The 230,686-nt window shown below is 61.7% G+C and carries 198 protein-coding genes and 4 pseudogenes (1 of these 202 cut by a window edge); 100 read left to right on the top strand and 102 right to left on the bottom strand.

Going from position 1 to position 230,686, the window contains the following annotated elements:
• A protein-coding gene (locus AC0IYH_RS09770; RefSeq protein WP_122774535.1) for an HAD-IA family hydrolase crosses the window boundary here: on the top strand, positions 1-364 show its 3' portion. 332 nt of this gene lie to the left of the window's left edge; the window shows 364 of its 696 coding nt (coding positions 333-696); its start codon lies off the left edge, out of view; the stop codon is at positions 362-364.
• A gap of 99 nt (positions 365-463) precedes the next feature.
• On the opposite strand, the gene sutA is transcribed toward AC0IYH_RS09770, so the two are convergent.
• From sutA to glnK, 4 genes are all read right to left on the bottom strand, one after another.
• Positions 464-790 (bottom strand): transcriptional regulator SutA, encoded by a 327-nt coding sequence (gene sutA / locus AC0IYH_RS09765; protein ID WP_016975879.1) that lies wholly within the window; start codon positions 788-790, stop codon positions 464-466.
• Positions 791-892: 102 nt separating this feature from the next.
• Positions 893-1,318: a secondary thiamine-phosphate synthase enzyme YjbQ gene (locus tag AC0IYH_RS09760; protein WP_471834055.1), complete on the bottom strand. Its 426-nt coding sequence runs from the start codon at positions 1,316-1,318 to the stop codon at positions 893-895.
• A gap of 211 nt (positions 1,319-1,529) precedes the next feature.
• Positions 1,530-2,867, bottom strand: coding sequence for an ammonium transporter (locus AC0IYH_RS09755; RefSeq protein ID WP_116626970.1), 1,338 nt, complete (start codon positions 2,865-2,867; stop codon positions 1,530-1,532).
• 34 nt (positions 2,868-2,901) lie between these two features.
• The gene (gene glnK, locus AC0IYH_RS09750) at positions 2,902-3,240 is read right to left on the bottom strand and encodes a P-II family nitrogen regulator (RefSeq protein WP_002555808.1); all 339 of its coding nucleotides are present in this window, start codon (positions 3,238-3,240) and stop codon (positions 2,902-2,904) included.
• Positions 3,241-3,662: 422 nt separating this feature from the next.
• Here glnK and AC0IYH_RS09745 point away from each other — a divergent pair, with 422 nt between their 5' ends.
• The gene (locus AC0IYH_RS09745) at positions 3,663-3,923 is read left to right on the top strand and encodes an accessory factor UbiK family protein (protein WP_116626971.1); all 261 of its coding nucleotides are present in this window, start codon (positions 3,663-3,665) and stop codon (positions 3,921-3,923) included.
• 152 nt (positions 3,924-4,075) lie between these two features.
• A complete protein-coding gene (locus AC0IYH_RS09740) occupies positions 4,076-5,572 on the top strand; it encodes a YifB family Mg chelatase-like AAA ATPase (protein WP_471834053.1) in 1,497 nt (498 codons plus the stop codon).
• A 38-nt stretch (positions 5,573-5,610) separates the two neighbouring features.
• Here the strand turns inward: AC0IYH_RS09740 and AC0IYH_RS09735 are convergent, their stop codons facing one another.
• Both AC0IYH_RS09735 and AC0IYH_RS09730 read right to left on the bottom strand, forming a co-directional pair.
• Positions 5,611-7,587, bottom strand: coding sequence for a methyl-accepting chemotaxis protein (locus AC0IYH_RS09735; protein WP_471834051.1), 1,977 nt, complete (start codon positions 7,585-7,587; stop codon positions 5,611-5,613).
• A gap of 177 nt (positions 7,588-7,764) precedes the next feature.
• Entirely contained in the window at positions 7,765-8,685 is a 921-nt protein-coding gene (locus tag AC0IYH_RS09730) for a LysR substrate-binding domain-containing protein (protein ID WP_116626974.1), read from the bottom strand.
• A 151-nt stretch (positions 8,686-8,836) separates the two neighbouring features.
• Between AC0IYH_RS09730 and AC0IYH_RS09725 the strand changes: the two genes are divergently transcribed.
• Positions 8,837-10,240: a NorM family multidrug efflux MATE transporter gene (locus tag AC0IYH_RS09725; protein ID WP_116626975.1), complete on the top strand. Its 1,404-nt coding sequence runs from the start codon at positions 8,837-8,839 to the stop codon at positions 10,238-10,240.
• Between the two features lie 126 nt (positions 10,241-10,366).
• Here AC0IYH_RS09725 and AC0IYH_RS09720 read toward each other — a convergent pair whose 3' ends face one another.
• Positions 10,367-12,031: a bifunctional diguanylate cyclase/phosphodiesterase gene (locus AC0IYH_RS09720; RefSeq protein ID WP_116626976.1), complete on the bottom strand. Its 1,665-nt coding sequence runs from the start codon at positions 12,029-12,031 to the stop codon at positions 10,367-10,369.
• Positions 12,032-12,287: 256 nt separating this feature from the next.
• Between AC0IYH_RS09720 and rep the strand changes: the two genes are divergently transcribed.
• Both rep and AC0IYH_RS09710 read left to right on the top strand, forming a co-directional pair.
• On the top strand, positions 12,288-14,297 hold the full coding sequence (rep, locus tag AC0IYH_RS09715) for a DNA helicase Rep (RefSeq protein WP_116626977.1): 2,010 nt from the start codon (positions 12,288-12,290) through the stop codon (positions 14,295-14,297).
• Positions 14,298-14,355: 58 nt separating this feature from the next.
• Complete coding sequence (locus AC0IYH_RS09710; RefSeq protein ID WP_122759218.1) at positions 14,356-14,925, top strand: xanthine phosphoribosyltransferase; 570 nt, start codon at positions 14,356-14,358, stop codon at positions 14,923-14,925.
• Positions 14,926-14,989: 64 nt separating this feature from the next.
• Here AC0IYH_RS09710 and AC0IYH_RS09705 read toward each other — a convergent pair whose 3' ends face one another.
• From AC0IYH_RS09705 to dadA, 5 genes are all read right to left on the bottom strand, one after another.
• Entirely contained in the window at positions 14,990-16,912 is a 1,923-nt protein-coding gene (locus AC0IYH_RS09705) for an acetyl-CoA hydrolase/transferase C-terminal domain-containing protein (RefSeq protein ID WP_471834048.1), read from the bottom strand.
• A 137-nt stretch (positions 16,913-17,049) separates the two neighbouring features.
• Entirely contained in the window at positions 17,050-17,460 is a 411-nt protein-coding gene (locus tag AC0IYH_RS09700; protein ID WP_043293857.1) for a c-type cytochrome, read from the bottom strand.
• 181 nt (positions 17,461-17,641) lie between these two features.
• Entirely contained in the window at positions 17,642-18,190 is a 549-nt protein-coding gene (locus AC0IYH_RS09695; RefSeq protein WP_003176893.1) for a cupin domain-containing protein, read from the bottom strand.
• 116 nt (positions 18,191-18,306) lie between these two features.
• Positions 18,307-19,380 (bottom strand): alanine racemase, encoded by a 1,074-nt coding sequence (gene alr, locus AC0IYH_RS09690; protein WP_471834046.1) that lies wholly within the window; start codon positions 19,378-19,380, stop codon positions 18,307-18,309.
• Positions 19,381-19,497: 117 nt separating this feature from the next.
• Positions 19,498-20,799, bottom strand: coding sequence for a D-amino acid dehydrogenase (dadA, locus tag AC0IYH_RS09685; protein WP_471834044.1), 1,302 nt, complete (start codon positions 20,797-20,799; stop codon positions 19,498-19,500).
• 156 nt (positions 20,800-20,955) lie between these two features.
• Between dadA and AC0IYH_RS09680 the strand changes: the two genes are divergently transcribed.
• Positions 20,956-21,444 carry an Lrp/AsnC ligand binding domain-containing protein gene (locus AC0IYH_RS09680; protein ID WP_003206849.1) on the top strand — a complete coding sequence of 163 codons (489 nt, stop codon included), beginning with the start codon at positions 20,956-20,958 and terminating at the stop codon, positions 21,442-21,444.
• A 64-nt stretch (positions 21,445-21,508) separates the two neighbouring features.
• On the opposite strand, the gene AC0IYH_RS09675 is transcribed toward AC0IYH_RS09680, so the two are convergent.
• A complete protein-coding gene (locus tag AC0IYH_RS09675; protein WP_122675324.1) occupies positions 21,509-21,862 on the bottom strand; it encodes a YkgJ family cysteine cluster protein in 354 nt (117 codons plus the stop codon).
• A 115-nt stretch (positions 21,863-21,977) separates the two neighbouring features.
• Here AC0IYH_RS09675 and AC0IYH_RS09670 point away from each other — a divergent pair, with 115 nt between their 5' ends.
• The gene (locus tag AC0IYH_RS09670) at positions 21,978-23,270 is read left to right on the top strand and encodes an NAD(P)/FAD-dependent oxidoreductase (protein WP_471834042.1); all 1,293 of its coding nucleotides are present in this window, start codon (positions 21,978-21,980) and stop codon (positions 23,268-23,270) included.
• On the opposite strand, the gene AC0IYH_RS09665 is transcribed toward AC0IYH_RS09670, so the two are convergent.
• On the bottom strand, positions 23,271-23,495 hold the full coding sequence (locus tag AC0IYH_RS09665; RefSeq protein ID WP_116626983.1) for a DUF1127 domain-containing protein: 225 nt from the start codon (positions 23,493-23,495) through the stop codon (positions 23,271-23,273).
• 166 nt (positions 23,496-23,661) lie between these two features.
• Between AC0IYH_RS09665 and AC0IYH_RS09660 the strand changes: the two genes are divergently transcribed.
• Both AC0IYH_RS09660 and AC0IYH_RS09655 read left to right on the top strand, forming a co-directional pair.
• Entirely contained in the window at positions 23,662-25,086 is a 1,425-nt protein-coding gene (locus AC0IYH_RS09660) for an aminotransferase-like domain-containing protein (RefSeq protein WP_122774528.1), read from the top strand.
• Positions 25,087-25,148: 62 nt separating this feature from the next.
• The gene (locus AC0IYH_RS09655; RefSeq protein WP_471834040.1) at positions 25,149-26,717 is read left to right on the top strand and encodes a phospholipase D family protein; all 1,569 of its coding nucleotides are present in this window, start codon (positions 25,149-25,151) and stop codon (positions 26,715-26,717) included.
• A gap of 25 nt (positions 26,718-26,742) precedes the next feature.
• On the opposite strand, the gene AC0IYH_RS09650 is transcribed toward AC0IYH_RS09655, so the two are convergent.
• Positions 26,743-27,885: an MFS transporter gene (locus tag AC0IYH_RS09650; RefSeq protein WP_471834038.1), complete on the bottom strand. Its 1,143-nt coding sequence runs from the start codon at positions 27,883-27,885 to the stop codon at positions 26,743-26,745.
• A gap of 150 nt (positions 27,886-28,035) precedes the next feature.
• Positions 28,036-29,529, bottom strand: a complete 1,494-nt coding sequence (locus tag AC0IYH_RS09645) for an aldehyde dehydrogenase (protein WP_471834036.1) — start codon at positions 29,527-29,529, stop codon at positions 28,036-28,038.
• A gap of 231 nt (positions 29,530-29,760) precedes the next feature.
• Here AC0IYH_RS09645 and AC0IYH_RS09640 point away from each other — a divergent pair, with 231 nt between their 5' ends.
• Positions 29,761-30,123: a cupin domain-containing protein gene (locus AC0IYH_RS09640; RefSeq protein WP_116626988.1), complete on the top strand. Its 363-nt coding sequence runs from the start codon at positions 29,761-29,763 to the stop codon at positions 30,121-30,123.
• Positions 30,124-30,192: 69 nt separating this feature from the next.
• Here AC0IYH_RS09640 and rpmG read toward each other — a convergent pair whose 3' ends face one another.
• Both rpmG and rpmB read right to left on the bottom strand, forming a co-directional pair.
• Positions 30,193-30,348, bottom strand: coding sequence for a 50S ribosomal protein L33 (rpmG, locus tag AC0IYH_RS09635; protein WP_003176906.1), 156 nt, complete (start codon positions 30,346-30,348; stop codon positions 30,193-30,195).
• Between the two features lie 11 nt (positions 30,349-30,359).
• Complete coding sequence (gene rpmB / locus AC0IYH_RS09630) at positions 30,360-30,593, bottom strand: 50S ribosomal protein L28 (protein ID WP_003176907.1); 234 nt, start codon at positions 30,591-30,593, stop codon at positions 30,360-30,362.
• Positions 30,594-31,051: 458 nt separating this feature from the next.
• Here rpmB and AC0IYH_RS09625 point away from each other — a divergent pair, with 458 nt between their 5' ends.
• On the top strand, positions 31,052-32,644 hold the full coding sequence (locus tag AC0IYH_RS09625) for an ABC transporter substrate-binding protein (RefSeq protein ID WP_471834033.1): 1,593 nt from the start codon (positions 31,052-31,054) through the stop codon (positions 32,642-32,644).
• A 28-nt stretch (positions 32,645-32,672) separates the two neighbouring features.
• Here AC0IYH_RS09625 and radC read toward each other — a convergent pair whose 3' ends face one another.
• Entirely contained in the window at positions 32,673-33,347 is a 675-nt protein-coding gene (radC, locus tag AC0IYH_RS09620; protein WP_116626990.1) for a RadC family protein, read from the bottom strand.
• Between the two features lie 143 nt (positions 33,348-33,490).
• Between radC and coaBC the strand changes: the two genes are divergently transcribed.
• The 4 genes and pseudogenes from coaBC (at position 33,491) to argB (ending at position 37,746) form a co-directional block, all read left to right on the top strand.
• Entirely contained in the window at positions 33,491-34,699 is a 1,209-nt protein-coding gene (gene coaBC, locus AC0IYH_RS09615; RefSeq protein ID WP_015886530.1) for a bifunctional phosphopantothenoylcysteine decarboxylase/phosphopantothenate--cysteine ligase CoaBC, read from the top strand.
• Positions 34,700-34,704: 5 nt separating this feature from the next.
• Entirely contained in the window at positions 34,705-35,160 is a 456-nt protein-coding gene (gene dut, locus AC0IYH_RS09610; RefSeq protein ID WP_116626991.1) for a dUTP diphosphatase, read from the top strand.
• A 239-nt stretch (positions 35,161-35,399) separates the two neighbouring features.
• A pseudogene (locus AC0IYH_RS09605) lies at positions 35,400-36,821 on the top strand (phosphomannomutase/phosphoglucomutase); the annotation flags it as partial.
• A gap of 19 nt (positions 36,822-36,840) precedes the next feature.
• The gene (gene argB / locus AC0IYH_RS09600; protein ID WP_471834030.1) at positions 36,841-37,746 is read left to right on the top strand and encodes an acetylglutamate kinase; all 906 of its coding nucleotides are present in this window, start codon (positions 36,841-36,843) and stop codon (positions 37,744-37,746) included.
• 97 nt (positions 37,747-37,843) lie between these two features.
• On the opposite strand, the gene pyrE is transcribed toward argB, so the two are convergent.
• The gene (gene pyrE / locus AC0IYH_RS09595; protein ID WP_003195489.1) at positions 37,844-38,488 is read right to left on the bottom strand and encodes an orotate phosphoribosyltransferase; all 645 of its coding nucleotides are present in this window, start codon (positions 38,486-38,488) and stop codon (positions 37,844-37,846) included.
• Between the two features lie 82 nt (positions 38,489-38,570).
• Here pyrE and AC0IYH_RS09590 point away from each other — a divergent pair, with 82 nt between their 5' ends.
• Complete coding sequence (locus tag AC0IYH_RS09590) at positions 38,571-39,350, top strand: exodeoxyribonuclease III (RefSeq protein WP_003195493.1); 780 nt, start codon at positions 38,571-38,573, stop codon at positions 39,348-39,350.
• Positions 39,351-39,408: 58 nt separating this feature from the next.
• Here AC0IYH_RS09590 and AC0IYH_RS09585 read toward each other — a convergent pair whose 3' ends face one another.
• On the bottom strand, positions 39,409-39,777 hold the full coding sequence (locus tag AC0IYH_RS09585; protein ID WP_116626994.1) for a DUF4870 domain-containing protein: 369 nt from the start codon (positions 39,775-39,777) through the stop codon (positions 39,409-39,411).
• 22 nt (positions 39,778-39,799) lie between these two features.
• Complete coding sequence (gene rph / locus AC0IYH_RS09580) at positions 39,800-40,522, bottom strand: ribonuclease PH (RefSeq protein ID WP_003213280.1); 723 nt, start codon at positions 40,520-40,522, stop codon at positions 39,800-39,802.
• Positions 40,523-40,707: 185 nt separating this feature from the next.
• On the opposite strand from rph, the gene AC0IYH_RS09575 reads away from it, so the two are divergent.
• From AC0IYH_RS09575 to AC0IYH_RS09550, 6 genes are all read left to right on the top strand, one after another.
• Positions 40,708-41,571, top strand: coding sequence for a YicC/YloC family endoribonuclease (locus tag AC0IYH_RS09575; protein ID WP_471834027.1), 864 nt, complete (start codon positions 40,708-40,710; stop codon positions 41,569-41,571).
• Positions 41,572-41,581: 10 nt separating this feature from the next.
• Positions 41,582-42,202: a guanylate kinase gene (gene gmk / locus AC0IYH_RS09570; protein ID WP_032884410.1), complete on the top strand. Its 621-nt coding sequence runs from the start codon at positions 41,582-41,584 to the stop codon at positions 42,200-42,202.
• A gap of 167 nt (positions 42,203-42,369) precedes the next feature.
• The gene (rpoZ, locus tag AC0IYH_RS09565; RefSeq protein ID WP_060753671.1) at positions 42,370-42,633 is read left to right on the top strand and encodes a DNA-directed RNA polymerase subunit omega; all 264 of its coding nucleotides are present in this window, start codon (positions 42,370-42,372) and stop codon (positions 42,631-42,633) included.
• A gap of 60 nt (positions 42,634-42,693) precedes the next feature.
• Positions 42,694-44,799, top strand: coding sequence for a bifunctional GTP diphosphokinase/guanosine-3',5'-bis pyrophosphate 3'-pyrophosphohydrolase (gene spoT, locus AC0IYH_RS09560; RefSeq protein ID WP_078050739.1), 2,106 nt, complete (start codon positions 42,694-42,696; stop codon positions 44,797-44,799).
• Between the two features lie 24 nt (positions 44,800-44,823).
• Positions 44,824-45,204 (top strand): RidA family protein, encoded by a 381-nt coding sequence (locus AC0IYH_RS09555; protein ID WP_003176922.1) that lies wholly within the window; start codon positions 44,824-44,826, stop codon positions 45,202-45,204.
• A gap of 56 nt (positions 45,205-45,260) precedes the next feature.
• Positions 45,261-46,004: a hypothetical protein gene (locus tag AC0IYH_RS09550; protein WP_116626996.1), complete on the top strand. Its 744-nt coding sequence runs from the start codon at positions 45,261-45,263 to the stop codon at positions 46,002-46,004.
• Positions 46,005-46,129: 125 nt separating this feature from the next.
• Here AC0IYH_RS09550 and AC0IYH_RS09545 read toward each other — a convergent pair whose 3' ends face one another.
• Complete coding sequence (locus AC0IYH_RS09545; RefSeq protein WP_116626997.1) at positions 46,130-46,981, bottom strand: SDR family oxidoreductase; 852 nt, start codon at positions 46,979-46,981, stop codon at positions 46,130-46,132.
• Between the two features lie 189 nt (positions 46,982-47,170).
• Here AC0IYH_RS09545 and exbB point away from each other — a divergent pair, with 189 nt between their 5' ends.
• The 6 genes from exbB to AC0IYH_RS09515 all read left to right on the top strand — a co-directional run bounded on the left by exbB (position 47,171) and on the right by AC0IYH_RS09515 (position 53,972).
• The gene (gene exbB / locus AC0IYH_RS09540) at positions 47,171-48,145 is read left to right on the top strand and encodes a tonB-system energizer ExbB (protein WP_116626998.1); all 975 of its coding nucleotides are present in this window, start codon (positions 47,171-47,173) and stop codon (positions 48,143-48,145) included.
• A 6-nt stretch (positions 48,146-48,151) separates the two neighbouring features.
• Positions 48,152-48,577, top strand: coding sequence for a TonB system transport protein ExbD (exbD, locus tag AC0IYH_RS09535; protein WP_003195519.1), 426 nt, complete (start codon positions 48,152-48,154; stop codon positions 48,575-48,577).
• Positions 48,574-49,323 (top strand): energy transducer TonB, encoded by a 750-nt coding sequence (locus AC0IYH_RS09530; RefSeq protein WP_116626999.1) that lies wholly within the window; start codon positions 48,574-48,576, stop codon positions 49,321-49,323. Before exbD ends, AC0IYH_RS09530 begins: the two co-directional genes overlap by 4 nt.
• 166 nt (positions 49,324-49,489) lie before the next feature.
• Positions 49,490-50,410 (top strand): hydrogen peroxide-inducible genes activator, encoded by a 921-nt coding sequence (locus AC0IYH_RS09525; protein WP_116627000.1) that lies wholly within the window; start codon positions 49,490-49,492, stop codon positions 50,408-50,410.
• Between the two features lie 8 nt (positions 50,411-50,418).
• Positions 50,419-52,494 carry an ATP-dependent DNA helicase RecG gene (gene recG / locus AC0IYH_RS09520; RefSeq protein WP_122774521.1) on the top strand — a complete coding sequence of 692 codons (2,076 nt, stop codon included), beginning with the start codon at positions 50,419-50,421 and terminating at the stop codon, positions 52,492-52,494.
• 77 nt (positions 52,495-52,571) lie between these two features.
• Complete coding sequence (locus AC0IYH_RS09515) at positions 52,572-53,972, top strand: aminoacyl-tRNA deacylase and HDOD domain-containing protein (protein ID WP_116627002.1); 1,401 nt, start codon at positions 52,572-52,574, stop codon at positions 53,970-53,972.
• Between the two features lie 56 nt (positions 53,973-54,028).
• On the opposite strand, the gene AC0IYH_RS09510 is transcribed toward AC0IYH_RS09515, so the two are convergent.
• The 13 genes from AC0IYH_RS09510 to tagH form a co-directional block, all read right to left on the bottom strand.
• Positions 54,029-54,403, bottom strand: coding sequence for a helicase (locus AC0IYH_RS09510; protein ID WP_116627199.1), 375 nt, complete (start codon positions 54,401-54,403; stop codon positions 54,029-54,031).
• A gap of 124 nt (positions 54,404-54,527) precedes the next feature.
• Complete coding sequence (gene tagQ / locus AC0IYH_RS09505) at positions 54,528-55,451, bottom strand: type VI secretion system-associated lipoprotein TagQ (RefSeq protein ID WP_116627003.1); 924 nt, start codon at positions 55,449-55,451, stop codon at positions 54,528-54,530.
• Positions 55,452-55,535: 84 nt separating this feature from the next.
• The gene (locus AC0IYH_RS09500) at positions 55,536-57,245 is read right to left on the bottom strand and encodes a formylglycine-generating enzyme family protein (RefSeq protein ID WP_471834021.1); all 1,710 of its coding nucleotides are present in this window, start codon (positions 57,243-57,245) and stop codon (positions 55,536-55,538) included.
• Positions 57,238-58,419 carry an FtsX-like permease family protein gene (locus AC0IYH_RS09495; RefSeq protein ID WP_471834019.1) on the bottom strand — a complete coding sequence of 394 codons (1,182 nt, stop codon included), beginning with the start codon at positions 58,417-58,419 and terminating at the stop codon, positions 57,238-57,240. Before AC0IYH_RS09495 ends, AC0IYH_RS09500 begins: the two co-directional genes overlap by 8 nt.
• Positions 58,419-59,123: an ABC transporter ATP-binding protein gene (locus AC0IYH_RS09490; protein ID WP_471834142.1), complete on the bottom strand. Its 705-nt coding sequence runs from the start codon at positions 59,121-59,123 to the stop codon at positions 58,419-58,421. The genes AC0IYH_RS09495 and AC0IYH_RS09490 overlap by 1 nt, the downstream gene beginning before the upstream one ends.
• Complete coding sequence (locus tag AC0IYH_RS09485) at positions 59,123-62,077, bottom strand: serine/threonine-protein kinase (protein WP_471834017.1); 2,955 nt, start codon at positions 62,075-62,077, stop codon at positions 59,123-59,125. The genes AC0IYH_RS09490 and AC0IYH_RS09485 overlap by 1 nt, the downstream gene beginning before the upstream one ends.
• Entirely contained in the window at positions 62,074-62,793 is a 720-nt protein-coding gene (locus AC0IYH_RS09480; RefSeq protein WP_471834015.1) for a PP2C family protein-serine/threonine phosphatase, read from the bottom strand. Before AC0IYH_RS09480 ends, AC0IYH_RS09485 begins: the two co-directional genes overlap by 4 nt.
• Positions 62,794-63,447, bottom strand: a complete 654-nt coding sequence (tagF, locus tag AC0IYH_RS09475) for a type VI secretion system-associated protein TagF (RefSeq protein ID WP_471834013.1) — start codon at positions 63,445-63,447, stop codon at positions 62,794-62,796.
• Positions 63,444-66,944, bottom strand: a complete 3,501-nt coding sequence (tssM, locus tag AC0IYH_RS09470) for a type VI secretion system membrane subunit TssM (RefSeq protein WP_471834011.1) — start codon at positions 66,942-66,944, stop codon at positions 63,444-63,446. Before tssM ends, tagF begins: the two co-directional genes overlap by 4 nt.
• Positions 66,941-68,230: a DotU family type VI secretion system protein gene (locus tag AC0IYH_RS09465; RefSeq protein ID WP_116627011.1), complete on the bottom strand. Its 1,290-nt coding sequence runs from the start codon at positions 68,228-68,230 to the stop codon at positions 66,941-66,943. The genes tssM and AC0IYH_RS09465 overlap by 4 nt, the downstream gene beginning before the upstream one ends.
• Positions 68,231-68,236: 6 nt before the next feature.
• Positions 68,237-69,571 carry a type VI secretion system baseplate subunit TssK gene (tssK, locus tag AC0IYH_RS09460; RefSeq protein WP_471834008.1) on the bottom strand — a complete coding sequence of 445 codons (1,335 nt, stop codon included), beginning with the start codon at positions 69,569-69,571 and terminating at the stop codon, positions 68,237-68,239.
• A gap of 18 nt (positions 69,572-69,589) precedes the next feature.
• Positions 69,590-70,099, bottom strand: a complete 510-nt coding sequence (tssJ, locus tag AC0IYH_RS09455) for a type VI secretion system lipoprotein TssJ (RefSeq protein WP_116627013.1) — start codon at positions 70,097-70,099, stop codon at positions 69,590-69,592.
• Between the two features lie 52 nt (positions 70,100-70,151).
• A complete protein-coding gene (tagH, locus tag AC0IYH_RS09450; RefSeq protein WP_471834006.1) occupies positions 70,152-71,453 on the bottom strand; it encodes a type VI secretion system-associated FHA domain protein TagH in 1,302 nt (433 codons plus the stop codon).
• Positions 71,454-71,847: 394 nt separating this feature from the next.
• On the opposite strand from tagH, the gene tssA reads away from it, so the two are divergent.
• From tssA to AC0IYH_RS09365, 17 genes and pseudogenes are all read left to right on the top strand, one after another.
• Entirely contained in the window at positions 71,848-72,867 is a 1,020-nt protein-coding gene (gene tssA / locus AC0IYH_RS09445) for a type VI secretion system protein TssA (RefSeq protein WP_122774513.1), read from the top strand.
• 54 nt (positions 72,868-72,921) lie between these two features.
• Positions 72,922-73,428 carry a type VI secretion system contractile sheath small subunit gene (gene tssB / locus AC0IYH_RS09440; protein WP_122774512.1) on the top strand — a complete coding sequence of 169 codons (507 nt, stop codon included), beginning with the start codon at positions 72,922-72,924 and terminating at the stop codon, positions 73,426-73,428.
• A 2-nt stretch (positions 73,429-73,430) separates the two neighbouring features.
• Positions 73,431-74,927 (top strand): type VI secretion system contractile sheath large subunit, encoded by a 1,497-nt coding sequence (gene tssC / locus AC0IYH_RS09435; RefSeq protein ID WP_101273612.1) that lies wholly within the window; start codon positions 73,431-73,433, stop codon positions 74,925-74,927.
• A gap of 163 nt (positions 74,928-75,090) precedes the next feature.
• Positions 75,091-75,579 carry an Hcp family type VI secretion system effector gene (locus AC0IYH_RS09430; RefSeq protein WP_017735732.1) on the top strand — a complete coding sequence of 163 codons (489 nt, stop codon included), beginning with the start codon at positions 75,091-75,093 and terminating at the stop codon, positions 75,577-75,579.
• Between the two features lie 78 nt (positions 75,580-75,657).
• Positions 75,658-76,173, top strand: a complete 516-nt coding sequence (tssE, locus tag AC0IYH_RS09425; protein WP_005792513.1) for a type VI secretion system baseplate subunit TssE — start codon at positions 75,658-75,660, stop codon at positions 76,171-76,173.
• The gene (tssF, locus tag AC0IYH_RS09420; protein WP_122774511.1) at positions 76,170-78,029 is read left to right on the top strand and encodes a type VI secretion system baseplate subunit TssF; all 1,860 of its coding nucleotides are present in this window, start codon (positions 76,170-76,172) and stop codon (positions 78,027-78,029) included. The genes tssE and tssF overlap by 4 nt, the downstream gene beginning before the upstream one ends.
• A complete protein-coding gene (gene tssG / locus AC0IYH_RS09415; RefSeq protein ID WP_471834001.1) occupies positions 77,993-79,036 on the top strand; it encodes a type VI secretion system baseplate subunit TssG in 1,044 nt (347 codons plus the stop codon). The genes tssF and tssG overlap by 37 nt, the downstream gene beginning before the upstream one ends.
• The gene (gene tssH / locus AC0IYH_RS09410) at positions 79,029-81,680 is read left to right on the top strand and encodes a type VI secretion system ATPase TssH (protein ID WP_116627019.1); all 2,652 of its coding nucleotides are present in this window, start codon (positions 79,029-79,031) and stop codon (positions 81,678-81,680) included. Before tssG ends, tssH begins: the two co-directional genes overlap by 8 nt.
• A gap of 82 nt (positions 81,681-81,762) precedes the next feature.
• Complete coding sequence (locus AC0IYH_RS09405) at positions 81,763-83,703, top strand: type VI secretion system Vgr family protein (RefSeq protein WP_471833999.1); 1,941 nt, start codon at positions 81,763-81,765, stop codon at positions 83,701-83,703.
• 15 nt (positions 83,704-83,718) lie between these two features.
• Positions 83,719-84,153, top strand: coding sequence for a DcrB-related protein (locus AC0IYH_RS09400; protein ID WP_116627021.1), 435 nt, complete (start codon positions 83,719-83,721; stop codon positions 84,151-84,153).
• Between the two features lie 12 nt (positions 84,154-84,165).
• Complete coding sequence (locus AC0IYH_RS09395) at positions 84,166-88,548, top strand: RHS repeat-associated core domain-containing protein (RefSeq protein WP_471833998.1); 4,383 nt, start codon at positions 84,166-84,168, stop codon at positions 88,546-88,548.
• Positions 88,549-88,561: 13 nt separating this feature from the next.
• Positions 88,562-89,131: an Imm26 family immunity protein gene (locus AC0IYH_RS09390; protein ID WP_471833997.1), complete on the top strand. Its 570-nt coding sequence runs from the start codon at positions 88,562-88,564 to the stop codon at positions 89,129-89,131.
• Between the two features lie 15 nt (positions 89,132-89,146).
• Positions 89,147-91,181: pseudogene (locus AC0IYH_RS09385) on the top strand (RHS repeat-associated core domain-containing protein); the annotation flags it as partial.
• Between the two features lie 5 nt (positions 91,182-91,186).
• Positions 91,187-91,804 (top strand): hypothetical protein, encoded by a 618-nt coding sequence (locus tag AC0IYH_RS09380; RefSeq protein WP_122774508.1) that lies wholly within the window; start codon positions 91,187-91,189, stop codon positions 91,802-91,804.
• A 47-nt stretch (positions 91,805-91,851) separates the two neighbouring features.
• Positions 91,852-92,493 (top strand): annotated as a pseudogene (locus AC0IYH_RS09375) (RHS repeat-associated core domain-containing protein); the annotation flags it as partial.
• A gap of 8 nt (positions 92,494-92,501) precedes the next feature.
• A complete protein-coding gene (locus AC0IYH_RS09370; protein WP_122774507.1) occupies positions 92,502-93,371 on the top strand; it encodes an SEL1-like repeat protein in 870 nt (289 codons plus the stop codon).
• A gap of 102 nt (positions 93,372-93,473) precedes the next feature.
• Positions 93,474-93,869 (top strand): annotated as a pseudogene (locus tag AC0IYH_RS09365) (hypothetical protein); the annotation flags it as partial.
• A gap of 185 nt (positions 93,870-94,054) precedes the next feature.
• Here AC0IYH_RS09365 and AC0IYH_RS09360 read toward each other — a convergent pair.
• The 3 genes from AC0IYH_RS09360 to AC0IYH_RS09350 form a co-directional block, all read right to left on the bottom strand.
• Positions 94,055-94,330 carry an HU family DNA-binding protein gene (locus AC0IYH_RS09360; RefSeq protein ID WP_003213368.1) on the bottom strand — a complete coding sequence of 92 codons (276 nt, stop codon included), beginning with the start codon at positions 94,328-94,330 and terminating at the stop codon, positions 94,055-94,057.
• Positions 94,331-94,521: 191 nt separating this feature from the next.
• A complete protein-coding gene (locus AC0IYH_RS09355) occupies positions 94,522-95,670 on the bottom strand; it encodes an NAD(P)/FAD-dependent oxidoreductase (RefSeq protein ID WP_471833995.1) in 1,149 nt (382 codons plus the stop codon).
• Between the two features lie 36 nt (positions 95,671-95,706).
• On the bottom strand, positions 95,707-95,874 hold the full coding sequence (locus AC0IYH_RS09350; protein ID WP_105521282.1) for a rubredoxin: 168 nt from the start codon (positions 95,872-95,874) through the stop codon (positions 95,707-95,709).
• Positions 95,875-96,069: 195 nt separating this feature from the next.
• Here AC0IYH_RS09350 and AC0IYH_RS09345 point away from each other — a divergent pair, with 195 nt between their 5' ends.
• Entirely contained in the window at positions 96,070-96,633 is a 564-nt protein-coding gene (locus tag AC0IYH_RS09345; protein ID WP_116627028.1) for a chorismate lyase, read from the top strand.
• A complete protein-coding gene (gene ubiA, locus AC0IYH_RS09340; protein WP_471833993.1) occupies positions 96,633-97,523 on the top strand; it encodes a 4-hydroxybenzoate octaprenyltransferase in 891 nt (296 codons plus the stop codon). Before AC0IYH_RS09345 ends, ubiA begins: the two co-directional genes overlap by 1 nt.
• Before the next feature lie 113 nt (positions 97,524-97,636).
• Here the strand turns inward: ubiA and AC0IYH_RS09335 are convergent, their stop codons facing one another.
• Positions 97,637-98,014 carry a COG4315 family predicted lipoprotein gene (locus AC0IYH_RS09335; protein WP_471833991.1) on the bottom strand — a complete coding sequence of 126 codons (378 nt, stop codon included), beginning with the start codon at positions 98,012-98,014 and terminating at the stop codon, positions 97,637-97,639.
• 155 nt (positions 98,015-98,169) lie between these two features.
• On the opposite strand from AC0IYH_RS09335, the gene phoB reads away from it, so the two are divergent.
• From phoB to AC0IYH_RS09320, 3 genes are all read left to right on the top strand, one after another.
• Positions 98,170-98,859 (top strand): phosphate regulon transcriptional regulator PhoB, encoded by a 690-nt coding sequence (gene phoB, locus AC0IYH_RS09330; RefSeq protein WP_065883780.1) that lies wholly within the window; start codon positions 98,170-98,172, stop codon positions 98,857-98,859.
• A gap of 81 nt (positions 98,860-98,940) precedes the next feature.
• Positions 98,941-100,227 carry a phosphate regulon sensor histidine kinase PhoR gene (gene phoR, locus AC0IYH_RS09325; RefSeq protein WP_471834140.1) on the top strand — a complete coding sequence of 429 codons (1,287 nt, stop codon included), beginning with the start codon at positions 98,941-98,943 and terminating at the stop codon, positions 100,225-100,227.
• 208 nt (positions 100,228-100,435) lie between these two features.
• On the top strand, positions 100,436-101,776 hold the full coding sequence (locus AC0IYH_RS09320; RefSeq protein WP_116627032.1) for a hemolysin family protein: 1,341 nt from the start codon (positions 100,436-100,438) through the stop codon (positions 101,774-101,776).
• Positions 101,777-101,779: 3 nt separating this feature from the next.
• On the opposite strand, the gene AC0IYH_RS09315 is transcribed toward AC0IYH_RS09320, so the two are convergent.
• From AC0IYH_RS09315 to AC0IYH_RS09275, 9 genes are all read right to left on the bottom strand, one after another.
• Complete coding sequence (locus AC0IYH_RS09315; RefSeq protein WP_122774502.1) at positions 101,780-102,451, bottom strand: peptidoglycan DD-metalloendopeptidase family protein; 672 nt, start codon at positions 102,449-102,451, stop codon at positions 101,780-101,782.
• Positions 102,452-102,506: 55 nt separating this feature from the next.
• Complete coding sequence (locus tag AC0IYH_RS09310) at positions 102,507-102,806, bottom strand: XRE family transcriptional regulator (protein WP_116627033.1); 300 nt, start codon at positions 102,804-102,806, stop codon at positions 102,507-102,509.
• A gap of 4 nt (positions 102,807-102,810) precedes the next feature.
• Positions 102,811-103,134 (bottom strand): type II toxin-antitoxin system RelE/ParE family toxin, encoded by a 324-nt coding sequence (locus AC0IYH_RS09305; RefSeq protein ID WP_471833988.1) that lies wholly within the window; start codon positions 103,132-103,134, stop codon positions 102,811-102,813.
• 187 nt (positions 103,135-103,321) lie between these two features.
• Positions 103,322-104,233, bottom strand: a complete 912-nt coding sequence (locus AC0IYH_RS09300) for a response regulator (RefSeq protein WP_471833986.1) — start codon at positions 104,231-104,233, stop codon at positions 103,322-103,324.
• 168 nt (positions 104,234-104,401) lie between these two features.
• Entirely contained in the window at positions 104,402-105,163 is a 762-nt protein-coding gene (gene phoU, locus AC0IYH_RS09295; RefSeq protein WP_116627036.1) for a phosphate signaling complex protein PhoU, read from the bottom strand.
• A 70-nt stretch (positions 105,164-105,233) separates the two neighbouring features.
• Positions 105,234-106,067 carry a phosphate ABC transporter ATP-binding protein PstB gene (gene pstB, locus AC0IYH_RS09290; RefSeq protein ID WP_116627037.1) on the bottom strand — a complete coding sequence of 278 codons (834 nt, stop codon included), beginning with the start codon at positions 106,065-106,067 and terminating at the stop codon, positions 105,234-105,236.
• 133 nt (positions 106,068-106,200) lie between these two features.
• Positions 106,201-107,871 (bottom strand): phosphate ABC transporter permease PstA, encoded by a 1,671-nt coding sequence (gene pstA, locus AC0IYH_RS09285; protein ID WP_471833984.1) that lies wholly within the window; start codon positions 107,869-107,871, stop codon positions 106,201-106,203.
• A gap of 15 nt (positions 107,872-107,886) precedes the next feature.
• A complete protein-coding gene (locus AC0IYH_RS09280) occupies positions 107,887-109,920 on the bottom strand; it encodes an ABC transporter permease subunit (RefSeq protein ID WP_177411953.1) in 2,034 nt (677 codons plus the stop codon).
• Positions 109,921-110,306: 386 nt separating this feature from the next.
• Positions 110,307-111,293 (bottom strand): phosphate ABC transporter substrate-binding protein PstS, encoded by a 987-nt coding sequence (locus AC0IYH_RS09275; RefSeq protein WP_017135798.1) that lies wholly within the window; start codon positions 111,291-111,293, stop codon positions 110,307-110,309.
• A gap of 294 nt (positions 111,294-111,587) precedes the next feature.
• Between AC0IYH_RS09275 and AC0IYH_RS09270 the strand changes: the two genes are divergently transcribed.
• Positions 111,588-114,452, top strand: a complete 2,865-nt coding sequence (locus tag AC0IYH_RS09270; RefSeq protein ID WP_471833982.1) for an EAL domain-containing protein — start codon at positions 111,588-111,590, stop codon at positions 114,450-114,452.
• Here the strand turns inward: AC0IYH_RS09270 and AC0IYH_RS09265 are convergent.
• Positions 114,449-115,738 carry an MFS transporter gene (locus tag AC0IYH_RS09265; protein WP_116627041.1) on the bottom strand — a complete coding sequence of 430 codons (1,290 nt, stop codon included), beginning with the start codon at positions 115,736-115,738 and terminating at the stop codon, positions 114,449-114,451. The two genes, AC0IYH_RS09270 and AC0IYH_RS09265, sit on opposite strands and share 4 nt — an antisense overlap.
• A gap of 240 nt (positions 115,739-115,978) precedes the next feature.
• Between AC0IYH_RS09265 and AC0IYH_RS09260 the strand changes: the two genes are divergently transcribed.
• On the top strand, positions 115,979-116,383 hold the full coding sequence (locus tag AC0IYH_RS09260) for an acyl-CoA thioesterase (protein ID WP_003176975.1): 405 nt from the start codon (positions 115,979-115,981) through the stop codon (positions 116,381-116,383).
• A gap of 57 nt (positions 116,384-116,440) precedes the next feature.
• Positions 116,441-117,340 (top strand): D-hexose-6-phosphate mutarotase, encoded by a 900-nt coding sequence (locus AC0IYH_RS09255; RefSeq protein ID WP_471833980.1) that lies wholly within the window; start codon positions 116,441-116,443, stop codon positions 117,338-117,340.
• Between the two features lie 59 nt (positions 117,341-117,399).
• Here AC0IYH_RS09255 and AC0IYH_RS09250 read toward each other — a convergent pair whose 3' ends face one another.
• From AC0IYH_RS09250 to AC0IYH_RS09230, 5 genes are all read right to left on the bottom strand, one after another.
• A complete protein-coding gene (locus tag AC0IYH_RS09250; protein WP_050784921.1) occupies positions 117,400-117,936 on the bottom strand; it encodes a DUF3299 domain-containing protein in 537 nt (178 codons plus the stop codon).
• 77 nt (positions 117,937-118,013) lie between these two features.
• Complete coding sequence (locus AC0IYH_RS09245; RefSeq protein ID WP_005792540.1) at positions 118,014-118,259, bottom strand: GlsB/YeaQ/YmgE family stress response membrane protein; 246 nt, start codon at positions 118,257-118,259, stop codon at positions 118,014-118,016.
• A gap of 104 nt (positions 118,260-118,363) precedes the next feature.
• Entirely contained in the window at positions 118,364-119,449 is a 1,086-nt protein-coding gene (locus tag AC0IYH_RS09240) for a 5-(carboxyamino)imidazole ribonucleotide synthase (protein WP_101273639.1), read from the bottom strand.
• A gap of 11 nt (positions 119,450-119,460) precedes the next feature.
• A complete protein-coding gene (gene purE / locus AC0IYH_RS09235; protein WP_003176980.1) occupies positions 119,461-119,952 on the bottom strand; it encodes a 5-(carboxyamino)imidazole ribonucleotide mutase in 492 nt (163 codons plus the stop codon).
• 332 nt (positions 119,953-120,284) lie between these two features.
• The gene (locus AC0IYH_RS09230; protein ID WP_115485444.1) at positions 120,285-121,193 is read right to left on the bottom strand and encodes a LysR substrate-binding domain-containing protein; all 909 of its coding nucleotides are present in this window, start codon (positions 121,191-121,193) and stop codon (positions 120,285-120,287) included.
• Between the two features lie 182 nt (positions 121,194-121,375).
• Between AC0IYH_RS09230 and aspA the strand changes: the two genes are divergently transcribed.
• The 7 genes from aspA to AC0IYH_RS09195 all read left to right on the top strand — a co-directional run bounded on the left by aspA (position 121,376) and on the right by AC0IYH_RS09195 (position 133,793).
• Positions 121,376-122,800 carry an aspartate ammonia-lyase gene (gene aspA, locus AC0IYH_RS09225; protein WP_471833977.1) on the top strand — a complete coding sequence of 475 codons (1,425 nt, stop codon included), beginning with the start codon at positions 121,376-121,378 and terminating at the stop codon, positions 122,798-122,800.
• 392 nt (positions 122,801-123,192) lie between these two features.
• On the top strand, positions 123,193-124,644 hold the full coding sequence (locus AC0IYH_RS09220) for an alanine/glycine:cation symporter family protein (protein ID WP_116627044.1): 1,452 nt from the start codon (positions 123,193-123,195) through the stop codon (positions 124,642-124,644).
• Positions 124,645-124,718: 74 nt separating this feature from the next.
• Positions 124,719-125,696 (top strand): asparaginase, encoded by a 978-nt coding sequence (locus AC0IYH_RS09215; RefSeq protein ID WP_471833975.1) that lies wholly within the window; start codon positions 124,719-124,721, stop codon positions 125,694-125,696.
• A 50-nt stretch (positions 125,697-125,746) separates the two neighbouring features.
• Entirely contained in the window at positions 125,747-126,739 is a 993-nt protein-coding gene (locus AC0IYH_RS09210; protein ID WP_471833974.1) for an AraC family transcriptional regulator, read from the top strand.
• A 133-nt stretch (positions 126,740-126,872) separates the two neighbouring features.
• Entirely contained in the window at positions 126,873-127,907 is a 1,035-nt protein-coding gene (locus AC0IYH_RS09205; RefSeq protein WP_471833972.1) for a histone deacetylase family protein, read from the top strand.
• Positions 127,904-128,995, top strand: coding sequence for a polyamine ABC transporter substrate-binding protein (locus AC0IYH_RS09200; RefSeq protein ID WP_471833970.1), 1,092 nt, complete (start codon positions 127,904-127,906; stop codon positions 128,993-128,995). Before AC0IYH_RS09205 ends, AC0IYH_RS09200 begins: the two co-directional genes overlap by 4 nt.
• A 142-nt stretch (positions 128,996-129,137) precedes the next feature.
• On the top strand, positions 129,138-133,793 hold the full coding sequence (locus tag AC0IYH_RS09195; protein ID WP_471833969.1) for a dermonecrotic toxin domain-containing protein: 4,656 nt from the start codon (positions 129,138-129,140) through the stop codon (positions 133,791-133,793).
• Here the strand turns inward: AC0IYH_RS09195 and pdxR are convergent.
• Positions 133,753-135,300 (bottom strand): MocR-like pyridoxine biosynthesis transcription factor PdxR, encoded by a 1,548-nt coding sequence (gene pdxR, locus AC0IYH_RS09190; protein ID WP_471833967.1) that lies wholly within the window; start codon positions 135,298-135,300, stop codon positions 133,753-133,755. The two genes, AC0IYH_RS09195 and pdxR, sit on opposite strands and share 41 nt — an antisense overlap.
• A gap of 90 nt (positions 135,301-135,390) precedes the next feature.
• Between pdxR and AC0IYH_RS09185 the strand changes: the two genes are divergently transcribed.
• Genes AC0IYH_RS09185 through AC0IYH_RS09175 form a run of 3 tightly spaced genes read left to right on the top strand, consistent with a single transcriptional unit; the run spans position 135,391 to position 137,160 of the window.
• Positions 135,391-136,029, top strand: a complete 639-nt coding sequence (locus AC0IYH_RS09185; protein WP_471833965.1) for an FMN-binding negative transcriptional regulator — start codon at positions 135,391-135,393, stop codon at positions 136,027-136,029.
• Positions 136,026-136,472 carry a GNAT family N-acetyltransferase gene (locus tag AC0IYH_RS09180; protein WP_116627051.1) on the top strand — a complete coding sequence of 149 codons (447 nt, stop codon included), beginning with the start codon at positions 136,026-136,028 and terminating at the stop codon, positions 136,470-136,472. The genes AC0IYH_RS09185 and AC0IYH_RS09180 overlap by 4 nt, the downstream gene beginning before the upstream one ends.
• Before the next feature lie 10 nt (positions 136,473-136,482).
• Complete coding sequence (locus tag AC0IYH_RS09175) at positions 136,483-137,160, top strand: GNAT family N-acetyltransferase (RefSeq protein WP_471833963.1); 678 nt, start codon at positions 136,483-136,485, stop codon at positions 137,158-137,160.
• A 3-nt stretch (positions 137,161-137,163) separates the two neighbouring features.
• On the opposite strand, the gene AC0IYH_RS09170 is transcribed toward AC0IYH_RS09175, so the two are convergent.
• A complete protein-coding gene (locus tag AC0IYH_RS09170; protein WP_471833962.1) occupies positions 137,164-138,060 on the bottom strand; it encodes a homocysteine S-methyltransferase family protein in 897 nt (298 codons plus the stop codon).
• 112 nt (positions 138,061-138,172) lie between these two features.
• On the opposite strand from AC0IYH_RS09170, the gene AC0IYH_RS09165 reads away from it, so the two are divergent.
• The gene (locus AC0IYH_RS09165) at positions 138,173-138,994 is read left to right on the top strand and encodes an ABC transporter substrate-binding protein (RefSeq protein ID WP_122774489.1); all 822 of its coding nucleotides are present in this window, start codon (positions 138,173-138,175) and stop codon (positions 138,992-138,994) included.
• On the top strand, positions 138,991-139,794 hold the full coding sequence (locus AC0IYH_RS09160) for an amino acid ABC transporter permease (protein WP_241092342.1): 804 nt from the start codon (positions 138,991-138,993) through the stop codon (positions 139,792-139,794). The genes AC0IYH_RS09165 and AC0IYH_RS09160 overlap by 4 nt, the downstream gene beginning before the upstream one ends.
• 5 nt (positions 139,795-139,799) lie before the next feature.
• On the opposite strand, the gene AC0IYH_RS09155 is transcribed toward AC0IYH_RS09160, so the two are convergent.
• On the bottom strand, positions 139,800-140,075 hold the full coding sequence (locus AC0IYH_RS09155; protein WP_122774488.1) for a helix-turn-helix domain-containing protein: 276 nt from the start codon (positions 140,073-140,075) through the stop codon (positions 139,800-139,802).
• On the bottom strand, positions 140,072-141,406 hold the full coding sequence (locus AC0IYH_RS09150; RefSeq protein WP_471833959.1) for a type II toxin-antitoxin system HipA family toxin: 1,335 nt from the start codon (positions 141,404-141,406) through the stop codon (positions 140,072-140,074). The genes AC0IYH_RS09155 and AC0IYH_RS09150 overlap by 4 nt, the downstream gene beginning before the upstream one ends.
• A gap of 324 nt (positions 141,407-141,730) precedes the next feature.
• Between AC0IYH_RS09150 and AC0IYH_RS09145 the strand changes: the two genes are divergently transcribed.
• Positions 141,731-141,922 (top strand): hypothetical protein, encoded by a 192-nt coding sequence (locus AC0IYH_RS09145; RefSeq protein WP_471833957.1) that lies wholly within the window; start codon positions 141,731-141,733, stop codon positions 141,920-141,922.
• A 108-nt stretch (positions 141,923-142,030) separates the two neighbouring features.
• Here the strand turns inward: AC0IYH_RS09145 and oadA are convergent, their stop codons facing one another.
• Complete coding sequence (oadA, locus tag AC0IYH_RS09140) at positions 142,031-143,839, bottom strand: sodium-extruding oxaloacetate decarboxylase subunit alpha (protein WP_122774486.1); 1,809 nt, start codon at positions 143,837-143,839, stop codon at positions 142,031-142,033.
• Positions 143,840-143,850: 11 nt separating this feature from the next.
• On the bottom strand, positions 143,851-145,266 hold the full coding sequence (locus tag AC0IYH_RS09135; protein WP_003213442.1) for an acetyl-CoA carboxylase biotin carboxylase subunit: 1,416 nt from the start codon (positions 145,264-145,266) through the stop codon (positions 143,851-143,853).
• Positions 145,267-145,461: 195 nt separating this feature from the next.
• On the opposite strand from AC0IYH_RS09135, the gene AC0IYH_RS09130 reads away from it, so the two are divergent.
• Positions 145,462-146,436, top strand: a complete 975-nt coding sequence (locus AC0IYH_RS09130) for a LysR family transcriptional regulator (RefSeq protein WP_116627058.1) — start codon at positions 145,462-145,464, stop codon at positions 146,434-146,436.
• Here the strand turns inward: AC0IYH_RS09130 and AC0IYH_RS09125 are convergent.
• The 3 genes from AC0IYH_RS09125 to AC0IYH_RS09115 form a co-directional block, all read right to left on the bottom strand.
• Positions 146,366-146,563 (bottom strand): PA3496 family putative envelope integrity protein, encoded by a 198-nt coding sequence (locus AC0IYH_RS09125; RefSeq protein WP_101273659.1) that lies wholly within the window; start codon positions 146,561-146,563, stop codon positions 146,366-146,368. The genes AC0IYH_RS09130 and AC0IYH_RS09125 overlap by 71 nt on opposite strands.
• A gap of 125 nt (positions 146,564-146,688) precedes the next feature.
• On the bottom strand, positions 146,689-147,555 hold the full coding sequence (gene hexR / locus AC0IYH_RS09120) for a transcriptional regulator HexR (protein ID WP_003177007.1): 867 nt from the start codon (positions 147,553-147,555) through the stop codon (positions 146,689-146,691).
• Positions 147,556-147,714: 159 nt separating this feature from the next.
• Positions 147,715-150,591 (bottom strand): EAL domain-containing protein, encoded by a 2,877-nt coding sequence (locus AC0IYH_RS09115; RefSeq protein ID WP_471833953.1) that lies wholly within the window; start codon positions 150,589-150,591, stop codon positions 147,715-147,717.
• Between the two features lie 247 nt (positions 150,592-150,838).
• Here AC0IYH_RS09115 and uvrD point away from each other — a divergent pair, with 247 nt between their 5' ends.
• From uvrD to AC0IYH_RS09075, 8 genes are all read left to right on the top strand, one after another.
• On the top strand, positions 150,839-153,022 hold the full coding sequence (gene uvrD, locus AC0IYH_RS09110; protein WP_116627060.1) for a DNA helicase II: 2,184 nt from the start codon (positions 150,839-150,841) through the stop codon (positions 153,020-153,022).
• Positions 153,023-153,265: 243 nt separating this feature from the next.
• Positions 153,266-154,138, top strand: a complete 873-nt coding sequence (locus AC0IYH_RS09105) for a Tim44 domain-containing protein (protein WP_116627061.1) — start codon at positions 153,266-153,268, stop codon at positions 154,136-154,138.
• 185 nt (positions 154,139-154,323) lie between these two features.
• Positions 154,324-154,821, top strand: coding sequence for an RNA polymerase sigma factor (locus tag AC0IYH_RS09100; protein ID WP_116627062.1), 498 nt, complete (start codon positions 154,324-154,326; stop codon positions 154,819-154,821).
• A 43-nt stretch (positions 154,822-154,864) separates the two neighbouring features.
• Positions 154,865-155,845 carry a FecR family protein gene (locus AC0IYH_RS09095; protein ID WP_471833951.1) on the top strand — a complete coding sequence of 327 codons (981 nt, stop codon included), beginning with the start codon at positions 154,865-154,867 and terminating at the stop codon, positions 155,843-155,845.
• Between the two features lie 145 nt (positions 155,846-155,990).
• A complete protein-coding gene (locus AC0IYH_RS09090; RefSeq protein ID WP_471833949.1) occupies positions 155,991-159,104 on the top strand; it encodes a TonB-dependent receptor domain-containing protein in 3,114 nt (1,037 codons plus the stop codon).
• A gap of 86 nt (positions 159,105-159,190) precedes the next feature.
• On the top strand, positions 159,191-159,952 hold the full coding sequence (locus AC0IYH_RS09085; protein WP_116627064.1) for a Slam-dependent surface lipoprotein: 762 nt from the start codon (positions 159,191-159,193) through the stop codon (positions 159,950-159,952).
• Between the two features lie 92 nt (positions 159,953-160,044).
• Positions 160,045-161,544, top strand: a complete 1,500-nt coding sequence (locus tag AC0IYH_RS09080; RefSeq protein WP_116627065.1) for a surface lipoprotein assembly modifier — start codon at positions 160,045-160,047, stop codon at positions 161,542-161,544.
• A gap of 120 nt (positions 161,545-161,664) precedes the next feature.
• On the top strand, positions 161,665-162,072 hold the full coding sequence (locus tag AC0IYH_RS09075) for an SMI1/KNR4 family protein (RefSeq protein ID WP_017739032.1): 408 nt from the start codon (positions 161,665-161,667) through the stop codon (positions 162,070-162,072).
• A gap of 17 nt (positions 162,073-162,089) precedes the next feature.
• Here the strand turns inward: AC0IYH_RS09075 and AC0IYH_RS09070 are convergent, their stop codons facing one another.
• Positions 162,090-163,853 (bottom strand): cation:proton antiporter, encoded by a 1,764-nt coding sequence (locus AC0IYH_RS09070; protein WP_116627066.1) that lies wholly within the window; start codon positions 163,851-163,853, stop codon positions 162,090-162,092.
• A gap of 294 nt (positions 163,854-164,147) precedes the next feature.
• Here AC0IYH_RS09070 and AC0IYH_RS09065 point away from each other — a divergent pair, with 294 nt between their 5' ends.
• Positions 164,148-164,624: an acyl-CoA thioesterase gene (locus AC0IYH_RS09065; protein WP_116627067.1), complete on the top strand. Its 477-nt coding sequence runs from the start codon at positions 164,148-164,150 to the stop codon at positions 164,622-164,624.
• 139 nt (positions 164,625-164,763) lie between these two features.
• Here AC0IYH_RS09065 and pdxY read toward each other — a convergent pair whose 3' ends face one another.
• Entirely contained in the window at positions 164,764-165,636 is an 873-nt protein-coding gene (gene pdxY, locus AC0IYH_RS09060; protein WP_116627068.1) for a pyridoxal kinase PdxY, read from the bottom strand.
• 117 nt (positions 165,637-165,753) lie between these two features.
• On the opposite strand from pdxY, the gene AC0IYH_RS09055 reads away from it, so the two are divergent.
• Positions 165,754-166,149 (top strand): DUF3301 domain-containing protein, encoded by a 396-nt coding sequence (locus AC0IYH_RS09055; RefSeq protein WP_471833944.1) that lies wholly within the window; start codon positions 165,754-165,756, stop codon positions 166,147-166,149.
• Here AC0IYH_RS09055 and AC0IYH_RS09050 read toward each other — a convergent pair.
• From AC0IYH_RS09050 to dksA, 4 genes are read right to left on the bottom strand one after another with little or no spacing between them, the layout of a single operon-like run.
• A complete protein-coding gene (locus tag AC0IYH_RS09050; protein WP_471833943.1) occupies positions 166,143-167,105 on the bottom strand; it encodes a CobW family GTP-binding protein in 963 nt (320 codons plus the stop codon). The genes AC0IYH_RS09055 and AC0IYH_RS09050 overlap by 7 nt on opposite strands.
• A 44-nt stretch (positions 167,106-167,149) precedes the next feature.
• Positions 167,150-167,794 carry a DUF1826 domain-containing protein gene (locus tag AC0IYH_RS09045; RefSeq protein WP_122774481.1) on the bottom strand — a complete coding sequence of 215 codons (645 nt, stop codon included), beginning with the start codon at positions 167,792-167,794 and terminating at the stop codon, positions 167,150-167,152.
• Positions 167,794-169,002, bottom strand: coding sequence for a zinc metallochaperone GTPase ZigA (zigA, locus tag AC0IYH_RS09040; RefSeq protein ID WP_116627072.1), 1,209 nt, complete (start codon positions 169,000-169,002; stop codon positions 167,794-167,796). The genes AC0IYH_RS09045 and zigA overlap by 1 nt, the downstream gene beginning before the upstream one ends.
• A 27-nt stretch (positions 169,003-169,029) precedes the next feature.
• Positions 169,030-169,434 carry an RNA polymerase-binding protein DksA gene (gene dksA, locus AC0IYH_RS09035; RefSeq protein WP_116627073.1) on the bottom strand — a complete coding sequence of 135 codons (405 nt, stop codon included), beginning with the start codon at positions 169,432-169,434 and terminating at the stop codon, positions 169,030-169,032.
• Between the two features lie 125 nt (positions 169,435-169,559).
• Here dksA and AC0IYH_RS09030 point away from each other — a divergent pair, with 125 nt between their 5' ends.
• Positions 169,560-169,928: a glutamine synthetase gene (locus AC0IYH_RS09030; RefSeq protein ID WP_122774479.1), complete on the top strand. Its 369-nt coding sequence runs from the start codon at positions 169,560-169,562 to the stop codon at positions 169,926-169,928.
• Here the strand turns inward: AC0IYH_RS09030 and AC0IYH_RS09025 are convergent.
• Positions 169,925-171,127 carry an N-acetylmuramoyl-L-alanine amidase gene (locus AC0IYH_RS09025; protein WP_471833941.1) on the bottom strand — a complete coding sequence of 401 codons (1,203 nt, stop codon included), beginning with the start codon at positions 171,125-171,127 and terminating at the stop codon, positions 169,925-169,927. The genes AC0IYH_RS09030 and AC0IYH_RS09025 overlap by 4 nt on opposite strands.
• A 128-nt stretch (positions 171,128-171,255) precedes the next feature.
• Here AC0IYH_RS09025 and folE2 point away from each other — a divergent pair, with 128 nt between their 5' ends.
• The 7 genes from folE2 to AC0IYH_RS08990 are packed head-to-tail and all read left to right on the top strand — an operon-like array spanning position 171,256 to position 176,875.
• A complete protein-coding gene (gene folE2 / locus AC0IYH_RS09020; RefSeq protein WP_471833939.1) occupies positions 171,256-172,146 on the top strand; it encodes a GTP cyclohydrolase FolE2 in 891 nt (296 codons plus the stop codon).
• The gene (locus AC0IYH_RS09015) at positions 172,143-172,811 is read left to right on the top strand and encodes an ATP-binding cassette domain-containing protein (RefSeq protein ID WP_122774477.1); all 669 of its coding nucleotides are present in this window, start codon (positions 172,143-172,145) and stop codon (positions 172,809-172,811) included. The genes folE2 and AC0IYH_RS09015 overlap by 4 nt, the downstream gene beginning before the upstream one ends.
• Positions 172,811-173,677 carry a metal ABC transporter permease gene (locus tag AC0IYH_RS09010; RefSeq protein ID WP_116627078.1) on the top strand — a complete coding sequence of 289 codons (867 nt, stop codon included), beginning with the start codon at positions 172,811-172,813 and terminating at the stop codon, positions 173,675-173,677. The genes AC0IYH_RS09015 and AC0IYH_RS09010 overlap by 1 nt, the downstream gene beginning before the upstream one ends.
• Before the next feature lie 11 nt (positions 173,678-173,688).
• The gene (locus AC0IYH_RS09005) at positions 173,689-174,567 is read left to right on the top strand and encodes a metal ABC transporter substrate-binding protein (protein WP_471833937.1); all 879 of its coding nucleotides are present in this window, start codon (positions 173,689-173,691) and stop codon (positions 174,565-174,567) included.
• The gene (gene hisI, locus AC0IYH_RS09000; RefSeq protein WP_471833935.1) at positions 174,564-174,977 is read left to right on the top strand and encodes a phosphoribosyl-AMP cyclohydrolase; all 414 of its coding nucleotides are present in this window, start codon (positions 174,564-174,566) and stop codon (positions 174,975-174,977) included. The genes AC0IYH_RS09005 and hisI overlap by 4 nt, the downstream gene beginning before the upstream one ends.
• A complete protein-coding gene (locus tag AC0IYH_RS08995; RefSeq protein WP_248089238.1) occupies positions 174,974-175,534 on the top strand; it encodes a gamma carbonic anhydrase family protein in 561 nt (186 codons plus the stop codon). Before hisI ends, AC0IYH_RS08995 begins: the two co-directional genes overlap by 4 nt.
• A 3-nt stretch (positions 175,535-175,537) precedes the next feature.
• Positions 175,538-176,875: a dihydroorotase gene (locus tag AC0IYH_RS08990; RefSeq protein WP_471833934.1), complete on the top strand. Its 1,338-nt coding sequence runs from the start codon at positions 175,538-175,540 to the stop codon at positions 176,873-176,875.
• On the opposite strand, the gene AC0IYH_RS08985 is transcribed toward AC0IYH_RS08990, so the two are convergent.
• Entirely contained in the window at positions 176,872-177,393 is a 522-nt protein-coding gene (locus AC0IYH_RS08985; RefSeq protein WP_015886622.1) for a DUF3617 domain-containing protein, read from the bottom strand. The genes AC0IYH_RS08990 and AC0IYH_RS08985 overlap by 4 nt on opposite strands.
• 130 nt (positions 177,394-177,523) lie before the next feature.
• Between AC0IYH_RS08985 and cls the strand changes: the two genes are divergently transcribed.
• Entirely contained in the window at positions 177,524-178,963 is a 1,440-nt protein-coding gene (gene cls / locus AC0IYH_RS08980) for a cardiolipin synthase (protein WP_471833932.1), read from the top strand.
• Between the two features lie 140 nt (positions 178,964-179,103).
• Here cls and cfaB read toward each other — a convergent pair whose 3' ends face one another.
• The 8 genes from cfaB to hflK (AC0IYH_RS08940) form a co-directional block, all read right to left on the bottom strand.
• Positions 179,104-180,288: a C17 cyclopropane fatty acid synthase CfaB gene (cfaB, locus tag AC0IYH_RS08975; RefSeq protein ID WP_116627082.1), complete on the bottom strand. Its 1,185-nt coding sequence runs from the start codon at positions 180,286-180,288 to the stop codon at positions 179,104-179,106.
• Positions 180,289-180,374: 86 nt separating this feature from the next.
• Positions 180,375-181,163 (bottom strand): HvfC/BufC family peptide modification chaperone, encoded by a 789-nt coding sequence (locus AC0IYH_RS08970; RefSeq protein ID WP_471833930.1) that lies wholly within the window; start codon positions 181,161-181,163, stop codon positions 180,375-180,377.
• Entirely contained in the window at positions 181,154-181,999 is an 846-nt protein-coding gene (gene bufB, locus AC0IYH_RS08965) for an MNIO family bufferin maturase (RefSeq protein ID WP_471833928.1), read from the bottom strand. The genes AC0IYH_RS08970 and bufB overlap by 10 nt, the downstream gene beginning before the upstream one ends.
• A gap of 68 nt (positions 182,000-182,067) precedes the next feature.
• A complete protein-coding gene (bufA2, locus tag AC0IYH_RS08960) occupies positions 182,068-182,322 on the bottom strand; it encodes a BufA2 family periplasmic bufferin-type metallophore (protein ID WP_122774472.1) in 255 nt (84 codons plus the stop codon).
• Positions 182,323-182,439: 117 nt separating this feature from the next.
• A complete protein-coding gene (locus tag AC0IYH_RS08955; RefSeq protein WP_471833926.1) occupies positions 182,440-184,320 on the bottom strand; it encodes a cation-translocating P-type ATPase in 1,881 nt (626 codons plus the stop codon).
• Positions 184,317-185,351, bottom strand: a complete 1,035-nt coding sequence (gene hflK, locus AC0IYH_RS08950) for a protease modulator HflK (RefSeq protein WP_471833924.1) — start codon at positions 185,349-185,351, stop codon at positions 184,317-184,319. Before hflK (AC0IYH_RS08950) ends, AC0IYH_RS08955 begins: the two co-directional genes overlap by 4 nt.
• On the bottom strand, positions 185,348-186,337 hold the full coding sequence (gene hflC / locus AC0IYH_RS08945) for a protease modulator HflC (protein WP_122774469.1): 990 nt from the start codon (positions 186,335-186,337) through the stop codon (positions 185,348-185,350). The genes hflK (AC0IYH_RS08950) and hflC overlap by 4 nt, the downstream gene beginning before the upstream one ends.
• Before the next feature lie 12 nt (positions 186,338-186,349).
• A complete protein-coding gene (gene hflK / locus AC0IYH_RS08940; protein ID WP_471833922.1) occupies positions 186,350-188,254 on the bottom strand; it encodes a protease modulator HflK in 1,905 nt (634 codons plus the stop codon).
• Between the two features lie 320 nt (positions 188,255-188,574).
• Here hflK (AC0IYH_RS08940) and AC0IYH_RS08935 point away from each other — a divergent pair, with 320 nt between their 5' ends.
• The 8 genes from AC0IYH_RS08935 to pbpC all read left to right on the top strand — a co-directional run bounded on the left by AC0IYH_RS08935 (position 188,575) and on the right by pbpC (position 202,522).
• On the top strand, positions 188,575-189,192 hold the full coding sequence (locus AC0IYH_RS08935) for a CDP-alcohol phosphatidyltransferase family protein (RefSeq protein ID WP_122774468.1): 618 nt from the start codon (positions 188,575-188,577) through the stop codon (positions 189,190-189,192).
• A 10-nt stretch (positions 189,193-189,202) separates the two neighbouring features.
• Positions 189,203-190,957 (top strand): bifunctional alpha/beta hydrolase/class I SAM-dependent methyltransferase, encoded by a 1,755-nt coding sequence (locus AC0IYH_RS08930; protein ID WP_471833920.1) that lies wholly within the window; start codon positions 189,203-189,205, stop codon positions 190,955-190,957.
• Positions 190,958-190,959: 2 nt separating this feature from the next.
• Entirely contained in the window at positions 190,960-192,258 is a 1,299-nt protein-coding gene (locus AC0IYH_RS08925; RefSeq protein ID WP_471833918.1) for a phosphatase PAP2/dual specificity phosphatase family protein, read from the top strand.
• Positions 192,248-192,691, top strand: coding sequence for a hypothetical protein (locus AC0IYH_RS08920; protein WP_116627093.1), 444 nt, complete (start codon positions 192,248-192,250; stop codon positions 192,689-192,691). The genes AC0IYH_RS08925 and AC0IYH_RS08920 overlap by 11 nt, the downstream gene beginning before the upstream one ends.
• 9 nt (positions 192,692-192,700) lie before the next feature.
• Positions 192,701-193,321, top strand: coding sequence for a lysophospholipid acyltransferase family protein (locus tag AC0IYH_RS08915; protein WP_122774465.1), 621 nt, complete (start codon positions 192,701-192,703; stop codon positions 193,319-193,321).
• 1 nt (position 193,322) lies between these two features.
• Complete coding sequence (locus tag AC0IYH_RS08910) at positions 193,323-194,255, top strand: phosphatidate cytidylyltransferase (protein ID WP_032885177.1); 933 nt, start codon at positions 193,323-193,325, stop codon at positions 194,253-194,255.
• A 181-nt stretch (positions 194,256-194,436) separates the two neighbouring features.
• A complete protein-coding gene (locus AC0IYH_RS08905; protein ID WP_471833916.1) occupies positions 194,437-200,241 on the top strand; it encodes an MG2 domain-containing protein in 5,805 nt (1,934 codons plus the stop codon).
• Complete coding sequence (pbpC, locus tag AC0IYH_RS08900; protein WP_471833914.1) at positions 200,222-202,522, top strand: penicillin-binding protein 1C; 2,301 nt, start codon at positions 200,222-200,224, stop codon at positions 202,520-202,522. The genes AC0IYH_RS08905 and pbpC overlap by 20 nt, the downstream gene beginning before the upstream one ends.
• 49 nt (positions 202,523-202,571) lie before the next feature.
• On the opposite strand, the gene AC0IYH_RS08895 is transcribed toward pbpC, so the two are convergent.
• From AC0IYH_RS08895 to mnmG, 17 genes are all read right to left on the bottom strand, one after another.
• Positions 202,572-202,937, bottom strand: coding sequence for an avidin-fold protein (locus AC0IYH_RS08895; protein ID WP_471833912.1), 366 nt, complete (start codon positions 202,935-202,937; stop codon positions 202,572-202,574).
• A 61-nt stretch (positions 202,938-202,998) separates the two neighbouring features.
• Positions 202,999-204,831 (bottom strand): glutamine--fructose-6-phosphate transaminase (isomerizing), encoded by a 1,833-nt coding sequence (gene glmS, locus AC0IYH_RS08890; RefSeq protein WP_122774451.1) that lies wholly within the window; start codon positions 204,829-204,831, stop codon positions 202,999-203,001.
• 9 nt (positions 204,832-204,840) lie between these two features.
• Positions 204,841-205,608: a DeoR/GlpR family DNA-binding transcription regulator gene (locus AC0IYH_RS08885; protein ID WP_471833910.1), complete on the bottom strand. Its 768-nt coding sequence runs from the start codon at positions 205,606-205,608 to the stop codon at positions 204,841-204,843.
• A gap of 201 nt (positions 205,609-205,809) precedes the next feature.
• The gene (gene glmU, locus AC0IYH_RS08880) at positions 205,810-207,177 is read right to left on the bottom strand and encodes a bifunctional UDP-N-acetylglucosamine diphosphorylase/glucosamine-1-phosphate N-acetyltransferase GlmU (RefSeq protein WP_471833908.1); all 1,368 of its coding nucleotides are present in this window, start codon (positions 207,175-207,177) and stop codon (positions 205,810-205,812) included.
• A 123-nt stretch (positions 207,178-207,300) separates the two neighbouring features.
• Complete coding sequence (locus AC0IYH_RS08875; protein ID WP_032885166.1) at positions 207,301-207,717, bottom strand: F0F1 ATP synthase subunit epsilon; 417 nt, start codon at positions 207,715-207,717, stop codon at positions 207,301-207,303.
• A 44-nt stretch (positions 207,718-207,761) separates the two neighbouring features.
• Positions 207,762-209,138 carry a F0F1 ATP synthase subunit beta gene (atpD, locus tag AC0IYH_RS08870; RefSeq protein WP_057725772.1) on the bottom strand — a complete coding sequence of 459 codons (1,377 nt, stop codon included), beginning with the start codon at positions 209,136-209,138 and terminating at the stop codon, positions 207,762-207,764.
• 27 nt (positions 209,139-209,165) lie between these two features.
• The gene (gene atpG, locus AC0IYH_RS08865; RefSeq protein WP_003195829.1) at positions 209,166-210,026 is read right to left on the bottom strand and encodes a F0F1 ATP synthase subunit gamma; all 861 of its coding nucleotides are present in this window, start codon (positions 210,024-210,026) and stop codon (positions 209,166-209,168) included.
• A gap of 50 nt (positions 210,027-210,076) precedes the next feature.
• A complete protein-coding gene (atpA, locus tag AC0IYH_RS08860; protein WP_101273699.1) occupies positions 210,077-211,621 on the bottom strand; it encodes a F0F1 ATP synthase subunit alpha in 1,545 nt (514 codons plus the stop codon).
• A gap of 21 nt (positions 211,622-211,642) precedes the next feature.
• Entirely contained in the window at positions 211,643-212,179 is a 537-nt protein-coding gene (locus tag AC0IYH_RS08855; protein WP_017135121.1) for a F0F1 ATP synthase subunit delta, read from the bottom strand.
• A 12-nt stretch (positions 212,180-212,191) separates the two neighbouring features.
• Entirely contained in the window at positions 212,192-212,662 is a 471-nt protein-coding gene (locus tag AC0IYH_RS08850) for a F0F1 ATP synthase subunit B (RefSeq protein ID WP_101265018.1), read from the bottom strand.
• A 56-nt stretch (positions 212,663-212,718) separates the two neighbouring features.
• Complete coding sequence (atpE, locus tag AC0IYH_RS08845) at positions 212,719-212,976, bottom strand: F0F1 ATP synthase subunit C (protein ID WP_002555987.1); 258 nt, start codon at positions 212,974-212,976, stop codon at positions 212,719-212,721.
• A gap of 133 nt (positions 212,977-213,109) precedes the next feature.
• On the bottom strand, positions 213,110-213,979 hold the full coding sequence (gene atpB, locus AC0IYH_RS08840; protein WP_471833905.1) for a F0F1 ATP synthase subunit A: 870 nt from the start codon (positions 213,977-213,979) through the stop codon (positions 213,110-213,112).
• A 16-nt stretch (positions 213,980-213,995) separates the two neighbouring features.
• Entirely contained in the window at positions 213,996-214,403 is a 408-nt protein-coding gene (locus AC0IYH_RS08835) for a F0F1 ATP synthase subunit I (protein WP_010565865.1), read from the bottom strand.
• Positions 214,404-214,551: 148 nt separating this feature from the next.
• Entirely contained in the window at positions 214,552-215,424 is an 873-nt protein-coding gene (locus AC0IYH_RS08830; protein ID WP_122774448.1) for a ParB/RepB/Spo0J family partition protein, read from the bottom strand.
• Between the two features lie 9 nt (positions 215,425-215,433).
• Positions 215,434-216,231: a ParA family protein gene (locus tag AC0IYH_RS08825; protein ID WP_003213559.1), complete on the bottom strand. Its 798-nt coding sequence runs from the start codon at positions 216,229-216,231 to the stop codon at positions 215,434-215,436.
• Positions 216,232-216,249: 18 nt separating this feature from the next.
• Entirely contained in the window at positions 216,250-216,894 is a 645-nt protein-coding gene (gene rsmG / locus AC0IYH_RS08820; protein ID WP_116627103.1) for a 16S rRNA (guanine(527)-N(7))-methyltransferase RsmG, read from the bottom strand.
• Complete coding sequence (mnmG, locus tag AC0IYH_RS08815) at positions 216,891-218,783, bottom strand: tRNA uridine-5-carboxymethylaminomethyl(34) synthesis enzyme MnmG (RefSeq protein WP_116627204.1); 1,893 nt, start codon at positions 218,781-218,783, stop codon at positions 216,891-216,893. The genes rsmG and mnmG overlap by 4 nt, the downstream gene beginning before the upstream one ends.
• A gap of 554 nt (positions 218,784-219,337) precedes the next feature.
• Here mnmG and AC0IYH_RS08810 point away from each other — a divergent pair.
• The 3 genes from AC0IYH_RS08810 to AC0IYH_RS08800 all read left to right on the top strand — a co-directional run bounded on the left by AC0IYH_RS08810 (position 219,338) and on the right by AC0IYH_RS08800 (position 223,300).
• Positions 219,338-219,844, top strand: a complete 507-nt coding sequence (locus AC0IYH_RS08810) for a sigma-70 family RNA polymerase sigma factor (RefSeq protein ID WP_122774445.1) — start codon at positions 219,338-219,340, stop codon at positions 219,842-219,844.
• A complete protein-coding gene (locus AC0IYH_RS08805; protein WP_471833901.1) occupies positions 219,844-220,788 on the top strand; it encodes a FecR domain-containing protein in 945 nt (314 codons plus the stop codon). The genes AC0IYH_RS08810 and AC0IYH_RS08805 overlap by 1 nt, the downstream gene beginning before the upstream one ends.
• 91 nt (positions 220,789-220,879) lie before the next feature.
• Positions 220,880-223,300, top strand: a complete 2,421-nt coding sequence (locus AC0IYH_RS08800; protein ID WP_471833899.1) for a TonB-dependent siderophore receptor — start codon at positions 220,880-220,882, stop codon at positions 223,298-223,300.
• 19 nt (positions 223,301-223,319) lie between these two features.
• Here AC0IYH_RS08800 and mnmE read toward each other — a convergent pair whose 3' ends face one another.
• The 5 genes from mnmE to rpmH all read right to left on the bottom strand — a co-directional run bounded on the left by mnmE (position 223,320) and on the right by rpmH (position 227,248).
• Positions 223,320-224,690, bottom strand: a complete 1,371-nt coding sequence (gene mnmE / locus AC0IYH_RS08795; RefSeq protein ID WP_471833897.1) for a tRNA uridine-5-carboxymethylaminomethyl(34) synthesis GTPase MnmE — start codon at positions 224,688-224,690, stop codon at positions 223,320-223,322.
• A 79-nt stretch (positions 224,691-224,769) separates the two neighbouring features.
• Positions 224,770-226,452, bottom strand: a complete 1,683-nt coding sequence (gene yidC, locus AC0IYH_RS08790) for a membrane protein insertase YidC (RefSeq protein WP_116627108.1) — start codon at positions 226,450-226,452, stop codon at positions 224,770-224,772.
• A gap of 2 nt (positions 226,453-226,454) precedes the next feature.
• Entirely contained in the window at positions 226,455-226,700 is a 246-nt protein-coding gene (gene yidD, locus AC0IYH_RS08785) for a membrane protein insertion efficiency factor YidD (RefSeq protein WP_010207715.1), read from the bottom strand.
• A complete protein-coding gene (gene rnpA, locus AC0IYH_RS08780; protein WP_053128141.1) occupies positions 226,693-227,097 on the bottom strand; it encodes a ribonuclease P protein component in 405 nt (134 codons plus the stop codon). Before rnpA ends, yidD begins: the two co-directional genes overlap by 8 nt.
• Before the next feature lie 16 nt (positions 227,098-227,113).
• Positions 227,114-227,248, bottom strand: coding sequence for a 50S ribosomal protein L34 (gene rpmH, locus AC0IYH_RS08775; RefSeq protein ID WP_003213577.1), 135 nt, complete (start codon positions 227,246-227,248; stop codon positions 227,114-227,116).
• Between the two features lie 585 nt (positions 227,249-227,833).
• On the opposite strand from rpmH, the gene dnaA reads away from it, so the two are divergent.
• Both dnaA and dnaN read left to right on the top strand, forming a co-directional pair.
• Positions 227,834-229,354, top strand: a complete 1,521-nt coding sequence (dnaA, locus tag AC0IYH_RS08770) for a chromosomal replication initiator protein DnaA (protein ID WP_116627109.1) — start codon at positions 227,834-227,836, stop codon at positions 229,352-229,354.
• A 38-nt stretch (positions 229,355-229,392) separates the two neighbouring features.
• Positions 229,393-230,496 (top strand): DNA polymerase III subunit beta, encoded by a 1,104-nt coding sequence (gene dnaN / locus AC0IYH_RS08765; RefSeq protein ID WP_003233598.1) that lies wholly within the window; start codon positions 229,393-229,395, stop codon positions 230,494-230,496.
• Positions 230,497-230,686 lie beyond the last annotated feature (190 nt).

Below are 230,686 nucleotides of genomic sequence, written 5' to 3'. Positions count from 1 at the left end.
CGAGCCGATGCTCCAGGCTTTGCGCCAGCACTTTTTGCTGGGGGTCATCACCAATGGCAACGCCGACGTGCAGCGCGTGGGGCTGGCGGATTACTTCCACTTTGCCCTGCGGGCCGAAGACATCGGTATCGCCAAGCCGGATGCACGATTGTTTCAAGAGGCGCTGCAGCGTGGCGGCGTGGACGCCGGTGCGGCGGTGCATGTTGGCGATCACCCGGGCGATGACATTGCCGGCGCACAGCAGGCGGGGCTGCGGGCGGTGTGGTTTAACCCGACGGGCAAGGGTTGGGAGGGGGACAAGCATCCAGATGCGCAGATTCGCAGCCTGACGGAGTTGCCTGAGTTGCTCCGCAGCTGGCAGTAACACTTTAGCCCCCTCCCACATTTGCATCTCCACAAAACTCACAGGCATGAAAAAGCCCGCAGCGACGGCGGGCTTTTTCCTACAAGCAGGTGGCTGACCTCAGATAGGTCGGCTGCCGTACTTGTTATCCGGCTTCTTCGGTGGATCTGCCACCACGTTGGCCTCGACTTCCTGCACTTTGCCGCCTTTAGCGAGGAACTCTTCCATCGCACGGGCCAGCGCATCGCGCTCTTTGTTCTTGGCTTCAACGCTCGGCAGCTCGTCTACCGACACAGCGGCCTTGGCCTTGCCTTTGGCAGCCGGAGCAGGCGCATCATCGCCACCGTCGTCGTCAGCCACGTCTTCCGCCGCCGCTTCGAGGCCTTCTTCGGTGTCGTCTTCGTCACCTACTTCCAGTTCGTCGTTTTCCAGATCATCGTCGCTCATGTTCTACCTCATGACTTGCGAAAAGCAGATTAGTTATAGCCCAGCTTCACCCTCTGTCGAGGTCGCTGGAAAAAAATCAACGTCCACAGGATTTCCCGTGGCTTATGCCCCATCACCGTGCAAGGTGGCGAGGACTTTACGAGCACCGCCATGATCACGGTGCTCGCCCAGATAAACACCTTGCCAGGTCCCTATCGCCAAGCGGCCGGCCTTCACCGGCAAACTCAGCTGGCAGCCCAGGAGACTGGCCTTGAAGTGCGCCGGCAGATCATCCGGATCCTCGTCGTTATGCTCGAATCCGGCGTGGCCTTGCGGCACCAGCGAATTGAAGAAACGCTCGAAGTCACGACGAACCGCCGGGTCGGCATTCTCGTTGACGGTCAACGAGGCCGAGGTGTGCTGCAGCCACAGGTGCAACAGGCCCACGCGACAGGCCTTCAACTCAGGCAAGCCGGCCAGCAACTCGTCGGTCACCAGGTGAAAGCCCCGGGGCTTGGCCCGCAGGGTAATCAGGGTCTGTTGCCACATACAGTTCTCCGCCCATCGGCGCGCATTCTAGCGCGCTTAGGGAAAAAACAAAGTGCCGAATACGCCTACATGCCTGTAAGACATTCGCATGCCTGAAAGTGCCGTGTGCGGCCGAACACAAACTTGCTGCAAAAACCGTTACAGCCTCTTACGACTGACAAACAACAGACAAAAAAATGCCCGGCAAGCCGGGCATCTTTTTTACGCGTACTTACAAGTTGTAGCCGCGTTCGTTGTGTTGCGCCAAGTCGAGGCCAACAGCCTCTTCTTCCTCGGTAACCCGCAGGCCCATGACCATGTCCAGCACCTTGAGGATGATGAAGGTCACGATAGCCGTGTAGATCACGGTGAAGCCAACGCCTTTGCACTGGATCCAGACCTGCGCCGCGATGTCAGTCACAGTGCCAAAGCCGCCCAGTGCCGGGGCTGCAAACACACCGGTGAGGATCGCACCGACGATACCGCCGATACCGTGCACGCCGAATGCGTCCAGGGAGTCGTCATAGCCCAGCTTGCGCTTGAGGCTGGTGGCGCAGAAGAAGCAGACCACACCAGCGACCAGGCCGATCACCAGGGCGCCCATCGGGCCAACAGTGCCGGCAGCCGGGGTAACGGCGACCAGGCCAGCCACCACACCCGAGGCAATGCCCAGCGCGCTTGGCTTACCGTGAGTGATCCACTCGGCGAACATCCAGCCCAGCGCCGCAGCAGCGGTAGCGATCTGGGTAACCAGCATCGCCATACCGGCAGTGCCGTTGGCGGCAGCTGCGGAACCGGCGTTGAAACCAAACCAGCCGATCCACAGCATTGCCGCGCCCACCAGGGTGTAACCCAGGTTGTGCGGTGCCATCGGAGTGGTCGGGAAGCCTTTGCGCTTGCCGAGCACGATGCACGCCACCAGGCCTGCCACACCGGCGTTGATGTGCACCACGGTGCCGCCGGCGAAGTCCAGCACGCCCCAGTCCCACATCAGGCCACCGTTGCCGCTCCAGACCATGTGCGCGATCGGCGCATAGACCAGGGTGAACCAGATGCCCATGAAGATCAGCATCGCGGAGAACTTCATACGCTCAGCGAAGGCACCAACGATCAGCGCCGGGGTGATGATGGCGAAGGTCATCTGGAAGGTGATGAACACCGCTTCCGGGAACAGCGCCGCAGGCCCGGTGATGCTGGCCGGGGTGACACCCGCCAGGAACGCCTTGCCCATGCCGCCGAAGAAGGAGTTGAAGTTGACGACACCCTGTTCCATACCGGTGGTATCGAACGCGATGCTGTAGCCGTAGACGACCCACAGGATGCTGATCAAGCCAGTGATGGCGAAGCACTGCATCATCACCGACAGAATATTTTTGGAGCGGACCATGCCGCCGTAGAACAGCGCCAGGCCGGGGATGGTCATGAACAGCACCAGTGCGGTGGCGGTCAGCATCCAGGCGGTGTCGCCGGAATTGAGGACTGGAGCAGCCACTTCGTCTGCCGCCATGGCCAGGCTTGGCATTACGATGGACAACAGGGCTCCGAGCCCTGCGAATTTACGCAGAGTCATATTGTTTTCTCCTGGGGCGTTGGGGTTTGGCGGCTTAGATTGCGTCGGTATCGGTTTCGCCGGTACGGATGCGAATAGCCTGTTCCAGATTGACCACGAAGATCTTGCCGTCACCGATCTTGCCGGTGTTGGCGGCCTTGGTTATCGCCTCGATAACCCGATCAAGATCCTTGTCGTCAATGGCGACATCAATCTTCACCTTCGGCAGGAAATCGACTACGTATTCCGCGCCGCGATACAGCTCGGTGTGACCCTTCTGCCGACCGAAGCCTTTGACCTCAGTAACGGTAATGCCCTGCACGCCGATTTCGGACAACGACTCGCGTACATCGTCCAACTTGAACGGCTTGATGATGGCAGTGACTAGCTTCATGAAAACTCTCTCCCGAATTGGTGGACTTGCCCCAGGAAAACAAACCCGTCTCAAGTCTAAGCGCAGTGCCTGGCTTTGTAACGCATCGTCGCAGGGCAGTTGCCCTTACGACGCCAGCGAACCACTGGTGACGAAACCTGTACCCCTGATCCGTCGGCGCACTGCATTCGTCACAGCGACTGCATCAGTGCATGGGTCATGATCGTCTAAGCAGAAACCTTGCCAGCTCCGTTAAAATCACTGAAATCAGTCCTTTGCCCACTTATGCCCACCTGCGGGGCGGGTTGGCGGCCGCAATGCGCACAATAACAGTGCGCTGCCGCCCGGCCATATGCGCGAAAAGCGTGCGCACAGGGCCGTGAAAAAGACTATAGACGCTGCGTGATACACTGCCCGCCAACAGTTTTTCCGGAATGTTTCCCATGCTCGCGCCCAAAGACCTCCTCGACGCCCTGAGCGGCCACGCCTCTCGCCTGTTCAGCGGCGACACCCCGCTGCCCCGCAATGAAATCGAAAGCCAGTTCAAGGCGCTGCTGCAAAGTGGCTTCAGCAAACTCGACCTGGTGAGCCGCGAAGAGTTTGATAGCCAGATGGTGGTACTGGCCCGCACGCGTGCGCGGCTGGAGAGCCTGGAGGCCAAAGTCGCAGAGCTGGAAGCGCGGCTGACGCCTGCGGCTGAATAAACTCGGTCAATGTGGGAGGGGCTTGCCCCCTCCCACATTTGTTTTGCATTGCTCCACGGATACGTTCTGTAAAACCTCCCCCGCCTCGCTCCTCCCCACCTCGTCTACCCTTGAAAAACCGCAGGAAGCGGCCCTCCACTCAAGGAACGAGCATGTCCCTCGCCATCGTCCACAGCCGCGCCCAAATCGGCGTCGAAGCGCCTGCCGTAACCGTCGAAGTGCATATGGCCAATGGTCTGCCGTCCCTGACGCTGGTGGGCCTGCCGGAAACCGCCGTCAAGGAAAGCAAGGACCGCGTGCGCAGTGCCATTCTCAACTCCGCGCTGCAATACCCCTCGCGCCGCATCACCCTCAACCTCGCGCCCGCCGACCTGCCCAAGGACGGCGGGCGTTTTGATCTGGCGATTGCCCTGGGGATCCTCGCGGCGAGCGTGCAGGTGCCGGCGTTGATGCTCGACGACGTGGAATGCCTGGGGGAATTGGCCTTGTCCGGCGCAGTGCGCGCAGTCAAAGGCGTGTTGCCGGCGGCGTTGGCGGCACGCAAGGCGGGACGCACCGTGATAGTGCCCAGGGCGAATGCGGAGGAAGCGTGCCTGGCCTCGGGCTTGAAGGTGATTGCGGTGGATCACTTGCTGCAGGTCGTGGCCCACTTGAATGGGCACGTACCGATTGAACCCTACAAGTCCGACGGCTTGCTGTACTTGAACAAACCCTACCCGGACCTGAGTGAAGTGCAGGGCCAGCTCGCCGCCAAGCGCGCCCTGCTGATCGCCGCCGCAGGCGCGCATAACCTGTTGTTCAGCGGCCCACCCGGCACCGGCAAGACCTTGCTCGCCAGCCGCCTGCCTGGGTTACTGCCGCCGTTGAGCGAGCAGGAAGCCCTGGAAGTCGCCGCGATTCAATCGGTAGTCAGCCTGGCGCCGTTGAGCCATTGGCCCCATCGTCCGTTTCGCCAGCCGCACCACTCGGCCTCGGGCCCGGCGCTGGTGGGTGGCGGCTCAAAGCCACAACCGGGGGAAATCACCCTGGCCCACCACGGGGTGCTGTTTCTGGATGAATTGCCGGAGTTTGATCGCAAGGTGCTGGAGGTGCTGCGCGAGCCGCTGGAGTCAGGCCATATCGTGATTTCCCGCGCGCGCGATCGCGTGAGTTTCCCCGCGCGTTTTCAGCTGGTGGCGGCAATGAACCCTTGCCCGTGCGGCTATCTGGGCGAACCCAGCGGGCGTTGTCGCTGCACGCCGGAACAGATCCAGCGCTATCGCAACAAGCTGTCGGGCCCGTTGCTGGATCGGATCGACCTGCACCTTACCGTGGCGCGGGAAACCACTGCGCTGAATCCTGCCCAGGACGCCGGCGATAACACCGCGACGGCCTCGGCGCAGGTTGCCCAAGCCCGTGAGCATCAGCAAAGGCGCCAGGGTTGCGCCAATGCCTTTCTTGACCTGCCGGGGCTGCGCAAGCACTGCAAGCTGGCGAAGGCCGATGAAGGCTGGCTGGAAAGCGCCTGCGAGCGGCTGACATTGTCGCTAAGGGCGGCACATCGGCTGCTCAAAGTGGCGCGTACGTTGGCTGATCTGGATCAGGTGGACAGCATCAGCCGCGACCACCTGAAAGAGGCCCTGCAATACCGGCCAGCCGCAATCACTTAAGCCTGATGCAGAACCAAATGTGCCTAGAAGACCGGGTTTCAGCGAAAGCGATCCACCTCATGGCGCAAGCCCGCCGCCAGCGTCTCCAGCTCCTTGGCAGTGATCGCCAGGTTGGACACCACTTCACGCTGCTCGCTGTTGGCCAGCGCGATACTCTGCAGGTTGCTGCTGAGCAAGGTCGCAGTGCTGCTCTGCTCCTGGGTCGCGGTGGTGATCGCCGCGAACTGCTGACCGGCCGAGCGGCTTTGCTCGTCGATACGCGCCAGGGCCGAGGCCACGTCGGCGTTGCGCGACAGTCCTTCCTGCATCAGCACATTGCCGTGTTCCATGGTGCTGATGGCGTTGCCGGTTTCTTTCTGGATGCTCTGGATCATCCCGGAGATTTCATCCGTGGCCTCACGGGTACGCGACGCCAGGTTACGCACCTCATCCGCAACCACTGCAAAACCACGGCCCTGTTCACCGGCACGGGCGGCTTCGATGGCGGCGTTAAGCGCAAGCAGGTTGGTCTGTTCGGCGATGGAGGTGATCACACCGACGATGCCGCCGATTTCCTGGGAGCGCTGGCCCAGGGTGTTGATCACCGTAGCGGTGCTGTTCAGCGCGGCCGCGATATGTTCCAGCGACGACGACGCCTCTTGCATCGAGGTGCGGCCAATGCGGGTCTGCTGCGCGTTTTCCTGGGCCAGACGCTCGGTGCTGCCCATGTTGTCGGCGATGTTCAGCGAGGTGGCGCTGAACTCCTCCACCGCGCCGGCCATGCTGGTGATCTCGCCGGACTGCTGCTCCATGCCTTCATAGGCACCACCAGACAGCCCGGACAGCGCCTGGGCACGGCTGTTGACCTCTTCGGCCGCCTTGCGGATATGCGACACCATGGTCGACAGCGCTTCGCCCATCTGGTTGAAGCTGCGCGCCAACTGGCCGATTTCGTCATGACTGGACACATTGAGGCGCGCGCTCAAATCACCGGCACCCAAGGCCTCGGCTTGACGCACCAGATCACTCAAAGGCTGCAGTTTGCTGCGCAGCAGCCAGACGGTGGCGCCCACCGCCAGCAGCATGGCCAGCACGCTGCCAATCACCAGGCGAATACCCACCGCCCAGGTAACCGCGCGGATTTCAGCCTTCGGCATGCTCGCGACCACAGCCCAAGGGCCACCGTCGAACGGCACCGAAACGCTGTAGAAGTCTTCGTTTTTGTCGCTCCAGAAGCGACCTTTGCCTGGGTTCTTGGCCAGGTCCAGCATCACGGCAACCGACTGATCCAACGCCTGCACACCGGCCGGCGGCACCAGCCAACGCTTCTGCTCATCCAGCAACGCCAACGAACCGGTCTGGCCGATGCGGAAGCGTTTGAGGTTTTCAAACTGGGCGGCCTGCGCGTCGGTGTAGTCGAAACCGATAAACAGCACGGCGATCACCTTGCCGCTGCTGTCCCGTACGGGGGAGTACTGGGTCATGTAGGAGCGATCGAACAACACCGCGCGGCCGATATACGCCTGGCCGCTGAGCACACGCTGATAAGCCGGGCCCTGGCGATCAAGCACAGTGCCAATGGCGCGGCTGCCGTCCTGTTTGGTCAGGGAGGTGCTGACCCGGATGAAGTCTTCACCGTTGCGCACGAACACCGTGGCTACGCCGCCGGACATCTGCTTGAACTCATCGACTTCGGTGAAGTTATTGTTGAGCACTTCGCTGCCCAGCAGCAGGCTCGGTGTCTGCACCCCGGCCACGGTGACCAGTTGATCAGCCTGCACACTCAAACCGGCGCTGAAGCGCTTTTCAAACAATCCAGTCAGGCGCTGCGTACTCTCGCGCAACGTGCTGTGGAACGTATTGAGTTGGTCGGCGAGCAAACGCGCTTCGCTGGCCAGGTGCTCCTCGCGGGTATCGAGGTTGGCGGAGTCGAGGGAACGCAAGGCGAAAACGGTACTGCCGCTGATGGCGACAGCCAGAATCACAGCTAATGCGAGGCCTAACTGGGAGGCAATCCGGGCGCGAGGTTGAGACATGAGGGCTCCTGGCCGAGGCCAGGATCATCCTGATCTCATAGCGCTGCTCGGCAAATTATCTGGTGGGTAGCGTTGGTGCACGATGGTTCCAACACACCTACTTCGGCGGGCGCGCGCAATACTTGAGCGAAACGTACGGGTATCACGCAAACGATTGCATGAACGGCCTGCAAACACTCAGTCGAGGCGCTCTACCGCCGGTAAAACCATGGCCTGCACTTCGCTCTGGAGAAAATCCGCCAGGCGCCGCAAGCGCTCACCACCGGGACGGGTTTTTGGCCACACCAGGTAATAGTTTTCCCGACTGGCCACCGCCGTCGGCCACGGCAGGCTCAGCCGCCCTTGGGCGACGTCTTCGGCCACCATCAGCAAATCGCCCATGGACACGCCATACCCCCGCGCGGCCGCGATCATGCCCAGTTCGAGGGTATCGAACACCTGCCCGCCCTTGAGCGACACCTGGGATGAGAGCCCCATGCGCTCCAGCCAATTGCGCCAGTCGCGCCGGTCGGGCGTCGGGTGCAGCAACTCGGCGGTGGCCAGGCGCTCGGCGTCCCACGGCCCATCGTCCAGCAGGTTTGGGGCGCCGACCGGGATCAGCAATTCGGGGAACAGATAGCTGGCCTCCCAGTCCGCCGGAAAATGCCCGTAGCTCAGCAGCACGGCGCAGTCGAACGGCTCCTGATTGAAGTCCACTTCATCCACGTTCATCCAGGCGCTGGTCAGTTGCACCTCATTGCCCGGCTGCAATGCGCGGAAACGACTCAGCCGCGCCAACAGCCAGCGCATGGTCAGGGTCGACGGCGCCTTCATGCGCAGGATGTCATCCTCGGCGTTCAGGGTATGGCAGGCCCGCTCCAACGCGGCGAAGCCTTCGCGCACGCCGGGCAACAGCAGGCGCGCAGCCTCGGTGAGTTGCAGGTTACGCCCGCTGCGCTGGAACAGGCGGCAGGCGAAATGCTCTTCGAGGGTGCGGATATGCCGGCTCACCGCACTCTGGGTAATCGACAACTCATCGGCCGCGCGGGTGAACGAGTTATGCCGCGAAGCGGCTTCAAAAGCACGCAGGGCATACAGCGGAGGAAGACGACGGGACATGGGAAAGCTCCGACAGCGCAATTTCGAAACCCTACCAGAATCAACCAGGCATGAGTTTTAATCATGCGAACGATCGCTTTTATCCCTTTGTGCAATGGGCGCAGAGCGCCGAGAATCAACCCTCTTCCAACCCTCTGACTTTTCGAGTGTGATGATCATGCAGCATCCGGCACGTACCGAACTCTGGGCCATTCTGCGGCTGTCGGGGCCGTTGATTGCCTCACAGTTGGCGCACATGCTGATGGTGCTGACCGACACGCTGATGATGGCCCGCCTGAGCCCCGAGGCCCTGGCCGGCGGTGGCCTGGGCGCGGCGAGTTATTCATTTGTGTCGATCTTTTGCATCGGCGTGATTGCCGCCGTGGGCACCTTGGTGGCCATCCGTCACGGCGCCGGCGATATCGAAGGCGCCACCCGCCTGACCCAGGCCGGGCTGTGGCTGGCCTGGTTGATGGCTTTGGCGGCAGCCCTGCTGCTGTGGAACCTCAAGCCGGTGCTGCTGATGTTCGGCCAGACCGAAACCAACGTGCACTCGGCCGGGCAATTCCTGACGATGCTGCCGTTCGCCCTGCCCGGTTACCTGAGTTTCATGGCGCTGCGGGGGTTCACCAGCGCTATCGGCAAAGCCACGCCGGTGATGGTGATCAGCCTCGGCGGCACGGTGTTGAATTACCTGCTCAACCACGCGCTGATCGAAGGCATGTTCGGCCTGCCGAAACTCGGCCTGATGGGCATCGGCCTGGTCACGGCCATCGTCGCCAATGGCATGGCGCTGGCGCTGATGTGGTACATCCGCAGCAACCGTGCCTATGCCGCCTACCCGCTGAGCACCGGCCTGCTGCGCCTCAACACCCAGTACCTGCGCGAGTTGTGGCGCCTGGGCCTGCCGATTGGCGGCACCTATGCGGTGGAGGTCGGGCTGTTTGCCTTCGCGGCGCTGTGCATGGGCACCATGGGCAGTACGCAATTGGCGGCGCATCAGATCGCCCTGCAAATCGTCTCGGTGGCGTTTATGGTGCCGGCGGGGATGTCCTACGCGGTGACCATGCGTATCGGCCAGCACTACGGCGCCGGGCAGCTGTTGCAGGCGCGCATGGCGGGGCGTGTAGGGATTGGATTTGGTGCGTCGGTGATGTTGGGATTTGCCGTGGTGCTGTGGCTGTTTTCCGACCCGCTGATCGGGCTGTTCCTCGACCATGACGACCCGGCATTCCACGACGTGATCGTGCTGGCCGTGAGCCTGCTGGCTGTCGCCGCCTGGTTCGAGCTGTTCGACGGCGTGCAGACCATCGCCATGGGCTGCATCCGCGGGCTCAAGGATGCCAAGACTACCTTTCTGGTCGGGCTTGGTTGCTATTGGTTGATTGGTGCGCCATCGGCCTGGTTGATGGCGTTCACCCTGGGCTGGGGCCCGACCGGCGTTTGGTGGGGGTTGGCGCTGGGCCTGGCCTGTGCGGCGGTGAGCCTGACGTGGGCGTTTGAGGCGAAGATGAAGCGGATGATTCGGCAGGAGCCGGAAGTACACGCGAAATTCCAAGCCATGCAACCTGACTAGAGGATGTAGGTGGGCAATGTGGGAGGGGGCTTGCCCCCGATTGCAGTGGATCAGCCAACACATTAGGTGACTGATACACCGCTATCGGGGGGCAAGCCCCCTCCCACATTTGCTTGAGTTTGCAAGTCAGCCCAACAGCACCTGCTGGCTTTTGCCGAATGTCAGGTATTCCACCAGCTCCGGCAGCGGCAATGGCTTGCTGATCAGATACCCCTGGGCCTGGTCGCAGCCAAACAATCTCAGCAAGGCCAACTGCTCCGGGGTTTCCACGCCTTCAGCCACAACCTCCAAATTGAGGTTGTGAGCCAGGTTGATCATTGCGTGCACCAGCTTGCGGTTCTCCTCACGTTCTTCCATGCCGCCGACAAAGCTCTTGTCGATCTTGAGCAAGGCAATCGGCAGGCTGTTGAGGTGCACGAACGATGAGAAACCGGTGCCGAAATCATCCAGGGAAAACCGCACACCCAGGCGGCCAAGCGCGTCCATGGTCTGCTTGACCAGGTCACTGCGGCGCATCACGGCGGTTTCGGTAAGTTCGAATTCCAGCCACTGCGCTTCCACGCCACGCTCGGTAATCAGCCGACTGAGCGTGGACAGCAACTGACTGTCCTGAAACTGGCGGAACGACAGGTTGACCGCCATGTGCAACGGCGGCAGGCCGCGTTCGCGCAGGTCTTGCATGTCACGCAGGGCCCGGGAAATTACCCAGTAACCCAGCGGCACGATCAAGCCACTCTGCTCGGCCAGGGGCACGAACTCGCTGGGCGGCAACAGGCCACGCTCGCCGTGACGCCAGCGCACCAGGGCTTCGAGGCCGACGATATGCCCGTCATCCAGGTCCAGGCGCGGCTGGTAATGCAGCTCCAGCTCGTCGCGACGCAAGGCACGGCGCAGTTCGGTTTCCAGATCGGCCAGGCTGCGGGCGTTGCGGTTGATGCGCTCGTTGAAGATATGAAAGGTGCAGCCCTGAGTGCTCTTGGCCTGCTGCATGGCGATATGCGCGTGCCACATCAGCGGGTCCGCACCGGCGCGGGCGCGGGCATGTGCCACGCCCAGGCTGCAGCCGATCAGCAGGCTTTCGCCGTCGACCCAGTAGGGTTCGGCCATGACTTCGGTGATGCGCTCGGCCATCCACTCGGCGCGTTGAGGTGCGCGGCGGGTGTCGATCAGCAGGGCGAATTCGTCGCTGCCCAGGCGCGCCAGTTGGTCGCCGGCCTCGAGCTGGCTCTTGAGCCGCGAGACCACTTGCAGGATCAGCCGGTCGCCGGCCTGATGGCCGAGGGCGTCGTTGGCATGGCGAAAGTTGTCGAGGTCCAAGTGGCCGAGGGCCAGGCCGCGGCCCTCATTCTCGGCCAGCCGCGCCGCCAGCAAGGTCTGGAAACCCTGACGGTTGGCGATGCCGGTGAGCGGGTCTTGCTCGGCCAGGCGTTGCAGGGTGTTTTCCAGCAGGCCGCGTTCGCGCACATGGCGCAGGCAACGGCGCAGGGTATCGGCGTCCATTGCATCACGTACCAGCCAATCGCTGACGCCCAGCGGCGCAACCAGCGGCTCCTGTTCCAGCAGCAACACGCACGGCAGGCTGCAGCGGCCAGGGCCGGGTTGCAGGTTGGGCGTGGTCAACAGCACGGCGCTATGGTCGTCATCGAACAGACGACTCACGGAGTCCCAGTTGGGCGCGCTGATCAGCACAGCCCCATCGCCCATCGGCGCCAGGCACTCGCGCAACAACGCTGCCCACTCAGGCATATCGGCCAGTAGCAGCAAACGCAAGGGTTCGACAGGCGTAGACAAGCTAGCTCCCTAGACTCTGCAAGATTTCGTTGGCGGCGGGCATTATGACGTGCGGCCTGATAATCACCAATGATAGGGGTTATCAAATACGCAAAGTGTAAACATTAGTCGCAAATAACCCCGACATCCTGCGGCAAAGTAGCAAAACCGGCAAATTTAGATCGAGTGGTACGTCACACTGTCGTTCTGACAGAGCAGAATCCTGCCAGCCTGTTAAAATGCCCGCCCTTTTGAACAACGACTCCCCGAATTCCGTATGTCCCGACTCAATCCCCGGCAGCAAGAAGCCGTGAACTACGTCGGCGGCCCTCTATTGGTGCTCGCCGGTGCCGGTTCCGGCAAGACCAGCGTGATCACCCGCAAGATCGCGCACCTGATCCAGAGCTGCGGCATCCGTGCCCAGTACATCGTCGCCATGACCTTTACCAACAAGGCCGCGCGCGAGATGAAAGAGCGCGTCGGCACCCTGCTCAAGGGTGGCGAAGGCCGTGGCCTCACGGTGTGCACGTTCCACAACCTGGGGCTCAACATCATCCGCAAGGAGCATGCGCGGCTGGGCTACAAGCCGGGTTTCTCGATCTTCGATGAAACCGACGTCAAGGCCTTGATGACCGACATCATGCAAAAGGAATACGCAGGCGACGACGGCGTGGATGAGATCAAGAACATGATCGGCGCCTGGAAAAACGACCTGATCCTGCCCGCCGAAGCCCTGGAAACCGCGCGCAACCCCAAGGAGCAGACCGCCGCCATCGTCTACACCCACTACCAGCGCACGCTCAAGGCGTTCAACGCGGTGGACTTCGACGACCTGATCCTGCAGCCGGTCAAACTGTTCCAGGAACACGCCGACATCCTCGAAAAGTGGCAGAACAAGGTGCGCTACCTGCTGGTGGACGAATACCAGGACACCAACGCCAGCCAATACCTGCTGGTGAAGTTGCTGATCGGCAAGCGCAACCAGTTCACCGTGGTGGGCGACGATGACCAGTCGATCTACGCCTGGCGCGGCGCCCGCCCGGAAAACCTGATGCTGCTCAAGGTCGACTACCCGTCCTTGAAAGTGGTGATGCTGGAGCAGAACTACCGCTCCACCAGCCGCATCCTGCGCTGCGCCAACGTGCTGATCTCGAACAACCCCCACGAGTTTGAAAAACAGCTCTGGAGCGAGATGGGCCACGGCGACGAGATCCGCGTGATCCGCTGCCGCAACGAAGACGCCGAAGCCGAGCGCGTGGCCGTTGAACTGCTCACCCTGCACCTGCGCACCGACCGGCCCTACAGCGACTTTGCGATCCTGTATCGCGGCAACTACCAGGCCAAGCTGATCGAGCTGAAGTTGCAGCACCACCAGATTCCCTATCGCTTGTCGGGCGGCAACAGCTTTTTCGGACGCCAGGAAGTGAAAGACCTGATGGCTTACTTCCGGCTGATCGTGAACCCGGATGACGACAACGCCTTCCTGCGCGTGATCAACGTGCCACGCCGGGAAATCGGCTCCACGACCCTGGAAAAACTCGGCAACTACGCCACCGAGCGCAAGATCTCGATGTACGCCGCCACCGATGAAATCGGCCTGGGCGAGCACCTCGACACACGCTTCACCGATCGCCTGTCGCGCTTCAAGCGCTTCATGGACAAGGTGCGCGAGCAGTGCGCCGGCGAAGACCCGATCAGCGCCCTGCGCAGCATGGTCATGGACATCGACTACGAAAACTGGCTGCGCACCAACAGCTCCAGCGACAAGGCGGCGGATTACCGCATGAGCAACGTCTGGTTCCTGATCGAAGCGCTGAAGAACACCCTGGAAAAAGACGAAGACGGCGACATGACCGTCGAAGACGCCATCGGCAAGCTGGTGCTGCGCGACATGCTCGAACGCCAGCAGGAAGAGGAAGACGGCGCCGAAGGTGTGCAGATGATGACCTTGCATGCGTCCAAGGGCCTGGAATTTCCCTACGTATTCATCATGGGCATGGAAGAGGAAATCCTCCCGCACCGCTCCAGCATCGAGGCCGACACCATCGAGGAAGAACGCCGCCTGGCCTACGTGGGCATTACCCGCGCGCGTCAGACCCTGGCGTTCACCTTTGCCGCCAAGCGCAAGCAATACGGTGAAATTATCGATTGTGCCCCCAGCCGGTTCCTCGACGAGCTGCCGCCGGATGACCTGGCCTGGGAAGGCAATGACGACACCCCGACCGAGGTGAAGGCCGTTCGCGGCAACACCGCCCTGGCGGATATACGCGCGATGTTAAAGCGCTAGAATCGACTACTTTTTAATCTACTTTCGGCGCCTGTTGCGCCAACAGAGGAAGCTTTCCGTGGAAGCACTGCACAAGAAAATTCGCGAAGAAGGCATCGTGCTTTCCGATCAGGTACTCAAGGTCGACGCCTTTTTGAACCACCAGATCGACCCGGCGCTGATGAAGCTGATCGGCGACGAATTCGCCGCGCTGTTCAAGGACTCGGGCATCACCAAGATCGTCACCATCGAGGCCTCGGGCATCGCGCCGGCAATCATGACCGGCCTGAACCTGGGCGTACCGGTGATTTTTGCGCGCAAGCAGCAGTCCCTGACCCTGACCGAAAACTTGCTGTCGGCGACCGTGTATTCGTTCACCAAGAAAACCGAAAGCACCGTGGCGATCTCCCCACGCCACCTGACCAGCAGCGACCGCGTGCTGGTGATCGATGACTTTTTGGCCAACGGCAAGGCGTCCCAGGCGCTGATCTCGATCATCAAGCAGGCTGGCGCGACCGTTGCCGGTTTGGGGATTGTGATCGAGAAGTCGTTCCAGGGTGGGCGTGCGGAGCTGGATGCGCAGGGTTATCGGGTGGAGTCGCTGGCGCGCGTGAAGTCGCTGGAAGGTGGCGTCGTCACCTTCATCTAAGCCAACACTGTTCAAAAATGTGGGAGGGGGCTTGCCCCCTCCCACATTTGCCCTGTGTTGCTTGTTAGTGTGCGGTGGCCTGGAGGCCGGCGAGCAGCAGACGCTGGTAGAGGTCTTCTTTCAGCCCCTCCGGCTGACCCAACCGCATCCGCTTCAAATGCTCTGGAAACGCCTCCGGTTCCGGTGCATCCAGCGCCGCCTTGCCCAGTTCCAGAATCTCCGTCAGCTTGAATTTGCTCTTGAGCCAGTTCAACGCCCGCAACAAATCCCGCTCCTCATCGGTAAAGTCACTGCCCAACGGATACTCCGGAAACAGCCGACGATGTCGCGCCTGAATACCCTTGAGCCGTTCCGGGGTGTTATCGGCAAAACGCGGATCCAGCACGAAATCCTTGGCCAGCTTGCCGGCCTTTTGCGCCTGTTCGATCAAGTCAGCCTGGAAGCGTGAGTCAGTGATGTTGAGCAATGCCTCGATCACCTTGGCATCCGTCTGACCGCGCAGGTCGGCAATGCCGTACTCGGTAATGACGATATCGCGCAGGTGACGCGGAATGGTGCAGTGGCCATACTCCCAGACGATATTCGAGCTGACCTCCCCCGCCGCCTCGCGCCAGCTGCGCAAAATCAGCACCGAGCGCGCGCCTTCCAGCGCGTGCCCCTGGGCCACGAAGTTGTATTGCCCACCCACGCCGCTGAGCACACCACCGCCTTCCAACTGGTCGGCCACGCCGGCGCCGAGCAGCGTGACCATGATCGCGCTGTTGATAAAGCGCGCATCCAGGCGTTGCAGGCGCTTAAGTTCCTCTTGGCCATACAGCTCGTTGATGTAGCTGATGCGGGTCATGTTGAATTCGAGGCGTTTGGCGTGGGTCATTTCCTGCAGGCGCTGGTAAAAACTGCGCGGCCCAAGGAAGAAACCGCCGTGGATCGAAATGCCATCGGCCTGCGCGGCATCGTCGATCAGACCGGCGTTGGCCTGCTCCTGGGTCGCCACATCCGGGTAGACCTTGCGCCGAATAATGCCGGCGTCCGCCAGCACCAGCAGGCCGTTGACGAACATTTCGCTGCAGCCGTAGAGGCCACGGGCGAAGGGCTCGACCCCGCCTTCACGGCTGATCAACGGCGCCCACTGGTACACATCCAGGTCGGTGAGCAGCAGGCGATAGGCTTCGTTGTCGGCCTGGCGCGCCAGGAGCGCGGCGGTCAGCGCATCGCCCATGGAGCCGATGCCGATCTGCAAGGTGCCGCCATCGCGCACCAGGGTACTGGCATGCAGGCCGATAAAGTGGTCCTGGAAACCCACCGGCATGTTCGGCGTGGAGAACAGCGTGGTGTTGTCCTTTTCATCCAGCAGGTAGTCGAATTCGTCCATGCCCAATTCGGCGTCGCCGGGCATGTAGGGCAAGTCGCTGTGGACCTGGCCGACCACCAGGATGGTCTCGCCGGCGGCGCGGCGCTTGGCGATCATCGGCAGCAGGTCGAGGGTGATGTCGGGGTTGCAGCTCAGGCTCAGGCGATCCGGGTGTTCGGCGCTGCTGGCCACCAGCTGCGCCACCAGGTTGAGGCCGGCAGCGTTGATATCACGGGCGGCATGGCTGTAGTTGCTGCTCACGTAGTCCTGCTGCGCCTGTTCGCTGTGGAGCAGGCTGCCGGGCTGCATGAAGAACTGCCGCACATGGATATTCGCTGGAAGCTTGTCCTTGTGCAGGTCGGCGAGGAAATCCAGTTCGGGATAATCGCCAAACACGCGTTCGATGAAGGGTTCGAGAAAGCGCTTCTGCAAGCCGTCCCCCAAAGTCGGGCGGCCCAGGCTCAGGGCGGTGTAGATCGTCAGCGCGCGTTCCGGCAGCTTGGCGATGCGCCGGTACAGCGCATTGGCGAACAGGTTCGGCTTGCCCAAGCCCAGGGGCATGCCCATGTGGATATGCGCCGGCAACCGCGCCAGTACGTCGTCAACTGCTTGCTCGATTGAACACAACTGCACCATCCGACCCTCCTGAACATTCCATGATTAGGGGTTGGACCGAGCTTGCCGGGTCTTTGCTGCATTGACCAGCCTCGAAAGCCAAATGCCACGCACAAAAAAGCCGCTCACAAGCGGCTTTTTTGACGAAGATCGGCGGGTTACAGGCCAGACATCTTCTTGATCGCGCCTTTGAGGTCATCATCCGAGCAATCGGCGCAGGTGCCTTTTGGCGGCATGGCGTTGATGCCGGTGATCGCCTTGGCCAGGATGCCGTCGAGGCCGCCCTGGTGGTCGGCGCGTTCTTTCCAGGCGGCGGTGTCGCCGATTTTCGGCGCGCCCAACAGGCCGGTACCGTGGCAGGCATTGCAGTGCTTGGCGATGATGTCATCCGGCGTCTTGGCAGCGCCTCCACCGGCGGCGACCGCCACTTCCATGCCCTTGCATTCCTGGCCCTGGACGCAGACCTGGCCGACCGGCTCCAGGCGCTTGGCAATATCGTCATTGGTCGCAGCTTGTGCGCTCACAGCCCATAGGGCCAGTACGGTTGCTGGTGCAGCCAGCATTTTCATAATTAGGTTCACGCGTTCACCCTCAATGGTGGCTATTCACGCCTGCGGCCACGGTTTCGCAGGCGGCGAAAGTATAACGGTTAGCCCGCCGGGCCGAAACAACCCTATTAAATAAAGGGAGATTCAGCCTCACGGATACTGCTGCGGGAGCCTCTGCAACGCTGGCAGGGCGCCTCTTTTCTTAAAAGTTCGCGGGTGTGGCTGCGCTGATTAGTCGCGCCGGCACGTCGAACGGGTTGCGAAAACGATGCGGCTTGGTGCTTTCAAAGTAGTAGCTATCGCCGGCTTCGAGCACAAAAGTTTCAAGACCGACCACCAATTCCAGGCGACCTTCCACCAGAATCCCGGTTTCCTCGCCTTCGTGGGTGAGCATTTCTTCGCCCGTGTCGGCGCCCGGCGGGTAGATCTCGTTGAGAAACGCAATCGCCCGGCTCGGGTGTGCGCGGCCGACCAGTTTCATGGTCACGGCTCCGTCGGAAATGTCGATCAGCTCATTGGCTTTATAGACGATCTGCGTCGGTATTTCCTGGAGGATCTCCTCGGAGAAGAACTCGACCATGGACATGGGGATGCCGCCCAGCACCTTGCGCAAGGAGCTGATCGAGGGGCTGACGCTGTTTTTTTCGATCATCGAAATGGTGCTGTTGGTGACACCCGCGCGCTTGGCGAGCTCGCGCTGGGAAAGACCCTTCAGTTTACGGATGGATTGCAGTCGTTCGCCGACGTCCAATGCAGGAGCCTCCTAGGATTCAGGCTTTGTTGTAATTGAGCGTTATCATGGCGACAGCGTTCAGTATTTACAACACTTGGGCCTAAATCCCGGGCAGCTGCATTCGTACGCGGCGATCAAGCGCCGCAATAGAGCCTTGGCACCCGGCGCAGGTTGCAGAAAATCTGGTAGGGAATGGTTTCGGCGGCGACCGCGATGTCGCTGGCGAGAATGTTTTTGCCCCACAGCTCTACCGTGGAACCCAGCCCGGCCTGCGGCACGTCGGTAAGATCGATGCACAACATGTCCATGGACACACGCCCGAGCAATTGGCTGCGCTGGCCCGCCACCAGCACCGGCGTGCCGGTCGGCGCATGGCGTGGGTAGCCGTCGGCATAGCCCATGGCAACCACGCCGATACGCATCGGTTTTGGCGTGATGAACCTGGCGCCGTAGCCCACCGGCTCGCCGGCCGGAAGTTCGCGCACGCAGATGACTTTGGATTCCAGGGTCATGACCGGCTGCAAGCGCGCGGCGATGGCCTGGTCTTCGCCAAACGGCGTGGCGCCGTAGAGCATGATGCCCGGGCGCACCCAGTCGCTGGAGACGTTCGGCCAGCCCATCACCGACGGCGAATTACGCAGGCTGACTTCAGCCGCCAAGCCCTGTCGCGCCGCTTCAAACACCGCAACCTGCTCATTGCTGCGGACACAGTCGAGTTCATCGGCGCGGGCGAAGTGGCTCATCAACACAATTTTGGCGACTTTGCCGCTGGCCAGCAGGCGCTGGTACGCCTCGTGGTAATCCTTGGGGTGCAGGCCGACGCGGTGCATGCCCGAGTCGAGCTTGAGCCAGAGGGTCAGCGGCTTGCTCAGCGCGGCCTGTTCGATGGCCTCCAACTGCCACAGCGAATGCACCACGCACCACAAATCGTGCTCGATGATCAGTGGCAGCTCGTCGGCTTCGAAAAAACCTTCCAGCAACAGCACCGGCGCGCGGATGCCAGCGGCACGCAACTCCAATGCTTCTTCGATGCAGGCCACCGCAAACCCATCCGCCTCGGCTTCCAGCGCCTGGGCCACGCGCACGGCGCCATGGCCATAGGCGTCGGCCTTGACCACGGCGAGGGCACGGGCACCCGTGACTTCACGGGCCAATTGGTAGTTGTGGCGCAGGGCTTGGAGGTCGATCAGGGCACGGGCAGGACGCATGGCGGCAGGCTTCTAGGCGGCAAGGTGAAGAAAAAACCGGCACCGACCAACAACGTCGGCACCGGGAGAGGGATCTGGGTTTACGACAATCTAGCCACGACGGTCTGGCTCATGCGCTCATTGGTGCGCTGGCGCTGGATTGACATGTCGTGCGGACTCCTGGTGGTTGCCATAACGGGAAATGTCGAGGCCTTCGGCGCTGATCTGCGGCGTTCTCGAAGCCATCAAGTCAGCCAGCAAGCGGCCGGAACCACAGGCCATGGTCCAACCGAGAGTGCCGTGGCCAGTGTTCAGGAACAGGTTCCTGAACGGGGTGGCACCGACAATCGGCGTGCCGTCGGGTGTAGTCGGGCGCAGGCCGGTCCAGAAACTGGCCTCGGCCAAATCGCCGCCCTGAGGATAAAGGTCGTTGACGATCATCTCCAGGGTTTCACGTCGACGCGGGTTCAGCGACAGGTCAAAACCGGCTATTTCAGCCATGCCGCCGACGCGGATGCGGTTGTCGAAACGGGTGATCGCGACCTTGTAGGTTTCATCGAGGATGGTCGAGGTGGGCGCCATCGCCGGGTTGGTGATCGGCACGGTCAGCGAGTAGCCCTTGAGCGGGTACACCGGCGCCTTGATCCCCAGCGGCTTGAGCAGCTTGGGCGAATAGCTGCCGAGCGCCAGCACGTAGCGGTCGGCGGTTTCCAGCTTGCCGTCGACCCATACGCCGTTGACGCGATCGCCAGCGTAGTCGAGGCGCTGGATGTCCTGGTCGAAGCGGAACTCCACGCCCAGCTGCTTGCACATCTCGACCAGGCGCGTGGTGAACATCTGGCAGTCGCCGGTCTGGTCATTCGGCAGGCGCAGGGCACCGGCGAGGATATCGGTGACGCTGGCCAGGGCCGGTTCAACGCGGGCGATGCCGGCGCGGTCGAGCAGTTCGAACGGCACGCCGGACTCTTTCAACACGGCGATGTCTTTGGCAGCACCGTCCAACTGGGCCTGGGTGCGGAACAACTGAGTAGTCCCCAGGCTACGGCCTTCGTAGGCAATGCCGGTTTCAGCGCGCAGTTCGTCGAGGCAGTCGCGGCTGTACTCGGACAGCCGCACCATGCGCTCCTTGTTCACCGCATAGCGGCTGGCGGTGCAGTTGCGCAGCATCTGCGCCATCCACAGGTATTGATCGATATCGGCGGTGGCCTTGATCGCCAGCGGCGCGTGGCGCTGCAGCAGCCACTTGATGGCCTTGAGCGGCACACCCGGCGCGGCCCAGGGCGAGGCATAGCCCGGGGAGACCTGGCCGGCGTTGGCGAAGCTGGTTTCCATGGCAGCGGCAGGTTGACGGTCGACCACGACCACTTCAAAACCGGCCCGAGCCAAATAGTAGGCACTGGTCACACCAATGACGCCGCTACCCAAGACCAGAACGCGCATTTTTATATCCTCATCGCGGGCTTCGCCGCTGACGTGTGTTATTCGAGCAATGATGTGCGCAGTGTAAAAAACAATCACCAGTGCATTTCACTATATAAGCACCTATATTTGGCGACAATTCTCGGCAAAAACCCTTTTCACAGAGGCGTATCCCCTATGCGTACCAACACCCAGACCAAGCGGGAGCTGGACAAGATCGACCGCAATATCCTGCGCATCCTGCAAGCCGACGGGCGAATTTCGTTCACGGAGCTGGGAGAAAAGGTCGGGCTGTCGACCACGCCGTGCACCGAGCGGGTACGCCGCCTGGAGCGCGAAGGGATCATCATGGGTTACAACGCGCGGCTGAACCCGCAGCATTTGAAGGGGAGTTTGCTGGTATTTGTCGAGATCAGCCTGGATTACAAGTCTGGTGACACCTTTGAGGAATTTCGCCGCGCCGTGCTGAAACTGCCCCATGTGCTGGAGTGTCACCTGGTGTCAGGCGACTTCGATTACCTGGTGAAAGCGCGGATTTCCGAGATGGCGTCGTACCGCAAATTGCTTGGCGACATCTTGCTCAAACTGCCGCATGTGCGCGAATCCAAGAGCTATATCGTGATGGAAGAGGTGAAGGAGAGCTTGAACCTGCCGATTCCCGACTGACAGGCAAAATGAGGTCAATGTGGGAGGGGCTTGCCCCCTCCCACATTTTGACTGCATACATCCGTCAGACCAGCACCTGCCGAGTACTGGCCATGTACTCATGAATCTGCTTCTCCACCCGTGGGTGAATCAGTTCCACCGGCCCCCGCCCATTCGGGCATGGCAAGGTCTTGGTAGTGCCAAACAGCCGGCAGATCAGCGGCCGCTCGTCATACACCGTGCAGCCTTGGGGCCCGAGGTGCACACAGTTCAGCTCATCCATGGCCGCATCCTGCTCGGCGGCGGTCTTGCGCGGCAGGCGCGACATTTCCTCGGGCGAGGTGGTTACCGGCCCACAGCAGTCGTGGCAACCGGGAACACACTCGAACGAAGGAATCTGCCTGCGCAGCGCGCTGATTTTCTGACTGTTGCAACTCATCGACACATATACCCAACCGCGAATAGGCGTGGATTCTGACGCAAAACGCCCTGCGCAGACAGCTTCGTCCGACCGCTGTATCCTGCGTCAAATTTTCCAAACAGGGATGCTCCCCATGACCGCCAGCGCCCGGCACACCGCTTCCTACTACGCCGCCAGCAGCGTGCCGCAACCCGAAAACCCGGCGTTGACGGGCGAAGTGGTGGCCGACGTGTGCGTGATCGGCGGTGGGTTTTCGGGCCTAAACACTGCTTTGGAGCTGGCTGAGCGCGGCTTTAGCGTGGTGCTGCTGGAAGCGCGCAAAATCGCCTGGGGCGCCAGTGGACGCAACGGCGGGCAACTGATTCGCGGCGTCGGCCACGGCCTCGACCAGTTCACCAACGTGATCGGCAGCGACGGCGTGCGCCAGCTGAAACTGATGGGCCTGGAAGCCGTGGAAATCGTGCGCGAGCGCGTCGCGCGCTACCAGATTCCCTGCGACCTGACCTGGGGCTATTGCGACCTCGCCAACAAACCCCGCGACCTGCACGGCCTGGCCGAAGACGCGGAAGAACTGCGCAGCCTCGGCTATCGCCATGAAGTGCGGATGCTGCAAGCCGGTGAGATGAGCAGTGTGATCGGCTCCGAACGCTACGTGGGCGGTATGATCGACATGGGCTCGGGCCATTTGCACCCGCTGAACCTGGCGCTGGGCGAAGCCGCCGCCGCGCAGCAGTTGGGTGTGCGGCTGTTCGAACAGTCCGAAGTGACGCGCATCGACTACGGCCCCGAGGTCAAGGTGCACACCGCCCAAGGCAGCGTGCGCGCCGCCACCCTGGTGCTGGCCTGCAACGCCTACTTGAATGGCCTGAACCCGCACCTGAGTGGCAAGGTGCTGCCCGCCGGCAGCTACATCATCGCCACCGAACCCTTGAGCGAAGCGCAAGCCGCCAACCTGTTGCCGCAAAACATGGCGGTGTGCGATCAGCGCGTGACGGTGGACTACTTCCGCCTCTCGGCCGACCGCCGCCTGCTGTTCGGCGGTGCCTGCCACTATTCAGGTCGAGATCCAAAGGACATCGGCGCCTACATGCGGCCGAAGATGCTGCAAGTGTTCCCGCAATTGGCCGACGTGAAAATCGACTACCAATGGGGCGGCATGATCGGCATCGGCGCCAACCGCCTGCCACAGATCGGCCGCCTGGCGGATCACCCCAATGTGTATTACGCCCAGGCCTACGCCGGCCATGGCCTCAACGCCACGCACTTGGCGGGCAAGCTGCTGGCCGAAGCCATCAGCGGCCAGCAACAGGGGCGTTTCGACCTGTTCGCCCAAGTGCCGCACATCACCTTCCCGGGCGGCAAGCATCTGCGCTCGCCGTTGCTGGCGCTGGGAATGCTTTGGCACCGCCTCAAAGAGCTGGTCTGATCAGTCGCGCCAGAACGGTTTCAAACCTTCCTGGCGCGCCTGGTCGGCGGTCAAGCCGACATCAAGCAATTGCTCGCGGGTCAGGTTCAGCAGGGCCTTGCGCGTGTGACGGCGGTGCCAGAACAGGCTCCAGCGGCTGATATCGCGTGGCGCCGTCGCCCGCTCCTGCCCTGCCTGCAATTCCTGACTGTGTAACATCAGCCGCACATCGCTCATGCCGTTCATTTTGCTGCCCCTCATTTGCCTGTTGCCATGAGTGCCTAGAGTGGGCGTGTGGGCAAAACCATTACAGATCCAACCTATCTTTATTAAATCCATACAGACACTGCCTATGTACGGCTGAATCCTGTATTTTCGGCGTATCTGTAATGGTCTCCCGGGAGCCTTCGCCATGACCCTGTACGTCAACCTCGCCGAATTACTGGGCACGCGCATCGAACAGGGCTTCTATCGCCCCGGCGATCGGTTGCCTTCTGTAAGGGCCTTGAGTGTGGAACATGGGGTCAGCCTGAGCACCGTGCAGCAGGCCTATCGGTTGCTGGAGGACAACGGCCTGGCGATGCCCAAGCCCAAGTCCGGTTATTTTGTACCGGTCGGTCGCGAGCTGCCGGCGTTGCCCGAGATCGGTCGCCCGGCCCAGCGCCCGGTGGAAATTTCCCAGTGGGACCAGGTGCTGGAGCTGATCCGCGCAGTGCCGCGCAAAGACGTGATACAGATGGGTCGAGGCATGCCGGATGTATTGTCGCCTACGCTCAAGCCCCTGCTGCGTAGCCTCGCCCGCGTCAGCCGGCGCCAGGACCTGCCGGGGCTGTATTACGACAATATCCTCGGCTGTATGGAACTGCGTGAGCAAATTGCCCGACTGTCACTGGATTCCGGCTGCCAGCTGACCGCCGAAGACATCGTGGTCACCACCGGCTGCCATGAGGCGCTGTCTGCCAGCATTCATGCGATCTGCGAACCGGGGGATATCGTCGCGGTGGACTCACCGAGCTTCCACGGCGCCATGCAGACCCTCAAGGGCCTGGGCATGAAGGCTTTGGAAATCCCCACCGACCCCATCACCGGCATCAGTCTCGAAGCTCTGGAACTGGCGCTGGAACAGTGGCCGATCAAAGTCATCCAGCTGACCCCCAACTGCAACAACCCCTTGGGCTACATTATGCCCGAGGCGCGCAAACGCGCCCTGCTGACCCTGGCCCAGCGCTTTGACGTGGCGATCATCGAAGACGATGTGTATGGCGAATTGGCCTACAGCTACCCGCGCCCGCGCACCATCAAATCCTTCGACGAAGATGGCCGGGTGCTGTTGTGCAGCTCGTTCTCGAAAACCCTGGCGCCGGGCCTGCGCATTGGCTGGGTCGCACCGGGCCGCTACCTGGAACGGGTGCTGCACATGAAATACATCAGCACCGGCTCCACCGCCACGCAGCCACAGATCGCGATTGCCGAATTTCTCAAGGGCGGGCATTTCGAGCCGCATTTACGGCGGATGCGCACCCAATACCAGCGCAATCGCGACTTGATGCTCGATTGGGTCAGCCGTTATTTCCCGGCCGGCACCCGTGCCAGTCGCCCGCAAGGCAGCTTTATGCTGTGGATCGAACTGCCGGAAGGCTTCGATACCCTCAAGCTCAATCGCATCCTGGTGGAGCAAGGCGTACAGGTGGCGGTGGGCAGTATCTTTTCGGCCTCGGGCAAGTACCGCAACTGCTTGCGCATGAACTACGCTGCCAAACCAACCGCGCAGATAGAAGAAGCCGTGCGCAAAGTCGGGGCCGCCGCAAGCAAACTGCTGGCCGAGGCGGCAGACTGACCTTTCGCGGGAAATTGCCGTCATATGCCGACAACCGCCCTGATCTGGAAGCAACTCCCTTGATGATTCGACGGCTTTTACCGTTTTTCCTGTTGGGAGCCCTGACCCTGGGCGGTTGCGCCACGATGAGCACACCGCGCATCCCCAGCGACGCCCTGCCCGCCGCGCAATCGTCGTTCGGCCGCTCGATCCAGGCCCAGGCCGCGCCCTATCAAGGCCGCTCGGGCTTTCGCCTGCTGCCCAACAGCAGCGAAGCCTTCATGGCCCGCGCCGAACTGATCCGCAACGCCCAAAGCAGCCTCGACCTGCAGTACTACATCGTCCACGACGGCATCAGCACGCGCATGCTGGTGGACGAACTGCTCAAGGCCGCCGACCGTGGCGTGCGCGTACGCATCCTGCTGGACGACACCACCAGCGACGGCCTCGACCAGATCATCGCCACCCTCGCCGCCCACCCCAAGATCGAGATTCGCCTGTTCAACCCCCTGCACCTGGGGCGCAGCACCGGCGTGACGCGGGCCATGGGCCGGCTGTTCGACTTGTCGCTGCAACATCGACGCATGCACAACAAGCTGTGGCTGGCGGATAACAGCGTAGCCATCGTCGGCGGGCGTAACCTGGGGGATGAGTATTTCGACGCCGAGCCCAATCTCAATTTCACCGATATCGACATGCTCAGCGTGGGGCCGGTGGCCGAGCAACTCGGGCACAGTTTCGATCAGTACTGGAACAGCGCGCTGAGCAAACCCATCGACGATTTTGTCTCCAACACCCCGTCCAAAGGCGACCTGGCCGCCGCCCGCGTGCGCCTGGAAGCCTCATTGGCCGAGTCGCGCCAGCAGAACCACGCGCTGTACAACCGCTTGCGCACCTACCAGACCCAACCGCGCATGGACACCTGGCGCCGCGAGCTGATCTGGGCCTGGAACCAGGCATTGTGGGACGCGCCGAGTAAGGTGCTGGCCAAGGCCGACCCGGACCCGCACCTGCTGCTGACCACCCAATTGGCGCCGGAGCTTAAGGGCGTGAACCACGAGCTGATGATGATTTCGGCGTACTTTGTACCCGGGCAGCCGGGGCTGGTGTACCTGACCGGGCGCGCCGATGCGGGCGTCTCCGTAAGCCTGCTCACCAACTCCCTGGAAGCCACCGACGTACCGGCCGTGCATGGCGGCTACGCACCGTATCGCAAGGCGCTGCTGGAGCACGGGGTAAAACTCTACGAATTGCGCCGCCAGCCGGGCGACCCCAGCGCGGGCAGCGGTCCGCACCTGTTTCGGCGCGGCACGTTCCGGGGCTCGGACTCCAGCCTGCACAGCAAGGCGATGATCTTTGATCGCACCAAGTCGTTTATCGGCTCCTTCAATTTCGACCCGCGCTCGGTGCTGTGGAACACCGAAGTCGGCGTGCTGGTGGACAGCCCAGAGCTGGCGGAACACGTGCGCAACCTCGCGCTGCAAGGCATGGCGCCAGCGTTGAGCTATGAGGCGAAATTGCAGGATGGCCAGGTGGTGTGGGTGACCGAGGATAACGGCCAGTTGCACACACTGACCCGCGAGCCTGGCAGCTGGTGGCGCCGGTTCAATGCCTGGTTTGCCACCAGCGTTGGCCTGGAACGCATGCTTTAGAAACACATTTGATTGCATTTCAAGGTTAGGCGGGGTGGGCAGCGCCGAATGCTCCTTGGCGCAGCAACAGCACTACCAGGCCCAACGCCCCCGCCGCCATCAGCAACGGCAGCGCATGCCCGCTGATCCACTGGCTGCCCGCACCGGCCACCAGCGGGCCGATCAGACAACCGATACCCCACAGCTGAGCCACGTGGGCATTGGCGCGCACCAGCGCATCGTCGCGGTAGCGCTCGCCGATCAGGATCAGCGACAAGGTAAACAACCCACCGGCACTCGCGCCGAACAGCACCCACACCGGCCAGATCAGCGGCGTATGCATCAGCAAGGGAATTGCCAGGCTCGAAGCCAGCAACAGCACCGCACAGCTCAGGAACAAAGTGCGCCTTGGCAGGTAATCGGCCAGCGCGCCGATGGGCAATTGCAGCAGCGCATCACCGACCACCACCGTACTGACCATCGCCAAGGCAACCTCGGCGGTAAAACCCTGTTGCAGGCAATACACCGGCAGCAGCGTCAGAATCATCGCCTCGAACGCGGCAAACAGCGCCACAGCCCAGGCAATCGCCGGCAGGCTCCGGCAGAAACGCCACAGGTCGCCGAAGGTCACGCTGAAGGAATCGGCAGTGGGTGCACCCGAACGACCCAGCAATGCCAACGGCGCAATCACCAGCAGGCCAACCCCGACCCAGAAACCATAGTCATGGTCGGTGCCGATCAAGCCCAGCAGCAGCGGGCCCGAGAGCTGGCTCAACGCATAACTGCAGCCATACAGCGCCACCAGCCGTCCGCGCCATTGCTCCACCACCAACTGGTTGATCCAGCTTTCGCCGAGGATAAACACGATGGTCAGGATCACCCCGATCATCAGCCGCAGCACCAGCCACACCGGGTAGCTGGGCAAAATCGCCAGTAGGCCGATGGACACCGCTCCAGCCCACAGGCACAGGCGCATCAGGTTGGCGGTGCCCAGCCACGAGGCCAGGCGACTGGAAACCTTGGCACCCAGCAGCACCCCAAAGGCCGGCATCGCCGCCATCACACCGATAGCGAAACTGCCATACCCCCAGCTTTCGAGGCGCAGGGACACCAGCGGCATGCTTACGCCCAGCGCCAGACCGACGCTGAGTACCGAGGCCAACACGGCGAAATAAGTCGCCCAACGCATTGCCACGCTCCTGTGGATAATTCTTGTGTACACACAAAACAGTGTGGGAGGGGGCTTGCCCCCGATAGCCGTGGATCAGCCAGCACTGGTGGTGCCTGATCCACTGCTATCGGGAGCAAGCCCCCTCCCACATTTGTACTGCGGTGTTGCTTACAGCTTGATCCAGGTCGACTTCAGCTCGGTGTACTTGTCGAACGCATGCAGCGACTTGTCGCGGCCATTGCCCGACTGCTTGAAGCCACCAAACGGTGCGGTCATGTCGCCGCCGTCGTACTGGTTGACCCACACACTACCGGCGCGCAGAGCCTTGGCGGTCAGGTGCGCCTTGGAGATATCCGCCGTCCATACCGCTGCGGCCAGACCGTAAACGGTGTCGTTGGCGATCTTGATCGCTTCCTCGGCACTGTCGAAGGTGATCACCGACAGCACTGGGCCGAAGATCTCTTCCTGGGCGATCTTCATCGCGTTGGTCACGCCGTCGAAAATCGTCGGTTCAACGTAGGTGCCACCGGTTTCTTCCAGGGTGCGCTTGCCGCCTGCGACCAGCTTGGCGCCGTCGGCATGCCCGGCTTCGATGTAGGACAGCACAGTGTTCATCTGCTGGGTGTCCACCAGGGCGCCGACGTTGGTCGCCGGGTCCAGCGGGTTGCCTGGCTTCCAGCCTTTGAGGGCCTCGATCACCAGCGGCAGGAATTTATCCTTGATGGAGCGCTCCACCAGCAGGCGCGAACCTGCGGTGCAGACTTCGCCCTGGTTGAAGGCGATGGCGCTGGCGGCGGATTCGGCGGCGGCTTGCAGGTCCGGCGCGTCAGCGAACACGATGTTCGGGCTCTTGCCGCCGGCTTCCAGCCATACACGCTTCATGTTCGACTCGCCGGAGCGGATCAACAGTTGCTTGGCGATCTTGGTAGAACCGGTGAACACCAGGGTGTCGACGTCCATGTGCAGCGCCAGCGCGTTGCCCACGGTGTGGCCGTAGCCCGGCAGCACGTTGAACACGCCTTTTGGGATGCCGGCTTCAACGGCCAGTGCCGCGATGCGGATTGCAGTCAGCGGGGATTTTTCCGAAGGTTTGAGGATCACCGAGTTGCCGGTGGACAGCGCCGGGCCGAGTTTCCAGCAGGCCATCATCAACGGGAAGTTCCACGGCACGATGGCGCCGACCACGCCCACCGGCTCGCGGGTCACCAGACCCAGTTGGTCGTGCGGGGTGGCGGCGACTTCGTCGTAGATCTTGTCGATCGCTTCGCCGCTCCAGCTCAGGGCATTGGCGGCGCCCGGCACGTCGATGCCCAGGGAATCGCTGATCGGCTTGCCCATGTCCAGGGTTTCGAGCAGCGCCAGCTCTTCGGCGTTGGCCTTGAGCAACGCGGCGAAACGGATCATGGCAGCTTTGCGCTTGGCCGGCGCAAGGCGCGACCAGACACCGGAATTGAAGGTAGCGCGGGCATTTTCCACGGCGCGCTGGGCGTCGGCGGCGTCACAACTGGCAATGGTGGCCAGCAGACAGCCATCGACCGGGCTGATGCATTCGAAGGTGTCACCGGAAACAGCGGCGGTGTATTCGCCATTGATATACGCGCGGCCTTCGATCTTCAGATCCTTGGCGCGTTGTTCCCAGTCGGCACGGGTCAGGGTGGTCATGCGAGTGTCCTCCTCTTGTTGAATACAAGGGCCAGGCGATGTCCCCCGGCAGCCTCAAAGAATTCTTTGCCCGGCCAGCCTGCTGTTCGGCTCAAGGCAGCTGCCACCCTAAACCAGCGGCTGGGGGTGTTTCAATATATTTGACATAACGCCGGTAAACGCCCTTGCGATGTTCATTTTAATAAACATAGACTTTGGGCTCTCCAACCGCAGGCCAGACGGGACACGCACATGAGCATCCAGGACATCGTCGACTTCAGCCAAGCCAGCACCGCCCCCGAACGCTACCGCCCTGCCGCGGAAAAAATCCTCAAGGGCGACCCCGAGCAAACCCTCTACAACCACTACAACAGCCCGTGCGGCCAGATGAGCGCCGGGGTCTGGGAAGGTGAAGTCGGGCAGTGGAAGGTCAACTACACCGAGCACGAATATTGCGAGATTGTGCAAGGTGTGTCCGTGCTGCGCGATGCCGAGGGTAACGCCAAGACCTTGCGCGCCGGCGACCGCTTCGTGATTCCCGCCGGGTTCAGCGGCACTTGGGAAGTGCTGGAGCCATGCCGCAAGATCTACGTGGTGTTCGAACAGAAAGCCTGATCAGCAAATCGCAGGCAAAAAAAAGCCCGTCTCGTGAGAGACGGGCTTTTTCATAAGGAGGAAAATCAATTACTTGATTTTGCCTTCTTTGTAGATCACGTGCTTGCGAACGCGCGGGTCGAACATTTTCTTTTCGAGCTTGTCCGGGGTAGTACGCTTGTTCTTGTCGGTAGTGTAGAAGTGACCAGTACCGGCGCTAGAGATCATTCGAATCAATTCACGCATGATAGAGCTCCTTAGATCTTGCCAGCGGCGCGGATTTCGGCCAGCACGACAGTGATGCCACGCTTGTCGATGATACGCATGCCTTTGGCAGATACACGCAGGCGAACAAAACGTTTCTCTTCTTCAACCCAGAAGCGGTGATGCTGCAGGTTCGGCAGGAAACGACGACGGGTTTTGTTATTTGCGTGGGAAATGTTATTCCCAGTCACCGGACCCTTACCGGTAACTTGACAGACTCTCGACATGCCTCAGCCCTCTAAAACCACATGCCCAACCCGGCATGGGTTGGCCGCTTAATCTCTCAGTCATTTGGCGCCAGGCGCCGCGTTTCTTTAAGGGTCTTACCGGCTACACCTACAGTGAAGGAACCGGGCCCCTAGAAAAGAGCGCTGCTTTATACCAGAAAGACCCAGGTGCAACAACAGCCCGTGTGTTTTTACTGGCGTAAATCTCGGCGACAGACGCCCGAACCGTTGCCAGGAGGGGCCGCTGTAACAGCCGACCGCTCGTCGCACAGAATGATTTACAGCGCCCGCCCGCACAGGAATGCGCACGGCGAAACGCGCTGAGGCGCCATCAAAACAGCATTTGACGCAAAAGCACAGGCAAAAATGGGCTAGTCATTTATCAATCAGACCACTACGGTAGGACTTTTCCAGACTGCACTCGCAGATGGGCCTTCGATCTGCAAAGGAACCCGAACATGCGCCTCGCTGCCCTACCGCTATTGCTAGCCCCTCTCTTTATCGCCCCGCTGGCCTCTGCCGCCAGCAACCTGAGCGTCTGCACCGAGGCCAGCCCCGAAGGGTTCGACGTGGTGCAATACAACTCGCTGACCACCACCAATGCCTCGGCCGACGTGCTGATGAACCGCCTGGTGGATTACGACGCCGCCAGCGGCAAGCTGGTGCCTAGCCTGGCAGACAGCTGGGACGTTTCGCCGGATGGCCTGACCTACACCTTCAAACTGCACCCGGACGTGAAATTCCACCGCACCGAGTACTTCACCCCAAGCCGCACCCTGACTGCCGAAGACGTGCGCTTCAGCTTCGAGCGCATGCTCGACCCGGCGCACCCGTGGCACAAGATCGCCCAAAGCGGCTTCCCCCATGCGCAGTCCCTGCAATTGCCCGCGCTGATCAAGAAGATCGACGCCCTCGACCCGCTGACCGTGCGTTTCACCCTGGATCACGCCGACTCCACTTTCCTAGCCGCCCTGAGCATGGGCTTTGCCTCGATCTACCCGGCCGAATACGCCGACAAACTGCTCAAGGCCGGCACCCCGGAAAAGCTCAACAGCCAGCCGATCGGCACCGGGCCGTTCATCTTCAGCCGCTTCCAGAAAGACGCCGTGGTTCGCTACAAGGCCAACCCGGACTACTTCGCCGGCAAACCGGCTGTGGATAACTTGATCTTCGCGATTACCACCGACCCCAACGTACGCTTGCAGAAACTGAAGCGCGATGAGTGCCAGATCGCCCTGTCGCCCAAGCCGCTGGATGTGGGCGAGGCCGAAAAAGACCCGGCGCTCAAGGTGGAAAAAACCGCAGCGTTCATGACCGCTTTTGTGGCCATCAACAGCCAGCACCCGCCGCTGGACAAGCCCGAAGTGCGCCAGGCGATCAACCTGGCTTTCGACAAGGCCAGCTACCTCAAGGCCGTCTTCGAAGGCACCGCCGAAGCAGCCAATGGCCCGTACCCGCCCAACACCTGGAGCTACGCCAAGGACCTGCCGGGTTATCCACAGGACCTCGCCAAGGCCAAGGCCCTGCTGGACCGCGCCGGGCTCAAGGACGGCTTCAAGACCACCATCTGGACCCGCCCTACCGGCAGCCTGCTGAACCCCAACCCGAATCTCGGCGCGCAATTGCTGCAGGCGGACCTGGCCAAGGTCGGCATCCAGGCAGAGATCCGCGTGATCGAATGGGGCGAGCTGATTCGCCGCGCCAAAGCCGGCGAGCACGACCTGCTGTTCATGGGCTGGGCCGGCGACAACGGCGACCCGGATAACTTCCTGACCCCGCAGTTCTCCTGCGCGGCGGTCAAGTCCGGCACCAACTTCGCCCGCTACTGCGACCCGGCGCTGGACAAGCTGATCAGCGCCGGCAAGACCACCAGCGAGCAAGGCGTGCGCAGCAAGCTGTATCAACAGGCCCAGGCGCAGATCCAGCAGCAGGCGCTGTGGCTGCCGCTGGCGCACCCGACCGCGTTTGCCCTGGCGCGCAAGAATGTCGAGGGGTACCAGGTGAGCCCGTTCGGGCGCCAGGATTTCTCCAAGGTCAGCGTCAAACCCTGAGCCCCCGGCTCGCCCCGCTGGGGCGGGCCTAAATCCACCCATATTCCGCCATCGACAGCGGGTCACCATCGCCCACGATGATGTGATCGAGCACCCGCACGTCCACCATTTCCAAGGCCTTCTGCAGGACTTTGGTTAATTTTCGATCAGCCGCGCTCGGCTCCAGGCTGCCCGATGGGTGGTTGTGACACAGGATCAGCGCCGCCGCGTTGTAAGCCAGTGCACGCTTCACCACCTGCCGCGGGTACACCATGGCGGCATCGATCGTACCCTGGGATATGGCCTCGAAGCCCAGCACCCGGTGCCTGGAGTCGAGGAACAAGCAGCCGAAGACCTCGTGGGCCTCATGACGCAACAGCGCCTTGAGGTAATTACGCACAGCCACCGGGCTTTCCAGCACGGAATCACCGCGCAGCCGTTCGGCCATGTGGCGCCTGGACATTTCCAGCACCGCCTGCAACTGCGCAAACTTCGCCGGACCAAGCCCCAGTTGCTGGCTGAACAGGGTCTGGCTGGCGTCCAACAATGGGCGCAGGCCGCCGAACTGCGCCAGCAGGTGCCGTGCCAGGTCGACCGCACTGCGCCCGGAAACCCCGGTCCGCAGGAAAATCGCCAATAGCTCGGCGTCGGAAAGGCTAGCCGCGCCCCACTCCAGAAGCTTCTCCCGTGGACGCTCCGCCACAGGCCAATCGCGAATACTCATCCCACCTCCGTGTGCATGTGCGCCGCTGTTGCCCGGCAGGCGCTGTGTTATCGTAGGCCCTCTTTTTTGCATGCGATTTCACCTGGGGAGGGGGCATCGCACGCGCCATTGAACTGGCATCACTGAACTGGAAAGGCAAACCAATGCAGCGTCTGTATCGGAAACGCATCGTTCTCGGCGTCGGCGGCGGCATTGCCGCCTACAAGAGCGCAGAGCTGGTCCGCAGGCTCCTTGACCAGGGCGCCGAAGTGCGCGTGGTCATGACCCGTGGCGGCAGTGAGTTCATCACCCCGCTGACCATGCAGGCCTTGTCCGGCCACCCGGTTCACCTGGACCTGCTGGACCCGGCCGCCGAAGCCGCCATGGGCCATATCGAACTGGCCAAATGGGCCGACCTGGTGCTGATCGCCCCGGCCACTGCCGACCTGATCGCGCGCCTGGCCCAAGGCATCGCCGATGACCTGCTGACCACCCTGGTACTGGCTACCGACGCCACCGTCGCCATCGCCCCGGCCATGAACCAGGCCATGTGGCGCGATCCGGCCACCCAAGCCAACACGCAACTGCTGCAAAGCCGTGGCCTCAAGGTGTTCGGCCCGGCGTCCGGCAGCCAGGCCTGCGGCGACGTGGGCATGGGCCGCATGCTCGAAGCCACCGACCTGGCGCTGTGCGCCGCCGAGTGCTTCCAGCACCTGGCCCTGACCGGCAAGCACGTACTGATCACCGCCGGCCCGACCCAGGAAAACATCGACCCGGTGCGCTACATCACCAACCATAGCTCAGGAAAAATGGGCTTTGCCCTGGCCGAAGCGGCGGTTGAGGCAGGCGCACGCGTTACATTGATCACCGGCCCGGTGCATTTGCCGACCCCCGATCGCGTCACGCGAATCGACGTAGTCAGCGCCCGAGACATGTTGGCGGCCTGTGAGGCAGCCATTCCTTGCGATCTGTTTATCGCTTCGGCAGCGGTAGCAGACTACCGACCGGAAGTCGTTGCCCCGCAAAAGCTCAAGAAAGATCCTACGAGCGGCGACGGCCTGCTCCTGCAAATGGTGCGCAACCCGGACATCCTGGCCACCATCGCCACGCGTCCGGACCGTCCGTTCAGCGTCGGTTTCGCCGCCGAGACCGAACACCTGCTGGATTACGCCGCACGCAAATTGAAAGACAAAAACCTCGACCTGATCGTTGCCAATGATGTCGCCAACCCGAGCATCGGCTTCAACAGCGAGGAAAACGCCTGCAGCGTGATCGACCGCGAGCTGCACGCCACCCTTTTCGCCCAGACCAGCAAGGGCAAGATTGCCCGCCAGCTGATCTCTTTTATCGCCCAACGGCTGAACCAGGTTTAATTTCCATGCACGCTTTGCAAGCCAAGATCCTCGACCCACGCATCGGCACCGAATTCCCACTGCCGGCCTACGCCACCCCTGGCTCCGCGGGCCTGGACCTGCGCGCCATGCTCAAGCAAGACACCGTGCTTGAGCCGGGCCAGACCCTCCTGATCCCTACCGGCCTGTCGATCTACGTCGGCGACCCGGGCCTGGCCGCGCTGATCCTGCCGCGCTCCGGCCTGGGCCACAAACACGGCATCGTGCTTGGCAACCTGGTGGGCCTGATCGATTCGGACTACCAGGGCGAGCTGATGGTGTCGTGCTGGAACCGTGGCCAGACCGCATTCAACATCGCGGTCGGCGAGCGCATCGCCCAGCTTGTTCTCGTACCGGTGGTGCAGGCGCATTTCGAACTGGTTTCGGAATTTGATGAAACACAACGCGGTGCAGGTGGCTTTGGGCATTCCGGCAGCCACTGACTAAGCTGAATCTGGCCGGGCGCTTTTGCCCGGCTGACGCCCCCGCAGGGCTTTTCAGGATGAAGAATGCGCGGATTTTCCAAGCGAGATTTCCCCAGAGAAATCAATGCATTACGCCAACAAAAAGACGGAGCCCAGGCTCCGATGGCATTTGCGCACCACGAACTCTCTGCCGAAAACGTCGTCATACCCTTCAGTTTGAGCCTGCCGGCCAGCCACTTTAAGGCCCGCCTTGCCCCCTTCAGATGGAGTTTCCCCCCGCGATGAGTACCGCAGCCCGAGTAGCCCCGACATTCCCCGACAGCATCTTTCGCGCCTACGACATCCGTGGCGTAGTGCCAAAGACCCTGACCGCCGAAACCGCCTACTGGATCGGCCGCGCCATCGGCTCACAGAGCCTGGCCCAGGGTGAGCCGAACGTTTCGGTCGGCCGTGACGGTCGCCTATCCGGCCCCGAGCTGGTGGAACAACTGATCCAGGGCCTGGCCGACAGCGGCTGCCATGTCAGCGACGTGGGCCTGGTGCCGACGCCTGCGCTTTACTACGCCGCCAACGTGCTGGCCGGCAAATCCGGGGTGATGCTCACCGGCAGCCACAACCCGTCGGACTACAACGGCTTCAAGATCGTCATCGCTGGCGACACCCTCGCCAACGAACAGATCCAGGCCCTGCACACCCGCCTGAAGACAAACGACCTGACCAGCGGCACCGGCAGCATCACTAAAGTCGACATCCTGCAGCGCTACTCTGACGAAATCACCCGTGACGTGAAGCTCGCACGCCGCCTCAAAGTGGTGGTGGACTGCGGCAACGGCGCGGCCGGCGTGATCGCCCCGCAACTGCTCGAAGCGCTGAACTGCGAAGTCATCCCGCTGTTTTGCGAGGTCGACGGCCACTTCCCCAACCACCACCCGGACCCGGGCAAGCCTGAAAACCTGGTGGACCTGATCGCCAAGGTCAAGGAAACCGGGGCTGACGTGGGCCTGGCCTTCGACGGCGACGGCGACCGTGTGGGCGTGGTGACCGAAACCGGCGAAATCGTGTTCCCGGACCGCCTGCTGATGCTGTTTGCCCGCGACGTGGTGGCACGCAACCCAGGCGCCGAAATCATCTTCGACGTCAAATGCACCCGCCGCCTCACGCCGCTGATCAAGGAATATGGCGGCCGTCCGCTAATGTGGAAGACCGGTCACTCGTTGATCAAAAAGAAAATGAAGGAAACCGGCGCCCTGTTGGCCGGTGAAATGAGCGGTCACGTGTTCTTCAAGGAGCGCTGGTTCGGGTTTGACGACGGCATTTACAGCGCCGCGCGTCTGCTGGAGATCCTCAGCAAGGAAAAATCCACGGCGCAGGAGCTGTTTCAGACCTTCCCGAATGATATTTCTACGCCAGAGATCAATATCCATGTGACCGAGGAGAGCAAATTCAGCATCATTGACGCACTGCACGATGCGCAATGGGGCGAAGGCGCCAACCTGACCACCATTGATGGTGTGCGAGTCGATTACGCCAAAGGCTGGGGCCTGGTTCGCGCGTCCAACACCACACCGGTGCTGGTCCTGCGTTTCGAGGCGGATACCGAGGCTGAGTTGCAGCGCATCAAGGACGTGTTCCACGCCCAGTTGAAACGTGTTGCCCCTGATCTCCAATTACCGTTCTGATTTTTTACCGGAGCCCTGAATGACCCTCGAACGCGAAGCCGCTGCCAACACCGCCAAGGTCCTGTCCGAAGCGTTGCCTTACATTCGACGCTACGTCGGCAAGACGCTGGTGATCAAGTACGGCGGCAATGCCATGGAAAGCGACGAGCTGAAAACCGGCTTTGCCCGCGATATCGTGTTGATGAAAGCCGTGGGGATCAACCCGGTGGTCGTGCACGGTGGCGGCCCGCAGATCGGTGACCTGCTCAAGCGCTTGTCGATCGAGAGTCACTTCATCGATGGCATGCGCGTCACTGACGCGCAGACCATGGACGTGGTGGAGATGGTCCTCGGCGGCCAGGTCAACAAGGACATCGTCAACCTGATCAACCGCCACGGCGGCAGCGCGATCGGCCTGACCGGCAAGGATGCGGAGCTGATCCGCGCGAAAAAACTGACGGTTACCCGCCAGACGCCGGAAATGACCCAGCCGGAGATCATCGACATCGGCCAAGTGGGCGAAGTGATCGGCATCAACACCGACTTGCTGAACCTGCTGGTCAAGGGCGATTTCATCCCGGTGATCGCGCCCATCGGCGTGGGTGCCAACGGCGAGTCCTACAACATCAACGCCGACCTGGTGGCAGGCAAAGTGGCCGAGGCGCTGAAGGCTGAAAAGCTGATGCTGCTGACGAACATCGCCGGCCTGATGGACAAGGAAGGCAAGGTGCTGACCGGCTTGAACACCCAACAGGTGGACGAGCTGATCGCCGACGGCACCATCTACGGCGGCATGCTGCCGAAGATCCGTTGCGCGCTGGAAGCGGTGCAAGGCGGCGTCGGCAGCTCGCTGATCCTGGATGGCCGCGTGCCGAATGCGATCCTGCTGGAAATCTTCACCGATACCGGTGTGGGTACGCTGATCAGCAACCGCAAACGTCCTTAAACGCTGCAAACAAAAAGCCCCCACTCAATTCAATTGAGCGGGGGCTTTTTGTTTGCAGATCTTGAAAACGATGGAGATCAAATGTGGGAGGGCTGTGTTACACGCCAAACTGCTCGCGGTACGCCCGCACCGCCGGCAAATGCTGCTTGAGCTGCGGATCATCTTCCAGGAACTGCAACACCTGGTTCAACGACACAATGCTCACCACCGGAATGCCGAAATCACGCTCGACTTCCTGGATCGCCGATAACTCACCATTGCCGCGCTCTTGGCGGTTCAGCGCGATCAGCACGCCGGCCGCCTTGGCGCCGTCCTGGGAAGCAATGATCTGCATCACCTCACGGATGGCGGTGCCGGCGGTAATCACGTCGTCGATGATCAGCACGTCGCCGGTCAGCGGCGCGCCCACCAGGCTACCGCCTTCGCCATGGGCCTTGGCTTCCTTGCGGTTGAAGCACCACGGCAGGTCCTGCCCATGATGTTCGGCCAGGGCCACGGCGGTAGCGGCCGCCAGAGGGATACCCTTGTACGCCGGGCCAAACAGCACGTCGAAGGAAATACCGCTTTCAACGATGGCTGCCGCGTAGAAACGACCCAGCTGAGCCAGGGCCGAACCCGAGTTGAACAAGCCTGCATTGAAGAAGTACGGGCTGGTGCGCCCGGACTTCAAAGTGAACTCACCGAAGCGCAAAACGCCGCGATCGATGGCAAAACGAATGAAATCGCGTTGATACGCCTGCATGAAAAAAGCCTCAGATACCACGGATTTAGCTAATTAGGTAGACGGCGTGTATCATACACGCACGCGATTTTTGGGGCCATTTATGCGGATCATCAGTGTGAACGTTAATGGTATTCAGGCTGCAGTCGAGCGTGGTTTGCTCAGTTGGCTGCAAGCCCAGAATGCCGACGTCATCTGCCTGCAGGATACCCGCGCCTCCGCCTTTGAACTGGACGACCCAGCCTTCCAACTGGATGGCTACTTCCTTTATGCCTGCGATGCCGAAGTGCCCACCCAAGGTGGCGTGGCTTTGTACTCGCGGTTGCAACCCAAGGCGGTCATCAGCGGCCTCGGCTTCGAGACAGCCGACCGCTACGGGCGCTACCTGCAAGCCGATTTCGATAAGGTCAGCATCGCGACCTTGCTGCTTCCTTCGGGGCAGAACGGCGATGAAGACTTGAACCAAAAGTTCAAGCTAATGGACGACTTCGCCCGTTACCTGGATAAACAGCGGCGCAAACGTCGCGAGTACATTTATTGTGGCTCGCTCTACGTGGCGCAACAGAAGCTGGATATCAAGAACTGGCGCGACAGCCAGCAATCCCCGGGCTTCCTCGCGCCGGAACGGGCCTGGATGGACGAGATTGTCGGCAACATGGGCTATGTGGATGCCCTGCGTGAAGTCAGCCGTGAAGGCGACCAGTACAGCTGGTGGCCGGATAACGAACAGGCCGAGATGCTCAACCTGGGCTGGCGTTTCGACTACCAGTTGCTGACCCCGGGTCTGCGCCGGTTCGTTCGCAGCGCACGCTTGCCGCGTCAGCCGCGCTTCTCGCAGCACGCGCCGCTGATCGTGGACTACGACTGGACACTGACCATCTGAGGTCTTTTCCCAGGCACAAAAAAACCGACATCGCTGTCGGTTTTTTTGTGGGCGCTCATTATTTGATCACACGCCAGGTCAAGGGATAGCGATAGGCAATCCCCTTGTTGGCCTTGATGCTGCCGATGATCGTCAGCACCACAGTGGCGATGGCCAGGGCAAACATCAGGAAAAACCCGATCACTGCGAAGGCCAGCACGATGCAAGTCATCCAGGCGATGGCCACGGTGATCTGGAAATTCAAGGCTTCCTTGCCCTGATCATCAATGAACGGGTCCTTTTCCTTCTTCATCTGCCACAGGATTAGCGGCCCGACGACACTGCCGAAGGGGAACACAAACCCCAGAAACGCCGCGAGATGACACAACATCGCTCCCTGGCGCACTTCGTAGGAAGGCGTAGGCACCGGCATTTGGCTGTCATTCATGGCGCTTCTCCTTGAGGCAGGCTCAGTCGGCCAGGGCGGCGTTCTGCAGTTCGAAGATTTCGGTCATGCCTTTCTGCGCCAGGGCGAGCATGGCGTTCAGGTCGGCCGGCTGGAATGGCGCGCCTTCGGCGGTGCCCTGCACTTCGATGAAACCACCGGTGCTGGTCATCACGACGTTCAGGTCAGTCTCGGCGGCCGAGTCTTCCAGGTAGTCCAGGTCCAGCACTGGCTCGCCCTGGTACATGCCCACCGACACAGCGGCGATCATCTGCTTGAGCGGGTCGCCGCCCTTGAGGCCGCCACGCTTCTTGATCACTTTAAGCGCATCGACCAGGGCCACCATGGCGCCGGTGATGGACGCGGTACGGGTGCCGCCGTCCGCCTGGATCACGTCGCAATCGACGTACAGGGTCACGTCGCCCAGCTTGGACATATCCAGCGCAGCGCGCAAGGAACGGCCGATCAGGCGCTGGATTTCCAGGGTGCGCCCGCCTTGCTTGCCACGGCTGGCTTCACGCTGGTTACGCTCGCCGGTGGCGCGCGGCAGCATGCCGTATTCGGCGGTCAACCAACCCTGGCCCTGGCCTTTAAGGAAACGCGGCACGCCGTTTTCAACGCTGACGGTGCAGATAACCTTGGTATCGCCAAACTCGACCAGTACGGATCCCTCGGCGTGTTTGGTGTAGTTGCGGGTGATGCGGATCGAGCGGAGCTGATCGGCAGCGCGACCACTTGGACGTTTCATAGGGGATACCTGTACGGAGGACGAAAAACTGCCGAGCATTATAGAGCCGCGAGCCGATTCGGGGCACTTCTAAAAAATTCGGTTACGAATGCTCGCGTTTGGGCGCGCTCGTCCCACTGCGCTACAATCCTGCGCCTTCTTAACCATCAGCCCGTTTTTACGGGACTGCAACGCGAGGTACCTCCATGGTGCACAGCATGACCGCCTTCGCCCGCGTCGAAAAAGCCGGCGCACAAGGCACCCTGAGCTGGGAATTGCGCTCGGTCAACAGCCGTTACCTGGAGCCGCACCTGCGCCTGCCGGAATCCTTCCGCGACCTCGAAGGCGCCGTACGTGAAGCGCTGCGCCAGGGCATCTCGCGCGGCAAGCTGGAATGCACCCTGCGCTTTACCGAGGAAACCACCGGCAAGCCGCTGCAGGTCGACCGCGACCGCGCCGCGCAACTGGTCGCTGCCGCCGAAACCATCGCCAGCCTGATCAAGCAGCCCGCAGCCCTGAACCCGCTGGAAGTACTGGCCTGGCCTGGCGTACTGGTGGCCGACGCCACCGACCCGCAAGCCCTCAACGCCGAAGCCCTGGCCCTGTTCAACCAAGGCTTGAAGGAGCTCAAGGCTGGCCGCGAGCGCGAAGGCGCCGAGCTGGCCCGCCTGATCAGCGAGCGCCTGACCTCCATCGAAGAAGACGTGGTGACCCTGCGCGAGCTGGTACCGCAAATGCTCGCGACCCAGCGCCAGAAGGTCCTCGACCGCTTCACCGACATGAAGGCCGACCTCGACCCCGTGCGGCTGGAACAGGAAATGGTGCTGCTGGCCCAAAAGAGCGACGTCGCCGAAGAGCTGGACCGCCTGAGCACCCACATCCTTGAAGTGCGCCGCGTGCTCAAGTCCGGCGGCGCCGCTGGTCGGCGCCTGGACTTCCTGATGCAGGAACTCAACCGTGAAGCCAATACACTTGGCTCCAAGGCTTTTGACCCGCGCAGCACCACGGCTGCGGTCAACCTCAAAGTGTTGATCGAGCAGATGCGCGAACAAGTACAGAATATTGAGTAAGGCAACTTCCATGACCCACAGCACCGGCACCCTTTACATCATTTCCGCGCCTTCGGGCGCGGGCAAGAGCAGCCTGGTCAAGGCCCTGACCGACGCCGACGAGCAGATCCGCATCTCGGTGTCCCACACCACCCGTGCCATGCGCCCGGGTGAGGTGAACGGCGTGCACTATCACTTCGTCGAGCGCACCGAGTTCGTCAAGATGATCGAGCACGGCGACTTCCTCGAGCGCGCCGAAGTCTTCGGCAACCTCTACGGCACCTCGCAAAGCCACTTGCAACAGACCCTGGACGAAGGCCACGACCTGATCCTGGAAATCGACTGGCAGGGCGCCGAGCAAGTACGCCAGCTGATGCCCAAGGCGCGCTCGATCTTCATCCTGCCGCCCTCGCTGGAAGCCTTGCACCAGCGCCTGACCAACCGAGGCCAGGACAGCGACGAGATCATCGAAGGCCGCATGCGTGAAGCTGTCAGCGAAATGAGCCACTATGTCGACTACGACTACCTGATCATCAACGACGATTTTTCCCACGCGCTGGATGACTTGAAGGCGATTTTCCGCACCAATCAGCTCCAGCAAAAGCGCCAACAGCAACGTTTCGGCAAATTACTCGCCGAACTGCTCGGCTGATTGGCTCTTCCCAAAACCGCTGCAAGGGCTTTACATTGGCACTTGTAGCGGTTTTGCGAGAGCGTGGGGAAAATCAGCGCTTCCCTAAACGCTGGTGATTTTTTAAACTGTTTAGTCCGCTCGCCCAACCGGGCAGCGCGCATCTTGCATTCGCTCCGAGGAATACCATGGCCCGCGTAACCGTTGAAGACTGCCTAGAACACGTGGATAACCGCTTTGAGCTGGTCATGCTCTCTACCAAGCGTGCCCGTCAACTGGCCACTGGCGGCAAAGAGCCCCTGGTCCAGTGGGAAAACGACAAGCCTACCGTTGTAGCCCTGCGCGAAATCGCTGAAGGCCTGATGAGCTACGAGTTCATTGCCGAACAGGAAATCGTTCAAGACGAACCGCTGTTTGCAGCGTTCGAGGACGAGTCCAACGAGGCCGTCTAAGCCTATGCCTGGTCGACGTAGCACGGCGCGGGGTCACAGCCTTCGGCAGGAGTTTTTCCTTTGCCGAGCATAGACGCCCTCGCCGATCGCTTATCGACCTACCTCGGCCCAGACCAGGTCAACCTGGTCCGCCGAGCGTATTTCTACGCCGAACAAGCCCACGACGGCCAACGCCGCCGCAGTGGCGAGGCGTATGTCACGCATCCTCTTGCGGTGGCAAATATCCTGGCCGACATGCACATGGACCATCAGAGCCTGATGGCTGCGATGCTGCATGACGTGATCGAAGACACCGGCATTGCCAAGGAAGCGCTCAGTGCGCAATTTGGCGAAACCGTGGCCGAACTGGTCGACGGGGTCAGCAAACTGACCCAGATGAACTTCGAGACCAAGGCCGAAGCCCAGGCGGAAAACTTCCAGAAGATGGCCATGGCCATGGCCCGCGACATTCGGGTGATCCTGGTCAAGCTGGCCGACCGGCTGCACAACATGCGCACGCTGGAAGTGCTCTCCGGCGAAAAACGCCGGCGCATCGCCAAGGAAACCCTGGAAATCTACGCGCCCATCGCCAACCGGCTGGGCATGCACGCCATTCGTATCGAGTTCGAAGACCTCGGTTTCAAGGCCATGCACCCGATGCGTTCGGCGCGTATCTACCAGGCGGTCAAGCGCGCCCGGGGCAACCGCAAGGAAATCGTCAACAAGATCGAAGAGTCGCTGAGCCATTGCCTGGCGATCGACGAAATTGAAGGCGAAGTCAGCGGCCGGCAGAAACACATCTACGGCATCTACAAGAAGATGCGCGGCAAGCGCCGGGCCTTCAACGAGATCATGGACGTGTACGCGTTCCGGATCATCGTCGACAAGGTCGACACCTGCTACCGGGTGCTGGGCGCTGTACATAATTTGTACAAACCCCTGCCGGGGCGCTTCAAGGACTACATCGCGATTCCCAAGGCCAACGGCTATCAGTCGCTGCATACAACGCTGTTCGGTATGCACGGAGTACCGATCGAGATCCAGATCCGCACCCGCGAAATGGAAGAGATGGCCAACAACGGTATCGCCGCCCATTGGCTGTACAAATCCAGCGGCGACGAGCAGCCAAAAGGCACCCACGCCCGCGCCCGCCAGTGGGTCAAGGGCGTGCTGGAAATGCAGCAACGCGCCGGCAACTCCCTGGAATTTATCGAAAGCGTGAAGATCGACCTGTTCCCGGACGAGGTCTACGTGTTCACGCCCAAAGGCCGGATCATGGAGCTGCCCAAAGGCTCCACGGCGGTCGACTTTGCCTACGCGGTGCACACCGACGTCGGCAACAGCTGCATTGCGTGTCGGATCAATCGTCGCCTGGCCCCGCTGTCCGAACCGCTGCAAAGCGGCTCCACAGTGGAAATCGTCAGCGCACCGGGCGCGCGCCCGAACCCGGCGTGGCTCAACTTCGTGGTCACAGGCAAGGCGCGCACCCACATCCGCCATGCCCTGAAACTGCAACGTCGCTCCGAATCCATCAGCCTCGGCGAACGCCTGCTGAACAAAGTGCTTAACGGTTTCGATAGCGCCCTGGACAAGATTCCTACAGAGCGCGTGCAAGCGATGCTCCACGAGTATCGCCAGGAAACCATCGAAGACCTGCTGGAAGATATCGGCCTGGGCAACCGCATGGCCTATGTAGTCGCCCGCCGCCTGCTCGGCGAAGGCGAGCAGTTGCCAAGCCCGGAAGGCCCGCTGGCGATTCGCGGCACCGAAGGCTTGGTACTCAGCTATGCCAAATGCTGTACGCCGATCCCGGGCGACCCGATTGTCGGCCACTTGTCGGCGGGCAAAGGCATGGTGGTGCACCTGGACAACTGCCGCAACATCACCGAAATCCGCCACAACCCGGAGAAATGCATCCAACTCTCCTGGGCCAAGGATGTCACCGGCGAATTCAACGTCGAGCTGCGCGTGGAGCTGGAGCACCAGCGCGGCCTGATCGCGCTGCTGGCCAGCAGCGTCAACGCGGCCGACGGCAATATCGAAAAAATCAGCATGGATGAACGCGATGGCCGCATCAGCGTGGTCCAGCTGGTGGTCAGCGTGCACGACCGTGTGCACCTGGCCCGCGTGATCAAGAAACTGCGCGCCCTGACCGGAGTGATCCGCATCACCCGCATGCGTGCATAGCCGTTCTATTACAAGGAGTCACTCATGACCAAGACTGTTATCACCAGCGACAAGGCCCCGGCCGCCATCGGCACCTACTCCCAGGCGATCAAGGCGGGCAACACCGTCTACATGTCCGGCCAGATCCCGCTGGACCCAAAGACCATGGAACTGGTTGAGGGCTTCGAAGCACAAACCGTACAGGTCTTCGAAAACCTCAAGTCGGTTGCCGAAGCTGCCGGTGGTTCGTTCAAGGACATCGTCAAACTGAACATCTTCCTCACCGACCTGAGCCACTTCGCCAAGGTCAACGAGATCATGGGCAAGTACTTCGAACAGCCGTACCCAGCCCGCGCCGCCATCGGCGTTGCTGCCCTGCCAAAGGGTGCGCAGGTTGAGATGGACGCGATCCTGGTCATCGAGTAAAACACCCGGCGCAGCCTGCACAGGCTGCGCCGACTTCGTTTCAGAAGGATTTCATGATGCGCAAAGCGCTTGTAGCTTCTTCGTTGCTCGCCCTGCTGCTCGGCGGCTGCGCCAGCAACCCTGCCGACCTTGATGTGAGCGGCACCTGGATCAACCAGGTCGCCATCAATGCGGCAGCGAAGGGCGGTCCTTTGCGTGAAGCCCTGCAGACCTATGGCCCGAACCTCGAGTGGGAGGTCAACACCAAGGCTTCGCAGGCACGCTATTACAACGGTTTTGAAGTGGCTGAAGGCAAGTTGCTCGGTGAAAAATCCGGCGCCTGGAGCGTGGACTTTTACGGCAGCTCCGCCACCGAATTGAAGCGCAAAGGCAAGCAATTGCTGCAAGTCGCCAATGACAACGAGCCCGAACAACTGTTCGCCCGCGCCAAGGACCCCGCCCCGGAAGGTGCGCCACTGGGCGCAAACTTCGAGCGGGCGCTTTACGCGGCCTACATGGGCGGCGACTGGAAAATCGCCGACGGCTTCGGCAGCGGCGCCATCGTACAGTTCCAGGCCGACGGCAAGGTCGCCGGCCTGCCTAACGTCGATCGCTATTCCCTGTGCCTGGCGGGCGATTGCGCCTCCATGAGCGGCGGCTACGACAGCATCTGGCTGCAACTGAACGGCCAGGGCAACCCGTGGATCTTTGTGCGCAAGGGCAAACAGCTGGAAATCTTCCAGGCGGTCAATACCGCGCAGGCGGATGAAGTGCCTTCGTTTACGCCCGGCCCTCGCCAATGGCTGCTTGAAAAGCAGTAATCCGCCTCACCCAAATCCAAATGTGGGAGCGGGCTTGCTCGCGAATGCGGAGTGTCAGTCACTGAATGTGTTTCTGATACACCGCTTTCGCGAGCAAGCCCGCTCCCACATTTTTGCACTGCGTTTCAGCCTTTTAGGATCGCCGCATACCCTTCGCGATAGGTCGGATACGTCGGCGCCCAACCCAACGCCTTCGCACGGGCATTGCTGCATTGCTTGCTGCCAGCACGCCGCACGCTGGCGTCCTCGGACCACTCGGTCACCCCCAGGTACTCGCGCAACCAGCCCACCACTTCGGCCAGTGGCGCGGGCGCATCGTCGACGCCGATATAGACCTTGTCCAACGCCCCGCCTTGCTCCACATGCCGCAACAAAAAAGCCAGCAGGCCAGCGGCATCCTCTGCGTGAATCCGGTTGCCATATAAAGGAGGGTCGGTGGCCACGCGATAGCCTTGGCGAACCTGGGTCAACAACCACTCGCGGCCCGGGCCATAGATGCCGGTAAGGCGCACGATGCTTGCCGGGATACCACTATCGAGCGCGACCTGCTCGGCTTCCAGCATGACCTGGCCGGAATAGCCCTGGGCGTGGGTTTCGGAAGTTTCATCGACCCACTCCCCATTCTGCTGCCCATAGACGCTGCTGCTGGATACGAACAGCAGATGTTTAGGCGTCTGCCCGTAGTCGTCCAACCACTCCAGCACGTGCTTCAACCCTTGCACGTAAGCCGCGCGATACCCGGCCTCGTCATGGTCTGTGGCAGCCGCGCAATACACCAGGTAATCCACCCCGCCAATCGGCCAGGTGTCAGGGCAATCCTTTTTGAACAGGTCGCCGGCAATGCCGATGACACCGCCTGGCAGGCGCGAAATATCACGGCGCAGCCCGTGAACCTCCCATTCCGAGGCGAGCAATTGGCTAGCCAGCCGACTACCCACATCGCCACAACCGGCAATCACAACAGAAGGCGCAGACATCAGAAAACTCCGTACAGAAAGGTCTAGGTTAGCCTTCGCAGCTGACCGGCGGCCATAAAAATGACAAATAAAGTTACTGTATTACTTCTGTTAACAAGAATTACTTGCAATAATAACGGCCCATTTGTCCTCGACCCCCTCCGGGTCTGGAAGGACGATCACTCATTTTTCCTCTCAGGTCCGGCCAGCATGACACGTAATACAACCCCCGCTTCGCCAACCACGCTTCACAGCCCCTCCCGCGCCTGGCGCGCGATTGCTGCGCTGCTGTTCAGCGTACTGCTGGCACCGACCGCCGCATTCGCTGACGCCGCCGCCCCTGCTACTGCACCGGCAGCCGAGCAAAGCACCGCGGCGCCAGCTGCTGCCCCAGCGGCCACCGACCCGGCCCAGGCTGCCAACCCGGCCGCCTCTGCCGACGAAACCGGCGTGGTGCTGGAAGAAGACAACACCCTGGGCATGGCCCACGACCTGTCCCCATGGGGCATGTACCAGAACGCTGACGTGGTGGTGAAAGCCGTGATGATCGGCCTGGCCATCGCCTCGATCATCACCTGGACCATCTGGATCGCCAAAGGCTTCGAGCTGCTGGGCGCCAAGCGTCGTCTGCGCACTGAAATCGTCCACCTGAAAAAGGCCACCACCCTCAAGGAAGCCAGCGAAACGGCGACCAAAAAGGGCACCCTGGCCAACACCCTGGTGCACGACGCGCTGGAAGAAATGCGCCTGTCGGCCAACACCCGCGAAAAAGAAGGTATCAAGGAGCGTGTGGCCTTCCGCCTGGAGCGCCTGGTTGCGGCCTGCGGTCGTAACATGAGCAGCGGCACCGGCGTGCTGGCAACCATCGGTTCCACCGCGCCCTTCGTCGGCCTGTTCGGTACCGTGTGGGGCATCATGAACAGCTTCATCGGCATCGCCAAAACCCAAACCACCAACCTCGCCGTCGTTGCCCCAGGCATCGCCGAAGCCTTGCTGGCAACCGCCCTGGGCCTGGTTGCAGCGATTCCTGCGGTGGTGATCTACAACGTCTTCGCCCGTTCGATCGCCGGCTACAAGGCCCAGGTATCGGACGCGTCGGCAGAAGTCCTGCTGCTGGTCAGCCGCGACCTCGATCACCTGCCTACCGAGCGCAGCTCGCAACCGCACATGGTGAAAGTGGGGTAATCGGCCATGGGCCTGCATTTGAATCAAGGCGACGACGAACTCGTCGAGAACCACGAAATCAACGTTACGCCGTTTATCGACGTGATGCTGGTGCTGCTGATCATCTTCATGGTGGCGGCACCCTTGGCCACCGTGGACATCAAGGTCGACCTGCCCGCCTCCAGCGCCAAGCCGGCGCCGCGGCCGGAGAAACCGATCTTCCTCAGCGTCAAGGCGGACCAACGCCTGTTCCTGGGCGAAGAAGAAGTCAAAGCTGAAACCCTGGGCCCGGTGCTGGATGCCAAGACCCAAGGCAAGAAAGACACGACGATCTTCTTCCAGGCTGACAAAGGCGTGGACTACGGCGACCTGATGAGCGTGATGGATGCCCTGCGGGCAGCCGGTTACCTCAAGGTCGGCCTGGTCGGACTCGAGACGGCAGCCAAAAAATGATCACGACGCGCCACAAACTGACGCGTTATGGCACCAGCCTCGCCGTCGTGCTGGGCGTGCATGCCGTCGCGATTGCCATCGCGCTCCATTGGTCGGCGCCGCACACGGTGCAGTTGCCACCGGCTGCCATGGTCATCGACCTGGCGCCGATGCCTGCACCGCCGCCTCCGGCACCGCCTAAAGTCATAACGCCGCCGCAACCGCCGGCACCGGTGGAAGAGTTGCCTTTGCCGAAACTGGCCGAGGCACCCAAGCCGACGATCCAGGTGCCCAAGCAGGTCAAGCCCAAGCCCAAACCTCAACCACCGAAGCCGGTGGAGAAGAAGATCGAGCCGCCCAAGGAGAAACCGTCCGAGGAGCCACCGAGCGACGCGCCGCCGACCAAAGCACCCGCTGAGAAATCAGCCCAGCCGGTTCCAGGCCCATCGCCACAACAGATCGCTGCCAAAGCGTCCTGGGAAGGCACCCTGCTGGCGCACCTGCAGAAGTACAAGAAGTACCCGCCAGGCGCCCAGGCCCGTGGCAAGGAAGGCCTGAACCGCTTGCGCTTCGTGGTCGATGCAGAGGGCAACGTGCTGTCCTACGAGTTGGTAGGCCGCTCCGGCAACGCCGACCTGGACCGCGCGACCCTGGACATGATCCGTCGTGCCCAGCCGCTGCCAAAACCACCGGCCGACATGGTGAAAAGCGGCAGCATCGAGATCGTTGCACCGTTTGTGTACAACATCGAGAGGCGCAACCGCTAAAGGCGGACGCGGGGCAATGTGGGAGGGGGCAAGCCCCCTCCCACATTTGCATGTGCACATGCTCAAATCCCTCTAACTCCCCACTCAATCCCGTTCAAAGTTCTGATAACGTGCGTCTATCGATTGCAGCCGGTATGCTTGGCCCGCAACCTCATGGACGCTCGCTATGACTCTTACAGAATTACGCTACATCGTTACCCTCGCCCAAGAGCAGCACTTCGGCCACGCGGCCGAGCGTTGCCACGTCAGCCAGCCGACGCTGTCGGTGGGTGTGAAAAAGCTTGAAGACGAACTCGGTGTGCTGATTTTCGAGCGCAGCAAGAGCGCCGTGCGCCTCACTCCGGTGGGCGAAGGCATCGTTGCCCAGGCCCAGAAGGTCCTGGAGCAGGCCCAAAGCATTCGCGAACTGGCCCAGGCCGGCAAGAACCAGCTGACTGCACCGCTGAAAGTCGGCGCCATCTACACCGTCGGCCCGTACCTGTTCCCGCACCTGATCCCGCAACTGCACCGCGTCGCGCCGCAGATGCCGCTGTATATCGAAGAAAACTTCACCCACGTGCTGCGCGACAAACTGCGCAACGGCGAGCTGGACGCGATCATCATCGCCCTGCCCTTCAACGAGGCGGACGTGCTCACCCTTCAGCTCTACGACGAGCCGTTCTACGTGCTGATGCCGGCCACCCACCCGTGGACGCAAAAAGAAAGCATCGACGCCGGCCTGCTCAACGACAAGAGCCTGCTGCTGCTGGGCGAAGGCCATTGCTTCCGCGACCAGGTGCTCGAAGCCTGCCCGACCCTGACCAAGGGCAACGACGGCGCCAAGCACACCACCGTGGAATCCAGCTCCCTGGAAACCATTCGCCACATGGTCGCCTCCGGCCTGGGTATTTCGATCCTGCCGCTGTCGGCGGTGGACAGCCATCACTACGCCCCGGGCGTGATTGAAGTGCGCCCACTCACGCCGCCGGTGCCGTTCCGCACCGTGGCGATTGCCTGGCGCGCCAGCTTCCCGCGGCCCAAGGCGATTGAGATCCTCGCCGACTCGATCCGCCTGTGTTCGGTGGCCAAGCCGCCTGCTGCGAGCTGATTAGACGTATGACTGAGCTGTCGCAGGTGTCGGTCACCGCCCTTAAAGGTGTCGGTGAAGCCATGGCCGAAAAGCTGGCCAAGGTCGGCCTGGAAAATCTCCAGGACGTGCTGTTCCACCTGCCCCTGCGTTATCAGGACCGCACCCGCGTGGTGCCCATCGGGCAGTTGCGGCCGGGGCAGGACGCGGTGGTCGAAGGCACCGTCAGCGGCGCCGATGTGGTGATGGGCAAGCGCCGCAGCCTGGTGGTGCGCCTGCAGGATGGCACCGGCGGCCTCAGCCTGCGCTTCTATCATTTCAGCAACGCGCAGAAGGACGGCCTCAAGCGTGGCACCCGCGTGCGCTGCTATGGCGAAGCGCGGCCCGGCGCCTCGGGCCTGGAAATCTACCACCCGGAATACCGCGCCATTACCGGCGACGAGCCACCACCGGTGGACACCACCCTCACACCCATCTACCCGCTCACCGAAGGCCTGACCCAGCAGCGCCTGCGCCAGCTGTGCATGCAGACCCTGACGATGCTCGGCCCAAAAAGCCTGCCCGACTGGCTGCCCCTGGAGCTGGCCCGCGACTACCAACTGGCGCCCCTGGACGATGCGATTCGCTACCTGCATCACCCGCCCGCCGACGCCGATGTCGATGAGTTGGCCCTCGGCCATCACTGGGCCCAGCATCGCCTGGCCTTCGAGGAGCTGCTGACTCACCAACTGTCCCAGCAACGCCTGCGCGAGAGCATGCGCTCGCTGCGCGCGCCGGCCATGCCCAAGGCCACGCGCCTGCCTGCGCAGTACCTGGCCAACCTGGGCTTTGCGCCGACCGGTGCCCAGCAGCGCGTCGGCAATGAAATCGCCTACGACCTCAGCCAGAAAGAACCCATGCTGCGCCTGATCCAGGGTGACGTCGGCGCCGGCAAAACCGTGGTCGCCGCCCTCGCCGCCTTGCAGGCATTGGAAGCCGGTTACCAAGTGGCGCTGATGGCGCCCACCGAGATCCTCGCCGAGCAGCACTTCATCACCTTCAAGCGCTGGCTCGAACCCCTGGGCCTGGAAGTGGCGTGGCTGGCCGGCAAGCTCAAGGGCAAGAACCGCGCGGCGGCGCTGGAACAGATCGCTGGCGGCGCACCGATGGTGGTGGGCACCCACGCGCTGTTCCAGGACGAAGTGAAGTTCAAGAACCTGGCCCTGGTGATCATCGACGAACAGCACCGTTTCGGCGTGCAGCAACGCCTGGCGCTGCGCCAGAAAGGCGTGGGCGGGCGGATGAACCCGCACCAGCTGATCATGACCGCCACCCCGATCCCGCGCACCCTGGCCATGAGCGCCTACGCCGACCTCGACACCTCGATCCTCGACGAACTGCCGCCCGGCCGTACGCCGGTCAACACCGTGCTGGTCACCGACACCCGCCGCGTCGAAGTGATCGAACGCGTGCGCGGCGCCTGCGCCGAGGGCCGCCAGGCTTACTGGGTGTGCACGCTGATCGAAGAGTCCGAAGAACTGACCTGCCAGGCCGCCGAAACCACCTATGAAGACCTCACCAGCGCCTTGGGTGAACTCAAGGTCGGGCTGATCCACGGGCGCATGAAGCCGGTGGAAAAAGCCGCGGTGATGGCCGAATTCAAGGCCGGCAACCTGCAACTGCTGGTGGCCACTACGGTGATCGAAGTCGGCGTGGACGTACCCAACGCTAGCCTGATGATTATCGAGAACCCCGAGCGCCTTGGCCTGGCGCAACTGCACCAACTGCGCGGCCGCGTCGGCCGGGGCAGCGCGGCCAGCCACTGCGTGCTGCTCTACCACCCGCCACTGTCGCAGATCGGCCGCCAGCGCCTGGGCATTATGCGCGAGACCAACGACGGTTTTGTCATCGCCGAAAAAGACCTCGAACTGCGCGGCCCCGGTGAAATGCTCGGTACTCGCCAGACCGGCCTGCTGCAATTCAAGGTCGCCGACCTGATGCGCGACGCCGACCTGCTGCCCGCCGTGCGTGATGCGGCGCAAGCGCTGCTGGAGCGCTGGCCGGAACATGTCAGCCCATTGCTGGATCGCTGGCTGCGACATGGGCAGCAATACGGCCAAGTGTGACGCCTGACTCACTTAAGCGACCACCCTCTGTATCAAGCTGGTTATACTTCGTGGACTGTAAGAAATTGGATCAGGCCATGTCAGAAGTTGCCCTCGCCACAGCCCCACTGACCGCCCCGCCGGTCATTCGGGCTCTGCTCGCAAAACTCGCCATCCCCTTCACGGAAATCGCCGAACAACCGGGCCTGAATCCTGCTCGAAAGGTCCAGGCCGTGTTGCTGGAAGATGCGGTGGGCGCACTGATGGTGCTGTTTCCGCAGAACCAGTTACTCGACCTCAACCGCCTCGCCGAACTCACCGGGCGCCGCCTCACGGCCGTGTCGCCGGACCGGGTCGAACGCATGCTGGGCAAGCATGACCTGAGCCTGCTGCCGGGCCTGCCGCCCCTCACCAGTTCGCCATGTTTGTACGAGGGCAGCCTGCTCGACGAGCCGAGCCTGCTGGTGCATTCGGGCGAAGCCGGGCTGCTGCTGGAAATCAGCAGCGACGACTTCAAGAGCATGCTCACCAAAGCCAGCGCCGCGCACTTTGGCGAGCCGTTGAGCAAGATCCGCCCCAACCTCGACCGCCCCAATGATGACCGCGAGGAAATCACCCAGGCAATGCAGGCGTTCACCGCCCGCCGCATCCAGCAGCGCCTGGAAGCGACCATCGAGATTCCACCGCTGGCCGACACCGCGCAGAAGATCATCAAGCTGCGCGTCGACCCCAACGCCACCATTGATGACATCACCGGCGTGGTCGAAACCGACCCGGCCCTGGCCGCCCAAGTGGTGAGCTGGGCGGCGTCGCCGTACTACGCGTCACCGGGCAAGATTCGCTCAGTGGAAGACGCCATCGTGCGCGTACTGGGCTTCGACCTGGTGATCAACCTCGCACTGGGCCTGGCCCTGGGCAAGACCTTGAGCCTGCCCAAGGACCACCCGCACCAGGCCACGCCTTACTGGCACCAGTCGATCTACACCGCCGCCGTGATCGAAGGCCTGACCCGCGCCATGCCGCGCGCCCAGCGCCCGGAAGCCGGGCTGACCTACCTGGCCGGCCTGCTGCACAATTTCGGCTACCTGCTGCTGGCGCATGTGTTCCCGCCGCACTTCTCGCTGATCTGCCGCCACCTGGAGGTCAACCCGCACCTGTGCCACAGCTATGTCGAGCAGCACTTGCTGGGCATCAGCCGAGAACAGATCGGCGCCTGGCTGATGCGCTATTGGGACATGCCGGACGAACTGTCCACCGCCCTGCGCTTCCAGCACGACCCGACCTACGACGGTCAGTTTGCCGAATACCCGAACCTGGTGTGCCTGGCCGTGCGCTTGTTGCGTAGCCGGGGGATTGGCTCCGGGCCGGATGAGGCGATTCCGGATGCACTGCTTGAGCGTCTGGGCTTGAGCCGGGACAAGGCGGAGGAAGTGGTTGGCAAGGTGTTGGATGCTGAGGTGTTGTTGCGCGAACTGGCGTCGCAGTTCAGCCAGGGATGAATCCGGCGCCTGCCAGATAGCTATCGGGGGCTTGCCCCCGATGAATCCAACTCGGTCTACTTCTTTTTCTTCGGCTTCAAATACTTGGTCAACCCCTGGAACCAGATCACCAGCGCCGGGTTGCCCTTGATCTGGATCGACTTGTCCTGAATCCCCGTCATGAACGCCAGTTGCTTGTTCTTCGCCTGCATCGTGGCGAAGCCGTAGGCGGCATCCTGGAACGCGATGGCAAACGCCGGCGCCGGGTGTACGCCCGAACGGCTGGTGATGCGCTGGTCTTTGACGATGAAGTGACGGGCAACCTTGCCGTCGAGGGTCTGCAACTGGAACGCCAGATCTTTGTCACCCAACTGTTGCTGGAAGGCAGGATTGGTGCGGCTGGCTTTGCCCATCATCAGGCCCAGCACCCACAACAGAAGACGAAATTTCATGCACACGGCCTCGGTGTAATTATTGAGTGGCCGCAGCAGTTTAACGATTTGCAAAAAGAACGCCACCGATCTTGCGCATTAGCGGAAGATCGGCTGGCGTTTGACGCTTATAGCAGCATGTTACTTAAACGTTAGGGCAAGGTACCGGTGCCCAGTCGGCGAGGTTCGGATCGCGGCAGGTGCCTTCGATCTGCGCTTTACCGGCGCTGGCCACCTGCTTGCTTTCAGCTTGCTTGGCCTGCACGGTCTGGATGCTCTTCTCGGTGGTCACCGCCTCTTTCGGCACGGTTGGCAACACGGGCTTCTTCGCCGGTTTCACGGCTTTCTTGCCCTTGGCCGGAGCCACGACCGGCGTGGTGTCGGCCTGGGCCACGGTGACCACGTCGGTACGCTGTACGCCGACTTGCTGCAGGTCTTTTTCGTAGGCCTGGGTGTAGTTGTTCAGGTCTTCGCTGGCTTTGCCGTTGACCGCGACGATCAGGTCATTGGATTCCTTGAGGCCCGAAACGATTTCCGCCAGGCGCTTGCGGCCTTCGGTGTCGTTGACGGTCTTGGCCTTGCGATCATTCACCAGCTTGGTGAACGCGCTCTGGTAGCACTGCTGCGACGCCTTGGCGTAGGCGGTGCTGCGGTCGATGTCCGAGGCGCTTTTGTTGAAGTCGGTGGAGTAGGACGCAATGCGCTGGTTGTCATCGCTGATCTGCTTCTGACGCTCGGTGTAGTAACCCGCCGCGCCGCCGGCCAGGGCGCCGCCTGCAGCACCGATGGCGGCGTTACGGCCGCGTTTGTCGGAATCACCGGTCAGGGCGCCCAGCAGTGCACCACCGGCAGCGCCGATGGCCGCGCCGGTCACGACCGACTTGGTCATGTCCGAATCGGTGGCACGCAGGTGCTGCACCGGCTCGTAGCAGTTGGGGTAGTACTCGACCTTGGTGCTGGACGCGACCTTGGAAGACGGCGAAGTGGCGCAACCGGTCAGCACCGTGCTGAAGCCGGCGGCAATCAGCAACAGATGACGCTTGGAAACCGCCTTACGGGAAAAAAGCATAGGTGTGTTCTCGTTTAAGTTTGACTTGCCCAGCACGGCCCACCGCCGCCTGAGTCCCTTCCAAGCTCGCCATACAGCCAGCGATCATCGCTGACCGCTCGCTGCGAGCAATTCCTTCAAGATCGTCGCCGGGTCGGCCCGCTGTTGTTTGCGGTAGTTGCCGACATGGCGGACGAACAGTGTTGCGCGCGTCACCAGGCTCTTGCCGAGCACCGGTTTGCGATCCAACTCTTCCTTGATCCGTTGAAACTGCGCCTGGATCACCGCATCGGTGTAACGCGTGCCGGTGGCCAGGTTGTCGATGTAGATCGCCACCGCGCCGTCGAGGGCGCTGCGGCCATTGGCGATGGCCATGTCGAACAGCTGCGCGCTGGCCGCGTCCTTGTTGTCCAGGGACTGCTGGCGACTCTTCTGCAGGTTGGCCAGGCGGATGTTGTAGTTGGCGATGGTTTCGGCCACCAACGCGGCCGACTGAATCAGGTTGCCCGCCGCTTCTTCGCGTTGCTGGGCGATCAGCGAGACGTTGCGCTTGAGCTCTTCATTGACCAGCCCCAGCTCGGCTTGCAGCTTGGGGTCGGCGCTGGCAGCGATGATGCTGTCCAGGCGTTTGGTCGGGTCCTGGGCGTCGTCGATGGCGTCGGTCAGCGCGGCCAGGCGGCCTTCTTTCTGCCATTGCGCGAACAGCTCCTTGTAACGCGAGCGCGGCGCCGACAGCGCGCCAATCGCCACGCGGAACCCGGTGGTCTCGTTGCTTTGCTCGGTGCCGTCGGCAGCGAACAGCGGGTACTCACGGCGCATGCCGGTAAACAGCGTGCCCTCGCCTTCCAGGTAATTGCCGCCCTTGACCACAAAGCCGCCGTAGGTGCCCTGGCGGCGCCCGGCGTGCACCAGTTGGAAGGATTCCTGGACCATTTCCGCGGCGTTGCCGATCACGTCGAACAGGCCGATGGGGTTGGGCAATTTGGTGCCGATGGGCATCAAGCGCGCGGCCTGGCCAGTGCCGCCGGCCACTTGGTTGAACACCGCGTAATCGCCGAGCGGGCCGTCGCTGTCGCTGCCTTCGACGCGGCGCGGGAACAGCCGCCCTTCGAGGTCCTGACGGCTGACGGCATGGCCGCCGCGCGCGGCGAATTCCCATTCCACTTCGGTGGGCAGGCGTACAAAACCGAGGCCGCCGTCGTCCGCCGAGGAACCGCGCCCGCTGACCGGCAGCAGGTCGCGGTGGTATTTCATCAGCCAGGCGCTGTACACCGCCGAGAAACGCTCGGCTTCAAAGCGCGACAGTTTCACCTTGGGCAAACGCCCGGCCATGCCGGTCGGCGCCTCGCAGGCCGGGGCCGGTTCGCCGTTGGCCAGGGCTTGGGCCTGGGACATCACCTGGGCGTACTGGCGCGCGGTCACTTCGTACTTGCCGATGAAGTACAGCATGGGCTTGAGCGGGGTCTTGGCGTCGGTCTTCGGCATCAAGGGCGCGATGACTTTGTTCCACTCCTTGGGCAAGTCCTTGAGGGTGAACTGGCCGTTGATGAAGTCGCGGCGGTAGCCGGAAATAAACGACTGCTGGTAGCCGGCTTCGCCTTCGGCGAAGGGGTAGCCGAGGCTGATCTCGCGGTCGTCCAGGGTGCCCTGGGCCAGCACGTAGGCGTAGCGAAACACCATGTTGCCTTCGCACGGCAGCGGCAGGCTGACGTCGCCGGTCAACGGTTTGGGGTTGTCGAGCTTATCGCTCGCTTCATCGGCCCAGGCCAGCGAGGCCAGGCTCAGCGCCACGGCGGCGCCCAGTAACTTATACATCTCTGATTCCTTCAGAAGCCTGGATACGCGCCACTCGCCAACCACCACAGGCCGCCGCCACGGCGCTCACGCCGAGGACTGCAACCAGGGCCAGGGCGTAATGACGCGCCAGCAGATGGCTGGCGTATTCGCCCGGCACCTGCGCAAATAAATGATTCAAACCCGCCTCGGCCAGGCCATACAGCCCGGCACTGAGCACGGCGGCAAACCCTGCGCTGTACAGCGCCTGCATCACCACAAACAACAACAGCGCGCCGGTGGAAAACCCCAACAGACGTAACACCGACAATTCCCGACGCTTGCGCGCCACAGCGGCCAGGGACCCGGCGAAGATCGCCGCAAACGCTCCGGCCAAGGCCAACCCGGCGATGATCCAGAACACAATCGACAGGTTGCGACTCAACGACTGCACCTGGGCGATGGTGTTTGCCTGGGTCGATACCAACAGGTTCTGCGCGGCGAAATACACCCGCAGCGGCTCCACATCGGCGAGGCTGCCCGCGTACAAGCGGAACGCCGGATACACCCTCTGTTCGCTCACGCCCGTCTCACCCTGCCAACCCAACGCCGGCACCGCACGGCCATCGCGGTAATCTTCCGCCGCTTCCAGCAAGCCCAGATCGGCAAACAAACCGTCACGGGCAAAGGCTTCCAACGGCAGCACCGCCAGCACCTGCACCCGCGTGCGCTGCTCCTCCACGCGCCCGGCTACCTGCCGCGCAAAACGGGTTTCCAACAGGTCCCCCGGCCGCGCCGCGAGCTTCTCGGCGGCGGTGTGGCTCAGCACGATCTGGTCCAGACCCTTGGGCACCGGCAAGTCGCCCAGCAACGGATCGCCAGGCGCCGTTGGCAGCATTTCCAACACCAGTGCGCCCACCTGCGCCGTCGCCGCAATCTGCCGCGTACGCGGGATGGCAAACGCCACATCGGAGCGCTGGCCGATCTGCTCGATCACTGCGCTGCTGAATCGACCACCGCCCAGCGGAATAATTTCACGGGTGGCAGGGTCGGTCTGCAAACGTTCGGTCAAACTGCTAACCAGTCCAAATTTCAGGCCAAATAACACCAGCAGCGGCGCGATCACCGCCACCAGCGCCAGCACCGAACAGGCCGACAGCCAGGCGTCGTTGCGGTAGTCCTGCCAGGCCAGGGACGCGATCAGAGGGAGGCGCATCAGCACACCTCCCCGAGGGTGGCGGTGACGCCGCCGTCGGTGTCGCGCCGGCAACTGATGCGCCGCACCTGCAAGCCACTGGCGCGGGCCAACGGCTCGTCATGGGTGGCGATCACGCAGGCGGCGCGGTGCTCGCGAGCCTGGGCCAGCAAAGCGTGCATCACGCGCTCGGCGTTCAATGGGTCCAGGGATGCGGTCGGCTCATCCGCCAGCACCAATTGCGGCGCATGGGCCAGGGCGCGAGCGCAGCTCACGCGCTGGCGTTGGCCGACAGACAGCGCCGCCGGCTTCTTCGCCAACTGGTCGCTGATTTCCAGCTGCTCGGCCAGGCGCGCCACACTGCCGTCATCCTTCAGGCCCAGCAGTTGGCGCGACAGCGCGATGTTGCTGCGCACATCGAGAAACCCCAGCAGCCCGCCGGTTTGCAGCACATAGCCCAGGTGCTGGCTGCGCAACGCGGCCAGGCTGGATTGCTGGTCGGCGCGCCACAGCGCGCCGATGTCCTGTTGATAGAATTCAAACCAGCCGATCTGATCCGGCGCCAATACCAGCGCGAGCAGATCGAGCAAGGTGCTTTTGCCGCAGCCGCTCGGCCCGACAATCGCCACGTGCTCACCCGCGCGCAGCTGCAAGGCCGGAATCACCAGGCTATAGCGCTGGCTACCGAGGCCCCGGCTCTTGTGCACCGCGCTCAGGTTCAGCATCACGGCAGCGTCGACAACGGCACGCGGTACAACGCGTCGCCCGGCTCGGCATCGCCGAAACGGACCCAGTTGGCCAGGTCATTGTGGAAGGTTTCATACAGGCGGATTTTCGAGTCCAGCTCGTCGATAAAGTCTTCCTGCTCGGCCACGCTCAACGACAGCCACAGGTCCTGGGTCATGTTCAGCGACTTGCTGCGGTACGGCAGGCCTTCCAGGTATTCACCGAGCAGGCCGCCGTCGGCCAGGTTGCCGCCCTTGCGCAGGGCTTGCGGGTCGCGGCTCATGTAGGCCGAGGCGCTGGCGATTTCCTGGAAGAAATCCTTGGGTGAACTCTGGGTTTTGCGCGCCGCATCGACGATCAGTTTCAGCGACTGTTGCAGGTCGTTGAGCTGCAGCTTGGTCAGCATCACGCACACCTGGAACGCCGGCAGCGCCGGGTTGGTGAGGTCGCGGTCGGCGGTCCAGGCGCTGACCAGTTGCGGCGCCTGGCTCGCGGTTTTGCGGCCGAGGAAGTCCATGTGCATCGCATAGCCGACTGCCGCGGACTTGTCCGCCAGGCTCGGCGCACTGCTCAGCAACGGCACAGGCTGCGGCGTGTTGCTGCGCACCTGATGGACGAGGTTGGCGAACACGCTGCCGATCTCATCCACCCGCTCACCGAGCTTGCGCACGTCACCACCGGGCACCGGCGTGTACAGGTCGCCGATCTGCGGGTTGGCGTCGGCGGTGAGGATGCGGTATTGGCTTTCGGCACCGGCGTGGGTCTTTTTGCCTGCGTCGGTGCGCAGGTGCAGGGCGTAGATCTTGATCTGCTTGCCCAGCGCGGCCTGGCGTACTTCGGCTTCGTTCATCTGCGTGGCGGCAAACGGGTCGTTCTTGCGCAACGCGCCAGCATCGGTGACCAGCAGGATGATGCGCCCGCCATAACCGGACCAGTCCATGCCGTCCACGGCCTGCATCACGCCGGCAAACGCGTCTTCGTTGAACGAATGGCTGGACACGGTCGAGGCCTTGACCTGCCGCGCCATGTCGAGGAAGCGCTGCGGGTCGCGGCCCTGGTCGAGGGTGATCAGGGTTTTGGCGGTGTATTCCAGGCCAGGGGTTTTCTTGATGCTGCTGCGAAACCCGACCATGCCGAAGCTGACGCTGTCCAACTCGCCGCGCTCGGCAATGCGGGTTTGCAGCTCGTGCACCACATCGCGGATCTGGTCGATATACGGCTGCATCGACACGGTGGTGTCCACCACCATGACCACGGCAGTACGGAAGGCGTCGGCGTTGGCCGCAACCGCGCGAGCAGCCGGCTTGGCGGCGGCGCTGCCGGGGTCGATGGAGGCCACATTGAGCAACTGCACCGGCTGGCCGTTTTCGTCGAAGCTCTCCTTGGAGTCGAAGATCGGCAACAGGTAGAACTGGTTCTGCGGCACCGCGCTGGCCGTCGGTTCCAGGGCCAGGACCTGGCCGTTGTCTTCGCGGTTTTGCTGCGCCTTGGCCAACACGCCTTTGGCGGCGGCAGGGTCGGCCAGCAGCTTTTCCACCTCGCCAGGCTGGCGCAGGAACATCACCGGCGCCCGGCCCGAGCGCTCGGTGAACTTGAGCACCAGGCTCTGCTTCCAGTCGCTGACCTGAGAGGCCGGCAACCAACCGTCGCTGCGCCCATCGGTGGCGGCGCCGACGCGCACCCACGACTGGCCGTCGACGTCCTTGCGCTGGTACACGTAGAGCACGGAAAACGCCGGCAGCCCTTCGCTGGATGCACCACCGGCGTCATGGGACAGCTTGGCGCCCGGCTTGCTCAGCACACGCTGGAACAGGGTTTTCTTGCCGGCCATCAACAGCGGACGCTGGCCGCCATCCACTTCGGCAACCGGCGGCGGTGTCACGGCGGGCACCACGGCGGCCGGCGGCTTGGCCGGCTCATCGCTGCCGCTCAACCACCAATAGCTCGCGCCGCCAATGGCCAACGCAACAGCCACGGCCACCGCCGCCAACGCCAGCACCGGCCCACGCCGTTGCTCGCTGTGCTGGGTCGGCGGCACCACCGGCTGGCGCACCGGCTCGGGCTTGGCCGTCGGAATCTCGATGGATTCCGGGGTGATGCCCGCCAGGTCAAAACTCATCGGAATCGGCAGCGGCCGCACCAGCGTGGCCTCTGCCGATTCGCTCGGCAGGTTATCCAAGGCCAGCAGCAACGCCGCCGCATCCGGGAAGCGTTCCGCCGGGTCCTTGGCCAACAACTTGCGCAGCACGCCCTGGTAACGCCCGTGGTGCACCGGCAGTTCCGGCAGCGGCTCGGTCAGGTGTGCCAGCGCCGTGGACAGCGCATCGGTGCCGTTATACGGCAGCTTGCCGACGAGGATTTCATACAGCACCACGCCCAAGGCGTAGAGGTCGGCGCGGCCATCGATCTCCTGGCCCCGCGCCTGCTCCGGGCTCATATAGCTCGGCGTGCCCACGGCGAAACCGGCCTGGGTGAACTGGGTGCGGTCGTCCAGGGACTTGGCGATACCAAAGTCCGACAACACCGCCGTGCCATCGGCGCGGAACAGAATGTTGGCCGGCTTGACGTCGCGGTGCACCAGCCCCTGGGCATGGGCATAACCCAGCGCCGAGGCAATCTGGCGGATCAGCGTCACGCCCTGCTCCGGCGTCAGGCCAGCGGCAATACGCTCCTTGAGCGTGCCGTTGGGCAGGTATTCCATGGCCATGTAATACAGCTCACCGACACTGCCGATGTCATGGATGGTCACCGTGTGCGGGTGCGACAGCCGCGCCAGGGTCTTGCCCTCGCGCAGGAAGCGCTCGCAGAAGCTCGGGTCGGCCGCCAACGCCGCCGCCATCACCTTCAAGGCCACCTTGCGCTCCAGCGAACGCTGGGTGGCCAGGTACACACTGGCCATGGCGCCTTCGCCAATTTCGCCGTCGATGTCATAGCCGGGAATCAGGATGTTCATGCCGATACCTTCACGACGATGGCGGTGATGTTGTCCGGCGCGCCGCGATTGAGCCCCAGGTGCACCAGGCTGCGTACGATTTCATCCGGCGCGTCGTGGCTGAGCACTTCGCGGATTTCATGGTCTTCGACGGTTTTATTCAGGCCGTCGCTGCACAGCAGGTAGCTGTCGCCGGGGGCGATCAGCAGGTCGACCACCGCCAGCTCCAACTGGGCCTCCACGCCAATTGCTCGGGTGACGATATTGGCGCGCGGGTGCACACGCGCATCGGCCTCGCTGAGCAGGCCGCTGTCTTGCAGGTCTTGCACGTAGCTATGGTCGCGGGAGATGCCTTCGAGCACGCCGTCACGCAGGCGGTACAGGCGGCTGTCGCCGGCCCACAGGCACACGCCGCGCAAGCCGCGCGCCGCCAGGACGACCACGGTGCTGCCCATCATGGTCACGCCACGGTTGGCGGTTTCTTCACGCACGGCGGCATTGATACGGACCAGGTCGGTGCGCAGGGCTGCGGTGTATTCGTCCAGCGAACGCCCCACCGGCACACTGCGCAGGCTGTCGACGATCAGGCTGCTCACATAATCGCCGGCCGCGTGCCCGCCCATGCCGTCGGCGACCACCCACAGGCGGTTTTCCGGCAGGTCCAGGCACGCGTCTTCATTGACCTGGCGCACCATGCCCACATGGCTTTTGCTCGCGGATTTATACGTCGACCCCATCTACACCACACCTTCTTGTCCGAGCAAAAACTGCGCAAAATCGCCGGTGGCAGGCAGGCCCTGGCACCGCAATAAACCGGGGGAAATCGTCTGCGAGCCACGGCCCCACCACAGGCTGGCACCGTCACAGGCCTGTTCGGCGAGGGCGGTCATGCGCTGATCGGGTACGGTGGCGGCCACGCGTTGCAGGCCGGCGAAACGGCTGTCCACGGCGCGCGGCTCGCTCGCCGGGAAGCCGAGGGTGTCGAGGCCGTCGTTGAAATTTTCGAAGGTGGCGCCGGCATCCAGGGTGCTCAGCAATAGCTCTTCGGCCTGTTCGAACCAGGTGTCCGAGCCGCCCACCAGGGACGCCGGGTTGGTGTCGTGATCCAGCAACGCCACCACCGCCAGCGGGAAATAGCGCCCCACGCGGTCGATGCTCGGCATCACCACGCCCGCCGCCGCGTCCGGCCCGCACACACCCGGCGCCAGTACAAAACGCCACAACGGGCTGACCAGGTACACGTTGAGCCAATCGCCGCCGAGGCTGTTCTGGCTGGCGAGCAAACCCGCCGCCAACCAGCTGTCCCACGGGCCGATAAAACTCTGGGGCAAGGCGCGGCTGACAAAGTCACCGCGGCTGGCCAACTTGCCGTAGAAACCCAACGTCGTCATAGCCGCTCCGGCAGGCTGAAGCCATTGAGCACACGGCTCTTGAACGGGTTGAAAGCGCTGTTGGCGCGCAGCTCGTAGGCAATGCTCGCGCCGTCGACCCGCAGGCGCAGGTTGAAGCGGTCCGGCGAGTTGCCGGCGCTGAGGTCCGATTGCTCCAGCAGGCGGAACCAGGCCCATGGGCCGTCCAGGGTCACGCCGGAACGGCCACTGGCAGACGGCGGCATGATCGAGATGCGCACCACGCCAATGCTGCCGGGGTTCGGCCATTGCATCGCCACCGGGCGGCTCGGGCCGTGGTCGTAGCTCAGTTGCTGGCCGTCGAGGTCGAGCAGGAACTGGGTGATGGTCGGGTCCATCGATACCGGTTTGAGTTCAAAACGCACGATGGGCTGGGTGCCACCGGAGCGGAAGAACGCATCGCGGATCGTCGCCGCGCGCTGGAAAGTTTGCAGCACGCCCGGCGCAATCCCGAGCTTCTGCGCCGCGCCCGGCTGCCAGCGCCAGGTCTGCGTGGAAGTGTCCACGTAGGGCTGCAGGTATTTGCGGAAGTAGTTGTCCATCACCCCGCCCACACCGAAGAACTGGCCGAAGTCATCCAGGGTCGCGTCCCGGGAGCTGCCCGGCGACATCGGATAACGCCCCGCCAACGACTGGCGATACACATTCACCACTTCGCTGACCCACGCCGCGTTCAGCTGGTTACGCACGCCGCCCATCATGCTGTTGGTGGTGGAGTTGACCACCGACTTGACCATGCCCTGCACCAGCGGCGGCTGGCGCTCGGCATTCAGGCTGACCCGCGTGGCCGCAGCCGCTGCCTGGTTCTTGGCCTCGCCGAGCAACGCGTCGCCACTGGCGCCGACCATGGCGCTGACCTGCACATACAGCGCGTTCATGTCCGCCAGCAGGCCGTCGATGGCCGCCGGTTCGCCTTCATTCTTGCTGACGATGCTGTTGAGTTCGGCAAAGTGCACGGTCACCGGATCGTCCCCCGCCTGGGGTGCGTTGGCGGTAGGTTGCTCCTGGCCAAGCAAGCTGCCGAGGCGTTCCTTGAGCTTGTCGACGCCGCCTTCCACCGGCACGCCCTTGGCGGCCAGTTGGCGTTCTTCGGCTTGCAGGTCGGTTTCCTTGGCCACCGCCACCAGCAGTTTTTTCAGCGGCGAGGTGGGCCCGGAAATCACCCGCAGCACATCGGCCGCCTGGGCCACGCTGGTGATCGGCACAAAGTCGATATCCGCCAGCAGCGCGTCCCACTGGCGCTGATAATCCTGGAAATACAGGCGGCGCACATCGGCGGCCAGACTCACCACGTTCTGTTGGTCAGCTTGTTCGCGACCCAACACCCATTGCTCTTCGGCAAGGGTGCCGGTCTGGTTCAGGCTGCTCAGCAGGAATGCCTGGCGATAGCCCTTGGCGGTGAAGAAGCCACTCAACGGCTCGCCCAGCGGCTTGCCACTTTTGCGGCTGAACACCAGCGCGGCGTCACGGCCAGCGGCTTCGTTGATGCGAAAGTCCGAAACGCCCTCTGGTAGCTTCTGGCGTTTGACTCGGTCATACACGCGCTGGGCCACCGGCAGTTGTTGCAGCTGGCGGCGCAGGTCATCGATCAGACGCGGGTCGAGGCGCGCGTTCGGCGGGTGGCGGTCAAACAACGCCTGCAAGTGCCCGGTCAACGCCTGGCGCTGGTCGGCCGGCAAGTCGCGTGGCAGGTTGCGGTCCCAGTCGAGGGCGATCCAGGCCTTGATGAAGTCCGGGTCGTAATGCTCACTGTCGGCGAGCATCAGGTAGGCCTTGAGGCCTTCGTAGAGGAAGTCGGAAGTACCGCCGCTGTGCAACTGCTCTTCGATACGCGTCACCAGGCGTGGCGCGAACACGGCAATCAACAGCTTGCGATAGACACTGGCGGATTCGGCTTCGAGCATATCGCCCTGGTACAGCCCCAGGCCCTCGGACCAGCTCGGCGAGTCGCCCGCCAGGTTCTTCACCGCGTTGAGCAGCGGCAACACCGCCAGCACTTCACGCTGCGCCGGGCTCAGGTTCTGCACGGTCTGGCCCAGGGGCGCAACCTTTTCATCGACCTGGGCGATATACGCCTGGTTGGCGCGGTAACTCACCCACCACAAGCCACTGACGACCACCACCAAGGCCACGGTGGCCGCGAGCACACCACGCGCGACCCACTTGCGGCGGCGCTCAACCTTCGGGTTGACACCCACCAGCCCACGCTCGGCAAACGCCACGGCGGTGAACAACTTTTCAATGAAGTAACTGCGCCCGGTGCCGCTCTGGCGCGCCAGGTGCTGGCGGTCCAGGTTCATGCTCTGGGCCATGGCGCCGATCAGGCGGTCAATCGGGCTACCTTCCTGGGTGCCGCTGGTGAAATACACCCCGCGCAGCAACACGCGCTCTTCAAAGGCATTCGGTTTGAACACGCCTTCGAGGAAGTTTTGCAGGCAATCCTTCAGCGCGCCGAACTGCTGCGGGAAGCCGTAGATCAGGTCGCGGCGCGCCGGGTCGCGTTCCTGTTGCAGGCGTTCCACCAGGCGTTCGTTGAGGCGCTGTTCCAGGCCGGCGAATTCGCTTTGCAGGTGGGCCAGCGGGCTGTCGCTGTGTTTGCCGTCGTCCAGGGCAAAGGTCATGCCCCACACTTGGGCGCGCTCTTCCTTGCTCAGGTTGTCGAAGTACTCCATGAAACCCGGCACCAGGTCGAGCTTGGTGAGCATCAGGTAGATAGGGAAACGCACGCCCAATTGGGTGTACAGCTCCTGGATGCGCAGGCGGATCGCGGCGGCATGGGCGGCGCGTTCGGCGTCGGTGCCGAGCAGCAAATCCGACAGGCTGATGGCGATAAACGCGCCATCGATGGGGCGGCGCGAGCGCTGCTTTTTCAGCAGGTCGAGGAAGCCCAGCCACGCGGCTTTATCCACCGTGGAGTTGCTGTCCTGGGTGGTGTAGCGGCCAGCGGTGTCGAGCAACACGGCCTGATCGGTAAACCACCAGTCACAGTTGCGCGTACCGCCGACGCCACGCACCGCGCCGGCGCCCAACTGCGCCGCCAGCGGAAAATGCAGCCCGGAATTGACCAGCGCGGTGGTCTTGCCCGAACCCGGCGGGCCGATAATCACGTACCACGGCAACTCGTAGAGGTTGCGGCGCTCGTCACCGCCGAGCTTGGCCTTTTTCAGCAAGGCCAGGGCTTCGTCCATGCGCTGGCGCAAGGTCGAGAGCTCTTCGGCAGTGGCGGTGCTGTTGGGGTCGGCCGGGGTTTGCGCGGTGAGGCTGCGCATCACTTCAGCGGCCTGGCGCCGCGCCTGGATGATGCGGAACACGCGGTAGGCGATCCATACCGCAAACACCAGAATGATCAGCGCCCAACGGCGCCCTTGCGGCATCAATACGTCGAGCAACGGCCCGACAAACCAGATGATCAGGCTCAGGGCGATCAAACCCAGCACGGGGATCACCCAGCGAATCATGAAACTGAAAAACGCCTTCACTCGACGCCCTCCGCCAATACGGTGATTTCAACCCGACGATTGCGGGCGCGGCCTTCGGCTGTGCTGTTGGTGGCCAGCGGCTCGGTGTCGCTTCTGCCTTCGGCGCTGAAGCGCTCGCCCTGGCCGGTCTTGGCCGCCAGAATCTCCAGCACCGACTTGGCGCGCGCCTCGGACAAGGCCCAGTTCGACGGGAAGCGCAGCGTGGCAATCGGGCGATTGTCGCTGTGGCCGGTGACGCGCACCTGGCCCTTCACTTTGCGGATCGCGTCGGCGATGCGCAGCATCAGCGGCTGGTAGTCGTCGACGATGCTGGAGCTGGCCGACGCGAACAGCTCATCGCCACGAATGGTGACCACCGAACGGTCGACTTTATCTTCCACCGCCACGCGGCCGGCCTTGATGTCTTCGGCGAGGAAGCCCGCCAGGCGCGGCCGTTCGATGACCTTGGGCTGCGCCACCGGCCGGTCGATGGCCTGCACCGGGATCTCGCCCAGGGCATGAATATTCTTGAACACCGGCTCTGCCTGCGACGCCAGTAGCAGGCGCAAGGTGAACAGCAACGCCAGCAGCAGCGCCACGCCAATGGCGACGGCGATCCACGGCGGCATGAACTGCGCCAGACGATCACGGGCCACGGTCACGCCGCGCCAATGCGGCGACAGCTCACGCTCGTGCTCGCCACGGGCGCTGCGAATCGCCGCAGCCGTGCGTTCGCGCAAGGCTTCCAACTGGCTGCGACCGTCGTTCATCACGCGGTAGCGGCCTTCGAAACCCAGGCACATGCACAGGTACAACAGCTCCAGCAGGTACAGGCGCTCGCGCGGGCTTTGCAGGCAATGGTCGAGCAGCTGGAAGACTTTTTCGCCGCCCCAGGCTTCGTTGTGCACGGTGATCAACAGGCTCTGCTTACCCCAATCACTGGTGCTGCCCCACGGCGTGCTGAGCACTGCTTCATCCAGCGCGGTGCACAGCGCATAACGCGCCAGCAGCACTTCATTGCGTGCCACACCGGCGGCTTCGGCGCGCTCTTCGAACTGGCGCAGGTAAGCCAGCAATTGCGCGCGCAGGCTCGCCGGCGCCGGGTGGGCGATGGTGTTGCGCAGCCGCGTCAACAAGGCCAACAGCGGGCCGGCGGCGCTTTCCAGCGGGTTGAGGCCCTGGCTTTTGCCGGTGAGCATCGGCGCGGCCGGCATCGCCAGAGGCGACGGTTCTACGCGCGCAGGCTCCGGCGCGCGGCCACCCGGGCGCGGCATGAACTGGGTGCGGTCATCATCATTGGGATGCATCGCGGTTTATCCTCGGATCGCCCAGAAGGCCAGGTTCAAGCCCGGGAACTGCCCGGCGATATGGAAGGCAAAACCGCCGGAGTTGTTCAACTGCTGCCAGTGCTCGCTGCCACGGTCCAGTTCGTAATAGGTGGAGCCTGCGTGGTAGGGGATCTGGCGTGGCGCCACCGGCAAAGGCAGCAGGCCGATCCCCGGCAGTTGCAGGTTGACCATGTCGCGAATGTGCTCCACCGAGCCGACCTTGCTCTGCTGGCCGAAGCGCGAGCGCAGGGTTTCACCGGGCACATCGGCGCGCACCACCAGGATGAAACTGGCGCTGTCGAGCAGGGTTTTGTCGGCGAGCATGGCCACGTGGATGCCGTAGGCTTTCTCGACAATCGGGATCGGCGTGGCCTTGCTGTCGATCAGCATCGACAGCGCTTCACGCAACGCCGCCATCACCGGAGCGAAGCTCAGGGCCAGGTCGTCGTGCTGGTATTGCGTGTATTCCTGGGGGCGCCGGCCAGCGGTGGAAAAGGTCGAGAACTCACCGGCCAGGCTGACCAGCTCGCTGAATAGGCGCTCCGGATGCAACGGGCTCAACTGGCTCAAATGCTGGATCAATGGCTGCGCGCGGTTGACCAGTTGCAGCAGCATGAAGTCGGCGATTTCCGACGCGCCACCGGCGCCCGAGGCAACCACGCGGCCGGCCAGGGCTTCGCCGCGCTGGTGCAGCAGGCCCAGCAGTTCGCTACGGAATGCGGTGAGCGGCTTGCTCGCGGCCACGTCCAGCACGGGCGGGATGTAGCTGTCATCCAGCACCAGGGCGCGGTCGGCGCGTTTTTCCTTGATGCGCACCAGGCCGATGGCGGCGTAATCGCTGATGCCATCCTGGGCGGTCAACAGACGCAGGGCACGCGAGCCCACGGCCACCGGCGCGCGGTTTTCGAACGGCGCGTTGTCGTCGCGCACTTCGCGCACCTGGCTCACGTAACGCGCGGCTTCCAGGGCTTCGCCGGCGTCCACGGTGTCGCGGGCGCCGGCGCGTTTGAGCGGCAAAGCCAGGTAGACCAGGCCGTCGCGCAGGCTGTCGTCGATGTTCAGCGGGCTCGGCGCCAGATCATCCTGGGGGATATTGAACGGCGTGCCGTCGGGCAACAGGCCGCGCGCCGACACGATCGCCAGCTTGCCCTGGGTCAGCAGGCCCTGGTCGATCAGCAACTCGGAGAAACCCCAGCTGCCGGCGGACAATGGGCGGCTGCGGGCGTCGATCAAGTTTTCCAGGTAACGGTCATGCTGCTGGAAGTGCTGCGTTCCAATGAACATGCCTTCCGACCAGACCACGCGATTGTTCCAGGACATGGGGGCTCCGATTGCTACTTATTGGGCAGGGCTGGATGGGGGAACCACGACGTCGGCGCGCACGGCACGCACATCGAGGCTGATCTGGTATTCGGTGTATTGGCGCGCCGGCACGCTGATTACCGTGCGCCATTGCGCGCGGTCCAGCTCGCGGTAACCCACCAGCAGGCCGATCTGGCGCGTGGACGGGTCGAGGTCGCGCTGGATGCTCAGTTGCTGCCCGGGCTGCACCATCACTTCGTCCTGGTCCAGCAGGTCCAGGCCGAGGGTGGATTGCGCGCGGTCAGCCAGGGCGAAGTAGTCGGAGCGGCCAAAGGTGGCGGCGTTTTTCAGTTCGAAGATGCGCACCCGCACCGGCGCGGCCTGGCCGTTGGCGCCCGGGTTCAGCCCGGCAATCGCGTGGAAGTGCAGCTCGATGGCGGCGGTGTCCGCGTCCGCCTCAGCGGCGGCCTCGGGTTTGGCGGTGTCGTTGGCACACGCCGTCAGCAGCAGAAGTGTGGCGACTGCGAGTAAAAACCTGGGAATCATCCTGCGTCCTCAATGACGTGCTTAGCTATCCGTTTAATCCATGTGTTGCGGTTCAACGCCGCTGGCGTGCGCTGTGTTCTTCGTAGGCTCGGCTGAATTCGCGGCCGAACAGGTCCTGGAAATCTTCCTGGGCCTCGCGGGAAATATTGCTGTAAAGCTCGGTGAACTGCTGCCAGTACTGGGCCTGGCGCGAGCCGTTGAAAATGCTCGAGAGCCCGCCGGGCTTGCCCATGCGCTCTTCCAGCTGCGCCGGTTCGAAGCGTGTGAGCAGGTGTTTGATCGCCGCCTCGACGCCGGCCATCACGGCCAGCTGGTGGGCGCGCAGGTCGTCGAAACTGTCGCGCACGGCAGCGTCCGGCGCCATAAACGCTTGGTTTCCATGACGAAGCAGCAGCAACAAGGCTTCGTCCGCGTTGGGGGCAAATTTCAACGGGTTGTTTTCGGCGGGCTGGATCATCGTCTGCTGCATACGGAACTCGCCCTTGAGGCTGGCGCGGGCACGCAACACATCGATCAGGCCTTCGACCATCAACCGGTAGCTGCGGCCGATGCTTTCCATCTGCGCTTCGGCCTGGGCCTTGTCCAGGCGCAACTGGTCCAGGCCGGCACCGCGCAGGAAGGCTTGCAGCAGGTCGGGTTGTGGCTGGGTATCGGCGACCGGTTCGACCACCGGTGGCGGCTGGATGACTGGCGGCGGCGGTGGCGGCGCGACCGGGGCCGGTGTGTCGCCAAACAGGTCCCAGTCTTCGGGAATCACCGCGCCCGACACCACCGGTTTTTCCACGGCGACCGGCGTAGGCGGGCGGAAATCGTGTTGCTCGGAAGGCACGTGGTCCGCCACGGTCGGCGGCGGCACGGCGGTGGGGCTGAGGAAGTCGAACAGATCCGGCAGCGTGTCCATGGACGAGGCGCCGTGGAACTGCGGCGCGATCACCGGCGTGGCGGCTGGCTGGCTGACCACGGCGCCCATCAAGGCCTCGAAACTGTTCGGAGATTCACCGGCAAACGGCTGGCTGTCGACGGCCTGCACGTTGAAGTCGATACGCGCCTGGATCTCGTAATCGCCGATGCGGATCAACTCGCCATCTTGCAGGGGTTCGCTGTTACCCCTGCGCAAACGAATAGCGGCGTTAACCAACTCCACCCCGTTCGTGCTGTTATCGGTTAAATAATAACGGCCATCTTTGTATTGAATAACGCAATGTTGCGAGGACACCAGGCGCTCGGGGTCCGGCAGTACCCAGTCATTATCCGAGCTGCGGCCGATCGCCATCGAGCCCTGGTTCATGGACTTCTCGGCGCATTGCCCAGGGGTAATCTTGTGATAACTAGTGATAGTCAAACACAGCGACATCTTGCCTCCTTGCTGATACTTCGCGCGCAGTCGACCCCCGGGACAGCGGTTCCCGAGAGTTCCTCATCAGGTCGTGCAATCGACCTGCTACAACCTGCCAATGCCAGCATGATCGCTGATCTTAACTGGGCTGCATGACAAAAATCCTATCCAGGTGCGCCATTCGACCCACCAGTCGCGCGGGTTGTTAAGCACCGCACATCTGTCACAGAGGGCGAATAGCTTACCTTGACAAGGCGTAAGTACTACACCAAAAATGCACAACTTCTTGCATTGCGGTGGTGGCACATTAGTGGCATTGCGCTTATATGACCAAGAAAACATGCAAAGTTCCCCAGGCAACTAACGCATGAATTGCCCGCCATCTAACGGGCTGATAGGGAGATCAATTTCAGTGGATGTGCCGTTGCTGCTCACTGCCGTTTCCGCGACTTCGCCTTGTGGCGAAGACATGGAATATGACGCGCAATTTCTACAACTTGAGCGTGATGCCAAGGGCCAACCCGAGCGCAGCATGGGCGATTCGATCCTGCCCGCTGAACCGCCGGAGTGGCGCAGCATCCAGCAGCAAAGCCTCGACTTGCTCCAGCGCAGCAAAGACCTGCGCATCACCCATTTTCTGTTGCAAAGCTCCCTCGCCCTGCAGGGTGTGGTCGGGCTGGCCGATGTCCTCACGCTGATCAACGCGCTGCTGCGCGAGTACTGGGCCGACCTGCACCCGCGCCTGGATGCCGACGACGATAACGACCCCACCGTGCGCATCAACGCGCTGTCGGGCCTGACCAGCGACGCGACCATTCGCCTGCTGCGCGAAAGCATCCTCACGCGCTCGCGCACCTTCGGCCCGGTGAGCCTGCGCGCCGCGCTCAATGCCAGCGGCCTGATGAGTTTCCCCGACGAGCAATTGGGCGCGCAGCAGCTCAACGCCGCCTTCCTCGACAGCGACCCCGAGCAGCTGCAAGCCACCCGCGACGCCCTGAGCGCCGCGCGAGCCGCCTGCGAGGCCATCGAGCAGCAGGTCAACGAACAAGTCGGTTCCGCCCAGGGCGTGGACCTCACCACCTTGAAACAGCCCCTCAAGCAGGCGCTGCAGATCCTCAACCAAGCGGTGCCCGGCACCGACAGCAGCAGCGAACCCGAGGCCGTCAGTGACGACAATGCCCCCTCGGTCGACTTCGCCGCTGCGCCCGCAGCACCGCGCCCGGTGGGCGACATCGCCAACCGTGATGACGTGCTGCGCAGCCTCGACAAGATCCTTGCGTACTACACCCGGCACGAGCCTTCGAGCCCGCTGCCGGTGCTGTTGAACCGGGCAAAAAATCTGGTGCATGCCGATTTTGCGGCGATCGTGCGCAATCTGATTCCCGATGGCATGTCCCAATTTGAAAACCTGCGTGGCCCGGACGGCGAGTAAACCGCCAGGCAACGCAGTAACAACACCGTCGCTCAAGCGACCAGGAGCAGCAACGTGGCGAAGCAAAGTTCTCAGAAATTCATCGCGCGCAACCGCGCGCCTCGAGTGCAGATCGAGTACGACGTCGAGCTTTACGGCGCCGAGAAAAAGGTCCAGCTGCCCTTCGTGATGGGTGTGATGGCCGACCTCGCCGGCAAGCCTGCCGAGCCTCTGGCCCCGGTGGCCGACCGCAAGTTCCTTGAAGTGGACGTCGACAACTTCGACTCGCGCCTCAAGGCCATGCAGCCGCGCGTGGCGTTCCACGTACCGAATGAGCTGACCGGCGAAGGCAACCTGAGCCTGGACATCACCTTCGAAAGCATGGACGACTTCAGCCCGGCCGCCGTGGCCCGCAAGGTCGACGCGCTGAACCAGTTGCTCGAAGCCCGCACCCAGCTGGCCAACCTGCTGACCTACATGGACGGCAAAACCGGCGCTGAAGAAATCATCATGAAGGCGATCAAGGACCCGGCACTGCTGCAAGCACTTGCCAGCGCGCCCAAGCCTGCAGGGGATCAGTAACCATGACCGACAATACCGCCCGCGAAGGCAGCCAGATCCTGGGTGCCACCGAAGAAGCCAGCGAGTTCGCCAACCTGCTGCTGCAAGAGTTCAAGCCCAAGACCGAGCGTGCCCGCGAAGCCGTGGAAACCGCCGTGCGCACCCTGGCTGAACAGGCTTTGGCGCAAACCGACCTGGTGTCCAACGACGCGATCAAGTCGATTGAATCGATCATCGCCGCCATCGACGCCAAGCTCACCGCCCAGGTCAACCAGATCATCCATCACCAGGATTTCCAGCAGCTGGAAAGCGCCTGGCGTGGCCTGCACTACCTGGTCAACAACACCGAGAGCGATGAGCAGCTGAAGATTCGCGTGCTCAACATCTCCAAGCCAGACCTGCACAAGACCCTGAAAAAATTCAAGGGCACCGCGTGGGACCAGAGCCCGATCTTCAAGAAGATGTACGAAGAAGAATACGGCCAGTTCGGCGGCGAACCTTACGGCTGCCTGGTCGGCGACTACTACTTCGACCAGTCGCCGCCAGACGTTGAGCTGCTGGGCGAGCTGTCGAAAGTCTGCGCCGCCATGCACGCCCCGTTCATCGCTGCGGCCTCGCCGACCGTGATGGGCATGGGCTCGTGGCAGGAACTGTCGAACCCGCGCGACCTGACCAAGATCTTCACCACCCCGGAATACGCCGGCTGGCGCTCGCTGCGTGAATCGGAAGACTCGCGCTACATCGGCCTGACCATGCCGCGCTTCCTCGCGCGCCTGCCGTACGGCGCCAAGACCGACCCGGTGGAAGCCTTCGCCTTCGAAGAAAACACCGACGGCGCCGACAGCTCCAAATACACCTGGGCCAACGCTGCCTACGCGATGGCGGTGAACATCAACCGTTCGTTCAAACATTACGGCTGGTGCTCGCGCATCCGTGGCGTGGAGTCCGGCGGCGAAGTGGAAAACCTGCCGGCGCACACCTTCCCTACCGACGACGGTGGTGTGGACATGAAGTGCCCGACCGAAATCGCCATCAGCGACCGCCGTGAAGCGGAGCTGGCGAAGAACGGTTTCATGCCGCTGCTGCACAAGAAAAACACCGACTTCGCCGCGTTCATTGGCGCGCAGTCGCTGCAGAAACCGGCCGAATACGACGACCCGGACGCCACCGCCAACGCCAACCTGGCCGCGCGCCTGCCGTACCTGTTCGCCACCTGCCGTTTCGCCCACTACTTGAAGTGCATCGTGCGCGACAAGATCGGTTCCTTCAAAGAGAAGGACGAAATGCAGCGCTGGTTGCAGGACTGGATCCTCAACTACGTCGACGGCGACCCGGCGCACTCCACCGAAACCACCAAGGCCCAGCACCCGTTGGCTGCCGCCGAAGTGATCGTGGAAGACGTCGAAGGCAACCCGGGGTACTACAACTCCAAGTTCTACCTGCGCCCGCACTACCAGCTCGAAGGGCTGACCGTGTCGCTGCGCCTGGTATCGAAGCTGCCTTCGGCAAAAAGCGCCTAAGCGCCTCGCTCTCCTGTGAGAGGGGGCTTGCCCCCGATAGCATCACCTCGGCCTGCCTGACAGACCGAGTTGCCTGCATCGGGGGCAAGCCCCCTCCCACACAAAAGCAGTGCCCTTTGGGGCATAACCAAATTCAGTGGCAAGCGCCACACAGGGAGAAAACATGGCTGTTGATATTTTCATCAAGATCGGCGACATCAAGGGCGAGTCCATGGACAAGGCCCACAAGGACGAAATCGACGTGCTGAACTGGAGCTGGGGCATGGCCCAGTCCGGCAACATGCACGTGGGCGGTGGCGGCGGTGCGGGCAAGGTGAATATCCAGGACCTGTCGCTGACCAAGTACGTCGACAAGGCCTCGCCGAACCTGATGATGCACTGCGCCAGCGGCAAGCACATCGACAAGGTCAAGCTCACCGTGCGCAAGGCCGGTGGCGAAAGCCAGGTCGAGTACATGGTGATCAACCTGGAAGAAGTGCTGGTTACCTCGCTGAGCACCGGCGGTTCGGGCTCCGATGACCGTCTGACCGAGAACGTCACCCTGAACTTTGCCCAAGTGATGGTCGACTACCAGCCGCAGAAAGCCGACGGCACCAAAGACGGCGGCGCGATCAAGTTTGGCTGGAACATCCGTTCCAACACCAAGCGCTGATAGCCTTTGTGGCCGCGGCCTCGCGCTGCGGCCCAAAGGTTTTTGTTCCTCTCGCAACCCGTCCGTGGAGCTGCTTTGGTGGTAACTGAAATCGCTTCCCGCGACCGTCTGCAACCGTCCCTGCTGGACCGGTTGACCGACGACGACCCAACCAATCCCAAGGAAAGCGCCGACAAACGCGTGCTGTCCCTGACCCAATTAAAAGCCTCGGTGCTGCGCGACCTGGCGTGGCTGCTCAACACCACGTCGTTGCTGGATGCCGATGCCACGCTGCACACCCCGGCCGGTACGTCGGTGGTCAATTACGGCCTGCCGGCGCTGGCGGGCAACAGCGTTTCCAGCGTGGATATCAAGGCGCTCGAAGCCTTGATCTACCAGGCGATTGCCACCTTTGAACCGCGTATCTTGCGCCACACCCTGCGCGTCAAGGCGCGGGTCGGGCATGGCGAGATGAACCACAACGCGCTGAGTTTCGAGATCGAAGGCGACCTGTGGGCGCAGCCGGTGCCGTTGCGCCTGTTGCTGCAAACCGACCTCGACCTGGAATCCGGCCACGTGCGTGTGGTCAACGCCGACCAGCGGAGACGCCCATGAACCCGCGCCTGCTGGAGCTGTACAACCAGGAACTGCACCACGTGCGCGAAAGCGCCGCCGAGTTCGCCAAGGAATACCCGAAGATCGCCAGTCGGCTGACCCTGTCCGGCATGGACTGCGCCGACCCGTACGTCGAACGCCTGCTCGAAGGTTTTGCCTACCTGACCGCCCGCGTGCAACTCAAGCTCGACGCCGAGTACCCGACCTTCACCCACAACCTGCTGGAAATTGCCTACCCGCACTACCTGGCGCCGACTCCGTCGATGACCGTGGTGCAGTTGCAGACCGATCCCGACGAAGGCTCCCTGGCCAGTGGTTTCCCGCTGCCGCGCGATACCGTGTTGCGCGCCGCCCTGGGCCGTGAAACCCAGACCTGCTGCGAGTACCGCACCGCCCACCCGGTGACGCTGTGGCCGCTGCAGGTGAGCAACGCCGAGTACTTCGGCAACCCCGCCGCCGTGCTCGGCCGCCTTGCCGCCAGCGAGCCGAAAGCCAAGGCCGGTCTGCGCCTGACCCTGCGCACCGGCGCTGAATTGCCCTTCAACAGCCTCGACCTCGACAACCTGCCGCTGTACCTCAGCGGTGCCGACGAGCAACCGTTCCGCCTTTACGAACAGCTGCTCGGCAACGCCTGCGCGGTGTTTGCACGCAAGCCCGGCGGCGATTGGGTCGAGCGCCTGCCGCCAGACGCGCTGCGTTCCCGTGGTTTTGACGACGCCGACGCGGCCATGCCGGTGGTGGCGCGGGCGTTCCAGGGCTATCGCCTGTTGCAGGAATACTTCGCCCTGCCCCATCGCTACCTGTTCGTCGAATTCGCCGAGCTCGGCCGCGCGGTCAAACGCTGCGACGGCCAGGAGCTGGAGCTGATCGTGCTGTTCGACCGCCACGAACCGAGCCTGGAAGGCAGCGTCGGCGCGGCGCAGTTTTTGCCGTTCTGCACGCCGGCGATCAACTTGTTCCCCAAGCGCGTGGACCGTATCCACTTGTCCGACCGGGTCAACGAACACCATGTGATCGCCGACCGCACGCGGCCGATGGATTTCGAAATTCATTCCCTGAGCGGCATCACCGGCCACGGCACCGGACCGGAGCAGCCGTTCCTGCCGTTCTACGCGGTGCGCGACCCGTCCCGTTATGGCCGTGACCAGGCCTACTACACAGTGCGTCGCGAGCCCCGCGTATTGTCCAGCGACCAACGCCGCAACGGCCCGCGCTCCACCTACGTGGGCAGCGAAACCTTCGTCAGCCTGGTGGACAGCCGCCAGGCGCCGTATGGCCACGACCTGCGCCAGCTCGGCGTGACCGCGCTGTGCACCAACCGCGACTTGCCGCTGTTCATGAGCGTGGGCAACGGCAAGACCGACTTCACCCTGGCCGACAGCGCCCCGGTACTGGCCGTGCGCTGCGTAGCCGGCCCAAGCCGCCCACGCGCCAGCCATGCCCACGACGCCAAGGCCTGGCGCCTGATCAGCCAGTTGTCGCTCAACTACCTGTCCTTGAGCGAACAGGGCCAGGGCGCCGGCGCGCTGCGAGAACTGCTGCGCCTGTACGGCGACAGCAACGACGCCGCGCTGCAATTGCAGATCGAAGGCCTGCGCGAAGTCAGCAGCAAAGCCGTGACCCGGCGCCTGCCGATGCCGGGCCCGATCGTATTTGGGCGCGGCCTGGAAATCACCCTGGAATTCGATGAAAACGCGTTTCGCGGCACCGGCGTGTTCCTGCTCGGTGCGGTGCTGGAGCGCTTCCTGGCACGCTACGTGTCAATCAACAGCTTTACCGAGACGGTGATCCGTACCACCGAACGCGGCGAGATCATGCGATGGAAAGCCAAGCCCGGGCGGCGTCCGACCCTGTGAGTACCCTGGATGCGATGCATCAGGAGCCCTGGGAATATGACTTCTTCCAGGCGCTGCGGCGAATCGAGTGCGAATCGCCGGACCTGCCGCGCCTGGGTCATTCCCTGCGCCTGGCGGACGACCCGCTGCGCCTTGGGCAGCAGGCCGATTGTACCTTCGCCCCGGCCACCCTGGCCTCGGTCGACCCTGGCGGCGATGGCAAGCCGGCGCGGCTGGAGCAGTTCTTCTTCGGCCTCGGTGGCCCCAACGGCCCGCTGCCGCTGCACATCACCGAGTACGTGCGCGAGCGCCAGCGCAACAACGCCGACAGCACCAGCAAGCAATTCCTGGATGTGTTCCACCATCGCCTGCTGAGCCTGTTCTACCGGGCCTGGGCCGAAGCGCGGCCGACCGTCAGCCACGACCGCCCGGACGACGACTATTGGTCCGCGCGCCTCGCCGCCTTGAGTGGCCGGGGCATGCCAAGCCTGCTGAATCAGGGACTCATCCCGGACACCGCCAAGCTGCATTACAGCGGCCACCTGTCGGCGCAAACCCGCTACCCGGATGGGTTGAAAGCCATCCTCAGCGAGTATTTCGGCCTGCCGGTGGAGATTGAAGAATACGTCGGCCAATGGCTGGAGTTGCCCGAACGCAGCCGCGTGAGTGTCAGCGCCAACCAGTTAGGCGTGGACTTCTGCCTGGGCAGCCACGTATGGGACCGCCAGCATAAATTCCGCATCCGCCTCGGCCCGCTCAAGCTCGATGACTACATGGGCATGCTGCCCGGCCACTCGCCGTTCAACGAGCTGGTGGCCTGGGTGGCCGAGTACCTGGGCCATGAACTGGACTGGGACTTGAACCTGATTCTGCAACAACCCGAAGTCCCGAAACTGCAGCTTAACGGGCAGTTCCGCCTGGGCTTCAACACCTGGCTCGGCCAACCCGAGCGAGACGCCAACGACCTAATCCTGGCCCGGCATTACGCCGACCACGCCACCACCTCAAGGAATCCAGAGCATGGGTGAAATCAGTCGCGCCGCACTGTTCGGCAAACTCAACAGCGTGGCCTACAAGGCCATCGAAGCCGCCACGGTGTTCTGCAAACTGCGGGGCAACCCGTATGTGGAACTGGCCCACTGGTTTCACCAGTTGCTGCAACTGCAGGACTCGGACCTGCACCGCATCATCCGCCAGTTCAACGTGGAGCCGGCACGCCTGGCCCGCGACCTCACCGAAGCCCTGGACCGCCTGCCGCGCGGCTCGACCTCGATCACCGACCTGTCCTCCCACGTGGAAGAAGCCGTGGAACGCGGCTGGGTCTACGGCAGCCTGATGTTCGGCGAAAGCCAGGTGCGCACCGGCTACCTGGTGCTGGGCATTTTGAAGACGCCAAGCCTGCGCCACGCGCTGCTGGGCTTGTCGTCGGAGTTCGACAAGATCAAGGCCGAAGCCCTGAGCGAGCGGTTTGACGAGTACGTCGGCGATTCGCCCGAGAATGCCTTGAGTGCCAGCGATGGCTTCAACGCCGGCGTGCCGGGCGAAGCCAGCGGTGCCATGGCGCCGAGCGCGATGGGCAAGCAGGAAGCCCTCAAGCGCTTCACCGTCGACCTGACCGAACAGGCGCGCAGCGGCAAGCTCGACCCTATCGTCGGGCGTGACGAAGAGATCCGCCAACTGGTGGACATCCTCATGCGCCGCCGCCAGAACAACCCGATCCTCACCGGTGAAGCCGGCGTGGGCAAGACTGCCGTGGTCGAAGGTTTCGCCCTGCGCATCGTCGCCGGCGACGTGCCGCCCGCGCTCAAGGACGTGGAGCTGCGCAGCCTTGACGTCGGCCTGCTGCAAGCCGGCGCGAGCATGAAAGGCGAGTTCGAACAGCGCCTGCGCCAGGTCATCGAAGACGTGCAGGCCTCGCCCAAGCCGATCATCCTGTTTATCGACGAAGCCCACACCCTGGTGGGTGCCGGTGGCGCTGCCGGCACGGGTGATGCGGCCAACCTGCTCAAGCCCGCCCTCGCCCGTGGCACCCTGCGCACCGTGGCCGCCACCACCTGGGCCGAGTACAAAAAGCACATCGAGAAAGACCCGGCCCTGACCCGCCGTTTCCAGGTGGTACAGGTGGCCGAGCCGTCGGAAGACAAGGCGCTGCTGATGATGCGCGGCGTGGCCTCGACCATGGAAAAACACCACCAGGTGCAGATCCTCGACGAAGCCCTGGAAGCCTCGGTGAAGCTCTCGCACCGCTACATTCCGGCACGCCAGTTGCCGGACAAATCCGTGAGCCTGCTGGACACCGCCTGCGCCCGCGTCGCCATCAGCCTGCACGCGGTACCGGCCGAAGTCGACGACAGCCGCCGTCGTATCGAGGCGCTGGAAACCGAGCTGCAGATCATCGCCCGCGAGCATGCCATCGGCATCGACATCGGCGCGCGCCAGAGCAACAGCGAAGCCTTGCTGAGTGCCGAACGCGAGCGTCTGGCGACTTTGGAAAGCCGCTGGGCCGAAGAGAAAACCCTGGTGGACGAGCTGCTGGCGACCCGCGCGACCCTGCGTGAAAAAGCTGGCGTGGTGGACAGTGGCAACGACGAATTGCGTGCGCAGCTGGTCGACCTGCAACAGCGCCTCACCGCCCTGCAAGGCGAAACCCCGCTGATCCTGCCGACCGTGGACTACCAGGCCGTGGCCTCGGTGGTCGCCGACTGGACCGGCATCCCGGTGGGCCGCATGGCGCGCAACGAGCTGGAGACGGTGCTCAACCTCGACCAGCACCTGAAAAAACGCATCATCGGCCAGGACCACGCCTTGCAGATGATCGCCAAGCGCATCCAGACCTCCCGCGCCGGCCTCGACAACCCGAGCAAGCCGATTGGCGTGTTCATGCTCGCCGGCACCTCCGGCGTGGGCAAGACCGAAACCGCCCTGGCCCTGGCCGAAGCCATGTACGGCGGCGAGCAGAACGTGATCACCATCAACATGAGCGAGTTCCAGGAAGCCCATACCGTGTCCACACTCAAGGGCGCGCCACCGGGCTATATCGGCTACGGCGAAGGCGGTGTGCTGACCGAAGCGGTGCGACGCAAACCCTACAGCGTGGTGCTGCTGGACGAGGTGGAAAAAGCCCATCCGGACGTGCATGAGATCTTCTTCCAGGTCTTCGACAAGGGCGTGATGGAAGACGGCGAAGGCCGCGTGATCGACTTCAAGAACACCCTGATCCTGCTGACCACCAACGCCGGCACCGAGTTGATTTCCCGGGTCTGCAAAGACCCGGCGAACATCCCCGAACCCGAGGAAATCGCCAAGGCCCTGCGCCAGCCGCTGCTGGAGATCTTCCCGCCGGCGCTGCTCGGCCGCCTGGTGACCATCCCGTACTACCCGCTGAGCGACGAGATGCTCAAGGCGATCACTCGCCTGCAGCTGGGCCGCATCAAGAAGCGCGTGGAAAACACCCACAAAGTCGCCTTCGACTACGACGACGCGGTGGTCGACCTGATCGTCTCGCGCTGTACCGAAACCGAGAGCGGCGGACGCATGATCGACACCATCCTCACCAACAGTTTGCTGCCGGACATGAGCCGTGAATTCCTCACGCGCATGCTCGAAGGCAAGGCGCTGGCGGGGGTGCGGATCAGCAGTCGGGATAATGAATTGCACTACCAGTTTGGCTGATGGAATGCGGTTAAAACTGTGGGAGGGGGCTTGCTCCCTTCCACATTTTGAACTGGGTTCCTTCAGTTATTAGGATATTTCGATGCTATTCAACCAAGCCTCACGCCTGGCCAAAATCACCAGCCCCCTCGGGCCGGATGTGCTGCTGCTCAATGGAATGGGCGGCGGCGAAGAGCTTGGGCGGCTGTTCACCTACGAGCTGCAACTGACGTCCCTGGACGCCAACATCGACCTCAACCAGTTGCTCGGCAAGCCGATGAGCGTCGGCGTGCAACTGGCGGACGGTGGCGAACGGCATTTCCACGGCATCGTCGCGCGCTGCAGCCAGAACATCGACCAGGGCCAGTTCGCCAGCTACCAAGTGATACTGCGCCCGTGGTTCTGGCTGCTCAGCCGCACTTCGGACTGCCGGATTTTCCAGAACCTGAGCATCCCGCAAATCATCAAGCAGGTGTTCCGCGACCTGGGTTTTTCCGACTTCGAAGACGCCCTCAGCCGACCGTATCGCGAGTGGGAATACTGCGTGCAGTACCGCGAGACCAGCTTCGATTTCGTCAGCCGCCTGATGGAACAAGAAGGCATCTACTACTTCTTCCGCCATGAACAGGACCGCCATGTGCTGGTGCTGGCCGACGCCTACGGCGCCCACACCACGGTGCCGGGCTACGCGTCGATCCCGTATTACCCCAAGGACGAGCAGCAGCGCGAACGCGACCATATGCACGACTGGCACCTGGCGCAGGAAGTACAGCCGGGTTCGCTGGAGCTGAACGACTACGACTTCCAGCGCCCCAGCGCCAGCATCGACGTGCGCTCGGCCATGCCGCGCCCGCACGCCGCCGGTGACTACCCGCTGTATGACTACCCCGGCACCTACGTGCAAAGCGCCGACGGCGAACACTACGCGCGCACCCGCATCGAAGCGCTGCAGGCCCTGCATGAGCAGGTCAATTTCAGCGGCAACGCGCGCGGCCTGGGCTCGGGCCATCTGTTCAGCCTCACCGGCTTCAGTCGCCAGGACCAGAACCGCGAATACCTGATCGTCGGCATCCGCTACTACATCACCCAGGAAAGCCTGGAAAGCGGCGGCGGTTCCGGCTCGGCGCAGTTCGAAAGCGTCCTCACCTGCATCGACGCCCAGCAAAGCTACCGCCCGCTGGCCAGCACCCACCGGCCCATCGTCAAAGGCCCGCAGACTGCACTGGTGGTGGGGCCCAAGGGCGAGGAAATCTGGACCGACCAGTACGGCCGCGTGAAGGTGCACTTCTACTGGGACCGCCACGACCAGTCCAACGAAAACAGCTCCTGCTGGATTCGCGTGTCGCAATCCTGGGCCGGCAAGAACTGGGGCTCGATGCAGATCCCCCGCATCGGCCAGGAAGTGATCGTGAGCTTCCTCGAAGGCGACCCCGACCGGCCGATCATCACCGGCCGTGTCTACAACGCCGAGCAGACCGTGCCTTACGACCTGCCGGAAAACGCGACCCAGAGCGGCATGAAAAGCCGCTCCAGCAAGGGCGGCACGCCGGCCAACTTCAATGAAATCCGCATGGAGGACAAGAAGGGGTTGGAGCAGTTGTATATCCATGCCGAAAGGAACCAGGACATCGTGGTTGAGGTGGATGAAAGCCACTCGGTGGGGCATGACCGGAACAAGAGCATCGGGCATGACGAGGTAGTGACGATCGGCAATGACCGTGTGCGCATCGTCAAGCAGGAAGACATCCTCTCGGTGGGCCAGCGCAAGACCGACAGCATCAGCCAGAGCTACGTCATCGAAGTGGGTGAAAACCTGCGCCTGGTCTGTGGCGAAAGCATCCTGGAGTTGAATGCCAGCGGGCAGATCAACCTCACCGGCGTGCAAATCAGCTTCTACGCCAGCGGCGATGCCGAGTTCAACACCGGCGGAGTGCTGCACCTGAACAACGGCGGCGGCGCCGGCGCCACGCCTGACGGCCAGGGCGTCAAGGCGAGCATCGACGCCAATATCAACGCCGCCTTCCCCGCGCCCAAAAGCTCCTGACGAGATGTGTTTGCCATGACGTACCGAATCAACGAATTCCAGTTTCAACTGCCGGCCGCCGAGCTGCAGGACGCCACGATCAACATCCTCAAGTTCCCCGAGCTGGGCACTTCCTTGATCGTCAGCCGCAGCCTACTGGCCGAAGGCGAAACCCTGCACAGTAACTTCAACGACCAGCTCCAGCGCCTGGAAAAACAGGTGCAGGACTTGCGCTGCCAACCCAGCGTCGACGTGCGCCTGGGCGCCGCCCAAGAGGTGCAAGGCATCGAGCTGCGCAGCCAGTTCAACAAGGGCAATGACAAGGTGTTCCAGTACCAGTTGGCGCTGGTGCTGCCGGGCACGCGCAAGATGCTTGCCTTGAGTTATGTGAAGGCCGAGAAGCTCGGGGAGGCCGAGGCGGCGCACTGGGCGCTGATCAAGAATTCGCTGTCGTTCGACGCTGTTTCCTGATGAGCCCACTGCATGTCTGACGCTCTATGGGCCGCCCGGATGGGCGATGCGCTCTCCCACACTTCGATGATGGCCGACATCCTTGGCGGGGTGTTGGAGGTTGCGGCCAATATCGCGATCACTGCCGTGGCGACCGCCGCCGTGGTAGCGGCCACCGGCATTACCGTGGCCACCGGCGGCCTCGGCTGCTTTTTGCTGGGGGCTGTGGTGGGCACGATTGTCGGGCTGGCCATGAGCAAGACGGGGGCGGACAAAGGCTTATCGAATTTATGCGAGAGCTTTAGCAACGCCCTCTTTCCGCCCACGGTGCAGGCGAACATTCTCACCGGCTCCACCGACACCCTGACCAACAACATCCCCGCCGCTCGTGCCGCCGGGGCAATCAGCTCCCATGTTGCGCCGGCCGGTACCGAGCTGGAACAGCCCGCGCCAGAGCCCGGTTATCTGGACATGGCCGAGAGTTTCTTCTCGCAGATGTGGCGCCCGACTGTCGCCACGCCGGCGCCAGGCGCGGTGCCCAAACCGCTGGACCTGGTGGTGTGCATGAAGCACCCACCCATGCCGCCGCAGTTCCTGGCCGAAGGTTCGGACAAGGTCACGATCAATGGTCAGCCGGCGGTACGCAGCGGTGATCGCAGCACGTGCGATGCAACCGTGGTTTCGTCCGGGTTGATTTCATCCAATGTGACCATTGGCGGCGGCTCGGTGGTGGTGCGTGAGATTCGCAGCGGCAAGACCCCGGGGGTGGGCTTGGCGGTGACTGCGCTGTTAATGCTCAAGGGTGGCAAGGGCAAGTTCTTCAGCAAGCTGCCGTGCATGCTGATTGGCGGCGCGACCGCGATGGCCGTCAGCAGTGCGATGGGGGCGATGGCCAACGCGGCGATGGGTTCGTCGAACCCGGTGCACGCAGCCACTGGCGCGAAAGTGCTGGGCGGTGTGGATGAGTTGGATTTCGTACTGCCCGGCATTTTGCCGATTGACTGGCAGCGCTTCTACAACAGCCGTGATGAGCGCACCGCCAGCCTGTTCGGCGCGGGCTGGAGCGTGCCGTATGAGGTGTGCGTCGAAGTCCGCCCGCATCCCGAGGGCGGCGAAACACTGGTGTACACCGACGAACAGGGCCGCCCTATCAACATGGGCGCCATTCCTCTGGGCGGCGCGGTGTTCAGCGCTGGTGAGGGGCTCGTCGTGCGCAGACACCTAAACGGGCAATTGTTGATTGAAAGCGACGATGGCCTGTACCGGTTGTTCGAGCCAACTGCGGCAAACGCATCGTTGCTGCGCCTGATTCAACTTGGTGACCGCAACGACAACCGCATCCATATCGACTATGACGAAGCCGGGCGCCTGGTACGCCTGCGCGATACCTTTGATCTGGTACAAGTTGAGCTGATCCGTGATCAGGGCCACCTGACCCGCATTGAGCGCCTGTATCCCGACCATCGTCGTGAAGTGCTGGTCAGCTACGGCTACGACGCTGCTGGCAGCCTGGCACAAGTGCGCGATGCCACCGATCAGGTACAACGCCACTTCGTCTACGATGCGGGGCGCCGAATGGTCGAGCATCAACTGCCCACCGGGTTGCGCTGTTTCTATGAGTGGGCCTGTGTTGAAAACCTGGAATGGCGTGTGGTCCGGCATTGGACCGATGAGGGCGACGCTTACCAGTTCGACTACGACTTGCAGGCTGGCTTCACCCAGATCACCGACAGCCTGCAACGCGTCAGCACCCGACACTGGAACACTCAGCACCAGATCATTCAGTACAGCGACAACCTTGGCCTGACGTGGCTGTTCGAATGGAACGACGAGCGCCAGTTGCTCAGCGCCACCGACCCACAGGGTGGCCGCTATGAATACAGCTATGACGAGGCCGGTAACCTGATCGGCGAGAGCGACCCGCTGGGCCGCAGTGATTCGACCTTGTGGCTGGAACATTGGGCACTGCCGCTGGTGGAAACCGACGCCGCTGACAACAGTTGGCAGTATCGCTACGACCCACGCGGCAACTGCACCGCCGAAACCGACCCGCTGGGGTATATCACCCGCTACCGCTACGACGCCCACGGCCAGCCGGTAGAAATTGTCGATGCCACCGGCAAAAGCAAAAAGCTGCGCTGGAACCCGCTCGGGCAACTGGTCGAGCATGTCGATTGCTCAGGTTACCCAACTCGCTTCAGCTACGACGAGCGCGGTTACCTGCAAGTCATCACCGATGCCCTCGGCGAACGCACGCAGTTCAGCTATGACGCTCAGGGCCGACTGCTGAGCAGCCAACTGCCGGACGGGCGCACCGAACACTTCCAGCGGGATGTCAGCGGTCAGTTGGTGGGCTACACCGACCCGGCAGGACACACCACGCTCTACCAGCACAACCGGCGCGGCCAGGTACGCCAACGCACCGACGCCCATGGGCGGCAGGTGCAGTTCGGCTATGACAGCTATGGTCGGCTGCAAGCGCTGATCAACGAGAACGGTGAAAGCTATCGGTTTGCGTGGGATGCAGGCGACAGGCTGACCGAACAGCAAGACCTCGACGGCAGCGCCAAGCACTACGACTACGACGTGCTCGACAACATCACTGCGGTGACTGCCGTTCCGGCGCCGTATGGCAATGGCTTGGCGGTTGTGCCCGAGACGCCGCCCGCGCCCATCGTCCACCGGCTGGAGCGCGATGCGGTCGGCAGGTTGATTGCCAAAACCACCGACGATGGCCGCACCGGCTATAGCTATGATGCGGTCGATCAGCTCACGGCCGTCACCTTCACCGACCTGCAAGGCAATGCCCAAACCCTGGGTTTCGCCTACGACGCCCTCGGCCAGTTACTGGCCGAACAGAGTTCAGCCGGCAACCTGCAACATCACTACGACGAACTCGGCAACCTGATCCAGAGCCAACTGCCGGACGGCCGCTGGCTCAACCGCCTGTACTACGGCAGCGGCCATCTGCACCAGATCAACCTCGACGGCCAAGTCATCAGCGACTTCGAGCGCGACCGCCTGCACCGCGAAGTGCTGCGCACCCAAGGCCAGCTCAGCACCCGCAGCGAATACGACCGCAGCGGCCGCCTGCGCTCACGCCAACGGCGCCTTGCGGGCCAGCCATCGTTGATGCCGGCGGCCGCGCAAAAACAGTTTGAATACGACCCCGCCGACAACCTGGTCGGCAAACTCGACCAGCAACCCGCCGCGCAACATCGCCAGTTGCTGCACTACGACGCCACCGGCCGCATCATCGCCAGCCAGGACAGCCTGCACGGCCAGCGTGAAACCTTCAGCTACGACGCCGCCGCCAACCTGCTCGACGGCCCACAACCCGGCGCCGGGTTGGTGGTGCACAACAAACTGCTGACCTATCAGGACAAGCGTTACCGCTACGACGCATTTGGCCGGATGGTTGAGAAACGCAGCGCCAAACGTGGAGTGCAGCGGTTTGCGTATGACGCCGAAAGCCGGCTGATAGAAGTACGCAATGAAAACGGCAGCGTGGTCAGGTTGACCTATGACCCGCTGGGGCGGCGGATTGAAAAAACCGAGCATGGCAACGATGGTTACCCATTGGGCGAAACCCGGTTCACGTGGGATGGCCTGCGTTTATTGCAAGAGCACAAACACAGCCAGACCAGCCTGTACGTGTATGAAGATGAAGGCTACCAACCCTTGGCACGCGTCGACGGTGCCGGGCCGCTGCAGAAGATTCGTTACTACCACAACGACCTGAACGGGTTGCCGGAGCAACTCACCGAAGCCGATGGGCACAGCGTCTGGCAGGCGACGTATCGGGTGTGGGGCAACACGCTGGAGGAGGTGCGCAAGCCTTATTACATTGAGGAGCAGAACCTGCGCTTTCAGGGGCAGTACCTAGACCGGGAGACGGGGCTGCATTTCAATACGTTCAGGTTTTATGATCCGGATGTGGGGCGGTTTACGACGCCGGATCCGATTGGGTTGCAAGGTGGCCTGAATCTCTACTTGTACGGCGCAAATCCCTTTACTTGGAGCGATCCACTAGGCTGGGTTCAAACACCGCTGAACAAACCTGGTTTTTATGTATACGGACTCTACGCCCCCAATGCCAAAACACCGTATTACATTGGTCACACAGAGCAACTTCCCGCCGCACGTGAAAAACAGCACGACAGGTCCACACGTCTCGGAAAAGGGGAGCTTAGAGTGTTGAAGGGCCAGGATGGCAAGATGACTTACACTCAAGCCAAGGGCTATGAACAAGCGTATCGCGAGAAATACAAAACGAAGGGCAAATTCCCAGGCAACGTCATTGAACCCATTAATAAAGGCCGCACTGATGCGCGTGGAAAATCTCACTATAAAAACTATAAAGTTGCGGCGAAGGCGCTGGGCCTCAAACCAAGCAAAATCAAATCCTGTTCATAAATGAGGCCATTGCATGAAAACCCTGAAGTCACCTAAACCGGGCGATCTTTTTTATATCCCGGCCCTCAATTCTTCAGATGAGACTGGGTTTGTTATTGCACGCTATATCGAGCTCATCCCCCCTGCGCTGGGGCATCTGATCGAGGTTTTTGCGAAATTTTATACGCAAATACCCGTGTCATTGAGCGAGGTAGACACCTCAAAACGTCTGTTCCGACCGATTTTCTGCAGCATGCTTTTCTCGGAAATTCCTCGATGGAAGATTCTTTTCAGTGATCCGGACTACAAAAAAGAGTCCTCTGGATATGACGAAATTCAATTCGCGTTCGAGTCAGAAATCTGGGTAGGCGGTGTCAGCAAGCCCGCTACAGAGCAACAGCTGAACAACATTGAACCATCCATCTGCTGGCGCATGCATCACATTATTTTCAGAGTTATCGCACACTTACGTGGAGCGATCTCTGATGCTGAGCCGATGGACTATGAGAAGTTACCCCCCGACTTGCGCATTGATAGCACCATCGCCTCAGAACGAGTAAATAAGGCCGCACTCAGCGCACAAGCATTATTCGCCGCCCAATAAAAACGGGAGAAAAGAGGGCAGGTTTATGGCTATACCGACTACGCCGGGCACACCACACTCTATCAACACAACCGGCGCGGCCAGGTACGCCAACGCACCGACGCCCATGGGCGGCAGGTGCAGTTCGGCTATGACAGCTATGGTCGGCTGCAAGCGCTGATCAACGAGAACGGTGAAAGCTATCGGTTTGCGTGGGATGCAGGCGACAGGCTGACCGAACAGCAAGACCTCGACGGCAGCGCCAAGCACTACGACTACGACGTGCTCGACAACATCACTGCGGTGACTGCCGTTCCGGCGCCGTATGGCAATGGCTTGGCGGTTGTGCCCGAGACGCCGCCCGTGCCCATCGTCCACCGGCTATAGCTATGATGCGGTCGATCAGCTCACGGCCGTCACCTTCACCGACCTGCAAGGCAATGCCCAAACCCTGGGTTTCGCCTACGACGCCCTCGGCCAGTTACTGGCCGAACAGAGTTCAGCCGGCAACCTGCAACATCACTACGACGAACTCGGCAACCTGATCCAGAGCCAACTGCCGGACGGCCGCTGGCTCAACCGCCTGTACTACGGCAGCGGCCATCTGCACCAGATCAACCTTGACGGCCAAGTCATCAGCGACTTCGAGCGCGACCGCCTGCACCGCGAAGTGCTGCGCACCCAAGGCCAGCTCAGCACCCGCAGCGAATACGACCGCAGCGGCCGCCTGCGCTCACGCCAACGGCGCCTTGCGGGCCAGCCATCGTTGATGCCGGCGGCCGCGCAAAAACAGTTTGAATACGACCCCGCCGACAACCTGGTCGGCAAACTCGACCAGCAACCCGCCGCGCAACATCGCCAGTTGCTGCACTACGACGCCACCGGCCGCATCATCGCCAGCCAGGACAGCCTGCACGGCCAGCGTGAAACCTTCAGCTACGACGCCGCCGCCAACCTGCTCGACGGCCCACAACCCGGCGCCGGGTTGGTGGTGCACAACAAACTGCTGACCTATCAGGACAAGCGTTACCGCTACGACGCATTTGGCCGGATGGTTGAGAAACGCAGCGCCAAACGTGGAGTGCAGCGGTTTGCGTATGACGCCGAAAGCCGGCTGATAGAAGTACGCAATGAAAACGGCAGCGTGGTCAGGTTGACCTATGACCCGCTGGGGCGGCGGATTGAAAAAACCGAGCATGGCAACGATGGCTACCCATTGGGCGAAACCCGGTTCACGTGGGATGGGCTGCGTTTATTGCAAGAGCACAAACACAGCCAGACCAGCCTGTACGTGTATGAAGATGAAGGCTACCAACCCTTGGCACGCGTCGACGGTGCCGGGCCGCTGCAGAAGATTCGTTACTACCACAACGACCTGAACGGGTTGCCGGAGCAACTCACCGAAGCCGATGGGCACAGCGTCTGGCAAGCGAAGTATCGAGTGTGGGGCAACACGCTGGAGGAGGTGCGCGAGCCTTATTACATTGAGGAGCAGAACCTGCGCTTTCAGGGGCAGTACCTGGACCGGGAGACGGGGCTGCATTTCAATACGTTCAGGTTTTATGATCCGGATGTGGGGCGGTTTACGACGCCGGATCCGATTGGGTTGCTGGGCGGATTGAACCTCTATCAATACGCACCAAATCCCCTGACCTGGATTGACCCATGGGGCTGGGCTTGCAAAAGTGCGGTCAGTGGTAATAAAGGCCGAACCAAGGCGATCCATGACCTGAAGAGGAATGGGTTCAAGGTCGTCTCCGAAGAAGTCACCATGAAGGTAAACGGAAAACGTATCCGCGCTGACTTCGTAGCCAAGGACCGCAACGGAAAATTACATGTATTTGAAGTCAAGCACGGTACCGGGAAGCTGACCCCGAACCAAACTGGCTCCGGGGTCTTCGACATGACTAAGCCGGCCAACACCACTCAACAATTAGGCGGAGGCACAATCAAGCCCTCCGCCGGAACGAAAGGATCGTTCAAGGTTGATACCAAAGGAAAGCCGGGGGTACCGTTAGGTGGAAAAGGCGCACAGCACAACGCAACCTTCAATCTTCTGATCTACAAGTGAATAACATGAGCCTAGAAATTCGTAAAAATGTGGAAGCGGTGTTACTGACGGAACTGAAGAAAATTGCGTCTCCCCATATCGACATTAAGGTGAGCAAAAATAAACTTAGCCTGTTTGCCGCGAAGGAGAAACTTGCAGAAATCTACCTCCAGCATTTGACCAAAGCTGATGGTTACTACGCGGGAATGGAAATTTATACATGTGAGGCATTCAGCTTCTGTCTAAACCAATCCCCCCCTTATCATAGCCGGCTGTTGAACGCGTCATTTTATTCGAAGAGTTCCTTATCGGAAGAGACAAAACAGTTTGGCGACGAAGTGGGCGGTATCATTAGAACGCCGTCGCCGCCAGAAATAAGTCAGACTGCAAAAAAAATAACTGACCGTTTGAAAGCTTTCTACCTATCAAAGGCGGAGAACTGCATTCTTGGCACAACTGCATTAATTGATGATGTATTGGCAGAGCCTGATAATTATGCGTTCCCGTTTCTCACCATCGTTTTTGCTGCCTATAAAAACAATCTGAGCCTGGATTCTGACATACTCAAAAAAGCACTCGCAACCAAATCCATTTTTGGAAACAAGCAGTTCGACCTGGCGTTAGCAAGTAACACTTTGAGTTAATAATACAAAAAATCGTCGCAGAACAAAGAACAGATTTATTTAGTTCTCAATATTTAGAAGCCGATGGGCACAACGGCTGGCGCGCGACCTATCGGGTGTGGGGCAACACGCTGGAGGAGGTGCGCGAGCCTTATTACATTGAGGAGCAGAACCTGCGCTTTCAGGGGCAGTACCTGGACCGGGAGACGGGGCTGCATTTCAATACGTTCAGGTTTTATGATCCGGATGTGGGGCGATTTACGACGCCGGATCCGATTGGGTTGGCCGGAGAACTCAACCTTTATCAATACGCACCCAACCCGATTGCATGGATAGACCCGTGGGGATGGAAAACCTGTGGCGCGGCGAACGGAAACTCAAGACAAAATAACAAGGTAAATCACGTCTACGTCATTCGTAACAAGACGACTGGTCAGGTTTACAAGTACGGTATCAGCGGAGGGAAAATTTCCTAAAATGGGAAGTCCTACCGAGCACAATCTCAGGTGCGCAGACTCAATAGGGGAGGCTCGGATAAATACGAGTCCGCAATAATCAGAAAAAATGTAACGCGAGCCAAGGCTCTTAAAGTTGAACAAGGTAGAGTCAATGGCTACTCAGTAGCCGCACAGAGAGCCGGTCAAACACCTTCATTCCCAAAGATCGGGATTAATCCGGTGGGCAACTCACTGCCTAACGCGACGAGATAGAAACTCTGATGAGCAAATATTTATTAACACTCGAAATTGCCCCTTCAACAGACGGCCTACAGGCTCATAGTGTTCGCGAGGCGGCTGTCCTCTATATTTATCTCCTTTCCACCAAGTACAAGCTGCCTACTGGTGGGGTTGCCAAAATAATTCTTCAGCGAGCGCCAATAGAGGCAGAGCAAACACTCACAAATGTTTGCACCTACTCTCATTCTTTCAAGCACTTGCAGAAGTTGCCATCGGACGCTACGGAACCCACTGTTCGTAAGTCCTTAATCGAAGACATCAATGAGGCGCTCCTATCATTAGCGACCCTCAAAAACTGGGATACCGATCCCATACATAAGCTTCATGCAGAGATCGTCAAACGTGATTATCAGTTTTCAGGCACCTCGGGACGCTCGCTGAAAAACCCGTCAAAAACGCTCACTGCGTCGGCAGCTTGGCGCACGGATCAATACATCAATATCGGCGTTCTGGTGCAAGGTGCCAAAAACACCCCTGAAGAGTTTTTCACGGTTACACGGATCGGCATCTCGCTCGGTCTTTTCGAATCGCTGCTGGGCGCTGTTGAATGGGTGAACGATCAAACCGTTCGCCTTTTCCAAGCCAACAAGCGCGACTATTGGGAAATTGATACAGGCTCCCGAGAGGTTACATTTCACTTTCCTAGGGCCGAGTCCGGTGATCCTCACGGCCAATTTGACTTGGCAAAAATGTACGTTGACGGGTGGATAGTCGAGCAGGATTTTGAACAAGCCCGACGGTGGCTGGAGCGCTCCGCCGCTCAAGGTTTTTCACGGGCAACCAAGCTCTTGCAACGCATGAATGACGGAGACGAAAACCTCGCCGATCCGGTGATGAACAGTAAAAAATAGGCCCGCTGAATACTTCTCTTGCATCCGCTCTACTGTTGAGTAAAGAAGAAACGGGCCACTTCTGATGATCCTAGTGATCTGACAGCAGTATCGGTCGCCTGCGCTCACGACGCAGCCGCCAACCTGCTCGACGGCCCACAACCCGGCGCCGGGTTGGTGGTGCACAACAAACTGCTGACCTATCAGGACAAGCGTTACCGCTACGACGCATTTGGCCGGATGGTTGAGAAACGCAGCGCCAAACGTGGAGTGCAGCGGTTTGCGTATGACGCCGAAAGCCGGCTGATAGAAGTACGCAATGAAAACGGCAGCGTGGTCAGGTTGACCTATGACCCGCTGGGGCGGCGGATTGAAAAAACCGAGCATGGCAACGATGGCTACCCATTGGGCGAAACCCGGTTCACGTGGGATGGCCTGCGTTTATTGCAAGAGCACAAACACAGCCAGACCAGCCTGTACGTGTATGAAGATGATCCCGGGGAACTCGGTTCGGAACCTGAAAGTTACGAAGAACTCGTCGGGAAAGAGCCGGTCGACAATAATGCCGAGCTGGTAAGAGGATAAGAAGGCAGCGCCGAAACATGCAGGATACGTAGCCTTCAACTCCAACAAAAAATGGGCACCCGACCCAGTCGGCGTGCCCATTTTTCCTACCACCCGCCTCCCTTCAGGCGGTACCGCTCTTACGGGTTGACGCTGTCTTTGAGCGACTTGCCCGGCTTGAACGCAACGGTGTTGCTCGCCTTGATCTTCACCGGCTCGCCGGTTTGCGGGTTTTTGCCGGTGCGGGCGCCGCGGTGGCGTTGCAGGAAGGTGCCGAAGCCCACCAGGGTGACGCTGTCTTTGCGGTGCAGGGCGCCGGTGATTTCTTCGAGAACGGCGTTGAGGACGCGGTTGGCCTGTTCTTTGGTCAGGTCTGCTTTTTCTGCAATAGCGGCTGCGAGTTCTGGTTTACGCATAAGTGAAGCCTCTTTGACGGTTTTTTGTTGTTATGTCCGTGCTGCTCTCTGACGGAGCAGCGCCCAAGGCGCCGCAGGCTCTACTCTGCGGCAGACGGGAGTGAGGATGGCATGCCCTAGGACGCCGCGCCAGTCTCGCGGCGACCTTTCTCGGGCGAAAAACAGGGTTATTCCGACAGAACGACCAGTATTTACGCCAGCAACGGCGGAAGTTCTTTGTTGAGGGCCAGTTTTTCCATCACGGCGGCGCCAGTCAGCGCGTAACCCAGCAGGCGGCCGCTGGCGTCGCGGCACAAGGCCTTGATGTCGGCGCCTTGGCCTTCGACGCTCCACACGCCTTCAGTGCCGCGTGGCGGCGGCGAGACCACCAACGGGCAGACCGGGGTCTTGACCGTCACCGGCATCGGGCCGTAGCTGACGGCCGTGGCATTGCCGGCCAGGGTCTGGGCCAGGGCGCGGGCGCAGCTCATCAGCGGCATCACGTACAGCAGGTTGAGGCCGTCGACCTCGGCACAGTCACCCAGCGCGTAGATATTGGCGTGGGAGGTCTTGAGGTGGCGGTCCACCATGATTCCACGGTTGGTCTGCAAACCGGCGGCGGCGGCCAGGTCGACGCGCGGGCGCAGGCCGATGGCGGAGACCACCAGGTCGCAGTGGATCACTTCACCGTCCGACAGGTGCGCTTCCAGGCCGTCAGCGCTGCGCTGCAGGCGGTTGAGCACCGGGCCCAGGTGGAAGCGCGCGCCGAGGCTTTCCAGCCCGGCCTGTACCGCTGCGGCTGCCGCCGGGTGCAGCAGGGTCGGCATGACTTGCTCGCACGGGGCCACCAGGTCGATTTCATAGCCACCCAGGATCAGGTCGTTGGCGAATTCACAGCCGATCAGACCGGCGCCCAGTACCAGCACGCGGCGCTTGCCGGCGGCGGCCGCGCGAAAGCGGGCGTAGTCTTCGAGGTCGTTGATCGGGAAAATCAGTTCTGCCGCATCGCCTTCGACCGGCACGCGAACCGTCTCGGCGCCCCAGGCCAGGATGAGGTCGCGATAGGCCACCGCTTCCTCGCCGATCCACAGGCGTTTGTGGCCAGGGTCGATGCCGCTGATGCGCGTGTGGGTGCGTACTTCGGCCTTGAGTTGCTCGGCCATGGCACCCGGTTCAGCCATGCTCAGGCCATCGGCTTCCTTGTTCTTGCCAAAGCCGGTGGAGAGCATGGGCTTGGAGTAGGAGCGCCCGTCATCTGCGGTGATCAGCAGCAACGGGGTTTCGCTGTCGAGCTTGCGAAACTCCCGAGCCACGTTGTAACCGGCCAATCCTGTGCCGATGATCACGACAGGTGCGTTCATTCCCTTCTCCTTGTAGTACGTTTCTGAAAACAGTAATTAACCGATTTCGATCATTTCGAAATCCATTTTGCCCACGCCGCAATCCGGGCACAGCCAGTCTTCCGGGACGTCTTCCCAACGGGTGCCAGGCAGGATTCCGTCATCCGGCCAGCCGTCGGCTTCGTTGTAGATCAGGCCACAGACAATACATTGCCACTTCTTCATCACTTGCTTCCTCAGGGTCCAGGCATCTTGGCCGGCGGTCGATAGACCAGCGTTGCCGCGCGGCTCAGGGCGTTTTGTACTGATCGGGGCCGGCAGATGCAAGCACGATCGACGCATGGGGCCGGTTCAGCCCGGCAAAAGTCCAGGGCGCCATGGTAAGCTCGCGGCCTCTTTTGCTGCCAATACTGACGCACCGTGCCGCACTCAATCACCCCTCCCGATGCTTGCCAATGGCTGGTCCAGAGCCTTCTGAGCCCATTGCCCGCGCCCTTGACCCTCAATTGGCTGTTCGACGAAGGCTCGCTGACGCGCCGGCTCACGTGGCTGTCCAACGACGGTTTCAGCGTGACGCCGCTGTTCGAAGGCTGGCAACCATTGCGTGATGACGAATGCGCCGCATTGGGCCTGGCGCCGGCCAGTATCGGCTGGGTACGCGAGGTGTATTTGCGTGGGCATGGCCAGCCCTGGGTGTTTGCCCGCAGCGTGGCGGCGCGCAGTGCCTTGCAGGGCGACGGCTTGCATATGGACGAACTGGGCAGCCGTTCGCTGGGCGAATTGCTGTTCTGCGACCACGCCTTCACCCGCCAGGCCATCGAGGTGTGCCCTTACCCACGCGAATGGCTGCCCACGGCCGATCAAGCCGACGGCCTGTGGGCGCGGCGCTCGCGCTTCGATCGTGGCGCGCTGAGCGTGCTGGTGGCGGAAATCTTCTTGCCCAGCTTCTGGCATGCCCTGCATGACCATCCGGAGAACTGCTGATGTATCAATGGCTGCTCAAATCCCTCAACCGCCTGAACCCCAGGGCCTGGGATTTCATTCAGTTGACCCGCATGGACAAGCCCATCGGCATCTACCTGCTGCTGTGGCCGACATTGTGGGCGCTGTGGATTGCCGGCAAGGGCTCGCCGTCGCTCATTAATATCGTGATTTTCGTACTGGGCGTGGTGCTGACCCGCGCCGGCGGCTGCGTGATCAATGACTGGGCCGACCGCAAGGTCGACGGCCATGTGAAGCGCACCGAGCAGCGCCCGCTGGTCAGCGGCAAGATCAGCTCCAAGGAAGCGCTGGTGTTTTTTGCGGTGCTGATGGGCATCAGTTTCCTGCTGGTACTGCTGACCAACGCCACCACCATCCTGCTGTCCCTTGGCGGCCTGGCGCTGGCGGCGAGCTACCCGTTCATGAAGCGCTACACCTATTACCCGCAGGTGGTATTGGGCGCGGCGTTTTCCTGGGGCATGCCGATGGCGTTCACCGCCGAAACCGGCAGCCTGCCTGCTGCGGCGTGGCTGCTGTATATCGCCAACCTGCTGTGGACGGTGGGTTACGACACCTATTACGCGATGACTGACCGCGACGACGACTTGAAGATCGGCGTGAAATCCACGGCGATTCTGTTCGGCGATGCCGACCGTGTGATCATCCTCACCCTGCAAGGCCTGGCGCTGGTGTGCCTGCTGCTGGCGGGCGCGCGGTTCGAACTGGGCGGCTGGTTCCACCTGGGGCTGCTGGCGGCGGCGGGTTGTTTTGCCTGGGAGTTCTGGTACACCCGCGACAAGGACCGGCTGAAATGCTTCAAGGCGTTTTTGCACAACCACTGGGCCGGCTTGGCGATTTTTGTCGGGATTGTGGCGGACTACGGGTTGCGCTGAGTGTTTTGTGCTGGCTGTACCGGCGCCATCGGGGGCAAGCCCCCTCCCACAGGGGTATGCATTCCAACTGTGGGAGGGGGCTTGCCCCCGATGCTTTTAGCGGTGCCGCCGGCTCAAGGCTTGATGACGTGCCACGCCCCGCCCTTGCCGTCACCGGTCTTGTCACCGGCCTTCTTGTCATCCTTGTAGGTGTAAACCGGTTTGCCTTTGTAAGCCCACTGGCTGGTCTGGTCATCGCGGGTGATGACCGTCCAATCACCCATCGGCTTGTCGGTAGAGTCAGCTTTCAGCGGCGGCCAGTTGGTTGCGCATTGGTCTTTGCACACCGACTTGCCGTCGGCATCCTTGTCGAAGGTGTAGAGGGTCAACCCCTTGTGGTCCACCAGCATCCCATCCTTGGTCATCGCTGGCTCGGCCGCAAACGCCAGGGTCGGCAGGGTCAACGCCGCCGTTACCAGCAGGGCTTTCCAGGAAATAGTGCTGTAAGTCATCGGAACCTTCCTTTTGTGGTTGTCAGGATTCGGACCCCAAGCGTAGCCCACAGAGGCGCGAATTGCGCGAGCGACTAAATTACTGTCACACGACTGCAATAATTCCGTTATCTAATGCGGCGCAAGACAGTTAAATGACAAGAGGATTTTTGAGCATGGTTGGCAGGAGCATTCTGATTGTTGACGACGAAGCGCCCATCCGCGAGATGATCGCCGTTGCGTTGGAAATGGCCGGCTACGACTGCCTGGAGGCGGAGAACTCCCAGCAGGCCCATGCCATTATCGTCGATCGCAAGCCGGACCTGATCCTGCTCGACTGGATGCTTCCCGGCACCTCCGGCATCGAACTGGCCCGCCGCCTAAAGCGTGACGAGCTGACCGGGGATATCCCGATCATCATGCTCACCGCCAAGGGCGAAGAGGACAACAAGATCCAGGGCCTGGAAGTCGGCGCCGATGACTACATCACCAAACCCTTTTCCCCACGCGAGCTGGTCGCACGCCTGAAAGCCGTACTGCGCCGCGCCGGCCCGACCGATGGCGAAGCACCGATCGAAGTCGACGGCCTGGTGCTGGACCCGATCAGCCACCGCGTAACTATCGACGGCAAGCCGGCCGAGATGGGCCCCACCGAATACCGCCTGCTGCAATTTTTCATGACCCACCAGGAACGCGCCTACACCCGTGGCCAACTGCTGGACCAGGTATGGGGCGGCAACGTGTATGTGGAAGAGCGTACCGTGGACGTGCACATCCGCCGCCTGCGCAAAGCCTTGGGCGATGCCTACGAGAATCTGGTACAAACCGTGCGCGGCACCGGCTATCGGTTTTCCACCAAAGGCTGAGCCATACCTCCCCTTCCTTAACAGCTGACAAGGACGCGTGTTTAAGTGAACCAGAACTGGCATGGCACCCTGATCCGCCACATGCTGTTGTTGATCACCGGCTGCCTGCTGGTAGGACTGGTCAGCGGGTATTACGGCTGGAGCCTGGCCATCGGCATCGCCCTGTACCTGGGCTGGACCCTCAAGCAACTGCTGCGCCTGCACGAATGGCTGCGCCAGCACAAACCCGACGAAGCGCCACCCGACGGCTACGGCCTGTGGGGCGAGGTGTTCGACAGCATCTACCACCTGCAACGCCGCGACCAACGGGTACGCGGGCGCCTGCAAGCGGTGATCGACCGAGTGCAGGAGTCCACCGCAGCACTCAAAGACGCAGTGATCATGCTCGACAGCGACGGCAACCTGGAATGGTGGAACCGTGCCGCCGAGACCCTGCTGGGCCTCAAGACGCCCCAGGACAGCGGCCAGCCGGTAACCAACCTGGTACGCCACCCGCGCTTCAAGGAGTACTTCGAGCAAGAGAACTACGAAGAAGCCCTGGAAATCCCCTCGCCCACCAATGACCGCGTGCGCATCCAGCTGTACCTGACGCGCTACGGCAACAACGAACACTTGATGCTGGTGCGCGACGTGACCCGCATCCACCAGCTTGAGCAGATGCGCAAAGACTTCGTCGCCAACGTCTCCCACGAACTGCGCACGCCGCTGACGGTGATCTGCGGCTACCTGGAAACGCTGCTGGACAACGTCGACGAGATCAACCCGCGCTGGAGCCGTGCCCTGCAGCAAATGCAGCAGCAGGGCTCACGCATGCAAACCCTGCTCAACGACCTGCTGTTGCTGGCCAAGCTGGAAGCCACCGACTATCCCTCGGACAACCAGCCGGTGGCCGTGCAGAGCCTGCTGAAGACCATCAAGAATGATGCCCAGGCCCTCTCCGGCGAGCGCGGGCAGCAGATCACCCTGGAAGCCGACCCGTCGGTGCTGCTCAAGGGCAGCGAAGGCGAATTGCGCAGCGCGTTTTCCAACCTAGTGTTCAATGCCGTGAAGTACACCCAGGACAAGGGCAATATCCGCATCCGCTGGTGGGCCGACGAGCAAGGCGCACACCTGAGCGTGCAGGACTCCGGCATCGGCATCGACGCCAAGCACCTGCCGCGCCTGACCGAACGCTTCTACCGCGTCGACTCCAGCCGCAATTCCAACACCGGCGGCACCGGGCTGGGCCTGGCCATCGTCAAGCATGTACTGCTGCGCCACCGCGCCCGCCTGGAAATCAGCAGCGTGCTGGGGCATGGCAGCACCTTCACCTGCCATTTCCCGCCGGCGCAGGTGAGCCGTTCGCAGTTGGTTGGAAATGATGAATAACCCGTAAACAACACAAACCCAATGTGGGAGGGGGCTTGCCCCCTCCCACATTTGCATTTGTATGGTTTTGGAGATGGCATTCCACGCCCCACCCGGCAGCGGGCACTAGGCAAGCGCCCCGTCAGCCGCTACATTGGCCGACTTGCGCCTGCCCTTCAGGCCCTTCTGTCACCCCTTATTGAACACACGGAACCTGCAAAACCCCATCATGGACCCTTCCCCTGGTATCACCCTCGCCACACTCTTTGCCGACTTCGGCATGATTCTTTTTGCACTGATCCTGGTACTGCTCAACGGTTTCTTCGTTGCGGCGGAATTTGCCATGGTCAAACTGCGTTCCACCCGGGTCGAGGCCATCGCCCACACCAACGGCTGGCGCGGGCAGATCCTGCGCACCGTGCACAGCCAGCTCGACGCCTACCTGTCGGCCTGCCAGCTGGGTATCACCCTCGCCTCGCTGGGCCTGGGCTGGGTCGGTGAGCCGGCGTTTGCGCATATCCTGGAGCCGCTGCTGGGCGCCATGGGTGTCGAGTCGCCGGAAGTGATCAAGGGTGTGTCGTTCTTTGCGGCGTTCTTCGTGATTTCCTACCTGCACATCGTGGTCGGTGAACTGGCGCCAAAATCCTGGGCGATTCGTAAACCCGAGCTGCTGTCGCTGTGGACCGCCGTGCCGCTGTACCTGTTCTACTGGGCCATGTACCCGGCGATCTACCTGCTTAACGCCAGCGCCAACGCGATCCTGCGTATCGCCGGCCAAGGCGAGCCCGGCCCGCACCACGAACACCATTACAGCCGTGAAGAACTCAAGCTGATCCTGCATTCGAGCCGTGGCCAGGACCCGAGCGACCAAGGCATGCGCGTGCTGGCCTCGGCCGTGGAAATGGGCGAGCTGGAAGTGGTCGACTGGGCCAACTCCCGCGAAGACCTGGTAACCCTGGACTTCAACGCCCCGCTCAAGGAAATCCTCGCGCTGTTCCGCCGCCATAAATTCAGCCGTTACCCGGTGTATGACGCTGACCGTAATGAGTTTGTCGGCCTGTTGCACATCAAGGACCTGTTGCTGGAACTGGCGGCCCTGGACCACATTCCCGAGTCGTTCAACCTGGCCGAGCTGACCCGCCCGCTGGAGCGCGTGTCGCGGCATATGCCGCTGTCGCAGTTGCTGGAGCAGTTCCGCAAAGGCGGCGCGCACTTCGCCCTGGTGGAGGAAGCCGATGGCAAGATCATCGGCTACCTGACCATGGAAGACGTGCTGGAAGTGCTGGTGGGCGACATCCAGGACGAACACCGCAAGGCCGAGCGCGGCATCCTCGCCTATCAACCCGGCAAGCTGCTGGTGCGTGGCGACACGCCGCTGTTCAAGGTGGAACGCCTGCTGGGCGTCGACCTCGACCACATAGAAGCCGAAACCCTCGCCGGCCTGATCTACGACACCCTCAAGCGCGTGCCGGAAGAAGAGGAAGTGCTGGAGGTTGAAGGCCTGCGGATCATCATCAAGAAGATGAAAGGCCCGAAAATCGTACTGGCCAAGGTCTTGCTGCTGGACTGACCCTCAATTGCCCAATGCAAAGTTGGGCAATACTCCCACGGGCTGGCTGAACTCATACGGGATCGACACCAGCCCCGCCGCGGTAGTCTGCTGCACCACAAAGTGCAGGTGCGGCCCGCTGCTGTTGCCGGTATTGCCCGACAACGCCAGCGGGCTGCCCACCGCCACGCGCTGCCCGGCCCTCACGCTGACCGAGCCCTGCTTGAGGTGCAGATACACGCCTTGAGTGCCGTCATCGTGCTGCACCCGCACGAAATTCCCCGACGCATCACTGCCACGCCCAACCTGTTCGTTCTCGGTTTTCACCACCACCCCGCTGCGCGCCGCAATAATCGGCGTGCCTTCGGGCATGGCGATGTCCATGGCGTAGCGGCTTTTGGCGTCGGTGTGGCTGAAGCTGCCGTTGGGTCCCTGGCTCAGGCGAAACGGACCACCACGCCAGGGCAACGGGTAACGGTAGGCTTGCTGTGGATAAACGGGCCGGGGCCGGTCGAGCAGCGGCCGCTGCACCCGCTCGGGCTTGCGCTCTTGGATCACGAACGCCTGGGCGCCGGGGGTTTGCCGGTCGCTGAAGAACACCACGCCATTGGCGTCAGTGGATTTGTAGAGGGTCATGGCCAGGGTCGCGGGGGCGACGGTGGCCAGCATGCAGCACAGCAATAGGCGAAGAAGCATGACGCGAACCTGCCGGGAAAACTGAACGGCAGGCTAGCAAGGGTTGATGACAGCTCTACGCTGGCAGCCCGTTGAAACAAATATCCACGTTCATCTGCGCAGCGGCCGACAAATTGACCAAGGCATCCAGCGAGAGTTTGTCGATCTTGCCGGTGAGAACGTCGTTAAGACGGGGCTGGCTGATGCCGAGTCGTTGCGCCGCAGCTTTTTGTGAGAGCTCCCAACTGCGGATGGTTTGGCACAGTTCCAGGAGCAACTTGGAACGCAGGCGCATATTGGCGGCTTGCTGGGGTGTGTCTTCCAACGCGTCCCAGACACTGCCGAAACGTTCACCGTAAACTTTTTGATGGGTCATGGGTTTAACCTAACTCCTGCAATCTGGCGCGAGCCAGTTCGATATCCCGCCCTTCGGTTTTCTGCGTGGTTTTGCGCAAGGCGTGCAGCACGTAAACAGCCTCAGGCCGATTGACCACATAGAACACTCGGAACGCTCCCGACGCCTCAGTGATCCGAATCTCGCTAACGCCCCTGCCAATGGTTTTCATCGGCTTGCAATCAAAAGGCTGTTCGCCCTGTTGCAACAGATCCAACTGAAAACCGGCGGCCCTACGGGCATCGAGCGGGAACGCTTTGAGATCACTGAGCGAGCTTCCTAGAAACACCACATCCTTGTGCCTTGGCATTGGCTTCTCCTTTCCTGGAAGGAAAAAGCCTAATCGACGATTCAGCCAGACACACTGGAGCTTTGTTTCAAGGCATAGCAAAGACCCGATAACGCTGAGGCGTTATCGAGAGACTATATCGAAACAGATATAAATCAAGCTAGGCATCGGGAATCAGACAGTCGGTCGATTCCCGATATTCAGCCGATCACGCACCCGGCACAAAGTGCTTCTGCGCCGTGCCGCGCGCGATCAGGCGGGAGATGTAGTCGAGCTTCTGCGCGTCCTGGTCGATGAACCGGAAGGTCAGTTGCAGCCAGTCGCTATCGGGCTTGGGCTCGAAGGCGACGATGGCGTGCAGGTAGCCGTTGAGGCGCGCGACTTCGGCGTTGTCGCCTTGCTCAAGGTCGAGCACGGCGCTTTCCAGCACCTGGGGCAGGACTTCGCTGCGACGCACCACCAACAGCGCTTCCTTGATGCTCAGCGCCTTGATCACGCATTGCTGGGTGCCGCTGGAAAGGCGCAACTGGCCCTGGCCACGACCGCCAGAAGGCGCGGCGGACGGGGCTTGTACCGCTGGGCTGTTGAGCAGGCCTTTGTTCGGCGCAGGCGCTGGCGCAGCGGCAACCGGGGCGGCACGCACGGCTTCAGGCTTGCCGCCGGTCAGGGCGCTGAGGGAGTCGTTGCCGAAAGCAGAGTTCATCTTGGTCGGCGCGCTGGCCACCAGGGCGTCGAGACGGCCGATCTTGTGCAGTGCCTGCTTGACCTTGTTCAGCAACTGCTCGTTGGTGAACGGCTTGCTGACGTAGCCGGAAACCCCGGCCTGGATGGCCTGGACCACGTTCTCTTTGTCGCCACGGCTGGTCACCATCACGAATGGCATGGCTTTGAGGTGTGGCTGCCCGCGGCACCAGGTCAACAGCTCCAGGCCGGACATCTCGGGCATTTCCCAGTCGCACAGCACCAGGTCGAAGGTCTCGCGCATCAGGATGGCCTGAGCCTTTTTGCCGTTCACCGCATCTTCAAGCTTGATCCCGGGGAAGTAGTTGCGCAGGCACTTCTTCACCAGGTCGCGGATAAACGAGGCGTCATCCACCACCAATACACTGACTTTACTCATCGACCCTTCATCCTATAAAAACCTTGGCACGCAGTACGCCTGACTGATGGCATTTTGCCAAAACTCTGCAGTCACGTTCGGACTTTATTGCACCCGATACGTAAAAAATTCAGCTGCCACAAACGAAAACGCCCGGCCTGAGGCCGGGCGTTAATTTCTCGGGCAATCTTACTTATCGTCAGTTTGGCCAGGAACATTAGGGATTTGGTCGGCCGAGCCTTCAACTTCGGCTTTCATGCGCTTGAGGCCCATGTGCCGCACGTCGGTGCCGCGAACCAGGTAGATCACCAGTTCCGAGATATTGCGCGCGTGGTCGCCAATGCGCTCCAGGGAACGCAGCACCCAGATAATGCTCAAGACTCGCGAGATAGAGCGCGGGTCTTCCATCATGTAGGTGGCCAGCTCGCGCAGGGCGGTCTTGTATTCGCGGTCGATGACCTTGTCGTACTGCGCCACCGACAGGGCCAGGTCGGCATCGAAGCGGGCAAAGGCGTCGAGGGCATCGCGCACCATGTTGCGCACCTGGTCGCCGATGTGGCGCACTTCCACGTAACCGCGCGGCGCTTCGCCTTCTTCGCACAGCTGGATGGCGCGGCGGGCGATCTTGGTGGCTTCGTCGCCGATGCGCTCCAGGTCGATCACCGACTTGGAAATGCTGATGATCAAACGCAGGTCCGAGGCCGCCGGCTGGCGACGGGCGAGAATGCGCAGGCATTCTTCGTCGATGTTGCGTTCCATCTGGTTGATCTGGTCATCGATCTCACGCACTTGCTGAGCCAGGCCCGAGTCGGCCTCGATCAGCGCAGTCACGGCGTCGTTGACTTGCTTCTCCACCAGCCCGCCCATCGCCAGGAGGTGGCTGCGCACTTCCTCAAGCTCGGCGTTGAATTGCGCGGAGATGTGGTGGGTAAGGCCTTCTTTGCTAATCATGTTGGCGTCCTTGGAGCGTCCGGTAAGGTGCGGAGAACCGCAGCGTCAGTGCAATCAGAACCACAGCTTCCTAGCCGTAGCGACCGGTGATGTAGTCTTCGGTCTGCTTCTTCGCCGGATTGGTGAACAGGGTGTCGGTGTCGCCGAATTCCACCAGTTTGCCCATGTACATGAACGCGGTGTAGTCGGAAACCCGCGCCGCCTGCTGCATGTTGTGGGTCACGATGACGATGGTGAACTTGGATTTCAGCTCGTAAATCAGCTCTTCGACTTTCAGCGTCGAGATCGGATCGAGTGCCGAGCAGGGTTCGTCGAGCAGCAGCACTTCCGGCTCCACCGCGATGGTACGCGCGATCACCAGACGCTGCTGCTGGCCGCCGGACAGGCCGAGTGCCGACTCATGCAGGCGGTCCTTGACCTCGTCCCACAGCGCCGCGCCTTTCAAGGCCCACTCCACCGCTTCGTCGAGGATGCGCTTCTTGTTGATGCCCTGGATGCGCAGGCCGTAGACCACGTTTTCGTAGATGGTCTTGGGGAACGGGTTGGGCTTCTGGAACACCATGCCCACACGGCGACGCAGCTCGGCCACGTCCTCGCCCTTGCGGTAGATATTGGTGCCGTAGAGGTTGATGGCGCCGTCCACGCGGCAGCCGTCCACCAGGTCGTTCATGCGGTTGAAGGTGCGCAGCAGCGTGGACTTGCCGCAGCCCGACGGGCCGATGAAGGCGGTTACGCGCTGCTTGGGGATGTTCATGCTGACGTCGAACAGCGCCTGCTTTTCACCGTAGTACAGGCTCAGGCCCGGTACTTCGATGGCCACGGTTTCGTCGGCCAGGCTCAGGCTCTGCTTGTTGCGACCCAGGGCAGACATGTTGATGCCGTGGGATTGAGTTTCATGTTGCATGGGATGCTCCCTGTGCTGTTGTGTGGGAGGGGGCTTGCCCCCGATGGCTGTGTGTCAGTCAGCACATCTGTTTCTGATCTGCCGCTATCGGGGGCAAGCCCCCTCCCACATTTATTCTGAGTTCACTTCTAAATCAGCTATCCAGCGCTTTGTATTTTTCGCGCAGGTGGTTACGAATCCACACCGCCGACAGGTTGAGCGTGGCAATCACCAGCACCAGCAGCAACGCGGTGGCGTACACCAGCGGCCGCGCGGCTTCGACGTTGGGGCTCTGGAAGCCGACGTCATAAATATGGAAGCCCAGGTGCATGATCTTCTGGTCCAGGTGCAGGTACGGGTAGTTGCCGTCCAGCGGCAGCGACGGCGCCAGTTTCACCACACCTACCAGCATCAGCGGCGCCACTTCGCCGGCGGCACGCGCCACGGCGAGGATCATGCCGGTCATCATCGCCGGGCTGGCCATCGGCAGCACGATCTTCCACAGCGTTTCCGCCTTGGTTGCGCCGAGTGCCAGCGAGCCTTCACGCACGGTGCGAGGAATCCGCGCCAGGCCTTCTTCGGTGGCCACGATTACCACCGGCACGGCAAGCAGCGCCAGGGTCAGCGAGGCCCACAACAGGCCCGGTGTACCGAACGTCGGTGCCGGCAGGGCTTCGGCGAAGAACAGGCGGTCAACCGAGCCACCCAATACATACACGAAGAAGCCCAGGCCGAACACGCCGTAAACGATGGCCGGTACGCCGGCCAGGTTGTTCACGGCGATGCGGATAATGCGCGTCAGCGCGTTCTGCTTGGCATATTCACGCAGGTACACCGCCGCCAACACACCGAATGGGGTCACGATCATCGCCATGATCAGGGTCATCATCACGGTGCCGAAGATCGCCGGGAAAATCCCGCCTTCGGTGTTGGCTTCGCGTGGGTCGTCGCTCAAGAATTCCCAGACCTTGCTGAAGTAGAAACCGATCTTGGTCAGCGTGCCCATGGCGTTCGGCTGGTAGGCGTGCACCACTTTGCCGATACCGATTTCGATTTCCTTGCCGTTCGCATCACGGGCCGTCAGGGCATCGCGATTGAACTGGGCGTGCAGGTCGGCCAGGCGCGCTTCGATGTCCTGGTAACGCGCATTCAGCTCGGCGCGGCCTGAGTCCATGTCGGCCTGGGCGGTGGCGTCGAGCTTGCCTTCCAGTTCCAGTTTGCGGCCGTGCAGGCGGATGCGTTCGAGGCCGGCGTTGATTGCGCCGATGTCGGATTTTTCCAGGGTCTTGAGCTGGGCAGCCAGGTTGTTCACGCGGTCGACGCGGGCTTGCAGCTCCGGCCACGCGGCTTCGCCTTCGGCGATCACCTTGCCGTCCTGCTTGACGTTGACCAGGGTGCCGTAGAAGTTGCCCCACTCACGGCGCTCGATGGTCATCAGGTTTTTCGGCGTGGTCTGGTCCTTCAGCCACTCGCCGACGATCCAGGTGAAGTCGTTGCCGTTCAGGTCACGGTTGCCGACCTTGATCAGCTCGCGGGTCATGAACTCCGGGCCCGCATCGGGCACCGGCAGGCCCGCGCTTTTCAGGCGCTCGCGGGGTACTTCTTCCTTCTGCACCACTTCGCCGATGACGATATGGTTTTCCTGGCCCGGCACGTTGTAGTTGGCCTGGATCAGGTCGGCCGGCCAGAAGTGGCCCAGGCCACGCACGGCAATCACCGCCAGCAAACCAATGGTCATGATGACCGCGATGGACACCGCGCCACCGCTGATCCAGACGCCGGGGGCGCCGCTCTTGAACCATCCATTCAGGGAGTTCTGTTTCACAGACTTCTACCTTTCTTAAAGCGACGAGTATTTCTTGCGCAGACGCTGACGGATCAGCTCGGCGAGGGTGTTCATGACGAAGGTGAACAGCAGCAGCACCAGCGCCGACAGGAACAACACGCGGTAGTGACTGCCGCCGACTTCCGACTCGGGCATTTCCACCGCGACGTTGGCCGCCAGCGTGCGCAGGCCTTCGAACAGGTTCATCTCCATCACCGGGGTGTTCCCGGTGGCCATCAGCACGATCATGGTTTCGCCGACCGCGCGGCCCATGCCGATCATCAGCGCCGAGAAAATCCCCGGGCTGGCGGTCAGGATCACCACGCGGGTCATGGTCTGCCACGGCGTGGCGCCCAGGGCCAACGAGCCCAGGGTGAGGCCGCGCGGCACGCTGAACACGGCGTCTTCGGCGATGGAGTAGATGTTCGGGATCACCGCGAAACCCATGGCCAGGCCGACTACCAGGGCGTTGCGCTGGTCGTAGGTGATGCCCAGATCGTGGGAGATCCACATGCGCATGTCGCCGCCGAAGAACCAGGTTTCCAGGTACGGGCTCATGTACAGCGAGAGCCAACCCACAAACAGGATCACCGGGATCAGGATCGCGCTTTCCCAGCCGTCGGGAACGCGCAGGCGGATGGATTCAGGCAGGCGGCTGAAGATAAAGCCGGCTACCAGGATGCCAATCGGCAACAGCATCAGCAGGCTGAAAATCCCCGGCAAGTGCCCTTCCACGTACGGCGCCAGGAACAGGCCGGCGAAGAAGCCGAGGATCACCGTCGGCATCGCTTCCATCAGTTCGATCACCGGCTTGACCTTGCGGCGCAGGCTCGGGGCCATGAAGTAGGCGGTGTAGATCGCAGCGGCAACCGCCAAAGGTGCGGCCAGGAGCATGGCGTAGAACGCGGCCTTCAAGGTGCCGAAGGTCAATGGTGCCAGGCTCATCTTGGGTTCGAAATCGGTGTTGGCGGCGGTCGATTGCCAGACGTATTTAGGCTCGTCGTAGTTTTCGTACCAGACCTTGCTCCACAGCGCGCTCCAGGACACTTCCGGGTGCGGGTTGTCGAGCAGCAGCGGTTGCAGCTTGCCACCGGCTTCGACGATCACCCGATTGGCGCGTGGCGACATGCCGTATACGCCCTGGCCGTCGACCACCGGGTCTACCAGCAGGGTGCGGTGCGCGGTGCTGTGGAACACGCCGAACTGGCCCGAAGCGTCGAGGGCGGTGAAGCCTTTGCGGCGCTCTTCGGCGGAGATTTCAACAATCGGCGCAGTGCCCATCTGGAAGGTACGGATCTGCTTGAAGCGCTGCTCGCCATCCGGGTCACGGGCCATGAACCACTGGGCCAGGCCACCCTTGGAGTTACCGACGATCAGCGAGATGCCGCCCACCAGCTGGGTGCTGGCGGTGACTTCAGCGGTGCCATCTTCCAACAATTTGTATCGACCGTTGAGGCTCTTGTCGCGCAGGCTGAATACATCAGCCAGGGCGCGACCGTTGATCACATACAGCCACTGCTGGCGCGGGTCGATGAAAATCGCCTTCACCGGCTCGGTCATTTGCGGCAGCTCGACACGCTTCTGCTCGCTGGTGACTTCGCCGGTCATCATGTTTTCTTCGCGGCTCAGGGTCAGCACATTCAAGTACGAACCGGCCGAGCCGGCCACCACCAGCGAGGTGTCGGTGGCGTTGAGGGCCACGTGCTCCAGTGGGCGACCGGCGTCGTCCAGCACGATCGGCGTTTCGCCGTAGGGGTATTCGATGGCTGGGGTGATGGTTTTCTTGCCGTCCGGGTACGACACCTTATAGGTGTGGCGGAACACCAGGGACTGGCCATTGGACAAACCAAGGATCACCAGCGGGCTGCCCGGCTGGTCTTCACCGATAGACGCAACGCTGGTACCGGCCGGAAGCGGCAGGTCGACGCGCTTGAGTTCCGCGCCCGTGCCCACGTCAAAGAACAACGCCTGGCCCTTGTCGGAAACGCGCATGGCGACTTGGTTCTGTTCTTCCATCGAAATCATCAACGGCTTGCCCGCGTCCTGCAGCCAGGCTGGCGTCAGCGCGTCTTCCTTGGTCAGCGAAGCACCCTGGAACAGCGGCGCGACGACATAGGCGAGAAAGAAGAAGATCAGCGTGATGGCGCCGAGGACGGCGAGGCCGCCGACCAGCACGTACCAGCGGGTCAGGCGATCCTTGAGCGCGCGGATGCGGCGCTTGCGTTGCAGCTCAGGCGTATTGAAATCAATGCGCTTGGGGGGAGAAGTCGTCGTCATGGTGGAATTGGCCAGATCATTCATGCGCACACCCTAGCGATCCTGTATGACAGAAAGATGACAGTGCAGTGACGCAACAAAACCGCCGCGAAGCAGGGCTGGCAGCGGATTGAAGAATTAGTGAGGCGAGGCCGGTTTACCGGCCCCGCGCAGGCAACTTAGTTGCCTTCTTTCAGGCCCAGGTCAGCCAGGGCCTTGGCGGCAACTTTGGCTGGCAGTGGGATGTAGCCGTCTTTCACTACAACTTCCTGGCCCTGCTTGGACAGCACCAGTTTCACGAACTCAGCTTCCAGCGGAGCCAGAGGCTTGTTCGGGGCTTTGTTGACGTAAACGTAGAGGAAGCGCGACAGCGGGTATTTGCCATTCAGGGCGTTTTCTTCGCTGTCTTCGATGAAGTCAGTGCTGCCTTTCTTGGCCAGGGCCACCGTCTTCACGCTGGCAGTTTTGTAGCCGATGCCCGAGTAACCGATGCCGTTCAGCGAGGAGCTGATCGACTGCACGACCGAAGCCGAGCCAGGTTGTTCGTTCACGTTTGGCTTGTAGTCGCCTTTGCACAGGGCTTCTTCTTTGAAGTAGCCGTAGGTGCCGGATACCGAGTTACGACCGAACAGCTGAACCGGCTTGTTGGCCAGGTCGCCGGTCACGCCCAGGTCGCCCCAGGTTTTCACGTCGGCTTTGGCGCCGCACAGGCGAGTCGAGGAGAAGATGGCGTCGACTTGTTCCATGGTCAGGTGCTGGATCGGGTTGTCCTTGTGCACGAACACGGCCAGGGCATCCACGGCAACCGGGATTGCGGTTGGCTTGTAGCCGTACTTCTGCTCGAAGGCCGCCAGTTCGGTGTCCTTCATCTTGCGGCTCATCGGGCCCAGGTTGGAGGTGCCTTCAGTCAGCGCAGGCGGTGCAGTGGCGGAGCCGGCAGCCTGAATCTGGATGTTGACGTTCGGGTATTCCTTTTTGTAACCCTCAGCCCACAGGGTCATCAGGTTGGCCAGGGTATCGGAACCGACGCTGGACAAGTTGCCCGACACACCAGTGGTCTTCACGTACGCAGGAATTGCCGGGTCAACACCAGCGGCCACCGCGTTGGCGGTCGCAACGCCAGCAGCGACAAAAGTCATTGCCGCCATCAAACGTTTCAGTTTCATGCCTTGCTCCTAGCAGATAGGGATAGTTGGATCGGGGCCAAGTATCGGGAGGCCGTGTGAACACTCTATGTCTGGAATATGACAATTAGATGAAAGGCCAGCATTGGGCCAATACGCGAAACCCCTGCAAATCCTTGCCCAAGTGGTTTCATTTTTTCGCTGCGCGGCCGATTCAGTAGCGCATGGCGCATAAAACCATTGAAAAATGCAGCTATAGACGTTAAACCGAAAGTCGATAGCACATAGCCATCGAACAATGGGTGGGCATTGCCAGTTTTGGCTCAGGGAGTGCTGATGAGTGTTCATCTATTGACTGACTCCCCGCTACACGCGAAAGACGGCGGCGCACGCGCGTCTGAACGCAAGGGAAACCCGGACACCATCGAGCAATTACTGGGCTCAGCACGCAGCTGGGCCCATACCACTGCATGGGTCGTTTACCGCGCCGGTGAGCAACTGCATTTGCTCGGCAAAGGCGACCCACAGGCGCAATGGCCCGCAAGCATTGCCAATGACGCGTTTGAAGGCTTTTGCTCGGCCCACCGCCTGCACCGCTGGCCAACCGGCACCGGCGAAAGCGAGCTGGGCTGGCTGCTCGCCCCCCTCGAGCACGCTGCGCAACCGGCGCTCGCCGACCTTGCCCTGAACCTCGGCATTCAGCTACAGACCCACACCCTCGCCCGCGCGCAGATCACCCAGCGTGTGCTGTATGAAATCACCTACCTGGCCAGTTCCACCCGCGACCGCTCGGTGTTCCTGGTCGGGGTTCACCAACTGCTGGCCAGCCTGATTGATGCCGAGAATTTTTACCTCGCGCTGTACGACCCCCACAGCGGCAAGATCGACTACCCGTACTACGTCGACATTATTGATGTCGAGGCCCTGGAGTCCGAGAACTACGAATACCTTGACCGCTCGCGGCTGTCGCTGACCGGGCAGGTGCTGACCTCCGGCCAACCCTTGCTGATCGACGCCGCCGGGATTCGCGCGGCTCAGGCCGAGGGCCGTTTCCACTGCGTGGGGGATTGCCCCGAGTTCTGGATGGGCGCGCCGCTGAAAAACGCCTCGGATGACGTGTTTGGCATGCTCGCCATGCAGGTCTACGACGTGTCGCGCACCTACAGCGCCGAGGACCGCGCGCTGTTTCTGGTAGTGGCCCGGCACGTGGCCATGGCGCTGAACCGCATCCTGCACCGCGAAGACCTGGAAGAAACCGTGATCCGTCGCACCCTGGAGCTGTCGGCACTCAACGATGCGCTGCGCCAGGAAGTCGCCGACCGCGAACGCGCCGAGCACTTGCAGAGCGCGCTGTTCCAGATTGCCGAGCTGTCGAGCCAACCGGGGGACATGGCTGAGTTGTTTCAAACCTTGCATGGCATCGTCGGCGACTTGCTCTTCGCGCAGAACTTCTACATCGCCTTGTTCGATGACACGACCCACGAAGTGACCTTTCCCTACTACGTCGACGAGCGACTAAAGGCGTGCCCAGCCCCCCGGCGTGGTCGCCGCGGCCTGACCGAGTACGTCATCCGCCAGCGCCGGCCGTGCCTGATCGACTCCACCGAGGCAGAACGCCTGGCAACCCAGGGTGAAATCGACCGGGCCCATGAGTCCGTGCGCTCCGACTCCTGGCTGGGCATCCCGTTGTTCGATGGCGACGTGGTGCGCGGCGTGCTGGCGGTGCAAAGCTACACCTCGGCGGTGCGCTACACCCTGCGTGATCAGGAGCTACTGACGTTTGTATCGCGGCACATCGACACCGCCCTGTCGCGACGCACGGCGGCCGAAGCGATCCACGCGGCCAACCTCAAGCTGGAAGCCCGGGTACAGAGCCGCACCCGCGAACTGGATGACGCCAATGCCAAGCTGCAACACGAAAATTCCCACGATGCACTGACCGGGCTGCCGAACCGCACCTTCCTGCAACAGCACCTCAACCAGGCCTGGTTGCAGTTCGGCAGCGAGGGCGGGCACCTGGCCGTGATGTTTATCGACCTTGACCGCTTCAAACTGGTTAATGACAGCCTCGGCCATCACTTCGGCGACCTGCTGCTGATCCAGGCCGCCCACCGCTTGCGCAGCTGCCTGCGCGGCAGCGATATGCTCGCGCGCCTGGGCGGCGATGAGTTTTCGGTGCTGGCACCCGGCGCGCCGCTGGAGGTGACGATCGAAATCGCCGAACGGATCCTGCTGGCGTTTGACCTGCCGTTCGTGATCAATGGCCATGAAGTGTTTTCGTCGTGCAGCATCGGCATTGTCAGCGCCGACAGCCAGTTCCACCATGAGCCCGCAGACCTGCTGCGCGATGCCGATGCGGCGATGTACCGGGTCAAGAGTGCCGGGCGCGACAGCTACGCGGTGTTCAACCAGGAAGTGCGCCACGAAGTCTCGGACCAGGTTGAGCGTGAGGGCGCCCTGCGCAACGCGCTCAAGCGCAGCGACGAACTGGTGCCATATTTCCAGCCGATTGTCAGCGTCGACAACGGCAAACTGCTGGCCCTTGAGGCCCTGATCCGCTGGCAGCAGCCCGATGGCAGAGTGATTGCCCCCGGCGAGTTTTTACCCGATGTCGAAGGTTTGCGCCTGATCGGCCGGCTGGACCTGTACATGCTCACCAGCATCGCGGTGATCCTCGCCCAGCCCGAACACGCCAATTGGCCGCCGGTGCACGTCAACTGTTCCAGCTACAGCATGACTCGCGCGGACTTTGCCAGTGATGTGCTCGCCCTGTTGGCGCGCCACGGGGTTGCGCCCTCGCGCATCTGCCTGGAATTGACCGAAGGCGCGCTGGTGGCCGAGCCGGCGATGGCCCGGCTGACCATGCAGCAGTTGGCGGACAACGGCATGTCGGTGGTGCTCGATGACTTCGGCGCAGGGTTTTCATCCCTGAGTTATGTGCATCAATACCGCTTCAGCGGCTTGAAGATCGACAAGTCGTTCATCTTCGAGCTGACCACCAGCCCGCGCAGCCGCGCCATCGTGCGCGCAATTGTGCGCATGGCCGAGTCGCTGGACCTGAGTGTGGTGGCCGAAGGGGTCGAGGATGGCGCCACCCTGGCCCTGCTGCGCGACATCGGCGCGGGGCAGGCCCAGGGTTATTATTTCGCCAAACCGATGGGGTTGAAGGCGCTGCTGGCGAGTTCGCTGCTCAGCGGTTAGCGCCCGCGCTTCCACAGATAACCACCGACCACCATCCCCATCACACACAGCGCAGCCACGTAGTAGGACGGCCCCATCGGGCTTTCCTTCATCAGCAGCGACACCGCCAGCGGCGTCAGGCCACCGAAGATGGCATAGGCCACGTTGTAGGAGAACGACAGGCCACTGAAGCGCACCACCGGTGGGAAGGCTTTGACCATCACGTACGGCACCACGCCGATAGTGCCGACAAACAGGCCGGTCAAGGCGTACAGCGGGAACAGCCAGTCCGGGTGGGCAATCAGGCTGTGATACAGGGTCCAGGAGGTTGCCAGCAGCAGTGCGCAACCGACGATCAACACCCGCCCGGCACCAAAACGGTCAGCCAGGGCGCCGGAAGCAATGCAGCCCAGGCTCAGGGTGACGATGGCCAGGCTGTTGGCCTGCAGCGCTACGGTTGCGCTGAAGTGATAGACGGTTTGTAACACGGTCGGCGTCATCAGGATAACCACGACGATGCCGGCCGACAGCAGCCAGGTCAGCAGCATCGACAGCACGATGGCGCCACGATGGTCGCGCAGCACGGCGCGCAACGGCAGCTCGGCGGCCAGGGTCTTGCGCTGCTGCATCTCGGCGAAGATCGGCGTTTCATGCAGCCAGCGGCGCAGGTACACCGACAGCAGGCCGAACACACCACCGAGCAGGAACGGGATCCGCCAGGCGTAATCCGACACCTGCTCCGGGCTATAAATAGTGTTGATCGCGGTGGCCACCAGCGAACCCAGCAAAATACCGGCGGTGAGGCCGCTGGTCAGGGTGCCGCAGGCGTAGCCGATATGGCGCGGCGGTACGTGCTCGGAGACGAATACCCAGGCGCCGGGTACTTCGCCGCCAATCGCCGCGCCCTGGATGACGCGCATCAGCAGCAACAGGATCGGCGCCCACAGGCCGATCTGTGCGTAGGTCGGCAGCAGGCCCATGATCAGGGTCGGCACGGCCATCATGAAGATGCTCAAGGTGAACATTTTCTTGCGGCCCAGCAGGTCACCGAAGTGCGCCATGATGATGCCGCCCAGCGGGCGTGCCAGGTAGCCGGCGGCGAAGATGCCGAAGGTCTGCATCATGCGCAGCCATTCGGGCATGTCGACGGGGAAAAAGAGTTTTCCGACCACGGTGGCGAAAAACACGAAAATGATGAAATCATAAAATTCCAGCGCCCCGCCCAAGGCAGACAGCGACAGGGTTTTGTAGTCGTTGCGGGTCAGCGGGCGCGAAGGTTGCGCACTGCTTGCGGGCACGGAGGACATGGCAAGGCTTCTCTTATTAGTCAGGACGGCAGATCCGAGGGGCTGGCTGAGCCAGGACGGGTTGGGCAAGATAGCAAATCGCTTGCAAAAGCACATCAGAAGCACAGTTGCCGGAAAAAGCCGCCATACAGCCGCCAATTGCCGACCAAATCAACCAGAGACGGTCGTCGCGGCGCGAGGGTGTCGATATACTCGGCCCACGCACGCGCCAGACCCGCAGTCTTGAGAGGCATTCACGGCATGATCGAACTCGAACAAGAAGACCCTATCCCGCAAGGCGATCTCGCCCTGCAAATCACCGCGCTCCCGCGTGAAACCAACGGCTTCGGCGACATCTTCGGCGGCTGGCTGGTCGCGCAGATGGACCTGGCGGGCACCGCGATGGCCAGCAAGGTTGCCGGCGGCCGAGTAGCTACCGTGGCGATTGATCGCATGGCGTTCCTCGTACCCGTGGCGGTCGGCGCGCAATTGTCCTTCTATACCCAGGCCCTGGAAATCGGCCGCAGCTCGATCCAGATGATGGTCGAAGTGTGGAGCGACGACCCGCTGTCCAGCGAATGGCGCAAGGTCACCGAGGCGGTGTTTGTATTCGTCGCCATCGATGGCAGCGGCCGCACGCGTTCGGTACCGTCGCGCGCGCGTTAAACCTCGCCGGGTTTTGACGGTCAATTGCCCCATTGCCTGCCATGAAGAGTGCTTTGTATGCCCTTGCCCCACGTTGAATCCGTGAAAATCGACGCGCTGGATTGCTGGCGCATCCGCCACAACGGCGCCGAGCTGATGGTGGCCCAACAGGGCGCGCATATTTTCAGCTACCAGCGCGAAGGCGAGCAGCCGCTGATCTGGCCGAACCCTGAGGCGGTGTTCAAGCAGGGCAAAGGTATCCGCACCGGCGTTCCCGTGTGCTGGCCGTGGTTTGGCGTGTTCGATCGCAACCCGCAAAGCGTCAAGGCGATGCGCCAGAGTGAGCAACCGGCCGGCGCCCATGGTTTTGTGCGCACGGCGCTGTGGGAATTGGCCAAGACCGAGCTTGAAGGTGAAGCGCTACGCGTGGACCTGAAACTACCAGTGCCTGCCGGCGGCTTTCCTGGCTGGCCACACCAAGTCGACCTGACGCTGAGCCTGCTGCTGGATGACCAACTGCATATCCGCCTGACCAGCCATAACCGCGACACCCACACCGTGACCCTCAGCCAGGCGCTGCACACCTACTTTGCCGTGAGCGATGTGCGCAACGTGCAGGTCGACGGTTTGGACGGTGGGGCCTATATCGACACCGCCGATGGCTGGGCCGAGAAGACGCAAGCGGGCTTGCTGCACTTCAGCGCCGAGACGGATCGCATCTACCTCGATACACCCGCGCAGCTGAATATTGTCGATACGGACTGGCAGCGCCGCATCCAGCTCACTGCCGAGGGGTCGAAATCCACCGTGATCTGGAACCCCTGGACCGAACGCGCCAAGGCCTTCGACGACATGGCCGACGATGGCTGGCAGGGCATGCTGTGCATTGAGACGGCGAATGTGTTGGATGATGTGGTGAGCCTTGCGCCAGGCGCAAGCCACACGTTAGGCGTGAGCATCACCAGTCTAGCCCTGTAAACACGGATCAAACTGTGGGAGGGGGCAAGCCCCCTCCCACATTGGTTTTGTGTTGTGGTTTAGAGATCGGACTCCTTCACCACTCGCACCTTGCCGGCATCCAATGCATAGGCGGCATCTGCCAAGTCATTATTCACCTTCTCCACCTTCAACGTTCCCGTGACCCACAGCGGCGTGTAGATATCATCCAGCTTCAACCCCTTCGGATAGCGCACCAGCACCAACTGGTTAGGCGGCGGTGGCGGCACGTGGATGCACGCGCCCGGGTACGGCACCAGGAAAAACAGGGTGCTGCGGCCCTTGGCATCGGTTTCCAGCGGCACCGGGTAGCCGCCGATGCGGATGTTCTTGCCGTTCATGGCGGCCACGGTCTTGGTCGAATACATCACCGCCGGCAAGCCTTTGCTCTGCTTCAAGCCACCCTTGTCGGTAAAGGTGCCCTGGGCTTCGGGGGAGTTGTGGTCGATCTCGGGCATGGCCTCGAGGGCTTTCTGGTCCGACAGCGGCATCAGGTCGAGCCAGTCGGTTTCCGGCAGTTCGCCGGCGTGGGCCAGGCCGGAGCCAAGCAAAAGGAGAGTCAACAAAAGACGGCGCATGGAGAGGCTCGGCAAGTACAGGTGGCGAGCATTCTAGCCCTCTGCGCCTGCGCAGCGCAGAGGACTTTGTCGGCTGATTACTTCTTTTTGATCAAGCCGTAGATCACCAGCAGGACAATCGCGCCAACCAGTGCGCCGATGAAACCTGCGCCCTGACCCGCCTGGTAAATACCCAGCGCCTGACCACCGTAGGTCGCGGCCAGGGAGCCGGCGATACCCAGCAGGATGGTCATGATCCAGCCCATGCTGTCGTCGCCGGGCTTGAGGAAACGCGCGAGCAGACCGACGATCAGGCCGATAAAGATGGTTCCGATGATACCCATGGCATTTCCCTCTGTATGAAGTGAGCTATGCCGAAGCCTAGACAGGCTTTGGCATCCTGCAATCAGAGAGACGACGATGACCAATGGTTCCCATCGGACTTGGCTTATTGCTCGGCGATCAGCGCTTCAACCTTGAGGATCTGCGCTTCAAGCGTCGCACGGTCCTTGCAGCGCAGGTTGGCGTGGCCGACCTTGCGCCCGGCCTTGAAGGCCTTGCCGTAGTGATGCAGGTGGCAGTCATCAATCGCAATCACCTGCTCGACCGGCGGTACCACACCGATAAAGTTGAGCATGGCGCTCTCGCCCACCTTGGCGGTGGAACCCAACGGCAAGCCGGCAACCGCGCGAAGGTGGTTTTCGAACTGGCTGCACTCGGCGCCTTCGGTGGTCCAATGCCCGGAGTTGTGCACGCGCGGGGCGATTTCGTTGGCCTTGAGGCCACCGTCGACTTCAAAGAACTCGAACGCCATCACGCCGACATAATCCAGCTGCTTGAGCACGCGGCTGGAATAGTCTTCGGCCAGGGCCTGCAACGGGTGATCGGTGCTGGCCACGGACAGCTTGAGGATGCCGCTGTCGTGGGTGTTGTGCACCAACGGGTAGAAGCGCGTTTCGCCATCACGGGCACGCACGGCGATCAGCGAGACTTCACCGGTGAACGGCACAAAGCCTTCCAGCAGGCAGGCTACGCTGCCCAGCTCGGCAAAAGTGCCAACCACATCGGCGGCCGTGCGCAGCACTTTCTGGCCCTTGCCGTCGTAACCCAGGGTGCGGGTCTTGAGCACGGCCGGCAGGCCGATGCTGGCGACGGCGGCGTCCAGGTCTGCCTGGGACTGGATATCGGCGAAGGCCGGGGTCGGAATGCCCAGGTCCTTGAACATGCTCTTCTCGAACCAGCGGTCGCGGGCGATCCGCAGGGCTTCGGCACTCGGGTACACCGGCACGAATTGCGACAGGAACGCCACGGTTTCAGCCGGGACGCTTTCGAACTCGAAGGTCACCAGGTCGACTTCGTCGGCCAGTTGGCGCAGGTGGTCCGGGTCGCTGTAGTCAGCGCGCAGGTGTTCACCCAGGGCTGCAGCGCAGGCATCCGGCGCCGGGTCCAGGAAAGCGAAGTTCATCCCCAGCGGAGTGCCCGCCAAGGCCAGCATGCGGCCGAGTTGGCCGCCACCGATTACACCGATTTTCATCGTCAACAACCTCAGGCGATACGTGGGTCTGGATTGTCCAGCACGCTGTCTGTCTGCTCAGCACGGAATTTTTTCAGCACCGCGTGGAACTGCGGGTGCTTGGCGCCCAGGATGCTGGCGGACAGCAACGCGGCGTTGATCGCGCCGGCCTTGCCGATCGCCAGGGTGGCCACGGGGATACCGGCTGGCATCTGCACGATGGACAGCAGCGAATCGACGCCCGAGAGCATTGCCGACTGCACCGGTACGCCCAGCACGGGCAGGTGAGTCTTGGCTGCGCACATGCCTGGCAGGTGCGCCGCGCCGCCGGCACCGGCGATGATCACCTCGATGCCACGGGATTCTGCTTCATCGGCATACTGGAACAGCAAATCCGGGGTGCGGTGGGCAGAGACCACTTTCACTTCATACGGAATGCCGAGTTTTTCCAGCATATCGGCGGTGTGGCTAAGGGTGGACCAATCGGACTTGGAGCCCATGATCACGCCAACCAATGCACTCATCGTCGTGCCTCTTCTCTCTGGGCGCCCGCAGGCGCGTCAAAAAACAACAAGCCACGCGGGAAATCCGGCGTGGCTTGGTGTACGAATTAAGGCCGGTTGGACCGGCCGAAGGCCGCGCAGTATACCGTAATAATCCAGATAAACAGCCCCTCGGATGACCATCTGTCTAGCGGCGCAAAGTGGCGGTTTTATTGACTTAAAAGTCAGTCCAAAGCGCCGCGAAATAGTGTGGGAGGGGGCTTTCCCCCGATGACGGTGTGTCAGGCACTTATCTGTCTCTGATACACCGCTATCGGGGGCAAGCCCCCTCCCACATTTGATCGGTGCCGGGCTCAAGCATTCTGTGCCGCGCCACCTTCGAGCTTGCGCCACAACAAGCGCACATTCGCCTTGCGCACCAGCGCGCAGCGATACAGGCGAATCTCCAGCGGTACATGCCATTGCGGACCACCGCAGACCACCAGTTCACCCCGGGCCAGTTCCGCGCGCACGCTGAGTTGCGGCACCCAGGCAATGCCCAAACCTTCCAGCGCCATGCTTTTGAGGCTGTCAGCCATGGCCGTTTCATACACGGTGGTAAAACGCAGCGCGCGCTGGCGCAGCAGCAGGTGCACCGAACGGCCGAGGAACGCGCCGGCGCTGTAGGCCAGCAACGGCACGCTGCCCTCGCCTTCGAGGTCGAACAGCGGCTTGCCGTCGGCATCGGCTGCGCACACCGGGAGCATTTCGGTGTTGCCCAAGTGCAGCGAGGGGAATATTTCGGCGTCCATCTGCATCGCCGCGTCCGGGTCGTAGAACGCCAGCATCAGGTCGCAGCCGCCTTCGCGCAGGGCGTGCACGGCATCGCCGACGTTGGTGGCGACCAGCCGCGTGGCGATGTTCAAACCTTCGTTGCGCAGTTGCGCGATCCAGCGCGGGAAGAATCCCAGCGCCAGGGAGTGAGCGGCGGCCACTTGCATGACTTCGCCCTGCCCGCCTTCCAGGTGATGCAAATGGCGCAGCACTTCACCAAGCTGCTCGACCACCGTGCGCGCAGTGACCAGAAACAGCTGCCCCGCCGCCGTCAGCTCCACTGGCGTGCGCGAGCGGTTTACCAGGGTCAGCCCCAGCGCGGCCTCCAGGCTGCGGATACGGCGGCTGAACGCCGGCTGGGTGACAAAGCGCCGCTCCGCCGCCTGGGAAAAGCTGCGGGTGGCCGCCAGGGCGCTGAAGTCTTCCAGCCATTTGCTCTCAAGGTTCATCACTGCCTCCCACGGATACGCACCATTTTGGCACACACGCCCGCCATGATAGCCGGGTCACAGCTACATTATGCCGTTTATGCATAGGCCAGTGCTGAACAGCATTGGCCCAAAAACTTCCACAAGCCTAGCATTCGCAGCGTTCCGGCCTGTTCCGGGTCCATATCGAGATGATTTCCGTCATGTCCTCCGCTGCATCATTCCGTACCGAAAAAGACCTGCTTGGCGTACTCGACGTACCTGCCCAAGCGTATTACGGCATCCAGACCCTGCGAGCGGTGAACAACTTCCGCCTCTCGGGCGTTCCGATTTCGCATTACCCGAAATTGGTGGTCGGTCTGGCGATGGTCAAGCAAGCGGCGGCTGACGCCAACCGCGAGTTGGGCCAGCTCAGCGAAGCCAAGCACGCTGCCATCAGCGAAGCCTGTGCCCGCCTGATCCGCGGCGATTTCCACGAAGAATTCGTGGTGGACATGATTCAAGGCGGCGCTGGCACTTCAACAAACATGAATGCCAACGAAGTCATCGCCAACATCGCGCTGGAGGCCATGGGTCACCAGAAGGGCGAATACCAATACCTGCACCCCAACAACGACGTGAACATGGCGCAGTCGACCAACGACGCCTACCCGACCGCGATCCGCCTGGGTCTGCTGCTGGGCCATGACGCGCTGCTGGCCAGCCTCGACAGCTTGATCCAGGCCTTCGCCGCCAAAGGTGTCGAGTTCGGCCATGTGCTGAAAATGGGCCGCACCCAATTGCAAGACGCCGTGCCGATGACCCTCGGCCAGGAATTCCGCGCCTTCGCCACCACCCTCGGCGAAGACCTGGCCCGCCTGAAAACCATGGCGCCAGAGCTGCTGACCGAAGTGAACCTGGGCGGCACCGCCATCGGCACCGGCATCAACGCCGACCCGCGTTACCAGGCCCTGGCCGTACAACGCCTGGCGCTGATCAGCGGCCAGCCGCTGGTACCGGCGGCCGACCTGATCGAAGCCACCTCCGACATGGGCGCCTTCGTGCTGTTCTCCGGCATGCTCAAGCGTACGGCGGTGAAGCTGTCGAAGATCTGCAACGACCTGCGCCTGCTGTCCAGCGGCCCGCGCACCGGCATCAACGAGATCAACCTGCCGGCGCGCCAGCCAGGCAGCTCGATCATGCCCGGCAAGGTCAACCCGGTGATCCCGGAAGCCGTGAACCAGGTGGCGTTCCAAGTCATCGGCAACGACCTGGCCCTGACCATGGCGGCCGAAGGCGGCCAGCTGCAACTGAACGTGATGGAGCCGCTGATCGCTTTCAAGATCTTCGACTCGATCCGCCTGCTGCAACGCGCCATGGACATGCTGCGCGAACACTGCATCGTCGGCATCACCGCCAACGAAGCGCGCTGCCGCGAACTGGTGGAGCACTCCATCGGCCTGGTCACCGCGCTGAACCCGTACATCGGCTATGAAAACGCCACCCGCATCGCGCGTATCGCCCTTGAAAGCGGCCGTGGCGTGCTGGAACTGGTGCGCGAAGAAGGCTTGCTCGACGACGCCATGCTCGACGACATCCTGCGCCCCGAAAACATGATCGCTCCACGCTTGGTCCCGTTGAAGGCCTAAGCGTTTGTTGCACCGCTCACCAGGTTGAGGGACTAGACACCTCTCACCTTTTGAGGGCCTGAAGGCTCGTTCTTCAGGCCCTTTTTTTTGCCTCAAGGTTGTGAAATGACGCCCATAAAAAATCCAATATCGCCCTGCAAACCCTCATCGCCTGAAACAGTGTGGCTGAAACCTTTAATCAGCCCAGGCAGACGGATCACGTTCGCCTAGGTATAGTGCCGCCCCTCTTCGCGTCAGAGATCGTCGGTAACGAGGTCCTGGACAGCGCGAAACCGCATGAATAACAACACCCGCAAAAGGATTGGGGTCGAAGCGTCGTGCACTGCCTGGTGCGAGACGATGCGTCGGACCGTCCTGCGTTTGCCATTAGAAAAATCAGCGAGGAACACTCCATGCTCGAAGTCATCAACGACTTCCTCTCAGGGAAAGTATTGATCGTGCTCATTGTCGGGCTCGGCGGTTATTTCACGATCCGCTCGCGTTTCGTCCAGTTGCGCCACTTTTTCCACATGTTCTCGGTGTTCAAAGACAGCCTGAAGAGCAGCTCCGGCCAACTCAGCTCGTTCCAGGCGCTGATGCTCAGCCTGGCCGGCCGTGTCGGCGCCGGTAACATCGCCGGGGTCGGCATTGCCGTGACCCTGGGTGGCCCGGGCGCCGTGTTCTGGATGTGGGTCACCGCGCTGGTGGGCATGTCGTCGAGCTTTATCGAGTGCTCGCTCGGCCAGCTGTACAAGCGCACTGACGTCGAAGGCACCTACCGTGGCGGCCCGGCCTATTACATCCAGCACGGCTTGCACAAGCGCTGGCTGGGTATGGTCATGGCGTTCCTGCTGCTCGTGACCTTCGGCTTTGCCTTCAACGGCCTGCAAGCCCACGCCGTGACCCACTCGCTGAACAACGCCTTTGGCCTCGACACCACTTACACCGGCCTGGCCCTGGCGGCATTGCTGGGCCTGGTATTCATCGGCGGGATCAAGCGCATCGCCTCGATCGCCGACCTGCTGGTACCGGTCAAGACCCTGGTGTACATCGCCGTGACCCTCTACGTGATCGTGCTGCAATTCGACCACGTGCCGGCCATGCTCGCGACCATCGTCAAGAGCGCGTTCGGCCTCGACCAAGCCTTCGGTGGCCTGGTGGGCAGCGCGATCATCATGGGTGTGAAGCGCGGCGTGTTCGCCAACGAAGCCGGTCTGGGCAGTGCGCCTAACGTGGCCGCTGTGGCCTCGGTGGAACACCCGATCGCTCAGGGCGTGGTCCAGGCGTTCAGCGTGTTCCTCGACACCTTCGTGATCTGCACCTGCACCGCCTTGCTGATCCTGCTTTCCGGTTTCTACACCCCGGGCTTTGAAGGCGACGGCATTGCCCTGACCCAGAACTCCCTGGCGGCAGTGGTCGGCGACTGGGGCCGGATGTTCATCTCGGTGGCCCTGGCGTTGTTCGTGTTCACCTCGATCATGTACAACTACTACCTCGGCGAGAGCAACCTGCGCTTCCTGGTGGGCAACAACCGCAAGGTGCTGATGGGCTATCGCGCCCTGGTGCTGGCGCTGATTTTCTGGGGCTCCATCGAGAACCTCAGCACCGTGTTCGCCTTCGCCGACATCACCATGACCATGCTGGCCTTCGTCAACCTGTTCGCCCTGGCGTTCCTGTTCAAGATCGCCATGCGCATCCTGAACGACTACGACAACCAGCGCGCGGCAGGCATCAAGACCCCGGTGTTCGATTCCAGCCAGTTCCCCGACCTGGACCTGGACCGCAAGGCCTGGCCGGCCAACCCGGTGAAGCCTGAGCCGGCGGCTCAAGCCTCGGCTGAACTGGGCGCTCAAGCGCAACGCTAAACCTAGATAGATGACACGCCGCCCGGCCTTGGGCATGCTCTGGGCCCGGCGGCGTTTTTCGTTCAGGAGTTTTTATGCAACCAGCTAACAACGTGATGGTGCTCTACACCGGCGGCACCATCGGCATGCAGGCCAGCGCCAACGGCCTGGCGCCTGCGTCGGGTTTCGAAGCGCGCATGCGCGAACAGCTCGCCAACGCCGCAGTGCCGGCCTGGCGCTTTCGTGAAATGGCGCCGCTGATCGACAGCGCCAACATGACCCCCGCCTACTGGCAGCGCCTGCGTGTCGCGGTCATTGAGGCCGTGGACGAGGGCTGCGACGCCGTGCTGATCCTGCACGGCACCGACACCCTGGCCTACAGTGCGGCGGCCATGAGCTTCCAACTGCTCGGCCTGCCCGCGCCGGTGCTGTTTACCGGTTCGATGCTGCCGGCCGGCGTGCCCGACAGCGACGCCTGGGAAAACGTCAGTGGTGCCCTCGCGGCATTGGGCGCAGGCCAGGCGCCGGGGGTGCAGCTGTACTTCCACGGCGCGCTGATGGCGCCGACCCGTTGCGCGAAAATCCGCAGCTTTGGTCGCCACCCGTTTGCCGCGCTGCAACGCAACGGCGGCGTGGCCAAAGCCAGCAACGTCCCGGACGCGCTGGATTACCGTCACGACAAGGCCTTGGCCAACGTCGGCGTGCTCCCGCTGGTACCAGGCATTGCCGCCGTGCAGCTGGACGCGCTGGTCGACAGCGGCATCCAGGCGCTGGTGCTCGAATGCTTCGGCAGCGGCACCGGGCCAAGCGACAACCCGGCGTTCCTGGCCAGCCTGCAGCGCGCCCGGGACAAGGGCGTGGTCGTGGTCGCGATCACCCAATGTCATGAAGGCGGCGTGGAGCTGGACGTGTACGAAGCCGGCAGTCGTTTGCGTGGCGTGGGCGTGTTGTCGGGCGGCGGGATGACCCGTGAGGCAGCGTTCGGCAAGCTCAACGCGCTGCTCGGCGCGGACCTTGCCAACGCCGAAGTGCGGCGCCTGGTCGAACTCGACCTGTGCGGCGAGCTGAGCTGACCGGCATGTAACTTGCTCCCCTTCCAGCCATCCCCTGGCTGGAAGTTCCCATGCTGCATTCCCACCTCACCACCCTCAATGCCGTGTCGCTGGTGCTCGGCGCCTTCAAGGACCAGGGCCTGCCTGGCGAAACCCTGCTCGAAGGCAGCGGCATCTGCGCGGCGGATCTGAGCCGTGCCGACACGCGCATCACCACCAACCAGGAAATGCGCGTGTGCGCCAACGCCGTGGCGTTGCAGCGCGATATCGGCCTGGAACTGGGCCGGCGCATGCATGTTTCGTCCTACGGCATGCTCGGTTATGCCCTGCTCACCAGTGCCACCTTCGGTGACGCTTTGCGCCTGGCGCTGCGTTATCCGGCGCTGTTGGGAACACTTTTCGAGCTGAGCCTGGTCGAGGATGGCGAGCGCATCTGGTTCTGCGCCAGCGATTACCGCGAGAACCCGAGCCTGGAAACCTTCAACGTCGAGTTCTGCCTGGTATCGCTGAAAGTCATCTGCGACGACCTGCTCGGCCACCCGCTGCCATTGCTCGGCGCGCGCTTTGAATACGACGCGCCGGACTATCAGGCGCACTACCGTGAACGCTTCGACTGCCCGCTGCAGTTTCAAGCCACCGCGAACGCCTTCGCCTTCGACAAACGCTGGCTCGACCAACCGCTGCCGCTGGCCGACGCGATTACCCACCAGGCCATGGCCGAGCGCTGCCGCAAACAGAACCTCGAGTTCACTGGGCGCCAGGCCTGGCTGGGGCGCATCCGCCAGTTGCTTGCCAGCCAGTTGCAGGCAGCGCCGGGCCTTGAAGGGCTGGCGCAACAGCTGAACTGCTCGGCGCGCACCCTGCGCCGACACTTGCACGACCAGGGGTGCAGCTACCAGGAACTGCTCGACGAGCTACGCTTCGAGCGGGCCAAGCAGCTGCTGGGCGAGGATGCGTGGCCGATCTACCGGATTGCCGAAGCGCTGGGGTTCAGCGAAACCGCGAGCTTTCGGCATGCGTTCGTGCGCTGGAGCGGCGTGGCGCCGAGCCAATTTCGCGCGTGACGCCCCATTGAGGGGCGAATTTCGGACAGACACTTTGGCCATATATATCCCCTTTTGGCCGCTCCTGCCGTTCTCATAAACCTCGCCCACCGCAAGACTGCATGCACCGACACAGCCTGCGGAGAACAACAAAATGCTGACGATCTACTCGGACGATCACCACCTGCACCACGGCCGCTGCGAATTGATGGACGGGCAACTGATGCCCTGCTTCGAAATGCCCTCGCGCGCCGACCATGTGCTGCAACGGGTCAAGGACCGCGAACTGGGCCCGGTGCAGGCGCCCGAAGACTTTGGCCTGGCGCCGCTGCAACGCATCCACAGCAGCGACTACCTCGACTTCTTCAAAGGCGCGTGGGCGCGCTGGACCGAGTTCAACCAGGACGGCGACCTGCTGCCCTACACCTGGCCCGCCCGCACCCTGCGCCGCGTGTTGCCCACCAGCCTGCACGGCCAACTCGGCTATTACAGCTTTGACGGCGGCGCACCGATCACCGCCGGCACCTGGCAAGCCGCTTACAGTGCGGCCCAGGTCGCCCTCACCGCGCAACAGGCGATCCAGCAAGGCGCCCGCAGTGCCTTCGCCCTATGTCGTCCGCCGGGCCATCACGCCGCCGGCGATTTGATGGGCGGCTATTGCTACCTCAACAACGCAGCGATTGCCGCCCAGGCGTTTCTCGATCAAGGCCACAAAAAGGTCGCGATCCTCGACGTCGACTACCACCACGGCAACGGCACCCAGTCGATTTTCTACGAACGCAGCGACGTGCTGTTCACCTCGATCCACGGCCACCCGGAAGCCGAGTTTCCGTTCTTCCTCGGTTATGCCGATGAGTTGGGCGAAGGGCCCGGCGAGGGCTTCAACTTCAACTACCCGCTGCCCGCCGGTGCCGGCTGGGACACCTGGAGCGCCGCGCTGGAGCAGGCTTGCGCCGAGATCGAGCGCTACGGCGCGCAGGTCATCGTGGTCTCCCTGGGCGTCGACACGTTCAAGGACGACCCGATCTCACAGTTCAAGCTCGACAGCCCGGACTACCTGGCCATGGGCGCGCGCATCGCGCGGCTCGGCAAGCCGACGCTGTTTGTGATGGAAGGCGGTTACGCGGTGGAAGAAATCGGCATCAATGCCGTCAACGTTCTTGAAGGTTTCGAGGAAGCAGCCCAATGAAGATGCTCACGTCTCTGGCGCTCTGCGCCGCCGTGTTAAGCGCCGCCGCGCAGGCCGAGGAAAAAACCCTGCGGGTCTATAACTGGTTCGACTACATCACCCCCAAGGCGCTGGAGGATTTCAAGGCGCAGAACCCCAAGGTCAAGCTGGTCTATGACATCTTCGACACCAACGAGGCGCTGGAAGCCAAGCTGCTCACCGGCAACTCCGGCTATGACGTGGTGGTGCCGTCCAACGTGTTCCTCGCCAAGCAGATCGAAGCCGGCGTGTTCCAGCCCCTGGACCGCAGCCAGTTGCCGAACTGGAACCACCTCGACCCCAAGCTGATGAAGCTGATCGAGGCCAACGACCCCGGCAACAAATTCGCCGTGCCGTACATGTACGGCACCATCCTGATCGGCTTCAACCCGGACAAGGTCAAGGCCGCACTCGGCGCCGATGCCCCGGTGGACAGCTGGGACCTGATCTTCAAGGAAGAGAACATCAGCAAGCTCAAGCAATGCGGCGTTGCCCTGCTTGATTCGCCGTCGGAAATTCTGCCGCTGGCCCTGCAGCACCTGGGCCTGGACCCCAACAGCAGCAACCCCAAGGACTACGTAAAAGCCGAAGCGCTGCTGATGAAGATTCGCCCCTACATCACCTACTTCCATTCGTCCAAGTACATGGCGGACATTGCCAACGGCGACATCTGCGTGGCCGTCGGCTATTCCGGCAGCTTCTCCCAGGCCGCCAACCGTGCCAAGGAAGCCAAGAACGGCGTGACCGTGGACATGCGCTTGCCCAAGGAAGGCGCGCCGATCTGGTTCGACATGCTCGCCATTCCCAAGGGCGCGAAAAACCCCGGGGACGCGTACACCTTCATCAACTACCTGCTGCAGCCCGGGGTGATCGCGCCGATCAGCGACTTTGTCGGCTATCCCAACCCCAACAAGGATGCGACCAGCCTGGTCGACCCGGCGATCCGCAACAACCCCAATCTGTACCCGACCGAGGCGGCCATGAGCACGCTCTACACCTTGAAACCCCTGGGCCGTGATGCAGAGCGCGCCAGGACCCGCGCCTGGACCAAGATCAAATCCGGCACCTGACCCGCGCCGTGCAAAATCTCCTGTGGCGAGCCCGCTCGCCACAAAGGCCTCGCCATTGAACAGTTAACTACCGCCCCACCCGCTTTACACCTCGCTACTTTCTGGCGCTCCCACCGCCTTTTTGTCAGCAAGGAATCGCTCCATGGCTCAGGCCCCAACCGTTACCGCCAACACCAGCCTGCTGCTCACCCAACTCACCACCGGCCCGTCGATACGCGAGGTAGCGGCCAATACCTTGCGCCCCGCGTTGAAAGAGCTGTACCCCGAGCAAGACATCGACCCGGACCAGGCCATTGTGGTCTCGCCCCATTGGCTGATCGTCGACAACAATGAACTCGTGCCCGGCGAGCCCTCCAGTGAATCGCTCACCGGGGCGCTGGCCTGGCAGGCGGTGTCCGAAAAGCCGGTGGTCTATATCGACGGCGAACACTACCTGACCTACCGGCACACCAGCGGCCCGGACCTGCACCTGCCGGTACGCATCGACGCCATCGGCCGGTTGATCAATGAGCTGGCGCCGGTGCTGTTCACCGCGTACCAGGAACAGCAACTGGCCTTCTGGAACGCCACCGCCGGCCCTCGCGGCACACGCTGGCAAGCCTTGGCGAGCAACCTGCAAAAGGCCTGGGATCTCCCCAGCTCGGTGAATTGGGACGAGGACGAGCGGGCCATGGCCAGGAACGTGTTCGTGTTCCCCGATTACGCCACGCGCCTGCCCAACGACAAGTACGCTACCCGTACCTACTTGATGGACGTCGATATCACCATCGCCAGCCACACCGAACACGTCAGCCTGGCCTCGCTCGCGATCCTGATCGGCACCCACGAGCAACGCACGATGATCCTGACGTACTCGATTGCGACCGGCTATGAGCAATTCGACGACCTGGAAACCCTCGGTCGAACACTGATCATGCACACTGCCCTCCTGACGGACGATCCGCTGCAATGGCGATTGTATGAGCCTGAGGGGAATTTCTTCGAACACCAGGCCTGCATCTTGATCGGCCTGCAAATCGAAGCCCTTGGCGAACTCAACGCGCTCACGCAACCGGTCAATGGCGCGACCGAGCACCAACGACCCGAGTTTGGCCAACTGTCGACAGCCGACCGGGTCAAGCTGGAAAAGATCGGTGACGCACTGCCCGACTGGCTGCGGGACGCGGCCGCCGCCGACCTGTCCAGCTATAGCCGGCGCATGCTCGACCTCGCCGCCCTGAACAGCACCAACAACCATAAAACCTTCCAGGAAGGTATTGCGCCGATTGGCGAGTACACGCTGCAAGCCATCGCCAACGCCATGGCCGCGAACCTTACGACCGAGCAAAAGCAAAGCCTGGGCCTGGGCGACACCACCCAGCTTGAGCAGCAACTGACGCTCAAACTGGCCCATGTGCACATTACGGTCACCAGCCAAGTGGTCTGGGGGCTATTTACCGCACCCGGCCTGGTCGATACCGCCACGTTCAGCCTGGCCCAGTTGGCCCTCGAAAACCTCATCGCCCTGCCATTGGGCAACAAGCGCGCGCACTACCAGAACGGCCGCGACCTGCCGAGCTGGATGACCGTGGACTACCTGCTGGCGTTGATCAGCGAGGTCAACATCGGCGAGCAATACCCCAAGCTGATCAAGGACACCCTGCTCGCCGACCCTGCCCAGTCCCTGAGCCGGCAAACCCTTTATGTCGACCAACTGCGCCAGCAGCTGCCGCTGTTGGCCTTGCAGTGCAAGATGCGCAATCAATACGGCGTCGACGAGCAAGGCTATCGCTACATCTGCGCGGCGATGGAAACCGACCCCAACCAACGGCGCGTGGACGGCCAGCCCATCGTCATCCGCCCCCTGGCGTTTGTTCCCACGCGGCGCCTGAGCCAGGCTGCCGACCGGGTCGGCAACATGTTCGTCATCGGCCCCCAGGACACCACCAGCGGCCCGTGCCTGTTGTACCGCCCACTGTTCGATAAACCGTTGCTGCAGTTTGCCTCGCCGAACAACCTGATTTACGCCATCAAGCAGACCACGTCGGTGCGCCAGTCGGTGCTGGCCTGGCTGCCCGACAGCGTGCGGTTTGAATACGCGCAGTTCGTGTTTCCCGGTTCGCTGACCTCACCCTGGGTTCTGTCCAAGCTGCTGGTCGAACCCTTGACCGCCCTGACCATGAGCGGCCAAGTGATAATCGGCAACGAGATACTGCATGAAGACGCGCTGGCGTCGCTGTTCAAGTCCAATGCCGAGGCGCTGGTGGAGCTGGCGGATAAACAATCGGTGTCCAATGCCGAGGCGCGTTGGGAGAGTTTCAAGCACGCCGGCTGGCTGATCTTCAACGCAGCCCTGCCGTTCCTGGGCAAGACCGTGGGCGCGGCGGCCTGGATCAATCAACTGATCGAGGATGTGCAGCAAGTGGTCGACGCCAGCGAAACGGGCGACAGTGACGCCAAATGGTCCGCCCTCACCGATATTTTCCTCAACCTCGGCATGGCCCTCGCGCTGCACCTGGCCACCCGCAATGCGCCCGCTGGCCGCAGCACAGAGGCCATAGCCGCGGACCTGGAAGCGCTCGCCCCCACACCGAAAAAAGCGCCAATCAGCCAACTGCCAAATATCGAAACCGCGCAATTGCCTGCGGGCCACGAGTCGTCCCTGCATACCCTGGGGGCCTTGGCCCGCAAGACCTTGAGCCTGAAGACTACCCTCGACAGCTTCGCCGTGCCCAGGCCCGAAAACCTCGGCGCGCAACAGACCGCGCCCGACGCGTACCAGCATCTGTACCCCCTGGACACTCACTGGTATGCCCCAGTGGGCGAGCGCTGGTTCCAGGTGGTGGTGGATGAAAATGACGCGGTGATGATCGCCGACACCCAGCAACCCACCCGCCTCGGCCCCTTGCTGATCAACAACCGCGCAGGCCAGTGGTTCATCGATACGCGCTTGCGCCTGCGCGGCGCGGGGCTGCGCAGCCGATTGAAAAAAAACCGCAGCCTCAAACCCGCCACCATCAAGGAACTGCGCGTGCAGATGGACGCCTTCGACCACGCGAGGCCGGAACAACACGCGGTGCTGGAGGCCGCACGTGCCGCCAGCCGGGCCGCGCCACCGGAAATGGCACCGGCGGCACTCGCCACCTACCTTGAGGCCCTGGACTTACGCCGCACCGACTACGACACCCAGATTTCCCGGCTCAAAGCATTGAACATTCTCGACAGTGTGCCGGACTACACCCGCTGCATGCTCAGGTACGTGGAACAGCAGCTGCTGATCGCAGAGGCGGGGATCGGCGAGCAGATAGTCACCTTCCGTGCCGACCTGCTAGCGGCAAAAAATCCAGCCACCCGCGACGTCATGACCCGCGCCGAGCAACAGCGCCTGGCCAACGCAACCCAGAGCATGATCAATCTCTATGACTACATCCATTCGCGGTTCAAGGAACTCAAGGGCTTGGGCGCCGAGGGCGCGACCCTGGAACTGCGCACTCGTACCAAGCTGCCGAAGTTTGACCTCGACGACCTAAAGGCCTTTCGGGTCTCCAGGTCGCGTTATGCGTGCGTACGGGAAAACGCGTCGGCCGCCGTGGCCGATGCGCGCACCCGCGTCAACGACATCATCGATTCGGCCGACATCGCCATTCAAAGCGCGTGCTTGCTGGCTGACGCGCTGCCGGAATCCCATCTTGCCCAACATATCGAGGTGCTGGACGACCTGGTCGACCAGTTCGCCGTGGTCAACCAGGACCTGCTGGACCTTTCAAGCGAACACCCGGCGGGCATACTGCAAGAGTCCGTGGAACAGGCCCGCAAACACATCGAAGAATTCGCCCAACGGGTCGCGAAGCAGTTGCAAAGCGCCCTGCGTGAGCAAAAAGCCCTGGAGCCCAAGCCTGGCCCGTCGACCGCGCCGCCGCCGCCCAAACGAAAAATCATCAAGACCCGCAAGGGCTTCATGGTCGGTGAGCCGCGCGAACACGAACCGGACCTGTACGACGTCAAGGCGCCCATGACCGGCCAAGTCATTGCGACCTTCCACGAAAAACACCCGGATGTCTGGGTTCAACGTCAACCCGCCCAGCCCAAGACCAGCCGCACGCCCACCTTGAGCCTGGCCAACAGCCTCAAACGCGGCCGCGCCTTGCTTAACGATGCCGAAGGTTTTATCCAGCGCACCCAACTGCTTGCTAGCGACACCCAACGCTTGCCGGTAGAAGTTGTGGAGAAATACCAACGCCAGGCGCAAAAGCTGGAACAGGCCAGCCAGACAATCGATAGCGCTTCCAACGCCAGTAACGAGACCGACAACACCGCCGCCGTGACCGTGACCCAGCGCCTCAACGAAGAGGTAAAAAGGCTCTACAGCGAAGCACGGCGCGTCAATATCGAGATGCTCAAGGCACGCCCGCCAACCGCGGCCCACCTCGAAATACTGTCCAGGGAGGGTGAAATCAGCATTGAGCCGGTGGGCAAGCGCCAAAAGCTCAGGGCCAAAAAGGGCTTCATGCAGGAGTATGAAATCCGCGACAAAAAAACCAGACAGCCACTGTGGTATGCCCATTTTCACTATGAAGCCCTGGACACGCAGGATGAACGGTACACCACGGCCCACCTGAAAACCCTGGCCCAACGCCGCCTCGGTGGGGCCTTCGACGAGCGGGCCGCGACGCCCGAACAGGCCCGGGAAATCTATCGCAGCAAGATCGGCCCGCAATTGGCCCGGTCGCTGTTTTTGAGCCCAGCCCCAACACCCACCCCCGGCACCAGCGGTACGGCTAGCCCCAAACCTGGCCCAAGTACTCCAAGGCAAGGCTGATCTGCGCCTCCGGCACCGCCGCAAACCCCAGCACCAGGCCGGTAAGTGGCTGCGCCGAGCCACTGGAATTGGGCAGCGAATAGCTGCTCAACCCATTGATTTCCACCCCGACGGAGGTGGCCTGCTCGATCAGCTCACGTTCGCGCGCCAGGCTATCGACCGGCACGGTCAAATGCAGCCCCGCCGCCACGGCTGGCAACGGGCCAACGCCGGGGATCGCCTGGGGCCATTCGGCCAATAGCACATTGCGCCGGCTCAAGGCGGCGCGCCGCATGCGACGTACATGCCGCTGGAAATGCCCGGCGGCCATGAACTCAGCCATTACCGCCTGGGTGCTGACCTCGGAATGGCGCACATCCACCGCGCGGCGTCGGGCAAAGGCCTGCACCATCTCGGCGGGCAACACCAGATACCCCAGGCGCAATGCCGGGAACGCGACCTTGCCGAAGGTACCGACGTAGAGCACCCGCCCGCTGCGGTCCAACGCCGCCAGTGGCGCCAAGGGTGCGCCGCTGTAACGGTATTCGCCGTCGTAGTCGTCCTCGATGATCCAGCCACCCGTGCGCTCGGCCCAGGCCAGCAACTCAAGGCGCCGCGCCAGACTCATCACTACGCCCAACGGGTACTGATGAGACGGCGTGACATAGGCCAGGCGGCAATCCTCGATGGCGTTCAGCGCCGCGCAATCGATGCCTTCGCTGTCCACCGCCACCCCGTGCAGTTTTGCCCCGGCAATTGCGAAGGCATGACCTGCGGCGCGGTACCCCGGGTTTTCAATCGCCACGCCGTCGCCGGGCGTCACCAGCAACTGTGCACAAAGGCTGATGGCCTGCTGCGCGCCACTGGTGATCACTATTTGCTCAGCGCTGCATTGCAGGCCGCGTGAGCTGCGTAGATACGCGGCGATCAGGCCGCGCAAACGCGCATCCCCCACCGGGTCGCCGTAACACAGCTGCTGCAGGTCCGGCTTGCGCCAGAAAGCCGCGTTCAGCTTGGCCCAAACGTCAAACGGGAACAGATCGAAGGCCGGCACCCCCACCCGAAAAGCCCGTGGCGGCCCCGTCGGCGGCAGTGGCAAATGGTTGTTTTCCACGCGCCCCAACGCCGCGCTGTGGATAACTTGACTGGAGGGAATCACCGGCAAATCCAGCCAATCTGTGGATAACCCTGGGGATAAGCCTGTTGAAAACCCTGTGGATACTTTTGTGGATAGTTTTTTTGCAGTCCCTGGGGGTTGTGGCAACTGCGCCACATAGGTGCCGTCGCCGACCCGCCCTTCGATAAAGCCTTCGGCATACAGCTGGTCGTAGGCGCGCACCACGCTGTTACGCGAGATCGACAGTGCCGCCGCCAGGTCGCGGCTGGCGGGCAGCCTGGTGCCGCTGACCAGCCGCCCGTCCAGCACCCGTTGGCGCAAGGCCTGGTACAGCTGGCGCGTGAGGCCGTGGCGGCGGTCCAACTCGATGCCGGCGGGGTTGAACGACAGCGGTGGCTCGATCGGCGGCATCGGATTGGACCTATCAAATTGGCATTAGATGGCTCTTACAACGAACCATTAGCCTGCCTAGGATGCAGGCATTCGCCAAGGAAAATCTTCATGTACACACCCCGCGCCTTTGCTCTCGACGATCTGCCCGAACTGCAGCAACTGATGCACCACACGCGCCTCGCGCAGTTGGTGACCTTCGGCGAGCAAGGCCTGGTGGCCAGCCATTTGCCGTTGCTGCTCAACCCCGATGAAGGCCCCAATGGCACCCTCTACGGCCACTTGGCCAAGGCCAATCGCCAATGGCACGACCTGCAAAACGGCGCCGAAGCGCTGGTGATCTTTGCCGGCGCCGAGGCCTACATCAGCCCGGCGTTCTACCCGGCCAAGGCCGAGCACGGCAAAGTGGTGCCAACCTGGAACTACCTGGCGGTGCACGCCTACGGCCTGCCACAGGTATTCACCGACGCCGAGCGCCTGCTCACGCTGGTGGGCGCCCTCACCGACCGCCACGAAGGCGGCCGCGCGCAATCGTGGAAAGTCAGCGACGCCCCGGCCGATTACATCGACGGCATGCTCAAGGCCATCGTCGGCTTTGCGCTGCCGATCGAGCGCCTGATCGGCAAGCGCAAACTCAGCCAGAACCGCAGCGCCGAAGACATCGCTGGCGTGCGCGAAGGCCTGGCTGCCAGCCCGGATGTGCGCGACCAGAACCTCGCGCGCTTTATTCCCCAAGGAGTTTCAGAATGAGCCAGATCGACATCCGCCCCGTCACCGCCGCCGACCACGCCGCCTGGTTGCCGCTGTGGCAGGCGTACTTGAAGTTCTACAACACCGAGTTGCCCGACGCCGTGAGCCAAAGCACCTGGCAGCGCCTGATCGACGCCGGCGAGCCGACCCATTCGGCGCTCGCCTGGCAGGACGGCAAGGCGGTGGGCATGGTCAACTTTATCTACCATCGCTCCAACTGGAGCATCGAGAATTCCTGCTACCTGCAGGACCTGTTGGTGGATCCGTCCCAACGCGGCACCGGTGTCGGCCGCAAGCTGATTGAGTTCGTCTACGCCACCGCCAAGGCCGACGGCTGCTGTAAGGTCCACTGGTTGACCCACGAAACCAATGCCACCGCGATCCAGTTGTATGAACGCATCGCCGAACGCCCAGGCTTTATCCAGTTCCGCAAAGGCCTTTAAGGAGAACACCATGACCACCTCGCTTGCCGACTGGAAAGGCGCCCCGGCGCCCACCGTGCAACTGCTCGAAGGGCGCTTTATCCGCCTGGAAAGGCTCGACCCGGCGCGCCACGCCGACCAACTGTTCCAGGCCCTCGAAGGCCCTGGCGCCGACCCCAAGCTGTGGGACTACTTGCCCTACGGCCCATTCCCCGAGCGCACCGCATTCGATGCCTGGCTGAACAACCACGCTACCAGTACCGACCCGTACTTTTTCAGCGTGATCGACCGCGCCAGCGGCCAGGTGCAGGGCATCCTCAGCCTGATGTCAATCGTGCCGGCCCAGGGCCGTATCGAAATCGGCCACGTCACCTTCGGCGCGCCGATGCAGCGCTCGCCGAAAAGCACCGAGGCCGTGTACCTGCTGGCCAAACACGCGTTCGACCAGGGCTACCGCCGCCTGGAATGGAAGTGCAACAACGGCAACGCCCGCTCCAAATACGCGGCCGAGCGCCTGGGCTTCAGTTTTGAAGGGGTGTTCCGCCAGCACATGGTGGTCAAGGGGCAGAACCGCGATACCGCGTGGTACTCGATCCTGGATGGGGAATGGCCGGCGATTGGCGCGGGGTTTGAGACCTGGTTGTCGGAGGCCAACCAGGCCGGTTCGGGTCAGGTTAAAGGCCTGGCGCAGTGCCGCCAGGCGAGTTAAGCGTCACGCCAGATGCTGGGCCAGCACCGCAATGTGTTCCGGCCCGATCCCGCAGCAGCCGCCCAGATGGGTGGCCCCACGCGCCTGCCAATCGGCTGCCCAGTGCAGGTAGCCGGGCGGGTCGAGGTCTTCGCGCAGTGGGTCGAGGCCATCGTTGGCCGTGGCTTCCTTGGGTTGCGGCGGGAAAGCGTTGGCGTAGGCGCCGATCTGGATCGTCACGCCCAGGCGCTCGAAGGTCTGGCGAGCGGTATCGATAGCCGCCCCGATCACCTCAGGCTGGCTGCAATTGAACAGCAACACCTGCACGCCCAACTGCGCCGCCGCTTCGGCCGCGTCCGCCACCGGTTCGCCGGAACGCAGGCGTGGCACCTCGTCGGTGTCTTCGTCCTTCAAGGTAAATGACAGCCAGAAGGGTTTGCCATCTTGAGGCAAACCGGCGTGGATCGCCCGCGCCTCGGCGATCGAACTCTGGGTCTCGGCCAGCCACAGGTCGACATGCGGCGCCAGGCCCTGCACCAGCGGGGTCAGCAGTTCAGACACGCGCTGCGGTTCAAACAGGTCCGGGCGATACGAACCAAACAGTGGCGGCAGCGAGCCCGCCACCCGCACGGGCTTACCGGAAGCATCCACCGCCCGACGCGCCAATTCGCCGGCCAGCGCTGCCAACGCCTGCCCTTCTTCGGCAAACCGCGCTTCGCCGATATGAAACGGCACCACCGCATAGCTGTTGCTGGTGATGACGTCAGCACCGCTCTGGATATAAGCCGCGTGCACCGCCTCCACCGCTTGCGGGGCTTCGCTCAAGGCCAGCGCCGACCACTCCGGCTGCCGGAACGGCGCGCCACGGCGTTGCAGTTCACGGCCCATGCCGCCATCGAGAATTACAGTTGCTGCGCCCATATGCTTTTTACTCATAAGCTTATGAAAATAACTCACTATGAGAGTCGTTCTTATAACTATTTAATACGTTCAATTTCGTACATATCAACTCTTTTTTATAACGGTGCCTTCCTTGAAACGTAAATCCCTGCTGGCCTTGGGCCTGACGATTCTGGCTGCCTCCACCCAAGCCTTCGGCGGCGCCACCCTGGACCGGGTGGAGCAGAAGAAAGAGTTGGTGGGCGTGTTGATGGAAAGCTACCCGCCATTCTCGTTTCTGAACGACCAGAACCAACTCGATGGCTTCGATGTAGACGTAGCCAAGGCCGTAGCGCAGAAACTCGGCGTCAAGCTGCGCCTGGAAACCCCATCCTGGGACGTGATTGCCGCTGGCCGCTGGAGCGGCCGCTACGACATCTGCATCTGCTCCATGACCCCGAGCAAAGCCCGCGCCGAGGTGTTTGATTTCCCGGTGGAGTATTACGCCTCGCCCGCTGTGATCGTGGTCAACGCCAAGGATGACCGCATCCACAACGCCAAGGACCTCAGCGGCAAGAAAGTCGGGCTCACCAGCGCCTCCAGCTATGAGAGCTACCTGAACAAGAACCTGGTGATCGAAGGTGCAGAAGACACGCAGCTGCAATACCCGTTCGAGGACGTGCAAATCGCCCCGTATGACACCGACAACGTGGCCTTCCAGGACCTCGGCCTGGGCGCCGGCGTGCGCCTGGATGCGATCCTCACCAACCTGGTCACTGCACAACCGCGACTGACCCAGGACAAACGCTTCAAGCTGGCCGGTGAGCCGCTGTATTCCGAGCCCAACTCGGTGGCCATCGAAAAAGGCGACCCGCAGTGGGACGCCAAGGTGCGTGAGGTCTTCGCCCAACTCAAACAGGACGGCACCTTGAGCAAGCTGTCGCAAAAATGGATCGGCGCCGACATCAGCCAATGAGTGCTTTTCCAAAACCCGCGCGGCCACTGCTGAGCTTTCGCACCCGCCTGTACCTGACCTGGGCGGCGCTGTTCGCGCTGTTCGCCAGTTTTTTCCTGAGCTTTGACCTGAAGTTCTCGATCATCCTCGATAAGCTGCCCAACCTGGTCGGCCTGCACCTGGCGCCCAACGGCTTCCTGCAAGGCGCGGCACTGACGGTATTTCTGTGCCTGTGCTCGATTGTTGCATCGTCGATATTGGGCTTTATCACTGCCCTGGGGCGCTTGTCGAAAAGCGCCGTAGCCTTTGGCATCGCCAGCTTCTACGCCTCGTTCTTTCGCGGCACGCCGCTGCTGATCCAGATCCTGCTGATCTACCTCGGCCTGCCGCAACTCGGCCTGGTGCCAGGCGCCATCGTGGCCGGGATCATCGCGTTGTCGCTGAACTACGGCGCCTACCTGAGCGAAATTTTCCGCGCCGGCATCCTCGGCGTCCCCCACGGCCAACGGGAAGCCGCACTGGCGTTGGGCATGCGCGACAGTGCAATCTTCTGGCACGTCACCCTGCCCCAGGCCATGCGCACGATCATTCCGCCGGCCACCAACCAGTTCATCTCGATGCTCAAGGACTCGTCCCTGATTTCGGTGATGGGCGTGTGGGAAGTGATGTTCCTGGCGCAGTCCTATGGCCGCTCCAGCTACCGCTACATCGAGATGCTCACCACCGCTGCGATCATTTACTGGGTGATGTCCCTCGGGCTGGAACTGATCCAGGCGCGGATGGAGCGCCATTACGGCAAGGGGTATGTGCGCCGGGGGTGAGCGAACTAGAAGCGGCGGTTAAGCTTCACCACTCCCATCTTCAAGCCGAAGGGCCTGAACACCGCGTTCAATGATTTGAGGGTCTGGTTGCCTTCACCATGTTCGATATGCACCAGGGTGCGCACAGAGATTTTGCACATCCTGGCGAACTGGCTCTGGTGCAGCCCGGTAACTTCGGTGCGCAGGCGACGTACCGCATCGCCGATTTCAAGTGAGCCGTCGGCCAGGCCCTGTTCGATGCGCTCGATCAACAAGGCGCGGGTATCCATGCTGGTGGTCATCTCAGGCCCCACTCTTGTAAACGCTGGTCCAGTTTCCCCAGCGGAATGTGGCGATGGTTCAGGGTGACGAAGGGTATGCCGCCGTCGACCAAAATGTCCGGCAAAGCGCGCAGATGCTCAGCGTCTTTACGTAAGCGCTCAAAAGCCTCTTCAGGATCAATCATCCCGATAAGCGCATCACAGACGCCCCGCCAGTTTATCTGTCCACCCGCTTCCAATGGCTCAGGCCATCTTGTTGTTCGAACAATGCCCTCAGCATCCATGACCATCGGTGCCAAGTCATAGATAGGCGCCAGACGCAGAGAGGCAGACTCGCGGATAACCGAGGTATTACGACCGTGGTTATCCGAATTACCCAGCACTTTATTCAGCAAGTCTCGACGTAAATACTCCGCAACGAGATCACCGACCTGGTCCTTCTGACCCACCTTGATCCATTGATTCACCAAAAGCCGGATCACCTCCAAGTGCGACATTTCAGCGCCAGGAATCAACACATTCGCCATAGAGTAGATGGACTCGACAGCCAAACGCTCGACGCCTTGTTCAGTGACCCTGCGGTCGAAGCGATGCATCCACAGGCTGGGCTTTGCGGCCTCTTCCAATGCCAGCCCCTGCGAAGCAACCGTTTCTATTCCGAGAGCCTGAAGCGCCTTGTAGTAGTGGAATTCACTTCTAAGAATGTCCTGGTCGGTCTGCGTAGCCTTGTTACGCGCGAATTTGATGAACCAATGCTGGGTGACGTCGGCGTCATCCAATATCGCATCCGGGTACAGTAGCCCCTTTGCGTCTTCCGCCATCAGCAACTTCGGTGCTTCCCCTCCGGCGCCGCTGGCTCCTCCGATTGCCGCACCTTGCTCGTAGGCATAATCCAGAAAGGCGTGATCGCGAATAATCACTTCCTGTCGGGGAAAACCAATGGGGGGCCTGTCGCTCAACGCCTCAACCGACTCTTTGATACGCATGTTGCCTACAGGCGCAGGGGTGCTGTGCCCCAGCAAAAAAAGATCAGCGTCAATATCGTCCGGCTTGTTCCGGCCGATCCGCGCCATCAGAAAACGCTTCGCTGCTCCCGCCGGCGCGATATCGTGCAAAAACGCAGGCGCTGCCTGAAGGAAGTTGATTTCCCAATCCAGCGGATACCGAACGCTCACCGCCTTGCAAAAAGGCAGTTGAATGTCCTCGAGGTTTTCGACGAGGTACTCACTTTTGTAAGCGAAACGGCAAGCGCCTTTGAACCCCTTCTGCGGCTCAGGAAACTCCAGGCGCACAGCATCATGCCAATGGCCCGTGATGAAGACCTGAAGCGTCATCTGATAGATGGTATTCATTTGCAATTTAATGCACCCGAAAGCAAGTTCTTAATACCATATGCGCAATATAGTGCATCCGCAAGGGACGCCCACCGCATTAAAATGCATTAAAATGCATTTACGTAAACGGAAAAAGAAAATTCACGCATTAAACTGCAGATACCCTGCGCTGCGAAGGTACAGGGCAGAGGCGCTCTCTATCCCCGCGTACTAGAGACAACTCCCGTAAAACAGTGGTCGCCAGCCTGACATTTATCCCCCCGGCATCTCGCTAAATTCCCGACCTCATTCATCTGAGGTCGGAAAAACATGCCCTGTACACACCAACGATTTGCCCTTGTCATGGCGCTTGCTGTCAGCATCTCCAGCCTTCAAACCGTGCAGGCGCAAGGCAATGTCGAGCGCATGCCCTATCAATTCAAGCCCGATGACGTCATTGAAGCCCAGTGGTACGAAATACCTGAGAAGCAAGCGGCCCCCATCGACGGCTACCTGACCCGTAAAGCGGCAGCCAGAGCAGCGAGCAAGGCCTGATGGCACAGTGGAAGATGCGCTTCTAATCCCGGCCAGCCATAAATCCCAGGCGAAAAAAAGGGGGGCACCTGCCCCCCCGAGGATTAAACGGTAGTGTCGAAGGCGATATCAGCCTTCGATTTCAATCAGGATTTCACCCGGGTTGACCCGGTCGCCCTTGGCCACATGCACGGCGGTCACCTTGCCGGCAATGGCTGCCTGCACTTCGGTTTCCATCTTCATGGCTTCGGTGATCAGCACGGCCTGGCCGGCCTTGACCACGTCGCCTTCCTTGACCAGCACGTCGACGATGTTGCCCGGCATTGCCGTGCTCACATGGCCCGGCTCGGTGGCGTGCTTGCGTTTGCTGCCGCCGCTGCTGACAAACTCGTTGAGCGGTTCGAACACCACTTCTTCCGGCATGCCGTCGATGGACAGGTAGAAGTGGCGCTTGCCTTCGGCCTTCACGCCGACACCGGTGATGTCCACGCGGTAGCTTTCACCGTGCACGTCGATGACGAACTCGGTCGGTACGCCTTCGCCACCGGCGCGGGCCACACCGCCGGCTTCGGGGATCGGCAGCAGCACTTCAGGGGCCAGGGTGCCGGCGTCGCGTTCTTCGAGAAACTTGCGCCCGATGTCCGGGAACATGGCGTAGGTCAGCACGTCTTCTTCGGATTTGGCCAACGCGCCGATTTCGCCACGCAGCTTGGTCATTTCCGGCTTGAGCAGGTCGGCCGGGCGCACGTCGATCACTTCTTCGCTGCCGATGGCCTGGCGACGCAACTTCTCATTCACGGTGCCCGGCGCCTTGCCGTAGCCGCCTTGCAGGTAGAGCTTCACTTCGTTGGTGATGGTTTTGTAGCGCTCGCCGGCCAGCACGTTGAAGAACGCCTGGGTGCCGACGATCTGCGAGGTCGGGGTGACCAGCGGCGGGAAGCCGAGGTCTTCACGCACACGCGGGATTTCGGCCAGCACTTCGCTCATGCGGTTGAGTGCGCCCTGCTCCTTGAGCTGGTTGGCCAGGTTGGAAATCATCCCACCCGGCACCTGGTTGACTTGCACGCGGGTGTCGACGGCGGTGAATTCGCTCTCAAACTGGTGGTATTTCTTACGCACGGCGTAGAAGTACAGGCCGATTTCCTGCAGCAGTTCCAGGCTCAGGCCGGTGTCGAATTCACTGCCTTTGAGGGCCGCAACCATCGACTCGGTGCCCGGGTGGCTGGTGCCCCAGGCGAAGCTGGAGATGGCGGTGTCGATATGGTCGGCACCGTTTTCAATGGCCTTGAGTTGGCACATCGCGGCCAAACCGGCGGTGTCATGCGAATGGATAAAGATCGGCAGGCTTTGCTCGGCCTTCAGCGCCTTGACCAGTTCGCCGGTGGCGTACGGGGTCAGCAGGCCGGCCATGTCCTTGATCGCGATCGAGTCACAACCCATGGATTCCAGCTGCTTGGCCTGGGCCACAAAGGCCTCGACGGTGTGCACCGGGCTGGTGGTGTAGGCGATGGTGCCCTGGGCGTGCTTGCCGGCAGCTTTCACCGCTTCAATGGCCACGCGCAGGTTACGCACGTCGTTCATGGCGTCGAAAATGCGGAACACGTCGATGCCATTCACCGCAGCCTTGGCGACGAAGGCTTTGACCACGTCGTCGCTGTAGTGGCGGTAGCCCAGCAGGTTCTGGCCACGCAGCAGCATTTGCAGGCGCGTGTTAGGCAGTGCCGCACGCAGTTTACGCAGGCGCTCCCACGGGTCTTCTTTCAAAAAGCGCACGCAGGCGTCGAAGGTCGCGCCGCCCCAGACTTCCAGGGACCAGTAGCCGACTTGGTCGAGCTTGTCGCAGATCGGCAGCATGTCGTCGGTGCGCATGCGCGTGGCCAGCAACGATTGGTGGGCGTCGCGCAGGATGGTGTCGGTGACAAAGATTTTCTTGGACATTGTTGTATTCCTCACAGGCCTGCGTGGGCGGCGATGGCGGCGGCGATGGCCAGGGCCAGCTCTTCGGGTTTGCGCTTGATCGAGTAGTTGGTCAGCTCAGGGTGGCTTTCCACGAAGCTGGTGTTGAACTGGCCGCTGCGGAATTCCGGGTTGCGCAGGATTTCCTGGTAGTAGGCGGCCGTGGTCTTCACGCCTTGCAGGCGCATGTCGTCCAGGGCACGCAGGCCGCGGTCCATGGCTTCTTCCCAAGTCAACGCCCACACCACCAGTTTCAGGCACATGGAGTCGTAGAACGGCGGGATGGTGTAGCCGGTGTAGATCGCCGTGTCGGTGCGCACGCCGGGGCCGCCGGGCGCGTAGTAACGGGTGATCTTGCCGAAGCTGGGCAGGAAGTTGTTTTTCGGATCTTCGGCGTTGATGCGGAACTGCAACGCGAAACCACGGTGCTGGATGTCTTCCTGCTTCACCGACAGCGGCAGGCCGGAGGCGATGCGGATCTGTTCGCGAACGATGTCGATGCCGGTGATTTCTTCGGTGATGGTGTGTTCCACCTGCACCCGGGTGTTCATCTCCATGAAGTACACCTCGCCCTCGGCGAGCAGGAACTCCACGGTGCCGGCGTTCTCGTAGCCCACGGCCTTGGCCGCGCGCACCGACAGGTCGCCGATGTAGGCACGCTGTTCAGGGGTCAGCTGGGGGCTGGGGGCAATTTCGATGAGCTTCTGGTTACGGCGCTGGATCGAGCAATCACGCTCGAACAGATGCACCACGTTGCCAAAGCTGTCACCGAGGATCTGCGCTTCGATGTGCTTGGGATTGACGATGCATTTTTCCAGGAACACTTCCGCCGAACCGAAGGCCTTGGTGGCTTCGGAGATAACCCGGGGGAAAGCTTGTTCGAGTTCTTCACGGCTGTTGCAGCGACGGATACCGCGACCGCCACCACCGGAGGTGGCCTTGAGCATCACCGGGTAACCAATGCGGTCGCCTTCGGTGAGGGCTTCGGCGATGTCGGCGACGTTGCCTTCGGTGCCGGGCGTCACCGGTACACCGGCCTTGATCATGCTGCGGCGCGCTTCGGTCTTGTCGCCCATGCGGCGGATGACTTCGGCGGAGGGACCAATGAACTTGATCCCGCGTTCGGCGCAGATGTCTGCCAGTTCGGCGTTTTCCGACAGAAAGCCGTAGCCAGGGTGCAGTGCATCGCAACCGGTTTCCACGGCCAGGTTCACCAGCTTGCGCGGGTTCAGGTAACCGGCCAGGGGCTCGGCACCAATGCTGTGGGCTTCGTCGGCACGTTTGACGTGCAACGCATGGCGGTCGGCGTCGGAATAGACCGCGACCGAGCGAATGCCCATCTCGGCGCAGGCACGCACGATTCGTACGGCAATTTCACCACGGTTGGCGATCAGGATCTTTTTTATCACTTGGAAATTCCCTTGAGCCGATTGCTGCGTTGTTCGACCCGCTAAACCCGGGTCGGCGCGTGACCAAATGTTTCATGACAGTCGCGAGACACACACTAAGCCCCAGCAAGGATTAACAAAAATCAATAATTATTGGGTTGTGTATAAGTAAAGACTTATAGTCAGCGCATCACGGCCAGGACGGGGAATTAGATAATGCGTAAGTCATTGATGCGTATGACATTGCGTCAGTTGCAGATTTTCAATGAAGTCTGTGATTTGCGTTCCTACAGCCGTGCAGCCGAGGAAATGTCCCTCACTCAGCCGGCCGTTAGCCTACAGATTCGTCAATTGGAAGAGCTGATCGGCCAGCCATTGTTCGATTACGTCGGCAAAAAGCTCTACATGACCGAGGCCGCCGAAGCCCTGCAACGGGCCAGCCGGGATATTTTCGGGCGCCTGGAAAACCTCGATATGCAGCTGTCGGACATGCAGGGTTCGTTGCAGGGCCAGCTGAAACTGGCGATTGAATCCAGCGCCAAGTATTTCGTGCCGCACCTGTTTGCCGCGTTCAAGCGCCAGCACCCGGAGGTGCAGTTGCACCTTACGGTGGTCAACCGCGCGCAGGTGATTCGCCGGCTTTCGGACAACCGCGATGACTTGGTGATCATGTCCATGGTGCCCCAGGACATGGGCCTGGAATTCCTGCCCTTCCTCAACAACCCGATCGTCGCCGTAGCGCCGCCGGATCATCCGCTGAGCCTGCAAGGGCCGCTGCGCCTGCAGGACCTGGAGCCTTACACGCTGCTGCTACGCGAACCGGGCTCTGGCACGCGGCTGGCCTGCGAGGAGTACTTCAAGGAGAAACGCGTGCACTTCACCCAGACGGTGGAAGTGGCCTCGGCCGAGGCGCAGCGTGAATGCGTGTGCGCCGGGCTGGGCGTGGCCCTGCTGACGCGCCATGCGGTCAACATGGAACTGGCCACCGGCGGGCTCAAGGAGCTGCCGGTGGAAGAACTGCCGCTGTACCGCAGCTGGTGCCTGGTGCAGGCCAAGGCCAAGCGCCTGTCACCGGTGGCCCATGCGTTCCTGGGCTTTATCCGCAGCGAACGGCTACAGATCAGCGCGCTGGCTGAGCGTTTCGCTGGGCAGCCACGGGTGCCTGCCAGTGCAGTTCCGGGTAGTCACTGATGCTTTGCAGCAGTTGGCGTTCGTCGCAGCGGTCTTCGATTGCACGACGGAACGCCATGCGGCGCTGGTCTTCCTGCTGACGACGGGTCTTGACGGAGCTGTTGCTGTCTTCGTAGGGACGGGCCATTTCAAGTCTCCCAAAGCGAGTACGAGGGAGTTCAGGATGGGCTTGGGGGATGACACGACTGTGACAGCTCGGTGAAGATTCTAAAAACACTGGAGATCAAAATGTGGGAGGGGTTTGAACTGAGGTTAGTCGTCCAGGGCTTTGACAGATTTAGGCGACAACCGCAGGCTGCGCAAGCTGCGCTTCACGCTCTTGAGGTGGTTGACCAGGCTCGGCCCGCGCGCCATGGCCACGCCCATCGCCAACACGTCGATCACTACCAGGTGGGCGATACGCGAGGTCAGCGGGGTGTAGATTTCGGTGTCTTCGTGCACGTCGATCGCCAGGTTGACCGTGGACAGCTCCGCCAACGGCGTCTGGCTCGGGCACAAGGTTATCAACGACGCGCCGCTTTCACGCACCAGGTTGGCGGTAATCAGCAGGTCTTTGGAACGGCCCGACTGCGAAATACAGATCGCCACGTCGGTAGGCTTCAAGGTCACCGCCGACATCGCCTGCATGTGCGGGTCGCTGTAGGCCGCTGCGGTCAGCAGCAAACGGAAGAATTTGTGCTGGGCATCCGCCGCCACCGCACCGGACGCACCGAAGCCGTAGAACTCCACACGCTGGGCCTGGGACATGGCGGTCACAGCCTTTTGCAGCTCCACCGGGTCAAGCTTCTCGCGCACTTCCATCAAGGTGTGCAGCGTGGTGTCGAAGATTTTCAGGCTGTAGTCGGCGACGGAGTCGTCTTCGTGGATCGCAAACTGGCCGAAGCTGGCACCGGCGGCCAGGCTTTGCGCCAGCTTGAGTTTCAAGTCCTGGAACCCCGAGCAACCGATGGCACGGCAGAAGCGCACGATGGTCGGCTCGCTGATGCCCACGCTGTGGGCCAGGTCGGCCATGGAACTGTGCATCACGGCCGCAGGGTCAAGCAGCACGTGATCGGCAACCTTGAGTTCCGATTTGCGTAACAAGTGGCGCGACTGGGCGATATGTTGCAACAGGTTCAAAGGGCAGGACTCTTGTTATTGGCAGGTGCCAGGGATGTAGCAAGCTTGTAGTTATACTACAAGAATTGTCGTTTTACCCGTCCGATGCATCACTAAATCGCCCTGCTCGCCTTTGAATCTAAGGGCAGCCATGTTGTAGCCACAGGGGCTGGCGGCGCGTCACGCGGGAAAATCTGCATTTTTCCGTAACAAATCTGCCAGCCCTTCGGCCTCCATCGGCCGGCTGATCAGGTAGCCCTGTACCTCGTCGCAACGCTCGACCCGCAGGAAATCCAGCTGCTGCTGATCTTCCACACCTTCGGCCACTACCTTGAGCGCCAGCCCGTGGGCCATGGCGATAATCGCCCGGGTGATGGCCGCATCCTCGCGTCCCTGGCCGAGGCCACGGATGAAGGTCTGGTCGATCTTTACGTAGTCCACCGGGATGCGCTTGAGGTAGCTGAGGGACGAATAGCCGGTGCCAAAGTCGTCGATGGCCAGCTTCACGCCCAGATCGCGCAGTTGCTGGAAGGTCGCAATGATGTGCTCAACGCTGTCGAGCAACTGGCTTTCGGTCAACTCCAGCTCCAGGTATTGCGGGTCCAGGCCAGTTTCTTCGAGCACCTGGCGTACCAGGCTGACCAGCTTGCCCTGGCGCAACTGATGCACCGACAGGTTCACCGACACGCGGATCGGCGCCAGGCCTTCGCGCTGCCATTCGCAGGCTTGCCGGCAGGCCTCGCGCAACACGAATTCGCCCAGCGGCACGATCAGCCCGGTCTCCTCGGCCAGGCCGATAAAGTCCCCCGGCGGCACCATGCCCCATTGCGGGTGGTCCCAGCGGATCAGTGCCTCGGCAGCGTTGAGCTTGCCACTGGCCAGGCACAGTTTCGGTTGGTAGAACACCGTGAGCTGGCGCTCTTCGATGGCCTTGCGCAGGTGGTTTTCCAGCTGCAAACGCTCAAGGGTGCTGGCTTGCAGGCTGTCGGTGTAAAACTGGAAATTATTGCCGCCCAGGTGTTTGGCGTGCTGCATGGCCATGTTCGATTGGCTGACCAGCGCGGAAATTTCCCGCGCATTATCCGGCAACAGGCTGACGCCCATCGAGGCACTGACCACCAGCTCATGCCCTTCCACCGTCACCGGCACACGCAGTTTAGCCAGTAGCCGAGTCGCCACACGCGCCAGGCTGGACAGGTTGCCGTAGGCATCGAACAGCACTGCAAACTCATCGCCGGACAAGCGCGCAATGGTGTCCGCTTCCGGCAACGCGTTGATCAAACGGCGGGCCATTTTCTGCAACAACTGGTCGGCCACTTCATGGCCGAGGCTGTCATTGAGCAACTTGAACCGGTCGAGGTTGATGTGCAGCAACGCCAGGCTACGCCCGCCCTGGCGTACGCGCTGATGGGCTTCGCGCAGGCGCTCGCGGAACAGCGAGCGGTTGGCCAGGCCGGTCAATTCGTCGTAGTGGGTGAGGTAGCGCATGCGCTCTTCGGATTCGCGCCGCGCCGACAGATCGGCGAAGAAGCCCACGATATGGCTGACTTTTCCGCGAACATCGCGCACCACGTTCAGCTGCAGCCACTGCGGGTAAAGCTCGCCGTTCTTGCGCGTTTCCACCAGCTCGCCCTGCCAGGTGCCGTGGCTGAGCAATGCCTGGCGGATCACCGGGAAGTGACGGCGCGCGTCGCGGCTGCTGGGCAGCTCCACGACGTTGCGGCCGATCATGTCGTCGATGTCAAAGCCGGTGACGCGGCTGAACGCCTGATTAACGGCGACCAGTACGTACTCGGGGTCCAGAATCACGATGCCTTCGCTCGCGGCCTCGAATACAGTCGAGGCCAGGCGCTGTTGTTCTTCCAGAGCCTTGCCGGCGCTGATATCGCGGCGCGTGCCGAGCATGCGCGTGACGCGCCCGCTGGGCGTGCGTTCCACGGCGCGGCCACGGTCTTCGATCCAGACCCAATGGCCATCGCCGTGGCGCACACGGTACTCCACCAGATAGTCCTCGCTGCGCCCCTTTAGGTGTTCCACCAGCGCACGCTTGAGCAGCGGCAAGTCTTCGGGATGCAGGCGCGGCTTGAGGTGGCTGAGCATGGCCGTGACATACTCGGGCTCCAAGCCGAACAGCTCTTTGAGCTGGGTGTGGTGAACCTCGTCGGTTTGCAGGTTCCAGTCCCACAGGCCCAGTTCACTGGCTTGCAGGGCCATGGCCAGGCGCGCTTCGCTTTTGTTCAGGGCCAGGCTGGCGGCGTCCAATTCCTGACTGCGTTGCGCCACGCGGTCTTGCAGACCAATCTGGGCTTCGCGCAATTCCTGCTCGACCTGCCGGCGCTGCTCGACTTCGCGCACCAGGTCCTGGTTCAGTTGCTCGCTGCGCTGCTGCGCCTGTTGCAAGTGCTCGATCAGCGCCTGGTTCTGGAAGCGCCGCAGCAGCCCGCGCTGGGTCAGGCGGTTGACCTGCCACGCCACCACGCTCAGGGACGCCAGCAGGATCAGGCCCAGCACGCCCCAACCTTTCTGCTGCGGCGTGCCGTTCCAGAACAGGTAGGCGATGGACGGCACCAGACACGGCAAGGCAAAGGACAGGAACGCCGGCAAGCTCACGGCATAGGCCACGCTGGCCGACAAGGTTGCGGCGCCGATCAAGCCGAAGACCCAGGCCTGTTGCATAAAGCTGTCCACCGGCACCAGGGCGATGGCGGCGGTGGCCAGGGTCAGGCCGCTGACCGCCGAACCGAGCATGAACATGCGGCCCCAGATCGGTTGGGCCTGGCGGCTGGGCATCGCCGAATCAAACGCTGCTACCTGGATCACGCGCATGGCCACCAGGGCCAGCAGCCACACCAGCCAGATGCTGTCCAACAAGTATTGCTTGGGGTTCCACAGTAGCCAGGCGCAGACCAGGCCGTTGACCAACATTAATAAGGTGGGCAGCAACGAGCCTTGATACAGCAGGCGCGTGCGCTCTACCGCCATCTCGGTTGCGTAGTGTTTGCGGATAACCTGCGCAGGCGCCGCCGAGGGGCCGAACAGGTCAGTGCTGAGGGTCATAGGCAGTGTTCTTATAATGGTGAGCCCGAAACGTCGACGGAGCATACACAAGCAAGCGCTTGGGCCAAACTGCTCCACGTCATAAAAAATGCACGCGCAAGCACCGCAAACCTTGGGGCCAGACAGCTTGAGCGAGACACGACGGGGCTTGCGACCGTTGACCGACCAGTCATCAGCCTGGAAATTTTCCACTGACCACCCGGCATTCGCATTTGCCCGAGCACCCCGAGGGCCATAGAATGCGCCGATGCGCGATGATCTCTCTCTTTTGCTGAACTCCCTCAACGATGCCCAACGCCAGGCTGTAGCAGCCCCCGTTGGCCGTCAGTTGGTCCTGGCCGGTGCTGGCTCCGGTAAAACCCGAGTGCTGGTGCACCGTATCGCCTGGTTGATCCAGGTCGAGAACGCGTCCCAGCATTCCATCCTGTCGGTGACGTTCACCAACAAGGCCGCTGCCGAGATGCGCCACCGCATCGAGCAGCTGATGGGCATCAGCCCGGCCGGCATGTGGGTGGGCACCTTCCACGGCCTCGCGCACCGCCTGTTGCGGGCGCACTGGCAGGAAGCCGGCCTGGCCCAGACCTTCCAGATTCTGGACAGCGACGACCAGCAACGCCTGGTCAAGCGGGTGATCCGCGAGCTGGGCCTCGATGAGCAACGCTGGCCGGCGCGCCAGGCGCAATGGTTTATCAACGGCCAGAAAGACGAAGGCCTGCGCCCGCAGCACATTCAGGCCAGCGGCGACTTGTTCCTGGCCACCATGCGCAGCATTTATGAAGCCTACGAGGCGGCCTGCGCGCGCGCCGGCGTCATCGACTTCTCCGAGTTGCTGCTGCGCGCCCTCGACCTGTGGCGCGACAACCCAGGCCTGCTGGCCCATTACCAGAAACGCTTCCGCCACATTCTGGTGGACGAGTTCCAGGACACCAACGCCGTGCAGTACGCCTGGTTGCGTCTGCTGGCCAAGGGCGGCGACAGCCTGATGGTGGTGGGCGATGACGACCAGTCGATCTACGGCTGGCGTGGCGCGAAAATCGAGAACATCTACCAGTATTCCGACGACTTCCCGGACGCGATTACCATCCGCCTGGAGCAGAACTATCGTTCCACCGCCGGGATCCTCAAGGCCGCCAACGCCTTGATCGCCAACAACACCGGGCGCATGGGCAAAGAGCTGTGGACCGACGGCGGCGAAGGCGAGGCGATCAACCTGTACGCCGCGTTCAACGAGCACGATGAAGCACGCTACGTGGTGGAAACCATTGAAAGCGCGCTGAAGACCGGCCTGGCGCGCAGCGATATCGCGATTCTGTACCGTTCCAACGCCCAATCCCGGGTGCTGGAAGAAGCCTTGCTGCGCGAGCGCATCCCGTACCGCATCTATGGTGGCCAGCGCTTCTTCGAGCGAGCCGAAATCAAGAACGCCATGGCCTACCTGCGTTTGCTGGAAGGGCGTGGCAACGATGCGGCGCTGGAGCGGGTGATCAATATCCCGGCGCGTGGCATCGGTGAGAAAACCGTCGAAGCCATTCGCGACCATGCGCGCCACGCCGATGTGTCGATGTGGGAAGCCATGCGCTTGCTCATCGCCAACAAAGGCCTGACTGGCCGCGCGGCCGGGGCGCTGGGTGTGTTTGTCGAGTTGATCGAGAACCTCGCCGCCAAGTGCGCAGAAATGCCGTTGCACTTGATGACCCAGACCGTGATCGAGCAGTCGGGGCTGATTGCCTACCACGAAGCGGAAAAAGGCGAGAAAGGCCAGGCACGGGTAGAAAACCTTGAGGAATTGGTCAGCGCCGCGCGTGCATTCGAAAACACCGAGGAAGACGAAGAGCTGACCCCGCTCGCCGCGTTCCTCGGCCACGCTTCGCTGGAAGCTGGCGACACCCAGGCCGATGAGCATGAAGACAGCATCCAGCTGATGACCTTGCACAGTGCCAAGGGCCTGGAATTTCCGTATGTGTTCCTGGTGGGCATGGAAGAAGGCTTGTTCCCGCACAAGATGAGCCTGGAAGAGCCCGGCCGCCTTGAGGAAGAACGCCGCCTGGCCTACGTGGGCATCACCCGCGCCATGCAGAACCTGGTGATGACCTACGCCGAGACCCGACGCCTGTACGGCAGCGAAACCTACAACAAGGTGTCGCGGTTCGTACGTGAAGTGCCGAAGGGGCTGATCCAGGAAGTGCGCCTTTCCAACAGCGTCAGCCGCCCGTTCGGCGGTGGCCAGCAGCAGAATTCCAGCAGCATGTTTGCCGGCTCCGAGATCCCGGAAACCCCGTTCAGCCTGGGCCAGCAGGTCAAGCATGCGATCTTCGGCGAGGGCGTGATCCTCAACTTCGAAGGCACTGGTGCCCAGGCCCGTGTGCAGGTGAACTTCGCCGAGGGCAGCAAGTGGCTGATGATGGGCTACGCGAAGCTCGAAGCCGTCTGAACATTTGCTGTGGCCAGGGAGCAGCTCCCTGGCCACAAAAAACCCGCCTGAGGAAACACTGCGTTACATGAAGGTTATCGGCCCGCCCTTGTTTTTAACCAGGGCGGGCCAATAACTGTAACTAGTCCTACAGACCCTTCGGATTTGGTCTTACGCAAAAGCCCGAAACATTATGCCGCTAGCCACTGTCACTACACCTGTGCAACATGGCGCGCGTGCAATCCACAAATGGGAATTCCCTTTATGAAACGTTTTCTTAGCATCGCCATGGCGTTGTGCATCGGCCTGACGATGAGCCTCGACGCCAACGCCAAACGCTTCGGTGGCGGCAAAAGCATGGGCTCGGCGCCGACTCACCAGACCAGCCAAATGGCTCCCTCCGCCGGTGCAGGCGGTGCTGCCGCTACTGCAGGCGCAGCCGGTGCTGCTGGCGCTGCTGCCAAGGCCGGCGGTGCTTCGCGCTGGTTGGGCCCTCTGGCCGGCATCGCCGCGGGTGGCCTGCTCGCTTCCATGTTCATGGGCGGCGGCTTCCAGGGCATGCAGATCTTCGACATGCTGATCCTGGCAGTCATCGCCTTTGTGATCTTCCGCTTTATCGCCGCCCGTCGCCGCAAGCAGCAGGAGCACATGGCTCCAGCCGGCGCGCCGATGCAGCGTGAAGTGTTCGAGCAAAAACCAGCCGCCATGGGTTCGATCTTCGGTGGTTCGGCAGCCCCTGCCGCTGCCCGCCCGGTGATCAACGCACCGGCGTGGTTCAACGAAGAGCGTTTCGTCGAAGCGGCCCGCAGCCACTTCCAGTCCCTGCAGCAACATTGGGACGCCAACGAAATGGACAAGATCTCCGAGTTCGTGACCCCGCAACTGCTGGAGTTCCTCAAGCGCGAACGTGCCGAAATCGGCGACGCGTTCCAGTCGACCTACATCGACGACCTGCGCGTACAGCTGGAAGGTGTGGATGATCGCGCCGACAAGACCATCGCCACCCTGACCTTCAGCGGTGTGTCGAAGACCTCGCGTTTCGACCAGGGCGAAGTGTTCAGCGAAAGCTGGAACATGGAACGTGCCCAGGGCGACAACCAGCCTTGGCTGGTCGCCGGTATCCGCCAGAACGGCTGATCCCGCAGCGCCTTGAGCGCGCCGTAAACGACCCCGGTTGGGTATGACCTGTAAAGGAAATACCCAGCCGGGGTCTTTTTTTGCCGGTCCAAAACAGCTCGATAGTTTTTAGTAGATTAATGAGAACGGTTCTCACTATACTCGCAACCTCTCCCGGTTCTGCCCGAGCATAGGAACGTGCCGACGTGCTGGAAAAACTGTTCAACCAACATGCATCCGCGCTCCATCGCTACCTGTTGCGGAAAAAATGCTCCCCCAGCCTGGCGTCGGACCTGGTGCAGGACACGTTCCTGCGCATCGCCCAGTTGGAAAACCTTGAGCGCATTCTTTGCGCGCCGTCCTATCTGTTTCGGGTAGCGCACAACCTCATGATCGATCACCACCGGCGCTACGGCGAAAAGCGCTTCGACAATGACGCTGCCGCGTATTTCGCGACCTTGGTGGATGAGGCCAGCGGCCCCGAGGAATTGGCGTTCGACGCCCTGGCCATGGAGCAGTTGGAAAGCCTGCTGGAACGGATGCCGGAGCGCACCCGTGATATCTTCATGCTTTGCCGCGTCGAGGGCATGACGCACAAAGAGACCGCCCGCTATTTACGGATATCCACAAGCTCTGTACAAAAACACATGGCAATGGCACTGGCCAGGATCGGCAAGGCCCTCGATCCAGATCAAGAGGGTTAAGCCATGGATATTCCAGGACGCAAGAAGGTAACCAGTCAGAATCGTGAACGACTCCCCTCAGACCATCGACCCGGTAGAGCGCAGTGCTGCCGACTGGGTGATGCGTCACCGCCAAGGACAGCTCTCACCCCGTGAACTGGAGGCTTTCCAGCACTGGCAGGCCGCCGATCCCCGGCATGCCGCCGCCGCCGGCAGGGCAGATCGTGCCTGGCAGGCAACCGCCATGCTCAAGCGGCGTTCCGGCTACGTAAAACCCCAACGCCCACCGCGCGCCAACTGGATACGCCGGCCGTTGCCCGCCAGTGGTGCCGTGGCGGCATTGGCAGTGGGTTGCTGGCTGTTGCTTGCCCCGCCCTTCTGGCTGGAAGCCTTGAACAGCGACTACCACACCGGTTTTGGCGAAACACGCCAGATCACCCTGGCAGATGGCAGCCGCGTGGAGTTGGGCAGCCACAGCCTGTTGAACATTGCCTACGACGACCAAACCCGGCTGGTCCGCCTGAACCAGGGCGAGGCCGTGTTTACGCCGGCGCCGGTCAACGAGCAGGAGCGGCGCCCATTTACCGTACGCGCCCCTGGCGCCGATATCACCGCGCGCGGCACAAGCTACCTGGTGGGTGTCGGCCAGGACCGCGAAGGCTGGGTCGGGGTTTTGCAGCACCAGGTCGAAGTCAATCTGACGCCCGAGCAACGCGACGACGCCGCCGGCTCGGCGCAGCTGGAGCAAGGCAACAGCCTGCGGTTCAGCCCCAAAGCCGGGATTGTGCCGCTCAATACCCGCCCCGATGAGCTTGCCAGCTGGCAGCAGGGGCAGTTGGTCTTCCAGCGTGAGCGCCTGGGTGACGCCGTGGCGCGCATCAACCGCTATCGCCCGGGCCTGGTAATGGTCAAAGGCGACGCACTGCGTGATGTACGTATCAGCGCTGTCATGCGCTTGGACAATCTCAACGACGCTCTCAAGCGCATGGCCACCCAAGCCCATGGCCGCGTGCTCGACCTGCCGGGCCTGACGCTGATCTATTGAAGATCGGCGGCACGCCGCGGCCACTCTACATATTCATATAAATCCTGATACATAGATCATAACGATCTATCGCGTTTTTGCTGCTGCTGCGTTTCTACTACATGTGAATAACTCTTATTTGCTTTTAGTGAGGCCAGCTTTGCACATGCAACAGAAGAACAAGAAGCGTAAGGCACTAAACCGCACCCGACTGAGCCTGGGGATTCAGTTGGCGGTTTTCGCACTGTGCGCCAATGCCGCAGACATCAGCCCGACGCGGGACACCAGCGCGCAAAGCGCGCCTCACGCCCAAACCCGCGGCGGCTATCACGACTTCGATGTACCGGCATTATCACTGGACGCGGGGCTGGTGCTGCTGGCGCGCCAGGCCGGGGTGGAACTCTACCTGGGCAGCAACGACCTCACCGGCCGCAGCAGCAACCCGGTCAAGGGCCGGCTCTCGCTGGACGCTGCGCTGCAGCAATTGCTGGCCAACCAAGCCGTCGCCTATAGCCTGGTCGGCGCGCCGGAGCACCCCGTCATCCAGGTGCGCCCCGTGCAAGGCACCAGCGGTATCCAGCAAGGCGACCTGGCGCCCATCTACGTGCATGGCATGGACGGCAAGGAGTCCCGCGACGAAAAGGGCTACAACGACATCTACGATCAGGACACCTCCTCGGTGTACTCCGGCAAGGAGCAGATCGAACGCTACAAAGGCGCCGCCCCCGCCGATATGTTCAAGGGCATGCTCAACGTCTACAGCGGCGACGGCCGCAACAGTGGCGCGCTGGACCCCAACGTGCGCGGCATCCAGGGCCCCGGCCGCGTACCGCTGACCATCGACGGCACCGAACAGGCGCTGACCGTGTATCGCGGCTACATGGGCGCCAACAACCGCAACTACATCGACCCCAACCTGATCGGCAGCATCAAGGTGCTCAAGGGCCCGAACCTGGAGCGCAACGTCTACAGCGGCGTTGGCGGCGCGGTGGTGGCCAGTACCTTGAACGTGGATGACATCCTCAAGGAAGGCCAGGAATTCGGCGGCGAGCTGAAAATGGAAGGCAGCAACAACTCGGTGTCACCCAAGCTGCCGACGCTGATGACCGGGCAAAGCCCGCCTGCCGACTATCAATACATCCCGATTTATTCCTATTACGACCCGTCGCTGTACAAGCACCCGCGTACCGGTCGCGACAACAACCTGATCTCCGGGGACGACTCGGCCTATCGCCTGGCCCTCGGCACCCGCCAGGAAAAATTCGAGCTGCTCGCCGCCTACGCCTACCGCGAAAAAGGCAACCACTACGCGGGCAAGAACAAAACCGGCTTCTATTCCACCGGCAAGCAGGTCAATGGCCAGTTCGACTACATCCCCAACCTGGCCAACATCTACAAACCGGGCGATGAAGTGCCCAACACCTCCAGCAAAATGGAGTCCTGGCTGGCCAAGGCCAAACTCAAGATCGATGAAGACCAATCCCTGGAGTTCGGCTACCGCGACACCGATTCGCTGTACGGCGAGATCATGCCGTCGCGCATCTCGTTCTTCCGCCCCGGCGACCAGTTCGACGCCGAAACCAGCGGCGTGCCGCAGTGGCCGCTGAGCCATGTGCAGAGCAAAGCCTACAACCTGGAATACAACCTCAAGCCCCAGGACAACCCGTGGGTGGATTTCTATTCCAACCTCTGGGCCACCAATACCCAAAGCGACACCTACACCAGCGGCGGCGTGCCCAACGCCACCAGCGCGGCCAACCCGGTGTTCCGGAACACCGCCGTGGCCAACGCCCAGCACGACCGGGCGGGGGTAACGCTCAGCAACAAATTCAAGATGCTCGACAGCCTGGACCTGACCCTGGGCGCCAGCTACCAGCACGAGAAATTAAGTTCCAAGGATGATTATTACGACGCCGCAATCTTCGACACCTTGCGCATGAACCCACGGGCGGGGCGTCGGGATGAGCGCGAATACAACTTCAACTTCGATTGGCGCCCGGTCACCTTCGCCAAATTCACGGCCGGCGCGCGGTATTCCTCGTATTGGGCGTTCGATGACTATCTGAAGGAAACCCAGGACAAAACCGGAGTGACCACGCAATTTGTGGAAAACGGCCGGACCGTCAGTTACACCACGCGCAAAACACTGAGCACTGCCGAGTGGCAAGCCAATGTCGATCAAAGAGTAGCCGGCAACCAGTTCTTTTGGGACATGTTTGGCATTCCACAGGAACAGCGCCTGGCCGAAATAGAACAGATCAAAAAAGAAACCCCCCTTGTTGAGGACACTCAACATCAGGCGAATTGGGCAAGCGACGGCAAAGGTAAATATTCCCGGGCTAACAACCCGTGCATCAATGGCTTGAATGCCGGTCAAGACATCATTGCGTGCAGTGCCTCAGGCAGCACCACGGGCACTCAAAAAGATGTGAGCGCCAAACACCAGAAAGACAGTGACTGGGCGCCCAACTTGTCAGCCACTTTTTACACTTCGGAGAATGGCCGGGTTTATTTCCGCTACAGCGAAGCCATCCGTTATCCCAGCATGTTTGAAAGTACACTGGGTTTCTCCTCGTCGGTCAACCCCTGGGGGCTGGAGCCAGAACATGCCTATAACTATGAAGCGGCGTATATCCACAACTTGGCCGGCTGGGGCGGCAGTGAGCGCGCCGATATAAAACTGACGTACTACCACAACACCATCAAAAACGTGATTGAACGCAGCCCGGAGTTGCGCTTCAGCAACCTGGAGAAACAGACGACTTCCGGCGTGGAGTTCCAGGGGCGTTACGACAACGGGCGGGTGTTTACCGACCTGAGCATCGCCCATGTGCTGAAAAACAAAGTCTGTGATGAAGACTCGGCGGTGGCGATCAGCACCAATGGCAGCACGCCCAACTGTGTGGAGGACGGCTTCGTGGGCGGTTACCTGGTGAGCATGGCCCAGCCTGAATGGTCAGCCAACCTGGGCGGCGGTGCGCGCTTCTTCAATCGCAAACTGGAAGTCGGCGGACGCGCGATTTACTACCGCCAGCACCAGAGCAAGTTCTACAGCAACTACCCCGACAGCGCGATGGTGAGTTATTACATCAACACGCCCATGTCGTGGGACAAGATTATTACTTATGACGCTTACATCAACTACAAGCTCACTGACGACGCGTCTATCGAGTTGACTGGCACCAACTTGAGCAACCTCTATTACATTGACCCGCTGACACGCTCGGCCATGCCCGCGCCGGGTCGAACCTTGAAAATCGGTTTTACCACTACGTTCTAACTTGTGAGGTGCACCATGGGAGGCTAAGAGAACTTGGCAGATGCTTGACGTGTTGACTTACTTAAATTTACTCAATGGATGAAGAAATGAAAACTTTCAACTACACAGTATTGGCAGTGGCTCTTCTTGGTTTGGCTGGCGTTGCTCAAGCAGATGTTTCTTCGGGGCAAAGTTACACCGGCACTATCGTCGTTGAAGGCACTGGCGGTACGGGCACTGTGAACCACCCTGGCACTCCAGGCCAGCCGGCCGTTGGCGTTCTGGCATTTTACGGCGGTGCAAAAGTTGGTTTCGCCGGCCTCAAAGGCATGGTCGCCACCGACGCCAATGGCGTCACCACCATTACCCCGGCCATGATGCCCGCCTCCCACGCCGCGCTGGGCAACTTCGACTTCAAACAAGTCGCCAGCCAACAGGTGTACTACGGCGAGTGGTCGCAGAACGGCACCAACAACGACCCGACCCGCGTGGTGTACTACTCGGGTGACACCACCGGCCGCGTGCTGCCGACTGCCAGCGTGACTTACGCGGTACAGGGCATCAACAACTACTCCGGCGCCAATGTGCTGTCCGGCGACCTTACCGCTTCCTTCGGCACCGCCTCGCCGACCCTGACCGGTTCGATCGCCAACGCCAACCTGCGCGTTGCGGTGAACGCCAACATCAACACCACCACCGCCGGCTTCAGTGGCACTGCAGCCGCCCTGAACCCGACCACCAACGGCTTGCTGTCCACCGGTACCACCCAGGGCAGCTTCTTCGGCGCAGGTTCGACCGCGTCGCTGGCCGGTATCGCCAAGTTCGCCAACCGCGACTACGACACCGCTTTCGGTGGCGTAGCCAAGTAACCGCGGCTTGAACTGATGTAGCACCAGCAAGCAAGTGCCTGACGGTCGGGCACTTGCTTTTGGCGTTTTAAAGCGATCCCGAGAGCCCGGTAATGCCCCAGCCCTACTGCAAGTGGTCCCTTACGCTGCATGTTTTGCCCTTCTCTTTGCTGCTGTTCATGGCCCCGACGGCGTTTGCCGCCGACCAGGACACCACCCTGCGTCTGAACCAGACCATCGAGTACCGCGCTAACCAGCAAGAGCGCGAGCTGCTCAAGGATGAACTGCCCAGCGACGGCGCCCCGCCGCTGTTGAATATCGACGGCCAGAACTACACCGTCGGCAACAACCTGGACGAGCTGGGCCGCGCGGTGTACCTGAGTGTCCAGCGCCAGGAATGGCCGCAGGCTCGCGACTACCTCAAGCGCTACACCGCACTGCCCGGCCACGATCCGATGCTCACCGCCTACGCCAAAGGTGGCCTGGCCCGCGCCGATGGTGACCTGGATCAGGCAGAAATCGACTACCGCGAATTGCTGGCCATCCAACCTGATTTCCTGCCCGGCCGCCTCGAACTGGCGCGGGTGCAATTCGAAAACCGCAAGGATCGCGACTCTAAAGAGGCGTTCCAGCAGATCACCAGCAGCCTCAGCCCCTCGGACGCCAAGGCCATGGGCCTGGGCAAGACCGTCGATAGCTTTATCCAGGCCCTCGACCACCGCGAAGACTGGCAAGGCTCCTTCGCCATCGGCCCGACATGGAGCGACAACCTCAACCAGTCCTCCGAAAGCACCGTGACTTACCGCTTTGTTACCGACCAGGAAACCATCCTGGTCAAACGCTCCTTGCCCAAGGCCGTGTCGGCCCATGGCCAGGACTACGAGGCCACGCTCAATAAACGCATGGCGATCAGCGGCCACCACGGGCTGTTCGTGCGCTCGTTGCTGTACGGCCAGGCCTACGAAAAAGAGAGCAAGTACAACGAAAGCACGGTGATCAACAACGCCGGCTACAGCTACCACGATGCGCGCAACCAGTACGCATTCGGGCCCTCTTACGAGTTCAACACCATTGGCGACAACGCCATGTACAGCGCCTGGGGCTTGCATGGCGAGTGGATTCACAACCTGTCCGCCACGCGCATGTTCAAGCTCGAAGGCGACTACAAAGACATGGTCTACAAGCACGACATCAACAGTAACCTCGACGGCGCGACCAACTCCGTGTCGGCCACCCTGTTCCAGGTGCTGCCACGCCAATGGACGCTATTCGGCGGCGTCGATATCGTCGACCGCAACGCCCGCGACCGCACCGCCGCCTACCTGCAAAAAGGCGTGCGCCTGGGGGTCGCCAAGGACTTTGATATTGGCGTCAGCGCCGTGCTGTTCGCCTCATACCGCCAGCGTCAGTACGATGCCTACAGCGCCATTCTCGATGACCGACGCTATGACGAAGAACAAGGCTACACCTTCATCCTGCGCGCGCCGCGCCTGGCGGTGTACGACATCGTTCCCAGCCTCACGGTCAAATACAACAAGGTGGAAAGCAACGTCGACTGGCTTTATTCCTACGATAAAAACAGCATCAGCCTAAAACTGGAGAAACAGTTCTAGTCCGCGCGTTGTCACAGGCAATGTGCTGACGCCGGGATTTCATTTCACGGTTGCACTTATAGCGAGCTACTGTATAAAACGCCCCTATAAACCGCGCCATCTAGCAAGAGGATCCCGGCCGTGGAAGAAATCATCGAACAATTGCGTGAAGCCAACGAACCGGTCCCGGTTCCTCTGGAACTGCCTGACGAAGACCAACTGGTGGAAATCGAAGAACAACTGTTCATCGACATCCCGTTTGTCTTCCGTGAATTCCTGCTGACCGTCAGCGACGTGGTCTACGGCAGCCTGGAGCCGGTGACCGTCACCGACCCGCAGTCCCACACCTACCTGCCCGACGTAGCGGCCAACGCCTGGGATGCCGGCGTCGACCGCAGCATGATCCCGATCTGCCAGGACGGTGACGACTACTACTGCGTCGAAGAAGACGGCACCGTGGTGCTGTGGTCGGGCGAAGAAGAACTGGTGACCGAAGAAACCTGGGAATCGGTGTGGCACTGGGCGCGGGACGTCTGGCTGGAAAGCTGAGTCCCCTCCCCAGGCTTTTAGTGCTCCGGCGAATCCTTGTGGTTATCCAGCGTCTCCAGCAAGGCGACCTGCATCCGCGTATGCACCCGGATGAACCACCGCCAGAGCACGGCCGCCACCGCCGCCGTGACCACGGCGATCAGCACCAGCAGCTTGTTGGTCGGCAGAATACTCGCCGACAAGGCTGCCAATAGCAGGAAAATCAGCAGCAGCGACAACAGCGGGATCAGCTCGGCGATCACCCGCCGAACGCGCTGGGTATGCCGCCCGGCCATTTCCGGCTTCACGCTCATCTCCGCCAGCAACATCGACAGCGCCTTGAGCTTGCGGTACGCCGCAATCAAGAACGGCAGCGACAACAGCAGCGCCCCGCCCCAGATCAACGCCTTCTGCCAGCTTGGATCACTGATCCAGCCTTGCAGATAGCCACCGATACGCACGGCGAAGTAACTGCCGGCGAAGAAGATCGCCACCACCAGCGCCAGGTTCACCCCCACTTGCAGGATGATCTTGCGGATCATCGACGCCAGCATCGCGCCCTCACCCTGGGGCTGAATACTGCGCAGCCATTCGCCATACATACCGAACACGCGGCTCATGCGCTTGGGCATCACGGCGGCAATCTTCAATGACAACGGGTCGGCGCCGCGAATCAGGTACGGCGTGAGCAACGTGGTGATCGCCGAAACGGCCACGGCCACCGGGTACAGAAAGTCGCTGGTCACCTGCAGGGTCATGCCCAGCGCGGCGATGATGAAGGAAAATTCGCCAATCTGTGACAGCCCCATGCCCACGCGTAGTGAGGTGCGGCCGTCATTGCCGGCGATAAAGGCGCCCAGGCCGCAGGACAACATCTTGCCGAGCACCACCGCCACGGTAATCACCGCGATCGGCCAGGCGTATTGCAGCAGGATCTGCGGGTCGATCATCAAGCCGATGGCCACGAAGAAAATAGCGCTGAACATGTCGCGAACCGGCTCGATCAGGCGCTCGATCTTAATCAGCTGCTTGGACTCGGCCATGATCGCGCCGATCAGGAACGCCCCCAGCACCATGCTGTATTCCAGCTTGACCACCAGCAGGCAGAAGCCGAAACACAGGCCCAGCACGGTAATCAGCAGCATCTCGTTGCTTTCGAACTTGGCCACGTAGGCCAGCAAGCGCGGCACCAGCAAAATGCCGATCACCAGCGCCACAATCATGAACAGCGAGAGCTTGCCGACCGTGGAAAATACCTCGCCGGAGCTGACTGTGCCGCTGACGGCGATGCTCGACAGCAAGGCGATGATGCCGATACCGAGAATGTCTTCAACGATCAGCACGCCAAAAATCAGCTGGGCGAACCGCTGGTTTTTCATCTTCAGGTCATTGAGCGCCTTGACGATGATGGTGGTCGAGGAAATCGCCAGGATCGCGCCTAGGAATAGCGAGTCCATGGTGTTCCAGTCGAACCAGCGGCCGATTTCGTAGCCGATCCAGATCATCAGGATGATTTCCAGGAACGCCGCGATAAACGCCGTGGCCCCGACCTTGAACAGCTTGCGCAGGCTGAACTCCAGGCCCAGGCAGAACATCAGGAAGATCACCCCCAGCTCGGCCAGGGTCTTGATGGTGTCTTCATCGTGGATCAGGCCGAACGGCGGCGTATGGGGCCCGATGATGAACCCGGCGACGATATACCCCAGCACCACCGGCTGCTTGAGGCGGTGAAACAGGATGGTGACCACCCCTGCCACCAGCATGATCACGGCCAGGTCCTGGATAAAGCTGATGGCGTGCATGGCGAGGGGCTCCTTGAGGGTACTGGCGCTTCTCCCACTTCCGCGCGCGCCTTTGAACGGTCGCAAAGAGCGGAAGGAAAAGTCAGCCTTGATCGTAAGAAATGCCCTGAGATGGGCTTTTGAAGGTTAACACCGCGACTTCCGGCAGAAAGCCGGTGCAATATATGGAAACAGATCGGTGCGCGCGTGACGGCGAGCCGCTCACCGGCGTCCCGTAAAGGATGGCGCTGCAAAAGATTCCAGCACCCGCAGAGGTGCCTCCCCAACCAATGCCTACAAACCCGTGAGTGTGCTATGGAACCCGGAAACGCCCAGCTGTCGATGACGGTATTGATGACCCCAGACATGGCCAACTTCTCAGGCAATGTCCACGGCGGCACCCTGCTCAAGTACCTCGACGAAGTGGCCTACGCCTGCGCGAGCCGTTATGCCGGGCGGTATGTGGTGACGTTGTCGGTGGATCAGGTGATTTTTCGCGAGCCGATCCATGTCGGTGAGCTGGTGACCTTCCTGGCGTCGGTCAACTACACCGGCAATACCTCGATGGAAGTGGGCATCAAGGTGGTGACCGAGAACATCCGCGAGCGCTCGGTGCGTCACACCAACAGCTGCTTCTTCACCATGGTGGCCGTGGACGACCAGCGCAAACCCGCCCCCGTCCCGCCACTGCAACCGCAGAACAGTGAAGACAAACGCCGCTTCGTGCAGGCCCAGCAGCGCCGGCAGATTCGCCAGGAGCTGGAAAAGCGCTACCAGGAAATCAAAGGCTGAGGTACTGAAAGCCTAGACTTGTAAACCGGATCAAATGTGGGAGGGGGCTTGCCCCCGATGGCAGTGGGTCAGCCACTACTTGTGTAGCTGACACACCGCTATCGGGGGCAAGCCCCCTCCCACATTGGGTTTTGTGTTCTTAGAGACCGATCGGCGTGGCTTCAAAGCGAACACGCGGATGGGCGATACGATCCTGAGCCCGCACCAGTTCCAGCTCGTAACTGGCGCAAGCCTGGGTTTCCAGCAACACCTCATGCACGGCCGCGGCAGTGAACTCAAAGGCCGCCAGCAGGCTGTCCCCCAGCAGCACCCGCGCCAGGAACAGCCCCGAGGTCAGGTCACCCACGCCTACCGGCTGGCGCGGAAACGCCAGCAGCGGCCGACGCAGGTGCCAGCTGCCCTCGGCGGTCACCAGCAACATCTCGAAGCCATCCGGCAGCTTGCCCGGGTAATCCAGATGCTTGACCAGCACGGCCTTGGGCCCACGTGCCAGCAACGCCTTGGCCATCGCCAGGCAATCGAACAGCGACTGCGGCTTGCGCCCGGCAAAGCTGTCCAGCTCCAGCTGGTTGGGGCACAGGAAGTCGGCCATGGCGGCGGCTTCGTCCAGCAGGAAATCACTCACCTCCTGCGGCACGCTGCAGCCCTTTTCGGGATGGCCCATCACCGGGTCGCACAAGTACAGGGCCTTGGGGTTGATCGCCTTGATGCGCGCCACGCCGGTGAGAATCGCACGGCCCTGGTCGGCGCTGCCCAGGTAGCCGGACAGCACGGCATCGCAGTTACCCAACTCGCCGATGGCCGCAATACCTTCCACCAGCGCCGGAATCTGCTGCGGCGCCAACACTTCGCCCGCCCACTGGCCATACTGGGTGTGGTTGGAGAACTGCACCGTGTTCAGCGGCCAGACGTTCACCCCGACCCGCTGCATGGGGAACACGGCGGCGCTGTTTCCGGCGTGGCCAAAGACCACATGAGACTGGATCGCAAGCAGATGAGGTGTGCGTTTCATGCGGGGGATTTCCGTAAAGCCGTTGAAATTCTGGCCGCGCAGTATGCGACTAAACGCAGCCTGTACGACAGACCGGCGACACAGTTAAGCTGCTCTCACTTTGTTGGAGTTTTTCGCATGCTGACCCTGGGAAACATGTTCGTGTTGATGCTGCTGGCGACCGCTGCCGCCTGGGTCTGGCACAACCACGGCCTGCGCGAGCGCGCGCTGGAGCGGGTCAAGCAGCATTGCGCCAAGCTGGATATCGAGTTGCTCGACGGTGCGGTCGCGCTCAAGCGCATCGGCTTTGTGAAAGATGCCAGCGGCCGGCGGCGCCTGGCGCGGGTCTACAACTTCGAATTCACCGTAACCGGCGAAACCCGCCACGCCGGGGTCATCACCCAATTCGGCGCCCACAGCGCGCAAGTCGAACTGGCGCCGTACCCGTTCGAAGCCAAGGAACCACTGCCCAGCGCCGAAGTGATCGAGCTGAGCCAATGGCGCCAGGACCACGCGACCAAGAACCGTCAGTAACGGCAGGCCGCCAGAGCAGCCTGCAACGCGGCCATGTCCTGTGGCGCGCTGAAAATCAATTCGATACGTGAATCACGCCGCCATTCGCTTGGCTGCCAGGCGAGCGCGCTGTTATCCACAGCGTTGGCGGACACCCAGCCCGCGCCGCTGTGGATAACCAGCTTGGCGCGGCGCCATTCAAGGCCTGCCAACCATTCATGCAGGCGCTGGGGGTCGAATTGCTGGCTCGGGTGCCAGCGCCAGCCGATGCTCCAGCCACCTTCCTGAGCCTGGCTCAGGCAGATCGGCTGCGTGGGATCAGTCCAGATGGCCGGCATTTGTGCGAGCCCCTTGGGCACCTCGACGTTATCCACAGCCGCTTTAGCGTTCGCATTCAGGCCTGGCAGTTGGTCGAGAGGCAGCTGCGCCTGCTGCGTCCAATACAGCGGGCAATCGGGTAATTGTCGCTCCACGGCCTGACGCTGCGCAGCATCCAACCCTTCCTCCTTGTTTAGCACCAACAATCCGGCACTGGCCGTCGCCTCCTGCTGAGCGGGCGGCAAGGCTTTGCCCGCCGCCAGGGCTTGGGCATCCAGCACCAAAACGCACGGTTGAACGGCCAGTACTTGCTGCCACGGCGCCTCTCGCAGTTGTTTGAGCAACTGCGCCGGGTGCCCCAGGCCCGACGGCTCGATAAACAACCTATCCGGCTTGGCCTTACGCAACAGGCGGCCAAGGCCTACCTGGAACGGTGCACCATTCACACAGCACAGGCAGCCGCCGGCCACTTCGCCGAGGGCGATGCCGTCGTCATCCAGGGTCAGCAGCGCCGCGTCCAGGCCGATCTGCCCGAACTCGTTGATCAATACCGCCCAGCGCTCGTTGGCCGGGCGTTGGGCGAGCAGGTGCTTGATCAGGCTGGTCTTGCCGGCGCCCAAAGGCCCGGCAATCACGTGGGTGGGAATGTTCTGCAGCATGAGAGGCGCTATTCGGACCGTGTAGAGAGCTTGATCCTACCCGGTTATGCCAACCAATCCAGCGTCAGGATCAAGCGACGCTCATCCGCCTTCAACGCTGGCGAGCGGTGGATCAGGCCGTAGCCTTCATTGCCGTGCCATTTGGTGCCCTTGAGCAAGGCCACTTCGCCGCACTGGATCTGCTCGATGCGCTCGCCGGGCTCGGCCTCCGGCTGGCTCAGTTGGCGGCGGTCCATCACGCCTTCGCGCAACCACTGGCTACCGATGCCGGCGTAGGTGGTAATCAGCCGCACCGGCACATGGTCCACGTGAAAACGCGGGCACATGGCCTTGTCCAACAGACGCAAACGCACGCCGATGCGTTTGGCACCGAGCAGGCAGGCAAACGCGCTGACCAGCCACGACACATCGGCGACGAACCCTTCATAGCCTTCAAGATCACGACAACTGGACGCCAAACCCTTCAAGTTCGGCTCGGAATCCTCGCTGCTGAGTTCGATCACCATCGAGTCGGCCAACGGCTCATTGAGCGCCACCAGCAACTCGCCGAACTCGGCAATGTGCAACGGCAACTGGCGCTGCCAGAGCGCCAGGTTGACGCCATCTTCGAGGATATCGGACAGCGCCAGCGGGGTTTCGCCGCGGGTTTGGCGGATCACGGGGCGTAATGGAATCACTTGGGCCAACATCAGGCGGCTGCCTCCTCATACCAAGGGCCAAAGGGGTCGGCCAGCTGGCGCCACCCTTCGACGCCCAGGGCCATTTCTGCATCGGTGAGCAAGCAGGCGTCCAGCTCGGCGCGCATCTGGGTGAAGTCGATGTTTTGCCCGATAAACACCAGTTCCTGGCGGCAATCGCCGGTGCTCAGTTGCCAGTTACCCATGATCGCCGCCACGCTTTCTTCGTCCTGTGGCCATTGGCTTTTCGGCACAAAACGCCACCAGCGTCCGGCAAACCCATGGCGCATCAGGCCGCCGGCCTGGGACCAACTGCCCGCGTCCTGATGCTTGCTGGCCAGCCAGAAAAAGCCCTTGGAGCGCAGCAGCTTGCCGTTGACCCACGGGCGGTCGATAAAGTCGAAAAACCGCTGCGGATGGAACGGGCGGCGCGCGCGGTAAGCCGTGGAGGCGATGCCGTACTCTTCGGTTTCCGGCACATGCTCGCCGCGCAGCTCCTGCAGCCAGCCCGGGGCCTGGGCGGCGCGCTCGAAGTCGAAACGGCCGGTGTTGAGGATCTTGTGCAGCGGCACTTCGCCCATGACCATCGGGATGATTTCCGCCTGGGCGTTGAGGCGTTCGAGGATCGCCATCAGCTCCTCGCGCTCATGGCTGCTGATCAGGTCGATCTTGCTGATCAGGATCACGTCGGCGAACTCGATCTGCTCGATCAGCAGATCGGTGATCGAGCGCTCGTCCTCTTCACCGAGGGTTTCGCCCCGCGAGGCCAGGCTTTCAGCGGCCTGGTAGTCGAGCAGGAAGTTCATGCCGTCGACCACGGTGACCATGGTGTCCAGGCGTGCGATGTCGGCGAGGCTTTGCTCGTTTTCATCACGAAAGGTGAAGGTTTCGGCCACGGGCAAGGGTTCGGAAATGCCGGTGGATTCGATCAACAGGTAATCAAAGCGACCCTCCTTGGCGAGTTTTCCGACTTCCAACAGCAAGTCTTCGCGCAAGGTGCAGCAGATGCAGCCGTTGCTCATCTCCACCAGTTTTTCTTCCGAACGGTTGAGGGTGACGTCGCGCTGCACCTCGCTGCCGTCAATGTTGATTTCGCTCATGTCATTGACGATCACCGCCACGCGCAGGTTCTCGCGGTTGCGCAGGACGTAGTTGAGCAGCGTGCTTTTGCCGGCGCCGAGAAAGCCGGACAACACGGTAACGGGGAGGCGATTAGGCATCAGGTATTCCTCATCAGGGGTGGCCGGTCAAATCGCCCGTTTATGGCGTTCGCGCAGCTCTTCACGTTCTTTCGCTTCGATACACAGGCTGGCCGTAGGGCGCAGCAGCAGGCGTTGCAGGCCGATAGGCTCACCCGTTTCGCGGCACCAGCCGTATTCGCCACGGGCCAGCAATTCGAGGGCGTCGTCGATCTTGTCCAGCAGCTTCTTTTCCCGCTCCAGCAGGCGCAGTTGCCATTGGCGCTGTTCTTCGGCGCTGCCCACATCGGCGGGGTCGCTGTTGGTTTCCTGCTCGCGCAGTTGCTGGAATTCGCCCTCGATGCGCGCTTGCAGCTCGTTGCGCTGGGCCAACAGCAGCGCACGGAAGAAGCCTTGCTGGGCTTCATTCATGTAGTCGGCGGGCGGCTGGGCCAGCAGGTCTTGTTCAGTCATGGGGAGCGGTTCACGGGTCAGGCTGTGTTTTAATGTTATAGTATAACAATGCAAATAAGCCAATCCCCCTTGCTCACCGCGACGAAGGGCGCAATGCTTGAACACCCCAAACCTCGAGAAACTCTATGAAATACCTGGTGTGCGCCCTGTTATTGGCAGCGGCTGGACCGGCCTGCGCCCAGGCACCGAGCCCGTTGGCGCACTGCACGCGCAGTGCCACCCTGCTGGCGTGCGTAGACCCTTTGGGCAATGCCTACAGCGTGGCGACGGCGGGCAGCACCACGTATCTGAGAGGTTTTGAAGTAATCGGCAAACGCTATTGGGCACAGACCAACAGCCGCTATGGGCAGCTGACGTTCTTTACCGGGCTGGCGTCGGACGGTGAGGCGTGGGTCGGCTACACACGGCGTGTGGGCTGGACCACCCTGAACCGGTTTTCCAGTTCGGGTGGCGCCAGTGCCAAGTTCACCTGCAGCCGCATCGCCGGCTGTTAGGCCTGGGCGTCTTTCTGTTCCTGAACCCAGGCCATGTAGCTGTTCATCGGCGGGTTCTTCTGGAAATACTGTTTGAGCCCTTCGAACAGACCGTCGGCAACCGCCTGCTGATGCCGCGCCGTGACCAGCCGTGCACTGTCTCGCGCATTGGAAATAAACCCGGTTTCCACCAGGATCGACGGCACATCCGGTGACTTGAGCACCGCAAACCCGGCCTGCTCCACACGCTTCTGATGCAACGAAGTAATGCCTTCCAGGCTGCCCAGGATCGAGCTGCCCAGTTGCAGGCTGGAGGCGATGGTGGCGTTCATCGACATATCCAGAATCACCCCGGCCAGCATCGGGTCCTTGTCCTTCAGATTGAGCAAACTGGTAGCGCCCAGCAGGTCAGCGCCGTTTTCCCGTTGCGCCATAAACCGCGCGGTGGCGGAGGTGGCGCCGCCTTCGGACAAGGCATACACCGACGCCCCCGAGGCGGTGATGCGTGGCGCCGCATCCGCGTGCACCGAGATAAACATGTCAGCGTTGTGCTTGTGGGCGATCTCCACGCGCTTGCGCAGCGGCACAAAGAAGTCGTCGTTGCGCACCAGCTTCACATCAAAGCCCTTCTCACGCTTCAAGCGTTTGGCCAGCAATTGGGCGATGGACAGCACCACATCTTTTTCGCGCTGGCCCTTGGAGCCGACGGCGCCAGGGTCCTTGCCGCCGTGGCCGGGGTCGACCACCACGATGATGTCGCGCTTGGGGTGGGCCTTATCCACCGGCGGCGTGGGTTCTTTCGCTATTTGGCGAGGAATTTGAGTAGCGCTGCTGAGATCCAGCACCAGGCGATGACCCTGGCCATCCTGGGGCGGCAACAGAAAGCTGTTGAGCTGCATCGGTGCGGCCAGGTCCAGCACGATGCGTGTGTCGCCCTTGCCGAAATGCCCGGAACGGATCGCCGTAATGCCACTGCCCTTGAGCGTCAGTTGAGAGAAATCCCCACTGAGCCCCGCGCCACTCAAATCGATGATCAGGCGCTCGGGCGCTCCCAGGGTAAAGGTCTTGTATTGCACCGGGCCGCTGAGGTCGAACACCAACCGCAGCTTGTTATCCGAGCGCCACAGGCGCGCGTTGCGAATCTGCGTGGCCGACGCGGCGAAAGGCAAGGTGAACAGGGGGCTGGCCAGAAGCAGGTTAAGGAGCTGACGTCTGCGCATGAAAATACCGCTGAGAAAAGGAGCGTCCGTACTCGACATGGGTGAAAAAAGGCCGGGGAAGAAAATTCATCGTCGACTCTATTGTTATACTATAACATGTCGAATTATTTCCAACGATGGACCTGCCCATGAACGCGCTGACTCTGCCGGATATCGCCGCGCAGGCTTCAAGCCAGGCCTTGCCACTCGACTGGGTGGGCATGTGCGGTATCGCCTTGCCGATCCTCATCGACGGCCAACGCCTGAGCGCCACCGCCGATGCGGGTGTGAGCCTGGACGACGGTGCCGCCCGTGGCATTCATATGTCACGCCTGTACCTGGCACTGGAGATGCTCGACCAGCAGCCCCTTACGCCTGCACTTCTGCGCAATGTACTGCAGCGCTTTCTCGACAGTCATGAAGAATTATCTAAGAACGCCTACCTACGTATTCATACCAACCTGCTGCTGAAACGCCCTGCGCTGGTCAGCCCGTTGGCCGGCTGGAAAAGCTATCCGGTGAGCATCGAGGCGCGCCTGGAAAACCAAATGTTCCACGTGGAACTAAAAATTGACGTTACGTATTCCTCAACTTGCCCATGCTCCGCTGCCCTCGCCAGGCAGTTGATTCAGCAGCAATTTCTCGACGACTTCGCTGACAAGCCGCTTCAATACGAAGCCGTATTGACCTGGCTCGGCAGCGCCAATGGCATCGTCGCCACGCCCCACAGCCAGCGCAGCAGCGCGCAGTTGCAGGTGACGTTGCAAGGCGAACACCTGGCGCTGGTTGACTTGATCAACGACGCAGAAGCTGCCCTCGGCACTGCCGTACAAACCGCTGTAAAACGCGCGGACGAACAAGCCTTCGCCCTGGCCAACGGGCAGAACCTGATGTTCTGCGAAGACGCCGCCAGACGCTTGAACCTCGCCTTGAAACGCTCGGATGCCGTTAAAGCCTTCCACCTGAAAGTGATCCACGCCGAAAGCCTGCACGCGCACGATGCCGTGGCTGAAAGCCGCTGGACGAGAAACCCTGAATGATCACCTGCACCGCCTTGCGCTGGGGCGCCCCCGGCCAACCGCTGACCCCGGCGGTAGATTTCACCCTGGAAAAAGGCAGCCTCACCGGCGTGATCGGCCCCAACGGCTGCGGTAAAAGCAGCCTGCTCAAGGTCATCGCCGGCTTGCAAAAGCCCTTGGCCGGCAAGGTGAGCGTGGATGTTCCACGGCGTGGCGGCCTGTCGTTCCTGCCGCAGCAACAACATCTGGATCGCCAGTTCCCCATCAGCCTGCAAGAGCTGGTGGCCGCCGGCTTCTGGGGCACCAAGCTCACTCCGGAGCAACGCAGCCAACGCCTGCAAGCGGTGCTGGAAGACTGGTGCCTCAGCGGCCTGGAGCAGCGCCCGTTGATGGCCTTGTCTGGCGGGCAACTGCAACGTGCCCTGCTCGCGCGCATGAGCCTGGCCGAAGCGCCGGTGTTGCTGCTCGACGAACCTCACGCCGCCCTCGACGAAGAAGGCCAGGCGCTGTGCTGGAAACACATCCACGCCTGGCACGCCGAAGGTCGCACGCTGGTGGTGGTGTGTCATGACCTGGCCTCCGTGCGCCACCATACCGAGCAAGTGGTACAGGTCAAAAGCACCGGCTGCCTCTTCGGCCCTAGCAAAGAGCTGATCCGCCCCCTACTGCACATGCAGGTGGCCTGATGCATTTCACCGCGCAATTGTGGATGCCGTTTTTCGACTTCGTGTTCATGCGCCGCGCCTTGATCGGCGGGCTGGTGCTGGCCTGCAGCACCGCGCCGCTGGGGGTATTTTTGATCCTGCGGCGCATGAGCCTGATCGGTGACGCCGTGGCCCACGGCATCCTGCCCGGCGCTGCCCTGGGCTTCTGGTTCGCGGGTTTGAGCCTGCCCGCGCTGACCATCGGCGGCCTCGGCGCCGGCCTGGGCATGGCCGGGTTGTCGGCGTGGATCACCCGCCGCACCGGCCTGCGCGAAGACGCCAGCCTCGCCGCCATCTACCCCATATCCCTCGCCGCCGGCGTGTTGATCCTGGGCATTGCCGGCAAGCGCCTGGACCTGCTGCACCTGTTGTTCGGCTCGGCCCTGGCGGTGGATGAAACCACCCTCACCGGCATGCTCTGGGTGTCCGGCTTCAGCCTGATCGCCATGGGGCTGATCTACAAACCGTTGCTGCTGGACACTCTGGACCCGCTGTTCCTGCAAACCGTCAGCCGCCTCGGCCCTTTGGCCCACGGGCTGTTTCTGACCCTGGTGGTGCTCAACCTGGTGATTGGCTTCCAGGCCATCGGCGCCTTGATGGTGGTGGGTTTGATGATGTTGCCGGCCATTGCTTCACGTTTCTGGAGCCGGCGCCTGCCGGTGTTGATCGCAGTATCGGCGGTGCTGGGATGCCTGTCGGTGTGGCTTGGCTTGTTGCTGTCGTTCTACTACTCACTCCCCAGCGGCCCGGCGATTGTGCTGGTGGCTGGCGGCGGGTACCTGCTGTCCGTGGTTTTCGGTCCGGTGCACGGTTTGCTGCGCCGCCCGCCGTCTCTTACATCCCAATGAGGTGTTTCCCGATGCGCGCTCTACTCGTGCTGTTCAGCCTGCTGCTGCCACTGTCCATGGCCCAGGCCGCCGACAAACTCCAGGTGGTTACCAGCTTCAGTATTCTCGATGACATCACCCACCAGATCGGTGGCGATCACATCCAGATCAGCAACATGGTCGGCCCCGATTCCGACGCCCACACCTACGAGCCGACCCCCGACGACGCCAAGGCGCTGCTCAAGGCCAAGCTCATCATCAAGAACGGCCTGGGCTTCGAGCCGTGGCTGGACCGCCTGGTGACCAGCACCGAAACCAAGGCCACCGTGGTCACCGCCAGCAAAGGCGTGATTTCCCACACCATGGAAGAAGACGGCGAAACCATTCCCGACCCGCACGCCTGGCATAACCTGGCCAACGCCGAAATTTATGTGAACAACATCACCAAGGCGCTGGTCGCCGCCGACCCGGCCAACAAAGCCGATTACCAACGCAACAGCCAGGCCTACCTCAAAGAGATCTACCGCCTGCTGGCCGAAGCCAAGACCAAGTTCGGCGCCCTGCCCGCCGGCAACCGCCGCATCGTCACCTCCCATGACGCTTTTGGTTACCTGGGCCAGGCCTATGGCATCCAGTTCCTCGCGCCGCAGGGTTTGTCCACCGAGCGTGAACCGTCTGCCGCCGAGGTCGCTGCGCTGATCACCCAAATCCGCAAGGACAAGGTCAAGGCGGTATTCATGGAGAACATCAAGGATTCGCGCCTGCTCAAGCAGATCGCTGACGAAAGCGGCGCGCAGATCGGCGGCACGCTGTACTCCGACGCCCTGGCTGCAGAAGGCCCGGCCAGCACCTTTACCGGGCTGTTCGAATACAACCTCAACACCTTGTGCGCCGCTCTGAGCAAGCCATGACCCTGAGCATGCTCGAACTGGAAGGGGCTGCCAAAGGTAGCCGCTTTCCACTCGACTCGGTGCTCGACGCCCTGCCGTGGAACCGCGATGGCCTGATTGCCGCCATCGCCCAGCAACATGGCACAGGCGAGGTGCTGATGCTGGCCTGGATGAACCGCCAGGCCCTCAACGAAACCCTGGCCAGCGGGCAAGCCTGCTACTGGTCGCGCTCGCGCCAGCAGCTGTGGCGCAAAGGCGAAAGCTCCGGCCACTGCCAGCAACTGTTGGAAGCGCGCCTGGATTGCGACGGCGACGCGGTGCTGCTGATCGTCAACCAACTCGGCCCGGCGTGCCACACCGGCCGGCCCACCTGCTTCTACAACGCTATCGATGGCGACCACGTTCACATCATTACGGAGCCATTAGCATGATCCGCAAAAACCCTTCCGGCGACCTGCCGGTGATTGCCGAATCGGCCTACGTCGACAAAACCGCGATCATCTGCGGCAAGGTCATCATCGGCGAGAACGTGTTCGTCGGCCCCTACGCCGTGATCCGCGCCGACGAAGTCGACGCCAGCGGCACCATGGACCCGATCACCATCGGCGCCAACTCGAATATCCAGGACGGCGTGGTCATCCATTCCAAGTCCGGCGCTGCCGTGACCATCGGCGAGTTCACCTCCATCGCGCACCGCTCCATCGTCCACGGCCCCTGCACCGTCGGCGACCGCGTATTCATCGGCTTCAACAGCGTGTTGTTCAACTGCGCCGTGGGCGACGGCTGCGTGGTGCGGCATAACTCGGTGGTCGACGGCCGCGACTTGCCCGCCGCGTTCTACGTGCCCTCCACCACCCGCATCGGGCCGAATACCGACCTGTCGCAATTCCCACCGGTGAGCGTCAGCGCCTCGGAGTTTTCCGAAGACGTGGCGCGCACCAACGTTGACCTGGTGCGCGGCTACAAAGCCCTGCAAAACGAGTTCTGAGCCATGAGCCGCCTGCTGATCCGCAACGCCCGCCTGGTGAATGAAGGCCAGGAATTCGACGCCGATGTGCTGGTCGCCAATGGCCGCATCGAAAAGATCGCCAGCAGCATCGAAGGCGGCGTTGCGCCCGTGGCCATCGACGCCCAGGGCCAATGGTTGCTGCCCGGCATGATCGATGACCAGGTGCACTTTCGCGAACCTGGCGCACCGGACAAAGGTAGTTTCTACAGCGAGTCCCGCGCGGCGGTGGCCGGCGGCATCACCAGCTTTATGGACATGCCCAACACCAGTCCTGCCACCCTGGACCTGCAAGCCCTAGCCGATAAAAAGCGCCGCGCCGCCCTGCACTCGGTGGCCAACTACGGCTTTCACTTCGGCGTGAGCAACGACAACCTCGACACCGTCGCCGCCCTCGACCCGCGTGAAGTGGCCGGGGTCAAAGTGTTCATGGGCGCGTCCACCGGCAATATGCTGGTAGACGACCCACGCGTTCTGGAGCGGCTGTTTGCCGAGGTGCCGACCATTCTGCTGGCCCACTGCGAGCACACGCCGAGCATCCTCGCCAACGAACAGCGCCTGCGCGAGCGCTTCGGCGACAAGATCCCGGCCGTCGCCCACCCGCTGATCCGCGATGCCGAGGCGTGTTATCGCTCGTCGTCTTTTGCGGTGGAATTGGCCCAGCGTCACGGCACCCGCCTGCATGTGCTGCACCTGACCAGCGCCCGCGAGCTTGAGCTGTTCGAAGACAAACCGCTGGCGCAAAAGCGCATCACCGCCGAAGTCTGCATCCACCACCTGCTGTTCGATGACCGCGACTATCACCGCCTCGGCCATCAGATCAAATGCAACCCGGCGATCAAGACCCGCGCCGACCGCGACGCTCTGCGCCTGGCCTTGCTGAGTGATCGTCTGGATGTGATCGGCACTGATCATGCGCCGCATACCTGGGCGCAAAAACAGTTGGGCTATCGTGAAGCGCCGTCGGGTTTACCGCTGGTGCAGCATGCGCTGCCGGCGTTATTGGAATTGGTCGCTGATGGGCTGCTGCCGCTGACCACCCTGGTGGCCAAAACCAGCCACCGGGTCGCCGACCTGTTTGCCATCCCGGACCGGGGTTATTTACGCGAGGGGTATTGGGCCGACCTGGTGCTGATCAAACCTGAGCCGGCGGGCAAGGCGGTGAGCGATCAGCCGATCCTGGCGAGATGCGGCTGGACGCCGTTCGCCGAACGCAGCTTTCGCCACAGCGTCAGCACCACATTGGTGTCCGGCCACCTGGCCTGGCACAACGGCCAGGTGGTCGACAGCTGCCAGGGCTTGCCCCTGCACTTTCTGCGTTAAGCGCGCGGTTTGACTGTGCCGCAGTCGTTGCCCAGCCACTGAGCGTGGCTATCCAGGCTGCCCTTCTGCTGGATGCCGGTGGCATTGAAGGTGCCGTTGACGGTGGTGGTGAATTCCTTCTGGCTCTGGAAGGTCGCCACGCCGGTGCCTTGGGCTTTCGGGCAGCTGAAACGGAATTTCCACTGGTTGCCGGTCTTGTCGGTCACTTCCTGTTTGCAGCCCGATTGCGGGTCGGTCAGCGGGATCGAGTCCGAGGCGACCTGGGCTGGGGTGAGGCACACTTGCACGCCTTTGCCGGCCATGGTGATGCCTTGTTTCTCCAGCATCGCGCGTTGTTCCGGGGTCATCTGTTGCTTGAGCTGACCGAGGATCAGCGACAGGTCCGGCAGGTCCTGGTTATCGACTTTCATATTGCTGGTGGTCAATTCCCACAAGCCCGGCGCCAGCATCTGCGCCTGTGCTGCCACCGGCAGCGACAAACCAATAACCATGGCTAAACCAAGCAGACGAGCATTCATCGGGTAACTCCTGGGTAATTGTGGGCGTTAGACGCCGCAAAGGCGCCAGTGTTGCACGGCAAATAAAATAGCGACATTCGCAGCCGTTCATGGTCTGTTAGGCACTGGATTGTCTGGAGTCATGTCGTTCATGGATTTTTTTGGCCCGCACCTGCTCGCCTACTTCATTGCCTCACTGCACTTTCTCGGGACCCTCGCCGCGATCCACGCGGTGCTGACCGTCAGGACCGCCCAAGGCTCGATCGCCTGGGCCTTGTCCCTGATGTTCATGCCCTACCTCACGCTGATCCCCTACCTGATTTTCGGCCGCAGCACCTTCGACGCCTACATCCAGGCGCGGCGCCAGGCCAACCAGGAAATGCACGCCGCCATCACCGAGCTGAATTGGCGCCCTTGGGTCGAGGAAGCCCTGGCCGCGCGCAGCTCAAGCGCCTACACATCGCTGCGAGCCATGCCCAAGCTGGGCCGCATGCCGTGCCTTGCCAACAATGAAGTGCGCTTGCTGATCAATGGCGACGCCACGTTCAGCGCGATCTTCGACGCCATCCGCAACGCCAAAACCGCCGTGCTGTTCCAGTTCTTCATCATCCACGACGACGAGCTTGGCAGGCAGTTGCATGCATTGCTGAAGGAAAAAGCTGCACAAGGTGTAAGCATCTACGTGCTCTACGACCGCATCGGCAGCCACGCCCTGCCCCATCGCTACGTGCAGTCGCTGCGCGATGCCGGGGTACAGGTCAAGGCATTCGCTACGCGTAGCGGCTGGCTCAATCGCTTCCAGGTCAACTTTCGCAACCATCGCAAGATCGTCGTAGTGGACGGCCTCACCGGGTTTGTCGGCGGCCACAACGTGGGCGATGAATACCTGGGCAAAAAACCGCCACTGGCACCGTGGCGCGACACCCATGTGCAGGTCACCGGCCCGGTGGTGGCATGCCTGCAGGAGTCGTTCGCCGAAGACTGGTTCTGGGCCGCGCGGGAGCTGCCGCCACTGATCCTGCCGGACGCCTACCCCGAAGACGGCGTGCTCTGCCAACTGCTCGCCAGCGGCCCGGCCGACCCGTATGAAACCTGCTCGCTGTTTTTCGTCGAAGCCATCCACGCCGCGACCGAACGCGTGTGGATCACCAGCCCGTATTTCATCCCCGACGAAGCCGTATTCGCCGCCCTGCGCCTGGCGGTGCTGCGCGGAGTGGACGTGCGCCTGCTGCTGCCCTCACGGCCCGACCACCGCATTGTGTATGCCGCGTCCAGCCTTTACGCAATCGAAGCGGTGCGCGCCGGTGTGCGCGTATTCCGCTACACGCCGGGTTTCCTGCATCAGAAGGTGGTGTTGGTGGACAGCGAAATCAGCGCCATCGGCAGTGCGAATATGGACAACCGTTCGTTCCGGCTGAATTTCGAAGTGATGCTGCTTACCGTCGACGAAGCCTTCGCCAAGCAGGTAGAGGGGATGTTGCTGGACGACTTCGACCAGGCCCATGAAGTCAGCCAGGAAGAAAGCCGCGAGACCCGCCGCCTGCAACAACTGGGCATGCGGGTAGCGCGCCTGATCTCACCGATTCTCTAACCAACAACTCGGTAAAAAAATGTGGGAGGGGGCTTGCCCCCGATGGCGGTGTATCAGTCATGAATGTGGAGACTGACACTCTGCTATCGGGGGCAAGCCCCCTCCCACATTTGGATCTTCAGTGTTTATGAAACTGTGTTTCAGCGATAGATATCTTCCCGCGTCCACGGCAGTTCATGGCTGCCATCGGCGTGGGGTTTCACCGCCAAAATCTGGTGCAGGTTGATCCAGCCCCGGGCAAACGCGTAGGCGCAACCGGCCAGGTACAGCCGCCAGATCCGCAGCGCCTGCTCCGGCACCATCTTCGCCGCGGCTTCCAGGTTGTCCTCCAGGCGCTCGCTCCAATGGTCCAGGGTGCGCGCGTAGTGCAGGCGCAGGCTTTCGACGTCGACCACTTCCAGCCCGACTTCGCTGATTTCAGCGGTCATCATCGCCAGGTGCGGAAGCTCGCCATTGGGGAACACGTAACGCTCGATAAAGTCCCCGGCGCCTCGGCCCACGGGGCGGCCGTCGGTGTGCTTGGCGGTAATGCCATGGTTCATCACCAGGCCGCCTTCACGCACAGCGCCGAACAGGGTCTTGCAGTACTCCGCCAGGTTGGCGTGGCCGACGTGCTCGAACATGCCCACGCTCACCACTTTGTCGAAACGGCCGTCTTGCGGCAGGTCGCGGTAGTCGAGCAGTTGCAGGTCAACCTGGTCCTCCAGCCCCTCGGCCTTGACCCGTTCCCGGGCCAGCGCCAACTGCTCTTTGCTCAGGGTGATGCCAAACACTTTGACTCCGAACTCCCGCGCCGCAAACCGCGCCAGCCCGCCCCAGCCACAGCCTACGTCGAGCAAATACTCGCCCGGTTGCAGCCGCAGCTTGCGGCACAGGTGGCGGAATTTGTCTTGTTGAGCCTGGTCGATGGATTCGCTGCCGGTTTCGAAATAACCGCAGGAGTACGCCATGTCCTGGTCCAGCCATAGCTGGTAGAACTCGTTGGACAGGTCGTAATGGTAGGAAATGGCCGCCGCGTCAGTGGCCTTGTCATGGATCGAGCGCACCGGACGACTGCCGCCGTCGTCTTCGATCAGGGCGTGACTCAATTCGTCACATACCCGGATGACCTCGGCGATGGAGCCTTCCAGCTCCAGTTTGCCCTCCACGAAGGCTTCGCCCAGTGAGTCGAGCGTGGGATGGGTCAGGCTGGTCACGACCGTGGGGTCCTTCACCACGATGGTCACACTGGGCTCGGGGCCCAAGTTGAATTCATGGCCGTCCCAGAGTCGAAGACGCAGCGGTAGCTGAAGATTCTGTAAGGCCGGTGGAAGTTGCGCGAGCATGAGTAGTCCCCCCTTGTTTCAGACGTCTGAATGGAGGGTAGACCATCCGAAGAAAAGTAGGAGGCTATCGATTTGATAGCCGTCTTCTATGACCTTCGGCGCTCGACCAAGCCGTCCTGGACCCACTGTTTCAGCCACGTTACGGCTTGGAGGGGAGCACCCTCTGCATAAGTGACTGCCAGCTCGGCGCACAGTTCTGAAAAATTCCAGCCGGTGGTCACCATCCCTGCCAGGGCGCAGATTTGCGCGGGTTCGAGGCTGCGGTAGTGGCACACATTCTCCTGGCGCCACACCAGGCAGATGTGCGCCGGGTCCAGTTCCTGGCTGTCGGGAAAGGCCGATTCGTCCTTGCTGGCACGCCAGATCGCCAGCGTGTTGAAGCGGCAAAACACCTGCTGCACCGAAGCTGCCAGGGTGACCTGCAAGCCCGGCCAGTCTTCCGGCGGCAACTGCGCCATGTCATTCAGGGTCAACGGCTGACCCTGCGGCGCATCAAACGCCAGGGTGAACGCCCACTCCAGCCGCGCCAGTTCGGCCAACGGCGCGCCTTGCTCGGCCACCAGGTGCTCAAGGATAAACGCCGGGAATCGTTGGCCCAGCCAGCGCAGGCTGTAGTGGGCTGACGGATAACGGCGCACGTAGGCTTCGGTCAGCGCCGCAAACTCGTCGTCACCCAGCCAATACCAGATGGCGCCGAAGTCATGGCGCAGCACCTCCTGCAACCGCGATAGGTAAGCGTTGTGATAAATCGCCAGGCCCGTGTCCACATCCAGCGTCGGCCCGCCGAGCAAGGTGGCGGCGAAGCCACTGTTGGCCAACGATGTTTCAGATAATAAATGCCGTTCAAAGGCCAATTGCCAATCGGTCAGGCGCATAACGCTCTCCTGGCCAGAGCGGTGGCGCCCAGTTCACGCGCCTTGCTCAGCTCGGTGAGCAATTCTTCGAAAGGCGGGAAATGGTCATCGCGCTCCAACAGGGTCGAGACCGGCCCCAAGTGTTCCAGGGTCTGCTGATACAGCGCCCATACCGGATCGCACACCGGGTGGTCATGGGTATCGACCACGTAGTCGCCGTAGTCCATATGCCCGGCCAGGTGCAGTTGGCGGATGCTCTCGGGCGGCAGGTTGCGGATAAACGTCCAGACATCAAAGCCGTGGTTGCGCGAACTGACATACACATTGTTCACGTCGAGCAACAGCTGGCAGCCGGTGAGATGCGCCAGCGCCTTTAGAAACTCCCACTCGGTAAATTCATCCGCCTTGGCGCGCACATAACTGGAGACATTTTCCAGCACCAATGGCCGCTGCAACACGTCCTGCACTTGGCGAACGCGGCCGGCCACGTGGTAGAGGCTTTCTTCGGTGTAAGGCAGCGGCAGCAGGTCATGCAACTGGTGCGCGCTGCCGCGGCTCCAGCACAGGTGATCGGAAATCCACGCCGGCTGGATACGCTCGGCCAGCGCTTTGATGTGTTTCAGGTAGTCGGTATCGAGGGCATGCGGCCCGCCGATGGACAGGGACACCCCGTGCATCACCAGGGGATAACGCTCGGCTATCGCATCCAGGTAGTACAAGGCTTTGCCACCCTGCACCAGATAATTCTCGGAGATCACTTCGAACCAATCCACGGCCGGCGACTGTTCAAGGATCTGCTGGTAGTACTCACTGCGTAAACCCAGGCCGTAACCCAGAGTTGGAAGGGACGCGGACATGACTCACTCCTGGGCAAAGTGTCCGCGGCGCTGGGGGGGCAGACGCCGCGGTGGCACCCGTTGGCCGGTTACTCGCCGACTTTGCCGCCAGCCTTGGTGCAGGCATCGGCACTGGCCATGGCCTTGAAGCCCTGGCCTTTGCAGGAGCCTTGGCCTTTGCAGGCGTGGTCCTTGGTTTTGCAGTCGTTCTGGCCTTTGCAGGCGTTGACGCCATAGCAGTGCACAGCGGTATCGGCGGCCTGGGCCTGGGTGACAACACCGGCAAACAGGGTTGCGGCGGCCATTGCGAGAGCAGCACCAGCAGCAGCGGATTTAATGTTCATTGTTGTATTCCTCATGATCGGTAGTGGAGCCGGTCTGAACGGATTGTTCAGTCTCGACACAGCACTAGAGTGAGGCCCCCTATCGGCGTTACAGCTGTATGCAAATATTTCTAAAATTTATTCTTCCAGCTTCAACAGCGGCTCCTGAAAGCGCAACAAACGCCCGGCATTGCCCAGTACCAGCAAGGTGCTGAGGTTATGCAACACCGCCGCAATCATCGCCCCGGCCGCGCCCAGCCAGCCAAACGCAGCAAACACCACAATGGCCAGGGTCCAGCCCAAACCAATGATCACGTTGACCTGCAACGTGTGCCGGCACCGGCGACTCAAGCGCACACAGGTGCCGAGGCGACGCAGGTCGCTACCGATCAATACCACATCCGCCGAAGCCAGCGCGATATCCGCCCCGCCCGCCCCCATCGCCACGCCGACCACACCGGCCTTGAGCGCCAGGGAGTCGTTGATGCCATCGCCCACCACCATCGGCCGGAAACCGCTGCCGATCTCGCCCAACACGCGGTTGAGTTTGTCCTCGGGCAAGGCTTGGGCTTCGACGTCGCTGATGCCCACCTCCAGCGCCAGGCTATCGGCGACGCTCTGGCGGTCGCCGGTCAGCAGCAGTTGGCGGCCCAGGCCCAGGTCCCGCAGTTCCTGCAGAGCCTGGCGCGCTTCCGGCTTGACGCTGTCGGCCAGCAACAGCCAGGCGAGAAATTGCCCGTTCAGCGCCAGCCCGGCAATCGGGCCGTCGTGGTTCGGTACGGCTGTGGTGACAATGCCCAATTGCTCGAACAGCTCCGGCCGCCCCAACGCCGCCTCGCCCTCTTCCGTCTGCGCCACCACGCCCAGGCCTTGGCGTTCACGAATGTCTGTCAGCGTTAACGGCTGCGTGCCCAACCCTGCCAGCGCCCGGCTGACCGGGTGGCTGCTGGCCGAGCCGAGGCTGGCGGCCAGGTTGAGCAAGGCCTGGCGATCCGGCGCGGTGGTTTCAATGGACTGCAAGCGCAGCGTGCCAAAGGTCAACGTGCCGGTCTTGTCGACCACCAGCGAGGTCAGGTCGGCCAGCTCTTCCAGAAACGCCGAGCTGCGAATCAAAATCCCATGCCGCGCCGCCACCGCAATCCCGGCAATCGCCGTGGCCGGTGCCGACAGCACCAACGCACACGGGCAAGCCGCCACCAGCACGGCCAACATTGCCTGGGCGTCATTGGTCACAAACCAGGTCACCGCTGCCAGCAACAGCACCAGCACCATATAGCTGCCGGCATAACGCTCCAGCAGCCGGGTGATCGGCGGCTTGGAGCGCTCGGCGTTCTGCATCAGCGCGATGACTTTGCCGAGGGTCGACTCATTCCCGGTGCGGGTCACCTCAAGGCGCAACAGGCCATCGAGGTTGATCGCGCCGCCAAACACCTGCACGCCCACGCTGGCTTCCAGCGGCACCGACTCACCGGTGATCGGTGCCGTGTCCAGGCTCGCCTGGCCCGACAGCACCACGCCATCGGCAGGCACGCGGTCGCCGGCGCGCACTTCGACGATATCGCCGGTGTGCAGCGTGCCGTTGTCCACTTCCACAATGCTGCCGTCGGCCTGCACAAGGCGCGCATGGCTGCGAGTGAGTTTGCCAAGGGCGTGGATCGCTTCCTGGGAGCCGATTACGCTGCGCTCTTCGAGCACATGGCCGAAGATCATGATGATCGGCAGCAAGGCGGCAGTCAGCAGGTCGCCGGTGGCCCACGCGCCCAGCATCGCCAGGGCGATCAACTGGTCGGTGATGCCATGCAGGCTCGGAAACCGCAGGCTGTACCAGGCCGAGCGCATCACCGGCACGGCCACCAGCAGCGACGCCACGCCGAGCAGCAACTGGCTCACGCCGCTCTGGTCCGGCGCCAACCAGCGCCACACCAGGCCGAGTATCAGCAAGCCCAGGGCCAGCATGGCCAGGGTCAATTGCCGGGCAGCGCTGCGCTGTTCGGCGGAGGTCAGCATGGGTGCGCTCATTGTTCGGCTCCCTGGATGATCAAGCGGGAGTCGTCTTTAGGGTCGACCGTGGTGACAGAACCGGCCTGGCCGAGAATCTTCGGCAAGCGCTCGCGGTACAGGCGCAGCAGCAAGCCGGGGTCTTTGACCTGAGCCAGGCTGGCGACGGTGGCGGTTTGCGCCTGGGCGTTGGCCAGACGTTCGCTGGCCTGGGCGTGGGCCACTTGCACCAGGCGGTCGGCCTGCTGGTTGGCGGTCTGGGTGAGTTTTTCCGCGTCGGTGCGCGCGTTGGCCACGGCTTTGTCGGCTTGCTGACTGGCGGTGAGCACCGCGTTGAAGGCATTCACCGCCGGGCCCGGCAGGCTCGATTGCACGTCGACGCGAGTGGCAACGATGCCCAAACCCAAGCCGCTGTCGGTCAACTGCGCCAAGCGCTTGTTGATGCCTTGCACCAGATCACCACGCAAGCGTTCGCGGCGCTCGGCGGCGCCGTTGTCGCTGCCGATCAGCTCCGGGCGCGCGACCAGAATAGTGTCCAGGTCACGCGCGGCCGTCAGGGCTACGGCGCTGCGCGTCACCAGCCGGTCCAGCGCCGGCAACACATGCTCGCCCTGCAACACAAAGGCATAGGGCTCAGTGACCTTATAGAACACCCGCACATCCAGCTGCACTACGCCGGCATCGCCGGTCAGCAGGTAACCGGAACCGGCCAGGGCATCGCTGAGTGGCGCGGCGAAGGTGGCCACGCGGTCCGCCTGCACCGCCGCATCGGAACGCAGCAGGTTTTCCACCCGACGCTCGATCACGCGGTCGGCCGCCGGCAATAGCACCACCTGTTCGAACGGCTGCGGCCAGGCGAGTAAAAGGCCGGCATTCTGGATGCGGTCGAGGGCGCCGAAGTGCAGCACCACGGCGCGGTTCTGCGGGTCGATCTGGCGCACATTGGAAAACGCCCAGGCCAACGCGGCCAACACGGTCACCGCGTACAGCGCGAGGAAGGTCAGGCGCCCGGCCTGGATCCACGGGCTGTCCGGGCTGTCACGCTCGGTCATGGCTGAACGTCCTTGGGCCCGTCCACCAGCGCGCGGAAAGGCGCGGCGTCGGTGCGCAGGATGATTTTAGTGCCCGGCGTGACCACCGTGCCCAAGGTGTCGAGGGAGCGCAGCAGGTTGTACAGCTGCGGGTTGCCGGCGTAGGCACGCCCATAAATCTGCGCCGCCTCGACCCGCGACTGCGCTTCGATATCGGCGGCTTTCACCGTGGCATCGGCCTGCACGATGCGCGCATCGCGCTCGGCGGCGGAGCGGATTTGCGCCGCCTCACGCTTGCCCACGGCGGTGCGTTCGGTGGCGATGGTTTCACGCTCGGCGCGCATGCGGTCGACCGTGGCGGTGAGGGTTACCGAGGGCAAGGTCAGCCGCTCGATGCCGACTTGCGCCACGCGCACGCCATAGGTGGTGAGCAATTGTTGATCAATCTGCTGGCGCAACTGCGCTTCGAAATCGGCGATGCGCACCTGGCTGGCGTCGGTGTTGATCAAGCTGGACAGGTCAAAACTGGCCGCCGTGGTTTCCAGTGCCGAGCCGACAAAGGTACGAATCTGCCGCGCCGCCTCATCCGGCTGGTTCTGCACCGCGCGCATAAAACGCTGCACATTCTCGGCATCGCCCTGCACCTGCCACGCCACATAGGCCTGCACGATGATGCGCAGGCCATCGCGGGTGCCCACATCCTGCAAGCCGCTGGAGGTGGTGCGCAGACGCAGGTCCACCGGGATCGCCGCTTCGAACGGCGCCGGCCAGCGCCAGCCCAGGCCCGGTTCCAGCAGCACCCGCGACGGGTTGCCGAAGCGCGTGATCACCGTGGCTTCGCCGGAACGCACCTGCACCAGGCTTGCGGCCGCAACGGCAAACAGCACCAGCAACACCGCCCAGGCCATGCGCCGCCAAGGGAATGGGCCGGCCGCCTGTTCATCGCCATGGTGGTGATGGTGGTGGCCGTGATGGTGATGACCGTGATCGTGAGAATGAGCGCTCAACAGACAGACTCCTTATTGAACGGCTTTACGCGGCACCGAGGGATCGGCCGGCAAGGTAAAAGAACGCAGATCGATCGTCGGCGCGCCATCGGCGCCCAGGCGGTGATCCAGAATCAGCAGCTTGGCGTGGGCCAGGCCCTGGCTGAGTTGGCCCAGGTACTGCTCCAGCACGAAGGCCTGGCCGGCGCTGGCGTAGGCTTTTTGTTCGGCGGCAAAACGCAGATCGGCCGCCTGGGCGCCGGCGTTCACTTCGCGGGCCGTGGCCAGCGCCTGGTCGCGGGCGGTGCTGGCTTGCAGCAAGGCCTGGTTGGTTTGCTCGCTGGCAGCACCGCGCTCGCGGGAGATCAATGCCTGGGCGCCGATCTGCGCGGCTTGCACGCCGTGGTAGGCGTTGGCGGCGCCGGCCGGTGGGTGAATGGCTTCTACTACTGTCGCCAGAATCTCCACGCCGCTGTCGAGTGTTTGCAGGTCGGCTTGCACCGCGCGGCCGATTTCGTCTGCAAGAAGGGTGCGTTGTTCGCCGAGCAATTCATCCAGGGTGCGCGAGGCAAAATCGTGCACGAGAATGCGGCTGGCGGTGCTGCGGATCAGGGTCGGCACATCGGCGCTGTTATAGGTGGCGGCCAGCGCGGCCCTGTCGGTGAGGCCGATACGGTAGACGAACCGCACGTCCATATTGACGATCTGGAAGCTCTGCTTGTCGCCACTGCTGCTGGCGATCACCTGGGATTTGTCGTTTACATGGCTGGCGTCCCACAGCCGATTGGCAATCGCGGGGGGCGGGCCTTCGGCGGGCGCCAGGTCTGGCTTTGCAGCCTCGCTGACGCTGGTGGCCAGTTCGTGTACCACGCCATTTTCCACGCTGATCACACGGCCCAACGGCCACGGCAAACCGGCATGCAGGCCCGGGCCGAACACTTCCACGGGTTTGCCAAAGCGCTCATAAATCCCACGGCCTTGCAGGGGCACTTCGTGCACGCCGGTCAGGGCCCAGCCGACAGCCAGCACCACCAGCAGCACCGGTAAAAACGCGCGGCGCATGTAGGTAAAGGCCCAGATCTGACGCAGGTCGATGCCGAAGCGGTTGTGCAATTCATGCTGCAAGGCGAGCAAGGGTTGGGGTGGCCAGCGCAGCAGGTCGGCGATGAAACTCTGGGCCATCAAACGCGGTTCGAGGCGCGGCTGGCGTGGGCTGAACAGCGACAGCACGGCCCTTAACAGAAACTCCAGCGCCACCAACGCCGGCAGCAAACCGATCAACGTCGCCAGGCGCAGCGGCCACACCGACTCGGCGCCAGCAAACAGCAGGCAAATCCCACTGATCACCAGGCACACAATCGCCACCCGGCTCAACTGCGCCAGCTGCCCGGCTTCCGGCCATTGCGCGGCGGTTTCCTGGGCCAGGCGGCGCTCGAACACCAGCAGGCCAAACGCCAGGGCCAAGCCCAGCGCGGCGCCGATGCTGGCGGATTGGCCGACTGCGGCGGCAGGCAACGTCAGGTTCCAGAATTCAACAATGCTGACCAACGCCAGCAGCGACCAGCCCGCCAGCCACAGCACCGGCGCGCCGATCTGCCCGACGACGCGCCCCACCAGGCGTGCATAGCCGCGCGCATCTTCACCCGGCACTTCAGCGGATGGTTCTTCCAGCGCCTGAGCGCGCCAATCGGCCACCCACCACGCAGACTGCAACCCCGCCACCAGCACCAGCAACGCCGACGCGCAGTTGATCAACACCACGGGCCAGATCGACAACGGCGCAAACAGCGCAACAAACAGTGCCAGCACCCAACCGGCAACGGCCAGCGCTGTCAGGCTGATCCCGGCTTGCCGCAACCGGCGGGCATGGAACACCCCTTGTTGAAAACGCGCGAGGCCCTCAACCGAGGCGCCGTCAGCTTCCAGATCCACTTGCATCCACTCAACGCCCGTCTGCACACAATTGGTTACGATATAACACGCAGCGTGAAATTTTTGTTCGATAAACACCGTGTTCAAGCGACGAGCAGATCCCCTGTGGGAGGGGGCTTGCTCCCGATAGCGGTGGGTCAGTCAACACAGGCATTTACGGTCCTACCGCTATCGGGGCAAGCCCCCTCCCACATCTGATCCTTATCGCTCTCAAGACCGTGACTAAACCCCCATAAACACGCGCCATCACTGGTGCAGCCCCCAAATAATCGGCACACTCCAAACCAGTTTTTCGCGGGTTCACGGACAAGGAAGCGTCACCTCCCATGATTTCGATCTATCAGCTCAAACCGCGTTTTCAAAACCTGCTGCGCCCCCTTGTGCAGCGCCTCTACGACAACGGCACCACCGCCAACCAGATCACCGTGCTGGCCGGCGTGGTTTCGCTGTTGGTCGGCCTGTTGATCGCCAGCTTCGCCGAGTACCTGTGGCTGTTTGCGCTGATCCCGTTGTGGATGATCCTGCGCATGGCCCTGAATGCCATCGACGGCATGCTCGCCCGCGAATTCGGCCAGCAGTCGCGCCTGGGCGCCTACCTCAATGAACTGTGCGACGTGATTGCCGACAGCGCGCTGATCCTGCCGTTTGCGCTGATCCCCGGCGTGAGCCTGGCGCCGGTGCTGTTGGTGGCCTTGCTGGCAGTGTTCAGCGAATACGCCGGCGTGCTGGGGCCGATGGTGGGCGCTTCGCGCCGCTATGACGGGCCAATGGGCAAGAGTGATCGCGCGTTCGTCCTCGGCGTGCTGGCCACCGGCGTGGCGCTGGGCTGGCTCGGCGCCGGCTGGGTCGACGCGGTGATGTGGCTGGTCGCCGCCCTGCTCGCCTACACCCTGGTCAACCGCGTACGCCAAGGCCTGAAAGAAACCACTTCCCCTTCTGCATAAGGATTTTGCGATGCGCGAACAGCAAGCACACACCTTCAGTACCCATGATGGCGTCGAGCTTTTTTACCGCCACTGGCCCGCCAGCGCGCCCACGCAGGGCGAGCCGCGCCAGGCTATCGTGCTGTTCCATCGCGGCCATGAGCACTCGGGGCGCATCGCGCACCTGGTCGATGAACTGAACCTGCCCGGCTTCGACTTCTTCGCCTGGGACGCCCGAGGCCATGGCCAATCCCCCGGCGAACGCGGTGACAGCCCGAGCTTCGCCACCAGCGCTCGCGACGTGCAAACCTTCTGCGACCACATCGGCGCCACCTACGGCATCGAAGAAGAAAACTTCGCCGTCATCGCCCAAAGCGTCGGCGCGGTGATCGCGGCCACCTGGGTGCATGACTACGCGCCGAAAATCCGCGCGCTGGTGCTCGCCTCGCCGGCCTTCAAGGTCAAGCTCTACGTGCCCTTCGCCCGCCCGGGCCTGGCGTTGATGCGCAAGTTTCGCGGCAACTTTTTCGTCAACAGTTACGTCAAGGCCAAGTTCCTCAGCCATGACCCCGAGCGCGTAGCGTCCTACGACAGCGACCCGCTGATCACCAAGGCCATCTCGGTGAATGTGCTGCTCGGCCTGTACGAAGCCGCCGACCGCGTTGTGGCCGATGCCCAGGCGATCCAGGTACCGACTCAGTTGCTGATCTCCGGCTCCGACTTTGTGGTGCATCGTAAACCCCAGCAGCAGTTTTTCGACCGCCTTGGCAGCCTGAAAAAAGAGCTGCACATTCTCCCCGGCTTCTTCCACGACACCCTCGGCGAACGCGACCGCGCGGTGGCCGTGAGCAGCGCCCGGCGTTTTATCCTGCAGAACTTCGCGCAGCCGCTGGACCGCGCCTCGCTGCTGGACGCCGACAAACTGGGCGCCACCTGCGCTGAGTCCGAATCCCTCGCCGCGCCGCTGCCGCGCAACTCGCCGCGCGACCTTTACTGGCGCATGACCCGCGCCAGCATGGGCCTGGGCAAGAACCTGTCGGACGGCGTAAAGCTGGGCTTCGACACCGGTTTCGACTCCGGCAGCACCCTCGACTACGTGTACCGCAACAAGCCCACCGGCAAAGGCGCGCTGGGGCGGATGATCGACACCAACTACCTCAACTCCATCGGCTGGCGCGGCATTCGCCAGCGCAAGCTCAATGTCGAAGAGTTGCTGCGCCTGGCCATGGCCAAGTTGCGCGACGACCAACGTGAAGTGCGCATCGTCGATATCGCCGCCGGCCACGGCCGTTACATTCTGGAAGCTTTGCAGGGTGTGTCGCCGCTGCCGGAATCGATCCTGCTGCGCGACTACAGCGACATCAACGTGCGCGACGGTGGCGCGCTGATCCGCGAGAAGGGCCTGGGAGATATCGCGCAGTTCGTCAAAGGCGACGCGTTTGATCGCCTGGATCTGGCCGCGCTCGACCCTAAGCCGACGCTGGCCGTGGTGTCCGGCCTGTATGAATTGTTTGCCGATAACGGCATGGTCGGCGGTTCGCTGGCCGGCCTGGCCGAGGCCGTGGAGCCGGGCGGTTACCTGGTGTACACCGGGCAGCCGTGGCACCCGCAGCTGGAACTGATTGCCCGCGCGCTGACCAGCCACCGCCAGGGCCAGGCCTGGGTGATGCGCCGTCGCAGCCAGGCGGAAATGGATCAGTTGGTCGAGGCTGCCGGTTTCCGCAAGATCACCCAGCGTGTGGATGAGTGGGGCATCTTTACCGTGTCCTTGGCGCAGAAGATCTGAGCATGCGCGAACCCGGTTTACTGAAGCCCGCGTTTCTCTGGCTGCTGCTGTTGGCGCCGCTGTTTTTCAGCACCTACGGCTTTGCCACCTGGGTCACCAGCCAGCGCAGCGACGTCGGCACCCTGGTGTTCGGCTGGGAAACCCATATGCCGTTTTGGGCGTGGACCATCGTGCCCTACTGGTCCATCGACTTGCTCTACGGTTTCTCGCTGCTGCTGCCCAATAGCCGGCATGAGCTGAAACAACACGCGCTGCGCCTGCTGAGTGCCCAGCTGATTGCAGTGAGTTGCTTCCTGCTCTGGCCGCTGCGCTTCACCTTCGAACGGCCAGAGCTGGATGGCGTGTTCGGCTGGCTGTTTGCCGTACTGGCAGGCTTCGATAAACCGTTCAACCAGGCGCCGTCGCTGCATATCGCGTTGCTGGTGATCCTGTGGGTCATGTACCAGCGCCACACCCAAGGGCTTTGGCGCTGGGTGGTGCATGGCTGGTTCGGGTTGATCGGCATTTCGGTGCTGACCACTTATCAACATCACTTTATCGACTTACCCACAGGCGCCCTCGCCGGCTGGCTTTGCGTGTGGCTGTGGCCGGTGGAACACCCGAGCCCGCTGCTGAATGCGCGGCTTACCCGGGATCGCAAGCGTTGGCGCCTGGGTGCGCGCTATGGCCTGGGCGCGCTGGCGCTGGTCATCATGGCATTCAGCCTCGGCGGTGGTTGGCTGTGGCTGCTCTGGCCGGCGGTGTCCCTGGGCTTGATCAAGGCCAACTACTTCGTGCTCGGCGCGGCGGGCTTTCAGAAGCGTGCCGATGGCAGCCTCACACCGGCGGCCCGCTGGCTGTACGCGCCGTACCTGGCTGCGGCGTGGATCAACTCACGGCTGTGGACACGTAAGCATCCACAACCGGATTTGATTGTGGATAACGTTTGGCTCGGGCGAATTCCCGCTTCGAAAGAGCAGGATCCATTCAAGGCCATCGTTGATCTGTGTGCTGAACTGCCGATTAATCCACAGGGCCGCGCCTACCAATGCGTCCCGGTGCTGGACCTGATTGCCCCAACCCCTGCCGAATGCCAGCAAGCCGCCGAGGCCATCGAACGCCTGCGCGCCAGCGGCCCGTTGCTGGTGTGCTGCGCCCTGGGCTACTCACGCAGCGCCACCGCCGTCGCCGCTTGGCTGCTGCACACAGGGCGCGCCACCACGGTTGACCAGGCGCTGACTATTATTCGTACAGCGCGGGCCAATGTGGTCCTGCACCCCGCACACCGTGAAGCTTTGGAGGGGTTATCCCATGCCAGCTGATATGGAACTCCAGGTGGTCGCCAGCCTGTTACGGCGTGGGCGTTCGCTGGATCAGTTATCCACAGGCCTGACCGTTGCAGGCGTGGTATTCGGCCTCGCCCAGCTGCTGATGGCGAGTATTTCCACGATCTGCCTGTTGCTCAGCCTGTGGATGATTATTCTCGGGCTACTGCAAAAGTACTGGGCGCTGCGCGTGGCCTTCGACGCCGACCTGTTCGCCCTGCTGGCTCGCGACACCGACCGTACCGGCGACCTCGACCAGGCCCTGCAAACCCTTGGCCTGCAATCGCCCAAGCGTGCCGGGCGGCCGTGGACCGAGCGCCGTCGCGGCGCCCTCAAACTGTTGCGCAAACAAGCCTGGCTGCTGGGCGCGCAAGCGCTGCTGACCCTGGGCGTGATCCTCGCCAGCCCTTGGCTGCCTTTCGCCGGATAAGGAAACCCCATGTTCGAACCCGTGGTCGCCACGCTGATAACCTCCATGGCCCGCACTGTCACCGGCGCCCGCAGCCTGTGGCTGGGCTGCGCGCCGGTTCCGGTGCAACGCATCTATTTCGCCAACCACAGCAGCCACGGCGACTTCGTGTTGCTGTGGGCTTCGCTGCCGCAGAACCTGCGCAAATTCACGCGCCCGGTGGCCGGCAGCGATTACTGGAATAAAAGCGCGCTGCGCCGCTACATCATCAACCGCGTGTTCAACGGCGTGCTGATCGACCGTGAACGCAAAGACCCTGTGGATAACCCCTTGCAGCCCATGCTCGCGGCCCTGGAAGGCGGCGACTCGCTGATCATCTTCCCCGAAGGCACACGCAATCTGGAGGACGGCTTGCTGCCGTTCAAAAGCGGCTTGTACCACTTGGCAAAAAGTTACCCACAGGCCGAGTTGATCCCCGTGTGGATCGCCAATCTCAACCGGGTCATGCCCAAGGGCCGCGTATTGCCGCTGCCTTTGCTGTGCACCACCAGCTTCGGCGCGCCGTTGCAACTGGAGGAAGGCGAAGACAAAGGCGCCTTCCTCGCCCGCACCCGCGACGCCCTGCTCGCCCTCGCCCCGGAGCATGTCTGAGATGGATAGCCAAACCCTGATGTTGTTCGGCGGGATCGGCGCGATCCTGGTGCTGGCCTCGCTGATCGGCCTGATCCTCAAGCTGCGCACCCGTGGCACGCCGAATGCGGTGATCGACAACCTCAACGCGCGCATCAACGCCTGGTGGGTGATGGTCGTGGTGATCGGCATCGCCTTCTGGCTCGGCACCGGTGCGGTGATCCTGCTGTTCTACGCGGTATCGTTCTACGCGCTGCGTGAATTCCTCACACTCACCCCCACCCGCCGCAGCGACTACCCGGCGCTGGTGGCCGCGTTCTACCTGGCCCTGCCGCTGCAATACCTGCTGATCTACTCGGACTGGTACGGGCTGTTCTCGATCTTTATCCCCGTGTATGTGTTTTTGCTGCTGCCGATCCTCGCCTCGCTGGGCGGCGACACCACGCACTTCCTCGAACGCGCCTCCAAGGTGCAATGGGGGCTGATGATCGCGGTGTTCTGCGTATCGTTCGTGCCCGCGCTGCTGACCCTCGACATCCCCGGCTACGAAGGCCGCAACCTGCTGCTGATCGCCTACCTGGTGATCGTCGTGCAGCTGTCGGACGTGTTGCAGTACGTGTGCGGCAAACTGTTCGGCAAACACAAGATCGCGCCCAACCTGTCGCCGTCCAAGACGGTGGAAGGCTTCGTCGGCGGGATTCTGCTGTCATCGCTGATTGGTGCGGCGCTGTGGTGGACCACGCCGTTCAACCCGTGGCAGTCGTTCCTGATTGCACTGTTGATCAACCTGCTCGGGTTTGCCGGCGGCATCGTCATGTCGGCGATCAAGCGCGACCGCGGCGTGAAGGACTGGGGCCATATGATCGAAGGCCACGGCGGCATGCTGGATCGGCTGGATTCGGTGTGCTTCGCCGCGCCGATCTTCTTCCACCTTGTGCGCTACTGGTGGACCTGACCTGCCCCCCCTCTCAACCCCAATGAAGATCAAAATGTGGGAGGGGGGCTTGACCCCGATAGCCGTGGCTCAGTCACTGAATGTTGTGCCTGACACACCGCCATCGGGACCCAGCCCCCTCCCACATCTTTTGTATCAAAGACGCTGTAAGATACGCCGCACTTAGCCAGGGATGCTCACCATGTTCGATTCGTTCAAAGCGATCAGCCGCCGTATTGTCGGCGCGTTCATGACCGTGGTGGGGGCCGTTTTCGGCCAATGGCATCCGCCGTTCTGGCTGCGCGCCATCGGCCGTGGCCTGGCGAACCTGGGCAACAAGGCCCGCGCTTACCCGCGCCAGGCCGGTGCCGGGGTGTTGAGCCTGGTGCTACTGGTCGCCGCCGGCTATTACGGCTGGCACTGGTATTCCAACCTGCCGCAGCCGCACACGGCGAGCTATTCGCTGCACAAGCCCAACCTCACCAACTACACCCAGCAGCCGCCGGTTGTGGATAACTTGCAGGTGCGCTTTGCCGAATCCGTGGCGCCATTGGCGGCCATCGGCAAACCGGTAACCGAAGGCATCACCCTCAAACCCGAGGTGGCGGGCACCTGGCGCTGGTCCGATGACCGCACCTTGCTGTTCGTGCCGGAAAAAGACTGGCCGGTAGACGCCCATTACACCCTCGACCTGGCCAGGAAAAACCTGCTGGCCGACGGCGTACTGCTCGACCAATACAGCACTCAATTCTCTACCCAACCGTTCCACGCCACCCTGGCGCAAAACGAGTTGTACCAAGACCCCTCCAACCCAACGCTGAAACAGCTGGTAGCCACCTTCCGGTTTTCCCACCCGGTGGATGAAGAAAGCCTACGCAAACGCGTGTCCGTCACCCTCGGCAAAGGCCTGGCGTATCGTGATGCCCAGTTGCCCAATCGCCCGGAAATCACCTTCGACGACACCAAGCTCAACGCCTATGTACGCTCCGCCGCCTTGGCCACGCCGCTGGAAAGCACGCCGGTCAGCGCCAAGCTCGATGAAGGCATCAAGGCCCGCGACGGCGGCAACGCCAGTACCGCGCCGCTGGTGGCCGAAGTCACCGTACCCGGTCGCTATCGCCTGACCTTTACCGGCGCCGACGTCAGCTTTGTGGATAACCAGCGCGGTGAGCCGGAGCCGGTGCTGATGTTCAGCAGCTCCAGCGCCGTAGCCGATGACACCATCGCCGGTAAGGTCCAGGCCTGGCTGCTGCCGGAAAAAGCCCAGGATGACACGCGCCCTTACAGCAGCAACGACATCGACGACGCGCTGCTTGCCCGCAGCAGCAAAATCAGCCTGACCCACGTACCCAGCGTCGAACCGCTGAACACCCTGCACGCCTTCAAATTCAAGGCCCCGGCGGGTCGCGCGTTGTATGTGCGGGTGCCGGCCAACCTGGAAGCCATCGGCGGCTATCTGGCGAAAAATCCTACGGCCTCGCTGCTGAGCATGCCGGCCTACCCACGCACTTTGCAGTTCCTGTCCGACGGCGCCCTGCTCAGCCTCACTGGCGAAAAACGCCTGGGCTTCATGGCGCGTGGCGTGCCCGGCGCCCATGTGGAGATCGCCCGCCTGCTGCCCAACCAACTGCAACACCTGGTGGACCAGAGCAGCGGCAGCTTCGCCCGGCCCAACTTCGGCAACGAATACTTCGATCGCATGGTCGAGCGTGAGTCCCTGGACATTCCACTGTCGTCCAATGACCCGGCCAAAACCGTGTACGACAACGTGGACCTCAGCCACTACCTCACCGCCAATGGCGGCCGACGCGGCATTTTCGTACTCAAGCTCAGCCCCCAGGATGACCCGGCCCCGCGAACATTCGAGTACGACCGCAGCAGCACCAGCGACCTGCGGTTTATCGTGGTGACGGACCTGGGCATCATCGCCAAGCGTTCCAGCGACGGCAGCCATGATGTGTTTGTGCAATCCATCGGCAACGGATCGCCGGTCGCCGACGCGCAAGTCGACATCATTGGCCGCAACGGTCTGCCGGTCAGCAGTGGCCGTACCGATGGCGAAGGCCATGTGCATTTCGCCAAGCTGGATGAACTGCGCCGCGAGAAAACGCCACTGATGTATGTGGTCACACGCGGTAATGACCAGTCGTTCCTGCCGATTGCGCGCCAGTCCCAGCAGCTGGATTTGTCGCGCTTTGATATAGGTGGTCTGGAAGAAGACGGTGCGATTGATCGCCTCAGCGCTTACCTGTTCACCGACCGCGGCCTGTACCGACCCGGCGAAACCGCGCACCTGGGCATGATTGTGCGCAGCGGCAACTGGAAAGGCGCCCTGCAAGGCCTGCCGGTGGAGCTGCAAATCACCGACCCGCGTGGCCTGGAGGTGATTCGCCAGCCGCTGAAGCTGTCTGCCAGCGGGTTTGAAACCTTTGATTTCCCCAGCAGCGAAGTCGCCCCCGCCGGGGAGTACACCGCGACCCTGCAGTTGATTGGCCAGAAGCAGACCCGCACCGACCTGGGCAGCGTGAGCTTCAAGGTGCGTGATTTTGAACCGGACCGCATGAAGGTCAGCCTGAGCCTGCACGACACGCCGGTGCAGGGCTGGATTGCGCCGGACCAGGTGGTAGCCAAAGTCACCGCGATGCACCTGTTCGGCGCCCCGGCAACTGGCCGCCGCGTGACCGCGAAAATGTCCCTGAGCCCGACGCTTGCAGCCTTCGACCGCTACCCGGATTATCGCTTCCGCCTGAATGATTCCCTGGAAGACGCCAGCACCGAAGACCTGGCCGAAACCACCGTGGACGATAACGGCCAAGCCGTCCTTGACCTCAACCTGCAACGCTTCGCCAGCAGCACCTATCGCCTGCAAGTGGCTACCCAGGTGTTCGAGGCCGAAGGTGGCCGTAACGTGGCGGCGCAAAGTGCGCTGCTGGTGTCGTCCGCGCCGTATCTGGTGGGTGTGAAAAGTCAGGATTCGCTGTCGTACGTCGCCAAGGATGCGCCGCGCCAGGTGCAATGGCTGGCCGTCGCGCCGGACCTTACGCCACTGGCGGTCGACGGCCTGATCAGCGAGGTGGTCGAGCACCGTTATGTGTCGGTGCTGGTGAAACAGTCCAACGGCACCTACAAATACGAGTCGCGCATCAAGAACATCAGCCAGCCGGCCGCACCGCTGGTGATGACCAAGGAAGGCGCCAAGCAGGCGCTGAACACCGGCACGCCGGGGGATTACACCCTGCAACTCAAGGATGCCAACGGCAACCTGCTCAACCAGATCGACTACAGCGTGGCCGGGCGTGGCAACACCTCGCGTTCCCTGGAGCGTAACGCCGAGTTGCAACTGCGCCTGGATAAGCGCAGCTACGCCACTGGCGATGAGATCGCGATCAGTATCCGCGCGCCCTACACCGGCGCCGGCTTGATCACCATCGAGCGCGACAAGGTCTACACCCAGCAATGGTTCAAGGCCGACAGCACCAACAGCGTGCAACATATCCGCGTTCCCGCAGGGCTTGAGGGCAATGCCTACGTCAACGTGCAGTTTGTGCGGGACATGGGCTCGGCCGAGGTCTACATGAGCCCGCTGTCCTACGGCGTGGTGCCGTTCAGCATCAACCTGGATGCAAGGCGAATGGCGCTGAAGGTAGAAGGGCCGGCGAAGATCGAGCCGGGGCAAATGCTCGATATCAAGGTCAATGCCGACCGTCCAGGCCGTGCGGTGATCTACGCAGTGGATGAAGGCATCCTGCAAGTGGCGCGCTACCAGACGCCCGACCCGCTGGGCTTCTTCTTCCAGAAGCGTGCGCTGGAAGTCGGTACCAGTCAGATTCTTGACCTGATCCTGCCGGAATTCAGCCGCCTGCTCAGTGGGGCAGCGCCCGGTGGCGATACCGAAGGCGCGCTGGCCAACCACCTCAACCCGTTCAAGCGTAAACATCAGCCGCCGGTGGCCTGGTGGTCTGGCTTGGTCGACCTGCCAGCCGGTGAAACCGTGCTGCATTACCAGGTGCCGGACAGCTTCAACGGCAAGCTGCACCTGTTTGCCGTGGCGGTGGATAGCGACAGCGTGGGGGTCAGCGAGGCCAACACCGAAGTGCGCGGGCCGCTTGTGATCACACACAACGTGCCGGCCTTTGTGGCGCCGGGGGATGTGTTCAACGTAAGCGCCGGGGTGTTCAGCAACCTCGACGCGGCGGCGGATGTGAAGTTTGAAGTACAGACCAGCGCCGGCCTGGTGGTGCAGGGCGACAAGGGCAGCACCCTGTCCCTGCAACCGCGCAAGGAAGGCACCGCCGAGTTCAAGATCAAGGTCGGCGACACCCTCGGGTCGGCGGACCTGCGTTTTGTCGCGGTATTGCCGGATGGCAAGCGCATCCAGGTGGCGGAAACCACCTCGATCCGCCCGCTGAGCGAGCACCGCGTGGCCCTGAGCCTGGGCCGCTTCGACAGCGCCAGCAAAGAGCTCAAACCCACGCGCGAACTGTTCACCCAACTGCGCGACGTGCAACTGGGCGTCGCTGCTTCGCCACTGGTATGGGCCAACGGCCTCAAAAATTATCTGGATGACTACGGCTATGCCTGCACCGAGCAATTGGTGTCCAAGGCCATGCCGGCGTTGATCTGGGGCGGCAGTGCGCCAGAAGCCGAACAGGCCTTCAGCAGCGCGGTGCGCATGTTGCGCCAGCGTCAGAACCAGGCCGGCGGCTTCGGTTTGTGGGCGGCCAACCCGGATGTGGCGCCGTACGCCAGCCTGTACGCCACCGACTTCCTGATCGAAGCCAGGGAACGCGGGCTGCCGGTGCCGGAAGACTTGCTGGTGCGCTCGAACGCTTATCTGACAGACCTGGCCAACGGCCCGAGCGAAGGCCTGTCGGAATTACGCAACCGCGCCTATGCCAGTTACCTGTTGAGCCGTCAGGGGATTCTGGTGAGCGGCGCCTTGAGCGATATCCGCGAACGTTACGAAAGCTACTTCAAGGACAGTTGGCAGAACGACCTTGGCGCCGCATACCTGGCCGCCAGCTACAAGCTGCTCAAGCAGGATCGCCAGGCGGATACGCTGTTGCGCAAGGTCCCATGGCGCTCCCTTGTGGATAAGTGGGACAGCGACGGCCTGTATTACGACGCGCTGGTACACGATGCCGAACACCTGCACCTGCTGGCGCGGCACTTCCCCGAGCTGCTGGACGACGTGCCGGTGGCCTTGCTGGATAAACTCGGCAAGCGCCTCAACGAGCAACGTTACAACTCGCTGTCGGCCGCCCTGTTACTGCGCGCCCTGGACAACTACGGCCAGCGTGCACAGAGCGACATGACCCTCAAAGCCACGGCCTGGCTGGGTGACAAGCAGCAACAACTGCTGGAAATGGCCGGCCAGCCGCCACGCGCTGCCGTACCGGGCGCCACGCAAAAGCTGGTCATGGAAAAATCCGACGGCCCAGCTGCGTTCTACATGCTCAGCGAAGCCGGTTTCGACAAGGGCGCCAAGCTCAAGCCCATCACCAATGGCCTGGAAATCATCCACGAATACCTCGACCTCAAAGGCGAGCCGGTGAGCAAAGTGGCGGTGGGCGATGAGTTCCTGGTGCGCCTGCGCCTGCGCGCCACCGACCGTGACCAGGTGCAGCAAGTGGCCGTGGTCGACCTGCTGCCAGGTGGCGTCGAGCCTGTGTATAACTTGCCGCCGGAGCCGGAAGCCGCCAGCTCCGAGGAGAGTGAGGGTGAAGAATCCGAGTACGTGGAAGCCGGCGACGAAGAGGCTGAGACCTGGCAGGCACCGATCGGCGAAACCGAGCTGAGTACCTGGCAGCCGGAGTACGTGGATGTACGTGATGATCGGGTGGTGTTGTACGGCACTGCGCTGCGCGACGTAGGCACTTTCGTTTACCGCGTGCGCGCCACCAACGCAGGGACCTTCAATACGCCACCGGCCTACGCCGAGGGCATGTACGAAACCACCCTGCAAGGGCGCGGCAAAGTAGGCCAGCTTGAAATTACCAAGCCTTAAACGCCTGGCGCCGCCGCTGCTGGTAGCGGCGGCTCTGCTGGCGGGATTGCGGCTATGGCCGCATGCCCCGCTGGAACAGGCGGTAACGTCTTCAAGGGTGGTGCTGGCCGACGACGGCTCGCTGCTACGCATGACGCTGGCGGATGACGGCCAATACCGACTCTGGCTACCGCTGGAGCGGATGTCTCCTTCACTGGTCGAGGCCTTGCTGCTCAAGGAAGACCGCAATTTCTATTGGCACCCGGGGATCAACCCTCCGGCGTTGCTGCGCGCGGCCCTCGCCACCTACAGCGGCGGCCAGCGCCAGGGCGGCTCGACGTTGAGTATGCAACTGGCGCGGCGCCTGTGGGACCTGAACACGCGCCAGGTGCCGGGCAAGCTGCAGCAGATGGCGCTGGCGCTGTGGCTGGAAGCGCGCTACAGCAAGCACGACATCCTCGAGGCCTACCTGAACCTGGCGCCCATGGGCGGCAATATCGAAGGCGCCGAGGCGGCCAGCCGGATTTACTTCGGCAAATCGGCGGCGCAGTTGTCGCTGTCGGAAGCATTGGCATTGGCGGTGATTCCTCAGCAGCCGGGGCGGCGTGCGCGCTTTGGGCCGTCGCTGCAAAACGCGCGGCTGCGCTTGATGGCCGATTGGCGCGAGACTTATCCACAAGACCCGCGCAACGACAGTTTGCTCGACCTGCCCCTGGAAGCGCGCAACCGCCAGCAGCTCCCGTTTCTGGCACCGCACCTGAGCGAGCAACTGCTGGCAACCCAGACCGGCAATGAGATCAACAGCACCCTCAACCTGCCCTTGCAGCAATTGCTGGAGCGCTTGATCACCGGCTTTATTGCCGAACGCCGCAGCACCGGGGTGGAAAACGCCACGGCGATACTCATCGACAGCCGCGACCAGAGCGTCAAGGCCCTGGTGGGCTCGGCAGACTACTTATCCACAGGCATTCACGGCCAGGTCAACGGCGTGCTGGCGCGGCGCTCACCGGGGTCGACCCTCAAGCCATTCCTGTATGGGCTGGCGCTGGATCAAGGGGTCATCCACCCCATGAGCATCCTCAAGGACTTGCCCAGTAACTTTGGCTACTTCCAGCCGGAAAATTTCGACGGCAGTTTTGTCGGGCCGCTGACGGCGCGCGATGCCTTGATCCGTAGTCGCAATATCCCGGCGGTGTGGCTGGCCAGCCAGGTCAAGTCGCCTTCGTTGTATGGCTTGTTGCAACGCGCCGGCATCAAGGGCCTGCGCGACGAGAGCCATTACGGCCTGGCCCTGGCCCTTGGCGGCGGTGAGATGACCCCGGAGGAGCTGGCGCGCTTGTATGTGATGCTGGCCGGCGACGGGCATTTGCGGCAGTTGCGCTATATGCAGGAACAACCGCAATCGGCCGGCCCACAGCTGCTCACGCCCCAAGCCGCGTTTATGGTGCGCGACATGTTGCGGCGCAACCCGCGCCCGGATGGCCTGCCCGGCCGCCACTGGCGCACCGCCTGGAAAACCGGCACCTCCTGGGGCTTTCACGATGCCTGGAGTGCAGGCTTGGTCGGCCCGTACGTGCTGGTGGTGTGGGTGGGCAACTTTGACGGGCGGCCGAACCCGGCGTTTATCGGCGCCAAGACCGCTGCGCCGCTGTTCTTCCGTATCGCCGACGCCCTGCCCCTGGCCTTGCCCAACGTGGTGATCAAGCCCGACAAGCCGCCCGTCGGGCTGGTGCGCATCGACGTGTGCGCCGCTTCCGGCGAGCTGCCCAACCGCTGGTGCCCGCAAACCCGCAAGACCTGGTACATCCCCGGCGTCTCGCCGATTCGCGTGTCCAACCTGCACCGTCCGGTACTGATCGACACCCGCACCGGCAAGGCCGCATGCCCGCCGTTCGAGGCGCAATACACCCGTGAAGAAGTCTTCGAGTTCTGGCCCAGCGACATCCAGCGCCTGTACCGCGCCGCCGGCCTGCCGCGGCGCACGCCGCCCAGCGTAATGAAAAACTGCCAGCCCAACCGCATCAGCGACGGGAGCGAAGCGCCGCAGATCCGCTCGCCGCTGACCCAGGTGAGCTACCAGCTGCGCCTGTCCCAACACCAGGAAAGCATCCCGCTGAACGCCAATGCGGCCAGCGATGCAGCGACGCTGTATTGGTTTGCTGATCAAACCCTGATCGGCCAGGGCCCGCCGCAAAGCACGCTGAACTGGCGGCCGGGCAAGTCGGGGGACTATCGGTTGCGGGTCAGTGATGACCAGGGGCGCAGTGCGAGCCGGGGGTTGAAGGTGGAGTTTGTGCCGTGATCAGGCGTCTTCGTCACAGAAATTGGCTCACAGAACCAACCAGAGGTAGTTAACGCGAGGCAAGCTCCAGATAGCTCGATTCGCCACCACCGGTGGCACCCGACAACCAGCCCCATTCGAAACGCAGCATGGTAAGCCCCACAGCGTCCACACCGACCGTCCCACGCGACCAGCCGGACAGCAGCTCACCGTCCAGCGTCAGACACTGAAAAAGCAGCTCGATGGTATCGGCGCCCGTCACCCGGCCGACCTGCGTACCCAAGCGGATTCGGCCGCCTTGATAGGTGCCGGAAATCGCATCACCGTCGACAAGGTAATGGAACACCGTGCCAGCGCCGGACAGCCCTTGGGTATTGTTGGCGACGGTGAAACTGCGGTTGTTCAGACGTGCGTGGAGCTGGGAGGGGGTGTGCATCGGGTTCGAATCCTTTCGAGGGGGCTGGAGGCCCGAAGAAGGGCCTCCAGGGTGTGGCGTGTTACTCCACCGTTACCGACTTCGCCAGGTTACGCGGCTGGTCAACGTCGGTGCCCTTGAGCACGGCCACGTAGTACGACAGCAGCTGCAGCGGGATGGTGTAGAGGATCGGCGACAGGGTGTCGTGGATGTGCGGCATGTTGATGACGTGGGTGCCTTCGCCGTTGGTCATACCGGCTTTTTCGTCGGCGAATACGATCAGTTGGCCGCCACGGGCGCGCACTTCCTGCAGGTTGGATTTGAGTTTTTCCAGCAGTTCGTTGTTTGGCGCCACGGTGACCACCGGCATGTCGTCATCCACCAGGGCCAGGGGGCCGTGCTTGAGCTCACCGGCCGGGTAGGCTTCGGCGTGGATGTACGAAATTTCCTTGAGCTTGAGCGAGCCTTCCATCGCCACCGGGTATTGCGCGCCACGGCCGAGGAACAGGGTGTGGTTTTTGTCGGCGAACAGTTCGGCGACTTTTTCCACCACGCTGTCCATCGCCAAAGCTTCGCCCAATCGGGTCGGCAGGCGGCGCAGTTCTTCCACCAGGCGGGCTTCGATGCCGTCGGCCAAGGTGCCACGCACCTGCCCAAGGGACAGGGTCAGCAGCAGCAAGCCAACCAGCTGGGTGGTGAAGGCTTTGGTGGAGGCCACGCCGATTTCGCGACCGGCCTGGGTCAGCAGGGTCAGGTCGGATTCACGCACCAGCGAGCTGATGCTGACGTTGCAGATCGCCAGGCTGGCGAGGAAGCCCAGCTCCTTGGCGTTGCGCAGCGCGGCAAGGGTGTCGGCGGTTTCGCCCGACTGGGAGATGGTCACAAACAGGGTGTCCGGCTGCACCACCACCTTGCGGTAGCGGAATTCGCTGGCGACTTCGACCTGGCACGGGATGCCGGCCAGTTCTTCCAGCCAGTAACGCGCAACCATGCCGGCGTGGTAGCTGGTGCCGCATGCAACGATCTGCACATTGCGCACTTTGGCGAACAACTCGGCGGCTTGCGGGCCGAAGGCGTTGACCAGCACCTGCTTGTCGCCAAGACGACCTTCGAGTGTGCGCTGCACCACGGCCGGTTGCTCGTGGATTTCCTTGAGCATGAAGTGGCGGTACTCGCCCTTGTCGGCGGCTTCGGCGCCATCGCGGTATTGCACGGCTTCGCGCTCGACGGAGTTGCCGTTAACGTCCCAGATCGCCACGCTTTCACGGCGGATGTCGGCAATATCGCCTTCTTCCAGGTACATGAAGCGGTCGGTGACCTGGCGCAGGGCCAGTTGGTCGGAGGCGAGGAAGTTCTCGCCCAGGCCCAGGCCGATCACCAGCGGGCTGCCGCTGCGGGCGGCGACTACGCGGTCCGGTTGGCTGGCGCTGACCACGGCCAGGCCGTAGGCACCATGCAACTCCTTGACGGTGGCCTTGAGGGCAACGGTGAGGTCGCCGAGGTCCTTGAGCTTGTGGTTAAGCAGGTGCGCGATGACTTCGGTGTCGGTGTCCGAGGTGAACACGTAGCCCAGGCCCTTGAGCTGTTCGCGCAGCACTTCGTGGTTTTCGATGATGCCGTTGTGCACCACGGCCAGGTCACCGGAGAAATGCGGGTGGGCGTTGCGTTCGCACGGCGCGCCGTGGGTGGCCCAGCGGGTGTGGGCAATCCCCAGGCGACCGACCAGCGGCTCGCCGGCCAGGGCCTGTTCCAACTCGCTGACCTTGCCCGGGCGACGCATGCGCTCGAGCTTGCCGGCGTTGGTGAAGACCGCCACACCGGCGCTGTCGTAGCCGCGGTATTCCAGGCGCTTGAGGCCTTCGAGCAGGATGGCGGTAACGTTACGTTCGGCGACTGCGCCTACAATTCCACACATGGTTTTCTCCTAGATGACTGCCGCGCATATCAGCGTAATGCCGCGGGCTTGGATCTGGTCGCGGGCCTCGAGCGGCAGGCGATCATCGGTAATAAGGGTATGGACGCTGCCCCAGGGCAGTTCCAGGTTGGGGATCTTGCGGCCGATCTTGTCGGATTCGACCATCACCACTACTTCGCGGGCGACCTCGGCCATCACGCGGCTCAGGCCCAGCAGCTCATTGAAGGTGGTGGTACCGCGCTGCAAGTCGATGCCGTCGGCGCCGATAAACAGTTGATCAAAGTCGTAGGAGCGCAGCACCTGCTCGGCGACCTGGCCCTGGAACGAGTCCGAATGCGGGTCCCAGGTGCCGCCGGTCATCAGCAGCACCGGCTCGTGTTCCAGTTCGCTCAAGGCGCTGGCCACGTGCAGGGAGTTGGTCATCACCACCAGGCCAGGCTGGTGGCCCAGCTCGGGGATCATCGCCGCCGTGGTGCTGCCGCTGTCGATGATGATGCGCGCGTGTTCGCGCAGACGCGTTACGGCAGCGCGAGCGATGGCACGCTTGTAGGCCGAGACGGGCTGGGCGGAGTCGCCCACCAGTTCCTGGGGCATGGTGATGGCGCCACCGTAGCGGCGCAGCAGCAGGCCATTGCTTTCGAGGGCGGCCAGGTCCTTGCGGATGGTCACTTCCGAAGTTTCGAAACGTTTGGCCAATTCATCCACACTGACTTCGCCCTGCTCGATGAGCAAGGCGAGGATGTTGTGGCGGCGTTGGGGTGTATTTCGTTTCGACATGGCGATGATAAGTTTCGTTTCGAAAGATAACGAAGGCAATCAAAACCTATTGCTGAAAGATCGTCAAGCGGGATTTTTTGCACACCGCACAATAAATGTGGGAGGGGGCTTGCCCCCGATGGCAGTGTGTCAGTCGATGCATAAGCTGACTGATGTACCGCTATCGGGGGCAAGCCCCACCCACATTGGACTGTGGATAACTCAGGTTTTTTTGATTTTGACCGGGCGTTTCCAGCCGTCGATGTTGCGTTGGCGGGCACGGGCTACGGCCAGCTGGGACTTATCCACATCCTGGTTGATGGTCGAACCGGCTGCCGTATTCGACCCATCACCAATGCTCACCGGTGCAATCAGCGAGTTATTGGAGCCAATGAATACATCCTCACCAATCGTCGTCTGGTACTTGTTGGCGCCATCGTAGTTGCAGGTGATTGCGCCGGCGCCAATGTTGCTGCGGGCCCCGATCACTGCATCGCCGAGGTAGGCCAGGTGGCCGGCTTTGGCGTCGTCACCCATTCGCGCATTTTTCAGCTCGACAAAATTGCCGACATGCGCCCTGGCGCCCATCACTGTACCCGGGCGCAACCGCGCAAACGGCCCGGCATCGCTACCCTCGCCCATCACGGCGCCGTCGATATGGCTGTTGGCTTTCACCACCACGCCTTTGCGCAGAGTGCTGTCCTTGATCACGCAGTTCGGGCCAATCACCACGTCGTCTTCGATGATCACGCGACCTTCGAGGATCACGTTAATGTCGATCAGCACGTCGCGGCCTACGGTGACTTCACCACGGATGTCGAAGCGGGCCGGGTCGCGCAGGGTCACGCCCTGGGCCATCAGGCGGCGGCCTTCGCGCAGTTGGTAATGACGCTCAAGTTCGGCGAGCTGTTTGCGGTCGTTGGCGCCCTGCACTTCCATCGGGTCGTGGGGCTGCTCGGTGGCAACCAGCAGGCCATCACTCACGGCCATCTCGATGACGTCGGTGAGGTAGTACTCGCCCTGGGCGTTGTTGTTGGACAGGCGGCTCATCCAGTCAGCAAGCTTGTTGGCAGGCACGGCGAGAATACCGGTGTTGCCCTCGGTGATGGCGCGCTGGGCCTCGCTGGCATCTTTGTGCTCGACGATGGCCGCGACCTGGCCGTCGGCCGTGCGCACGATGCGACCGTAACCGGTGGGGTCGGCCAGCTCCACGGTGAGCAGGCCCATCTGGCCCGACACCACGTGCTTGAGCAGGCGTTGCAGGGTTTCCACTTCAATCAGCGGGACGTCGCCGTAGAGGATCAGCACCGTGTCAGCCGTGATGAACGGCACGGCCTGCGCGGTGGCGTGGCCGGTGCCGAGTTGTTTGTCTTGCAGCACGAAATTCAGGTCATCTGCGGCCAGGCGCTCACGCACCACGTCGGCACCATGGCCGATCACCACGTGGATACGCTGCGGGTCCAGCTGCCGGGCGCTGTGGATAACATGGCCAAGCATGGAATTGCCGGCAACCGGGTGCAGCACCTTGGGCAGGGCCGAGCGCATGCGGGTGCCCTGGCCTGCGGCGAGAATGACGATTTCAAGAGACATGAATGGCTACCAATCCTGGGCGGTCCGGCTTCAGACCAGAGAAGTGTTGTGCTGAAAAAGAAAAAGGGTAGCCGAGGCTACCCTTTTTAATCAATCGCGCATGAAGCATGACGGCGTGGCCGCTTACTTCTTGCGGATCTGCTGGAGCGTGCGCAGCTGGGCTGCAGCCTCGGCCAGACGTACAGCAGCAGCGCTGTAGTCGAAGTCCGCACCCTTTTCGTTCAGGGCCTTCTCAGCAGCCTTGACGGCTTCCTGAGCGGAGGCTTCATCCAGGTCGCCAGCACGTTGCACGGTGTCGGCAAGTACCTTGACCATGTTCGGCTGAACCTCGAGGAAACCACCGGAGATGTAAAACACCTCACGTTCCCCGCCTTGCTTGGTCAACGTGATCGGACCTGGCTTCAAGCTGGTGATCAACGGCGCGTGGCCCATGGCAATACCCAGGTCACCGAGTTCGCCGTGTGCAATCACCATTTCTACCAGACCGGAGAAGATTTCCCCTTCCGCGCTGACGATATCGCAATGGACTGTCATAGCCATCTGATTGCCTCAACCTGATGAGCGCCCGTTTCCGGGCGCTTGGATTACAGTTTCTTGGCTTTCTCGATCGCTTCTTCGATGCCGCCGACCATGTAGAACGCTTGTTCTGGCAGGTGGTCGTAGTCACCGTTGAGGATGCCTTTGAAGCCAGCAATGGTGTCTTTCAGGGAAACGTATTTACCCGAGGCACCGGTGAAGACTTCAGCCACGAAGAACGGCTGCGACAAGAAGCGCTGGATCTTACGAGCACGGTTTACCAACTGCTTGTCGGCTTCCGACAGCTCGTCCATACCCAGGATCGCAATGATGTCCTTCAGCTCTTTGTAACGCTGCAGCACGTACTGAACGCCGCGAGCGGTGTCGTAGTGCTCCTGGCCGATCACGTTCGGGTCCAGCTGGCGCGAAGTCGAGTCGAGTGGATCGACCGCTGGGTAGATACCCAGGGAAGCGATGTCACGGGACAGAACGACGGTGGCGTCCAAGTGGGCGAAGGTGGTCGCTGGCGACGGGTCGGTCAAGTCATCCGCAGGTACGTATACCGCTTGGATCGAAGTGATCGAACCTTCCTTGGTCGAAGTGATACGTTCTTGCAGAACGCCCATCTCTTCAGCCAGGGTCGGCTGGTAACCTACTGCCGAAGGCATACGGCCCAGCAGTGCGGATACTTCAGTACCGGCCAGGGTGTAACGGTAGATGTTGTCGACGAACAGCAGAACGTCGTTACCTTCGTCACGGAACTTCTCGGCCATGGTCAGGCCGGTCAGTGCTACGCGCAGACGGTTACCCGGCGGCTCGTTCATCTGACCGTAAACCAGTGCCACTTTGTCCAGAACGTTGGAGTCCTTCATCTCGTGGTAGAAGTCGTTACCCTCACGGGTACGCTCACCCACACCGGCGAACACGGAATAACCGCTGTGCTCGATGGCGATGTTACGGATCAGTTCCATCATGTTTACGGTTTTGCCTACACCGGCACCACCGAACAGACCGACTTTACCGCCCTTGGCGAACGGGCAAACCAGGTCGATAACCTTGATGCCGGTTTCCAGCAGGTCGTTGCCGCCCGCTTGTTCGGCGAACGAAGGTGCTGGACGGTGAATGCCCCAGCGCTCTTCGGTGTCGATCGGGCCAGCTTCGTCGATTGGGTTACCCAATACGTCCATGATCCGGCCCAGGGTCGCTTTACCGACCGGTACGGAGATGGCTGCGCCAGAGTCGATAACGTCCAGACCGCGCTTCAAGCCTTCGGTGGAACCCATCGCAATGGTACGCACTACGCCGTCGCCCAGCTGCTGCTGAACTTCCAGAGTAGTGTCCGCGCCTTGTACTTTCAGCGCGTTGTAGATGCTCGGTACGCTGTCGCGTGGGAATTCCACGTCGATAACGGCGCCGATGATTTGAACGATACGTCCGCTACTCATAGCTGGATCCTCTGAATATTTGAACCGTTAAACCGCGGCAGCGCCGCCGACGATTTCCGAGATCTCTTGGGTGATCGCAGCCTGACGCGCCTTGTTGTAGATCAGCTGCAAATCGCTGATCAGATCACCGGCGTTATCGGTAGCGTTTTTCATCGCGATCATCCGCGCCGCTTGTTCAGCTGCGTTGTTCTCGACCACCGCCTGGTACACCTGCGACTCCACGTAGCGCACCATCAAGCCGTCAAGCAGCTCTTTGGCGTCTGGTTCGTAGAGGTAGTCCCAGTGGTGCTTGAGTTCCTGATCCGGAGTCGCCACCAGTGGAATCAATTGCTCCACGGTTGGCTGCTGGGTCATGGTGTTGATGAACTTGTTGGATACCACGGAGAGGCGGTCAATCCGGCCTTCCAGGTATGCATCCAGCATCACCTTCACACTGCCGATCAAATCATTGATCGACGGCTCTTCACCCAGGTGGCTGATAGCTGCAACGACGTTACCGCCGAAGTTGCGGAAAAAGGCCGCACCCTTGCTACCAACAACACACAGATCGATCTCGACGCCGTTTTCGCGGTTTACCGCCATGTCCTTGACCAGGGCCTTGAACAGGTTGGTATTCAAACCACCGCACAAACCACGGTCACTGCTCACTACCACATAACCTACACGCTTGACGGCGCGCTCGATCATGAACGGGTGGCGGTATTCCGGGTTGGCGTTGGCCAGATGCCCAATTACCTGGCGGATACGCTCCGCATAAGGACGGCTGGCAGCCATGCGCATTTGTGCCTTGCGCATTTTGCTCACCGCCACTTTTTCCATGGCGCTGGTAATTTTTTGCGTGCTTTTGATGCTCGCAATCTTACTGCGAATCTCTTTTGCGCCTGCCATGTAACACCTATCAGGTTAGCAAGCGGGAGCCTTGCGGCTCCCGCTGCGGCTTACCAGGTTTGGGTGGCCTTGAACTTCTCGATACCGGCTTTCATGCCAGCGTCGATATCGTCATTGAAGTCACCCTTCACGTTGATCTTCGCCATCAATTCGGCGTGATCGCGGTTGAAGTAAGCAATCAGCGCTTGTTCAAAGCTGCCGACCTTGGCGATTTCAACGTCGGTCAGGAACCCACGCTCAGCGGCATACAGCGACAACGCCATGTCAGCGATCGACATTGGGGCGTATTGCTTCTGCTTCATCAGCTCGGTAACGCGCTGACCATGCTCAAGTTGCTTACGGGTCGCTTCGTCCAGGTCAGAAGCGAACTGGGCGAATGCCGCCAGTTCACGGTACTGAGCCAGAGCGGTACGGATACCACCGGAGAGCTTCTTGATGATCTTGGTCTGAGCGGCACCACCCACACGGGATACCGAAACACCGGCGTTCACTGCAGGGCGGATGCCCGAGTTGAACATGGCCGATTCCAGGAAGATCTGACCGTCGGTGATGGAAATCACGTTGGTCGGAACGAACGCGGAAACGTCGCCAGCCTGGGTTTCGATGATCGGCAGTGCGGTCAGGGAACCGGTTTTGCCGGTCACTGCGCCGTTGGTGAACTTCTCTACGTACTCTTCCGAAACGCGGGATGCGCGCTCCAGCAGACGGGAGTGGAGATAGAACACGTCGCCTGGGTAGGCTTCACGGCCTGGTGGACGGCGCAGCAGCAGGGAAATCTGGCGGTAAGCCACTGCTTGCTTGGACAGATCGTCATAAACGATCAGCGCGTCTTCACCGCGGTCGCGGAAGAATTCACCCATGGTGCAACCGGAGTACGGTGCCAGGAATTGCAGCGCAGGAGATTCCGAAGCACTGGCAGCCACGATGATCGTGTTGGCCAGGGCGCCGTTTTCTTCCAGCTTGCGAACCACGTTGGCGATGGTCGATTGCTTCTGACCGATCGCTACATAGACGCAGAAAATGCCGCTGTTCTTCTGGTTGATGATCGCGTCGATCGCCAGAGCGGTTTTACCGATCTGACGGTCACCGATGATCAGCTCACGCTGGCCACGGCCGACCGGGATCATGGCATCGACAGCCTTGTAGCCAGTCTGTACAGGCTGGTCTACCGACTTACGCCAGATCACGCCTGGAGCAACTTTCTCGACCGCGTCGGTCTCGGTGTTGCCCAGTGGACCTTTACCGTCAACAGGGTTACCCAGTGCGTCGACTACGCGACCCAGCAGTTCCTTACCAACCGGAACTTCCAGGATGCGGCCTGTGCACTTGGCGCTCATGCCTTCGGCAAGAGACTGGTAGGAGCCCAATACAACGGCACCTACGGAGTCTTGCTCCAGGTTGAGGGCCATACCGTAGACGCCGCCCGGAAACTCGATCATCTCGCCGTACATTACGTCGGCCAGACCGTGAATCCGCACGATGCCGTCAGATACGCTGACGACAGTGCCTTCGTTACGGGCTTGGGAGGTCACATCGAGCTTGTCGATGCGGCCCTTGATAATTTCACTTATTTCGGAAGGATTGAGTTGCTGCATTGCTCTGCTGCCCCTTCAAACTCAAGATTTCAATGCTTCGGCAAGTTTCGCGATTTTGCCGCGAATCGAGCCATCGATAACCAGGTCGCCGGCACGGATAACAACACCACCAATCAGGGATGCGTCCTCCGAAGCTTGCAGGCGCACTTCCCGATTGAGTCGTGCACTGAGAACCTTGGCGAGTTTGTCTTGCTGTTCTTGGTTCAATGCAAAAGCACTGGTCACTTCAACGTCTACCGACTTCTCTTCTTCGGCCTTGTACAGGTCGAACAGAGCGGCAATCTCCGGCAACAGCGGGAGACGGTCGTTTTCGGCAACGACGTGGATGAAGTTCTGCACTTTCACATCGAACTTGTCGCCGCACACTTCAATAAAAGTGGCGGCCTTGTCTGCGCTCGTCAGGCGCGGGGCCTTGAGCACGCGCTGCATGGTGTCGTCTTGCGACACTGCTGCAGCCAGGCCGAGCATGGCTGACCAAGAGGCCAGTTGCTGGTGGGCCTGGGCGTGCTCGAAGGCTGCCTTAGCGTAAGGTCGGGCCAACGTGGTCAGTTCTGCCATGATCGCCCTCGCTTAAATTTCAGCAGCCAGTTTATTAACCAGCTCCGCGTGCGCGTTTTGATCGATTGTGGCACCGAGGATCTTCTCAGCACCGCCGACCGCCAGAGCACCCAGTTGGGCACGCAGCGCGTCTTTGACGCCGTTCAGTTCCTGTTCGATCTCGGCATGAGCCGAAGCCTTCACACGGTCAGCTTCGACGCGGGCTTTATCAACAGCCTCTTCGACGATCTGGTTACCGCGTTTCTTGGCTTGCTCAATGATTTCAGCTGCCTGTGCTTTAGCTTCACGCAGTTGATGACCCACTTTCTCTTGGGCCAACTCCAGGTCGCGAGCTGCACGGCTGGCAGCGTCCAAACCATCCGCGATCTTCTTCTGACGTTCGTGCAAAGCCGCGATGACCGGAGGCCACACGAACTTCATGCAAAACACTACAAAAATGAAGAACGCAACGGATTGGCCAATCAGGGTTGCATTAATGTTCACGCCAACACCTCGCTCATTCGTTGTCCATCACCCCAATCACTCGAAAATTCGAGTGATTAGCCAGCGAGTTGACCAACGAAGGGGTTCGCGAAGGTGAAGAACAGAGCGATACCAACGCCGATCATGGTCACGGCGTCGAGCAGGCCGGCGACGATGAACATTTTAACTTGCAGCATTGGAACCATTTCTGGCTGACGCGCTGCGCCTTCCAGGAACTTGCCGCCCAGCAGGCCGAAACCAATGGCAGTACCCAGGGCGCCCAGGCCGATCAACAGTGCAACAGCGATAGCGGTTAGACCAACTACAGTTTCCATCTTTCCTCCCGACTTTTACGTCGTATGGTTTAGGTTTTTTAGATTTTAAAGCGGTAAAACAAATCGTTTCATAGCCCGCGAGGGCCACCTTCCCGTTTCACCGGGAAGGACATCAGACTAGTCGAGACTGGTCTTAATGGTTCTCTTCGTGTGCCATCGACAGGTAGACGATGGTCAGCATCATGAAGATAAAGGCCTGCAGGGTGATGATCAGGATGTGGAACACAGCCCACGCCCACTGCAGAACCACGCCCAGGCCGCTAAGCCAGAGCAGACCGCTGCCGAACATCACAGCAATCAGAATGAACACCAGTTCGCCGGCATACATGTTGCCGAACAGTCGCAGAGCCAGGGAAATCGGCTTGGCGATCAGGGTGACGAATTCCAGCAGGAAGTTCACCGGGATCAGCAGGGCTTGAACGAAGATGTTCTTGCTGCCGAACGGGTGCAGGGTGAGTTCGCCGATGAAGCCGCCGATGCCCTTGACCTTGATGCTGTAGAAAATGATCAACGCAAACACCGACAGGGCCATGCCCAGGGTGGCGTTAGGATCGGTAGTCGATACGGCACGGAACGGAATGTGCGCATCGCCAGTGATCAGGATGGCCAGCTGAGGAATCCAGTCGACCGGTACCAGGTCGACGGCGTTCATCAGGAACACCCAGACGAAGATGGTCAGTGCCAGCGGTGCAATCACCAGGCTACGGCCATGGAAGCTGTCTTTCACGCTGCCATCGACGAATTCGACCAGTACTTCAACGAAGTTCTGCAAGGCACCTGGTTGACCGGAAGTCGCCTTTTTTGCCGCCATGCGGAAAATCAGGACGAAGATCAGACCCAGTGCGACCGACCAGCCCAGAGTATCCAGGTGGAAAGCCCAGAAGCCCATTTCTTTGGCTTCTGCTGCGGAGTGGGCAAAGCCCCAGCCGCCGTTGGGAAGCTGACCGAAGGTCAGGTTCTGCAAGTGGTGCTGGATATAGCCCGAAGCGGTTGTTTCTGCCATGGTTGCCTCAAACGCCCTAAGGTTTCGAAAGTCTTGTTTTCATTAGCAGGGGAGCGAACCAGCTGACCAGTTGGGTCAACACGAAGACGCCGAATACAGCCAGCGGCGCCAATGGCTTCACACCTGCAAAGGTCAGTGCAAACAGCACTGCCGTCAAAATCAGTTTCCCTGCTTCGCCAGCATAAAATGACCGGACGATAGCCTGGGCTGCTCGGGCGCCGGAAAACCGAAAGGCCCTGTGAGCAAAATACATATTGGGCAGCAAGGCTATCAGGCCTCCGCAGAGTCCTGAATATCCGGCTACGACTCCATGCCAATACCAAAGCGCCAATGCGGCGATCAGCAAAATGACAAATTGAGCCAATAAAACCGGAAAAACGGCCAAGCGATGGAACGGCAACGTGTTTGGCGTGCGGGTTTCCATCACTCTTGCTCCTCAATGGTCGGCTGCCGGAAATCAATAACTTGGCATAATTTGTGCCGACAAAATGCGCGCAGAGTATAGGGGCGGTTCTGCCCCTATTCAACTGCCGGGTAGTGATTTCCGATCACGCGCTACATAAGCAAATGTTTCAGCGGATGTGGGCAAGGACGCCCTGAAGCTCATCGAGAGAGTTATATCCGATGACCAATTGGCCTTTGCCTTTCTTTCCATGGCGGATTTGCACCGCAGAGCCCAGGCGCTCGGCCAGCCGCTGCTCGAGACGGGCAATATCCGGATCAGGTTTGGTCGTTTCGACCGGTGCAGGTTTGCCGCTGAGCCACTGGCGAACCAGGGCCTCGGTCTGACGAACGGTGAGCCCTCGTGCGACAACGTGTCGCGCCCCTTCAACCTGTTGATTTTCCGGCAAACCGAGCAAAGCCCGGGCGTGGCCCATCTCCAGATCACCATGGGACAACATGGTCTTGATCACTTCCGGCAGCGCGATCAGGCGCAGCAGGTTGGAAACCGTCACGCGGGATTTACCCACCGCATCGGCCACTTCCTGCTGGGTCAGCTTGAACTCCTGCTGCAAGCGCTGCAGGGCAATGGCTTCCTCGATGGGATTGAGGTCTTCGCGCTGGATGTTTTCGATCAATGCCATGGCGATGGCGGTTTCATCCGGCACATCGCGCACCATCGCCGGGATGGTGTCTTTACCGGCCTGCTGGCTGGCACGCCAGCGGCGTTCGCCGGCGATGATTTCAAAACGACCGCCGCCGATCGGGCGCACCACGATCGGCTGCATCACGCCCTGGGCCTTGATCGAGTTGGCCAGTTCTTCCAGCGCCTGGGGGTCCATGTCCCGGCGCGGCTGGTATTTGCCGCGCTGGATCAGATCGAGGGGCAGGTGCTGCAGCTCGCGCTCGTCGGCCTGCACCGCTTGTTCTTCAAGCGATGTGACGGTCGGACCACTCAACAGTGCATCCAGTCCACGTCCTAGACCTCGTTTCTTGACGGCCATGGGGATTCCTTAAGTTGGCTGGGCTGCAGCGGTGCGTGAGTTGCGGCGTTGACGGCGAACCATCTCGCCGGCCAGCGCCAGGTAGGCAATGGCGCCACGCGACGATTTGTCGTAAGCCAACGCGGGCATCCCGTAGCTTGGCGCTTCGGCCAGGCGGATGTTGCGCGGGATCACGGTGTCGTAGAGCTGGTCGCCGAAGTGCTCCTTGAGCTGCGCCGAGACGTCATTCATCAGGCTCAGGCGCGGGTCATACATGGTCCGCAACAGGCCTTCGATCTGCAGGTTCGGGTTGAGCAACTCGGCGATACGCTTGATGTTATCCACAAGGTCGCTCAAGCCTTCCAGTGCGAAGTACTCGCACTGCATGGGGATAATTACCCCGTCGGCGGCCACCAATGCGTTCAGCGTAAGCATCGACAGCGACGGCGGGCAGTCGATCAAAATGTAGTCGTAATTCTCGCGGATCGGCGCCAGGGCGCTGCGCAGACGGCTTTCTTTCATCTGCATTTCCAGCAGCACCACTTCCGCCGCGGTCAAATCGCGGTTGGCCGGCAGCAGTTGATAACCACCGTGCTCGGAGAAGTGCATGGCCTGGGCCAGGTCGCACTCGCCGATCAGCAAGTCGTAGACCGAGTTTTCCAGGCCGTGTTTATCCACACCGCTACCCATAGTGGCGTTGCCCTGTGGATCGAGGTCGATCAACAGCACCCGGCGCTTGGTCGCGACCAGGGATGCTGCGAGGTTGATGCAGGTGGTGGTTTTACCCACGCCACCTTTCTGGTTCGCTATCGCGAATACCTTAGCCATTCTTGCTTGTGTTCCCAATCATGCCGTGCGGCGCAGTATCAGCAGATGGCGTTGGCCTTGGCAACCGGGTACGGCCAAGGCGTGTTCGCTATCGAGGTGGAAGTCTGCCGGCAATGCTAACAGCTCGTCGCTTGGATGAACGCCCTTCATTGCCAGCCAGCGGGTGTCGCGGTCGCCGAGATGGCGGGTCCAGGTGCTGAAGTTCTCCATGCTGCTGAACGCCCGGGAAACAATTCCGTTGAAAGGCTGTTCAGGCGTGAAGGCTTCGACGCGACTGTGGATAACTTGCAGGTTATCCAGCTTGAGTTCGAGTTTTACCTGAGTCAGGAAGCGGGTTTTCTTGCCGTTGCTGTCCAGGCACGTCACTTGCGACTCTGGAAACAGGATCGCTAATGGAATGCCAGGCATGCCGCCACCACTGCCCACGTCGAGCCAACGACCGTTTTCGATAAACGGCATCACGCTCAGGCTGTCGAGCAAGTGACGCGAGACCATTTCATTGGGGTCGCGCACTGCAGTGAGGTTGTAAGCCTTGTTCCATTTGATCAACAGGGCCAGATAACCCAGCAGCAATTCGTGCTGGGCTTCGGTCAGGTCCACGCCCAATTGGCGCGCACCTGTGGATAACTCTTCGGCGTGTTGCGAGGTGACCAACGAACTCAAGCGCTTTGCTCCAACTGACGGCCCGCGCCGCGTTTTTTCAAATGAATCATCAACAGCGAAATGGCTGCCGGGGTGACACCGGGGATACGTGAAGCCTGGCCCAGGGTTTCAGGGCGAGTTATCCCCAGCTTGCTTTGAATTTCTTTCGACAACCCGGAAATCCCGGTGTAGTCGATATCCACAGGCAACTTGGTGTTTTCACTGGCGCGCAGGCGAGCGATCTCGTCCTGTTGACGGTCAATGTAACCGGCGTACTTGGTCTTGATCTCGACCTGTTCGGCCACCTGTGGGTCTTCTGCGCCCTGGCCTGTCACTTCAACCAGACCAGCGTAGTCGATTTCCGGACGGGAGAGCAGGTTCAGCAGGTTGTACTCGTGGGTCAGCGGCGTGCCGAATTTTTCGGCAATCGCGTCGCCCTGCTCGGTGCCCGGGCGAACCCAGGTACTTTTCAAGCGTTGTTCTTCGAGGGTGATGCTTTCGCGTTTTTTGCAGAACGCTTCCCAGCGCGCGTCATCGACCAGGCCCAGCTCACGACCTTTTTCTGTCAGGCGCAGGTCGGCGTTGTCTTCACGCAGGATCAGGCGGTATTCGGCCCGGGAGGTGAACATCCGGTACGGTTCCTGGGTGCCGAGGGTAATCAGGTCGTCAACCAACACGCCGATGTACGCCTCGTCGCGACGCGGGCACCAGCTGTCTTTGCCCTGCGCGCGCAGTGCGGCGTTGGTCCCGGCCAGCAGACCTTGGGCGCCGGCTTCTTCGTAACCGGTGGTGCCGTTGATTTGCCCGGCGAAGAACAGACCGCCGATCACCTTGGTTTCGAGGCTGTATTTCAAGTCACGCGGGTCGAAGTAGTCGTACTCGATGGCGTAGCCAGGACGCACGATATGGGCGTTTTCCATGCCACGGATCGATTGCACGATCTGGATTTGCACGTCGAACGGCAGGGAAGTGGAAATCCCGTTCGGGTACAGCTCGTGGGTGGTCAAGCCTTCGGGTTCGATAAAGACCTGGTGGCTTTCCTTGTCGGCAAAGCGGTGGATCTTGTCTTCGATCGACGGGCAATAACGCGGGCCGATGCCTTCGATTACCCCGGAATACATCGGCGAACGGTCGAGGTTCGCGGCAATGATTTCGTGGGTGCGAGCGTTCGTGTGGGTAATCCAGCAACTGACCTGTTTCGGGTGCTGTTCTTTGTTGCCCATGAACGACATCACTGGGATCGGCGTATCACCGGCTTGCTCGGTCATCACCGAGAAATCCACAGAACGCCCGTCGATACGCGGCGGGGTCCCGGTTTTCAGGCGACCGACGCGCAGCGGCAATTCACGCAGCCGTTTTGCCAGGGCAATCGATGGTGGATCACCAGCGCGGCCGCCGGAATAATTCTGCATGCCAATGTGGATAAGTCCGCCGAGGAACGTACCGGTGGTCAACACCACGGATTCTGCGAAGAAACGCAGGCCCATTTGTGTGACAACGCCCTTCACCACGTCCTGTTCGACAATCAGGTCATCGGCTGCCTGTTGAAATATCCACAGGTTCGGCTGGTTTTCCAGGGTTTCGCGTACCGCCGCCTTGTACAGGATGCGGTCCGCTTGTGCCCGGGTAGCTCGCACGGCTGGGCCTTTGCGGCTGTTGAGCACGCGAAATTGAATACCACCTTTGTCGGTGGCCGTGGCCATGACGCCACCAAGGGCATCGATTTCCTTGACCAGATGGCTCTTGCCGATCCCGCCAATGGCAGGGTTGCAACTCATTGCACCGAGGGTTTCCACGTTGTGCGTGAGCAACAGGGTTTTTACGCCCATGCGTGCTGACGCCAGTGCTGCCTCGGTACCGGCATGACCGCCGCCGATGACGATCACTTCAAAACGGGAAGGGAAATCCACCACGCACCTCGTGCCTGCTTATGTAGGTAATCAGGAATTGTTTGTTGAATGAGTTTTAGAGCTTTGGCGGCAAGTATAGGGACTTAGCCCTTCCTAAAGAACCCTTTGCACAAAATTTAACCAGCTGTGGATGAATCACGAACAATAGAAATTAAAAAGAAAGAAATTTATTAAATCTTTGTTTTTATGTTTATTTCTACTGAGCATGATTTCTGTGGATAGATCTCTACAGGCCTTTATTTACGTTGTGTACAGCGATTCAAAAGTCTGTGGTCATGTGCCAATGAGGCCCTTGGATAAGTGCTCTAAGCCTGTGGATTAAACAGGTGCTTATCCACAGAGGGGTTTTTACTCAGGTTTCAAGCCCTGTTATCAACTGGGCACAGGGGCGGTTATTCACAGGGCTTAATCCACAGAAAAGGCGTTTTTCGCCCACGACCAAGCCACCGATATCGATGGCCTCGGTGGAGAACACGGCAAAGAGAGCCCTATTGTGGGAAAACGACAGCGCAGTTAATAATAGCGATTATCATTAACCTGCCTTGTCATGCCCTATGTCCCCTCCTTCTCACACGACTGCGGTACAGCACATCTACGAACAGCACCATTCGTGGCTGCACGGGTGGCTCAAAGGTAAATTGCATAACGCCTGCGATGCGGCCGATGTAGCGCACGATACGTTTGTGCGCATCCTAGGCGGGCGGCATGCGGCGCAGATCCTGGAGCCACGGGACTACCTGGCGACCATCGCCAGGGGGTTGGTGATTGACCGCTATCGTCGGCACGCGATTGAACAGGCCTACAAGCAAACGCTGGCCGAGCGGCCCGAAGCCACGGCCATCAGTGAAGAAGACAAGGCGATCATCATCGAAACCCTGGTGGCTGTGGATAAAGCCCTGTCCAGCCTTGGGGAACGCGCGCGGCGGATTTTCATGCTTTCGCAGATCGACGGCCTGACTTATCAACAGATCGCCGACCAACTGCAGGTATCGCTGACCACGGTGAAGAAGCACATGATCCGCGCCCTGACCGAATGCTCGCTAATAATGGCCAGCCTGTAATGACGGCGCCTGATCGCAAGACCTTCGAGGCGGCCGCCACCTGGTACGTGCAGTTTCAATCCCAGGCCCCTACACCGGCCGAGCGCCGCGCCTGGCAGCAATGGCTCAATGGCGATCCGTCCCATGAGGCGGCATGGAACCAGATGGAGCAAATGCAACGCAGCCTGGGTGCGCTGCCTCAGGATTTCACCCGGCGCGCGTTGTCGACCACGCAACAACGTCGCCAGGTACTCAAGTGGATGCTGGTACTCGGCAGCACCGGCTACCTGGGGTGGAATGTTCAGCAACAGACGCCTTTGGCCAACATCTGGGCCGACTATCGCACCCCTGTGGGTAAACGCCGACGTATCGAGTTGGCAGATGGCACACGGGTTGATCTCAATACCAACACTGCCATTGATGTGGTGTTCGATGGGCACCAGCGTCTGATCCGCCTGCGCGAAGGTGAAGTACTTATCCACACCGGCAAGTTCGGTGGGCAAACGCCCTTCTATGTCGAAACCCGCGAGGGCCGGATCCAGGCATTGGGCACGCGCTTTACCGTGCGCCAATTGTCGGACTCCACGCGGGTCGGCGTTCTGGAGGATCGGGTAGAGCTGTCGCCCGCCGATCAACCCGCTCGCGGCCGGCTGCTCGGCGCGGGCGAAAGTGCTGACTTTGATCGCGCCAATGTCGGACCCAACCACACCTATGGCGGTGCGCAGGCGGCCTGGGTCGACGGGCAACTGATCGTGCTGGATGCCCGGCTTGGCGATGTCATCGACGAACTCGCCCGCTATCGACCAGGTGTCCTGCAGTGTGATCTGGCCGCCGCGCGATTGCGGGTTTCCGGGACTTTGCGCCTGGATGCCACTGATGCGGTGCTGGCCAACCTGCAAGCGACGCTGCCGATCCAGGTGAAATACTTCACGCGTTATTGGGTATCGGTGAAGCACACGGGTTGATCGGAAAAATAATCCACAGGGGGGTTATCTTTTTTCTACCTGGCGCGGCCCTACAGGTAATTACGACGCTACCTTCAGGGCTTACCCACCTATGCGCCTTCCTACCCAGCTTCGCCAACGACTCTCTTGCCACGGCATGACCTTCGGCCTCTTGCTCGCAAGCGCCGCCGGTGCATTGATTTCGCCCCATGTGATGGCCGCACACTTCGTCATTGGACCTGGCCCGCTGGACCGGGCGTTGAGCCAATTTGCAGCCCGGGCCAATGTGATTCTGTCGTTTTCACCCCAGCAAACCGCACGGTTGAACACCCCAGGGCTGGACGGGGACTACTCGGTAGAGCAAGGCTTCGCGCTGCTGCTGCAAAACTCAGGGTTGCAGGCCACTGCCCAGGCGCCCGGCAGTTATGTGTTGCAGGCGGCACCGACCGGCGAGCTAACCCTGGCGCCGACTACGATCAGCACTTATCAACAGGGCGGTTTCAATCAGGACATTGCCGGGGATGTGGGCTACAAGGCGCAAAACAGCCGCATCGGTACCAAGACCAGCACACCGCTGTCGGAAACACCGCGCTCGGTGTCCGTGGTCACCGGCCAACGGATCAAGGATCAGAAGTCTCAGACCCTGACCGAGGTGTTGGGTTATGTGCCGGGGATTTTCGCCCCGCCCTTCGCTGCCGGCGATAGCCTGGCCGGTGACCTGTTCTTCATTCGCGGTTTCAACGCCACCGACTATGGCTACGGTCTGCTGCGTGATGGCCTACGCGTACAGGGCAACCGGTATGACACCACCAGTGAGCCGTATGGCCTGGAGCGCGTCGAGATATTCCGTGGTCCGTCTTCCCTGCTATACGGCGAAAACGCTCCGGGCGGCTTGGTAAACCTGGTCAGCAAACACCCCACAGCGACTCCACAAGGCGAGGTGCAGTTGGGTTATGGTTCGAACAACCGGCGCCAGGTGGGTGTGGATATCTCCGGCCCGCTTAATGACAACGACAACATCCTTGGCCGCGTGGTGATGTTGGGGCGCAAGTCAGATACCCAGACGGACCACGTACCGGACGATCGCCTCTATATCGCCCCCTCCTTGACGCTGAATTTCGATGATTACAACACCCTGACGCTGTTGGCCAACTACCAGAAGGACCACACCAACCTTGAACTCGGCCTACCGGCGGCCGGCACTCTGCTTACAAATCCAAATGGAAAGCTCTCCAGGCACACCATGCTCGGCGATCCGGATTGGAACACCTTCGAACGCGAAGCCTGGAGTACCGGCTACGAGTTCAACCACAGCTTCAATGACGATTGGCAGTTCCGACAAAACTCGCGCTATATGCAATCACGCATCGATCGCCATGAAACCTGGCCGAGCGAGCTGAATAACGGCGGCTTCGGCACGCAACTGAACATGACTGCCTACGATCGCTACAACAAGTCGATGGTGTACTCCCTGGATAACCAGATTGAAGGAAAATTCCAGGTTGGTGGCCTGGAAAACACTGTGCTATTCGGTGCCAGTTACGACCGCACCTCGTTCAACCAGGATTGGGACGCCGGTTTTGCTGGCACCATCAATGTGTATAACCCGGTGTACCTGCGTGATCCGCTCACACCGGTCGCCGTGCAAAACACCTTGCTCGAACAACAGATGAAAGGCGTTTATGCACAGCTGCAGAGCAAGTACGACCACTGGCTGTTCCTGCTCGGTGGCCGTCAGGACTGGGTCGACAGTGATTTCCGCGACAAGGTGAAACAAGCCAGCAACACCCGCTCCGAGGATCGCAAGTTCACCTACCAGGGCGGTGTGATGTATCAATTCGACAACGGCCTCACGCCGTATGTCAGCTATTCCACCGCGTTTGTCCCGGTGCAGCAGATTTCCAACTCCGGCGCGCCGCTCAAGCCGATCACCAGCAGCCAGTATGAAGTGGGCGTGAAGTACGAGCCGATCGGCTGGGACACGGCGATGACACTCTCTGTGTATGACCTGCGCAAAGAGGACGACACCTACCTTGACGCCACCACCAACAGCTATCGCCAGGTCGGTGAAAGCCGTTCCAAAGGTGTGGAAGCTGAAATCAACAGCAACCTGACGCCTAACCTGAACGTCACTGCGGCCTACACCTACACCGACGCTCGGATTACCAAGGATTCGGCCACGTCGCGGGTCGAGGGACGCCAAATGACTGGTGTTCCGCGCAACCAGGCCTCGGTGTGGGGCAAATACCGCTTCCTCGATGGCCAGCTCAAGGGCTTGTCCCTGGGCGGTGGCGTGCGTTACTTCGACAGCACCTTTTCCTACACCGCGCCGACGCTGTACGGGAAGCTGGACGCCGGAAGTGTCACCTTGGTGGATGCAGCGATTGGCTACCAGCTGGACAAAAACTGGTCAGTGGATCTGAATGCCAAGAACCTGTTCGACAAGGAATACGTGTCTGGTTGCAACGATGCGGGGCGCTGCTACTGGGGTGACAGCCGTACCTTGCTCGGTACGGTGTCTTACAACTGGTAAGCGCTTGTGGATAACTCGCTTACTTGCCAATGCAGAAGCTGGAAAAGATCCTGCCCAGCAAATCATCGGAGCTGAACGCCCCGGTGATTTCCCCCAACAGCTGCTGCGCCTGACGCAAATCTTCGGCCAGCAGCTCCCCGGCGCCCGCCAAGGTCAGCTGTGTCCGCCCGTGCTCCAGGGCCGCGCTGGCATGACGCAGCGCCTCCAGGTGCCTGCGGCGAGCACTGAAGCTGCTTTCCGAGGTCTGCTCGTAGCCCATGCAGGCCTTGAGGTGGTCGCGCAGCAATTCCAGGCCATCCCCAGCCGATTTGGCACTCAGGCTGATCGTCACATGGCCATCCTCGCTGGTTAGCATGGCAATGGCTTCGCCGGTGAGGTCGGCTTTGTTTCGGATCAAGGTGACTTTGGCCGGGTCCGGCCGTTGTTCAAGGAATTCCGGCCATAGCGCAAAGGGATCCACAGCCTCAGGCGCCGTGGCATCGACCACCAGCAGCACACGGTCGGCTTCGCCGATGGCCTTGAGCGCGCGTTCCACGCCGATCTTTTCCACTTGGTCGTCGGTGTCGCGCAGACCGGCGGTGTCGACTACGTGCAACGGCATGCCGTCGATGTGGATATGTTCACGCAGAATGTCCCGGGTGGTGCCGGCAATTTCGGTGACGATGGCCGCTTCGCGACCCGCCAGGGCATTGAGCAGGCTGGATTTTCCGGCATTGGGCCGCCCGGCAATCACCACCGTCATGCCATCGCGCAGCAAAGCGCCCTGCCCGGCTTCACGCAGCACTGTGGATAACTCATCGCGGACTTTATCCAGCATCGCCAGTACGTGGCCATCGGCAAGGAAGTCGATTTCCTCCTCCGGGAAATCAATCGCCGCTTCCACATAGATACGCAGGCTGATCAGCTGCTCGGTCAAGTTATGCACACGCAGGGAAAACGCACCCTGCAAAGAGCGCAACGCATTGCGCGCAGCCTGTGCAGAACTGGCTTCGATCAAGTCGGCAATAGCTTCAGCCTGGGCCAGGTCGAGCTTGTCGTTGAGAAATGCACGTTCACTGAACTCCCCCGGCCGGGCCAGGCGGCAGCCCAATTGCAGGCAACGCTGCAGCAACATATCCAGCACCACAGGGCCGCCGTGGCCCTGCAGCTCCAGCACGTCTTCACCGGTGAACGAATTCGGCCCCGGAAAGTACAGCGCCAGACCTTCGTCCAACACGCTGTTGTCTGCGTCCAGGAACGGCCCGTAATGGGCGTAACGCGGCTTCAATTCACGGCCGCTGATGGCCTGGGCAGCCTTGCCGGCGAGCGGCCCGGAAATACGAACGATACCGACACCGCCGCGACCCTGAGCGGTAGCGACAGCAGCGATGGTTTCACGAGGAGCACTCATCAACAGGTTCCAGAACAAAAGTGACGGAAAGCAAAACGCCCCACTAGGGGGCGTCTTGAGTGGTTACCCACAGAGTAAATTACGCCGCGGCTTTTGCGGTAGCCGCTTCGATTTTACGTGTGATGTACCACTGTTGAGAGATCGACAACACGTTGTTGACCACCCAGTACAGCACCAGACCGGCTGGGAACCACAGGAAGAAGAAGGTGAAAATGATTGGCATCATTTTCATCACTTTGGCCTGCATCGGATCCGGCGGAGTCGGGTTCAGGCGCTGCTGGATAAACATGGTCGCGCCCATGATGATCGGCAGGATAAAGAACGGGTCTTTGATCGACAGGTCAGTTATCCACAGCATGAACGGCGCCTGGCGCATTTCCACGCTTTCCAGGAGTACCCAGTACAGCGACAGGAATACCGGCATCTGTACCAGAATCGGCAAGCAACCACCCAACGGGTTGATCTTCTCTTTCTTGTACAGCTCCATCATGGCCTGCGACATTTTCTGCCGGTCGTCGCCATGTTGCTCTTTCAGAGCAGCCAGTTTCGGTGCAACGGCGCGCATGCGGGCCATCGACTTGTAGCTGGCAGCCGACAGAGGGAAGAAAATCCCTTTGATCAGCATGGTCAGGAAGATGATCGAGAAGCCCCAGTTACCCACAATGCTGTGGATATGTTGCAGCAGCCAGAAAATCGGCTGGGCAATGAACCACAGAATGCCGTAGTCCACAGTCAGTTCCAGACCTGGGGACAACTCTTTCAGTACAGCCTGGCTTTTCGGGCCGGCGTAGAGGGTAGCGCTGGTTTCAGCCTTGGCACCTGGCGCGACGGTCAACGCCGGGCCAGTAAAGCCAATGATGTAGTTGCCCTGGCTATCCTTGCGGGTTTGCACCAGGTTCGCTTCGCCCTTGTTCGGGATCCACGCGGTTACAAAGTAGTGTTGCAGCCAGGCTACCCAACCACCTTGAACGGTTTCTTTCAGCGCGCCCTTGTCGATATCTTTCATCGACACTTTTTTGTACGGCTCGCTAGTTGTCCACAGGGCGGCGCCCAGGTAAGTCGCGGTGCCGGTAGCGGTGCTCGAAGACGGATCGGAGCTGCCATCACGCTTGAGCTGGGCAAACAGGTTGCCGCTCCACGGTTTTTCGCTGGTGTTGTCGATCAGGTACGTGACCTTCAAGTCGTACAAACCGCGAGTGAAGCTGAAACGCTTGATGTAATTGACGCCGTCGAGGCTGAATTTCAGGTCGACGTTCAACTGGTTCTGGCCGTCAGCCAGTTGATAAGTCTTCTGTTCGGTCGAATAAACCGGACGACCGGTAGCACGTGCATCCGGACCGTTGGTGCCGGTCAGGCCGCTTTGCGCCAGATAAGTACGCTCACCACCGTTATCGAACAGTTGGAACGGCACATCCGGATGGTCTTGGCGACGTGGATACAGCGGCAGTTTGAGCTGCGCAATATCACCACCTTGTGGGTCGATAGCCAGGTCGAGCACATCCGTTTTCACGTGGATGAGGTCTTTATTGGTGACCACTGGCGTTTCTAAAGGTGCGGCGGTCTCGCCATTCGCGCTGGGAACATCGGCACTCGCGGACGCATTGTTACCCAGCGGGGTGTCCGGAATAGCCGGCGCAGCCTGGTTGGTAGCAACATTCTGAGTCGGCAGGGCAGCCTGGCCATAGTCCTGGTTCCACTTAAGGACCATGACGTAGGACACGATTGCCAGGGCGACGATCAGGATCGTGCGTTTAATATCCATGATTACTCGGCCATCGAAGAAGAACGGGAGGTAGGGATAGGTGGAACCGGGTCATAACCACCGGGATTCCACGGATGACAGCGACCTAAACGACGAAAGGTCAGCCAGCCACCGCGCAGAAGACCATGATTTTCTATGGCCTCTAACGCGTAGCAGGAACAACTGGGGTAGAAACGACAGTGGCTGGCCATCAGGGGACTAATGGCATAGCGATAAAACTGGATCGGAACGAGGGCCAGTTTACGCATCGGTACTGTCTACCCCTACAGTTTCGGTGCTGACTGCTGGTGCTGGTTTGTTGGTACGCGCCAGACGTTTCCAGAGCTTGCCGAAATGCTGAATCAATTCGGGGTTTTCTACATCCCCCAAGCCTTTGCGCGCGACGATAACAATATCCCACCCGACCAGAGTGTCCTGGTGGAGGCGAAACGATTCGCGCATCAGACGCTTGAGGCGATTGCGCTCAACGGAGAGCTTTACGCTCTTCTTGCCGATCACCAACCCGAGACGGGGGTGATCCAGATCGTTGTTACGCGCAAGGAGCAGGAGATTTTTCCCCGGAACCTTGCCGGTGGGGGAGTCAAAGACTGCCTTGAAGTGCCGGGGGGTTAGCAGACGCTTTTCCCGACTGAAGTCCTGACTCACCACCAGTACCGGATTATCAAACTGCCAGACGCGCACGACCTTTGGCGCGGCGACGCGACAGGACAGCACGGCCGTTCTTGGTAGCCATGCGAGCACGGAAGCCGTGAGTACGGGCGCGTTTGATGGTGCTTGGTTGGAAAGTACGTTTCATGGCGTTGTTACCTGGTTCGTCCACAACGGGCCGGAATGGCCCCCGTTTTAAGAGACCGGCGATTCTAGAGAAAGCAAGCCTCTAGGTCAATTTCCAACCAGCTTTTCCTTTAATTAGATGTTTATGGGCAACGCGACCTTTTCTATCCGCTCGGCTTTCATGGGGACGGTCATAGATATAAAAATAAAGAAGGAAGTTATTTAAAGCTTTTCTGTAAAGCTTATAAAAGCTAGGCAGGCCATCATCTGTGGATAAGTGCCTTGAGGCCATATTTCACGTGCTGTACAGAGAATGACAACTACGGGGGAAAACGGTGCTCTCCCTGTGCTGCGCTGTCGGATAACCTGTGTGTGGAATGGCTTGTTATCCACAGGGCAGTTACCCACAGACTTTCCCCCCTACTTGTACAACGGGCTTAGGCACGCTTATCCACAGAGCTTATGCACAGACCATTGGTCTACTTTTTTACGCTTAACGCATTGATTTTGGGTGCCCTGTGCGCAACCTACATGTGGATAAGTGGACGGCTGGCCGCTACAATGGCGGCTGTTTTTGCCTCACCGGCTTTCAACTTAGGGGATATCCGTGTCAGTGGAACTTTGGCAGCAGTGCGTGGAGCTTTTGCGCGATGAGCTGCCTGCCCAGCAATTCAACACCTGGATCCGTCCGCTACAGGTCGAAGCCGAAGGCGACGAGTTGCGTGTCTATGCACCTAACCGTTTCGTTCTCGACTGGGTCAACGAGAAGTACCTGAGCCGCGTTCTCGAATTGCTCGATGAACACGGCAACGGCATCGCGCCCGTGCTTTCCTTGTTAATAGGCAGCAAACGCAGCTCGGCACCGCGTGCCGCGCCGAATGCACCGCTGGCGGCGAGCGCCTCCCAGGCTCAGGCTACGGCGGCACCTGTTAATAACTCGCCGGCACCGGCGGCCCAGGCCCCTTCGAAATCTGCGTCGCAGAAAAACGCGCCTATAAATGAAGAGCCATCCCGCGACAGCTTCGACCCGATGGCTGGCGCCAGCTCGCAACAAGCGCCGGTACGCGCCGAGCAACGCACCGTCCAGGTTGAAGGCGCGCTCAAGCACACCAGCTACCTGAACCGCACGTTCACCTTCGAGAACTTCGTCGAAGGTAAATCCAACCAGCTGGCCCGCGCGGCCGCCTGGCAGGTAGCCGATAACCCTAAGCACGGTTACAACCCGCTCTTCCTTTACGGCGGCGTTGGTTTGGGTAAGACCCACTTGATGCACGCTGTGGGTAACCACCTCTTAAAGAAGAACCCGAATGCCAAGGTCGTCTACCTGCACTCGGAGCGCTTCGTCGCTGACATGGTCAAGGCCTTGCAGCTCAACGCCATCAACGAGTTCAAGCGGTTCTACCGCTCGGTTGATGCGTTGCTGATCGATGACATTCAATTCTTCGCGCGCAAGGAACGTTCCCAGGAAGAGTTCTTCCATACCTTCAACGCCCTGCTCGAAGGTGGCCAGCAGGTCATCTTGACCAGTGACCGTTACCCGAAGGAAATCGAAGGCCTCGAAGAACGCCTGAAATCACGCTTCGGCTGGGGCCTGACGGTTGCGGTAGAGCCGCCGGAGCTGGAAACCCGCGTGGCGATCCTGATGAAGAAGGCCGACCAGGCGAAAGTCGACCTGCCGCACGACGCCGCTTTCTTTATCGCACAACGCATTCGTTCCAACGTGCGTGAGCTGGAAGGCGCGCTCAAGCGGGTCATCGCGCACTCGCACTTCATGGGCCGCGACATCACCATCGAGCTGATTCGCGAATCCCTGAAAGACTTGCTGGCCCTGCAAGACAAGCTGGTGAGTGTGGATAACATCCAGCGCACCGTGGCCGAGTACTACAAGATCAAGATTTCCGACCTGCTGTCCAAGCGCCGTTCGCGCTCGGTGGCACGTCCGCGTCAGGTGGCCATGGCCCTCTCCAAGGAGTTGACCAACCACAGCCTGCCGGAAATCGGTGATGTGTTTGGCGGTCGCGACCACACTACCGTGTTGCACGCGTGCCGCAAGATCAACGAACTTAAGGAATCCGACGCGGATATTCGCGAGGACTACAAGAACCTGCTGCGTACACTGACTACGTGATGACACCAGCGCAGCTTATTAAGGCAAGGGACTAGACCATGCATTTCACCATTCAACGCGAAGCCCTGTTGAAACCCCTGCAACTGGTCGCAGGCGTCGTCGAGCGCCGACAGACCTTGCCGGTGCTTTCCAACGTATTGCTGGTTGTCGAAGGCCAGCAATTGTCTTTGACCGGTACCGACCTGGAAGTCGAGCTGGTTGGTCGTGTGCAGCTGGAGGAGCCCGCAGAACCGGGCGAGATCACTGTGCCGGCGCGCAAGCTGATGGACATCTGCAAAAGCCTGCCCAACGACGCGCTGATCGACATCAAGGTCGATGAGCAGAAGCTGGTGGTCAAGGCTGGTCGCAGTCGTTTCACCTTGTCGACCTTGCCGGCCAATGACTTCCCGACGGTTGAAGAAGGTCCGGGTTCGCTGACCTGCAGCCTGGAGCAAAGCAAGCTGCGTCGTTTGATCGAGCGCACCAGCTTCGCCATGGCCCAGCAGGACGTGCGCTACTACCTCAACGGTATGTTGCTGGAAGTATCGGAAGGCATCATCCGCGCCGTGGCCACTGACGGTCACCGTCTGGCCATGTGCTCGATGCGTGCCGATATCGGCCAGCCAGATCGCCACCAGGTGATCGTGCCGCGCAAAGGTATCCTTGAATTGGCGCGCCTGCTCACCGAGCCGGACGGCAACGTCAGCATCGTATTGGGCCAACACCACATCCGCGCGACCACCGGCGAATTCACCTTCACCTCCAAGCTGGTCGACGGCAAGTTCCCGGACTACGAGCGCGTGCTGCCTAAAGGTGGCGACAAGCTGGTACTCGGCGACCGCCAGGCCCTGCGTGAAGCGTTCAGCCGTACCGCGATTCTGTCCAACGAGAAGTACCGTGGCATTCGCCTGCAACTGGCCAATGGTCAGCTGAAAATTCAGGCCAATAACCCGGAGCAGGAAGAAGCGGAAGAAGAAGTGGGCGTTGACTACAACGGCGGTTCGCTGGAAATCGGCTTCAACGTGAGCTACTTGCTCGACGTGCTGGGTGTGATGACTACCGAACAGGTTCGCCTGATTCTGTCCGACTCCAACAGCAGCGCCCTGGTGCAGGAATCCGACAACGACGACTCGGCTTACGTTGTTATGCCGATGCGTCTGTAATCATGCTCAGCAGAAGCTAGATGTCCCTCAGTCGCGTCTCGGTCACCGCGGTGCGCAATCTGCACCCGGTGACCTGTAGAACCGTAGACATCGTTTACATCTGAAACCGGGGACATCGTTTACACATTTGAGGCCTGGACGCGGGTCATACCTCGTCCAAGCCTTCCCAGGGGATAATCACACAGGTACA

Source organism: Pseudomonas sp. AC463 (genome assembly GCF_979253585.1).
The sequence above is the reverse complement of the archived record's forward strand: the minus strand, read 5'-3'. Positions and strand labels throughout refer to the sequence as shown.

Coding starts and splice junctions, on each gene's coding strand:
- sutA (WP_016975879.1), bottom strand. CDS start 790: ATGAGCGACGATGATCTGGAAAACGACGAACTGGAAGTAGGTGACGAA.
- AC0IYH_RS09760 (WP_471834055.1), bottom strand. CDS start 1,318: ATGTGGCAACAGACCCTGATTACCCTGCGGGCCAAGCCCCGGGGCTTT.
- AC0IYH_RS09755 (WP_116626970.1), bottom strand. CDS start 2,867: ATGACTCTGCGTAAATTCGCAGGGCTCGGAGCCCTGTTGTCCATCGTA.
- glnK (WP_002555808.1), bottom strand. CDS start 3,240: ATGAAGCTAGTCACTGCCATCATCAAGCCGTTCAAGTTGGACGATGTA.
- AC0IYH_RS09745 (WP_116626971.1), top strand. CDS start 3,663: ATGCTCGCGCCCAAAGACCTCCTCGACGCCCTGAGCGGCCACGCCTCT.
- AC0IYH_RS09740 (WP_471834053.1), top strand. CDS start 4,076: ATGTCCCTCGCCATCGTCCACAGCCGCGCCCAAATCGGCGTCGAAGCG.
- AC0IYH_RS09735 (WP_471834051.1), bottom strand. CDS start 7,587: ATGTCTCAACCTCGCGCCCGGATTGCCTCCCAGTTAGGCCTCGCATTA.
- AC0IYH_RS09730 (WP_116626974.1), bottom strand. CDS start 8,685: ATGTCCCGTCGTCTTCCTCCGCTGTATGCCCTGCGTGCTTTTGAAGCC.
- AC0IYH_RS09725 (WP_116626975.1), top strand. CDS start 8,837: ATGATCATGCAGCATCCGGCACGTACCGAACTCTGGGCCATTCTGCGG.
- rep (WP_116626977.1), top strand. CDS start 12,288: ATGTCCCGACTCAATCCCCGGCAGCAAGAAGCCGTGAACTACGTCGGC.
- AC0IYH_RS09705 (WP_471834048.1), bottom strand. CDS start 16,912: ATGGTGCAGTTGTGTTCAATCGAGCAAGCAGTTGACGACGTACTGGCG.
- AC0IYH_RS09700 (WP_043293857.1), bottom strand. CDS start 17,460: ATGAAAATGCTGGCTGCACCAGCAACCGTACTGGCCCTATGGGCTGTG.
- alr (WP_471834046.1), bottom strand. CDS start 19,380: ATGCGTCCTGCCCGTGCCCTGATCGACCTCCAAGCCCTGCGCCACAAC.
- dadA (WP_471834044.1), bottom strand. CDS start 20,799: ATGCGCGTTCTGGTCTTGGGTAGCGGCGTCATTGGTGTGACCAGTGCC.
- AC0IYH_RS09680 (WP_003206849.1), top strand. CDS start 20,956: ATGCGTACCAACACCCAGACCAAGCGGGAGCTGGACAAGATCGACCGC.
- AC0IYH_RS09675 (WP_122675324.1), bottom strand. CDS start 21,862: ATGAGTTGCAACAGTCAGAAAATCAGCGCGCTGCGCAGGCAGATTCCT.
- AC0IYH_RS09670 (WP_471834042.1), top strand. CDS start 21,978: ATGACCGCCAGCGCCCGGCACACCGCTTCCTACTACGCCGCCAGCAGC.
- AC0IYH_RS09665 (WP_116626983.1), bottom strand. CDS start 23,495: ATGAACGGCATGAGCGATGTGCGGCTGATGTTACACAGTCAGGAATTG.
- AC0IYH_RS09660 (WP_122774528.1), top strand. CDS start 23,662: ATGACCCTGTACGTCAACCTCGCCGAATTACTGGGCACGCGCATCGAA.
- AC0IYH_RS09655 (WP_471834040.1), top strand. CDS start 25,149: ATGATTCGACGGCTTTTACCGTTTTTCCTGTTGGGAGCCCTGACCCTG.
- AC0IYH_RS09650 (WP_471834038.1), bottom strand. CDS start 27,885: ATGCGTTGGGCGACTTATTTCGCCGTGTTGGCCTCGGTACTCAGCGTC.
- AC0IYH_RS09645 (WP_471834036.1), bottom strand. CDS start 29,529: ATGACCACCCTGACCCGTGCCGACTGGGAACAACGCGCCAAGGATCTG.
- AC0IYH_RS09640 (WP_116626988.1), top strand. CDS start 29,761: ATGAGCATCCAGGACATCGTCGACTTCAGCCAAGCCAGCACCGCCCCC.
- rpmG (WP_003176906.1), bottom strand. CDS start 30,348: ATGCGTGAATTGATTCGAATGATCTCTAGCGCCGGTACTGGTCACTTC.
- rpmB (WP_003176907.1), bottom strand. CDS start 30,593: ATGTCGAGAGTCTGTCAAGTTACCGGTAAGGGTCCGGTGACTGGGAAT.
- AC0IYH_RS09625 (WP_471834033.1), top strand. CDS start 31,052: ATGCGCCTCGCTGCCCTACCGCTATTGCTAGCCCCTCTCTTTATCGCC.
- radC (WP_116626990.1), bottom strand. CDS start 33,347: ATGAGTATTCGCGATTGGCCTGTGGCGGAGCGTCCACGGGAGAAGCTT.
- coaBC (WP_015886530.1), top strand. CDS start 33,491: ATGCAGCGTCTGTATCGGAAACGCATCGTTCTCGGCGTCGGCGGCGGC.
- dut (WP_116626991.1), top strand. CDS start 34,705: ATGCACGCTTTGCAAGCCAAGATCCTCGACCCACGCATCGGCACCGAA.
- argB (WP_471834030.1), top strand. CDS start 36,841: ATGACCCTCGAACGCGAAGCCGCTGCCAACACCGCCAAGGTCCTGTCC.
- pyrE (WP_003195489.1), bottom strand. CDS start 38,488: ATGCAGGCGTATCAACGCGATTTCATTCGTTTTGCCATCGATCGCGGC.
- AC0IYH_RS09590 (WP_003195493.1), top strand. CDS start 38,571: ATGCGGATCATCAGTGTGAACGTTAATGGTATTCAGGCTGCAGTCGAG.
- AC0IYH_RS09585 (WP_116626994.1), bottom strand. CDS start 39,777: ATGAATGACAGCCAAATGCCGGTGCCTACGCCTTCCTACGAAGTGCGC.
- rph (WP_003213280.1), bottom strand. CDS start 40,522: ATGAAACGTCCAAGTGGTCGCGCTGCCGATCAGCTCCGCTCGATCCGC.
- AC0IYH_RS09575 (WP_471834027.1), top strand. CDS start 40,708: ATGGTGCACAGCATGACCGCCTTCGCCCGCGTCGAAAAAGCCGGCGCA.
- gmk (WP_032884410.1), top strand. CDS start 41,582: ATGACCCACAGCACCGGCACCCTTTACATCATTTCCGCGCCTTCGGGC.
- rpoZ (WP_060753671.1), top strand. CDS start 42,370: ATGGCCCGCGTAACCGTTGAAGACTGCCTAGAACACGTGGATAACCGC.
- AC0IYH_RS09555 (WP_003176922.1), top strand. CDS start 44,824: ATGACCAAGACTGTTATCACCAGCGACAAGGCCCCGGCCGCCATCGGC.
- AC0IYH_RS09550 (WP_116626996.1), top strand. CDS start 45,261: ATGCGCAAAGCGCTTGTAGCTTCTTCGTTGCTCGCCCTGCTGCTCGGC.
- AC0IYH_RS09545 (WP_116626997.1), bottom strand. CDS start 46,981: ATGTCTGCGCCTTCTGTTGTGATTGCCGGTTGTGGCGATGTGGGTAGT.
- exbB (WP_116626998.1), top strand. CDS start 47,171: ATGACACGTAATACAACCCCCGCTTCGCCAACCACGCTTCACAGCCCC.
- exbD (WP_003195519.1), top strand. CDS start 48,152: ATGGGCCTGCATTTGAATCAAGGCGACGACGAACTCGTCGAGAACCAC.
- AC0IYH_RS09530 (WP_116626999.1), top strand. CDS start 48,574: ATGATCACGACGCGCCACAAACTGACGCGTTATGGCACCAGCCTCGCC.
- AC0IYH_RS09525 (WP_116627000.1), top strand. CDS start 49,490: ATGACTCTTACAGAATTACGCTACATCGTTACCCTCGCCCAAGAGCAG.
- recG (WP_122774521.1), top strand. CDS start 50,419: ATGACTGAGCTGTCGCAGGTGTCGGTCACCGCCCTTAAAGGTGTCGGT.
- AC0IYH_RS09515 (WP_116627002.1), top strand. CDS start 52,572: ATGTCAGAAGTTGCCCTCGCCACAGCCCCACTGACCGCCCCGCCGGTC.
- AC0IYH_RS09510 (WP_116627199.1), bottom strand. CDS start 54,403: ATGAAATTTCGTCTTCTGTTGTGGGTGCTGGGCCTGATGATGGGCAAA.
- tagQ (WP_116627003.1), bottom strand. CDS start 55,451: ATGCTTTTTTCCCGTAAGGCGGTTTCCAAGCGTCATCTGTTGCTGATT.
- AC0IYH_RS09500 (WP_471834021.1), bottom strand. CDS start 57,245: ATGTATAAGTTACTGGGCGCCGCCGTGGCGCTGAGCCTGGCCTCGCTG.
- AC0IYH_RS09495 (WP_471834019.1), bottom strand. CDS start 58,419: ATGCGCCTCCCTCTGATCGCGTCCCTGGCCTGGCAGGACTACCGCAAC.
- AC0IYH_RS09490 (WP_471834142.1), bottom strand. CDS start 59,123: ATGCTGAACCTGAGCGCGGTGCACAAGAGCCGGGGCCTCGGTAGCCAG.
- AC0IYH_RS09485 (WP_471834017.1), bottom strand. CDS start 62,077: ATGAACATCCTGATTCCCGGCTATGACATCGACGGCGAAATTGGCGAA.
- AC0IYH_RS09480 (WP_471834015.1), bottom strand. CDS start 62,793: ATGGGGTCGACGTATAAATCCGCGAGCAAAAGCCATGTGGGCATGGTG.
- tagF (WP_471834013.1), bottom strand. CDS start 63,447: ATGACGACGTTGGGTTTCTACGGCAAGTTGGCCAGCCGCGGTGACTTT.
- AC0IYH_RS09465 (WP_116627011.1), bottom strand. CDS start 68,230: ATGCATCCCAATGATGATGACCGCACCCAGTTCATGCCGCGCCCGGGT.
- tssK (WP_471834008.1), bottom strand. CDS start 69,571: ATGTCCTGGAACAATCGCGTGGTCTGGTCGGAAGGCATGTTCATTGGA.
- tssJ (WP_116627013.1), bottom strand. CDS start 70,099: ATGATTCCCAGGTTTTTACTCGCAGTCGCCACACTTCTGCTGCTGACG.
- tagH (WP_471834006.1), bottom strand. CDS start 71,453: ATGTCGCTGTGTTTGACTATCACTAGTTATCACAAGATTACCCCTGGG.
- tssC (WP_101273612.1), top strand. CDS start 73,431: ATGACCGACAATACCGCCCGCGAAGGCAGCCAGATCCTGGGTGCCACC.
- AC0IYH_RS09430 (WP_017735732.1), top strand. CDS start 75,091: ATGGCTGTTGATATTTTCATCAAGATCGGCGACATCAAGGGCGAGTCC.
- tssF (WP_122774511.1), top strand. CDS start 76,170: ATGAACCCGCGCCTGCTGGAGCTGTACAACCAGGAACTGCACCACGTG.
- tssG (WP_471834001.1), top strand. CDS start 77,993: ATGGAAAGCCAAGCCCGGGCGGCGTCCGACCCTGTGAGTACCCTGGAT.
- tssH (WP_116627019.1), top strand. CDS start 79,029: ATGGGTGAAATCAGTCGCGCCGCACTGTTCGGCAAACTCAACAGCGTG.
- AC0IYH_RS09405 (WP_471833999.1), top strand. CDS start 81,763: ATGCTATTCAACCAAGCCTCACGCCTGGCCAAAATCACCAGCCCCCTC.
- AC0IYH_RS09400 (WP_116627021.1), top strand. CDS start 83,719: ATGACGTACCGAATCAACGAATTCCAGTTTCAACTGCCGGCCGCCGAG.
- AC0IYH_RS09395 (WP_471833998.1), top strand. CDS start 84,166: ATGTCTGACGCTCTATGGGCCGCCCGGATGGGCGATGCGCTCTCCCAC.
- AC0IYH_RS09390 (WP_471833997.1), top strand. CDS start 88,562: ATGAAAACCCTGAAGTCACCTAAACCGGGCGATCTTTTTTATATCCCG.
- AC0IYH_RS09380 (WP_122774508.1), top strand. CDS start 91,187: ATGAGCCTAGAAATTCGTAAAAATGTGGAAGCGGTGTTACTGACGGAA.
- AC0IYH_RS09370 (WP_122774507.1), top strand. CDS start 92,502: ATGAGCAAATATTTATTAACACTCGAAATTGCCCCTTCAACAGACGGC.
- AC0IYH_RS09360 (WP_003213368.1), bottom strand. CDS start 94,330: ATGCGTAAACCAGAACTCGCAGCCGCTATTGCAGAAAAAGCAGACCTG.
- AC0IYH_RS09355 (WP_471833995.1), bottom strand. CDS start 95,670: ATGAACGCACCTGTCGTGATCATCGGCACAGGATTGGCCGGTTACAAC.
- AC0IYH_RS09350 (WP_105521282.1), bottom strand. CDS start 95,874: ATGAAGAAGTGGCAATGTATTGTCTGTGGCCTGATCTACAACGAAGCC.
- ubiA (WP_471833993.1), top strand. CDS start 96,633: ATGTATCAATGGCTGCTCAAATCCCTCAACCGCCTGAACCCCAGGGCC.
- AC0IYH_RS09335 (WP_471833991.1), bottom strand. CDS start 98,014: ATGACTTACAGCACTATTTCCTGGAAAGCCCTGCTGGTAACGGCGGCG.
- phoB (WP_065883780.1), top strand. CDS start 98,170: ATGGTTGGCAGGAGCATTCTGATTGTTGACGACGAAGCGCCCATCCGC.
- phoR (WP_471834140.1), top strand. CDS start 98,941: ATGCTGTTGTTGATCACCGGCTGCCTGCTGGTAGGACTGGTCAGCGGG.
- AC0IYH_RS09320 (WP_116627032.1), top strand. CDS start 100,436: ATGGACCCTTCCCCTGGTATCACCCTCGCCACACTCTTTGCCGACTTC.
- AC0IYH_RS09315 (WP_122774502.1), bottom strand. CDS start 102,451: ATGCTTCTTCGCCTATTGCTGTGCTGCATGCTGGCCACCGTCGCCCCC.
- AC0IYH_RS09310 (WP_116627033.1), bottom strand. CDS start 102,806: ATGACCCATCAAAAAGTTTACGGTGAACGTTTCGGCAGTGTCTGGGAC.
- AC0IYH_RS09305 (WP_471833988.1), bottom strand. CDS start 103,134: ATGCCAAGGCACAAGGATGTGGTGTTTCTAGGAAGCTCGCTCAGTGAT.
- AC0IYH_RS09300 (WP_471833986.1), bottom strand. CDS start 104,233: ATGAGTAAAGTCAGTGTATTGGTGGTGGATGACGCCTCGTTTATCCGC.
- phoU (WP_116627036.1), bottom strand. CDS start 105,163: ATGATTAGCAAAGAAGGCCTTACCCACCACATCTCCGCGCAATTCAAC.
- pstB (WP_116627037.1), bottom strand. CDS start 106,067: ATGCAACATGAAACTCAATCCCACGGCATCAACATGTCTGCCCTGGGT.
- AC0IYH_RS09275 (WP_017135798.1), bottom strand. CDS start 111,293: ATGAAACTGAAACGTTTGATGGCGGCAATGACTTTTGTCGCTGCTGGC.
- AC0IYH_RS09270 (WP_471833982.1), top strand. CDS start 111,588: ATGAGTGTTCATCTATTGACTGACTCCCCGCTACACGCGAAAGACGGC.
- AC0IYH_RS09265 (WP_116627041.1), bottom strand. CDS start 115,738: ATGTCCTCCGTGCCCGCAAGCAGTGCGCAACCTTCGCGCCCGCTGACC.
- AC0IYH_RS09260 (WP_003176975.1), top strand. CDS start 115,979: ATGATCGAACTCGAACAAGAAGACCCTATCCCGCAAGGCGATCTCGCC.
- AC0IYH_RS09255 (WP_471833980.1), top strand. CDS start 116,441: ATGCCCTTGCCCCACGTTGAATCCGTGAAAATCGACGCGCTGGATTGC.
- AC0IYH_RS09250 (WP_050784921.1), bottom strand. CDS start 117,936: ATGCGCCGTCTTTTGTTGACTCTCCTTTTGCTTGGCTCCGGCCTGGCC.
- AC0IYH_RS09245 (WP_005792540.1), bottom strand. CDS start 118,259: ATGGGTATCATCGGAACCATCTTTATCGGCCTGATCGTCGGTCTGCTC.
- AC0IYH_RS09240 (WP_101273639.1), bottom strand. CDS start 119,449: ATGAAAATCGGTGTAATCGGTGGCGGCCAACTCGGCCGCATGCTGGCC.
- purE (WP_003176980.1), bottom strand. CDS start 119,952: ATGAGTGCATTGGTTGGCGTGATCATGGGCTCCAAGTCCGATTGGTCC.
- AC0IYH_RS09230 (WP_115485444.1), bottom strand. CDS start 121,193: ATGAACCTTGAGAGCAAATGGCTGGAAGACTTCAGCGCCCTGGCGGCC.
- aspA (WP_471833977.1), top strand. CDS start 121,376: ATGTCCTCCGCTGCATCATTCCGTACCGAAAAAGACCTGCTTGGCGTA.
- AC0IYH_RS09220 (WP_116627044.1), top strand. CDS start 123,193: ATGCTCGAAGTCATCAACGACTTCCTCTCAGGGAAAGTATTGATCGTG.
- AC0IYH_RS09215 (WP_471833975.1), top strand. CDS start 124,719: ATGCAACCAGCTAACAACGTGATGGTGCTCTACACCGGCGGCACCATC.
- AC0IYH_RS09210 (WP_471833974.1), top strand. CDS start 125,747: ATGCTGCATTCCCACCTCACCACCCTCAATGCCGTGTCGCTGGTGCTC.
- AC0IYH_RS09205 (WP_471833972.1), top strand. CDS start 126,873: ATGCTGACGATCTACTCGGACGATCACCACCTGCACCACGGCCGCTGC.
- AC0IYH_RS09200 (WP_471833970.1), top strand. CDS start 127,904: ATGAAGATGCTCACGTCTCTGGCGCTCTGCGCCGCCGTGTTAAGCGCC.
- AC0IYH_RS09195 (WP_471833969.1), top strand. CDS start 129,138: ATGGCTCAGGCCCCAACCGTTACCGCCAACACCAGCCTGCTGCTCACC.
- pdxR (WP_471833967.1), bottom strand. CDS start 135,300: ATGCCGCCGATCGAGCCACCGCTGTCGTTCAACCCCGCCGGCATCGAG.
- AC0IYH_RS09185 (WP_471833965.1), top strand. CDS start 135,391: ATGTACACACCCCGCGCCTTTGCTCTCGACGATCTGCCCGAACTGCAG.
- AC0IYH_RS09180 (WP_116627051.1), top strand. CDS start 136,026: ATGAGCCAGATCGACATCCGCCCCGTCACCGCCGCCGACCACGCCGCC.
- AC0IYH_RS09175 (WP_471833963.1), top strand. CDS start 136,483: ATGACCACCTCGCTTGCCGACTGGAAAGGCGCCCCGGCGCCCACCGTG.
- AC0IYH_RS09170 (WP_471833962.1), bottom strand. CDS start 138,060: ATGGGCGCAGCAACTGTAATTCTCGATGGCGGCATGGGCCGTGAACTG.
- AC0IYH_RS09160 (WP_241092342.1), top strand. CDS start 138,991: ATGAGTGCTTTTCCAAAACCCGCGCGGCCACTGCTGAGCTTTCGCACC.
- AC0IYH_RS09155 (WP_122774488.1), bottom strand. CDS start 140,075: ATGACCACCAGCATGGATACCCGCGCCTTGTTGATCGAGCGCATCGAA.
- AC0IYH_RS09150 (WP_471833959.1), bottom strand. CDS start 141,406: ATGAATACCATCTATCAGATGACGCTTCAGGTCTTCATCACGGGCCAT.
- AC0IYH_RS09145 (WP_471833957.1), top strand. CDS start 141,731: ATGGCGCTTGCTGTCAGCATCTCCAGCCTTCAAACCGTGCAGGCGCAA.
- oadA (WP_122774486.1), bottom strand. CDS start 143,839: ATGTCCAAGAAAATCTTTGTCACCGACACCATCCTGCGCGACGCCCAC.
- AC0IYH_RS09130 (WP_116627058.1), top strand. CDS start 145,462: ATGCGTAAGTCATTGATGCGTATGACATTGCGTCAGTTGCAGATTTTC.
- AC0IYH_RS09125 (WP_101273659.1), bottom strand. CDS start 146,563: ATGGCCCGTCCCTACGAAGACAGCAACAGCTCCGTCAAGACCCGTCGT.
- AC0IYH_RS09115 (WP_471833953.1), bottom strand. CDS start 150,591: ATGACCCTCAGCACTGACCTGTTCGGCCCCTCGGCGGCGCCTGCGCAG.
- uvrD (WP_116627060.1), top strand. CDS start 150,839: ATGCGCGATGATCTCTCTCTTTTGCTGAACTCCCTCAACGATGCCCAA.
- AC0IYH_RS09105 (WP_116627061.1), top strand. CDS start 153,266: ATGAAACGTTTTCTTAGCATCGCCATGGCGTTGTGCATCGGCCTGACG.
- AC0IYH_RS09090 (WP_471833949.1), top strand. CDS start 155,991: ATGCAACAGAAGAACAAGAAGCGTAAGGCACTAAACCGCACCCGACTG.
- AC0IYH_RS09085 (WP_116627064.1), top strand. CDS start 159,191: ATGAAAACTTTCAACTACACAGTATTGGCAGTGGCTCTTCTTGGTTTG.
- AC0IYH_RS09080 (WP_116627065.1), top strand. CDS start 160,045: ATGCCCCAGCCCTACTGCAAGTGGTCCCTTACGCTGCATGTTTTGCCC.
- AC0IYH_RS09070 (WP_116627066.1), bottom strand. CDS start 163,853: ATGCACGCCATCAGCTTTATCCAGGACCTGGCCGTGATCATGCTGGTG.
- AC0IYH_RS09065 (WP_116627067.1), top strand. CDS start 164,148: ATGGAACCCGGAAACGCCCAGCTGTCGATGACGGTATTGATGACCCCA.
- pdxY (WP_116627068.1), bottom strand. CDS start 165,636: ATGAAACGCACACCTCATCTGCTTGCGATCCAGTCTCATGTGGTCTTT.
- AC0IYH_RS09055 (WP_471833944.1), top strand. CDS start 165,754: ATGCTGACCCTGGGAAACATGTTCGTGTTGATGCTGCTGGCGACCGCT.
- AC0IYH_RS09050 (WP_471833943.1), bottom strand. CDS start 167,105: ATGCTGCAGAACATTCCCACCCACGTGATTGCCGGGCCTTTGGGCGCC.
- AC0IYH_RS09045 (WP_122774481.1), bottom strand. CDS start 167,794: ATGTTGGCCCAAGTGATTCCATTACGCCCCGTGATCCGCCAAACCCGC.
- zigA (WP_116627072.1), bottom strand. CDS start 169,002: ATGCCTAATCGCCTCCCCGTTACCGTGTTGTCCGGCTTTCTCGGCGCC.
- dksA (WP_116627073.1), bottom strand. CDS start 169,434: ATGACTGAACAAGACCTGCTGGCCCAGCCGCCCGCCGACTACATGAAT.
- AC0IYH_RS09030 (WP_122774479.1), top strand. CDS start 169,560: ATGAAATACCTGGTGTGCGCCCTGTTATTGGCAGCGGCTGGACCGGCC.
- AC0IYH_RS09025 (WP_471833941.1), bottom strand. CDS start 171,127: ATGCGCAGACGTCAGCTCCTTAACCTGCTTCTGGCCAGCCCCCTGTTC.
- folE2 (WP_471833939.1), top strand. CDS start 171,256: ATGAACGCGCTGACTCTGCCGGATATCGCCGCGCAGGCTTCAAGCCAG.
- AC0IYH_RS09015 (WP_122774477.1), top strand. CDS start 172,143: ATGATCACCTGCACCGCCTTGCGCTGGGGCGCCCCCGGCCAACCGCTG.
- AC0IYH_RS09010 (WP_116627078.1), top strand. CDS start 172,811: ATGCATTTCACCGCGCAATTGTGGATGCCGTTTTTCGACTTCGTGTTC.
- AC0IYH_RS09005 (WP_471833937.1), top strand. CDS start 173,689: ATGCGCGCTCTACTCGTGCTGTTCAGCCTGCTGCTGCCACTGTCCATG.
- hisI (WP_471833935.1), top strand. CDS start 174,564: ATGACCCTGAGCATGCTCGAACTGGAAGGGGCTGCCAAAGGTAGCCGC.
- AC0IYH_RS08995 (WP_248089238.1), top strand. CDS start 174,974: ATGATCCGCAAAAACCCTTCCGGCGACCTGCCGGTGATTGCCGAATCG.
- AC0IYH_RS08990 (WP_471833934.1), top strand. CDS start 175,538: ATGAGCCGCCTGCTGATCCGCAACGCCCGCCTGGTGAATGAAGGCCAG.
- AC0IYH_RS08985 (WP_015886622.1), bottom strand. CDS start 177,393: ATGAATGCTCGTCTGCTTGGTTTAGCCATGGTTATTGGTTTGTCGCTG.
- cls (WP_471833932.1), top strand. CDS start 177,524: ATGGATTTTTTTGGCCCGCACCTGCTCGCCTACTTCATTGCCTCACTG.
- cfaB (WP_116627082.1), bottom strand. CDS start 180,288: ATGCTCGCGCAACTTCCACCGGCCTTACAGAATCTTCAGCTACCGCTG.
- AC0IYH_RS08970 (WP_471833930.1), bottom strand. CDS start 181,163: ATGCGCCTGACCGATTGGCAATTGGCCTTTGAACGGCATTTATTATCT.
- bufB (WP_471833928.1), bottom strand. CDS start 181,999: ATGTCCGCGTCCCTTCCAACTCTGGGTTACGGCCTGGGTTTACGCAGT.
- bufA2 (WP_122774472.1), bottom strand. CDS start 182,322: ATGAACATTAAATCCGCTGCTGCTGGTGCTGCTCTCGCAATGGCCGCC.
- AC0IYH_RS08955 (WP_471833926.1), bottom strand. CDS start 184,320: ATGAGCGCACCCATGCTGACCTCCGCCGAACAGCGCAGCGCTGCCCGG.
- hflK (WP_471833924.1), bottom strand. CDS start 185,351: ATGACCGAGCGTGACAGCCCGGACAGCCCGTGGATCCAGGCCGGGCGC.
- hflK (WP_471833922.1), bottom strand. CDS start 188,254: ATGCAAGTGGATCTGGAAGCTGACGGCGCCTCGGTTGAGGGCCTCGCG.
- AC0IYH_RS08935 (WP_122774468.1), top strand. CDS start 188,575: ATGATTTCGATCTATCAGCTCAAACCGCGTTTTCAAAACCTGCTGCGC.
- AC0IYH_RS08930 (WP_471833920.1), top strand. CDS start 189,203: ATGCGCGAACAGCAAGCACACACCTTCAGTACCCATGATGGCGTCGAG.
- AC0IYH_RS08925 (WP_471833918.1), top strand. CDS start 190,960: ATGCGCGAACCCGGTTTACTGAAGCCCGCGTTTCTCTGGCTGCTGCTG.
- AC0IYH_RS08920 (WP_116627093.1), top strand. CDS start 192,248: ATGCCAGCTGATATGGAACTCCAGGTGGTCGCCAGCCTGTTACGGCGT.
- AC0IYH_RS08915 (WP_122774465.1), top strand. CDS start 192,701: ATGTTCGAACCCGTGGTCGCCACGCTGATAACCTCCATGGCCCGCACT.
- AC0IYH_RS08910 (WP_032885177.1), top strand. CDS start 193,323: ATGGATAGCCAAACCCTGATGTTGTTCGGCGGGATCGGCGCGATCCTG.
- AC0IYH_RS08905 (WP_471833916.1), top strand. CDS start 194,437: ATGTTCGATTCGTTCAAAGCGATCAGCCGCCGTATTGTCGGCGCGTTC.
- AC0IYH_RS08895 (WP_471833912.1), bottom strand. CDS start 202,937: ATGCACACCCCCTCCCAGCTCCACGCACGTCTGAACAACCGCAGTTTC.
- glmS (WP_122774451.1), bottom strand. CDS start 204,831: ATGTGTGGAATTGTAGGCGCAGTCGCCGAACGTAACGTTACCGCCATC.
- AC0IYH_RS08885 (WP_471833910.1), bottom strand. CDS start 205,608: ATGTCGAAACGAAATACACCCCAACGCCGCCACAACATCCTCGCCTTG.
- glmU (WP_471833908.1), bottom strand. CDS start 207,177: ATGTCTCTTGAAATCGTCATTCTCGCCGCAGGCCAGGGCACCCGCATG.
- AC0IYH_RS08875 (WP_032885166.1), bottom strand. CDS start 207,717: ATGGCTATGACAGTCCATTGCGATATCGTCAGCGCGGAAGGGGAAATC.
- atpD (WP_057725772.1), bottom strand. CDS start 209,138: ATGAGTAGCGGACGTATCGTTCAAATCATCGGCGCCGTTATCGACGTG.
- atpG (WP_003195829.1), bottom strand. CDS start 210,026: ATGGCAGGCGCAAAAGAGATTCGCAGTAAGATTGCGAGCATCAAAAGC.
- atpA (WP_101273699.1), bottom strand. CDS start 211,621: ATGCAGCAACTCAATCCTTCCGAAATAAGTGAAATTATCAAGGGCCGC.
- AC0IYH_RS08855 (WP_017135121.1), bottom strand. CDS start 212,179: ATGGCAGAACTGACCACGTTGGCCCGACCTTACGCTAAGGCAGCCTTC.
- atpE (WP_002555987.1), bottom strand. CDS start 212,976: ATGGAAACTGTAGTTGGTCTAACCGCTATCGCTGTTGCACTGTTGATC.
- atpB (WP_471833905.1), bottom strand. CDS start 213,979: ATGGCAGAAACAACCGCTTCGGGCTATATCCAGCACCACTTGCAGAAC.
- AC0IYH_RS08835 (WP_010565865.1), bottom strand. CDS start 214,403: ATGGAAACCCGCACGCCAAACACGTTGCCGTTCCATCGCTTGGCCGTT.
- AC0IYH_RS08830 (WP_122774448.1), bottom strand. CDS start 215,424: ATGGCCGTCAAGAAACGAGGTCTAGGACGTGGACTGGATGCACTGTTG.
- AC0IYH_RS08825 (WP_003213559.1), bottom strand. CDS start 216,231: ATGGCTAAGGTATTCGCGATAGCGAACCAGAAAGGTGGCGTGGGTAAA.
- AC0IYH_RS08810 (WP_122774445.1), top strand. CDS start 219,338: ATGTCCCCTCCTTCTCACACGACTGCGGTACAGCACATCTACGAACAG.
- AC0IYH_RS08805 (WP_471833901.1), top strand. CDS start 219,844: ATGACGGCGCCTGATCGCAAGACCTTCGAGGCGGCCGCCACCTGGTAC.
- AC0IYH_RS08800 (WP_471833899.1), top strand. CDS start 220,880: ATGCGCCTTCCTACCCAGCTTCGCCAACGACTCTCTTGCCACGGCATG.
- mnmE (WP_471833897.1), bottom strand. CDS start 224,690: ATGAGTGCTCCTCGTGAAACCATCGCTGCTGTCGCTACCGCTCAGGGT.
- yidC (WP_116627108.1), bottom strand. CDS start 226,452: ATGGATATTAAACGCACGATCCTGATCGTCGCCCTGGCAATCGTGTCC.
- yidD (WP_010207715.1), bottom strand. CDS start 226,700: ATGCGTAAACTGGCCCTCGTTCCGATCCAGTTTTATCGCTATGCCATT.
- rpmH (WP_003213577.1), bottom strand. CDS start 227,248: ATGAAACGTACTTTCCAACCAAGCACCATCAAACGCGCCCGTACTCAC.
- dnaN (WP_003233598.1), top strand. CDS start 229,393: ATGCATTTCACCATTCAACGCGAAGCCCTGTTGAAACCCCTGCAACTG.